Source organism: Rubripirellula lacrimiformis, from assembly GCF_007741535.1.
Taxonomy (GTDB): Bacteria; Planctomycetota; Planctomycetia; order Pirellulales; family Pirellulaceae; genus Rubripirellula; species Rubripirellula lacrimiformis.
On the sequence record NZ_CP036525.1, the window covers coordinates 7,439,603 to 7,670,288 of the forward strand.

A 230,686-nucleotide genomic window follows, 5' to 3' on the forward strand; every position below is an offset into this window, starting at 1 on the left:
ACTTTCAGACCCAATGACTTCGCTAACGCAATGATGCTAGTCGCGATCATTCCATCATCGGCGTCCGGAAAATCCCTGATAAATGCTCGGTCGATCTTCAGCCGGTCGATAGGAAACTGCCGCAGGTATGCCAACGAGGAATAGCCAGTTCCAAAATCATCGATGCTAATGCTTGCACCAAGTTCTTTGAGCTGGTTCAGTTCTTCGACCGCAACCTCGACTTCGTCGATCAGCAAGCCCTCTGTGATTTCAAAATCGAGTTGTTTCGGGTCCACTGCAAATTCTTCGATTGCGTTTCGCACCGTCGTGTAAAAACATGGGTCTGCGAATTGAAGGGCACTGACGTTCACTGACATGGTGATGGAGAATCCAACTGCATCCCACTGAGCCAATTGTCGGCAGGCTTGCCGAATGATCCAGTTGCTGACGGGCAAGATTTCACGGCTTCGTTCCAGTAAATGGATGAAACGATCGGGCGGCAAGGTACACGGAGCAAAACACAACCATCGTGCGCGGCAACACAGGTTGATTCGCTGGGCAAAATTGGGAGAGCCAAAACCCGCCGAATCTCTACAACCAAGACCACTTTTTCGAACGTTGTGACCGGAGTGTCCCACCAGCCCTCGCCCGACTTTCAACTTCACCCTCCCAGGGGACGTCGATTGGATTGCTGACGTAGTGGGATTCGCCAGAATTCCCTTCCAGCGGGGAATTCTGGCGAATCCCACTACAAAAACACTTTCGATGTCCCGAGGGAGGGTGAATTGTGGGGTTGTACGCGGCACTCCCGGAGGAAGGGGCAAGTCTTTGTGGGTACCTTTTCATCGCATGATGGAGAGGCATGCGATGAAGAGGATCGTTACGTTGGGCCTTGCGGGCGGAGGTAGGTTTCGTCGCCGGTTTGCTCGGCGTTCAACCCTGCCGTTTGGCCGTTGACGGAATTGACGGACCCGCGTGATACCAAGTCGGCGACGAACATCTTGAACTTCTCGAACCATCCACCGTTGGATTGCCCGCTATGTTCCCCAGACTGGGAATCGGTCTGGGATGCCGAGGCGGGACGGGTGAAGGTGTCGTTGGTGGTTTGGGATATCGATTCGCTCATCGTAGAATCGGCCAAGGCGGCTCCGGTGCGAACGATGTTCAGTGGATCGATCGAATGAAGCTTGTACAGCGGCGCGTCGACGGTGGTTTGTTCGCCGAGTCTGTTTCCAGAGTTCATTAGATCGATTTCGGTACGGGCGGTGAAGCTGCTGTTACCACCGACCTCGATGGTTGATGTGGGCGTTTGTCCGAGACTGCCGTTTTCAACCGTGACAGTCAGATCGCCGATCGTTTCGGCATGGCCCAACAACAGGTCTCCGGCAGATTGTCGGATGGTGCCATTGTCGGCGAGCATGTAGACGATTCCCGTGAACACATTGCCAGGGTTGTCCAAGATCACGTCGCCGATTGCCGCGACGATGGTGTCCCCGTCGACTTGGATCGTGGTTCCTTCGGATTGAGTAAGGTCACCGTCGGCTGACGCGGTGTTCAAGTTGCCGCTGGCATCGATATTGCCGAGCGTTAAACCATCATGGGCGTCAAAGAGACGGATATTGTGACCCGTCGCGTTGACGGGGCCGACGAAGTTGTTGTTGAATCCCCCCAATTCGATGTTGTCACCGGCGTTGATGGTGGTCGTTTCGCCAACGATGATGGTCCCGGTGGAAATCTGTGTGACGTCGCCTGCGGCATCGATGTCGAGGTTACCGTGGGTGGCAAGGTCTTCCAGATTGACATCGCCGGTTTTGCTGTCCAGTTTGACGTTGTCGCCGGACAGTTGGTTGACCGTCAAGTCGCCGGTGGTTTGGGTGATGTCGACGTCGCCGTTGACGTGGATCGTTCCAGTGGTGCTCTGTGTGAAGCGGTTGTTGACGGTGAACGTGTCATCCACTTCGAGCGTGCCGTCGTTCTGGGCAAAGTCGTCGGCGTTGAATGTGCCAGCGGTCACGGTGCCGCCGTCTTGCGTGAAGGTGTCCACATCCAAGCTGCCGTCGACGTTCAGCGTACCGCTGTCGACTTGCAGGCTACCGCCCAGCAGTGAGTCGATTTCCACGGGGCCGTTGACGGTGTTGTCGAACGTCGGTGTGACTCCTTGAGGGATGACGACGTTGGCCACGTTGGCAAGATCCGGAACCGCACCGCCGGCCCAGTTGGCGGGATCGTTCCAGTTGCCAGTCGTGCCACCGATCCAGGTGACGGTGCCCAGACGCGTGATACTGCTGCTAGTATCGTCCGCGAAGGTGATGTTGTAGTTGCCGCCGCCATTGCCATCGTTGATCGAAATGTTCGATGCCGTAAGCGTTTTGTCGCTGCCGACGTTCTTGTCGTCGTACGTCAGGGTGATCGAGGCCACGCTGTCACCTGCGATGCCGAGAGCGTCGGTGATCGCCTGCAATTGAGGCGCTGTGGCAACGTAATGGGTGTTGCCGTCGTAGACCTTGGTTGCCGTTGGCGCGGTGATCGTCACGTTTTTGGGCGTGATCGCGCCGTCGGCTGCACTGAATGTACTGCCGCCGGACAAGTAGTAATTGTTGGCGTCGGTGCCACTGAGTTCGAGGTTGCCGACCGTGTAATTCAGGCTCGTGCCGGCGTGACGATCGGCGTAGCTGCCTTGGCCGTTCAAGGTGAACGAGTCGCCCGTGATGTCACCGGTTTGATCCAGGGTGAGGTTGACCATCGACTTGTTGCCATCGTACGTTTTGCTAACGCCGGAGGCACCGACGTCGATCGCGGTTCGAGTAACGGCGTGGTTCCCGACGATCTCGACACTGTTTGAGAAATTGCCGCTGGTGATGTCGACGTTCTCCATACCGAGCGAGAACGCACCGACGTTCGTGTGGTTGGATGTGCTGAGTGAAGATCCATCCAGTACGACATCGAACGCTGCCGAACCACCGGAACCGTCATCAAAGACATAGCGGCCGTCGACGACAGACGGGGCGGCGAGTGTGTGAACGGTATTGCCTGAGTCCATGTATTTGGCTGACAGAAGTTGCAGCCCAAGCAGGTCGCCGTACGTGGAGGTGCTGTTGTCGAATCGCACCAGCAGTTGATCGGCGGGAACGATGGTGTAGTCGCCGGTGGCAAACGTGATGTCGTAATTATCCGAACTCCACCCACCGGCGGCCAACGCGTTGGCGTAGTTGTCGGCGGATTCGTCGGTGCCCATTCCGCTTCGCGTGATCGCCAGCGAACCGGTGAGGTCGGATGTACCTTCGCCCGCGACAAAGCCGCTATAGCTGGCTCCGGCGTACCCCACCGCGTCCGTCTTGGTGACGAACTTGGCATCATTGTTGGCCGTGACCGTCAGTGGTGCAGGGGTGATGTCGGCGGTCAGCCCAGCGGGTTGGTTGATGCTGTAGTTGTTCGCATCGTCACCCGAAAGCGTCAGCCCACTGACGACGATCGCCTTGGACGTGCCCACGTTTTTGTTGTCAAAGTTAGCGATCGCGGATCCGGTGACTTGCAAGTCGTCAGCAGCAATCGCAGTGACCGTTGCCGTTCCGCTGAGCGTCAATGCTGTCGTGGCGTCGTAGACCTTATTGTTAGCGGTCAGGCCGGAAACAGAGACAGACGACGGCGTAATCGCAGCAGTGCTGGTCGCTTGATTGGTGATGGCGTAGTTGCCGACGTCGGCGCCGGTGTAGGTCGTGGCCAAGTTGACTGTCTTGCCGGCCGCAGCGTTCTTGTCGGCGAAGGTGCCGGTCAGCGTGTCAATCGACAGCGTGTCGCCAAAAACGAGACCACCAAAGTTGACGGAACTGCCGTCGACGGTTGCGGTTGTGGTGGCGTCGTAGGTTTTGTCGGCGGCAATGATGCCGCTAACAATCAGCGATTTCTGGGCGATGGACGCTGTGGCGGTGGCTTGATCGGTGATGGCGTAGTTGCCCGCATCGCTGCCGCCGTAAGTGGTACCGGTCAGGTTGACGGTCTTGTTGCTGCCTGCGTTCTTGTCAGCGAACGCGCCGATGGTGCCCGCGGCGGTGAGGTCGTCGCCGGAGATCATGCCGTTGAAGGTCACGCCGCCTAAGCCAACGATGGCGTCTCGGTTGCCGTCGTAGGTCTTGTCGTTTGCCGCGATGCCGCTGACGGAGATCGACTTGGCAGTGACGTTGGCAGTCGTCGCGGTTTGGTCAGTGATCGCGTAGTTGCCGACGTCGGAACCGCCGTAGTTGGTCGTCGCGATGGTGACGGATTTGGCCGCACCAGCGTGCTTGTCATCGAGGGTGCCGGTGGCGGAGGTGACGTTCACGTTGTCGCCCTGGACCATGCCGGTGAAGACTGTGCCGCTGGCGTCGAGCGTGATTGCGGTGCTGCCGTCGTAAACCCTTTCGACGCCAGCGATGCCGCTGACGGTGATCGATTTCGCGGTGATATCGGCGGTCGAGGTGCCGCTGGTGCTGCCCAGCGAGTAGTTGGCTGCATCGGTGCCGGAAATACTCAGGCCAGAAACACTCACCGTTTTCCCAACGGCCACATTTTTGTCAGCGAAGGTTGCAGTTCCGCCGATGGAAACCAGGTCGCCCGTCTCCACGCCGTTCGCCGACGCGGTAAAGGAGGCGTCGGTGGTGCCGTCATAGGTTTTGTTATCAACCACCAACGGAGTCGTGATGGCTTTCGCAGTCACCGTCAGCGTGCCGCCCGTGATCGTGCCTGAAGAGTACCCCAGTTGCTCGGCGCCGACGTTGATCGAATGCGTCCCCACCACGTTGTGACCACTGGTCGATTCCGTGCCGGTGACAGTGACACCCCCATCGAATACCTGATCCAGCGTGTCGCCGTTGACAATGCCAGTCAGCGAACCCGTCAAGGTCGCCAGCGAGTCGCCGTAGGTCTGTGACTTGTCGCCAATCGAGCCACCGATGGTCGGTTGTTCGCGGTAGATCGCATTGACGCCCGCGACGAGTGCTTTCACGAAGTTTGTGGCAACTTCGTCGCTGCCGTAGCGGAAACGTTCCGAGCCCGAACCGATCAGGTCAGTCAAACCGGTACTGCCCGCGACGCTGCCCGTCATCAGCGTCGCCATTCCGCCGCTGCCAACCGTGATCGTCGGCGAACCGCTGACGATCAGATTGCCGCCGGTTGCCGTTTTCGCCGCCGCCGTCTGGCCCGCATTGATCACGATGGCGGTCGCCGTCGCATCGGTCGTGGCCACGTTTTGTAGAATCGTCAAATCACCAGCCAGCGTGGCGATGTTAATCGTCCCTGTGGCTGTCACGCCGTCGGTGCTTCCCACGCTGCCGATCGTGAACCCGTTACTCTCAACCAATTTCAACGAGGTGCCGTCAAAGGCAAATGTTCCGATCGCGTTGCTGGTGCTATCGAGCGTCGTGGCACCGCTTGCTTTGACAAGCAGTTTGTCAGTGCTGAGGTAGCCCGAAGCCCCGTCGACAACGGTGCCGGTGGCGTGGATGCTGACGGTGTTGGAGTTTTGAGACGTCAATGCGGAATTGATCGCAACGTTGCCACCATTGATGTTGATATCACCGTCGACGATTAACGCACTACCGATTGTGACGTCCGCCGTGTTGGTTGACTTGCCGATCGTTAGGCCACCCAGCGATGTGCCAGTCGAGGAAGCGAAGTCGGAGGTGTTGAATGCGGAACTAAACGAATCAGCGACCGATTGGATTGTCAGAGAACCCAGCCCCTGAAAGCCGCTCGACGTCGTCATCGGTGCGTCGTTCAGGAAGTTCAGTGTCCCAGCGTTGATCTTCGTCGCGCCCGTGTAAGTGTTCGTTCCCGGCAGTGTCAGCGTGCCTGATCCGGCTTTGGCCAACGTGACGTCGGAGCCTGCTATCGTGCCACCAATCGTACTATCTCCACTGACGTCAACCTCCAGTGCACCGTTGGCAGCCAAAGTCAAGTCGCCTGCTGCCAATTCATTCGTCGTGATGTCAATGTCAGACAGTGCATCCTTGCTACCAACGGCACCCTTGAGCGTGACGTTGCCCGCCGAGTCGGTTTCCACTGTCAAGTGATGATTTCCGTCGATCGTGCTGCCAGCTTGAATGCTACCGTTGTCGGTGATCGTCAAGGCGAGATCGCTACCAATCGTGATCGCACTGCCGAAACCCTGGTTTCCCGAGGTCGTGATGTCTCCGCCGAGATTTGCCAGGCCGGTCACGTTCAGCGAAGCCGCGTTGGCGATTGCGGCGGTCGTCTGCAAAGCACCGTTGACATTGATTGCCCCCAAACCTGTCGTAGCTCCAACTGCTCCATTGAATTGGACGCTACCGGCTGTGTTGCTCGTTCCACTAATACCGACGGTGAAGCCGTTCCAAGTTTCGTCACTCAGGCTGTTCCAGGTGAGCGTCGAAAAAGCATTGCCGAAGCGGACGGTTCCGTGCGGCTCGCTATATCCGCTTTGACTTGAACCATTGGCGCCACCATCATTCAATTGGAACGTGTTGCCGACGTTTGTTTTGACAAGGTCCCCCGAGCCGAAATAGCCCGGTCCTGCTCCATTGAAACCTGAGTAGGATTCAATCGTGAAATCCTGGTCAAAGCCGTAGCCGTTGCCATTCAGACTAACGACGTTAAAGGCAAGATTCTCGACGGATTGGCTGAACGAAAGCGTCTGCTGCCCGGCGTGCTCCAGTTGAATGATGTCTGAACCTGTCGGCCCATTGGCCACCTTGGAACTTACATACGGCGATGCTCCAGCGAATGCTGCGCCATTGTAACCTGTCCAGTAATTGGTTCCGCCGTTCGTTTGAGCACCGAATATTCCCTGGGGATTGTGGTAGGTCACCGTGATCACGTCCGAACCAACCGAGATCGTTCCGGTTACCGTTTTGTTAGTTGGATTCCAGTCGATCCAATCAACCCAGTAATAGGTGTTTCCAGGTGTGATCGTTGCTGTCAGATTCCAAGGTGTTGATGCACTATTTGAATCAACGGTGGAACCAAAGATGATGTTACTTTGGATGGTCGAAACATGGGTGTCCGCGCCCAGCAGAACCGGACTGTTGTAGAGTTGCGATCCCAGCGAGTTGACGACTCCACCGTTAAGTTGAATGCCGCCTCCAGCTGTGATGTTCAGCGAAGCCAGAGCGTTGCCACCACCAACACCGCCGTTGAAGGTCAACTCGCCCGTGGATCCTGCGTTGACTGATAGACTGCGGGCAGTGCTGTCACTGTCAACCGTGTTCGCGAATTCAATGATGCTATTGCTGCTGGTGAAGGAACTATCGCCTGACAGAGTCACCGGGCCATTGTAAGTTTGATCTCCCGCGGTGGTGATGTTTTTGGATAAAGTGAAGCCAGTCACGTTACCCGCTTTTCCGATTCGCAGGCTCGCCGGTGTACCGGAAATGTTCAGCCCGGCCAGACTGGGACTACCTGCGAAACTGTCCGCGGTCGATTCGATGACGAGATTGCCCGACGTGTTGATCGTGTTGCCAAAAGAACCGTTGATGTCGAAGAAAACTCGATCGGATTGGATCAAAATATCGGAGCTGCTGGTTGCCACGGTCGCACCATCAGCACCGATCGTGATGTCAGTGCTGGAGCTCGGCCTGAGGTACAAACCGTTGTAAGTTCCGGTCAGCCCCACAGGTGCTAGATCTCGAAGTGTGATGGCTCCCGATTCGGAGAGGATCTTGAACCCGGAATTTTCGATGGCCATCCCGCGTGAATTCGCCGACGCCTTGCCGCCGGTCATCGTGAGGTTGATCGCGCCTGATTCGGTTTGAATGATCGAATCACTTGCTTGGAATCCCCACACATTGACTTCGCTTGTGTTATTCGTGGCGTCGCCGACCATCGAAATGGTTCCGCTGCCCGACGTCTTGAGTTCTGCTTCTGATATTCGGATCGCACGGTCGCTACCGCCCGAGACACCGGTGGTGCCATAGCTGCCACTGATACTGATATCGCCACCGGCGGCGTCAACGGTTGCCTTTGAACCTGACGTTCCCACGAAGCTAACCGCGTAGTCATGGCCAGCGGTGACAGGGGCACCCGCTGCCACATATTCGATGTTCGCCCCATCGGTGCTGACGGCGACTCCCGCAGCTTGCACAATTTCTGAACCGTGTAGCAGCACGCCGGTGCCGGAAGTGGCGGCGCTGATCAAGTCGTCATTGATCGCGAGCGTTCCGCCGTAAACTTGGATTACTCCATCGACGTTTTGAGCACTGTTGATCGAAATATCCGCCGTATTGCCGGACTTGCCGAGCGTCAGTCCGCCCAGTTGGCTGGTGGTGCCAAGACCCGACATCGGCCAATTCAGTGTCGATGAAAAGCTCGTGCTGAAAGGCTGGACGGTCAGCACGCCGGAAGTATCGACCACGTTGGTGCCGCTTACAATCAGCCGATCACCAGTGAGGTTGATATCGCTGCTGCTGGTCGTGACGGGTGTTGCTGCTTTCTGCCCGATGGTCGTGTTGTCTAAGGTGATACCAGCAGTTTCGCCGCCAACGTTGATGCTGCCATTGGCGGACAGTAGGTTCGCTGTGTACAAGCCTACGCCGTAACCAGAACCGCTTGTACTTCCGGTGATGTCGATCCTGCCGCTACCGAGTGATTGCACCGTCAATTTCTGCAGCTGTACGCCCAGGTTACCGCCGGTGGTAGCAGTCGAGCCAGTGATCTTCACCGCCGCAACACTTTCGCTTCCGCCGGAAGCACGAATGATTGTCGATGACCCTTGGTTGTAGGCTCCAATCTCGACGCCGTGACCAGTACTTGTATTCACGCCTTCGATGTTGACCCGACCGGTGTTGCCAGCGTCCAATGTGCCGCCGTCGAGCCACATGACGCCCATCGTGTCACTGTCGGATTGCCCCTTCATCGACACGTCGCCGCCACCACTGTAGATGTTGGTGGTGTTCGCTGAATTGGCTGTGCTGCCCAAGTTGATTCCGGCACGAGTGGTGTCAGCACCGACGGCAATTGCATATCCCGACGGCGATCCGCTGCCGTCATCCGTACCGCCGCCGAGGGTGATTTTCCCGCCGCCGATCGTGTGTGTACCAGCAGTGCGATCGGCCGCCGTGCGACTATCCAACGTCGAGTCCTGGCCGACGAGGATGTAGCCTTGCCCACTGCTATCGCTGTCGCTCCACAGCGTGATGTCGCCGCCGTTGGTCTGCAACCTGCGGCTAGGGTCGGTGCTGATATTGCCGGTGCTTCGGAGCAGAACGCCGGCTCCCGCCAGCAAACTGGTCAGGTTGCCGTTGACGTTGATAAAACCACCGTACAGATTGATCGGCCCGTTCACATCGACCGCTTGATAGACCTGAATGCCAGTCGTGTTGCCGATTTTCCCCAGCGTCAGGCCACCGAGCGTGTTGTAGTCGTTGATTTTCAGCCAGTCAGCATCACCGGCACCCGTGAACGTATTGCCGCTGATCGTGCCGGTGTAGTCGAACTGTCCGCCATAGCTGCTCCACGCGTTCCCGTTGGGCTGGTAGGTGAAGTGGCCAGTTGAGTTGACGGTAATCGTCCCCGTATTGATGTCGTCGCCGATCAGTGTGATGGCTCCCGCACCACTGCTGATGATCCGATCCCCGATCACTCCAATTCCATCGATGCCGGAGCTGTAGCCATCGCCACCCCATAACAACACGTCACCGCCGCTGGTGGAAATGTCAGCATACAAATCCATCGCATTGTGGTTGTAATTTAACTGCCCGACCGAGGGGCCATTGCCGACGGTCAGCCCATTCCAGGTGTCACTTCCTGCAACGACATCACTTCCGCCAGCCCAGAAGTGGCCGCCACCCGTGTTGACGTTTCCACCGATCGAGACGCCGCCCTGATCGCCACCGTCATAGTCCGACCACAACACGACATTCATGCCGCCCGGGTTCGTGGCAGTAATGCCGCTGCTTAGCTGAATTCGCGAAGCTGACTTTGCGGTGAACGTCGATACGTCGCCTCCCGTCTTGCTGATATTCGCCGCAATGTTGATGGCAGGGTTCGTCGTCGCCAAAGCCTGCAAGAAAATGTCGCCCGTACCGGTGCTGGTTAAATCATTGGCCACCGTGATGATTCCACCGTAAGCCGTCACTCCGCCGCCCACCGTCAGCCCACTGGCCAACGAGCCGAGGTCACCGCTATTGAAAGTCACATTGCCAGTGTTCGTTGATTTACCAATCGTCAAGCCGCCGATCTTCTGGGCCGCGTCCGTGTTCCAGCTGAACCAGTCGGTGTCAACGTTTTGCCCGAACGCGGTGCCGAACGATTGCCAGGTCACGCTTCCGCTGGTGGCGATATCGGGGCGATTGTCGTTGAACCAGTATTGGTCAAACTGAATCGTGAGGTCCGCGGCGCTGGTCGGGACGGGGGTGCCAGATTTGGATCCCAGCGTGAGATCCGTATTGGCTTCCAGTTCCAAGTAACCTGTGGCCTTGTTGCCTTGCAGTGTGATGGGGCCGCTGCTGGCCAGAACGTCGTGTGTTCCAGTGCGGAACATCATGTCGGTCGCCTCGGCACCCGCATGGGCGTCAAGCAGAATGCCACCGCCATCACCGGTGGCATGAATCGACATGTTGGAAGCGAAGTCGATCCCGAAGCTTTTCGTCGAATCCGATGCACTCGCGTCGCCCACGATCACGATGGCATCCGAGGCCACCTTTGCGGAGGTGATCGTGGTATCGCCACCACCGTAGAAGTAGACGCCCTGGCCGTTGCTGTCGCTGGTCCCTGACTGCTGGCCAATGCCTTCGATATGAATTCCACCGGTGCCGCTGTCGATCGTTGTGCCACCACGGATGGCAATCCCTTCCGCACCATGGCCGTTGGCTGCGGTCGCCGTCGCCGATCGACCTCGGAGGCTGATGTCGCCGCCATTGGAATCGAGGGTTGTGCTAACGCCGGCATCCAATATCAACGCTTCGCTGGTGGACGCATTGTACCCTTGCGCGTAGCCGGTCCCCAGTTCATTGCCACCGCCCAGCGTGATGTCGCCACCGCCGGTCAGCAGGTCAATGGTTCCGCTTGTTCGGAGGTCGATCGTGCCGCCGCCCGAGCCATCGGTGTCGGAAGACAACAGCAGGTTGCCGGTTCCGGTTTCCAGATGAATGTTACCTGCGGCTGTTTCGTCGTGAACGTTCCGCTTCGCAAGCAGGCTCAGATTGGCACCATCGCCCGTCAGCCGAACCATGTGTTCGCCAACGAAGATGTCGCGATCTGCCTTCAACGTCAGCGAACCGGTTCCCGTAGAATCAATTTCATCCTGAACGAAAATGTCGCCTGCTTCGGCGCCGACCGTTTGCGTGCTGGTGTCCAGCGTGACGGACGTTCCAGCGTTCAGGGACGCTTCGATCGATGTTCCGGTGACGTCCCCACCCAACGCACTGATCACAATGTTGTAAGGATCCAGCAGCCAGTGTCCGCCGCGCCCCGCGTCCACCGTCACGGTGCTTTCAATATTCAGGTCATGCCCCGACGTTTCGATCTGTCCGCCGTTGCCCAGCAGATCGCCTGCTTGGGCCAGCAGCGTTCCGGCCACGCTGGTGATGGAATCGGAGTTAAAAATGTCCGACCACAGCACGATCGTTCCGCCGTCGCCGGTTTCGGTGGCTGATGCGTCAATCGTCGCGCCGGCATCCACCGTCACGGTGGTGGCGTGAGTGATGTCGCCGCTGCCCTGCCAGTCGCCGCCGACCAATACATCACCGCCGCCGTGCGTTCCAGTTGCATCGATCGACGAGTTTGTCGTTAGCTTGATGTGATCGGCTTCCATTTGCACGTGCCCGCCAACCGTGGTTCCGTAGCGGAAGTCGTCAAGACTTTCGTTTTCCGAGTCGTCCGCAGTTCGAAACTCTTGACGAGTCCCGCTACGATGCGCCGCGATCGTCCCATCGTGCAGGATCTTGCCATTCGGATTGACGAGGTAGACCTCGCCGCCGCTGGTGGCCGCACCGGTCGCTCGGATCGTGCCCGTGTTTTGAATCAATCCGGCCGTGGGACTGATCCCGCTTTCCAGCGTCGCCATCGATGGCTGCACATAGGTGACACCGTTATCGAGCGTCACGCTGCCGCCCGAGGCCAGCGTGATGTTGCCGCCATTGCTTTGGATGGTGCCGTGATTGGCGATGTCGCCAGCAATCAGGTGGGCACCGCCGGTGCCGGTGACGATCGATCCATTGTTGACGATACTGCCGGCGCCTTCGCCTCGCAAGAACGTCAAGGCCCCACCGTTCATGAAGTCTTGGTTGCCGATATCGAAGGTCGACGCGGTAAACCCGTTCGTGTTCACCATGCCCGAACTAGACACAACGATTCCCGACGGATTGACCAAGAAGACATTTCCATTGGAATTCAACGACCCGGCAATCGTCGACGGCATGTTGGGCGTCGTGACGCGGTTCAGAATCGCTGAACTGGCATCCGGCAGATTAAAATTAGCAGTGTTGCCCGCACCGATGTTGAAGGAATCCCAGTTCACGATGGCGCGGTTGGATGTCGCGTTCACATTCATCACGCCGCCGGATTGCGAGATGGCGGCTTGTCCCGCAACGACGTCGGCACCGGTTGGCATCTGTGCTGACGCGTTACTCGCGGTCAAACCAACCGAACAGATGACGGCCAGTAACGCCGCTCTTTTTCTTCTAGCGGTTCGACTGATGCAGAAACTTGTTGCTGTGAACCGTCTCGCAGATGGACTGGAAAGAGTCATCTAAGTGCCTAATTATTGGTGCCCCGAGATTCTCTGCCCGAGAATCCCTGTGCAACTCTTACCGATGTTTCGCATTTGTCAGTTAGGTTCTCCTGTCTTATTAGCGAAAGTGGGGCAACTGATAGCCTGTGCCGATATTAACGGTGGGGAAATATCGACGTGAATTCTGAACGTTTGATGAACGCAGAACATTCCCCCTGTTCAATACAGCCGGAATTTTGTGCACAGCAAAGGAAATCGTTTCAATGCATTCTGCCACCGGATGACAGTCCATCACCCCTGCAGGCCGATTGCGTTCAATGAATGCGAAAGGCAATGGCGCGAAGGATTGTGTCAACAAGAGTGCCTTCCGTGGGGCAATTCAAGGATGATGGGATGCTTCGGACGATTTTGCGGGTTGCAATTGCGACCGGTGTGGCAGGTCTCGTGTGCTTTTTCAGTGCGGGGGCCCTGCATGCGCAAAACTACGAGGCATACAAACCTCTGAAGCTGCCCGTCCGGCCCGGTCAGATTCCGGAAGTCGATGCCAAGTCAGACTTGCCCCCCCGCGTAGAAGATGATCGCGTGTTGGTGGAAACACTCGACGCGGTCGTGATCGTAGATCAGAGCGACAAGATCGATCAATCGGCGGCGGTCGATTCGCTGGTCGGCATCCACTATGACTTCGACGAACCAGATTCGTTGGTCTATAAGCACGCCGTGCAGGCGATTGTGCAGCAAGCGATCGGGCAACCGATCACGCTGCGGCGGATCAACTCGCTGTCACGCGAAATCATCCAGCATTACCAGCGGTGCAAGCAGCCGATCGTTGATGTCGTCATTCCCGAGCAACGCATCACGGGCGGGACGCTGTATCTTGTCGTGACCGAAACCCGCATTGGTCGCGTGATGGTTCGCAGCGGACAGCATTTCGACTGCAAGCCTACTGCAAAATGGATTCAGCAGTCGCGTCGTGGCAATCGACTGTACGAACCGCACATCGAAAACGACCTGTTCTGGATGAACCAGAACCCGTTCCGGCGAGTCAGTGTCGACTTTCAGAAAGGTGACGCTGCGGGGACGACGGACGTGATCTACGAGACCGAAGACATGTTTCCGTTACGCGGTTACATGGGCATCGATGATAGCGGCGTGTCCACGCTGAACTACGGTCGGTTTTTTGCTGGTTTCCAGTACGGGAATTTCCTCGGACGTGGCGGCATCTTGGGGTATCAGTTCACGACGGACGAAGAGTTCAAATTGCTGCATGCCCACTCCGTCAGTTTGGATCAACCGCTCAACCGAGACTACGCGCTGCAGGCGTACGGCAGTTGGGCCGGCGTCGTACCGATGCTGTCCAGCGGGTTCGCCCAGGACGGTGAAAGTTATCAATTCGGTGGTCAACTGATTCGGCATCTCTCGCGAGACCGGTTCCACAGCCGAAACCTCAGTGCGGGATTCGATTTCAAGTCAACGAACAACAACTTGGAATTCGACGGTACCCAGGTCAGTGGCTCCGTCGCCGATCTGTTCCAACTTCGCTTTGGATACGACAGTTTCCAACGCATCGACAGGGATCAATACCGGCTGTTCCGAGCCGACATGTTCATCGGACCGGGTGGTGGCATGTCGGGCAGCCACTCGGCAGCCGCCTTTCATACGATTCGCCCCGGCACTTCGCCCGACTACGTCTATGGGCGGATGCGATACGAACGCGCCGACGTCGTGCGAGACGCTTGGTCGCTGACGACGCGATTGACCGGGCAGGCATCATCGGAACGACTGCTGTTCAGCGAAACGCTTGGTCTAGGTGGCTACGACACCATTCGAGGCGCCGACAGTCGAGCGTACAACGCGGATCACGGTTGGATTGCGAATTTCGAACTTGGCCCCAAGACCTATCGGTACGGCACCGCACAAAACCAACGAACGCTGCGAACTTACGGGTTCGTCGATATGGGCAACGGTTACCTCGATCAGCCTCTTGCCGGCGAAGACGCTTACACGTTCGCTCTCAGCACTGGCGTTGGGATGCGATTCCAGGTCAGCGATCGTATCATCGCCCGGTTCGACTATGGATTCGGAATCGAGGAGATCGATGGAATTGGCCGAAGTGACCGTGGCCACTTTGGCGTCACATGGATCCCTGGCCGCCGACTCTAAGCCCATCACCCGAAGCGTTTTGGCGTTAGGATGGGGAACGTGCAATGCGGTCGGGATCGCATTTTCAACCTTTGAAACTCTGTAGAAAAAGAGCATTCAGCCAATGGCTTCGCCGCGAAAACACGCTTACACAACCGAACCACAGGATCCCAATCCAGCTGCCGAGACGACGTTTGCCGAGCGTGCTCGAACGATGCTGTCGCTGAATCAAGTCGGTGTCATCTCCACTCAATCGGAAAAGTGCAAAGGGTTTCCGTTCGGTTCGACGATGCCGTACGCGTTGGATGCAAGCGGGCGGCCGCTGTTCCTGATCAGCGCGATGGCGATGCACACCAAGAACCTCCGTGTGGATCCTCGTGCGTCGCTGTTTGTCACCGACCCAACAGCGCATCTTGACCCGCTGGGTGCCGGCCGGTTAACGCTGGTCGGCAGCGCCGAACCAGTGCCCGATGACGAACTGGACGATGCACGTGCGGCGTATTTAAGCCGCCATCCGAACGCCAGCTACTATGTCGACTTTGCCGATTTCTCGTTTTGGCGGCTCAATCCCTTGGACCTCTATTTTGTCGGAGGCTTTGGGGTGATGGGCTGGGTACAGGGCGAAGATTTCCAGAGCGCGGTTGCCGACCCATTGGCCGAAGCCGCCACGGGTATCTTGCAACACATGAATGACGACCATGCCGCTGCGATGCTGGATATCGCTCGCGCGGAGAAAGACATCGTCGCCTCGGAAGCAAAGATGACGGCGGTGGACCGGCTCGGTTTTCATTTGCGGCTTCAAACGCCAGAACGCATTCAATCGGTTCGTATCGGATTCCCCCACGAGGTCAAGAGTGCCGAAGAATGCCACCAAGTTCTTGTTGCGATGGTAAAGCAGGCTCGCGCCAATGAAACACCCGAACGCTAACGCTTGGATGCGAAAGCCCGACGTGCATCCCGCTAGCCCGTTAGCCGGCTAGAAACGATCCGGCCTCTGGCTACGTCGAGAGCTACTTGCTTGGCTGCTACTTGGCTGCTACTTGGCTGCTTCGACGGCTTGGTCCGCGTCGGCCTTGTCGCCTGCGTCCAATTCGGGTGCCTCTTGCGTCCGTCGGGCATCGGGTTCGTGACTCAATTCAATCATCAACGGAAAATGGTCCGAACCGATGGGTTCCAAGGTTTGCAATTGGACGACACGGAAATCGTCGGAGTGAAAAAGATAGTCCAGCGGATACCGCATGAACCAAGATGTCGCATCGAAGGTAGAGAAGAAGCCGCGTCCTTCCCGCGGATCCAACATGCCGCTGACCTCCTGAAACAAATCCGTTGTCCGCGACCAGCCGACATCGTTCATGTCGCCCAACACGATCGCGGACTGGTCGTCAGCCACCTCGCGGCCGACCAGCACCAATTCGGCGTCCCGTTTGGCGGTGCTTTCGCCGGGACGCGGAGGGTTGGGGTGGATCGCAAACACTCGCACGGGCTGGCCATTTCGCAGCCGGACGGATGCGTCGATCGACGGGATGTCGTCCTTCACCAACCCGCGAACGCGGCACGAGAGGACTTCCAGGTTGGTGTACAGTGCGATTCCGTATTTGTTTTCCAACGGGTGTTTCTTGACGAACGCAAATTGATCGTCCAACGATTCCAGATCATCCATCCAGCGATCATTCACCTCGCACAACACCAACAAATCCGGTTGCTGTCGCCGCACGATATCGATCACCGCCTGCGCGTTCTCGTTTTCCTGCAGCACGTTCATCGACACGATCCGCAGCCGTTTCGCTGGATCATCTGATCGCGCCGACTGCACGCTTTCGGGAGCGAAGGGCAGATAGGGAAAGATCCAGTAAACCTGAATCAGGCAACCAACCAACATCATCCCCATCAACCATTTAGTCAGCCACCGTCGACGGTAAAGCGCCAAGATCAACAGCGTGACGGTGTACACGAACAGCAATTGCAGACGCGGATAGTCGCCGATTCGAATCCACCACCAATTGACCGGCAGAAGCGGGCCTAGTGCGGTGGCGTACAACACCGCACACCAAACCAGCACGGCGTACCAAAGCCAATTGCGATGGTTGCCATCGTCATCATGGTTCATCATTTTCTCGCTTGGCCAATCAAGGGTCGGGGCAGCTCAGCAACGAGCGATCAATACGTGTCGTTTCTTTCTCCCCCCTCTGTTTAACTCTGTCCCCCCGCAAACCGCTGCGCGGCGGGGGCGAGATGACTTTCATCGCGACACTGATTGATCGCTCGTTGCTTAGCGCGGTGGGTTGCCCGTTCGCAGCACCGGATGGTGCCGAAGTGCATTGGACACTTGCATCGATGTGCAAGATTCATGTCACGCAGCGGCGGTACCACGAACAAAGACAATGCAGCGTAGCCCGGTTCGTCGGTTCCCCACAAGCACTGGTCGTGCGGGGGATCATTTCCGGCCGATGGGTCACGGACGTCGTGGGGATGTGTGCGGCGAGTGATTCTGAAGCGGCGGCAAACCGACGATCGCAATCAACCAAGCTCACCAGCGTTCAGTACGTAAAATCACTGAAGCGAAGCTGCGTCACGTCGATTTGTGGCCAAAACGCCAGCAGAGCAGCACCGCCCAATGCGGCGATGCCAAACGTGCAAGCGACGTACAGCAACAACGTTCGGCTTCCCAACATGGCCACCGCGGCGGCTTTGAAGAACAGATTCGACATCGTTGCGACCATGATCACACGCCATGCCGTTCCCGCATCGATATGGTCCTCGTTGAACATTTTTGCGGTCGACAACGTGATCGCATCCATGTCCGTCAATCCCGACACACCCGCGATCCAGTAGAGAGCTTGGTCGCCAAACATTTCTTTGGCGGCTGCCACCATGAACAGAACCAGGGCGTAGAGGATGCCAAAGATGATGGCCGGTTTCAACTGAGCCGGGTTGTCGTGATCAGCCGCCTGAGCCTCCATCTTGCGGAGAGGCCAGTACAGCAAAACGCATTCGACCGCCATCAACAACAGCAATGCCGAGATTGGTAGAGCTGCAAACTTCAACAGGCTCGGTGCGACCAAGCCGATTTCAACCAACACGCGGAAGTTGACGATCGTGGACGCAATCAAGATCACCAAGGCGGCCATCCCGCTGGTTTCGGGCGCCAGTTTGGTTTGCCGAGCGTAACTGACCGCTGTTGCGGTGCTGGAGATCAGCCCGCCCAAAACGCCACCTAGGATTGCCCCCACACGGGCGCCCAACAACTTGTAGGCGACATAGGCCACCATGCTGATACCGACGATCAGAACGACCATTCGCCAAATATCGTAGGGGTTCAAAACGCCATACGGTCCATAGGTCCGATCAGGAAGCACCGGCAGGATCACCAACCCGATCAGCGCTAGGTGCATGACCGAACGCAGGTCTTTGTCCGTCATTGCATCCACCCAACCATGCAGACGCCGTTTCCAGTGCAGCAAGACGGCGGCGATCCCCGTGGCAACAATCGCGGGGCCTGTCTGCCCGACTCCTACCGCGCACCCGATGCCAAACATCAACAGTGCGGCAACCTCCGTCGTCATGCCGGCGTCAAATTGCCCAGCGCGGATCTTGGCCACATTGGCGATCATCAACATGATGGCGATCGAGATCATCCCGGCGGCACAGACCACGGCCTGTTGATCGCCCCCCACCATCATGCAGAGCGTCCCAAAGATCGTGATCAGGGGGAATGTACGAATCCCTGCAATCTCCGACACCTTCCACTGACGCTGCAACCCGACCAGCAGGCCAAGCCCGAGCGAAATAGCGAGAGCGAGATAGGGTTCCATGGGAGCACAACCCGCGAAGGGGTCCAACCTAACGGTTTTCAATATCTGGACACTGGTCGAACGCGACTTTTCGAGTCGCATGATTGAATCTGCATTCTAATCGCCGGGCAATGGGATCCCCTGCAAACCTTCGTCGACAGAGATGCCGCCCCCAGAACGCTGCGTACGTTTTACCAAATCGCCCCTGGTCGAACGTCTGTCCAGATTAGCAACACGCGTTCAAGAAGTGTTCTCGACCCTGAATGGTTTGATCATCGAAAGGCCGTCCTGTTCCCCCGCCACGCACGGCCCACCGCCAAGCAGGAAACGCGGTAAAGAATTTCGTAGCGGAAGTCGCCAAGACTTTCGGTGATACCACACCCTAGCCCGAAACTATCGACGGCCTGTCGATTGAATCGAACCTTCAACGGCAATGGTGAGCCGCTGGCCGTGAGGCCACGGACATGAGCAGGGGGGCATTCCCGGCCGCTCACGCGATCACGGCTCACTAAATCGACAAACCGTCATGACTTTCGGTGATACCACACCCTAGCCCGAAACTCTCGACGGCATGTCGATTGAATCGAACCTTCAACGGCGATGGTGAGCCGCTGGCCGTGAGGCCACGGGCATGAGCAGGGGGCCATTCCCGGCCGCTCACGTGATCACGGCTCACTAAATCGACAAACCGTCATGACTTTCGGTGATACCGCATCCTAGCCCGAAACTCCTGACGGCATGTCGATTGAATCGAACCTTCAACGGCAATGGTGAGCCGCTGGCCGTGAGGCCACGGGCATAAGCAGGAGGCCATTCCCGGCCGCTCACGCGATCACGGCTCACTAAATCGACAAACCGTCATGACTTTCGGTGATACCACACCCTAGCCCGAAACTCTCGACGGCATGTCGATTGAATCGAACTTCTAACGGCAATGGTGAGCCGCTGGCCGTGAGGCCACGGGCATGAGCAGGGGGGCATTCCCGGCCGCTCACGCGATCACGGCTCACTAAATCGACAAACCGTCATGACTTTCGGTGATACCACACCCTAGCCCGAAACTATCGACGGCATGTCGATTGAATCGAACTTTCAACGGCAATGGTGAGCCGCTGGCGTGAGGCCACGGGCATGAGCAGGGGGCCATTCCCGGCCGCTCACGCGATCACGGCTCACTAAATCGACAAACCGTCATGACTTTCGGTGATACCACACCCTAGCCCGAAACTCTCGACGGCCTGTCGATTGAATCGAACTTCTAACGGCAATGGTGATCCGCTGGCCGTGAGGCCACGGGCATGAGCAGGGGGGCATTCCCGGCCGCTCACGCGATCACGGCTCACTAAATCGACAAACCGTCATGACTTTCGGTGATACCGCATCCTAGCCCGAAACTATCGACGACATGTCGATTGAATCGAACTTCTAACGGCAATGGTGAGCCGCTGGCCGTGAGGCCACGGGCATGAGCAGGGGGCCATTCCCGGCCGCTCACGCGATCACGGCTCACTAAATCGACAAACCGTCAAGACTTTCGGTGATGCCGCATCCTAGCCCGAAACTCTCGACGGCATGTCGATTGAATCGAACCTTCAACGGCAATGGTGAGCCGCTGGCCGTGAGGCCACGGGCATGAGCAGGGGGCCATTCCCGGCCGCTCACGCGATCGCGGCTCACTAAATCGACAAACCGTCATGACTTTCGGTGATGCCGCACCCTAGCCCGAAACTATCGACGGCCTGTCGATTGAATCGAACTTCTAACGGCAATGATGAGCCGCTGGCCGTGAGGCCACGGGCATGAGCAGGGGGCCATTCCCGGCCGCTCACGCGATCACGGCTCACTAAATCGACAAACCGTCATGACTTTCGGTGATACCGCATCCTAGCCCGAAACTCCTGACGGCATGTCGATTGAATCGAACCTTCAACGGCAATGATGAGCCGCTGGCCGTGAGGCCACGGGCATGAGCAGGGGGCCATTCCCGGCCGCTCACGTGATCACGGCTCACTAAATCGACAAACCGTCATGACTTTCGGTGATACCACACCCTAGCCCGAAACTATCGACGGCCTGTCGATTGAATCGAACTTCCAACGGCAATGGTGAGCCGCTGGCCGTGAGGCCATGGGCATGAGCATAGGGCCATTCCCGGCCGCTCACGCGATCACGGCTCAATCGATCTCCGCTACGAGGCACCGCCCGAAACGTGGGGACGGAATGCTTCACGGCGTCTGCTAAGCAGAGTTTGCCCGGCGCTAGTTCTTTGCATCCGCAGCCGGTGCCTTGCCTAGCGGCCATAGTTCGAACTTTCGCACGAACATCTCTGCTTGCTCGGTCTGCAAGATCAACTTGCCTGCCGATGGACTGGCCTTGATCGCTTGGTTGACGACCACTCCGTTGACCAAATACGTCAGCTTTTCGCCCTCTGCGATCACTTCAAGACGCGTCCACTCGTTCACCGGGCTTTCGACATCTTGTTTGCCTCGGAAACCGATCTTATCGGCCCAATCGACATCGCGTCCAAACCAGTTGATTCGTCCGCCATGGATGGTGATCGGTTCGCCACCTTTCTTCCAGACCTTTTCTCCGTCGCGATCCTTCGTGATCTCGGCGGTCAGCGAGGTCTTCAGAACCTGCCCCGTAACGGGATCAGTGCCCGACAGAACCAGGATGTCGCCGACCCCGCCTTCGATGATCTGAGCTTCGACCGAGGCCATCCAAGTATTGGCGTAGCCACCGTCCGGTCCCCAAGCGTGAACCAGCAATCCAGAATCACGAGCACGATCGATTCGATCGCCCCAAGTTTTCTCACCTAGCATGAACTCCAACACCAAGTGGTAATCCCGGTACGTTTGATTGGTGATCAATCCGCCGTAACCGTCACCGCTGATATGAATCTGACCGTCTTTGACCGTAAAGATCTTCTTGGGATCCGAGTATTTGGAATCGCGAATCCAGGTGTAGAACCCTTCGAAGTTTTTCCCATTGAACAATTCAATGCGTTGGTCGGTCGGCGACACGGCGGTTTCGCGATCCGGAATCGCTGCTGGTTCACCGGGCAGTTCGCGAATCGAGACGTTTCGGAAAGCGACGGGTTCTTGGTGTCCGGCGAATCCAAAGTGCCCGCTTGTACGTTTTGCTGCCGCCGGCACAGGCCCCGTCTTGGACTCGGTCACTTCCGACAAATCGGCTTCTAAAATGGTGAACCCGTTCAGTTCGACTTTGTACTTGGTTCCAGTAACAGTGACCTGTTGGAAATTCCACTCGCCAACCGGACGCAAGAAACCACGGTGAGCCGGTACCAGTCCGTAGATGGAACCGTGGTACTGACGATCATCCAGGTTTTTATAACTAGGGTCATCATCGTCCAAAATCTGCAGTTCAAGCCATTCCGGATTTTCTAGACTCTCCCCCGAATGCCGAACCAGAAGGCCATTGTTGCCTGCCGGTGGCAGCTTGAATTCGACGCGGGCGATGAAGTCGCCGTATTCCTTTTCGGTATACATGTTCCCGGATTTCCCGGCGACCGACACGATGTTGCCATCGACGACTTTGTAGTCCTCGACAGCCCCTCGCCAACCGGCAAGGTCGGTGCCGTCGAACAGACTGTCAAACAGCCCATCTTTGTCTTCTCGCAGAATCTCGTTGGCTTCTTCGGAATCAATTTCCCGAACGAACAAGTTCCGGAAGTACAGAGTGTTGCCGTGATTTTGCAATTCGAGTTGCCCATCGCGATAGATCGGCAAACCACGTTCCCACAGGTTTTCCATCACGGCGCGGTCGGTCACCAACTGGTCGTTCAGTTTGATCGTGACGCGTTCACCAACCATGCGGATGTAAAAGGTGTTCCACTGGCCAACCGGTCGATCCGCCTTCACCAACGGCATGCGAGGGTTGTCTTTGTTGTTCCACAAAGCACCGGATCCATTTTCAGCACCATGCCGAAAGTAGTCCTCGTGTTCGGTGTCCCAGATCTGCACTTGCGGACTTCCACGCAGATAGATCCCGCTGTCACCACCTTCTAAGATTTTCCAATCGACGAACATTTCAAAGTCGCCGTAATCCTTGGCGGTACACAGGCTTTCGCCCTGACCGTCAAAGACCAACATTCCGTCGACCACTTTCCAGTGATCCCGCATGCTCTGATCGGCCACTTTCTGGGCATCCGACAATTCGGACTCGGTCATGGCCGCCCGCGTCTTTGGATTCCCGACGAGCCCTTTCCAACCGCTAAGGTCTTTGCCGTTGAACAGCGGAGTGAAGCCTTCTGGAACCTCCGCCCGAAGCGTCGCGTGCGATGAACACATCGCGACAAAGCAAGAAAACAGAGCACCTACAATGACAGCTCGGCGAAACAAGGGTTTCATCGTTCGTTCTCGATTTGGATTTGGCTATTCCGACCGCTGGATCGACAGGGTGTCACAACGGCGCTCAGTGATGTGATCGCAATCGATCACATTCACAAGACGAATAGAATGGGCAGGCAACGTGAACACGGTGGGGCGTGCCTGCTGCGGTTTGCGGGCAGACAACAAGGGTTCAGACGCGTTGGCAGGCGGTGATCAAAATGTCTTCGTTCGACAAATTCATAGACCGGCGTCTTTTGTTCACGGATCATGCTAGCCACTGCAAACTGCGGTCGCAACTATAGCCTTGCTGGTCTGAGAAGAACCCGACAAATCAATCGAATCCCTTAGGCAGGGCGTCGAAACCGAGTCGCACAGCCCCCCCCAGCCAGGATGCCCGGGCGCCGCCGTGCTAGCCGGCGGCGATGACTTCGGTGGCTTGCCCCACGAAGTACTTGGCCGCGGCGGCGGAGGCCTTGTCAGTCGTCACACCACGCAACCGATCCAACTGATCATCCAAGCTTTGATACTTGCCCGTCGTCAACCAACGACTGCCTAGACCGAACAATCGATTCCCCGGTCGTTCGCTCTGCATGATCAGCCCAGCGACGGACTTGTTGATCGCCTGCGATAGTTCGTCTTGTTCGATTCCCTTTTCGGCAACCCGACCGATCACTCCGTCGAACAACCTGCGATTGGTTTCCAAGTCGTCCGGTGCGCACACCAGGTACGAGAACCAGGAACCGGTATCCAGAAACTCTTGCGGCCAAACGGTCGCCACTTCCGCGCGTCCTGTGTCGATCAATTCCCAGAACAACCGACTGCCCCCTTCATCGCCAACGACCGAGGCTAACAGGCGTGTCGCAAATCGATCCTCGTCCGTCATGCTGGGGCCGGGCGACATCCGAATCAGGTAAGCCTGGTTGGCATCCGGAGTTGCAATTCGATTGTCCAAGGCCACACCGGCCGGCAACGCATTGGGATCATCAGCCGATGGAGATTCCGGAATCGGCCGCGCCGCCCAGTGCTCGGTCGCCGTTTCGACCTGAGCGACCAAGGCGTCAAAATCGACGTTTCCGGTGGCCGCCAAGACGATGTTCTCGGGTCGATACCGGCGATAGAAATAGTCGCGCATGGCCGATGCGGTGACGGCGCGAATCGAATCCTGAGTCCCCAGGACTCGCCGCCCCAAACCGCGTGGCCCGAAATAGATTTCCATCGCGCGTTCGAACGCACCGAACGGTGGCTGGTCTTCGTACTTGGCAATTTCTTCCAAGATCACTTGCCGCTCGGTATCAAAATCATCCTCCGCCAGCGAAGGACTTAGCATGTCGGTCAACAGGTCGACCAACCGATCCTGGAACTTTGGCAACACGGTCGCGTAGTACACCGTTTGCTCTTCGCTGGTGTAGGCATTGCTGTTGCCACCCAATTCGTCCAGTTCCCGGTTGACGTCGGCCGCCGATCGCCGCGCGGTACCCTTGAACATCATGTGTTCTAGGAAGTGGCTTAGGCCCGATTCAAAATCGACCTCGTCACGCGCCCCGGCACGCACGAAATATCCCATCGCCGCGGAATAGCCGCGCGGGTCGGTCTCGGCAACGATCCGAAGCCCATTGGAAAGAGTCGCTTGCTTGAATTCTGGCATGGTCTTGGATCAATCGGGTGTGGCCGCGCGGGCAAGCCGGGCGGGGGAGTGAACCGTCAAGCGGTTTCAAAATGGAAGACGACTGACGATCGGCTCAAACGGCGATACGCCAACAACGAAACGCGCCGGGAAACAAACCCCACAAACGGGACTCCCTTCCACCGGACGCATCAAACCGATAGCGGATCAGGGCCCAACGTGACGATGCGGTAATCGCCGGGCGGATGATCGCACCAGTACCCTCGCACATCGTCCAGGGTCAACGATTCGATCACATCCTCGATCTCCTCGGTCGTCATCACCTTTTCGATTTGATACCAGTCCGACGCCAAGGACGCAGCACGCGAAGCACTCGATTCCTGTTCCATGATCAGCCCGCTTTGGATACGAACTTTCCAACGTTCCAATTCGCCCGATTCCAAATCGTCGACCAAGTGTTCGATTTCTCGCAATGTCACGTCCAGCGTTTCCTGAGCCCGTTCGGGCGTGGTGCCCGCGTAACCAAAGACGCCGCCGCAATGTTTCAGCGAATGGCAACTGCAGCTGACCGTGTAACACAGCCCGCGTTGTTCGCGAACGCGGTCAAACAACCGACTGCTCATCCCATCGCTGAGGATCCCGATGCCGGCTCGCATCTTGAAATAGTCAACATGCCCGTACGGGATGTTGTCAAAGGCAAACCCAATGTGGGTCTGGCTAGACGGCGATGTCATGTGTTCGTAGGTCGCCCGTCCGGTCGGTGACGGCAGCGGCTGGGTCGTCCCGGTTTTCCAGTCCGCAAACGCTTCCTTGGACCACTTCATCACTTCGTCGATGTTGACATTCCCGGCGACCGCCAAGATCGCGCCACCGGCATGGTAGTGATCCGTGTAATACTGCCGAACATCGTCTTGGGTGATGGCTTCCAAACCGGCCAAGGTGCCAAAGATCGATCGCCCCAGATGGTCGCCGTAGTGAAGTTCGCGCAGCCGCCGCATCACGCGGTGCGTCGGCTCGTCTTCCATCGCCCGCAATTCTTGGATCGACATCATCCGCGCGTCATCCAACTGGTCCGCCGGCAGGTGCGGACGACGAACGATGTCGGCGTAAAGTTCGATTGCCGGCTGCAGCGAAGCGGCGGGCATCGCAGAGGTGAACGAAACCATCGCCGTCGAAACGCCCGAGTTTCGGTCCATCCCCAGGTTGTCTTGGATCGCCACCAGATCGCGACTGCTTTGCGATCCAGCACCACGTTGGACGATCTCGCAAACCAGGCCGCTCAATCCACCCATCCGATCCGATTCGGCCTGCACTCCGCCGCGGATCGACAACGAGAATGCGGCGGTCCGCTGCCACGGCATGGACTGCACCAAGACCGTCATGCCGTTGGGAAGTGTCTCGTGATGAATCGGAGTCGTTTCGGGCATCGTGGTATTCAGAGCAATGTTCCTTTGCGTAACAAATCGGTGTGATCAGGATGCATGGCGACCGGCGGTGGCAGTGTCGCCATCGCTGCGCCCCCCCGGTGCGTGTTCGCTGCACCTTGCAATGCGAGGCTCGCCGTCGTGGATCGGACGACGGCTCACACAGCGATAGGATGTCGAATCATCCGAAAGTCTGGGCGACTTCCGCTACCCTGCGGCGGTTACACCAACGACCCTAGCGAGACGACTTCGACCGTCTTCACTCGGCCGATCAACGTATGGCTGCTGGCATCATCGATCTGGATCGACATGAATTGACCGGCTTGGCGACGATTGCCATCGAAGACAACGATCCGGTCACAGGAGGTTCGTCCGATCATTTGAATCAGTTGATCTCCTTCGTCATTCTTGATGCCCTTTTTGCTGGGGCCTTCGACCAGGATCTCGACTTCTTTGCCAACGAACTTCAGATTGTCTTCTTTGGCGACTTCGTCTTGCACGGCCAACAGTTCGTTGTTGCGGCGAGCCTTGATATCGCGTGGCACATCGTCTTCCAATCGCTCGGACGCTTTGGTCCCGGGGCGGACGCTGTACTGGAAGATGAAACTGTTCTTGAACCGACAACGCCGCACCAACGCGACCGATTTTTGAAAGTCTTCTTCCGTTTCGCCACAGAAGCCAACGATAAAATCGCTGCTGATCGCAGCATTGGGAAGAATCCGTTCGATGCGTTCCATCATCGCCATGTAATCGGCGACCGTGTAGCCACGCTTCATCCGTTTCAGCACATCGTCGGAACCGCTTTGCGCGGGCACGTGCAGGTAGGGCGAAACCTTGGGCAGGTCACGAATCGTTTCCAACAACCGCTCGGTCATGTCCTTGGGATAGTTGGTCACAAACTTGATTCGTTTGATCCGATCAATTTCATGCAACCGCTGCAGCAGCGACGCCATGTCGGTGACGGTTCCGTCTTCGTGCTTGAACTTGTAACTATTGACGGTTTGCCCCAGCAACGTGATCTCGAGGGCGCCCTGTTCGGCCAACACCTCGGCCTCGGCAAGGATCTGATCGGGCGACCGCCCTTGTTCAGGGCCGCGTGTATTGGGAACCACACAGTAGGTACAGAACTTGTCGCAACCGATTTGGATTCGCAGGTACGCCTGAAACGGCGTGGGACGCATCGTCGGGTCGCGCAGCGGGTCAAAGGTTTCGTGGCTGCGAGCGATCTCGAGCTGCGAGCCGGCTTTGCGCGACAGCGACACCGCCATCTGGCGACCTTCGCCGCCACGGACCTTGTCCAACAATGCCGGAATCGTGTGCAGTTGGCCGGGACCGACAACCAGGTCGACATAGGGAGCCCGTTTGAAGACCAGTTCCTGATCCTTCTGAGCCATGCAGCCCATCACACCGATGACCTTGTCTGGATCCTTTTCCTTGGCTTGCCGGATCGTGCCAAGCGCGCTGTAGGTCTTTTCCTCGGCCTGTTCGCGGATGCTGCATGTGTTGTACAGCACACAGTCAGCCTCTTCGGGCGAATCGACCACCGTGTAGCCATTGCGTTTCAAGTCAGCGATCACCATCTCGCTGTCCAAGACATTCATTTGGCAGCCGACGGTCTTGATGTAGACACGGTTGGACATCAGTCAATTCTATTTGCGAAGATTCAATTGGGATCAGAACGTTCCGGATCGCTAGTCGGCTTTTTAGCAGCGGGCTGATTCTCGTCGACGTATTCCCGCAGCGAATCGGTCAACCGATTCCGACGACGGTTCAGCGAACCGAACAAGATTGCCGCTGCCATAGCGGAACCGACCAACCACAAAATGGTGTTGGGCGCGAACAGCGATTCGACAAAATCCGCAGGCATCCGCCCAGGATACCCGCCCCAGGGCGGTTTCGGGTAGACACCGCTGCGAAGACGAGGGCGGACCGCCCCCGAACCAGCTCTGCAGCCGTTCCCCGCCACCCAGAACAGGCCACCCAAAACAGGCCGCCCAAACCCCGCCACCCAAGCAGCTCTCACGGGCTGCTTTCGGCCCCCGCGGTATTCCGCAACAGGGATATGGGCACGAACCGCAGCGTCAATGGCGAGCGATCATTCCTCGCTATCATCATCGTCATCATCGTCGATCAACTGTGGCATCGCGGGGTCTTCCGGAGCCCGTTTTCTTAGTTTTCGCTGCAAACTACGGCGATGGATGCCCAATCGGCGAGCGGCCTCGCTGATATTGCCGCCACAATCCGACAACACGCGGTGGATGTGTTCCCATTCGTTGCGAGCCAGCGACGGCGCCGGAAACGCCAGCGCCCCCTCGGGGACGGTCGGGTCATCGCCGCGAACGAAGGCCCCCAAAATATCGTCCGCATCAGCCGGCTTGCTCAAAAAATTGACCGCTCCGGCCCGAACGGCATCAATCGAGGCGGGGATGCTGCCAAAACCCGACAAAATGATGACTCGCGTGTCGGGTTTCATCTGCAACAGCTTTCGCAGCAGTTCCAGCCCGCTTTTGCCTGGCATCCGCAGATCCAAGACCGCTAGATCGGTCGGCCGCATCCGGAACACTTCGACGGCTTCGTCAAAGTTGCCAGCGGTCTCGACACGGAATCCACGCTGCTGCATCGCCATCGACAGACGTTCGCGAAGCACGTAGGTGTCGTCGACCAACAGGATGCTGTCCGCCCCCACCGTCGCCGTGTCGTAGACGGTGGCGTTGTCGGCTATCGGGTCCATCATTTCAACGGTCGGGTGGTTGGAAAGGTGCAAAGGATCTGACAGGCCATCTTAACCAACCAGCCTGGTTTTGGGTGATCAGGCACTCGCGAAAAGCGTCGATTTCCAAAGGTCGCCCATCGAAACAGGCTGATCTAAAATGTCGCGGCGGCATCGTCGACTGCGCCGTTTTTGAAATCGCGACGCGGATTGTCCAGCGGGATCGTGACGACGACCTTGGTCCCCACCCCAGGCTGCGATTGAAAATCCAGCTGCCCCCCCAACTGCGAAATCACGTTCCGGGTCAGAAACAACCCCAGCCCGATCCCGCGTCCAGGATCCTTGGTCGTGAAAAAGGGATCCGAGGCACGGCCCAAAACGTCGGCCGTCATCCCTTCGCCCGAATCGACCACGGATAACCGCAAACTCTGGCCCACCAAAATCGGCTCCAAACGCACTCGCCCGGCATCACCGCTGGCGTCCAACCCGTTGTGAATCAGATTGCGGACCGCTTGGGCGACCGCTTCCTGTGGCACCCACAACGGTGTCGCTTCGAGGGCATCGCTGCCGTCGGTCACGTCCACGCGGTGCGGGTCGCGGATACCTTCCAAGACCGTATCGATCAAATCGCCGACGGTCGTGCGGTCCCAATGCGGCGCGGTCGAATCGCCCGCCGCCGAACGCATCCGCTGCAGAATCTGTCGACACATTTCCAACTGGGCATCGATCAGCCGCAGGTCGGTATCGACCGACTCGGGTTTTTCACATGCATCCAAGTGCCGCGACAGTTCGCGGACGATCACATCGATCGTCGACAGCGGCGTCGCCAATTCGTGCGCTGCCCCGGCCGCCAACGTCGTCAAACCTTCCAACCGATGGCTGGCGGCCTGCGCGGCTTGCGCCCGAAGCAGTTGTTGTTCACGCTGCTTCAATTGCCCGGCTGTGCGAGTCACGAAATAGGTCACCACCGTGGCACAAGCTGAAAACGCCAACATCTGTCCGACCGCATGCAGGTTCAGCATCCCGGTCGACGTGCTGGCGAACCCAATGATGGGCTGCGATGCCAACAACAAAAACGTGTATCCCAAAACCGCGGTCGCGGTCAATCCCCACGCCGCTTTGGGACGGATCATCACGCCGCCAACGGCCAGATTGACGAAGTAGAAAAAGCTAAACGGGTTGCCCGCGCCGCCGCTGAAATGCAGCATCGCTGTCAACATCGCCAAGTCCAACAACATCAATCCGTATGCGACCGCGTGACGACGGCCCTGTTCGTCATCCAATTGGCCGATCGCAGGTGAATCGCCCGCAATCGAGCTGCCCGCGATCGCGCTGCCGGCAACCGAGTCGGCCGTAAAAGAATCGGCCGGTGGCGAATCGGGACGCGGTGAATCGATACGGACAAAAACGTCATCCGGACTCTGCCGACGCAGCCAAAGCTGATAGACCAGGTTCGTGACCGCGGTCAACGCAACCAATCCGATCAACCAACCGTAGGGCAACTGGATATCGGTCAGCAACCAAGTCGCCAAGATCGTGATCAGTTGTCCGGCGATCGCAAAGGACCGCAGGTGCAACAGCCACTTGGACGAACCCAGCGGTGCCGGTGCGATCAAGGGTATCGCGAGTGTGTCGCGTGAGGCCCGCATGGCAATGACTTAGTTGACGCTGTCGCGGCGGGTCAGTTCGTCGCGCAGCCGCGCCGCCAATTCGTACTGTTCATCGGCGACCGCATCGGCCAATTTTTCATCCAGCGTTTTGCCGACTTCGTATTCGCTGCGCAGAGATTCTCGCAGTTCGACCAATCGCACCACCAATTCATCGGTGTCGAAGTGTTCTTCGGCATCGTGTTGGATGAAGAAACCGCGCATCGTTTCCAAGCCACGATTGATCGCCTGGACCGCTTCTTCGGCCGTGTCTTCTTCCAGTTCGCCCAGCGCGTCGGCCTGGGTACGATGGAACAATACGAACGGACGGTACTGTTCGTGCGTTTGCGACCACTCTTCTTCGGGACTCATCTGAGACGACAAATCCATCAACCGCAGCGTGTGATCGGCGTCCATCACGGCACGGTGATAAAACTGCATCCGCAGCCAACAGATCCGGCGATGATAGAACTGCATGAATTCACGATCGACGTCGTTGCATTCATCATCGGTCAAAACGTAATCAGGATCGTCCAACTGTTTTTGCAACAGCCATTCCAGCACGGTTTCGTGCCCGCGGATCAATTCGCCATCGGGACGCCCGGTCGTTTCCAGCTGCAACACGCCCATGTCGACACGCATCTGCAGCACATCGCGACCGTCGTTCCCCTTGATCAGCCGTACATTCAGCGTCGCCGGGTCGAATTTCCATTTCGACAGCAAATCGTCGAGGTGTTTTGGTCGTTTCATCAATCCGTGCCACGGGAGAGAAGTTCTGGGCGGGAAAAGAGCCTTCGCAGTGCGAAGACATTTGCGACGTCATCGACGCCACTACCGAGTATACCAGCGGATCCAAAGCGGTGAAGGATTCCCACGATGGTGCGTCAACCGCAGCCAACCGATGCGACGGAATCGATCTGGAAACCATCTGGACCTCCTAGTTTTAACTGTCGGCGCCCCACGACCCACCACGGCCACGTTTTTTTTGCGATGTGCGAGTTTTCTGGTCCATTCGACGCCGTTGACTTGCTCTTGTGGGGCGAGTCGCCTTCCGCGGTGTCGGGGCGTCCTGGCAATCGAGCAACAGGTCGATCAATTTTTGTCGCACATCGGCCAGGTTTCGGCCCTGATCCCGATACTTTTCGCTGTGCAGAACCAACTGGCCTTCGCGATTGATTCGATTGGCTTGCCGTGCCACGAACCGCCGCCGCCATCCCGGATCAAAATTGGCACACTCCGATGGCGACCAGTGCAGGGTGACTTTCGAGTTGACTTTGTTCACATTTTGGCCGCCGGGACCACTGCTGCGAGCGGTCGAAATTGCGATCTCTTTTGCCGAGATCGACAATCGCTGGTTCACATACAAATCAGCCATGACTGTGGTCTACTTTCGTTCTCCGGCCGGTCAATGCCATTTGACCGGCGGCTAATGTTATTCAATTTCTGACGTGTTCGTTTGACGGATCGCCCGACGATGACCCTGCCCCCACCATACCGCATCCTTTCGTTCATCGGACTTTGGTTCGGTTTCGCCACCGTATCGATCGCCCAGCCCCATCAGCCTACACAGGATTGGCCGCGGTTCCTGGGACCGAACTTCGATGGCAATGCCGTCGCGACCCCCAAGGATATCGATTGGACTTCCCCCCCAACATTCCAATGGTCGATCGAAGTCGGCCCAGGATACGGACTGGGGTCAGTCGCGGGCGGTCGCTATTACCATTTCGACGGGGCCGAAACGCCACGCCGCCAAGACCAGTTGGAACGGTTGACCGCCTTCGATTTGGAAACCGGTGCGAAGATCTGGTCGGTCACCGATCCGCTGCAGTACAGAGACCTGTTGGGGTACGAGGAAGGTTCGCGCAGCACGCCCACCGTCGCGGGTGACCAGATCTTTACCTTCGGAGTCGCCGGGCGATTGAATTGCCGAAATCGCGAGGACGGGAAACGAATCTGGTCTGTCGACACCAACGAACGATATGGCGTGGTGCAAAACTTCTTTGGTGTCGGATCGTCGCCATTGATTTTGGACGATGTCGTGATCGTGATGGTTGGCGGCAGCCCCGCGGCCGACCAAGACGTTGCCCCCATGCGACTCAACCGAGTCTCCCCCAACGGGTCCGCCCTCGTCGCCTTGGATCGCCGCGACGGCACCGAGGTGTGGCGATGCGGTGACGACTTGGCCAGTTACAGCAGCCCCCGCACGATCTCGCTGGGCGGCAAAACCTTCGTCCTGGCACTGGCCCGCAATGGACTGCTGCTGATCGATCCGGTGGCGGGCAAGGTCCAGTGGCGAATGGATTACCGAGCGGAGATCGTGGAAAGCGTCAACGCGATGGTCCCGATCGTTCACGACGACCAGATCTTCATCAGCGAGTGTTATCAGGTCGGCAGCGTCCTGATCCAAGCCACCAGCGATTCCTACCAAACGATTTGGTCCGACCCGGTCCCCAACCGACGCCTGCAATCGATGCGCAGCCACTGGGCGACGCCGGTTCTTGTCGATGGTTTCTTGTACGGGTGCAGCGGCCGCAACGGTCCCGACAGCGACCTGCGCTGCATCGACTGGGCTACCGGCGAAGTGAAATGGAAGGACGCCCGTCGCATTCGATCATCGATCACGCGGTCCGGCGATCACCTGATCGTGCTGGAGGAACGCGGCGACGCCCAAGTCATCGGCGCCACCCCCACCGGTCTGGAAGTGATCGCAGACTGGCCTCTGTCACAGCCCGACGGCGACCGCCCGGCGCTACGGTACCCCTGCTGGGCCGCCCCGATCGCGGTCGGTGATCGCGTCATCTTGCGAGGCGACGACCAAGTGATCTGCCTGCGACTGGCCCGCACGGCGCAGCCCCGCTAGCAGGAACCGCGTGCCACCGCAGGGGTTGACCGACGCCCAAAATCCCCGGTCTTGGGATTCGCCAAAATCCCCCTGCCTAGATGACAAGGGACTGCTGGCGAAGCCCACGACGGAACGATCGCTCGCTTTTCCAGCCCCTTTTGCCCATCGGTGCGGAAAACCCAGACCGTGATAGAATGGTGAAGCGGGAAAGCAACATTCCAGCTTCGCCGCCCCACCCGTGGCCGGAGCACCTGCCGCGGCCTCTCGAAACTTATAACTTGGAAGTTGATGTGCACGACTCGTCCACCGAATGTTCAACCAACGGAAGCGCCAGCCCGGCACCCGCTGGATCCGAAAGTGACATGTCGGCCGAGCACGGCTTTTTCGTCGATCCAAACGAAGCGCACAACGAACGGGTTGACCTGAAGGCAATCGAATCGGCGGTGCGAGTGATCTTGAAGGCTGTCGGCGAAGACCCCAACCGCGAAGGCCTGCTGGAAACGCCGGCTCGAGTGGCACGCATGTACGCCGAAATGTTCGCAGGACTCAAAAGCGATCCCGGCCGACACCTGGCCAAGGTGTTCACCGAGGACTACGACGAGATCGTGCTGGTCCGCGACATCAGTTTCTGCAGCATGTGCGAACATCACCTGCTGCCGTTTACCGGCAAAGCCCACATCGCTTACCTGCCCAGCGGCAAAGTGGTCGGCCTTAGCAAACTGGCGCGAGTCGTCGAAGAGGTGGCTCGCCGCCCCCAAGTCCAAGAACGTCTGACACAAACGGTCGCCAACTTGGTCGAAGAAAAACTGTCGGCGCGTGGCGTCGCCGTCGTCGTTGAATCCACTCACTCGTGCATGACCATGCGAGGCGTTCGTAAACCAGGCAGCCTGTGCCTGACCAGTGCGATGCGTGGTGCGTTCCGCGATGACCCGAAAAGTCGCGCCGAAGTGCTTGGATTGATCAACCGCGAAAGCTGATCCGGATCACGGACGATTCGGATGAATCTCTCACCGACTCGCAAGTTTCTTTCTCCCGCCAGCTTGACGAAAGCCATTCGGGCCAGTCGAAATAGATCGCATGGACATCGAGCGGCAACGCGTACAAGACGATTTGCGAGGCATCGTTGGTGGCGATGTGTACTGTGACCGTTTGACGTCACAGCTTTACGCATCCGACGCCAGCATCTATCAAGTCGTGCCGTTGGGCGTGGTGCGTCCACGTTCGGCTGCCGACGTGGTCGCCACCGCCCAGTACGCGGCCGAACATGAAATTTCACTGCACCCGCGCGGCAGCGGCAGCGGTGTGGCCGGCGAATCGTTGGGGGCCGGATTGGTCCTGGACTTTTCTCGCTACATGCGGCGGATCACCGTGTCGCCCGATGCCACGCGAGTCACCGTGCAAAGCGGCGCGATCCTGGCCGACGTCAACGGCGCCCTCCGCCCGCACGGTCGCTGGTACGGCCCCGACCCCGTCACCCGCAGCGTCACCACCATGGGCAGTGTGTTGTCGACCAACGCGTCGGGCAGCCACTACCTGCGCAGCGGTTCGGCACGCGACACTGTCGAATCGATTCGATTGGTCACGGTGGAAGGCGAACTGCTAGACCTTTCCGTCCACGGCACCGACGAAGACGGAACCATCGGGCGACTGGCCCGCGGCATGGCGGAAATCCGAAACCAATTCCGACCGCTGTTGGGCGCCGCCGAATCGGCCCCCAAATCACGCGGCGGTTATCGACTGGATGATGTGGTCGATGCCAACGGGCGAGTCGACTTAGCCAAGTTCATGGTCGGTACCCAAGGCACGCTTGGGATCCTTGTCGACGCCACCGTTCGCACCGAATCGATCCCCACGCACCGCGGCGTCGTGCTTTGTTTTTATCACCGCATGGACATGGCGGCTCGCAGCGCCGTGGCCGCGATGCGACACGGGTTGGTCGCGTGCGATTTGATGGACCGCCGACTGCTGCAGATCGCGCGAGACACCGACCCGCGTTTTTCGGAACTGCTGCCGCGTGAAGCCGAAGCGATGGTGTTGGTCGAAATCCAAGGCGAAACCCTGGGCGACCTTTACGACCGCTTGGCGATCATCCAACACGACATGTGCAATGGACACGACGCCGCGTTCGCCAGCGTGGACACGGTCCGCCAATCCGAACGCGATCTGTACTGGGCTCTATCACGGCGCGTTATCCCACGACTGTATCGGGTCAAAGGCACCGATGCTCCCGTGCCGTTCATCGAAGATGTTTCGGTCCCCTGCCAACGCCTGCCAGAGTTTCTGACGGCTGTTCAAGACACGCTGAAACAAAACCAAACCACGGCAACCTTCTTTGCTCACGTCGGCCATGGGAATCTGCACCTGCGGCCATTTTTGGACCTGACCAAAGCCGACGATCGCGAACGCCTGCATTCGCTGTCCAAACAGATCGCCGAAGTCGTGTGGGAACACGATGGACAAGTCAGCGTCGAACACGCCGCCGGTCTCAGCCGGTCCTATCTCTTGCCGGCCCAGTTCGGCGATCTGTGGCAAGCGATGGGACAGATCAAACGTCTGTTCGATCCGCTGCACCGATTGAACCCGGGAAAATTGTTCGGGGCGATCCTGCAGAAGCCGAACGAAAACCTGCGGCCGTCCGACCAAACGATCGAAATCACGGCCGACACGCGAGTCATCCTGGAAGCCGATCCGCCGGTCACCGCAACGGCGCGTCAGCAAGGCGTTTCGGTGCCCCAGTTGCAAGTGCTGCAGCAGTGGCCCGCCGGCCGCATGATCACCGGCGTGACGCGCGGCTGCAACGGATGCGGACGATGTCGAACCACGTCGTCTAGCGAACGCCAGTGCCCCGTTTTTCGCGCCACCCATCGCGAAGAAGCGTCGCCTCGCGCGAAAGCCAACCTGTTGCGAGGCGTCCTCAGCGGCCAGCTAAGCGTTGACGATCTGACCACCGATCGCGCCAAGGAAATTGCAGACCTGTGTTTCAATTGTCACCAATGCCGATTGGAATGCCCTGCGTCGGTCGACATTCCGAAGATCGTCGGTGAACTGAAGGCGCAGTACGTGGCCACCAACGGGCTGTCCCTATCGGACCTGTTGATGGGACGCATCGATACCGTCGCAGCGATGGCGTCGCGGATCCCATGGATATCGAACCTGTTGATCCGTGGCCGATTCCCACGCTGGGTTGCCGAGCGATTGTTTGGGCTGGCGTCCGCGCGGCAACTGCCACCGGTGGTCCGCGAAACATTTCTGCGACACGCCCATCGCCGGCGTTGGACCAAACCGTTGCCCCACGGTGGGCTAAAGGTTCTGTATTTCGTCGACCAATACGCCAACTATCACGACCCGGACATCGGTCGGGCACTGGGCGAAATTTTGCAACAAAACGGCATCGGGTTGTACGTGCCGCTGGCACAAGCCAATTCGGGCATGTCGCGCATCACCTCGGGCGACTTGAAGGGTGCTCGCAAGATCGCACGCCGCAACGTCCGGCTGTTGGCCGATGCCGTCCGCCAAGGCTACACGGTGATCGCGACTGAACCGTCGGCCGTGCTGTGCCTGAAACACGAATACCCCAACCTGCTTGACGACGAAGACGCGTTGTTGGTGGCGGAACATTCGCACGAAGCCTGTGCGTACCTGTGGGACCTGCACCAAGGCGATCGACTGTCGCTGGACTTCCAACCGATCGATGCCCAAATCGCCTATCACCAACCCTGCCACCTGCGAGTGCTGGACCCCAACCAGGTCGGTCCCCAATTGCTGGAACTGATCCCCAATCTGGAAGTCCAGCGGATCGAAGCCGGATGCACGGGCATGGCGGGGACCTGGGGTCTGCAACGAAAGAACTACCGCAACAGCCTGCGGATCGGGTGGCCATTGATCTCGGCGATGCGATCGGCGCGCGTGTCGATGGCGACCACCGAATGCAGTGCCTGCAAAATGCAGATCGAACACGGCAGCGGACAAAACACGCTGCACCCGTTGAAACTTTTGGCCTATGCGTATGGCCGGATGCCGAAGATCGAAAAGGAACTGGTTTAAAGAAGCCGCGCTTGCGGTAAACTCTCACCATGATCAAAGTCCAAGTCCAGATGTTCGCCGGCGCCAAACAAATCGCTGGCTGTGACGTCGTCGAAATCGAAGTTCGCCAACCGATCCAGGCTCATGCCGTCTTTGACGCGCTGGGGCGGACCGTCCCGGCGCTGCATTCGCTGATACCGTCCTGCCGCCTGGCCGTCGACAACCGATACGTGGTCGACCAAGCGATCATCGACGATGACTCGGTGATCGCGTTGATCCCGCCCGTCAGCGGCGGTTGATCCGGCATGAACCGTGAACCCAACGATAGCCGCCAGGAAAGTTTCGACCGTCCCGGCCACTGGCGCCACATCGAATTGGTGGATGGCCCCATCGACATCGCCGCCCTGACCACTCGGCTTGGCGATCCAGACGTTGGCGCCCATGGTTGGTTCATCGGGGTGACCCGCCGCACGACGGACCAGCGAATCACCGAAACGCTGTGCTACGAAGCGCATCGCGAGATGGCGGTTTCCGAACTGCAGCGATTAGCCGAACAAGCGGCCGAAAAATTCTCGCTGCGGCAGGTCATCATCGTGCATCGACTGGGCCCCGTCCCGGTCGGCCAAGCCAGTATCGTCGTCGGTTGTTGCAGCCCGCACCGCGTCGAAACCTTTGCCGCCCTGCCTTGGATGATGGACGTTTTGAAACAGGACGTTCCGATCTGGAAACAGGAAACCTACGTCGACGGATCTCAACAGTGGGTGCACCCGACCGATGACTGATCGCAAACGCATCTACCTGGACCATGCCGCCACGTCTTGGCCCAAGGCTGATAGCGTGCTTGCCGCCGTCGACGATTTTGCACGGCACTGCGGGGCCGCCGCGGGGCGGGGCGGTTACGCATCGGCACAGACCGCCGGATCCGTCATCAGCCGGGCGCGCCACTTGATCGCGACTCAGATCGGCGCCCCGTCGGACGACTGTATCTCGCTGCACCACGGTGGCACCGACGCATTGAATGCCGCGATCCACGGGATCCTTCGGCCCGGCGACCACGTCGTCACCACAGCCGCCGAACACAACTCGGTCCTTCGCCCGCTGCACCACTGGAAACAACATCACGGCATCCGGCTGACCATCGTTCCGACGGACCGTGGCGGCCAAGTCGACGCCGACCAACTGCTGGACGCCGTCACCGATCAAACTCGGCTGGTCGCCGTGATGTCGGCCAGCAACGTGACCGGGGCCGTTCAACCGATCGACGAAATCGGCAAACGATTATCGGATCACCCGGCGGCGTTCCTTTGCGATGCCGCCCAAACCTTTGGCACACTGCCCATCGACGTTGGCCATTCGCACATCGATCTGCTTGCCGCGCCCGGACACAAATCCATCGGCGGCCCATCGGGCACCGGATTCCTGTTCACCGCCCCCCGACTGCACGACGCCCTGGTGCCATCGGTGCAGGGCGGCACGGGCAGCCACAGCGAATCGCTGGACATGCCCGCACAGATGCCGTCGAAACTAGAAGCCGGCAACCTGAACGTGCCAGCCATCGCCGGCCTGGTCGAAGCCTTGAAACAACACCGTGATCACGCCGACCCGATCGTCCAACGGTCCGCCGCGATGGCGATTCGATTGCATCAATCCTTGGCGGCGATCGATGGCGTCACACTGCACGCCGCCGGGGCGGCGCTGCCGATCGCCAGCATCACGGTCCGTGGCTGTGCCCCCAGCGACCTAGCCGCGATCCTAGACGCCCAATTCGGCATCGAAACGCGATCCGGGCTGCACTGCGCCGCAATGATCCATGGCTGCATCGCAACCGACCTGCACGGTACACTGCGAATCAGCGCCGGACACACCAGCAGCGATGCGGACATCGACGCGGCGATCGACGCCATCCGCACGATCGCGGCCGCCTTGATTTAGCCGTTTGGGCGTAGCCCCGGTTCTTGGGTGACGAAACCGAGGCTAGCGGCCTGCTGATCAAGTCGTTTTCCTGAACTTAACGTGCAAATCATAACCCGAAGCGTGAGCGAGGGATCCCACCTGAATCCCTCGCTCACGCAGCGGGTTACTAAACCAACAGCCCGCTGTCGCCTAAACGCTAGCGCTGTGAAGCATCTCGTAGCGGAAGTCGTCAAGACTTTCGGTGATCTCACATCCGAGGCCGAAACTCTTGGCGAGTTCCGCTACGAAAAAACGCCCCAAGCATGGGGAATAAATGCTTTACAGCGTTGGCCAAATCGGCTAACCCAATCACCCAGTCCTTCGCTTCGAAACGAAACGAATCAGAGCCCACGGATCCTCACGCAACGACCGATGACCAAAAACAAGAAATCCAAACGGCACGCCAAGTCCAAACAGAACCAACTGCCCTGGTACTCCGACGGTCTGCAGTTCGAATGCACCCAGTGCGGTGCCTGTTGCAGCGGTGAACCCGGCTATGTGTGGGTCAACGACGACGAAATTCAAGCGATGGCCGACGAGATGGAACTGGACATCGACACCTTTTCGCATCGGTTCGTGCGACAGGTCGGCAACCAACAAAGTTTGGTGGAATACCCCGACGGCGACTGCATCCTGCTGGATCCGGACACCCGCAAATGCTCGGTCTACGCGTCGCGGCCGATCCAATGCCGGACCTGGCCGTTCTGGGACTCGACGCTGGAAAAACCTCGCGACTGGGAAGAAACCTGCGCCGTCTGCCCGGGCGCCGGTACCGGCAAACTGTACAGTTTCGACCAGATTGAAATCCAACGGAAAAAGAAGTCCGTCTAGAGCGACCGCTGCCCAGCCTTGCGCCGCGACGCATCCCGCAGAATCGGACCAGGTCCCCCGATCGCCTTGCCACGGTTCCGGATCCCCCACTCCCGGACCAGAACGTGGCGGCCTAGCTGGCAAACATGACCCATCTTTCAGATGACCAACACCGCTCTTTCGCGAGTGACGGATCGAACGATCGACGGTGGTCGAAAGCATCTGGCTTTTGCCACCGCTTTCGTTCGCCATCTCGCTCGACAACTTCGTGTTTAGGTAACCAAGATGGCTTCCATCCTATTAGTCGATGACGACATGAACTTGCTGCGAGGCGTACGACGCGTCTTGCGGACTTGCCCCTACGACCTGTTCATCGCCAGCTCTGCCGAGATGGCGATCCGAATGCTCCGGCATGGCGGCTTCGACTTGGTCGTCGTCGATCAAGCGATCAGCGACAGCCACGGGCCACCGCTGGTCCAATGGCTGGCGATCCAGCATCCGCAGACGGCCTGCATCATGCTGTCCCATCCATCGGGGGAAGCATCGGTAGCCGACTCGCTGCCAAGCGGCGATCCGTATCGGACACTGACCAAACCCTGCGATGACGTTGCCCTGGCGACCGCCATCGGGCAGGCCCTCGAAATCCAGTCCGTTAGCTGAAGCCGCATCGGGTTTGTCGATTGAGTGAGCCGCGATCGCACGAGCGGCCGGGAATCCCCCCAACCGCCGTGGCCTCACGGCCAGCGGCTCACCAATGCCGCTGAGAGTTCGACTGAATCAACAAGCCGGATCGGCGGTCAGCTACAATGACCGAGCGCAGACCGCATGGCCCTGGGACGAACATGTCTTCGGGCGACCAGGTTTCGACGCCCACACGCCCCCCCTCACGCGCGAACACGCCCACCTATGAAACTTGCACAAACTCTCGCCTTGCTCGGGGCACTGACCAGCGGCTCGGCCAGCCTGGCTCAAACCGCCGCCGTGGCCCCCTCGGACGTGTCGAGCGCTGATGCCGGCCAGGTCGTCTTCCGCGAGGACTTCGAATCGGGGACCGACCGCTGGCAGATCCTGGACCCGGCGACCTGGCAATTGGTCGACCACGACGGCAACCACGCGCTGGAGATCACCGCCCGGGCTAGCGAGTACAAGCCGCCCGTCCGCAGCCCCGGACACGTCGCCTTGGTCAAAGACCTGGAAATTGGCACGGTGGACATCACGTTCCGGGTCCGCAGCACCAAAGACACCGGCAACCACCGCGACTGCTGCGTGTTCTTTGGCTACCAAGACGACCGACACTTCTATTACGTCCACGTCGGGGCCAAGCCGGACCCGCACAGCGGCCAGATCATGATCGTCAACGACGCCCCACGGCTGGCGCTGACCGAAAACGAGCGATTGACGCCCTGGGACGACGCCTGGCACACCGTGCGGCTCAGTCGCAATGTGGAGACCGGCACGATCCGGCTGTATTTCGACGACATGGAAAATCCACACATGGAAATCGTCGACAAGACATTCGGTGCCGGCCGGATCGGAATCGGCTCCTTCGACGACTTGAACGAGTTCGACGACATCGTCGTGACCCGTCCGGCGCCCTAGAAACCAATAAAACGGGGCGAGCCAGAAGCCGCGGCCGGGCCGAAGCGGACCGGCGGCGACCGGACCGAAATCCCCCGAAACGGGGCCATCGGCAGTGGTTCCCCAGGGTTGTCGGGCGAAGGATCGTGCCGGTTCGCGCCGTGAAACTAAGAAAAAGGGCCGGCGGATCAACAACCACCGGCAGTTCCCCTTGCGACGAACCGCCAGGTTCATTAAATTCCCACGCTTCCAGAGTGAAACGGCGACACCCATCACGCTGGATCCCATTCCCCTGTAGCTCAGTTGGTAGAGCAGGCGGCTGTTAACCGCCTTGTCGCAGGTTCGAGTCCTGCCGGGGGAGCTAGACTATGTGTCTGCAAGCATCCTGACCCCTCAAAACCCAGTGTTTTGAGGGGTTTTTTCATGTCGCCATGGTCCAGTGACTGGCCCTGACGAGCAGGGATGACACCGCGGGCGACACCGCCAGATGCGATGTTGTCGCCACTGGTCAAAATGGACGCCCCCATGGCCCAATGATCGGGCGTCACCTGCAAATAGCTCTTCTCTGCGACCTTGCTGGAATGCCCCATCCAAGTGTTGACCACGTGGTTCGGGAATTGTTCTTCTAGCTCCGTCCGCCTGGACGCCCGCAGATTCTGGGACGTCTTCGCCCAAGACTGGACCCCACTGCGTCTGACAATGCCTTTCATGGTCGTGCCTAGATTCGCCTTGCGAACGTAGCGAACAAGGCAGCGGGCGGTTCGATCGGGCGTGGTGATGCCGCTCGGGTAGAAGTGGATGTCGACGGTGCCGGCGACGCCGTCGTAGTCGATTCGGTCGATCAGGTTTTCGATCAATTCATTGCGGGCGGCGAGCGTCATCGTTGACCAGAGTTCGTCGAACTCGGCTAATGCCTTGGCGATGTCGACTCGCTTGGGCCTCTTCGATTCGAGAGCTTGGATTTGTTCTTCGAGTTGGTTGAGTCAACGCTCGGATGTGGTGAGGCATCGCGAGGGTTATCGCCTGTGCGGCGCAGCAGAACCGACGACACAAACTGTGAGGCCCCAAGAACGACTTCGCCCCGGCTTTGAACTACTTGAAGAAGTACCGCACTGACTTTGTGATTCGGTCAAAGTACGCTTGGCTAGGACTGATTAAAGAAGACTTGCTAGCCTTGTCAGGACTGGGCGATAATTTGGCGATCCTCGGCAGCCTATCTCGCCCATTGATCTTTCGGATACAATGGATTCAGTCTCTTTGAACACCAATCCAGCAAAACTAAATCGTTTCAGCTACGCCAGTAAAATGATTTCCCCACAACCATTTGATCCGATTCGCTCTCGGATTGCTCAGGCCGCAAGCACGTCGCCGGAGCAGCGATTGCTTGCCGGACTGGAGCATTCGGAGCTTGCCATTCGCGTGGTCGAGGATGGAATTCGCGATCAGAATCCGCTCGCTGATGATGTGACGATCATGCGTCTGTTGGCCGAACGGATTGAGCTGATGCGTCGCATCCAAGATCGGACGTTGGCGAAAAAGTGAAGCTCCAAGAAGCGGTATCGCGAATCATCGCCGCACTGAACGACGCGGGGCTTGAATTCATGCTCGTGGGCTCGTTCTCTAGCATGTACTATTCGTTTCCTCGTTCTACGACGGATGCCGACTTTGTCATCGGAACGTCCGATTGGGATGCACAAGCACTCGCGAAATCGCTCGGCAACGAATTTAGGTTTGATCCGCAGCTCTCGTTCGAGACCTTCGGCGGTTCGGTGAAGAACGAGATTCAGATCGAGGGCACTCCGTTTCGGATCGAGCTATTTCGGTTGACCGATCAGCCCTTCGATCGTGCACGTTTCGATCGTCGCCGAAAGGTGACACTAGGCGGTGACGAGGTTTGGATCCCAACACCCGAAGATGTGATCCTGCAAAAGCTGACTTGGTCCCGCCCCAAAGACCAAGAAGACATCGTGGGCGTGATCGCCGTGAACCACAAAACGCTCGATCGAGAGTACCTCGATCAGTGGGCAGAGCAACTTAGTCTCACCGAGAAGCTTGCAGCCGCCTGGAAATTGGCGACGGACCGCTCTTAGCGCAGAGCGCAACAAGCGTTGTCAACTCGTCCTGCTCTGCCGGACGATCGTAAGAATCGCGTGCTGAATCTCGGGTGAAACCTCATCCCAAATCGCGATCAATTCGCGAAGTAAATCGTCATTTGCGTTTGCTGCACCCAAGACTGCACCCACCAACTGCCCCGGTGCCGCCTTCGGTCACCATACCCCGTCGAAGCCGAGATCTATGAATCAGTAAAAGCGGAACTGAAAGAAGACTACGCCGAGGCTGTTCGGAAAGATGTTCAAAAGGCGGAGCAAGCTCGCATTCGCGAGCAAATCAGAGAAGTACAGAAAGCCGAACGAGAGCTCGAACGCGAAATGAAACGCATCGCCGCAGAGCAGAAGGCCATCGAGAAGGCCCTTGAAGAAGCGCTGGCAAGAACCAGCGACGAACATTCAGCTGAAGTACAGGAGTTGCGCCGGCGATTGGCCGAAGCGGAAGCTAGTGGTCAACGAGCCATGTCGCTCGCCCAGCAAACCAAATCAGGGCACGTGTATGTCATCAGCAATATCGGCAGCTTCGGCGAGCAAGTGTTTAAGATCGGGATGTCCCGTCGTCTCGAACCGTTGGACCGCGTCAAAGAACTGGGTGGCGCATCCGTGCCTTTCCCATTTGATGTCCACATGATGATGCAAAGCTCCAACGCCCCAGCTTTGGAAGCTGCTCTGCATCGTGTCCTTCATCATCGACGCGTCAACGGAGTTAACCTTCGCAGAGAATTCTTTCGTGTATCGATCGAAGAAATCGTCGACGTTGTCGATGGGTTGAAGGATGATGAAACTCACACGGTCCCATTCACTGTCGGCCCTTTCACGCTGGAGCCCGAAGCGGAACAGTATCGCGAATCGTTGGTGATGACCGACGAAGACCGCAAGATGATCGAGGATGCCTACGCGGCGGAAGCCTCAACCGCAATTTAGCCCCGTCTGTGCATTCTGCTGTCCGGCGACAATGAGTAATCCGCTTAAGCGACGACTAGCATTTTCTATTTCGAGTTCTTGGCAGGTGCCTCGTTAGTAGCAAATTTGCCAATCGCCTTGTCTGACGCTAACCAACCATTGTTTGAGCCGCCCCCTCTGCACTAGCAACCCCGTTCGCTGCACTTCTCGGAGGTTTGCGGATTGGCTAGCGTCGTCATCAGCAATTTCTTGTGCTGCGTCAATTCTTTACAGGTTCACGACTTGCAACGATGTTCGGTCGGCGATGTGCTGGGCGATTCGACTGCGGTGACAGCAGATTGCTTCGGCTTCCATGCAAACCAACACCGATGGCTTGGCACGCACCCGATCTGCGACCTGATCCAACGCGACATCGTTGTCCGCCAGCGTTGTGCGTTCGTAGTTGTCGAACAACGATTCACGATCCGCCATCGTGTCCAGGTTTTGACGCAGATTCGACGGGATCCCCAACTCCGGCATGTGGACATAGTCCATGCCCAAGTTCCCCGTCAGCCGAGTCAGCGTTGAACGGTGAAACCCGTAGCGGCGCGCGGTGGGATTCTTGCGAACGTCGATCAAGCAGCGAATGCCGGCCGTGACCAGCTTGTTCAAGAACGCGTCCACCGACTCGCCCTCGTAGCCAGCCGTGAAGACAGCCATGTCGGTCTTGGGTCGTTCGGCATTCCCCTCGCATCGGCTGCTGACCGCGTACGCAGGGAACTCTTTGCAGACGTAGTTCAGCAGACGATCGGCCGGCCAATCAACGAACCGGCTGACGATCCTTGTGATGTCTCGTTGCACTCCGGAATCGGGCGACTTGTATGTCATTCCATCACCGAGCGACCATGATTGGTCGCTGGCAGCATGGACGTAGCTTTGATCGACCAGCTTGCCGATCTCCTGGTCGAGCGTGAACGAGAAGGGGCCATGCGGGTACGGCACGAAGTCGTAGAACGCGCTGCCGCCGGCGGAGCTGTATTCGTTGCGAAGCAGGAACGACCAGCTCGTCAGCTCGGTTCGCAGCACTGGTCGACCAGCGGCTTGAAGAAAGTCCAGCAGGACGCGCTGTCGGTTGAGCATTCGTGTTTCCGTTGTTAGCCATCACGTCGCGACGTAAGAGCAGAGGGATTGTGTGATTGAAAATCTTGACCTTGTTGCCGCTGATCGCGATACACCTGCCGTCATCCCAACCCGAAGCGTGAGCGAGGGACGTAGCCGTAGTATCCCTCGCTCACGCTTCGGGTTGGGATTGGTCTTGGGCTTCGGTTGCGAGGCTAGCTTCATTCCAGAACCAGCGGATGCTGCCACGCTCGGCCCACCAGTTCTATCGCTCTGAATCGAAATCTTCTTTCAACCTTCGTGTACACCACGCTTTGATGTCGCGGCGAATCTTCCTTGGGGTAGCCTCGTTTGCACCAATCACAATATGCATGTGATTGAAAATCTTGACCTTGTTGCCGCTGATCGCTGTCCCCCTGTCGTCATCCCAACCCGAAGCGTGAGCGAGGGATACGACACCGAGACACCGCAGATCCCTCGCTCACGCTTCGGGTTGGGATTGGTCTTGGGCTTCGGTTGCGTACCCAACCACGGTTGCCAGGCTCTCTTCATTCCAGACCCAGCGGATGCTGCCACGCTCGGCCCACCAGTTCTCTCGTTTGGAATCGAAATCTTCTTTCAACCTGCGTGTACACCACGCTTTGATGTCGCGGCGAATCTTCTTTGGGGTAGCCTCGTTTGCGCCAATCACAATATGCATGTGATTGGAACGACAGTTCGCGGCATGAACCTGCCAGCCACGGAACTGACACGTCTCACGAACTTGCTTGTTGCACAGCAGCCTCATGGGCAAAGTCAACTTGCAAGCGTCTTCCGTCATCTGGCTGCGACACTCCAATTCCAGTGATGGCTGGGGAAGTTGCCAGCCGTGACGGTATTCCACCCAACCCCGCGTGTCGCCCGGTAACCAAGTTCCATAAGTTGGCCAAGTGATGAAGAAGGCTACCACATCACCCATCGGTGCATCGCCTACATCGGTCTTGATCTTGTAGTCGCTCATTTCAACATTCCTGTCACTATCCCAACGCGAAGCGTGAGCGAGGGACGTAGTCGTAGTATCCCTCGCTCACGCTTCGGGTTGGGATGGGATGGGATGACGATTGCGGGCATGCAAAAGCCTTCCATACGGACGTAAAAACGACTCACCTATTCGAATGAAGTCGGCCGGATCAAGGAGTTCAGCGACGCAGATCCGGAAACCTTAGGCACAGGGAAGCAATCCGGGACGTGCGATTCCGCCCTGGTCCTCTCGCTTTTTGTGCCATTGGAATGGTTCGAAAGTTGGCCTGGTGGGACAATCAAGTGACGGATGAACCACTCGTCGCAACCGAATAAATCGCGATTGATCCGCATCGGTGCTGGATCCGCGTTTATCCTGGGCGTATCAGTGTCTCCCCCACCTTCCCATTCAAGGCGACTCGTCGATGGCCATTCAGCTAGCACTGCCCCTGCTGCTCTTCCTTTCGCCGGCCATGGCGGTCGATTTCTCGCTTGACCAACGGACACATCCCGGCATCACGCAGAGCCAACCAAGCATCGATGACACCCCGTCGAAGATTCATCACGGCAAACAACCCCTGACGACGCAGTGGCCTGTGCTTGATGAATCACGCCACGCTTCCTTGGACCGCAAACTACTCAACACGCTGACGCTGTGCGCTCAAGCGACGGCCGCACCTGACACCTCGCGGGACAACGCGCCGGACGTCAGGCCAGTCGATGATGAACGAGATCCCCAAACGCGGTTTCCGGAGTTTTCCTGGGACCGCATTCCGCTGTACATGCATGTCCGGAAAGAGACGTCGTATACCGATGATGAAATCAAGTTCCTGGCCAAGTTCCCATTGATCACCTTTGAAAAAGCCAATGGCCACAAGGACCACGGCACCGTCGAAGCGGGCACACTCGCGGCGGCCCGAGCGGTGAAGGAGATCCATCCGAACACCACGATTCTGTATTACCGCAACGTGATCGTGCACTACGGTGGGTACGAAGCAGACGAACAGCTCGATCGAATTCCCGGTGCGCTGCTTCACGATCAAAGCGGATCCACCAAGCTGGTTCGCAACCGCGTCCAAGCGTACGATTTGTCCAATGCGAAAGTACGCCGTTGGTGGACACAGGCGTGCAGCCGAATGACCAGCGACCCGGCCATCGACGGCATCTTCCTGGACGGAAACATCAAAGCCCTGGAGCCACAGTATCTAAGAGGCCAGATCGGCGCGGCCAAGAAGAAGCAGACGATGGATGGCTATCACGAACTGATGAAGCAGACCAGGGAAGCCATCGGCCCCAGCAAACTGATGCTCGCCAACATCCTTCGTGCACGCTTCGAAAACGCGGGGCTGGAGTACCTGAATTACTTCGACGGATCGTACCTGGAGGGATTCTTTCATAACGTGGGCGGGGTCAGCTACGAGGACTATGTGGCTAAGGGGATCGACGCGATGCAGCAGGCGGCACGCCAGGGCAAGATCATCGCAATGACAACCGGATTCGCACCGCCCGGTGACACGGCACGGAACACAAGTCGCCTGGGGATCGACGAAGGTCACAGCAACGCTGGATCCGACGCACATGCCAGGGCTGGGCTGATCTATCCGCTAGCGATCTTTCTGGTCTGCGCCGAAAAGCATAGCTACTTCCGCATCCATGAAGGCTACTCGGCGAACGAGAGCGACCGGTGGATGCGTTGGTTTCCCGAGTACGATCGCCCCCTTGGACCGCCGCTGGGCCCGGCGACGAAGGACGGCTATCGCTATTCGCGAACGTTTGAACACGCTTCGGTGGAACTGGACATCCAAAACCGCACCGCCAACATTCAGTGGAAACAGCCGTGATCAGAGCAACGCCAGGGATGCCGATTACGATCACCTTTCTGCTGGGCAGCACGCGATGATACGTTAACGGGGAGGAGGTAGCCAAGAATTTGTCAGCTGATTCGTCAGTTTGGAGTTCGATCATCGAGCTACATGTGGGGTAGACTTCCGGCCTGTGGATTCGGCTTCAGGGTAGGCTGGAAGCAAACCCCACTCAGGTGCTTCACCGGAATCGAACGATTAGGTCGCTGAAAGCTGGACACGCCGAAGGCACTGCATTGGCGGCGTCGGACAACGCGGTTCGCTATGCCGGATCAGGCAGAACCTTTCCCGTTCGGTCGTCCACCCGGTGCAGGCGAGTGACGTTTCCCAGCGCACCATCGCCGGTTTTCAGAGAGACCAGCCAGTAGGGGTCGTCTGGCACGTTCGCCGCGACCATCGCTCGCAGAATTTCCCGATCATGCACGCCGTTCTCGCTGTAGAGCTTCGCGTAGAACTCCTTTTCGCGGCGAATTTTTTCGGTATCGAAGAACACGGCCGAACACTTCGTGCCGGGCGCGATGTCGCCAAAGTGTTCAGCGACAATCATGATTGCCGCCTTTTGATCAATCTCTCGTTTTGTCAATTTCCGCTCCTGACCTTTGACTCGGGCATCACGCGAAGACCGCAATACCGGATCCACAACCTGCGTGGATCGGTAGTCTACATCATTTTAAAAACCGGTCGATCGACGATTCAATGTTGTGAACATCCCCACTTTCACCAGCGAGCGACAATCAATTCGTCACGGATCCCGTTGATCAGTGGCCGTCCTTCTTCCGCTGGGCCGGCGACAGCACACTCGGTGGAACAGGCCCGAAACCCGGGCCTTGTTCACGCGATGCACTACGTACCAGGAATGACTGGCAACACGATCCGACTAGGCCGGGTCGAGTCATGACAAATCGTCTGGTCCGCCACTTTGGACATTCGTTGACGGTTCAAAGGTTCCCCCGTGTTTGGGTTGACATCAAACCGAGGAAAGTTGGAACTGGAAATATCGACTCGGATTCGGTGTCCCTTCTTGAACACGTTGGAAGTCGGATAAAGCTTGATCGTGAACTCATACGTTTCCCCTGGGGTCATCAAGACTTCTTCTTGAAGGGATTCGCGAAACCTGCCACGGACAATGCCATCTCCGATATTCAGATCGAACCCGCCCGGCCAATCAGCCGACGGTGGGTAAACGTCAACCAGCTTTGCGGTGAAGTCGGTATCCACTGCGGAACTTGATGCAAACAATTCCACCTCGATCTCACCGGTCACTTCAAGGTCGTGTTCCAGCGGGGCGGACTGGAACACCAGGACATCTTTGCGAGCAGAGATTGGAATCGGCTTCAAAAAGTTCCAAATATGGGGGCCACCTTTTTGGTTCCATCCACCTTGGACCAGGATGTCGTCACCCGATGAGATATTCCCGCCGATGGTTGGCACGGGATCAGCAGGGTCAAATTGAAACTGGGTAATCGATTCTTTGGCGGGTGGAGCTTCCTGCGCCAAAACACCGCCTGCTTGCAAGTAGAAATCGGTGTACTGCGTTCGAGCCAGCGGCCACTCGTTCTCGTTTCGCCAATAACCGCCATGCTGCAAGCGACCTTTTTCATCTTTGCTTCCGTCGCCGGTCCCCATCACAAAAATTCGCACTGGCGTCTGGAACGGGTCCGCTTTGCCGACGGAGTTGTCAGCCCCTTTGAGCCAATGGTCGTACCACTCTTTTCGCCATGCCCATTGGTTGGCAATCGCGGCTTCTTTGCCAAAGGAGACTTGGCCATGCGACGAAGCGGTTTGTTGGGCGTGAATCCAGGGCCCCATGATCATGTACACCGGTCCCTTGATCGCACGTTGCAGCGCCATAAAATTTGCGGTCGTGTTCCCACCCCAGGAATCGTACCAGCCGGAGACCAAGTAGACCGGAATGTCTTTGTATTCCTGGGGGGCATCGACAATATTGACGTCGGACCAAAACGAATCGTTCGCGCCGTGTTCCATCGCTGAAACGAGCCAATCTTCATACTCTGGCGACAACCTCAGCGGGGTCATCCCGCGTCGCGTCGGCAGCTGTTCCAAATACGCCAGTCGTTGATCGGCCATGACCTTAAGCGTTTCGGCGGTTCCCGCATCTTTCGCTGCGCGACTTCCTCGCCCAGCGTTCAAAAAGATCCAGTTCCAAAATCGCAGTTCAAAGGCACCTCCATTGCGGAGGCTCTGGCGTCCCATGTTCGCCATCGCATCGACGGGAATCACGGTCGCCAGTTCGGGAGCCCCTGCCAACGCCATCGCGTGCTGAGTCCCGCCATAATACGACGTGCCGATCATGCCGATCTTGCCATCGGACCAAGACTGTTTGCCAATCCAAGCAGCACAATCCACTCCGTCGGGTCCGTCATCGCTCAGCATGTGCCACGTCCCTTCGGACTTGTATCGCCCTCGAGTGTCTTGAGCGACAAAGACGTAACCATGTGTGGCGTAATATTTGGCCGCACTCGCTTGGCCGTCCTTGTTGTACGGCAATCGCGACAAGATGACCGGCAACGGCTGCTCCAACGCTTTGCCATCGGTAGCCGGACGATAGATGTCGGTCGCCAAACGCACGCCATCACGCATCGGCACCATCACATCTTTCTGAACCACAAATTCGTTGGCAAAGCCCCAACTGCCGCTAGCCACCATCAGCAGTAGGCCGATTGCGGGAACGAACCATCGCCTGGTTATGAACCGTTGTTTGCCGACAAGTTGCATGATCACTCGATGTTTTTCCTGGTCTTGACTTGGTTCAACTGAAAGCACGCCCCGATAGAGGACCGGGCACGAAGACATCGCCAATGGTGGCCATGATCGATCATTCAGCGAGTTCGCCCGGATCTCACGCTGCGGTTTGATCGGGCACAAGCGTCAAGTTTAACCTCTTGAATGTGCTGATTCAAAGCGTCGAAGCCGGTCGCTTGAATGCAATGCGAAAAGAGCGACCGAATCCAAAGACGCACAAGCCAGCGTAAAGCGACTTCATGGTTTGTGGGCTTTTGGACGTGTTGCGATTCAGGGGGACGCTGCAGAGCGATCCGAGAAACCGCGGTGCCCCTTCGGTTTCCGGTACAATTGCAATCATGAAGACAGACCCAAAGCTCGTTTCGACCAGCAAGTTCCTTAGCCTTGTCCTTAGGCATCAACCCGAAGTCGTCGGCATGAGCCTGGACGATGAAGGCTGGCTAGATATCGATGAACTGATTGCGAACTCCAACAAACATGGCAAGCCTCTGACAATCGAAGCCCTGCATGAAGTCGTCGCCACCAATGACAAGAAGCGGTTCGCCTTGAGTGAAGATGGTCTCCGCATCCGAGCCAGCCAGGGCCACTCGGTGTCCGGCGTGGATCTGAAGCTCGATGAAAAGACACCGCCCGACTCACTTTACCACGGCACCATCGCCCCGTTTATCCACAGCATCCAAGCGCACGGGCTTCAAAAACGCTCCCGAAACCACGTTCACCTGTCCGCCGACCAGACGACGGCAATCAAGGTGGGCGCCAGACGCGGCAAGCCTGTCATCCTCTGCGTTGCCGCTGGTGTGATGCATCAAGACGGTCACCTGTTTTATTTGTCAGCCAATGGTGTTTGGCTGGTCGATGCGGTGCCGACCGGCTACCTGAGTTTCCCGAAAGACCTTCCATGAACCGCGACGCCATCATCGGATGCATCTTGGGAACCGCGATTGGCGATGCGCTGGGGCTTCCTTACGAAGGCGTCTCGCCGCAACGGGCACCGCGACTGCTGGGGCCTCCCGATCGCTTCCGATTCTTCTTCGGACGCGATGCAATCGGCGCCGAAGGATGCGAACTGTCGGATCTGCTTCGTAAAGCCGTCGAGAGTGTCCGAGCAGTCGAAGGCACGGCAGCTTTCGCAGGGTCGATGGGGCTGGCCAAAGGCGTCACCGGATACACCTACCACACCATGCCCGTCGCGATCCACGCTTGGCTTTCGCACCCGAACGATTTTCGACAAGCTGTCACCACGATGATCGAGTGTGGTGGTGACGCTGACACTACCGCCGCGATCGCCGGGGGAATTGTCGGCGCTGGCGTCGGACGTGCGGGGATTCCCGCTGAATGGATGGATGGCATCTGGGAATGGCCACGCAGCGTGGCGTGGATGAGTGCGCTCGGTGAATCGTTGGCCGACTCGCTGAGTGGTCAACCGGCCACGATGATCAAGACTCCGTCCATCAATCCGGTTGGTGTTCTGCTGCGTAATCTGCTGTTCCTATTCGTCGTCCTCTTCCACGGATTCCGCCGTCTTGCCCCGCCATACTAAGACGCCATTTCAAATCCCTCGAAGTGGGATAGGCATCCAGTTGAGGTAGGCCGGATCAAGGAGCGCAGCGACGCCGATCCGGCAAATGGGTGTTGGGGATAATGTGCTGCGTATTGAGACGTCGGATCGCAGGTTGCGTCGAAACCCGAGTCCTAAACTCGTTTGAGACTTAGCGAAAGAACCATGAAGTACTTATCAATCGCATTCCTGTGGTGCCCGTTGTTGCTGCTGGGCCGGATCCCATCGGCAACGGCTTCGCAGCCGCCCAACGTGATCCTTTTTTACGTCGACGACCTTGGTTGGCAGGATGTTCCGATCCACGACTTGGACGATCCTTGCCCTTACGAGACGCCGAACTTGGTGAAGCTTGCGGAAGCGGGCATGACGTTCACTCAGGCGTATTCGCCGGCGCCGACTTGCTCTCCTTCGCGTGCGGGGATCATCACCGGACAGCATCCCGCCAAGATTAAACTGACGCATGTTGATCTGGGCATCGTTCCGGCTGGGCGTGCGACAGAACGCTTGGTGGCTCCTTACCTGCAATCGCATCTGGATTTGGACCTGATGACATTGGCGGATGCGATGAAGCAAAACGGTTATCGCACGGGTCATGTCGGCAAGTGGCACGTCGGCCTGACCGCAGCTAGCTTCGGATTCGATTTTGTGAACCAGAGTCGAGGGATGCATCGCGGGATGGATGACCGCACCAAAGGCTTCGCCACGGCGGACGACTCCACGTACCCGCTGAGCAAACAGAAGTATCCACCGCTTAGCCCGAAGAAGCCTGACGGCATTTCGTATCCCTTTGACGAGGTCACTCAGTCCGCCATCGACTTCATTGACGACAGCAAGCGGGAACCGTTTTTCTTGAACCTATGCCACTGGATGGTCCACTGGCCGGTGCTGACCCGAAACGGTGAACTGCTAGAGCACTACTGCGACAAGTTTGGATTTCCGTTTCCTCCCGAACCGGGAGACATGACGCGGAAGGGGCAGCAAAACCCATACTTTGCTGCGATGACCACCAGTGTCGATTGGAGTCTTGGCCGCTTGGTGGACCATCTCGCGCAGACCGATGACCCTCGCAGCCCTGGCAAGAAACTGATCGAGACCACGTACATCATTTTCACATCGGACAACGGCGGTGCGGAGGTGCATGCCAAAGAGATCATTTCGGACAACGCACCATTGAAGTATGGAAAGAAGCATGCCGAGGAAGGTGGCATTCGTGTGCCCATGGTCGTTACCGGTCCCGGCATCGCAAGGGGCAGCCGGTTCGACGGACTCGTCAATCAACTGGACTACTTTCCAACGATCCTGAAGCTGACTCGGTCGTCGATCGCATCAGCGAACTTGGATGTACTGAGCGGTTTGGACATTTCGCCAGTGCTGATGGGCAAGAGTCCAAAGATCACGGATCGATCGGGCGACGAGCGAACGCACCTATTCTGGCATTTCCCGCACAACGGCCCCCTGGCGATGAAGTCTGCGATTCGCGAGGGCGATTTCAAGATGTACAAGCGGTACGACACAAACGACTACGAACTTTACCGTCTGTACCAGGACGGCCAACGATTGGATTTGGAAGAGCAGAACGATCTTGCCGAAGATCCCGAGTTCGCATCGGTGGTCCAACGATTGGCAGCCAGCCTGGGCGCCGATTTAGCGGCCAATGATGCGGAACTCCCTTACCTGAACCCGGCTTATCGGGGCAAGGAACAGGCGTCGGCTCGGATCGCAAGCTCGTCGTTCAATGCATCCGACCGCCGGGCAACACTTGCGGTTGAAAACACTGGCCCAGCGATCAAGCAAGCGTACGTGATCTACGGCGGAGAGACGACGCATTCGAATCAGGCCCAGAAGCGGAAGAAGCAACTGGAGCGGAGAATGCAAAGACGGGGGGAGACAAGCCAAGCGACCGACGACGTTGCTGGTCCCGAACTGCTGGGCATGAAGTATCCGGCCACGATCGATCCGGACACTCACTCGGTCAGTGCCGTGATCCCCCAACGAGTCCAGGCCTACCGGTTCTTGTTCGTCGATTCCAATCGCTACTTGCACCATAGCGATGTGCAACTGGCAAAGTAGGTATCGACAGGGATCTCGCAGGGATGCGATTTCCCTGCCTGCCGAGCGACAAACCGGGACGGGGTTTCAATCCGGCCTAGTTGACCGACACCAGCTCGACGATGAAGTGAATGTTCGAGTGAGCAGGAATGGAGCCTGGGGAACCGCGTTCGCCGTAGCCGAGACGTGAAGGCACCCACAGTTCGATCATGCCGCCCTGACCGACAAGTTGCATGCCTTCGGTCCAACCGGCAACGACGTTTTGTAAGGGAAAGGTTGTCGGATCGCCTCGCTCGTAAGAGCTATCGAACACTTTCCCATTGCTGAGCCAACCGCGATATTTGACAGTCACCGTGCTGGCAGCCGTCGGCTTCTTGCCGTCGGATTTTCGCAAAACCCGATACTTCAGCCCCGAATCGGTCGTCGAGAAATCGGGAGAAAAATCCGCATCCATCGGCCCCGTCTCGGCTTGAAGTTCCGGCCTATCGACGAATGTGACCGGTTTCCAGTTCGCAGTTGCCGCCTCTGAAGTTGACAGCGCTGAAGAAACGCTCGGGCTGGATTTCCCAGTGGAGCGACACCCTCCAGCGACGAGTACGACGCTCAACAGACACCATGGCAACCAACTCTTCATCGCCGTCCCAGAGCTGTATTTTCGCATACCGCATCCATCCAATTGCGCCGATCGGAAGCGACCCTTGCCTCCATTTTCACTGGCGAGGTTAGCGAATCCGTCCATTTCTCGAAAGTCCAGCCTTCGCCATGAGAATCGTCGGACAAGAAAAGGTACGCGGACTCATTTCCAAGCCGCGTCGAAAATGAGTCCTGGAACCTTTTTCACCCCGTCGAAAATGAGTCCTGGAACCTTTTTCGTCCCCCACACGGGCCGCATCGATGTGCGATACGCGAACCTACTTCGATTCTTGCTCCTGCAGCCATTGAGCGACTTCCGATCGCGATTGCTTCAGCGAATCCAATGGACGGTTTTCGGAACCCCAGAGTCCGCCCCCAACGCGGTGATCGTTGTAAATGGCGAAACGATGTCTCGATGCTCGTGGTGTCGCCGTTGCGTACGCCAGTGCACTTTTTCCCTCCATCCCACCATAGAGATCCTGCAAGACATCCGCCACGAAAGCACCCGTGGTGGTTTCATAGACCGATCCCGATTTGTGGGAGTACCTGCCTTTCGTGACCAGGGTCGGAGCATCCCACCGAACTTCAAAGTTCGAATGGTTTCCGCCCTTGGCGACTTCATCTTCGTCGCAGCCAAGTGTGGAAACGGCCTCTAGATCGGCGCCTTGTGCCACCAGACTCTTCACCAGATCCAAGTCCCCTGCGGCGGCGGCAAAGTGGAGAAGCGTTTTCCCACCACAGCGACTGTCCACACGAAGCTTGCCACTTTTCAACGCCTCGGTGACTGCGGTCGAGTCGCCAAGAATCAACGACTCGATTTCCAAAGGGTACTGGATCGTCTGACTGAACTTTCGAAACGCATAGTGAGGTTGGATCAGTGCCAGTTCGTCCATGCTTAGCCCGGACGCCATTTGCCACTCCGACAGTCCATCCGTTTGGATGTCGTGTAGCACATCGAGACGATGCTGTTGGTTGATCAACTTTGCCAATTCGCGATGGCCGGAAGAAGCAATCAGGTGGCCGACGGCACAGTGAGTTCCCCAAGGATCGATGAACACAGGCCGGCGACCGGAAGTGAAGATGTTTTGGGGAAACACTCCGTCGGTCATGTAGTCCTGCAATCGCTGGATGTTCAGCGAACGCTGTTCGCGCTGGACGCTGCTTTGATCTCGGACATCAGCAACCTTTAGTCGCTGGATCACGTATGCAAAATGGGTCTGAATCAGAGAAACTTCATCGCCCCTGTCGCCGACGTTCCCGATGACCGTGGGGGAAAGATCTTTGCCGGACCAATTGGGATTCAACTGACACAGACGCTCGTGCAAATGCTGATTTTGGCCAGTCTTCACAATCATTGCCCCATCGACTGCTCCCTCGCGATTGGCAGCTCGGAGCGTTCCTGTCTGGGCCGCATCCACCGTCGCGACGGCCAGTAGGGCCGGAAGCACGAGCAGAACGACGCGGCGGATCCATAGTTTCGTTTGAATCATCGGATTGGTTTCCATCGAAGAAAAGGAAGCAGTCGGGCGAAGCCTTTGTCGCCTCGAAGGACACCTGTGTTTTTTTCGATTCCGGGCCTCAACAAAATCGCGACATTTTCCCGAAGTGATCCCGACCGGCACTGACCAATCGTCCGCGCGCCCCCATGATTCTCTGGGAAGCGACGATTCTGACAGGGTCGCTGGCCGATGTGGGGCACATCGTCATATTGAACGAAAGCGGCTTAGACGAGAGAAAGGGACGGGCAAGGAAAGGGGACGCGTCTTCGTTTCAAATCCGCGTCGAATATGAGTCTGGGATTTTAGGAGTTGGGAATTGGTTACCTGCAATTCAGGAAGTCCGATGAGGCTGTGAATTCGTTCACTCGGGCACTTTGTAGGCGAGGGGCAAAGGGGAGGGTGTATCGCTCAGGTGTATCGCTCACCGGAGCAAACGTCTTGTCGTCGACTTGTGAGTGTATGCCAGCCCGTCGCGTCATCTAGGACTATCTTGTCATCTATGCCACGTCGGCATCTATGCCACGTCGGCATCTACGCCACCGCAATTGCCACAACGACAGAGTTGGTCAGACGCCGAACTCGTTTCAAAGTGCTTTTGTAGGATCGTCCAACGGCACTCGCTCGATTCGGCATAGCTGACCATCTGGTCGATTGCGATTCGGCGGTCTTCGCAACGCATCCGAGCGTCCGCAGCGATTCCATCGGTGACGGCGTGATCGATGGTATCCAGGAGGCACGCCCAGCGTCCACGGCCTGCAGGAGCGGCATAGCCACGAGCGGCGAGTTGCTGGAGACACTGTTTAAGCGTTTGCCGACCGAGCGGACTAATCCTCTTCAGGTCGGTAAGTGACACGCCGTCGCCGTCATCGCCCCACCGCTCGATTCCCTTGACCAACGTATGGTGAGCGGTCATCAGTTGAGACGAATCGATCGCACCGCTGGCAAACATTTTCTGCAAACCGATGTCTTCTCGATCGAAGAACAGTGTACAAGCGGCCGCGCTTCCATCTCGGCCAGCACGCCCGGCTTCTTGGTAGTATGCCTCGAGCGACCCTGGCAGGTCGTAGTGAACCACCCGACGGATATCAGGTTTGTCAATTCCAAGACCAAACGCATTGGTGGCGAACATCACGGCAGGTGGCCCATCCATGAAAGCAGATTGCGATTCGCTGCGGAGCGACTGTTTCATTCGTCCGTGATAGCACAACGTTGGCATCGGCAAGTCGCTCAGTTCATCACGGAGACGTTCGCAGGTTTTGGTCGTCGCACAGTAAACAATTGCAGGCTCGTTCGCGTCCAGATCGCTTTCGGCTTGGAACAAATCGCGAAGCGCACTGGTTTTCTCCTTCTCGCCGACGCAAGCAACCACATCCAAACGCAGATTTGGACGAGTGATGCCGGTCGCAATCATTTCGGGGTCGGATAACTTTAGACATCGAATGATCTCAACGATCGTTTTTGGCGATGCCGTGGCCGTCATTGCAAGGATTGGGGGATTCCCTAATCGCTGGCGAGCATGATGAAGACAGAGGTAGTCGGGACGAAAATCATGTCCCCACTGGCTGGCACAATGCGCTTCGTCGATCACGAAAATGTCCACGCCGACCTCGGCGAGCAGGTCGCAAATATCGGACTGCTGCAAGCGTTCGGGAGTGGTGAACACAAACTCCGCTTTGCCGGATCGGATGTCTTCCCGATACTGACAGATCTGCTTCTTCGATTTGGAACTGTTCAGGACGGCAGCGTGCGTCCCTAATTCTCGGATGTGGGCGGCTTGATCTTCGGCCAAAGAGATCAGCGGGCTGACAACGACGGTGACGCCTTCGAGTTCTAAGCCGGGCAACTGGTAACACAGACTTTTGCCAGAACCAGTCGCCATCAGCACAAGTGTGTCTCGCCCTTGCATCGCGGCGCTGCACGCTTGATGTTGCCCCGGACGAAAAGTGTCGAAACCGAAGTTATCGGAAAGCCGCGAGCTTAGTTTTTGGGTGGCGTGCATGGTTCGAAAAACGGTGGGTGGTCGTTCGGGAACTCCCATTCTTGGCGAGCCCGGCGATTGTCGAGGAAACAAAAAGGAGCAACGATGCCTCAAGCAAATACCGGACCGCAACCTAGGGATCGTTCAGTCGACCAAACTCACTGGTTGGCAGTTGCCAATGCTGCGTATGGGTCCGCTCTTCCTTCCCCCTCTCTGTACTCTCTCTCCCCCGCAAACCGCTGCGCGGCGGGGGCGAGACGACTTTGATCGCGACACTGATTGATCGCTTGTCGACTTATCTCTCGTGGCGATCTGGTTGAAAAGTACGTGATGCGGTCTCGCGTTTCCTTAGCAATTCGCGAGTATATTTCTTCACTTGTGTGCTGAGCGACTCGTTGGTTGGTGGAAGGCAGCATCTGGCTTCTCCGATCGGTTTAAAATTGATTGTTGGCCGCAGCCGCCCGTTGCGTAAGCGTGGTGAGCACAGAGGGCGACCATGCTGATTCGCTTTGATGTCCCTTGGCGGCATCACGCCCGATGCCTCCCATGGTTGGCAAGACAGCAGCAGCGAGCGAAAGAATTTCTTGGGTGATCTCAGGAAACAACTGTTGCAACATGACCGAGATATTCAGCGGACTGTGGACGAACAGATCCCCGCGACCGTGCCGGCAGGCCTGTAAAATCTGCTTGGCCGCTTGTTCGGCGTTCATCGAAAAGACGGGCAATGAATCACCAATGCTGAACCAAGCGTACTCGTCTCGATGCTGTCCTTTGAAGATTGCGTTGCGAGGACTTCCCGTCCGCATCAAACCCGGACAGGCCGTGGTGACGAAAATGTTGTGTTGTTTCAATTCCGCTCGCATTCCGTTTGATAGACCGACCAACGCAAACTTGCTTGTCGCATAAGGCAGCATGTGGGGCACAGATCGTTTGCCGCCAATCGATGCGACATTGACGATGCGGCCCCAGCCTTGTTCCCTCATCCACGGCAGAACATTCATTGCAGTGTGCAATGCCCCGAAGCAATTGGTGTCCATCGAATCGCGAAAGTCGTCCACTGTCATGGACTCCAGTGGTCCGACGGTGATGATGCCAGCGACATTGATCAGAACGTCGACTCCGTCGAACTGACGGGTGACGCGATCGATGAACTCTGCAACCTGCTTGGGACTTCGAACATCACATGGTTGGCTGATGACCTCGGCTCCAAGATGCCGAAGCTCGGCCTCCGCCTTTCGCAGGCCACCCTCGTCGCGAGCACAGATCGCCAAGCGAGCACCCTGGTCGGCAAGCTGCCGGGCAATCACCAAACCCAAGCCGCGTGAACCGCCGGTGATCACGACGCGTTTGTATCGCCAGTCGAAGTTACGACCACGGCGTACCACAGTGCGAGCGAGTTGCAGAGCGGCATAACTGCCGCCGACGGTAAGCATGAGTTTCGACAGATTATTCATGCCCTTTGCGAAAGCAAATAGCGGGCCATAACGACAGGGTCAAGATCCTTGCTAGACGAAGAAAAGGAAGCAGTAGGGCGAAGCCTTTGTCGTCTCGAAGGACACCTGTGTTTTTTCGATTCCGGGCCTCAGCAAAATCGCGACATTTTCCCGAAGTGATCCCCGCTTCCGGATGCATTCCTAGCCATCTGCTGCAGCCAACGCCCGTCTATCAAGACTGCGCAAACTTGAAAACGGAATACGATCGGCCGATTGATTTGAACGTGACATCGGCACCGTCAGGTGAGACGTACCGCCAGAGGAAATCGCCGTCGGGGTCCTACAGTCCGAACTCGGTGCCGAGCGTCGAATTGACTTCCCCGAGGTCGGGCCATAGCATGAAGCCCCCGCGAGGGGGATTCCCTCGGCGTTGGTCGTCAGGTTGCGCGATCGACGTTTGATATGACGAGCGAAGTTGAAGGCCTGGAATCATGAACATCGTACGATCTGCCAATATCGCGTTGGTTGCCAGCATCATCGCGCTGTCGCTGCCCCATCGCAGCGAAGCCGCGCCGTCGGTTCGATTTAGCGTCGTAGCGACGGTCGAAAATATTTACGACCCGATTGGAATTTTGGGCGGAAGCATTCAATTGGGAGATCCCTTAAAAGGACTAATCCAATATGAAACCAATTTGCCGGATATGGATCCGGACCCTTCAAGAGGCCTCTATGATGGGGATCCGATCAGCCGGAACTTCATGATCGGGAGCGACTCGTCGAGCGGATTTTTCTCGACCGAGTTCTTCTTCGACGTCAGCATCGCTGATGAGAGTCCCGGCAACGGCGCCGATAGCATCGAATTCTTCGCATCCGGTGACACGACACCCTCGACTTTGATCCTGACCGGCGTTGACTATGTCGACCTGCAGGTAAACCTTACTGACTTGGACGGAACCGCATTCAATGCGGACGTGCTGCCGACACAGTTAGACCTAGCTGATTTCGAAGTGGCCACCGTCACCCTCTCGGCAGAGAATTTCTTACAAGAATTTCAATACTCCGTTGATGCCCGGATCACGAGCATCACAACGACGGCGATTCCCGAACCGCAGTCGGCTTCGGCACTCGTGATGGTGTTGGCAGGACTAGGTTGGCGTCGCTGGCGATCGCGCCGCTAGCGTGAGGGGTTGCCCTAACTTCTGCTTGACATCCGCGCACAGCGAAGACATCAAACCGGGGAAATTACCGGCGCATTCCAGCACGAAATCGCATCAACCCAACCGCTCCCCCAATCTCCTGTTACGAGTTCAATGATGTTGCGATGTGGATACGTTGGCTGTTTCGCGTGGCTGTTGGTGGTCGGCGGGGTCACTGGCGCCGCGGTCGCCGACGATGTGGTGGGTCCTATCGTTGGCACGGTCGAGTCCACGTCGGCGCATGTGCTGTATCGACCACGGGCGAGCCAAACCAAACTGCGACTGTCCGTTGTGCAAGATGGACAGACGGTGGCAACGGTGCCCGCATCGACCAAGCCGGACGACGACTTTGTGGCGAAGTTTGAAGTCACCGGACTGCAACCGGCCACGACCTATCACTACCAGATCGACGAACTCGGTCCGTCACCGACGATGTTAGTGCCGGCTGATTCAGCCCATCATTTCACGACGGCCAGTCCGGCACGCAAAGACAACCGGGTATCGATCAGCTTCGTTTCCTGTGTTGATATCGAACCCAACGGAATCTGGCCAGAAATGGACGCGTTGGACGTCGACACCGCCTTCCTGATGGGTGACACGCCGTACATCGACAAGTCGGATCTGAAAACGGTGCGTCAGAAGCATCGGCAATTTCTTCAGCAGCCGGATTTGGCGTCGTTGGCGGCGCACACGCCGATGGTGGGCACGTGGGATGACCACGATTTTGGTCGCAACAACGGCAATGGCCGCAACCTGCTAGAAGGCAAACCGAATACGCGAAAGGGCTTCGTGGACTACCGCGCCCACTCGCAATACGGCAACGGACGCGAAGGGGTCTACCACAAGGTGGATTTGGGAATGATCGAAGTCTTCCTGCTGGACCCACGCTACTTCTCGCAAACCGAGCCATCGCCAGTCGATCCTTCGAAACCCACCTGCTTCGGTGCCGATCAATGGGAGTGGCTGTTAACGGGTCTGCGCCAATCCAAAGCCCCCTTCAAAGTGCTGGCGATGGGAGCGATCTGGCAGGACAAGAAGAATACAGAAACCGACGACATGTTTACGTACTGGTACGAGCGCGACGCGCTGCTGGACATTGTGAAATCAGAAAACATTGACGGCGTGGTTCTGCTTGGCGGCGACATCCACGTCGCACGGCATCTGATGCACCCGCAGCGTGTCGGCTATGACCTTCACGATTTTGTGATTTCACCGGGACACACTCGAACGATCACCGAACTGGACGTCTACCATCCATCGCTGCAGTGGTCGCTGGTCGAAGGGTGGCAGTTTCTGACCATGACGGCCGAAGAAACGGACGAGTCCGCGAAACTGATTGTCCAGTTTCGTCAGCCCGGCGGCGTCATCAACCGCACGGTCACCATTGCGAAAAACCAAATGACGGCCGCGACGGACCGGGGCGCTGTCGACGGACCACGTGCCCATTGGCCGTTGGACGACGACTTCACCAATCAGTCGAAACTTGGGGATCGTATCGATGCGGCCCCCGTTCACGGCGCGACGTTGAAAAGAGACAGTGGCATCATTGGTGGGGCAGTCCGGCTGCATCGCGACCAACAACAATACCTGAACGTTCCGCGAAGTTTCTTAGACGATAACTCGGCTGCGTATTCGGTGTCGCTGTGGTTCAAACCGACAAGCCTGCCGGCGCACGATTCGTCGTCGCGGTCGTTCCTGCTGGAAAGCACAGCCGAGGGCCAACCAGAGAATCGCGGGGCATGGAGCCTATCGCTTGGCCTGCGATCCGCGGACACCGCCGACCAAGTGAATTTGCAGCTGTTCACATCAACCTTGCAACCGGGCTCGCTGCCCGAAGCGGCTCCCACGGCGATCTCGCAGGGGCCGTTTGACACGTTGGTCGATCGCGATCGATTGATGGACCAATGGAACCATGTCGCGTTCACGTTTGATTCACAATCTCTATCACTGTTTCTGAACGGTGAACGCGTGGCTCGGCATCCACTGCCGATCCCTGGTCCAACCAGCGAATTTGGCGGTCTGATCATTGGCGGTCACCGCAATGGCGTTGGCCGCAACTTTGATGGATGGATCGACGAGGTTTCCATTTGGCAGCGCTCGTTGACCCAATCCGAGCTTGCTAAGCTATCCGATGCGAAAGCTTCGTTGGCGGACTGAACGTCGGTGGGGCATCCGATCCATCGCTAGACACGCCCCCCATTCACCGACCAGAGAACACGCGTTGGAAAATCCAGAACTGCCATACTATGGCGTCTTTGATCTGTTCAAAATTGGGATCGGACCGTCCAGTTCGCATTCGGTGGGTCCGATGCGTGCCGCAGCGATGTTCTTGGACGAACTGGCCGATCGAAATCTGACCGAAACGGTTCAGCGAGTCCGTGTGGACCTGTACGGGTCGCTGGCGTTGACCGGCATTGGCCACGCGACCGACGTTGCCGTGTTGATGGGGCTTCGCGGCGAAGTCCCCGACCAAATCGATCCCGATTCGATTGCCGAAAAACTAAGTCGGATTCGTGATTCTGGAAAGATCGAATTGGCGGGCGATCGACAGATCCCATTCGCCGAAAAGTCTGACTTGATCTTCAATCGCAAGATTCGTCTGGATGCGCATCCCAACGGGATCCGTTTCCAAGCGTTTTGCGACCAGGATGCCGATGCCCCGGCGCACCAATCCATCTACTTTTCGATCGGCGGCGGCTTTGTCATCCCAGCTGTGGTCACCGACGAAGACGCATCCGACGACGGGGCAGCCGGGCTTCCCGGGGGTCAACACGCACACGCGGTTTCGATCGCGATGTCCGTTCCAGCCCAGGATACGGTTCGTGTTCCGTATCCATTTTCGTCAGCCCGCGAATTGCTGGAACTGACCGACCAACACCAAATTTCGATCAGCGATCTTTCGCGTGCCAATGAACAAGCGCTGCGACCGGCCGAAGAGACGAGTGATGGCCTGCGGCGAATCTGGCAAGCGATGCAAGAATGCGTCCAACGTGGTTGCCGAACCGAAGGAATTTTACCGGGCGGGTTGAACATCCAGCGGCGTGCACCGGCTCTGCACCAGTCGCTGACGCAGAACGCCGAATCGATCATTCGCGATCCGATGTCCATCTTGGACTGGGTGGACCTATTTGCATTGGCAGTGAACGAAGAGAACGCGGCGGGCGGCAGGGTGGTGACGGCGCCAACGAACGGTGCCGCCGGAATCATCCCCGCGGTCCTGCACTACTTAGAACGATTCTGTGATGGAGTGACACCGGACACGATCGAGCGATTCTTGCTAACCGCGTCGGTGATCGGGTCACTGTACAAACGCAACGCGTCGATCTCGGGTGCCGAAGTGGGATGCCAGGGCGAAGTCGGTGTGGCCTGTTCGATGGCGGCGGGGGCTCTAACGGAAGCCTTGGGTGGGACGCCACACCAAGTCGAAGAGGCAGCGGAAATCGGGATGGAACACAACCTTGGTCTGACCTGCGACCCGATCAAAGGACTCGTCCAAATTCCCTGCATCGAACGCAACGCGATGGGCGCGGTCAAGGCGATCAATGCAAGCCGATTAGCATTGCGTGGCGATGGCAAGCACTTTGTATCGCTGGACCGAGTAATCCGAGTGATGAAACGCACCGGCGCCGACATGTCGACGCGTTACAAAGAAACGTCACGCGGCGGACTGGCCGTCAACCTAAGCGAATGTTAACCCGTCATCGATCGCCATAGTTCGCTAGCGGCAGCAACATCGCGGTCAGTCGCTTTTCCGCGGCCGTACAGAATCCGGTTGTAGGCTTCGACCAACCTAACCGCGTGAGCCGATAGAAGTCCGGTCGAAGCGTCGCCCTGGCTCGCCGTTGCCCGTCGCAGAAATTCATTGGGGGTTTCTTCACGCGACCGCTGGATTCCCTGTTCACGACAATAGGCTTCCCAGGCTGCGAAGGTGATCACGATCACTCGGCGAGGATCTTGTTCGCGACCGATCGGGTTCGAAAAGGATGCGAACGAACGCAGCGGTACGCTGTTTTCCTGCGCCAAGAATTCATCGAACGACGGTTGCCCGTCATCGGCCTTGGGTTGGAACCAATTTGCCCACCACAGACCGATCGCATGGCGGTGCATCCAAACAAAGGCGACGACGATCGCCACCAACGCCAAAAAGATGATGAACTTCAACAGACTTGATATTCCGGGCATCGCGTTGGCGACCGACCGCAACGGGTTCGACTTGGCAGCCGACGAAGACCCCTGTTTGGTCGACCCAGCATCGTTGGCATCATTCTTGTCTGCTTGCGGGCTGCGATCCTGTTTGGCATCGCTTTCATTCGACGCCGCTTGGTCTTCATTGGCGGGTGATTCGCCGGATTCGGACTTCGCATCCTGGCTTGGTTGGGAATCGTTTTGCTGCGATTCGCTTGGCGACGACTTCGCATCACCGGAATCGCCTTTGCTTTCCTGCTTGCTGTCCGAGCTGTTTGATTCTTGTTTTCCAGACGGGGCGTCCTTTGATTCCGAAGACTTGGCATCCGAGGGTCCAGAGGCATCGGGGGACTTACCTTTCTGGTCGCCTGCTGGCCCGTCTTTTCGCTGGCCCGTGCCCACGTCGCCGGCCGGCGCGTCCTTGCCCGCGGCGATGTCCTGGACTTCCTTTTCGGCCGCGTCGGGATCACCGGATGTCGACGCAGCATTTTCGCTTGTCTTATCAGCCGCCTCGTCGCCCCAGCCACTTTTGCTGGCAACGGTGTCGTCTGGCGAATCGAGGAATTCAGGAAGTTCGATCGATGCGATCAATCGTCCCGGTACCGGTGCCATAAAAGCGATGAACAAGATCAACGCGATCATGGCGACACCGCCGGCCAACCATGCGACCGTCACATCGGCAGGCATTTCAACTTTTCGCTGTCGCAAATACCGCCGCAAACCTAGAAAACTAGTGGTGACCAATAACGAAAGGCTGGCGAACAAATAGAACGCCAACAATTTCTGTGCTCGCGCCCAGGTTTCGGGATCCGAGCGCAGAAAGAACTGCCCTAGACCGAACAGTGGCAGCGCCGCCAAAGCCAGGTACATCACCGTGCGTCCCGGCTGATGAGCATTTGTACGCCGCGATGCACCGGAGTTCTGTGGCGGCTGATCGGTGATCGAATCAGCGGATGATTCGTCCGGTGGTTCAGTCGGCTTGATCTGCTTGCGAACAAACAACCGTCCCGAGTCGATCAAACCTTGCCCGCTGGCATCCACGTCATCATCGATCAAAGTGCAGTCGCGGACGATCCGATCGGCCAGCACGGCAATCACCACCAGGATCACGGCCGAAAAGATCGGCGAATCGACGAACCGCAACATCGACACAAACGTGACTAGGCCGAGGACGCCCGCGTAGCCCATGGAATAGGCGCGATCTTTTTCGATCGCGACCCGGGCGATCGCAACGACGCCCATGGTGAACATCAATAGCGTCCAAGACACACGGGCAGGGTAGCTGCCGTGGTAGAGCACCAGCATGAAGAAATTGGCAAGGCTGCTGATCATCAAGAAGATCAACACGGGCGCCACCGCGATCGCGGCGTAGTCCGACGCCGTTTTGGTGCGAGGCGTATCGATGACCGGTTACTCTTGATTCTCGGGGTGAAGTGATCTCCACCGTTCCATGGCAGGACCGATCTTGTTCATCGGGATCCATTTCCCCTTCGTTTTGCTACTTTGCAGCAACGTTTCGGGACCGATTTGACCGCGATCAATCCGCAGCAGCAGGTCGCTTTCCGAGATCGGCCCCACACGACGACCTTTACGGATCCAGCCGCTGGCCATGTAGTACCATCCGGTTTTCATCACTCTTCTCCCAACGAACGAGGGGCGGCGATGGTTGGGATCGATCGTGAAATACAACCACCCACCAAGTGTTTGCCCACCCCACACCTTAGCGTGGCGATGCCAGCCCGTGCTAGGCTTCATCGACAAAATACCGCCGAACAGCGTATTTTGTCGGTTCACCAATGGGATTTGCCAAGATTCCTGATCACCGATGTCGATGGGGGATGTCGGTTGAATTCAACGACTTTCTCGTTTTCAGCGACCGCCCTGTGCGTGCACGCGCCCCTACCAACGACCGCTGTGCCGGTCGGCATCCACGATCCGCTTGGCCTCGGCGCTGATCCCATAGTGCAAACTGGGTTGGTTCAGTTCCATGAAGACCGTGTACTTTTGATGAACGGCATCCGAGTAAACGACAGGCGCGTGCGTCAGTCGCAAGAAGTGCACTGGCTTGCCGTTCCAACGTTTGGTGTAAACGCCGGCTTCCAAAGTCGGTTCAGCGGCCAGCCCATAATGCGATGTCGCGGCGTAAACCAGTTTGTTTGGATCGCCCGTGAAACCGTGAAAGGTGACCCGCTGCAACGTACTCTTCTGATCAAAATAGTAGGTCAACGTTCCTGCCAGATCATCGGCGCGAGTTCCGGTGACGACGGGAACTCGCAACCCTTCTAGATTCAGATCCGCCAACACCGTACTGACGCGAGCGAAGCGTCCGATCACCCACTGCGGTGTGATGTCGAACCGGATCACTTCGCGCAGATCGGTCACCCCTACCATCGCCAATTGGGGCACGGCGGCAGGGTCAGCGGGGATCGCGCCTAACTTGCGAGCCATGTCTTCGTCGAATCGATACCGCTGTGAGTTGACGTTGCGAAGTCCTTCGACTTCGTGGTGGGCATGCGCGGCACCGGTGACCGAAATCGCTCCCTCGCCCTGATAAGACACCGTCGATGCGCCACCGATCACGCCCATGGCATCCTGTCCCCACTGGGTTTCAGATGCCACGTACGGTCCTCCTGCGGCGGCGGCTAGTAGCGCCGCGGTTTGCAATCGTGAAATCATGGCGAACGTGACCGGAAGCGAAAATACGGAAGGGATCCAACAGGGACCAACCCGTTGTCAAATATCGGCGGGCGGTGGATGCGGGCGTTGACCGATCCGCTTGGCCCCCCCCTTGTCCCTATGATCGAGTCATCAATTACAATCCGGCCGGGTCGCAACACCGTTGCAAACCGACATCCGTCTTCCATCGCATCGCTTTCTAGAACATCCACTTGCTTGTCCCCTTTGATCACTACCGCGACGTCCTCGCCCAATGGTCGCAGTCCGTTGGCAACGGAGAAAACGCCAATGCATCGACGATCGCCCGAATGCGACAGCAACTCGGTGAAGATGTCGCGCATGCGGTGATCTCTTCTGCGCAGCTGCAGACGAAAGCCCGCGCCAAGTTTGGCGAAGGCCATTGGTGGGTATCCGAAAAATCGCTGCAACAAGCGACACCCTGGCAGGTGGCGCGGCTGAAAGCGGCCTGGTTGGGCAACCGAGACGTCGTCGATCTGTGTTGCGGCGTCGGCGGCGACACCATGGAATTGGCTAGGCGAGGCAGGGTGCTGGGTGTCGATCAAGATCGAATCACAGCATCGATGGCACACGCCAACCTGAAACAGATACAGGCCACCGCCGAGCCAAGCGAAGCTTCGACCGCATCGGATGTTTGCTGTGATGACGCATGCCGGATTCCGATCGATCCCAAATCAGCAGTGCACATCGATCCCGATCGACGTGGATCCGGCAAACGCACAACCGATCCGGACGAATACCAGCCAGCCTGGACCGACGTTCTGGGCATCGTCCAGCGGCAACCTGCGTCCATCATCAAACTGGCGCCGGTGGCCGCCGGTGGCCCGAATTCGTCGTTGACCGCAACCATGGCGTCATGGCATCGATCGTGGATTTCATTGTCCGGCAGCGTGCGAGAGCAGTCGCTGATCTGTGGCGACGCGATCGACCAGGCCGACCTACCTGACAACGGACGTTCGGCCTACCGAGTTCGCCACGACGGATCCTGGGTGCGTTTCGTCGCCCACGCGGACGAGGTCGTTGACCTGCCTGAACAAACCGCCCAGCTGTGGAAAACAGACACCAACCCAGGTGGTTACATGATCGATCCCGATGCGTCGATCCGCGCGGCGGGATTGACGATCGCGTACGCCAATCGACATGGGATCCGACTGCTTGGCAAACCGTCCGGGTTCCTGACCTGTGACGATCCACCCAAGGCGGACGAATCGGCAACCAGCACGTCGCCGCCACCGGATGATGCGAACCGAGATAGCGTGAACGGGGCCGGTGCCAACCTAGCGGTCCCCAACTTGGCGGTGGTGGGCCAAGTGGTGTGGTCCGGTTCCGCGGACGATCGCAAACTTCGCCGTGAACTTCGTAGCCGGAACATGTACCCCGAAACCATCAAGGTTCGCGGCACCGACCATGACCCCAACATGTTATCGCGGCGATATCGGTCGACGGGCGACACGCCGGTGACCCTGTGGATCGGGCGTTCGGGCGGGCGCGTCTATGCCGCGATCACTACTGCATGGCAGGCGGCAGAACCTCTACCGCGTGCGGCAAGTCTTTGACAACCTCGAAACTTGGATGCGCTGCAATCAACAGAGACATCATTGGCGGCATCGGATCGACCCAAGTAGCCACTTCCACATCATCGATTTTGGATTCCGCACGAACTTGCCAGATCGCAAGATTGGACTGTTCGCCGAACGGGCCATAGGGCAGTTCGGCCAGTCGTGTTTTTCGCTGGGGATAATAATCGGCGGCAGTGATGTCGTCGGCCACTTCAAACGAATCATGGAGCGCGGCCGCTTCGGCAAATCGCCCCTGCGATTCGTAGATGTCCACCAACAATCCGCGGGCCAGCGGGTGTGAATCAAATCGGCCCACCAAGTACTTGGCATCTCGGATCGCCCCATCCACATCGCCAGCGAACCAAATCGCTCGAGCCCGGTCGACTTTCACGATCATCGACATCGAATTCAGCAGGGACGCTTCCCGCAGCGTGCGGATTGCATCGTTTTGCTGGCCCAACGCCAATTGCAACAACCCGTACTGATGCTGGACCTGCCAACGGTAGGGCGCCACGGTGGCCAGTTCACGAAACGTTCGTTCGGCCCGTGCGTACCGCCCCAGGGTTTGCCAATCCAACATGGCCATCGCTAGCCGTGCATCGATCGATGTCGGGTCACGCTGAAGCGCCTCTTCGGCCTTCACTGTCGCCTGACGCACCAATTCGGGAGTGGCATCCATCGACGACTGGCCGGCCAAGGTAATGGAGGTCAGCGCAATCCCAGCAAGCGGATCGACAAACTGGGGATCCACTTCATGTGCCTTTTGGAAACACCGCAGCGCCATCGACAACCCACTAAGACTGTCGGGGTCCGACCGGGCCTCGCCATCGACCAAGCAGCGAAACGATTCGGTCGTTGGTGGCGCCGACTCGGCCGCCGTCGAAGTCAGACTTTGACCGATGACCGCCGCGACCTCGGTGGCCAATCGAGACTGTTCCAGAAAGTTCTCGCCGACTTGCCGGGTGATCTTTCGTCCCCAAATCTGATTGCCGGTTTTCGAAGATGTCAGCTGCAGATCCAATTCGATGATCGGTTGGTCGCCCTGGCGAACCGTTTGAATGGTCCCGCTTAACAACGCGTCGACTTCTAGCTGTTTCCCCAGACGCCGAAGTTCCTCGGGCGATTCGGCACGCAGTGGCCGAAACCGAGGCACACGAACGCTGGACATTCGCGATAGTTCGTGGACCAATAGCACTGAAAGTTCTTCGCCCCGGTGCAACGGCCTGTCACCGACCGGTGGGCCGACCATCGCCCCCGCTTGATTGGGATCATCGGCGGGATCGCGGTCGTCGGCGTCCGACAAATCCACGAACGACAACACAGCCAACGAATCGACATCGCTTAGCCCGGCGACTCCGGCGACGGACCGTTTCCAAAGGGCGAATGCCCCCACGACAGCCAGCAGGACTGCGGCAACCAATCCCCAACGCCGGACGACAGAGAGGGTCGATTTCGAATCGCGGCCCGAGGACTTCCCCATGATGCCGGAGTGGTACGAAATGTGGTCTTGCCGTAATTGTTGTGCGATGACCGCAGCCGATGCGGGCCGTTTCTGTGGATCCTTTTCGAGACACTGGTCGATCAGATCCGCAAGATCCGGTGCATCGCGTCGGCGGACCGCGTCGATCGGCGGCGTTTGGTTCACCGTCGATGTCAATCGAGCGGCCTTGGTCGTCCCTTGGAATGCGTGACGGCCATAGAAAGCTTCATAGAGGATGCACCCCAATGAAAAGATGTCGGCCGCCGGGGTGACGGGTTCCCCGCGTGCCTGTTCGGGCGCCATGTAGCCGGGTGTGCCCAGGATCATTCCCTCGCGAGTCTCTTCGGCGTCTGGTTCCAGCGCCGACGGCGGGACCCGCGACAGCCCAAAATCGAACAGTTTGACGATCGTGGATGGTTTTCCGTCATCGCCATCGTCGGAATCGGATGCAGCCTCGGATCGCGACGCCGAACCGCCAACCAACATGATGTTGTGTGGTTTCAGATCCCGGTGGACAACACCACCGCCATGTGCGGCGTCCAGTGCCGCGGCGATTTGTGCGCCGAATTGGTAAGTTTCGTCCAACGACAGCGGCTTTCGCGCCAGCCGTTGGTCCATCGATTCGCCGCTTAGATGTTCCATCACGGCATAGGGCATCCCCCCGTGCATACCGACGTCAAAGAGTTCCACGATGTTGGGGTGGCTGATGCCAGCAACCGCCCGTGCTTCGCGCTGAAACCGCTCATTCAAATCACGTCGGCTAGCGGCTTCGACGGCCAGCATTTTGATCGCGACAGTCCGTCCCAACCGTCCATCGGACGCCCGCAGGACGACGCCCATTCCGCCACGCCCTAATGTGCCTTCGATTCGGTAGGGGCCGACCAGCGATCCAACATCGGGAAGCGCCAGCCGCGGGGCAACGTTGGGCGATAGCGAACGAGAAGACGATCCCGAGCTTCCTGCGCCCGAGACAGCAGCATCGTCGATCCCGGCGGTTCCGCGTGTGACCGATGGGACGCCAGCCCCCGGCAATGGGCCGATGATGGTGGCAGCATCGTGACTTTCTTCGGCCAACCCTTGGCCAAAACTGTCTGCTTGACCTGAACCAAAAATCGGACTCGCTTCTTCGCGATAGCGTCGATCACGTTCCAGTTCGTCGTGGACCAGTTCCAGTTCGTGGCGCAGCAGATCCGAATTCAGACCACCGTGTCGCGAAACCAACGAATCGATCGATGGGCTGGACCCTCGTCGCAATTCCGATTCGTACTGTAAACAGACCGAATCGATCCTGGCCAATTCCGCTGCGGGTAATTTATCCAGGCTCACGCTTCGGCCTCGTTGTCCGATGTATCGACTTGTTCGGCCCAGATTTTACGAATCAGTTGCAGACGGCGTTCGACCGCTCGCTTGCTGACTTCCAAACGGGTTGCGATCTCGTCGACCAGGTACCCGTCCATCCGCATGATGGCAATCTGTTTCAATTGTTCGTCATCCAGTTGATCCAGCAGCACGTCACAGGCTTCGGCCAGTTCGGCGCGGATGTCTGCGGCGACTTCATCGCCGGTCACACCGCCGATCCCACCGGATCGCAGTTCGCCAGCATGGTTCAGGAACACCGATTCGCCGCGGACCGATCCACCACCGCGTTTTTGTCGGGTTTGGCGACGCAGGTGAGCCTGCGATTTTCGGCTGGTCAACGTGATCAGCAGCCCCCACAGATTCTCGGGGCCGCTAAGGTCCGGGAACTGATCACGGCGGATGCCTGCGATGAAGCTGTGAAACGCCGACAGGGCAATGTCTTCCTCGTCACCGCTGCGTCGCAGGTTGGCCGGCAACCGCTTGGCTGCGATGCGCACCAGCTGCTGAAAGTAGGACTCCCACATCTGCGCCGTGGCCTGCTCGTCCCCGTCGCGAACTTTGGCAAGCAGTTGTGCAAATGCTTGGGATGAATCGTCCATGTCCGCCGTCGGTTTAGAAGAAGAGATGAAGAGGACAAGAGCCGAAATTAGGCCTCGGCCGCGCCGATCACCGTCGCTTGAAATCCGTCGCCGTCCGCCACCGCGCCGGGTTCAAAGTGACTCCGCCGTGCGAACCCAATCGCAGCAGCCTGGTCACCCTGGGGCTCTATTCTAGCAATGCTGGTCAGACGCCCCACGGTTTTTCCCGCTGCATCGACGGTTGCCCCGGCCGTTGGGATGGTGCCCTGGATGGACCAACGTACCAGTTTTTTCTGGACTTGCCCCAGCGCGTCTAAGCGAGCGACGGTTTCTTGACCAAGGTAGCACCCTTTGGTGAAGGAAACGGCCAGATCATCCCGGTCGGCTTCTTGAGGCAAATTGGCGTCGGTAAGGTCCAAACCGTACCAGGGAAAACCAACCGCCACACGCTGCTGGTGAAAGTCGTCCATTCCGCCCACAGCAACATCGTTGGCTGCGATCCACTGCTCGATCGATGGCAAATCGTCGCTGGAAACCAGCACCGCCAGCGTTCCCTCGCCGAGCCAACGATTCTGATACACAACAACGTCGGTATCACCCCACTTGGCAGACCACGATTGGATCTTTCCCAGGGCATCATCGCCACCCGGTTGGATCCCAAGATCGACCGCCGAAGCGCTAGGCACGGCAAAAACCACGAATTGTTCGTCCCGAATCTGCGGCACGGCGTCTTCACGAATCGTGTAACGATCCAGGTGCGCGGCATAGACGGCCGAAACTCCTGACGAAGCGATCAAGCGAAACGCATCCTCGTGACGATACAAAAAGCCGTGCGCCAAAGTCTTGCCGCGAACATCCGTGATGAACGTCTCGCGACCCTCACCAACGGCCAATTTTTTGACCTCGTTCGTGGTGACGTTATGCACGATGGCAGCGGCGTCGGCACCGGTGACGTCGACGATGGACAGTTGTCCGAGGCGATAGATTGCGGTTGATTTCATTCCCGGAGGATACCAGCTTAGGCAAGCGACTTGCAGATGGCGGGATCAACGCCATTATGTGCCATAGAAGACACCGCCATGGATCCCCCACCGGGAACTGCCATGCGGGTATTTACCCGCGAGTCCGCGTTCTGATATAGCCAATCGACATTGTTCTTTCGAAACATCCCTTTCCTAACAGATCGCTCGTCATGGCCGAAACGACCCAAACTGTGCCCGCCGCGATCCATCCACCTACCGGCAGCGTGGCGGCTAGCACCAACGACAGCTCCGGATCCGCCCAATCAACGGTGAACGAATCCAAACCGGCTTCGAATCCGCTGCCCTGGCTGATCCGCAACCTATGCGACCAGCAACATCGGGTAGCACAGCAGAACGCCGCCACGGTGTCTGCCGAATCATCCGATTCCTGCCGATCGCGGAACCCCGAATCGATTGCCCAGCCCGAGTAGTTTTCCGGCACCGACGGCCGTAGTGTCCCGGTCGAAAGGTCGACGGCCACAGAAAACGGCAAACCGCAATTGAAAACGCTGGCCCGCGAAACGCTGTGGTCATCGATCCGCTGGATCCGTCCGGCGGTTAACTCCAACACTGCGAAGCGATACCCTGACGATCGGTCCTTTCCGATCTTGACTCTTGAAGCTGGCCATCGGCCGCACATCAGGGATACCAGCAGTGAATCAGCCACCTTCGTTGTTCGACGATGCCGAAGCCGACAACCTTGCCAGCGCCCAACCGCTGGCTGCACGCATGCGTCCCCAGCGGCTGACCGAATACGTCGGCCAACAACACATCCTGGGCGAAGGCAAACTGCTGCGGCGAATGATCGACGCCGGACGTTTGGGAAGTGTGATTTTTTCGGGACCACCCGGCACCGGTAAAACCACTCTGGCTCACCTGTTGGCCATCGAAACCGGCAGCCAACTGCGTACGTTGAGCGCCGTATCCAGCGGCGTGAAAGACGTTCGCGAGGTACTGGCCTGGGCCGGCGACCTGATCGCATCGGGGGGGCCAAGACCACTGCTGTTTATCGATGAAATCCATCGGTTCAGCAAAAGCCAACAGGACGCACTGCTGCCGGACGTGGAATCCGGTGTCGTATCGCTGATCGGCGCCACGACCAGCAATCCCTACTTTGCCGTCAACGGCGCGCTGCTGAGCCGCAGCCAGTTGTTCCAGTTGGAATCGCTATCGCCCGAAGACATCGAAGGCTTGATCCGCCGGGCTTTGGCCGATTCGAATCGCGGTTTGGGCGGCACGTCGGTGACGGTCGATGACGATGCCATCACCTATCTGTCGCAAGCCTGCGAAGGCGATGCCCGGCGGGCTCTTTCGGCGCTCGAGATCGCGGTCCGCAGTTCAGCAGACGGATCAGTCACGCGTGACGTGGTGAAGGAATCGCTGGGAAGTCGTTTGGGCGGATACGATGCCGGTGGCGACGACCATTACAACCTGACCAGCGCCATGATCAAAAGCATCCGAGGCAGCGATGCGGATGCCGGAGTCTATTGGTTGGCCCGCATGCTAGAAGGCGGCGAGGACATTCGATTCCTGTGTCGACGACTGGTCATCTTGGCCAGCGAAGATATCGGTAACGCGGATCCGCAAGCGTTGCCGATCGCGGTTGCCGCAATGCAGGCGTGCGAGTTCGTTGGATTGCCCGAGGCGCAACTAACCCTTAGCCAAACCGTCGCCTACTTGGCACTGGCTCCCAAAAGCAATGCCGCCACGGTCGCGATCACGTCGGCGCGGCGAGATGTCCGCGAAAACAAAATCATCCCGGTCCCCAAACATTTGCGAGACGCTCATTACGGCGGAGCGGAAAAGCTGGGACACGGCGAGGGTTACCAGTACTCTCACAATGCCGAAGACGGGATTGCGGCACAGGATTACTTGGGCGTGGACCGTTCGTATTATGTCCCGGTGGATCGCGGATTCGAAGCCGAACTGAAAACGCGGATGGACAAGATCAAACAAATATTGAAAAGAAGCGACGGTTCGGAAGATTAGGATTCGCGAAGGGGAGTCGAAGAAGAAGAAGTTCGAGTTCGAGTTTAAGTTCGAGTTTAAGTTGACGGTGGGGCCCTAGCGTTGCTGGCACGAAACTTGAACTTGAACTTGAACTTGAACTTGAACTTGAACTCGAACTCGAACTCGAACTCGAACTCGAACTCGAACTTGAACTTGAACTCGTACTCGTACTCTCTTCCTAACGCACCATCCCCCATCCCGACTGACGGATTCCCGGTCCCCGCGTTAGCTCCACTGACATCGTTCTATGGTTTGGGTACGTAACGGAACTGGCCATTGTGACGATTGGCGATTCGCCGCATCCCAGCCTCGCCGACTTTGCTGTGGTAGGCGATGGTGTGGATGATGCTGATCGGCTTGCGATCACCGAACAAATTGGTCACGACGTTTTCTTCGGCCAACATGTCTTCGAACTTCTGCGAGAACTCGCCGTCGGAGAGCAGGAAGATCACATCGGGTCGCAGCTTCAACGCAAACCGGGTTGGATCATACGGCGCCCATCCGGGTCCGCGACCAACTTGGCGAACCCACCGCTTCAACGCTCGCTTGTTCGCGTCGGTTGCAAAGACGCTTCGCGGTTCGTCAACACTCGGATCGCTAATCCGCATGTAATCCGGCTGGCGATCGAAAATGATGACATAGAACCGTTGATCGGGTGTCAGCAGATCGATGGACCCCAACAGTGCGGTGATCGCCGAATCAAAACCGCTTTTCATGCTTTCGGAACTATCGACCATGTACACAAAATGGTTCCCGCCACCTTCCACGCCACAAAACGTCATCTTCTTGGCACCGGCTGAATTCATCGACCGGCCCAAGGTGGAACCAGCCGCCGAACTGGAAAGCGTCGACACCATCGCAGTTGGTGGTGTGGGCAATGCATCCGGCGAAAATTCACTTGCGACCAATTCACCAACCGGACTCAGATCGTGCTGAGTCTCATTCGGCACCGGATCGGAAACCGTGGACGATGGCATCGCTTGGCTGGTTTCAATTTCGACCGTCTCAATCACCTCCTGATCCGCCGATGTGACCGAGGCCGATAGGGCGACCTGGTCTTTGGGGATGCGGGTCTGCAATCCGATCCCGGCCAACAAGATCAGAATGCCGACGTGTGCAATCGCACTGACGAACCACGCCGCCGGACGTCTGCGCCGATTCGCCTTGTCGTCATCGTCCTGTGTCACCAACGGTTCGATGCCCGGCAGACCGCCGACATCGTTTTTTTTGATCTTCGAATCGCCGGCCTGAACGTTTCGATTGCGTGCTTGGGATGCGGATCCCCCGTCGACGGGCGACTGAGGCAAAGGAGAGTGCCGACTTTGATCCATCATCCGCGGCCTACCAACGCGGCTGTGCTGGCCATCACGGCGTGTGATCGGTCGCGAAGGTTCGCGGCGTGTTCGGTTGGCAATGCTAGTCGGCGGAGAGTTCTCTACCGAACGGTCCGCTGCGGCAGGAGTGTTTCGTGGGCGATCGGTTTCCGCATCCGACTTCGCTCGCGCCCGGCTGTGACCGTTGGTCTGTGCGGACCGGACCGATCCCCAGTCCGCGAAAGTGGTCGGCGGATTGGCCGGCCCCTTCGGTCGCGGTTCGTGACACGGATCCCAACGCCGCATCGCAGGCGAACGCGAATCCGGGGCGAGTGAATCCGGGGCGAGTGAATCCGGGGCAGGGAAGTCCGGGATGGACGGCTCTGGCACGAACGAATCGGGGGATGGGGATCCGCCGACCGTATCTGCGGCGGGTCCGTGGCCGAGTCGCCGCAACATCATCTGGATCTCGGCAGCCCTGGCATTCAGCTTGGCGGCCGACGCCTCGCTGCGGACCTTGACCAGCTGCAGTTCCAATATCCGCCGCAATTCATTCGGATCGTCGTTCATCAGATTCGTCCAGCATCAGGCAGTCGTCATTGCCAACGAAGAACGCGTCGCCGAACCGGCCGGCCAAACGCCATCCGGAACGCAACGCCCCCCCATCATAGGGCAAGTGGTATTGCGTCCACTCGATGAAATCAGCCGGACTCGCGAAAAATTACTCCGCCGACAGCGACACCGCCGGGGCGGCCGTCCGATCCAGCGAAATTGCGGCCACGGGGTGTCGGCGAATCCAAACCCAACACACAAACGCCATCGCCGCTTCGACCAAGATGAACAGCACTCGCGCGGCGATCGCCGAAAGCAGACCGTGGGCGGGGCTGATCACAATGCCCAACACCGATGCCAAAACCAACTCGCGAACTCCCGCCCCACCAGGCAATAGCGAAGCGAACCCAACGACCATCGCCAAACTGATCGCAGCGGTCGCGATCGGAAACAACTGAATCAGCGAGGGCACCGGATCCGCCGTCGGGACCGCCATGATCAACGCCGTGAAAGATCCACCGATCAATAGCCACGACAACAACGACCAACCCCATCCGGCAAAGAACAGCGACCATCCGATCTGTTCATCCACTCGCTGTTTGTCGACGCCGCCGACGCGGGCTGCGATCCAGCGCAAAATCGGTGGCAGGGTAGGGATACCAGCAAGCAGCGCCGTGACGAGCGCCGTGATCGTGATCCACTTTGGCACCGGTGCCTCGGCCGTTGCGATCGCTGCCACCACCGCCCCCACCGCCATCATCAGGAACGTTTCCAGGAAGACGCTGATCGTTGATGTCAGCGGCCGAACACCATCGCGAGCCAGGACGCCGCCACGCAGCACCACCACCATCGCTTTGCCGGGAACGTACTTTCCAACATGCCCCAAAGATTGGGCGATGATCGCCGTTGACCGTTTCGGATGCCCACCCAAGGCATGCACGGCGCGGTGGAGCAACATCCCAGATGGCAGCAAGCCAAGGGCATACAACCAAGCAGCGACGGACAACCAAGCCAAATTCAGATTGGCCGGGTGAGGCCGGCTGGCATTCAGCGCGGCCTGCTGTTGCTGCAATTCCCGCTGGACCGCTGGATCGGTTTCGACGTCAGCTTGCGACTGCAGTTCATCGATCGCCAAATCGATCTTGGCCGTTTCCGCACTCCACTGCTGGGCAGCCGATCGAAATGCCAACGCCAGGCCAATCACGACCACGACCAGGATCACCAGCTTGGCCACCGCCATCCATCTCTTGCGTCCACCGACTCGGTTATCCTGAACACCGACTGGACCGCTGGCGTCGACTTCGTCTGCGTCCGCACCGGAATCATTTCGAATCGGCTTGTCGATCACGTTGGTTTTCTTTCGGTGCAAAGGAGCGGGGCGTCGACAAAGGGTAGGGTTGGCGGTGAAGGGCAGGGCGGCGGCAAGGGGAATGACTGGTCAATGCCGCGTGAATCGTCCACAATCCCCGACCAACCGTGTTCCACCTCCACATGATCACCGATTTCGATTGATCCAACACTGCATCTTGGATACTGCATGACCAACCGTCGACGCAAAAGCAAATCGGACCGCCAACCAAACTCATCGGGCCGTCAGCCAAACTCTGGGGGCGAAGCCAAAGGCAGCGATCCGGCCGCCCCGCAGTCGCCCGAAACTCAGCAAGCTGAAACTCAGCAAGCTGAAACTCAACCGCTGACGAAAGATCCGACCAGCCCGACCGACAGTGGTCAAGCCGCGGGCACCGCGTCGCGGGATCCCGGACTCCCGTCGCTGGCGCGTATCCTATCCGTCGTGATGCTGATTTTGGGGATCATAGCGGTCGGCGCCTTGTTCTACAAAGTGATGGCCGGTTTCTTTGTGCCGCTGTTTCTGGCCGCGTTGTTGGTGGTCATTTTCCGTCCCGTCCATCACTGGATCTTTCAACACACCGGCCGGAAACCTCGAACTGCCGCGCTGGCGACCACATCGCTGGTACTTGCCATCGTGCTGATGCCGTTGATCCTGATCGTTTCGGTCGCGACCAGCCAGTTCACCGCGATGGTCAGCCAGGTGAATTTCAAAGACTTGACCGAGGCACTGGATCGTGGCCGCGAACAACTGGGCATCTCGCTGCCACATGCCGAACAATTCCGCCGATTGGACGAACTAAGCGATTCGCTGGACCAAGGCGAAGATCCCAAGCAGGTGCTGTCAGACGTCAAAGAGGCGTACACGCTGGTTGAGTACTTGCAATCCGAAGTCGCCGGGCCAGTCACCGCCGAACCGTTCGCCGAGGTGGCCAAGGACCGCCTGGATGAATTCGCCGGTTCGGTCCAGACCAAACACGATGTCGAGTCGCCCGAAGGACTGGTCAGCCAACTGGATGCGGAAGAGGAATTCCATCAGGGAAGTTTGAAAGCGACGGCGGCCATTCGCACTTGGATGAAAGCCAAACTCGGTGGCACCTTCACCAGCCAGGTGCGTCTTCTTGCCAACCCCAGCGCCGAAGACCTGAAAAAGCTGCTGCAACGGGCCCGCGAAACCCTCCAGCCTCGTTTTGTCTCCATCACCAGCGCCACCGGCAGTTACCTGATTCAAGTGCTGGTCGGATTGGCCGTCCTGGTGATCGCGGTCTACTTCTTTCTGATCGACGGCGCGGCGATGATCCGCACCCTGATGCGACTGAGTCCGCTGGACGACAAATACGAAGCCCAACTGTTGCTGGAGTTCGATCGAACCAGCCGAGCGGTTGTGTTGGCCAGCGTCCTGAGCGCGTTGGTGCAAGGCGTGTTGGCCGCCATCGCATTTTGGTTCTTCGGATTCGAATCGATCATCCTGCTGTTTCTGATCACGTCGATGATGGCCTTGGTGCCTTTCCTCGGTGCCGCATCGGTGTGGGTGCCATGTGCGATCTACCTGGGCGCGGTCGAACAGCGATGGACCGCAGCAGCGATCTTGGCCATCTATGGCGCCACGGTCGTTTCATCGATCGACAACGTCATCAAGATGTACGTGCTGCACGGCCGATCGACGCTGCACCCATTATTCGCACTGCTTAGCGTGCTCGGTGGCGTCAAAGTGTTTGGTCCGATCGGAATTCTGGTCGGTCCAATGGTCGTCGTCTTTCTGCAGACGCTGCTAGAAATCTTGAACCATGAATTGGCCGGCCGCGACGCCCGAGCGGCGATCGAATCAGGATCGGGATTGGATCCCGAGGCGGATGTGTTCGAAGCCGCCGAGAATCAAACCCGCACGGATTAGACCCCCGCACCAAGCGAGAAGAACCAAGGTCCGCTTTGCTGCGGTCGCTTGCGAGTATTCCGCCGGAACTGAACGCTGAGGCAAAAGGCGTGGCGGAAGTCGTCAAGAATTTGCCGAGTTGATGAGCCGTTTAGGCGAATAGCCTCGGTTTCGTCACGCAACGACCGGGTTCCGGAACGCCGTAGCGGGGTCGGGGTCGGGAAAAGTTCGAGTTCAAGTTCGAGTTCGAGTTTAAGTTTCCAACTGTCATGCAGCACCCAACTTAAACTCGAACTTAAACTCGAACTCGAACTCTTTCTCCCCTCTATTCCTTCTCCCCCTCTATTCCTTCTCCCCCTCTATTCCTTCTCCCCCTCTATCCCTTCTCCTCGCTCTCCCCTTCGTCATCTCAACAAATCCAAACGCAGCCTTAGTTCACCGGGACCGCTTCGCCAGCGGGGGTTCGAGTGGCTCTGTACCGATCCACCAAAATCCCTCGTTCGGGACCGATCAGCATTGCGATCAGCAGTTGCGCAGCGGCGACCAACACGATCGCTCCCGATGTGGTCACGCTTTCGACGTACGGCAAACCTAGCGCAGACGTGATGGGGCCGGGCAGGGTGATCGCCGCTAGGTGTCCCAAGACAGACGCAGAAACGGCGACAGACATCGAAACAGCGATCATCGGGCGCAGGCGACGGCTGATGAAGAACGCCGTCGATGGCGGGATCACCAACATCCCGATCGCCAAAATGCTGCCGACGACCTCGAATGCGGTGACGATCGTGGCGGTGGTGATGGTCATCAATCCATAGTGCATCCACTCGGGCCGCAGCCCCAGGGTCCCGGCCAATTCAGGATCAAAGGTGGTCAACATCAGTTCTTTGAACAGCACCGTGACCAGCACCAAGTTGACCACCAACATCAACGCACAAGTGATCGCTTCGGCCGGAACACCATCGGACAGACCGATCGTGTCCAGTTGGCCGTACAGGACACATTCCAAGTCGATATCGCTTTGATCCGCAAACTGCCGCAACATGATCAGACCGATCGCGAACAGAGTGGTGAACACGACTCCCATCGCTGCGTCGCCGCGAATCCATCCCGACCGCGACACCCATTGGGTCAAGAACGCAGTCAACAAGCCCGCCGTCATCGCACCGCCAAACATCAAACTCTGGCGGAACGTCCAACTGCCGTCCTGGTCGATGATCCCGAACCCCTGTAACCAACCGGCGACAACGAATGCCGCCACGACACCAGGCAGGGCTGCGTGAGTCAACGCATCGGCGATCATGCTCTGTTTACGCAGAAACAGAAAACATCCGGGGATCGCGCTCGATGCAGCGACCAACGACGCGGTCAACAGAATCCAGGTATCGATAGTGGACCAAACCAAGGCCGCAGCGATCATTGCAAAACCTGCCCATAATTTGCGACGAACAAAAACAAATGAATCGCCAACAGCCCCATCGCTGCCAGTCGATAGCTGGAAAATATCCCAAAAATCGACAGCACGCACCCCAGTGCGGCGACCACGATTCCGCCCGCCGGGAACCACCAAAACGCGGCCGTTGCAAATCCGACCACCATCACTGACGCCGCCACGGCGCCCATCGCGGTGTACCGAATTGGACTGACGTCGACGACCGGCTGGACCACCGGATGCAGCGGCACCGGATCGCCGGCAAAGGGGGATCCGACGCGAATCGATTCATCCAGGTCACCGTCCAGTGTCCCGGAATCCGGGTCGGCGACGTCGCTCTGTGGCGGCATTTCCCCGGGCGACGACTGGGCTGGCGAATCCGAAAGCGACGCTCGGTCGGGCGGCGGTGGAGAGTCGGGGGGCAACATAGACTCGTTCGGGTCAGATGGATTCATGCAGATCAGTTTGTCCAGCCAGAAACAGACCACCGAGAAACAGACCACCGAGAAACTTCGTTGCCAATCAAACGGTCTGCCGACTATTCTAGGGTACAAGTCGGTGACAATCGTAGGTCAGCGAGCTTAGCTGATCCAACGAATCTGCGGGCGACGCGACCCATACGACATTCAACGATTTGCGATGCTTTGCCGCTTGGGGCTCCAAAACGGTCCCGACCGGTGATCCGGTTCCACTTATCACACGGTCGGCCAATGACCGGCCGGCCAATTGCGGTCGGCAAATCACGGTCGGCGGTGACCAGCGATCGGCCCCGTTGCCCATGGCGTTCTGTCTGGCCCCCGTGGGCGGGACACGGGGCGTCGCGGGTGATTCGCCCACGGTTCCCGACGGATGGGTTCCGAGCGGTGAGATCCCGACGGATGGGGTTACCGGACCGGTGAGATCCCGGCCGGCGGGTTGACCGACCGCCCATCGCCAATGTCATATTTTCCTGACCGCTACTACATCCGACACTGCCCCCCTCGAATCCGACTGGACTTTCTGAATGCCGTTGCCAACTCTCGGGCGTTCCCTATGCCGCTTTGCCGTGAACTTGCTGTGGGCGTCCCCCCGATCGTCATCCGCATTGGCAGCTTCCATTCTGCGACCAGGGCGATTGGGCAAACCGATTTGGACAGCAGGACTGGTCGGGCTGGGCCTGATTTCGGCACTGGCGGGAACCAGCCCAAACGGCGTCGCAGCGGACTTTAAACAGCCCGCACCGCTGGATCCGGTGATCGCCGAGGCTTCCGAGGAAGCGGCCGAATCGATGGCCGGAATCCGGATTCCCGAAGGCTGGAAGATCGAACTTTACGCGGCCGAACCAGAAGTCGCCAATGTGGTCGCCTTTGACATCGATCATCGCGGCCGTTTGTTTGTGTGCGAAACCTACCGCCAAAATCGCGGTGTGACGGACAACCGCGGGCATGACGAACAGTGGCTATTGGCGGATTTGGCAGCCGAAACGGTCCAAGACCGAATCGATTATCACAAACGTCTGCTCGGCGAAGCGGCCGTCACCTACGCCCAGCACGATGATCGCATCCGTCGCCTGGAAGACACCGACGGCGACGGCAAGGTGGACCGATCGACGATTCTGGCCAACGGGTTCAACCGCATCGAAGAGGGCACCGGAGCGGGCGTTTTGGCTCGAGGCGATTCGATCTACTACACCTGCATCCCCAAACTATGGAAACTGATCGACACCGACGACGACGGCAAAGCCGACGAACGCGTGGTGCTGTCCGACGGGTTCGGCGTCCGCGTCGCATTCCGCGGCCACGACATGCACGGGCTGGTGATCGGCCCGGACGGGCGACTTTATTTCAGCATCGGCGACCGGGGCTACAACGTCACGACCGCCGACGGACGGCTGTTGGCGGACCCACAATCGGGTGCCGTCTTCCGCTGCGAATTGGACGGAAGCGGCCTCGAAGTCTATGCCACCGGGCTGCGTAACCCACAGGAATTGGCGTTCAACGATGTCGGTGACCTGTTTTCGGTCGACAACAACAGCGACAGCGGCGACCAGGCTCGCATCGTCCATATCCTCGAAGGCGGCGACACCGGGTGGCGGATGCAGTACCAATACCTGCCCGATCGTGGCCCTTTCAACCGCGAGAAGATCTGGGAACCGTTCCACAACGAACAACCCGCCTACATCGTCCCACCGGTGCTGAACTTCACCGACGGCCCCAGCGGGCTGGCGTTCTATCCCGGAACTGGATTCGGCGACGCCTTGAAGGACAAGTTCCTGATCTGCGACTTCCGCGGCGGACCAGCCAATAGCGGCATTCGATCGTTCAACCTGGACGCCGACGGCGCGTTCTACCAAATGGGCGAAGATTCCGACCCGATCTGGACCGTGCTAGCAACCGACGTCGCGTTCGGCCCTGACGGGCATCTGTACGTCAGCGACTGGGTCGACGGATGGGACGGTCTGGGCAAAGGCCGGATCTATCGGCTCAGCGATCCAGCGGAACAAAAACAGCCGATCGTTGCCGAAGTCCAATCTCTGTTGGCCAGCCAATGGGCGGAACACCCAGCCGCCAAACTGTCCGAACTGCTGGGCCATGTCGATCGCCGCGTACGATTCGAAGCTCAATGGGAACTGGCAAGCCGCGGCGACATCGACACACTGATTGCCGTTGCCACATCGGCCGAATCGGATTCCATCAAGCGTCTGCACGCCACCTGGGGCGTCGACCAAATTGCACGCACCAAACCCGCCAAAGCGGACGCGGCCATTGCGGGCCTGGATGGGCTTGTCACCGACAAAGACGAAATCATCCGCACCGCAGCGATCCGAGCGTTGGGCGACCGAAGTGTCACCGCCGCCGCAGCGAAAATCCGCCAACAATTGACTGATCCTTCGGCACGCGTCCAATATGCTGCGATGATGGCGTTGGGAAAACTGAAAGACGCCGAAGCGATGGGGCATGTCGTCGGGATCCTAGCGACCAACGACAACGCCGACCCCGCTTTGCGACACGCCGGATTCAGCTATCTGGCGAAGGCCATTTCCGGCAAAGCGATCGGCCAACTGATTTCGCACCCTAGCGTCTCGGTCCGCCGTGCTGCGGTGGTGGCATTGCGACGTCAAAAGAGCGGCCTGTTGGCGGAATTCCTGAAAGACCAAGATCCATTGGTCGTCCTCGAAGCGGCTCGCGCGATCCACGATGAACCCGTCCCGGTGGCTGTCAATTCGCTGGCCGCACTGATCGATCAACCGCTGACCGACACCAATCTGATCCGCCGCGTCCTGAACGCCAACTTCCGACTAGGAACGGCCGATGCCGCCACACAGTTGGCACAGTATGCGGGCCGCGTATCGGCAGTGCCAGAAATGCGAATCGAAGCCTTGGACATGCTGGCCGACTGGACATCACCGGACCCACGTGACCGCGTCATCAATGTCTATCGCGACACCAAAGCCCGGCCTCGCAAAGAAGCCGCCGACGCGTTGTCGCCGCAGATCGATATCCTGATGACATCGCAAGAATCGGTGCGAGAAAAGGCCATCGAAGTGGCTGCGGGATTGGGGATCGAAAAGATCGCACCGCTGCTATCCCAGCGAGTTGCGAATTCCGATCAACGTTCATCCAACCGAGCTACCGCCTTGACCGCGTTGGCGAAACTGAACGCTCCCTTGGCCGTCAAATTGGCCAACGAAGTCAGCCTGACACCGCCAAACGAATTGGTCCGGGCGGCGCTGGATGTGCTGGCGGCGAATGACCTCGAAGGATCGCTCGGCAAATTCATCAAAGCGACCCAAAGCCGCAGCATGGATGTCCGCCAACTGGGATGGGACATCCTGGGGCGCAGCCAGTCCCCCGAAGCGCTCTCGGCGATCATCGGCGGCGTGGAAAGTTATCTCGATGACAAGCTTTCCTCGGACGTGCAACTCAACGTGCTGGAGGCCGCCAAAGGAAAACTGGACGACGCGCTCGGCAAACGATTGACCGAGTACCAACAGCAGTTGGCTCAGGACGATGCCTTGGCGAAGTGGCTGACCTCCCTGAACGGTGGCAATGTCCAACGTGGTTCGAAACTGTTCCTCGAAAAAACCGAACTGTCGTGCTTGCGATGCCACAAGATCGATCGGGCGGGCGGGGAAGTGGGCCCCAACTTGACGGTCATCGGCAAGACTCGCGATCGACGCTATCTGTTGGAATCGATCTGTTTGCCCAACGCAAAGATCGCCGAAGGATTTGAAACCGCCGTGATCGCAAATGATTCGGGGCAAGTCTTCTCTGGCATCGTCAAATCCGAGAATGACGATTACATCGAATTGATCCAGAATGACGGTTCGTTGGTTCAGATTTTCACGGACGAAATCGTCGCCCGTCGCAAGGGAAAAAGTTCGATGCCTGATGACCTGACAAAGTTCATGACGGCCCGTGATTTACGTGACTTGGTGGCCTACCTGGCCAGCCTGCAAGAAGACCGACGGTCGGCCGCCGACGTCGAGTAGTGCAGCAGGGATGCGGACATCGGGACAAAGTCAACATCTTTGTCCCGATGCTTTGCCGCAGTCGGTTTCGCAACCTAGGGTTCAGTACAAGCAGATTCCTTGTCCACCACCGATTCACGGGTGGCTAGCCTTATCTCGGGTCGCTCGCCCCGGCGACACGAGGCAAACCGAAGATAATGCACATGACTTGTCACGAACTGGCAAAACGCCTTCTGACCTTACAGCCCTCGTTGTTACCAACGGACGTGGCCAGGCTGTCGCTATTGATTCTGACGCAAGTCAGCGATGCAGACCAATTGACCGATCCGGCGCAACTGACAACAGCGTGGAAGAACGCCAGCTTTCGATTGGAGGCTGCATCGGATCAACACTCCGCCGTGGCTGACGAATTGGAATCGATCTGCAGCGACGGCCCCACCGAATTTTCACCCGACCAATTGTGGGTCCTGCTGCGGGCAGTGAAAGTCCAAAGCCAACTCTTAGAACTGTACACCGATCAACCCTCCCTAGCGTAACGAGAAGCGGGGAAGGAAAGCGCAAGCCGAAGTTCGAATTCGAGTTCAAGTTCAAGTTCAAGTTCAAGTTCAAGTTCGAGTTCAAGTTCAAGTTCAAGTTCAAGGCGGATACAGGAACCAGAAATCCAGTTCAAAAACTTAAACTCGAACTTGAACTCGAACTCGAACTTCCCCCCTCCTCCCGATCAACCGCGTCCCCTCCGCCCCGATCCGCCCCGATCCTCTCCGGCAGAACCCATCTCGGCTTTGCCCTTCATTTTCCTGTCGCGGATCGCCTCTCTGCATCCGCCGGTGGCAAAGCAGCGGCCGCCCCAGCCGACAATCCGAATGACAACTAAAACTTCCAGTTCAAAAACTTAAACTCGAACTTAAACTCGAACTTGAACTCGAACTCGAACTCGAACTTCCTCCCCTCCTCCCGATCAACCGCATCCCCTCCGCCCCGATCTTCTCCGATCCTATCCGGCAGCCCCCATCTCGACTCTGCCCTTCATTTTCCTGTCGCGGATCGCCTCTCCGCATCCGCCGGTGGCAAAGCAGCGGCGGCCCCTGCCGACAATCCGCATGACGACTTAAACTTGGCGTCATGTTTGAACTTCGTTGCACCGTCCGAAACTGCCTCCACCCGTTGCACCAACGCGACGGCGGACTGTTCTGTGATGCCGGCCACCATTTTGACCGTGCTAAAGAAGGGTACTGGAGTCTGCTGCAGCCACAGGATCGGAAGAGCAAGAATCCAGGCGATACTGACGCGGCCGTGCTGGCTCGCCACCGCTGGCTCGGGCGGGGGCATGCGGCCGGACTGATCGACGCGATTCGACCTTGGATCAATGAATCGCGAGGCTCCGCTGCGGACGCCCCACGCACGATCGATCTGGGGTGTGGCGAAGGATCGTTCGGCCCGGCGTTGTTTGCGGATGAAGCCGCTGGCTACTGCGGCATCGACCTGTCCAAACGAGCGATCAAGATGGCGGCCCGATCGTGGCGTCCGGGGACTTGGGTGCTGGCCAACGCGGATCGCGAATTGCCGGCCGCGGACGCCAGCGTCGACCGGGTCCTTTCGTTGTTCGGACGTCGTCCGGTCCAGGAGATCCATCGTGTGCTGAAACCCGGCGCCGTTTGCATCGTTGCCGTCCCGGGCGAAGCCGACCTGATCGAACTTCGCGAACAGGTTCAACAGGCCGGGCACCGACGCAGCCGCTGGGAAATGGTGGTCGACGAGATGAAGACCGTCGGCATGGAATTTTCGATACACCAGGCATGGCAACAGACCGTGCAACTGGACGCCGACGCGATCGCCGACGCATTGGCGATGACCTATCGCGGAGTGCGTCATTCCCAGGCCGGTCGATTGGAAGGGGTCACCGAGATGCAGGTCACATTGGCGGCTGACCTGATCCGCTTTCACCGGCCCGTTCGCACGCCTCCCCGACCGATACAGTATCGCTCTCGAAAGCTATGATGGTGGCCATCGATTGCGGCCCCCACCGACGTCCATGTCGCACTCGACAACCGACACACACACATCCCCCACGCTGGCTGCTGTTTTCCTATGGTGAAAAACGACATCGTTTGGCACGACCACACCGTCACACGATCCGATCGCGAACAGCGTCTTTCCCAGCGCGGCGTGGTGGTCTGGTTCACCGGGCTTAGCGGGTGCGGAAAGAGCACGATTGCCAACGAACTGGATCGTCAACTGAACCAATTGGGTCGTGCCACGATGCTGTTGGATGGCGACAACATCCGCCATGGCCTGTGCGCACCGCCAGAGCGACTCGCCGAGGAACATTCCCAAGAATTCGCCGCACGGTTCGGGCTGGGGTTCGGCGAGACCGACCGCGAAGAGAACATTCGTCGAATCGGATCGCTGGCGGGGCTGATGGCATCGGCTGGGCTGATCACGCTGACCGCCTTTGTCAGCCCCTACCGCCAGGATCGCGACCGAGTACGCAAGATGATCCAGGCCAACCGGGCAGGAGACTTCATCGAAGTGTTCGTCGACACACCGCTTGCGATTTGCGAATCACGCGACCCCAAGGGGCTGTACAAAAAGGCTCGCGCTGGCCTGATCAAGAACTTCACCGGCATCAGCGACCCATACGAAGCGCCGCTGGCCCCAGAAATCCATCTCGACGGCGGGGACGGCCGCAGTCCGGCCCAACAAGCCACCGAAGTGCTGGAAACGCTGCGAAAACAAGGCGTTTTCAAGTAGCCATCCTGCGGTGCCCCTTCCCCCCGGCAATGGAACTTCCAAAGATCTCTGGAAAAGCGTCTGCATTTGCCGTTGCCAAAAACGGCGGCGTCGGTAAACTACGCCAAATTCATGTGAGTGTAAGAACGACGTAACAGACAAAAAAACGAATGACGATCTCGAAAGAGCGAAAAACCGAGGCTATCAGCGAACACCGCAAATCGGATGCTGATACCGGCTCGCCTGAGGTGCAAATTGCCATCTTGACCGAGCGGATTAATGGGCTGACCGAACACATGCGGACACACCGCAAGGACTACGCCTCGCGGCGTGGTCTTTTGGGGCTGGTCAGCCGTCGTCGGCGTTTGCTCGACTACGTGCGTGGCGAGGATCCTCAGCGATACCTCGACATCATCGGAAAACTGGGCATCCGTAAGTAGCCCCTCCGAGCCGCGATTCAAGCGAAGATGGCATCAGCCAACTCGCCTGTAACGGGCGGCCGGCTCTTTTCCCTCTCGCTTCGCAGAAACGCGGCTTCGGTCCGGCGCGGTGTCGGCTATGCATGCCAGCACGCCTCATCCTCCGATCAAGTCGGTGCTGCGTTCCGCTAGTGCTCTGTGGTCAAAGCGAATTCACGCATCTTGTGAATTCGCGTCCATTTGCCGCGCGGACGTCTCTTTGCGCATGGCCATCACCCTGGGTGGCCATTCACATGCTAAACCCGTGCGCGGTCCCCCGCAAAGAAATGGGCGACCGGGCTGCCAATTGAATGTTGTATTTGTAGGTTGAAGGAAGAAATTAAAGTGACTGAAAAGAAGATCCGAGTTGAAAAACAAATCGGCCGACACACGTTGTCGTTCGAAACTGGCCAACTAGCCAAACAAGCCGCCGGGGCCGTTCTGGTCCAGTACGGCGAAACCGTCGTTCTGGTTGCCACCGCCAGCAGCGACCCACGTCCGGGACTAGATTTTTTCCCGTTGACCTGTGACTACCGCGAACGATTGGCTGCTGCCGGTAAGTTCCCCGGTGGTTTCCTGAAGCGAGAAGGCCGCCCCAGCACCAAAGAAATCCTCAGCTCGCGATTGATGGACCGCCCCATCCGCCCGCTGTGGCCCAATGGATTCAAGGACGAAGTCCAAGTCCAAGCTGCTGTGATCGCTAGCGATCAGCAAAACGATGGCGATGTCCTGGCCATGAACGGTGCCAGCGCCGCGTTGCACGTCAGCGAACTGCCATTCCAAGGCCCGATCGCCTCGGTCCGCGTCGGCAAGGTCGACGGCGAACTGGTCGCGTTCCCGTCGCATGACGACCTGGAACAAAGCGAACTGGACATGATCGTCAGCGGGTCGCGTGACCAAGTGGCCATGATCGAAGGCTTTGCCAACGAAATGCCCGAAGACGAAATGCTGGAAGCGATCCGATTCGCTCACGGCGCCATCCGCGACGTCATCGACCTGATGGAAGAACTGTACCAAAAGGTCAGCCCGACCAAGAAGGAATGGATCGCACCGGAAGACGACGGACTGTTCAAACGCCTGAACGATTCGTACTACGATCGTTTCCGCGACGCCCAACAAACCCAGGGCACCAAAGCCGATCGCGCCAACGCATGCAGCAACCTGCGTGACCAAGCGATCAGCGACGTGATTCCTGATCCAAAAGCCGACGGTGCCGTTTGCATCAAACGCTTCAAATCCGTTTGGCACGACCTCGAAGAAAAGGTCGTCCGCGACCTGATCGTCGCCGGCACTCGCCCAGACGGACGTGACAGCAAGTCGCTGCGTGCGATCTACTGCGAAACTGACCTGTTGCCCCGCGTGCACGGTTCGGCCCTGTTCCAACGTGGCGAAACCCAAGCCTTGGTCACCATCGCCCTGGGCACATCGCGTGACGAACAACGCGTCGACGGCCTGGCCGAAGAGTACAGCAAGAAGTTCATGCTGGACTACAACTTCCCATCCTTCTCGGTTGGCGAATGCCGCCCGATCCGTGGCCCTGGTCGCCGCGAAATCGGTCACGGTTGCCTAGCCGAACGAAGTGTCGCCCCGGTTCTGCCGGCCGCTGATGACTTCCCCTACACGATCCGTGTGATCAGCGACATTCTGGAATCCAACGGTTCCTCGTCGATGGCTTCGGTTTGCGGTGCAACCCTGGGCCTGATGGCATCGGGCGTTCCCATCAGCAACCCAGTGGCTGGTATCTCCATCGGTATGGTTCGCAACAGCGAAACCGATTGGGTCCTGCTGACCGACATCCTGGGCACCGAAGATCACTTCGGCGACATGGACTTCAAGATCGCCGGAACTCAAAACGGCATCACCGGCATCCAACTGGACCTGAAGGTCACCGGGATCAGCGAAGACATCATTCGTGCGACGCTGAAGCAATCACGCGAAGCCCGCATCGAAATCCTTCGCAAGATGCTGACCACGATCTCGCGTCCTCGTCGCGAAATCGCTGCAACGGCACCTCGCCTGCTGCGTACCAAGATCGCATCCGACAAGATCGGTGCTCTGATCGGTCCTGGCGGCAAGAACATCCGTGGCATTCAAGAACGAACCGGCGCAGTCATCGAAGTCGATGATGACGGTACTGTCTTGATCGCCAGTAGCAACAAGGACACGGCCGAAGAAGCTCTGCGAGCCGTCGAAGCCTGCACCGCGACTGTCCAGATCGGCAAGATCTATGACGGCATCGTCAGCAGCATCAAAGAATTCGGTGCCTTCGTCGAAATCATGCCTGGTCGTGACGGACTGTGTCACATCAGCGAAATCAGCAGCGGCTACATCAGCAGCATGGACAAGGTTGTCAACGTTGGCGACGCGATGAAGGTCCTCGTGATCGACGTCGACGAGCACGACCGAGTCAAGCTGAGCCGTCGTCGCGCCCTAGAAGAACTGGGCGTCGAAGACGAACTGGCTGCCCTGGTCGAAGCGAGTGCCGGCGAAGGTGGCGGTGAACGCAGCGAAGGCGGCAGCGACGAAGATCGCCCACGACGACGACGCGGCGGAAGCGGCGGCGGTGGCGGTGGTGGCGGCGGACGTGGTCGCAGCGGTGGCGGTGGCGGCGGTGGTCGCAGCCGTGACGGCAGTGGTGGCGGAAACAACGGTGGCGGTCGCTACCGCGACTAATCCCCTGCCACACCCAGCATGAATCACGAGGCCTGTCGAACCAAAGTTCGGCAGGCCTTTTTTGTGCCGCTCGCCAACCGTCCCAGCGACACCGAAGCTGCCGCCCACACGTTACGCTCCGTTCGTACTACCGGCGGTGTGGACAAGGCGGGCGGCACAAACCGGAACGCTCGCGATCACGGGTCGCTGAAGAGAAAACGGGACAGTGCGGCCTGCAGTCCTTCTGGATCATTCAGAACCTGCTGCTCGGACACCCTCAAACAACTCGGCTGACGAACGCGCAAGAACTGCTCGCGTTGTCCCAGCAGGCGGCGCGTGGCCGAATACGATTCCGTCGATTGCTGGGCGGCGCGATCACGCCTGCCATCCATCCCGCTTGAATCAAGCACGACGAAACGGGGCTGGTCCCAGGCTTCGACAAGCTCTGGCCCCAACAGACAGAAGGCGGGATCAAAACCGCCCACCATCCTCGCCGTGTTCCGCGCCGCGTACGAACGTTCGACGGCCCAAACCTTGAGCCGGCGGACACTGTCGCCGGAACTGAGCTTGCGAACCATCTCCGTACCCTCGAAAACTTCACGACAGATCCGGTGCAACTGTGGCGCGACCACTCGGCGTCCCGAATCATCGCTACCACCGATGGCTCCCATGTTCACGTCGAGCGACTGCAGCAAATCGACCAGCCGCTCCGAAGCCAGTGATGACGGCCCCAGGACAGCCACCGCGGGCAGGGAAAGCTGTTGCCGCACGAGAACCTCGGCACCTGGAAAATCCGTCCGATGATGTTGGCCGCCATTGATGTCACTGGCCCCTTCCTTCTGCATCACCAACCACTGGTGCGGCACGTACAAACCCGCAGGAAGGCTCATGTGCAGTTCGCCCATTCGATGATCCACATGATGCTTGGTATCCCACAGATGAAAATTCAGCAGATGGTGATACAGGCCACGAATCGCATTGATCCCGCGAAGCGCGTAGGCATGCGCACGATTCACATTGAACGGTCGATAGACAAATCGATTGACAGCCACGGGCAATGAACTTCCCGTTTCAATGTGTTGACCGCCCAGATAGATGTACGACCAATCATGTGGAAGATGCAGGAAGAACCGTTCCACTGCGGAGGCAAATCCCGAACAACACAATGCATCGTCTTCCATCACCAGCAACGATCGGACGCCATCGTTGATGGCTTTCTCTAGAACAGCCAGATGACTGCGATAACATCCCCAGGCACCATCGCCCCCATTCCAATCACTGGGACACTGAACCGATTGCCCATCAATCGCTTCGAACCGTTCTGGTTTCCGAAACGGCCAATCGACGGGAAGATCGTTTTGAAAACTACCCCAACGATCAGAACGCCGAGCCAAGTTGATGCATACCACGTGGTCGAAACAATCAAACAACTGCAAACCATTCATACTGGGTTTCAATATCAATTGGTGTGGAACGAAGTCGAAGCCGAACTAATTCTGAAATTGATTCTACAAATTTGTTGCATCGCGATGGGCATAGCGGTACGCTCAACTTGTCAACTCAGAAAATCAACTCTTCTGACAAGCGTGAGACTTCAAGTACTAGTAGCAAGACGCTGCTGATTCGCAGCGTCGAACTTACTGAGCACAACCAACAGTCAAGAGCTTGCCCCGGAAGACCAATTGGGTCGATCGACAGCACACAAGAGGGCACACTTGTCTGTTCCGAATCTCGTCACACCGTTGGATGCTCGCTCGATCGCCGAGGATGACTCGGATCTCGAGCGGACCAAACCGACCATCCAAGACATCTTGGATCCGGGCTACTGGCATCGCTGGGCGGTCGGTTCTTCCGACGATGGTCACTTCCTTCGCGCGGCTGAATTCTTTCGTTACGCCATCGTCCTGGCCCCCAGCGATGCGTTGTTGCGATTCGACCTGGGCATCGCGTTGATCAAGGCCAAACGCCTGGAAATCGCGAAGCGTGCATTCGTCGAAGTGTGCCGATTGCGGCCTTCCTGGGACGAACCTAGAACCATACTGCGTGAACTGCGTAATCAACCGGGTGATCAGCAACATGCCGCCATGGGCCGGCATTATCAGCCGGCGGGAACAACCGCGAAAACACTTGAACCGCATCGGGTGACAGCAGCCGAAGAACCCCAATGGGTCGCAAAAACGGGCTTTGCGTCCTTGTTTTCTCCTGATACCGACTTTCACGATGACATTCTCGCATGCCAGGATTTCGTTGCTGCGGCAGAACGTCTATGGCCGCAGCACCAGACCAACGCGATGCTGCTGCACGTCGCCTCGGCCCATCGGGAATCGCCAGCAATGCTGGTCGCAATTGCCCGGCGGATCGCGGGCGTGTCTTGCCAGAACGAAAAAATTGCCCGTGATTGGATGACCATTCGGGACGGGCGGGAAGCCAAGCGATTGGCGCTGTTTGCGATGCGTCTGCGGCCCGATTTCGAAACCTACTGCACGGCGGCCCAGGTTCTGCAGGCCCTCGGAGGTCACGAACACGCAGTGGTCGTTGCCGAACGCTGTTTGCATGCGCGGCCCAACGATCCCAAGGCGATGTTCATCCTGGGTGAACTGCAAATCGAATCGGGAAACATCGATCGCGGACAACAACAACTGCGAAGGTCCATCGAAGTTTCACCTGCCTGCGGCCGCGCACGCTTTGCCTTGGCAAGCATCACAGGATCCACGATTGCGGCCGACGAAATTTCGGAACTCCAAACGTTGGCCGATGACGCATCGATCCCACCGCCCGAACGAACACTGATGCTGTATACGATCGCACGTCGACAGGAGGAACTTGGTCACTTCGGCCAAGCATTCGCAACCTATCAACGTGCCTCGGACAGAAAGAAGCGTGGGTTGTTGGCGACCAACCCAAACCCGGAGAACTTTTTAGACCGCGTGTATGCGACCATGAGCCAGTACGGCCGAGATTTTTTTCAGTCGCGATGCAATTGCGGCCTGCCCACCGAGCGACCTGTTTTTATCGTTGGATTGCCTCGATCGGGAACAACGCTGACCGAACAAATTCTATCGAGTCATCCAGACGTGTTCGGCGCTGGGGAACTGCACGATCTATCGATCATCGGTCGAAACATCGCTGCAAGCTCTCCGGGATCGATTCGCCGATCGGGCAACAAACTCCCGTTCCCGCCCGGCCTAGAACGACTCTCACCGTCAGACATCCGAGGCATCGCGAAGCGGCATCTTTCGGCACTAAAAATGATGGATCGCAGCTCGCGATATGTCGTGGACAAGATGCCGACGAACTTTCAACTGCTTGGATTGATCTCGATCCTGTTCCCCCACGCCAAAATCATTCACTGCAAACGGAACTTGCTGGACACATGCGTTTCCTGCTTCCGAAACAACTTCTCTTGGCCGTTCTTTGAACTCGATGCGATGGCCGACTACATGGACGGCTATCGGATGTTGATGCGGCATTGGCAAAGCGTGTTGTCGCTAGACGTGTTCGAAATGCGTTACGAGGAAACGGTCGCCGATGCGAAAGGGCAAACCCGCAAACTGCTGCAGTTCCTAGACCTCGCCTGGTCCGACGACTGCCAATCGTATTACGACACGCCACGAAGTGTGCGTACGCCAAGCCGAGCGCAAGTCCGACAACCGATCTATGCCACATCGATCGGGTCGTGGCGAAGATTCCAACAGCATCTCGACGCCTTGGTCGAGCGGTTTCCTGATGAAGCAACCTATTGGCGCGACGACTAGAAAGCCGCCGCACGCACTGAGATTCCTTTGACTTGGATGAGGAGCCCACTCCGATGCGAACTGAATCGACTGCAAAGACCGACCGGTCACACGACACTCCCAAACGTCGTCTATTGGTCGAACAGCTTGAAGATCGCCGCCTGCTTGCCGGAGACATGGAACCACCGCCGGGCGAAGTCCACCAGCCAAACCAGTCGTCCGCTGCGGGATTTTCGTCCACGACGACATCCAATCATACGCCACCGGATGATGGCAACGATGCATCGATCACGGAGTCAGATGCCGCGTCCAACATCCACCTGGACTCTCTGGAATACCGCTTCGAAGGTGGCCGGTCGATCTCTTCCGCATCCGACCAATCGCCGCTGTTTTTGTTCGGACACGCCGAAGGCGAGATGAACGATGGCTTCGGTTATGACTCCTGCAGCTACGGCGGCAGCTTCTGTTCTCCTGTTCCGGACCCATCACCGGATCCTGCCCCCGACCCAACGCCGAACCCGGTTCCCAATCCGAATCCAGACCCAACACCGAATCCGAATCCAGACCCAACACCGAATCCGAATCCAGACCCACGACCGAATCCAACACCCACCCCGAACCCGGATCCAACTCCCAATCCGACACCGGCTCCCCATCCGAATCCGGGACCACCCAAGGGGCAAGTGCAAATCACGAATTCGTCATTCTATGAGGGTACTGAAACGACTTTTCGGGTCATTGGAACGGGTCTGACCGGTGCGGTGTTCGTCAACATCGAACTGGTGGACGGTAGCGCCAAAGAAGGCTTGGACTTTCGCGACAGTGGGCCATTGTTGGTGTCGCTGTATCCGGACGACATGGGCAATGCAGAGACGGTCATTTATGTCACCGCGATCGATGACAACCTGGCCGAACGCAGTGAAACCTTTACGGTGGATGGCAGCATTGCTTCGGGATTCGCCACCGTTATCGCCGATGGCACCGGCACCATCTTGGACGACTTCGACATCAATTACAAAGTCACGCTGACGCCCCACAGCAAGACCGAAGGAAACCAAGGCTACCCTGAAACAACTCACGATCCCGCGATGGTCACGTACACAGCCACGATCGATCCGGCACCCGTCCCCGACGATGTGATCACCGTCGATTACACGCTGTTCAACCCGACATGGTTCATGATCGAGCATCTGAATGAAGTCTTCCCGGCCAGCAGCAACGATTGGCGTCACGCGACGCTGAACCAAGATGGCACGACGCTGGACTACACCCCCATGAACGACCAGCATGTCTATTCGGGGACTTTAACCTTCACCGGCGACTCTCCCACCAGCCAATTGATCTACGCCCCGCTCAATGGTGAATGGCATGCCGAATATGACGAAGTGATCGCCGCAAAGCTGACCGGATCAAGTGCAACAAGACCTTACAACCACTTGATGGGCGAGATCACGGTATCGCATGAAACAGAGACCGAGTTTGCCTTGATCGAAAACGACGACGCGCACTACGAACTGAGCGTTTCGGACGCCAGCACCATCGAAGGCCAGGACGGCTGGAACGACCCGAACATCATGGAATTCGTCGTCTCCGTCGGGCCATCCATCCCATCGGGGCACAAACTGATCGTCGACTACGCGGTCAGCGATATCACCGCCACGCATGCAGTCGACTGGAAACTGGCCCAGCCCAACGGCGACGGTTACGAAATCATCGAAGGCGATACCGGAACAATCGAATTCCTGCCGGGGCAATCGACTCAAAAGGTCTATGTCGCGATCAATGGCGACTCGATGACCGAGGAAGAGGAAAGCATCCAACTGGAACTGGTGTGGACCGATTCAACCGGCATCAGCTCCACCTACATCGACCGCACCGCGATCGGCGTGATCCGTGACGATGATTCGCCGATCGACATCACGGTCGACGACACCTGGGTGATCGAAGGAAACCACTATTTCGACGATCCGAACATCCTGAAGTTCAAGATTGAACTATCGCGTCCGCCGTCTGCCGGACACGAGGTAAAGGTGAAATACGATGTCCGAACGATCACGGAAGCGGAACTAGCGAGCGAAAAACAGATCACCGAGAACCAAATCAAATACATGGCTGGGCCAATATTTGACTGGAAACTAGACGGCAAGCACCAGAACAACGTGTACACCGAGATCGCCACTTTTGCCGCCGGTGAAAGCGTTCAAGAGGTGGATGTCTTGGTCCGCGGCGACTGGTTGGAAGAGCAAAGCGAATACCTGACCCTCGAAATCACGATGGAAGGATCGACTGCACCAGACGGTACCGACGGTCCCCAATTGAACGTTCCCAATCGGATCGCCATCGGTGAAATACGCAACGACGACACACCCATCGAAATCGAAATCGGCGACCAAGAATCGGTCGAAGGGAATGACGGGTGGGACCCCAGCGAGGTCAAACTGTTGAAATTTCCTGTCACGCTCTCTCGCGCCCCCAATTCTGGCGAGGTCATCCATGTCCACTACGACGCCAGCGAACTGGACCAAGACGACATCACCGAAATCGTCGGCGAGACGGACGATTGGACCGAACATATCGCAGTGTCCCCAGCCGACTGGAAACTTGCCAAGTACGACGAAGAGGGTGACCTGCAAATCAGCGACAGCAACACGTCCGGCACGCTGAAGTTCGAAGAGGGGCAAACAACCCAAGACGTCATCGTGGCGATTCACGGAGACCGTGATGTCGAACTGACCGAGTTTATGAAAGTGGAAATATCCGAAGCCTATTCAGAGAAATCCAGCATCGGACAGGAGGTCACCGTCATCGTTACAGATGACCAGGCGATCGGCACGATCACCAACGACGATCTACCGGTGACCTTGGACGTCAGCGACGGGATCGACTTTGAATTCAGCCCCATCTTCTTCGCTCCCGGAAAGGTCTATTTCAAGATCTCGATCGATGGACCTGTCGGGCAACCTGTCACGGTCAACTACGCGACCGCCGACGGCAGCGCCATCAGCGGCGAGGACTACATCACGAAGAAAGGCTCCTACACGTTTGGGCTGGACCCAGACCCTGACCAGGATGGCAAGCCGCTGGAACACACCGTCATCGTCGACCTAGCGGACGACAACATCTATGAACAAACCGAATCCTTTTATCTGAAAGCCACCAGCGATAGCCCGTGGATCAAAAACCACGAAGCGGAGGGGACGGGCGACATCCTGGACGACGAAGAACGCCCGACCGTCAGCATCCACGACACGTACGGCGAAGAGGGCAATACGTTTTTCTTTAAGACCACACTCAGCCATCCGTCCAAGTTTGACACCGATCTGACGGCCTGGACTTCGGACGGCACCGCCAAACATCTGCTGGACTACACGGGGTTCCCCAGCGACGGCGACAACAGCAACGGCATCCTAAACCCGATCTCGATCACCATCCCGTCCTATAGCACGTACACGAACGTCGCCGTCCCCACCATCGACGACAACCGAATCGAAAGCCACGAACAGTTCAACGTCCACATCGCACTGCCCACCGACACGGGATCCGGTGGCGCCCCGCTGCCGGCGGAAAATGCCGTCCAACCCGGCGATATGAATGCGTTGGGGACCATCGTCGACAACGACTACCAACTGTCAATCGGCAACGGATCGGTCATCGAAGGCAATTCCTTTTACGAGGCGCCCAACACCATTTCGTTCCCCGTCACGGTTTCACCGAGTCCGCAAAAATGGAAAGTCATTTTCGTGGATTGGGAAATTCGCGAACTCGGATCGAACTCGGGATTCCCCGCCAACCTACATGCAGAAACCCCGGACGATTTCCGACCGCTTTCGTGTGGCAGCACCAGTGGCCCGATCGGCAGTGACGGGCCACAGCATGGAACGCTGATCATTGGCGGAAACTACGGGAGAGACCAGAGCATCTCGGTCGCGATCAATGGCGACTGGAATCCCGAGAGGAATGAAAAATTCGAAGTGGTGCTCAGCAACGCACGACTCAAAGAGGACCTCGGCTATCCCGTACCCTCCAGCCCCCAAACACCGACCTGCAACACCAATCTGCCGTCGTTCCCCGCTGCTGCCCTGGGGTCAGTGACCATCACCGACGCACAAGGAATCGGCACCATCGTTGACGACGATGCATTTGAATTTGACTTTGACCGACACTACGACTGGTTGGGACCAGACAACCCGAACGTGACCGTCGAATCGGGCGGCACGACCGCCAACTGGAATGATGCAGAGGGCACTGCGATCCTTGGCATTGGCGCCGACCCGTTCGGCAGCCTGCATATCGACGGCCCGTTCGCCCCACGCCAAATCAGCCACTGGGAAATCCAGGTCGACAAGGACTCCACATTTTTGCCCGACTCGTATTCCGTCAAAATCGAAGCGGGTGGCACCGAACTGGAAGAGTTCTATGTCACCGGCGATGATCACTTTGCGTTCGGCAAGGCTCTGAAGTTCAACGGCGACGAAGGCCTGTACAAGAGCGACGTGACCGTGACCGCTCTGGTTAACGCGGGTGTTAGTGAACCGATTGGTTTTGGCAAATCGAAAGAGTTCATCTTTCCGGTGGTGAACCTGGACGATAGTGCGGGCGGAAAAGGATGGCTGGCCAACGAGACCTATCGACTGTTGCCGGTCATCGAGGTTGATGGGACGCGGCCGTCCACGCTGCAGGAATCCGACGGGCTGGGACTGCTGAAACCCGATGGCTCGGTTTGGCACTACTCCAGCGCCGACGCCGGTACTTACACCGCCCCCGAAGGCACTTTCGAAAAACTAAAGTTCGAATACGACGAATTCGTCCTGCAAGGGACCAGCGGTGAAACACTCTATTTTGATGCGCTCGGGCGACTCGATCGCAGGGAAGATCGAAACCACAACACTCGCAGCTATTCCTATGTCGACGGGAACGGCGATGGGGAACCGATGGAAATCGGCACGATCACCAGTGCGACCGGTCTGGAAACGACCTTTGACTACGACGGCGGCACGCTGAACACCGTGACGGACTTTGCTGGCCGCGTGTGGACCTACGATGTCGTCGCCGACAAACTGGAACAAATCACGTGGCCCGACCCCGATGACCATGGCCCGTTGCCTGCTGCCGTCTGGCAGCTTCAATACGACGCAAGCTCGGATCTCCCTAGACTGCTGCGAGACCCAGCGGGCGGCGAATCCAGTTTCCAGTACGACACGATCACCGACTACAACGTGGACTCGGAAAGCGGTGCGATCAACTGGACCTTCGACATCCATCGAATCGCACAGTTCACGCGTGCGGACGATGCCGTTCGTCAAATGGACGCGTTAAAATGGAAAGGTGTGGTCGACATCCCCACGTCCAAGGATGCACCGTTCGAAGGGATCGATCCGGAGACGATCTTCGCATCCGTGGACTTCCTACAGGTGACAACCCAAACGTCGATGGACGATTTCCAGCAACCCACCGACATCACCACCAGCCACGAATTCACCGCCCAGATCACTCGCAACGAAGATGGTCTCCCTGAACAGATCCAGCAAACATCGGACGCCGACACAGACACCGAAACAACCTACACGTACGACGATTTTGGAAGACCGCTATCGATCACAACCTCACGCGGCGTGGAAGAGTACACCTACGATGAAACCACCGGCCAGATCACACAGCACACCGACCGTCTGGGTCGGGTGACGACATACGATCTGGACGAATACGGCAATGTGCTGCATGTTTACAAAGAGATTTCATCGATCGCCAACAATCCCGACAACAACCGATCGGGCTACATCGGATCATCGACGAACCCGGCCGATCGGTTCGACGCCAACGGCGATGGCATCGTCAATGCGAATGATGCGAGTGCCGTGCTGACAGGCATCCAGAGTTCCGCGACCGCCGCCGGATGGCTAGACGTTGACGGTGGCGGCTATGTGTCGGCCTCCGATTCGCTACGAATCATCAACTACCTTGGCCGGTTGAACCAACACGAACCCGAGCATGCGGTTGAAAGCTTCACGTACACGTCGGCAGGCTCGGCACTGGCGGGACAGATAGAAACCATCACCGACCGCGATGGATTGGTGACGCGATACGAATACTATCCGTCCGGCCATCGGGCGGGGCTGGTTTCCAGCCAAACGATCGGGGATGGCACGACGGCGCCTCGCACGACGACTTACGATTACGACAACCGACGCAACTCAACGCAAGTCGTCGATCCTCAATCGCGACGACGAGATACCGCGTATGACAATCTTGACCGCCCGTACGCAACCTCACGCGTGATGGCCGATTCAACTCCGTTGGAATATTCGCTGACGGGTTACGATGTCCTCGGCGCAGTGCTGTACCAACACGACATGTTGGCCAATCGGCGAGTGGACTATCCGCAGCGTGACGCCATGAGCCGTCCAAAGAAGGTCCTTCAACCGGAGATCTACGGCATTCGTCCGGAGCAGACCTATACGTACGATGAATTTGGGTTCTTGGCGAGCGCCACGGATGCCCAACTTCGGCGAACCGAATACGACTATCAAGACGGCCGGCTGACCCAGAGCCGGACGCCCGGTGCGCTTCCCCAGACGACCGTCACGACCCAGTACACGTACACAGCGTCTGGACGTTTGCTCAGCGAGGTTACGACCGGATCCAATGGCGAATTCTCTGAAACACAATACAGCTACTTTGACGACGGACTGCTGGAATCGAGCCGACAATCATCACATGCCAACCAGTCGATCTCGCAGCGGCATGACTACGATGCGATTGGACGAAAGATTTCGACGCAGACCGCCGCAGGCACGACTCGACTGGTCTACGACGACCTGAACCGTCACGTCCAAACAATCCTCCCGTCGCCAAGCATCACTTCGGGGGACGGCAAAACGCCGATCCTTTCCACCCTGTTCGATGCGTCCGGGGCTCCCTCGGGCAATCGAGATGCACGCGGCAACTTTACGGTTTCGGAGCTGAACCTGTTCAACGAAGTCGTCCAAACCAAATCGCCTGATCCCGATGGCAACGGGCCGCGACAGCCGATGGTGACGACCTACCAACGCGATGAATTTGGGCGAGTTCAAACCAAGACGAATCCGGCAATGAGCTTGGGGCAGGGCGTCATCACCACCTTCCAGTACGATGGCAATGACCGCGTCACCTCAGCCTCTCACTTTGACCCCGTCTTCGGCGATCAGGTCACGCAGACGCAGTACTACGATTCGCTGGGACGAGTCCTGTATTCCGCCTCGGGTGACGGAACCAGCCAACAATTCATCTATGCGGTCCCCGGGATCGATTCGCCAACCACGATCAAGCTGCTGGACAGGTCCAAAAGCGAATGGTTGACCACGAACATCCAGTACGACCAATACGGCCGCACCCAAAGCGTGACCGCCCCCGACGGCCAAGTCACTCAGTATCAGTATGACAGCGCCGGAAATCGAACGCTTGTCGACAATGGAGTTCGCCAGAGCTATCTCTACGATGACTTCGGCCGCATGATTCAGGAAACGGATTCCCTCGGCATCACCACAGAGTACAGCTACTACGACAACGGCCAACTGCGCCGTCAACGCAGCGGCGACAATGTGACAACCTACACCTACGATGCTGCCGGTCGCCGCCAGACGCTAGAGGACAGTGCTGGCAATATCACGTCGTGGACCTACGATCCCCTGGGGCGAGTGCAAGCAGACGCGAATCCAACCGGCGCCCTCCGAACCTTTCAGTATGACGCGGCCGGCAACGTCACGCAGGTCACCAACCGCGACGGTCTGGTGACGCAGTACGAATACGACAATCTGGGTCTATTGACCGGCGAATATTGGATGGACCCCGACGCCCCGAGCCAATACGTCAAAGAATTTGAGTTCCTCTACGATCCCGACGGAAGCCTACGATGGGTCAGCGACGCTGACACCGTCAATGCACTTTCGCATGATGGATTCGGACGTCTGCGGTCTGAATCATCCTTCGTGATGGCCTTCGACGATTGGGCAACCGTCCACTTTGATTACAACCCATTTGGCGACCGGACCGTCCGCGAACTGGACGTTCCCGCAACATCGGGAACGGAATTGTCGGACGTCTATGGATACGACAGTTTCGGCAGAACCAATTCGATCGATCGCGACAACGGTCCTGGACGTGGTGGCTTGCAGGCGAGTTTCGGATACGACCAAGCCAGCAGGTTGACGGCGGTCACCACGGGTACCACCACCGGCCCAGTGGTCGATACAGAATATCAATTCGATGCAGCTGGACGCCTGCATTCGATCCAGCATGACTTGTTGCAGAATGCTGGCGGCACGTCTCCCGCCGAACTAAACTATACACTGACCTACGGCGACAAAACGACGTTGCTAAGACAGATATACTCAAACCTCGATGGCGTGCAATCGTTCACCTACGATGCCGCCGGACAACTCGACCAGGTTCAGTCGACCCTCATTGACCAGCCGAACGATTACGACTTTGACGCCGCCGGGAATCGAATCCGAGTTGCCGATGGTAACTCGGTTCAAGACCTGGACGTCGCTGCCAACAACCAACTGGTCAGTGATGGCAAATATCAGTATCGGTACAACCAAGAAGGGGCAAGGATCCAACGCGGAACGGCGTCCGTTGGCGATGCAGGGTTTGATCGAGTCGTGATCACGGAACTGATGGCCAACCCGACCGACCCGGACGCGCAGTACATCGAACTTGCCAACGTGGGCAGTTCGCCAGTGAACTTGTCCGAGTGGACGATCCAAGACGGATTGGAATTACGGATCCCCGCCGGTGTCACACTCGATCCGGGAGCAATAGCGGTGTTCGCCAACAACCCAACGGCCTTCGAATCCGCCTATGGAACAGCCATCTCTCTCGCAGGAACCTTCAACGGTTCCCTGGATCCGAGCGGCGAAACCCTGACACTGCAGCGTGCCGATGGCTCAGTCGCAGATGTCGTGACCTATGGCGGCAACGGATGGCCGACCGCTGGAGTCGGCGAAGCGATCCAAGTGATCGAGCCAACATCGCCAAACAATGTCGGCGACAACTGGGAAACCGTCCCCCACGGAACTCCCGGCAGCCACAACAGCATTGCACCGTCCACGAGCCCCGGCGGCGAAACCGGAGGATACGGGGGTGGTGGATACGGAAGCGGTGGATATGGAAGTGGTGGGTACGACTACGGGAGCTACGGAAGCGGAGCAGACAGCTACGGCGGGTACGAAAGCAGCGGGTCCGGCTACGACGACAGCTATGAAACTTACCAGTGGGATCACCGCGGGCGACTGACCGACATCCGCGTCTTTGAAGACGGCAACCCATACCGTCACGTGCAATACACCTACGACGCCTTTGACCGACGCGTTGCCAAACAGATCGAGGAATACAGTTCTAGCTACGACTACAGCGGCTATGACGGCAGCAGCGACGGGAATCCCGACGATGGCGACCAGCGATATGTGCATGATGGCGATCACCTGATCGCGGTCATGGACCGCGATGGCAATGTGATCGAACAGATTCTGCACGGCCCCATGGTGGACCAAGTGCTAGCCGAAGAACACTTCGACGCTGTCACAGGCCAGCGACAGGACGTCAGTTTTGCGGCCACCGACCATCTCGGTTCCGTCCGCGACGTTCTCCGTTGGGATGAAGCGGCCGACACGGTCGTGGCTCAGACCCACATCTACTACGACGTCTTCGGCGTGGAGACCGAACAGACCAACTCCGAGGTCCAGACTCGATTCGGCTACACCGGGCGTCAACGCGACCTCGAAAGCGACCTCTACTACTACCGCGCCCGCTACTACGATCCCGCCAACGGCCAATTCATCAGCCAAGACCCCATCGGCTTCAACGCCGGCGACTCCAACCTCTACCGCTACGTAGGCAATAGCCCAACAAACGCCACGGATCCAACGGGACTCGTGCTCGTAGCATTTGAGGGGACCGGAAACAGTGACCTAAATACAGACTTTGATATTCCTGCACGAACTAACGTAAACATATTTAGACGCAACTACGATGGTCGAGTCCTATACTATGAGGGAGTTGGCGTACGAAGTACAGATCTTTTCGGCGCCGCGTTTGGGGAAGGCGCCAAGAAAATCATCTACTCTGCCGTGAACGATGTAAAACGTCATTTCGACAACAACCCGAATGCCGAGCGAGTAATTGACGTCATCGGTTTCTCTCGTGGCGCCGCTGAAGCTGTTGACTTCACGAACGAAATCATTGACTACGCAAACGCTAATGAAATCCTAATTCGCTTCGTCGGACTGTTCGACACGGTTTTTGCGATGGGATTGTCGAATGACATTGAGCCTGGATTCACGACCACGGTGCCTGCAGGAATCATGACATTCCACGCAATGGCACTCGACGAGCACCGAAAGACCTTTCGGGTTAAACGTCAAAGTACCGCAGCAAACCAAGAACTTGTAACTGAGGTTTGGTTCGCTGGCGCTCATTCGAATGTTGGGGGTGGATACCTTGATCGAGGACTCTCTGATATTGCTCTAGGATGGATGATTGATCGAGCGAGAGAGTCTGGCGTTCCCGTGGCACAAGTGCCGCTGTCACCCGACGCAACTAATGGTGTTTTACGAGATTCGTACGATGAATACGTTGCCAACCGTTTCTTGAAAGTGGTCGATTCTGGATTTGCTCATCGCACGGTACGATCGACCGATATGCTCCATAACAGCGTTTGGTCACGCGGATCATATGACATGCGTTATCGAGCTAGACTCGAAAACTACTATCGCTGGAGTACGCCTCAGTTCACGGACTCAGGGCGAGAATCAATTCCGAGACCAATTCCTCCAATGAAGTAGGCAATCCAAAGATTGCGACATCTCCGAATGAACACAAAATCCATCTGGACGCTAGCTGCAGGCATCTTTTTCCAAATCTCCTTCACTGGATGTTCTGGCAAGACGAGCCAATTCTCATTTATCAACAGTTCGGGACACAAAGTTTTCGTTGAAACTCTCGCGCCAATAAATCCAAAAATCGCTTGCGGGCTACTGGGAGAATATGAATCCTCCGCGACCGTGCCCCCAGAATACGTCCCTGAACAGCTCACCCTGACATGGTTCAAGGTAGATAGCGAAGGCATTGCTCGGGAAACTCCAATCATCGAACAGATCTCCATTGGAAATTTTGACTCTAGCACTGATCGAACTTGCTTGGAAATCGCATACAGAGGAGAAAACAAATGGGAAGCTCGTTTCAAGGGGCATCTTGCGTCAGCTGGATCAGAATAGTTCTCCGCGAATCAATTTAGACGACGCCTTCTAGACGCTATTTGCGAAAACGCAGTCAATGTGCCCATCCCAAATTCCGATTGGCAGATTAGGCACTTCACAACTACCGGACGCCATGTGAAGATTTACCGCATCACGGGAATTGACTCAGACAACTCCTGGGCAACTCGAAATCGTCTGTGGCTTGTTCTGCAAGCGATTGAGATTCATCTCGGCGAAACCGCATCTTTGCCAGCCCTGTGATATCACCCGCCCCGCCAGTACCGACAATTTTTCGTACAAGAGCATCGCCCTGAGATTGCGAGAGTGCAGAACGACTTGATTCATAGCGTTGCGAGCAGGACAAGAAATCGCCAAGCGTCCCAGCGCCAGTAGTTGATTGACGAAGCAACGGAGGAGCGTGTCCGCAGCCGTCATTGGCGCGGCCCTGGTCGCCCGCAAACGGAACTGCCGACAAGATGAGTCGCACCGTGTTGGAGACACTAATTTCGTCGGGAAATGGCTACTCAAGGACACGCCACATTGGCTCCGTTTGTAGTACCGGCTTCAGCCGGAATCGAGCCGGGGCATTGGACATGAACAGAGCCAGGAAAGGAGAGGAAAGGCCGGCTGAAGCCGGTACTACGAACGGAACGTATGAACGAACGAGAAGAGTCTCGACGCGCCGGTAAAATCGCCGGGGTTTGGTCAGTCAGGGCACGCCACATTGGCTCTGTTTGTAGTACCGGCTTCAGCCGGAATCGGACCGGGGCATTGGACATGAACAGAGCCAGGAAAGGAAAGAAAATCCGGCTGAAGCCGGTACTACGAACGGAACGTACGAACGAACGAGAAGAGTCTCGACGCGCCGGTGAAATCGCCGGGGTTTGGTTCGTCAGGACACGCTGCATTGGCTCCGTTTGTAGTACCGGCTTCAGCCGGAATCGGACCAGAGAATCGGAGATAAAAGTCAGCACGGCACACAGCTGTTTCCGACCCAAATTTGACGCAGTAGCCGTGTTCCTTTCCCCATCCACAGACATGACGGGATCACAATGAGATTGCTTGCCATTCCCCTGATACTTCTTGCGGCCTTCCTTGCTGAGACACTGCTTGCCGACGAACCTGATGGAGTCGTCTACAGTTTGATCGAGAGTGACTGGCCTACTGAACACGGAGTCGCATTCTACGCGCGTCAGTTCATAGAATTGGACGATGGCGATACGATTCCGTTGTGTCATGGCATCACGCATGTAGTAACGAATCCGCAGTCAACGCACTCCCCTAAGACGCTTCCCAGCGATGGCTCACAACAACCGAAAGCTCAATTTGACTATCTTGAACTGAAAAACGATTCCAACACACGAGTAATCCCAGCAAGCCTGACCCCCATGACATGGGACCTCGCCCCGCAACCGGGACAGCCAACCGCTTCGGCTATCGAGCTAGACCAATCACGAAAACTGACACTCCGCCCCCTCGCTTTCGTGCATTTACCGGAAAACGTGATCACCAAGAGCTCCGTCTATGTTGGCAACAGTCCAGTCATGATAGATCGCCAAGAAAATGTCTATCTCATGAAGGCTGCAGGGCTACTAAAATTGGAGAACCCAAGCATCCGAAAGGCTGTCGACTTTGCTCGCACGCGTGAAGAGAAACGATTTCAGGTGAGATCCAGCCCCGGTGTCGACTTTATCATATTGATGGTAGACAAAGCGGCTTGGGCAGTCTCGAACGACAGTGTCCTACCGCTCCCAAGCTCCACCGAATTCAACATCTTCTACCCCTTCGGAAGCAGTTCAGAATCATCGGTTTTGCTAACCGGTTCGGTAGATGAGATTTTCGAACTGCGAAAGACAAGCGACTTTTCTTTGTCGCGAAGTGGCTGGCAAAAAGATCCATTGATGATCACGACCGCCTACGCAAACGGACAACAAATATTTGTACGTGAACTGACTCTCGAGATTATAGAGTCGACCGATGAAAGCATTCAAAGCATCGCCAGCAGGGGCACTCTGACGGTACTCACTGGCGATCAGGTGCAACAGATCCCGATTGACGCATCCAAGTTCTTCCCGGACCGCAATCGCGACAACAAGAAATCGCCGGGTGCCCCAGCGACAGTAGCTGATTGACGCAGCAATGGAGGGGCGTGTCATTGGCGCTTACCCCTGTCAACTGCAAACGGAACTGCCGACAAGATGAGTTGCACCGTGTTGGAGACACTAATTCTGTCGGGGAATGGTTACTCAAGGGCACGCCACATTGGCTCTGTTTGTAGTACCGGCTTCAGCCGGAATCGGACCGGGGCATTGGACATGAACAGAGCCAGGAAAGGAAAGGAAAGGAAAAGAACGGAAAGGAAAAGAACGAAAAGCCGGCTGAAGCCGGTACTACGAACGGTACGTACGAACGAGTAGAGTCTCGACGCGACAGTAAAATCGCCGGGGTTTGGTTTGTCAGGACACGCCGCATTGGCTCCGTTTGTAGTACCGGCTTCAGCCGGAATCGGGCCGGGGTATCGGATAGGAACAGAGCAAGCAAAGAAGATCCTCCTGAATGAGTCGACGCCTGGGATCGCAATTGAGCGAATCCATCTCGTCTCTGAAGGCACCGTTACGTCATCAAGTGGGAAGCTTGATCCTGACGAAAACGGCATCATTCAAGTTGGATCACTGATACAAGGAGACATCCAGTGTCTGCTAGTGATCGACCTCTCCATGGACAATGAAGCGATCGGCTCGGAGATTTACCAGCTAAGCTGCGAACGATGGGCTCCGTTGGACGAGCAGGGCGAACGCATTTCGAAATGGCGGGGAATCGAGTTGCGGCTGGTGGCGTGGTGCAGCCAACGACGCGACGGATCAGCCCAGCTTCGGGACTTGTCAGCGTCCGCTGGGGCTCAGCTGTCTATTGGCGACGCGAAAAGACTGCTGGATGCCTTCCGGCAACGGAGCTTTCGATGGTGGGCAATACCTGGATTTCGATTCCCACCTTGGATTGGCTTGGGGCCATGCATTGCCGGTCGTCACAAGCTTGAGTGGAAACGGTGAATGTCAGCACGGCCGAGCCTACTTCGGCATCATCAGGCAGTTGCAAGTCCGCAAAGAATGTGACCTGCCCCTGATACGTTTGCAGTTCCTGACCGATCGCTTTGTCCATCTTCCCTTGGCCCGCCGGAGACACCACATCCTGAACAACCGGAACGTTGGCCGCTGCGAAGGCGATCGCCGTCGGCTTCACAAAATCGATGCCGTCACTGGGCCCATAAAGATGGAACCCTTCGTCGATGTTTAGTTCAACCGCCAGCTGAAACGAGTCGCCCGGTTTCAACTTGACCTGCGACAGATAGGCTTTGCCTGCGACCGCGGTTGCCTCGAATGCGGCGTCGGCATCGTTGATGGAAACCGCCGCATCGGACTGTTTTTTCTGCAGCGATGTTGCCGCCGCAATCAGCAAATGGTCCGCCTGACCGGCCGATTGCCACAGGAACCCGGATAGGCCGTCCAGAGTTCGGTTGGCCGCAGTCGTGTACCGCACGTCGTCCGTCAGATCCCCCAAGTCGAATAAGACTTGCGCCATCACACCGTTGCCCGTGGGCAGATTGCCGCCACCACCAAGATCTTTGGACCGGATCACAAACTCAGTTTGCTGGCCCGGCGACGGGGTGGCAGTGAAGAAAAATCCGCCGTTCTGCGGATCGGTGAAATCACGCATCACGGTATCGGCCATCGCCCGGGCAGCGGTCAGATACTTGACATCATCGGTGGCATGATACAGTTCCAACAAACCAGCGGCGACAAAGGCATAGTCATTCAAGTAGCCATCGATCTTTGCTGTCTCGCTTCGGTAAGTGCGTTGCAGCCGTCCATCTTTCACCATCTTGTCGAGGATAAAGTCGGCGGCACGCCCGGCTGCTTCGACATACTTCGGCTCGTCGAGCTGGCGACCGGCGTAGGCAAGCCCTTCGATCATCAGCCCATTCCAGGCTGCGATCACCTTGTCATCCAAGTGTGGATATTCACGCTTCTGACGCTCGCTTAACAGTTTCGCTCGCAGCGTCGACATCCGCTTGTCCAGGTCGCCGGAATCAAGCGAGTGCTGATCGGCAAAATCTTGGATCGTCGCCTGCAGATGCAGGACGTTGTTCTCGGACGCCTGCCCCGTCGCCTCCTCTTTGAAGTTGCCATCCGGATTCACTCCATAGACGTTTGCCAGCAGTTCGCCGTCAACTTTTCCGAGCACATCGATGACCTCGTTGTAGGTCCAAACGTAGAACTTCCCTTCCTCTGCGTCGCTTTCGGAATCGACAGCCGAGTAGAAACCGCCATCGGGCGATGTCATTTCGCGGACCAGCCAGTCGTAGATTCCAGCGACGGTTTCGCGGTGGCGTGGATTCTCAGTTAGCAGATAGCCGTCGGTGTAGGACCGCATCAATTGACCGTTGTCGTACAGCATCTTTTCAAAGTGCGGCAGCAGCCATCGATCGTCGGTGGAATACCGGTGGAAGCCACCACCCAGCTGGTCGCAGACACCGCCGCGCCCCATTTCGTCCAGCGTGGTTTCGATCACGTGAAGGATGTCGGGACTGGATTCGCGACGATATCGGTCGAACAACAACGCGAGGTTCGCATGGGGTGGAAACTTGGGCGCGCCGCCAAATCCGCCGTGAGCTGGATCGAATCGTTGCAGCGAGATGTCGATGGCCGCAGTGATCAATTCCATCGTGACCGGTTTGCTTTCCGCATTGCCCGAGCCGAGCTTTTCGATCGCGGACGTCAACTGTTCCGCTTGCTTGGCAACGTCACCGCGGCGATTCTTCCAGACATCGGAAAGCTGCAGCAAGACTTGTTTGAACTGCGGACGCGGAAAGTACGTCCCCGCCATCCATGGCTTCCCATCCGGCGTCAACCAAACCGAGTTCGGCCAGCCGCCGCTGCCGGTGACCAGTTGCGTCGCCATCATGTACTGCTGGTCCACTTCCGGCCGCTCTTCTCGATCAACTTTTATCGGCACAAAATGTTCGTTGATCATGTCGGCGACATCCTGATGCTCAAATGATTCGCGTTCCATCACGTGACACCAATAACACGTCGAATAGCCGACCGACAAAAAGATAGACTTATTTTCTGCCTTTGCCTTCGCGAACGCTTCCGGCCCCCACGGCATCCAGTTCACCGGGTTGTGAGCATGCTGGAGCAGATAGGGGCTGGTTTCCTTGATCAGTGCGTTGGTGTGCTTGTGCATCTGCTGACCTGATTCTTTCGTTTGGGTTTCCGTAGAAGGCTGTTGCGATGACCCGAACGTTGGACAGAGTGTCATGCTGAGACAAAGAAGGATCCGCGAGGCAAAGTTTCTCATTCTCGGAAGCTCGGTTGGTGGCATTGGGGTGGGGGTGGAAACTTCGCAGATCGACACGTTCGCCCGGCTATCTCGTTCAACGACAAGCCGATAGTGGATAGTTTAACGGCCAGCCTTCCCCTGCGCGGCCCAAGATTCGCCCAGCGATGTTTGCACACACCTTGTGTGGTGCCCGTCAATTCGGGCGGGCAATCGCGATCGTCAGCTCGGGACCCCTAGACGGATCCAGGCAGGTCGTTGATCCGGCGGGCCAGTTCAGCGACGGCGGGTTTCGATTGTCCGTAGGAAACGATACGGATGTCGAGCCCATGGTGGGCGTGTTTCCGGAATGCGAGATCGATCGCGCCGGCAATCCATTCGTCCGAGTTCCCAAACACGCCTCCGCCGATCATCGTTAAGTAAACAACGCGGTTGCCCGACGGATTGCCATCGATCACCGCGGCCGCCAGCGTTGCTTCGTAGGCCGCGCCAAGAATCAACTTGGCGAACGGAGCCCATTGCTGGGTGGGCTGGCTGCCGTATGCAACGGGCAACGCCGAACAATAAGCTTGGCTGACGCGATGCCCGACACCATTGACCTGGGCCTCGTCAAGCGTCACCTCGGCCCCCAATTGCAATCCGATACGAAGATGCCCCATCAATTCCTCTCGTTCGGTTTCGTCGGCGGATCGGATCGCCTTCGTGATCTCGGCAAGTCCGTCGTCGCTGGGAAAGAGGTATCCGTTCTGCACCGTCCAAAGACGCTGGTCGACGTTGCCCAGACGCCGCCCGAGGTCGGCCGAGCAATCGATTTGCTTGTCAGCCGTTTGACCAATCTGGCCATCGACGTCCGCGAAATAGTTGCGGTAGATTGTGCCCGCGCCGCAAGCGATCGCGCAGGCCGGTCCCTGCGTTGGATCGTGCTCGTAGATGCCGACGCCGCGCTCGGGTGTCACCGCAGGGCCGGTCATCTCCAAAAGGTTAAATTGCGACGCGACCTGGAAGAACGCACCTGCGTTTGCTGGGTCAGCATGGATCGCGCGGGCATCGCCAACGACTTCGCGGATGGTGCTGCGTTGCGGATCGACCTGCAATTTCGCAATGCTTTGGCGAAGATCCGCCAATGTCGGTGTTTCCAAACGGCCAAACGCCAACCGTTTACCGTCGGGGCAGACAATGCAATCAGCGGCCACCGATAACTGGTCACGAACCTGATTTGGCGATTGTTCGTCGATCCCGGTTAGTCGTTGAAACCATGTCATGTGTTGCCTCGGTTGGTGTTTGTGTAGCGAACCAGCTTAGCTGGCGAGCGATCAGTGTCGCGATGAAAGTCATCTAGCCCCCGCCGCGCAGCGGTTTGCGGGAAGAGAGAGTTAGAGAGAGGGGGAAGAAAGAAACGACATTGATTGATCGCTCGTTGCCCCCCCCTACGCCCTCAAGATCCTAACGTGGCGGGCGGCGAAGGTTGAATCACGATCGTCAGCAACCTATATTTAGCAACCCTTGAAAGATATTTGTCGTTGCGGACGAGGCTACCAGTTCGTCTGACACGGATGCAGAGGAATCACGGCTCCGTTCAGCACATCCGTTTCGACAATCATTCATCGCGAGTGTTTTCGCAATGATTCGATAAGCAGAAAACTTCCCTCCTTTGAAAACGGCGGGATTCTGGTCCGAATTGCGAAATTCAGTTGCCGGACCTCTTCGTTGGTTCGCCAAGCGGGACGGATCAAAGCAGACAACGGGCTTTGCGGATCGCATGCTGAGCACGTTAGAAGAACGATGATTGCCTGTACCGGCAGGACTAGAATTGGCAGGACTAGAACTGGCAGGACTAGAAGCCGGCGTGATGCGACACCTGCCCAATCCGATTGGCAGCGACCACTGTCACGTCGCCGACGATAAACTGCTACGAAAACCGTTTTCGGAGGTTGCCCAATGGTGTGTCGAAGCCCCGGCAAACGCTCGCAAGGATCTTTGTCATGACACAGCGACCAAGCAAACGCGTTCACCTGGGCGTCATTGGCATGGTTGTCATAATGGCCAGCTTCAGCCGCCTTTCGCCTGTGCAGGCCGATACGATCGACTTCGAAAAACAAGTCGCTCCCATTTTGGTGTCGCATTGTCTGGAATGCCATCGCTGGTCCGAACCGGCGGCGGGACTCAACCTGACCGGGCGTACGTTGACGTTGGAAGGCGGCGACAGCGGCGAAGCGATCGTGGTCGGTAGTGCTGCGGACAGCCTGTTTTGGATGCAAGTCAGCTCGGATGAAATGCCACCGAAACATCCACTGGACGAAACCCAAAAAGCGATACTGAAAACGTGGATTGACGAAGGAGCCAACTGGAATGGCGGTCCGCTAGACCTGTTCTCGATCACGACGGAAAGCCGAGGCGGTCGCGATTGGTGGTCGCTGCAACCTTTGGTGGATACATCGCCGCCGGTGACTGCATCCGACTGGGGGCGCAATCCGATCGACGCGTTCGTCCAGCAAAGACTGCAAGCCGATGGGCTGCGACCATCGCCTGACGCGTCCCCACGCAATCTCATCCGGCGTCTGTATTTCGATCTGATCGGAATGCCTCCCACGCCGGATCAAGTTGCCGCCTTTGTTGCTGATCCATCGGAAGCATCGTATCAGAGGATCGTTGACGACCTGCTGAAATCGCGTCACTACGGCAGGCGGTGGGGGCGGCATTGGTTGGATGTGGTTCGCTTTGGTGAAAGCGACGGATTTGAACGCAATTTCCAGCGAGAAAATGCGTGGCACTATCGCGATTGGGTAATCGACGCGATCAACGACGACATGCCCTACGACGAATTCGTCCGCATGCAGTTGATCGGTGACCAGCTAGTCGGCGGCCACGACGGCGCAGCCGCAACGGGTTTCTGGGTTGCCGGGGTGCATAACACAGTCGTCGGCGGCAGCGAGCGAATGAAGCAACTGGCGCGACAGGACCAGATCGAAGATGTGCTGGCGACAGTGGGGCAAACTTTTGTGGGACTGACATTCAACTGCGCCCGTTGCCACGATCACAAGTTTGATCCGATCACTCAGGCCGAATACTATCAACTCGCGTCCGCCATCTCGGGGCTCGGCTATGGCGAGCGCAGGATCCCCGTCCCCGGCGCCGACGCAGATCTGAAACATCTGGATCAACAGATTGCCGAACAAGTTGCAAAGCTGGCAGCGATCGACCAAGCGGGGCGACGAAAGGCATTGGATGCCAGAGGAAACGGCCAGACCGTCGCGCGCGAATCTCCGGCCGCCGTGGCGCGATGGGAATTCGATCACGACCTGAGCGATTCCCTGGGTGCAATGCACGGCAAGGCGATCGGACAAGCACGCATCCAGGGCGGCGCCTTGATTCTGGACGGCGAAAGCTATGTCGAAACGCCAGCCATCCCATTGGACATCGCCGAAAAGACACTGGAGGCTTGGATCCAGCTGGACAACCTCGATCAACGGGGCGGGGCGGCAATATCGATCGCCAGCGTGGAAGGCGGCCTGTTCGATGCAATCGTGTACGGCGAACGTGAACCCAAACGCTGGATGGCCGGAAGCAATAGTTTTGCTCGGTCCGACTCTTTCGGCGGAAGCGAGGATGGGGATGCCGTCGATCGACCGGTCCACATTGCGATGGTCTACCACAAAGACGGAACCATCCGCAGCTATCGTGACGGAGCAGCGTATGGTCATTCGATCCGCAAATCGGCGTTGCAACCGTTTGGATCCGACGCGACGCAGCTGTTGTTTGGTCTGCGGCACAAGCCTGCCGTTGGCAACCGTTTTTTGAAAGGCAAAATCTACCGGGCGGCTTTGTACGATCGAGCGCTGACGCCAGACGAAATCGCGATATCGTCCGGCAGCGCTGCGGATTACGTATCCGAAGACCAACTGATGGATTCGTTGGATGATGCAAGTCGCAGACAACGCAAAACACTGAAGATTCGCATCCACGAATTGGAAACCGATCGGGAGCAAAAGGCCGCCGACGCGAATTGGAACATGTACACGCTAACCGCTGGTGCAGGTGAAACCACACACGTGTTGCTGCGAGGCGATCCGGACCATGTCGGCGACATCGTTTCGCCCGCGGCAACCAGCGCGATTGTGGGGCTATCTGCGGACTTCGGACTGGCGGCAGACGCACCGGAAGCAGAACGTCGCCGACGATTGGCACAGTGGGTCACCAATGAAAACAATCCGTTGTTCGCTCGCGTCATGGTGAACCGCATTTGGCACTACCATTTGGGTGCCGGCATCGTCGACACGCCCAGCGATTTCGGATTCAACGGCGGGCGTCCCAGTCATCCACAGCTACTTGAATACCTGGCGTGGCAGTTTCGCAGGCACGGGTATCGTCAGAAGTGGCTGCACCGACTGATCGTCTCATCCAGCACGTACCGTCAGGCCACCGGCGGGCATTCAGCGGCCGATTTGCAGAATGCGTCCAACCAAGATGCTGACAACCGATTGCTGTGGCGTGGGAACATTCGCCGGCTAGAAGCTGAATCGTTACGCGATGCGATGCTAATCGTGGCTGGCAAACTGAACACGAAAGCGGGCGGCCCAAGTTTCAAGGACGTGTCGGTCACGCTGAATAACGGCACCACCTATTACGAACCGATCGACGTGGACGGTGCAGAGTTCTTTCGAAGAACCGTTTACCGTTTCAATCCACGCGGTGGTCGCAGCGCCCTACTGGATACATTCGACTGTCCCGATTCGGCGTCGACCGCGCCACGCCGTTCGGTCACCACAACGCCCCTACAGTCGCTAAGCCTGATGAACAATCGGTTGGTCCTGCGGATGTCGAACTACTTCGCCGATCGAGTGGTCGAAGACGTTGGCGATGATCGTTCCCATCAAGTCACCCGGGCGTGGCAATTGGCGATCGCGCGTGACCCGAACGAATCCGAACGCGCACTTTCCGAACGATTGGTGGCCGAGCACGGCTTGCCGGCTCTGTGCCGCGGGCTGTTCAACGTGAACGAGTTTGTTGTGATTCAATAGTGACCGAACCAAAGATCAGGAACAACTCATGAACCACTGTGAAACGCTCGGTCGTCGCGATCTTTTCCACTGGGGCATCAACGGGCTTGGCGCAACGGCGCTGGCATCGCTGTTGGCTGGCGACACGGCATCCGCATCGGATGCCATCGGGTCACCACCGGCAAAAGCGAAGCGGGCGATTCAAATTTGCTTGGTCGGTGGATTGAGCCATCTTGATTCGTTTGATTACAAACCGGAACTGACAAGGCTTCACGGCAAATCGCTTCAGACAGACGAGAAGCCGGACCTGTTCTTTGGAAAGATGGGACTGCTAAGAGGCCAGGATTGGAAGTTCAAAGCGCGCGGCGAGAGCGGCTTGATGATCTCGGACATGTTTCCTCGCATTGCGGAACTTGCCGACGATTTGACCATCCTGCGCAGCATGGAATCAAAATCCGCGAACCACACACCGGCGTTATTTCTTGGCAACAGCGGATTCGAGTTCAACGGTTTCCCATCGATGGGAAGCTGGATCTCGTACGGCATGGGTGTGGAGAACGAATCGCTGCCGGCCTACGTCGTGCTCAATGACGAGCGAGGAGCCCCGAACACCGGTGCGTCGACGTGGAGCAGTGCATTTCTGCCGTCGAATCACCAGGGAGTCGTGCTGCGTGGTGGCCAGCAACCGGTACGCGATCTGTTTCCGGGCAACGAGTTTGACCCCATCACGGACGCGGCCACCCGTCAATTTGTGCAGGCGGTGAACCAGCAGCATGTCGACCGAACCGGGGCGAACGCGATATTGCTGGCGAGGCTAAAGAGCTACGAGCTGGCGGCGAAGATGCAGACATCCATTCCCAAGGTCAGTAGTTTTGCCGAAGAATCCGCCGCGACGGAGCAGATGTATGGCATCCACGACGCCCAGACCGCCGACATGGGCCGCCGCTGTCTGCTAGGTCGACGACTGCTGGAACAGGGCGTCCGATTCGTGCAGTTGTTCTCGGGCGGTCCGATTGCCGGCAGCCCAAGGGCCAGCTGGGATGCCCACGAAAACGTCAAAGAGAACCACACCGCGGAAGCCGCTCGCATCGACCAACCGGTGGCCGCATTGCTGAAAGACCTGAAGCAACGTGGCATGCTGGAGGACACCTTGGTTCTTTTCACAACCGAGTTTGGTCGCACCCCGTTTGCTCAGTCAGCTGCCGACCAGGTCGGACCTGGACGCGACCACAATCGTTACGGGTTCAGTTGTTGGATGGCAGGAGCCGGACTGAAGCCCGGATTCGCGTTTGGCAATACCGACGACATCGGCTGGAAAGCTGTCGAGCGACCAGTCCCATGGCATGACTTTCATGCCACGGTCCTCCACCTGTTCGGCATCGATCACGAAAAACTGACCTTCTACCACAACGGCATCCAACGCCGTTTGACCAACGTCCACGGCGAAGTGGTGAAAGAAGTATTGGCGTAGATCATCCGTGAACGGGTTGCGAACGGTCACGGAACCTAATCCTGCCTAATTCCTGGACGGTGCATGTGATTCGCACCAGCGTGCCGTGACGCACATCAAAGCAGATTTCGCTGTGCGGATGGGCCCGGTGTGCCTAGCGAAACGTGCGTCGCACGTAGGGGTTATGAAAGACGCTTGTTTGGTCCGAAAGATGCCTTGATGTGGTCCGAGCACTTCCTACCGTCACTGAAAGAGCGAACCAAATGAGCCGGAAATCTTTGCAATCCCAATCTGTCAACGATGTCTATCTGCGGCCGGTGAAAGACATCATGAGCAGTGGCGTAGTAACTTTGCCAGCTGGCGCCACGGTTCACGAAGCCTTGACGTTGATGGGCGAAAATCGCGTGTCAGCGCTTCCGATTGTCAACCACCAAAATGAGTGCGTTGGCATTCTGTCAACCTCTGACTTGGTGGACATGACACGGGATGTCGACGACGACATCTATCATTTGGACATGGTTGACATGGGCGCAAAACGATTTTTGCTGGACAAACTGGCGCACAGCATGGGCAGCGAAACAGTGCAGTCGTTCATGAGCGAAGTGGTCACCAAAGTGCATTTGCATACAACGATCAGCGAAGCACTTCGCCAGATGCTTCGCAATCGAGTGCACCATCTACCGGTTGTCAACGAAGCCGATGCGGTGATGGGCATCGTATCCACCCTGGATATTCTGGGCGAATTTGCCGATGCGGCGCCCGACTCGATCGACGATTGATTCGAGACGTCTTCGGAATATCGTAGACTGGCGGATCGCACTTCGGTGCGACCCCTCACGTTTCCCAATTGCCATTCCAGCAAGTCCGCAAGACAACCGCCGATATGAAAACTCTATTTACGATGTCCCTGTCTGTTGCCCTCTTCGCGTGGAGCGGCTCGAAATGTGTGGCGGAGCAGTTCGTGCTTTTCGATACCACGTTTACGTTCACCAAAGCGGACGCCGACAATTCGAAACCAAGCCCGTCGCACTACTACGTCAAAGGGGACATGCTGAACGCTGAACGTCCGACAGACTGGACTTCGCCAGTCGACTATCGCAATGGAAGTGTGCATGTTCGTTTGGAAGTCATCGAGAAACCACCCGGCGACGAGCCAACGACTTGGAGTGTCTGCTACATCCCGAATAAGCGACAAAACGGAGGCTATGGTTGCATTGGCACCGACGTCTACCAGCAAGCGGGAATCTACGAAAAGGATGTCGACATGACAAAATTCTGGCAGAACGATGGCATTGTTTGGACAGAAGGCATCAAGGAAATGCATCTGGTGATCAAAGACAACACCGGCGGCAAGGGACATGCCCACAAACGTGAAGACCATGAGAAGTTCTTCCCCACCAAAGTCCGCATGACACTGGTCCAGGTCGCCAGGGGCTCGAAATACAATCCGAAACTCCTGCCGAGTCACCCCACGTCAGATACTGGCGACACACATTAGGAATCACTACGCGAAGTCGTCTACAAGTCCGCCAGCGGGATTGCCGATTGTCTTCACTGCGTTGATCTGCATTGCGGAAGCCCCCGACTGCGTAAACGATTGGTTTCACTGTCGTGACGTCAGTCGCAACGACAGTGATTGCGAACCATCCGGTTGCAAGGACGGGCAATCGCGGTTGCGAGAAAACCATCAAATTCAGGTTCCAGAGGGTGCCCCACCGCGGCTGGTGTTGGGCAGTCCACTCTTCCACATGGGCTGGCGAAAACACCAGGACCATGCGATTTGTCTGGATGCAGGGTCTAGCGAGCAGCGGTGGAGAATAAGCGATGCGTGCCTCAAACTTGGTCGACCTGCGACTGGCAATGAGAGATTGAATTCCGGTTCATCATCACCGCCGTCGTTGGACGACCGTCTTGAGTTGAACACAGCGGATTGACAGACGACGGCGACACGTCCTCGCCGCCAAGCGGGAATGGCTGGGGACAAACCGTTTGGGCGTTAGCCCCGGCTTGGTCACGCAAAAATCCTGCGGCTAACGGCCTGCTTGGATCGTTGCGATCATGAACCGCTGGCCCGCACGATGATGATGCGGATCGTCCTGGCCTTCATCATGCACCGCGGTCGGATGAACTGCAGCGCCGCCGGAGCGATCGTCTGCGAGCCGGTGACAATCATTTCAGCGGCAATCGGCAGCCGTCGGCTGGATCCAATCAGGCATTCCCAGTCCAGTCGGCGAGCCCACCGTTAGATTATCAAACACAGAAATGTTCAGTCGCTGCATCGAATTCGGAGTCGATCCTGCTCCCGAATCGAGCAAGAATGTCTATCATCATGACGATTGCGGTGGCCTCGGCGGCGACAAAACAGGACACACCGTCCGGCGGTGATACTTTGTCGCTAGGCAGCATTGCGTTGATGCAGGCAGAAAGCCGGACACCGGAATCTAGCAGACCGTCGCCAACGCAATGATCGTCGGCGGCAACTCAACCGCAACTTGCTTTTGCTTTTCCTATCTTCAAGGCATCCAGATTGAACCCGGAAACTGACCCAACGGTGCCGCCACGATCGCGTCGCAGGCCGTGGATTCGACCATTGATCATCCTGGGCTTGCTATGGATCGTGGTGGCATACGCACTGGCGCCGCTGATGTGGGACGGTTATGCACGGATCGATCCGGCTCTTGATGACACGCCACGCATCACCAATACGGGCGACCATCATCCGGGTGATCCGCTGAATGTCGAATTGATTGGATCCGAGCAAGAACTAGGCGACATCATGACGGCTGCTGGTTGGTATTTGGCGGCCGCCTTAGGCGTCGAAAGCGACTTCAAGATCGCTGCCGACACGGTGCTTTCACGGCCGGACGATGCTGCGCCGGTCAGCAGTCTATATTTATTCGGTCGCAAAGAAGACTTCGCCTTCGAACAGCCGGTGGGCGACAACCCACGCCATCGACATCACGTACGACTTTGGAAAACAGCCAGCCCCGACGTCGATGGTCGACCAAAATGGATCGGATCTGCGGTCTATGACCGACGAGTCGGAATCAGTCGGACCACCGGACAGATCACTCATGTCACCGCCCCGGATGTGGATACCGAACGGGACTACCTTTTTGAATGCCTAGAAAAGACGGGACAACTCGAATCGCAGTACATTGTGCAAGGGTTCCATCAACAGCTTTCCGGGCGGAACGGCGGCGGTGATCCCTGGCGAACGGACGGCGATCTGTATCGAGGCGTGATCCGATCAGCCGGCGCCGAATAGAGGCAGCAACCATGTTCCAACGATCAGCGTTGGACAACCTTGTCACGATCGCGAACGACGGATCGTGTGCCAGACGAACCAATTTTTCAACTTTTCACTCGGGAGACTGATCTCATGCAATTCAGAAATCTTGGATTTCTATCGCTCGTCTTATTCGCATTCGCAGGTACTGCGGATGCGCAAGTCGAAGTGACGGGCGAACTGGGATCCGCTGGCGCCACGACCTCAATCGATGGCAAACAACTTCCGGCACCCGATCCGAAATTTGGCGGTGTGATCAAGGATGATGCTTTGCAATCCAAAGCGTGGTGGGCGCCGCGCATCGTGCCTCCCAAGTCCGCTCCCAACGTGCTGTTGATCATCACGGACGACTCGGGATTTGGTGTCCCAAGCACCTTTGGTGGCGTCATCCCAACGCCCACGATGGACCGTGTCGCCAACAACGGCTTGCGATACAACAACATCCACTCCACCGCACTCTGTTCGCCCACCCGAGCCGCTTTGCTTACCGGTCGCAATCACCACTCGGTCGGCTTCGGCGTGATCTCGGAACAGTCCACCGGTTTCCCCGGTTACAACGCGGTCATTCCCGAAGAAAAAGCCACCATTGGCCGCATGCTTCTGGACAATGGCTATGCAACATCTTGGTTCGGCAAAGACCACAACACCCCCACCTACACAGCCAGCCAGATCGGTCCGTTTGATCGCTGGCCATCCGGCTTAGGATTCGAGTACTTCTATGGATTCGTTGGTGGCGACGCCAACCAGTGGCAACCTAATCTGTTCCGCAACACAACCCAGATCTATCCGTTCGAAGGCAAACCGGGCTGGAACCTGGTTACGGGCATGGCGGATGACGCGATCGATTACTTGAGCCGCATCGATCAGATTGATCCCAGCAAGCCGTTCCTTGTCAAATACGCACCTGGTGCAACCCACGCGCCGCACCACCCGACCAAGGAATGGGTCGAGAAGATCCACGACATGCACCTCTTTGATGATGGCTACGAAAAGCTGCGCGAGCGGATCTTCGAAAACCAAAAGAAGCTAGGCGTGATCCCGCAAGACACGCAACTGGAACCATGGCCAACCAAAGTGCTGAAGCCATGGGCCGAGTGCACCGCGAACGAGAAGAAGTTGTTCATCAAACAGGTAGAGATTTTCGCCGCCTACGCTGCTTACAACGACCACGAAATTGGCCGCGTCATCCAGTCGATCGAAGACATGGGCAAACTGGACAACACGCTGATCATCTACATCAACGGCGACAACGGCACCAGCGCCGAAGGTGGACCGCTTGGCACGCCGAACGAAGTCGCGTTTTTCAACGGCGTCAACATGATGCCCGCGGAAACGCAATTGAAGTGGTATGACGTCTGGGGCACCGAAGAGACCTACAACCACATGTCGGCCGGTTGGGCATGGGCATTTGACACCCCGTTCACCTGGTTCAAACAGAACGCATCCAAGCTTGGCGGGATCCGCCAAAACATGGCGATCTCGTGGCCAAATCGCATTCAAGATAAGGGCGGTTTGCGTGAACAATTCTGTCACGTGATCGACATTGCTCCCACCATCTTGGAGGCTGCCGGGATCCAGCAACCCGAAACCGTCGACGGCATCAAGCAAGCGCCGATCGAAGGCACCAGCCTGGTCTATACGTTCGACAAAGATGCCGCCAAAACACCTTCGCAGCACACCACGCAGTACTTCGAAATGATGGGCCAATGGTCGCTCTATCACGAAGGATGGTTGTTGAGCACGAAAGTGAACCGCGCCCCGTGGGAGGCCTTTGGCGTTGCCAATCCGGACCCATTGAACAACCAAGTGCTTGAACTGTACGACCTGAATACAGACTTTAGCCAATCCCAAAATGTCGCGGACCAGCATCCTGAAAAGCTGATTCAGATGAAGCAAATGTTCATCGACGAAGCGAAGAAGTATCAGGTGTTCCCCATGGACGCGTCGGTCGCAGGACGGATCGTGGCGGATCGTCCGAACATCACGTCCGGTCGTTCGCAGTTCGTCTACACGCGACCAATGGTCGGTCTGCCGCAAGGCGATTCGCCGGCGCTGTTGAACAGTTCCTACACGATCACAGCCGAAATCACGGTCCCCGAAGGCGGTGCCGAGGGGATGATGCTGACCTCGGGAGGCCGGTTCGCCGGTTACGGTTTCTATCTGCTGAAGGGCAAACCGGTGTTCCTTTGGAACCTTTTGGACCTGGATCGCATCAAGTGGGAAGGACCTGATGCGTTGGCTCCAGGCAAGCACAAAATCGAGTTCGACTTTCGGTATGACGGACTTGGTACCGGCACACTCGCCTACAACAACATGAGCGGCCTTGGTCGTCCCGGCACCGGTACATTGACCGTCGATGGCAAAGTGGTCGACACGAAGACGATGCCCAAGTCGTTGCCCATGATTTTACAATGGGACGAAAGCTTTGACATTGGCTCGGACACTCTGACCGGTGTCAACGATGCAGACTACCAGCCGCCGTTCACCTTCACCGGCAAACTGGACAAGCTAACGGTTGATATCGACCGGCCGAAATTGTCCGCCGAGGATATCAAGACCTTGGAAGAGGGAATGAAGAAGATCGAAGCGGGCAAGGAATAGGAACCGTTCGCTTTGCCAACACGCGGGTCACGCCTGAAAGAGCGTGACCCTGCGTGCCGGTCATCGGAAACCCGCTGCCTGGCAACCTGAACGGTGATTCATCGGTGGGGATCTGCACCGGCGCGTCCCCGTTTTGAATTGACGGCTCGCTTGCAGACGCGTCGGCCTAGTTGCCACTAGGCCGGGTTGCGTCTAAAAACCGGTGCATCGTTTTCCCAGCACTAACGCCTTCACCTCAGCGAATTGAATCCGGATGAAAAGCATGAAGTTCCGCGGTTTCAATTTGTTCCACAACAATCGCGAAGCCGCCGAATCGATGGTTCGTCAGATCGACGAATTCCCGTCTTTCTTCACTCCCCAAGGCGATCGGCCGCTAATCGTCGATTGCGGAGCCAACATTGGTGTGTCCGTGCTGGAGTGGAAAACGCGTTGGCCACAGGCGGAGATCATCTGCTTCGAACCTGACCCGTTCGCCAGCGAAATTCTACAGATGAACATCGACAAGAATCACACCGTAGGGATCCGGTGCGTTCATGCGGCAGTGTCTGATTTCGACGGCACGGTTGATTTCTATGGTGACCTTTCACCAACCGCAGACGCGCGAGGAAACTCGCTGGAAGCCACCTGGGCGGATCGGGAGGGCAGTTCACAAACACAGGTCCAGTGCACGCGGCTTTCGCCCTATATCGCCGGTCGAGATGTCAGCTTTTTGAAATTGGACATCGAAGGTGCCGAGCAACGCGTGCTGACCGAGATTGCCGACTGCCTGGGCCGCGTTGAAGCGATGTATGTGGAAGTGCATGAAACGGACGAAAGCCGCGACGTCAATTCGCTCGCAGCCATCGAAAAGATCCTAGCCGCTGCCGGATTCACGATCGAAATGGAACAGCGATACAGCGAACACGCGTTCCCCGAGTCCCTGGATCAATGGCAAGAAGAAACCAACGCTGCCCTGACACAGATACTCTGCTGGCGCTAGTCAGCTATTTGAATCGAATCACGTACTCGATCCCCAGCCCGAGACTGGATTCGTCGCCGACACGGAATCCGTTGTAACGTTGCTCGGCGACCAGATACCACTCGTCGACCACGCGCACGCCCAACTGCGTTTCTTCGACCCATGTGCTGCTGGTCGCGCCGTGATGGTTGATGTTGTGGTCGGCGAACCCGCTAATGTAGACGCGGTCATCTAGCAGTTCGGGAAAGACCTTCCAAAGGAACACGTGTTCGATCTGCCACTGTGCACCTTCGGCATGATCGAACTGTGCGGCATAAAATGCGACCCAATACTTGATGCCAAAATTCTGCAGCGGTGAATCAAGTAGCGGCGTTTGATGAGCCGCCCAGCGAGGTCCGAAACGCAGGACATCATTGTCATCAGAGGTGCGAAGCAACACCTGAGCGGCAGCCGCCAGCGGCAGATTCCAATCGGGTGTCCAACGTAGATTCTGTTCGGTCAGAAGGCTGACCGTCTCCTCCAGTTCGCCTCGGGTACGATCGCGACCAAAGTTCGAAAGGCTGAAGTATTGCAATCCATGCGGTAGATTGGCGAGCGCGTTGATCGTCAACGAATTGTCGGAATCAACCAACGTGTAGGGATACAGATTGAAATCGAGGAAGCCCGTATTCGACGCGGACTTCTTGCTTGCACTTGGCGGGGACTTCAGAGCATCTTTCAAAAGGGCTTCGCTGCTGACCTGTTGGACAGACGCATGCGGCGTGGCGTACTGCTGCAGGGCGTACCAGTCAATCTGCTGTTCGAAGGATCGTGACCGGGGTTGATCCAACGCCAAATCCACATGCGGCGAACCACCAGACTGATCCGGCGGGGCGGCGTCGCCGATTGGGGAGAAAGACACCACCATCCATAGCAGCAGGCATCGTATCACTGCGATTCGAAAGGTGCCTTCGTTCGGCTTGCAAGCATCGCCCATTGGTTCCCTCGTCGATAGACTCGCACGATCAGAGGCGACGAACCCAGACGTTTCACGCAGCCCCAGGCATCCAAGTGCAGGCAACAGCCATTTTGACCATGCACACACCACCTATTGCGGTCTCTGGTTTCCGAACCACCGGTTGCAACCTTCGCACAGGATTGCGTGCCACGCACAAAGCACTGGTCCATCCACTGATATCAGCTCTAGCACCCGACTGCGCCATCGATAGATTGCCAAACGCGGTAACCCGCACCGGCATCCTCCCCCCGATCGCTGCCATCGGCCTGTCTTTCGCGCCCGTGAAACGATCCGTCACGGGCGGTAACGCACCTACAGTTTCGAGATCTGTTGGTTGAAATCGAATTGCAGATCCGGATGAACTTTGTCGATTGCCTTATCGATCTTTTTCAGTTGGGTAGCGTACATATTGACGCTGACACGGCAGTTGCCGAAGCTGATCTTCTTGTCCTTGATCCGTCGACAAAAGTGAATCCGCACCTGCAACTCGGTTTCCTTGTCGCCAGAGAACCTCAGTGACTTGTCCATCCAGCGGACCACCTTGCGGAGCGTTTTTTTGTGGATCCGTCCGGGCGTGTCCAGTTGCTGGTCGATTTCGCTGCACAAGTCGTTGGCGTAGCCAATTTCGTCATCTGCCTTCATCAACAGATACGTCAGCAGTTCTTTGCTCTCGACTTTGAACTTGGCCATTCGAAGACAGACGTCCAACAAATCGTCTTGATCTAATTTGACAAGCTCCTTCTTCAACTGGCTGATCGTGGCGGCTTTCATGAACGTCTCGTGATCGGATGAATCGTCTGTATCGGTCCAGGCTGTTGACAGCCCGACGCCGAACTACCATCGCAGTCGTTCGGGAAAGAACTCGTTGATCAGGTCTTCGTAGTAAGGCCGAAGCGCCGCGACATCAGGCCGAGCTTTGTTCTTTGTGTACAAATCATACGGATTGAATTTCCGTACCCATTCCATCCGTTCGTGGTCATCCTTGTCCATCAAATGGTCATAGGCGTTCTCGCGATGGCCGGGATAGAAGGAGTGATATCGGACCATCGCCAAAGCAGGTTCTGGCAGATATTCCTTGACGACGTGATACAGGTATTCGTCGTGCCCCCAGGACAAAAACACGTTATCCAGCCCCACGTTCGGGGAATAGACCCCGTTCGGCGTGCTGTACAGCGGGTCCTGGCTGTCCGGATTTGCGTCAAAGAACTGACTGAACACGATTTTGTCCGAGAACGCACAACCGACCGGGAACGTGTCGCCGACCACGGCCCACTGCGGTTCGTCGAACAGGCAAAGGACCTTGCCCAAATCGTGAATCAGACCGGTCAAGATGAACCATCGGGGATGCCCGTCGGCCCGAATCGCTTCGGCGGTCTGCATCAGGTGTTCGATCTGATTCAGATCGGTGTCCGGATCGCTATCGTCGACCAGCGTGTTCAGAAACTCCATCGCTTCCCAGACACCCATCTGTTGGCGATCCAACCCCAAGTACTGTTTGCGTTTGTGTTGCACGAAGTCAAACGTTTGATGCTGATGATTCAATCGATAGAATTCACGCACACTTGGTCGCGAGTCGGACTCGTAATCGCGAAACTGCTCGGGCGTCTTTTCCGAATCCGATGCGATTGCATGCGGTTCGGGGTAACGCTGCAGCAGATCGTCTTCCCATTCATCCAGGCTGGCAAGCGGTTGGTCATCACCGGGCGGTTTCATCATGACGGTTCCAAGAGACGCGTGGGAGAGAAAGTTGACACCAGCCGGCGGCCATCGTGTCGGTGCCGGCAATGCTAAGTTGGCAGGCAAGTCGGGGAAGGTCCCATCGGCCGATTGTCATTGTTTCGTCTCTGGCGATCGGTGGGAACCGGCCCAAATTCGATAGCCCCCCATTCAAGACAGCAACCGAGCCAATCATCGACCAAGTTCATCGTCCGTCATTCAGGCCGGACCATTGACGATCATCCGATCGTGGGTTGCTAGCTGCATCTTTTGGACAACATTCCACTTTTTTCGCTTCACGGGCTGTCACCGGATGGCTGGTTTCGCGGTTATCAAAGAGATTCAATCCTCAACATCCCAACGCGGAAAATCCAGTGGACCAGAAACTGAGTGACAAACGGATCGTGATCGCGGGTGGGAGCGGATTTCTAGGGCTGTCGATGGCAAGTGCGTTGGCCCAGGATGGTGCCGATGTGACTCTATTGTCGCGGTCAGCACCGAAGGCAGCTGGGCGGTGGACGCATCTGGCTTGGGATGGCCGCACGTTGGGCAGTTGGGCGGACGCGATGGATGGGTGCGACGCGGTCATCAACCTGGCCGGGCGGTCGGTGAACTGCATCAAGACGCCAGATCATAAAGACGAAATTCTGCGGTCGCGGGTCGAGTCGACTCGGGCGCTGGGTCAGGCGATGCGGGCGGTTGGTTCGCCACCGCCGGTCTGGGTGCAAATGAGTACGGCTCATCTGTACGGCGACCCGCCATCGGCTGTATGCACCGAAGAATCGGCCGCAGGAATTGGATTTGCACCGACCGTTGCCAGGGCTTGGGAAACCGCGCTGGCGGAGAGCAAGTTGCCGGGGCAACGCGGCGTCGTGATGCGGACCAGCTTTGTCGTCGGCCACGATCGTGGGGCCGGCGGAGGAGCACTGGGCACGCTTCGACGGATTGCGAAGTGGGGCATCGGCGGCAGGGTGGCCAGCGGTACGCAGGGTATGTCGTGGATTCACGAAGACGACGTCAACGCCGTTTTCACCCGTGCAATCATCGACGAAACGATGTCCGGCGTTTACATCGTTTCAGCCCCCAATCCAGAGTCGCAAGCGAACTTCATGCGAACGCTTCGCCGGGTCACTGGGATGCCCATCGGTCTGCCCGCATTTGAATGGATGGTTCGCATAGGGGCGCCCCTCGTGATGCGGACCGATCCGGAATTGGTGCTGTACGGTCGCTACGTGATTCCCAAGCGTTTGATGGCCGAAGGTTTCAATTTCCGGTTTGCCGAGCTCGAACCAGCACTGCGGGATCTGCAAACCAGACAAATCGAATCGGTTGGCCACTAGACGATTCACACGGCCACCGAAAATCGTTTCGATGAAATGGAACTTCGATCAGTCGCTTTAGGTATCATGGGTCTGGCTTGTTTCCAGTCGCCACCACTGCGTTGATTGGGTGACGGTGGTCCCCCCAAGGACGACAGGCCCATCAACGCACAATCCTGCCAACCTCATTCACTCCCTCCGCCCTAGTAAGTCCATCGATGAACTCTTTGAATCGTCGCCGATTTTTGGCTACCACTTCCGCCACCATCGTCGCTAGCTCGATTGCACGAAGCGCCTTCGCTGCACCATCCGACAAGTTCCAACTGGGAATCCAGTTGTATTCGCTGCGTGGGTTCGATACCGACACGGCGCTCAAGCACGCAGCCGAGCTTGGTTTTTCGCAGGTGGAGTTTTACGGGGGCATGCTCGGCACGGACGCCAGCGACGAAGTCATTACGGCGACTCGCGAAAAGGTCGCGAACCTGGGCATGACCATTTCGGCTCACGGAGTGAACAAGTTCACGAAGAACGCAGAGGAGAACCGCAAAATCTTCGAGTTCGCAAAGAAGCTTGGCGTGAAGGCGCTGACGGCGGATCCAGACCCCGATTCGCTGGACAGCTTGGATGATCTGGTCAAAGAGTTCGACATTCGAATTGCGATCCACAATCACGGACCTCGCCATCGCTACAACAAGGCCATGGACGTCCTGCAAGTGATCGATGGGCGTGACGAACGAATCGGCGCATGTGCAGACCTGGGGCACTACATTCGTTCGGGCCAACAGGCGACCGAGGTCATTCGATTGTTCAAGGGACGCCTGTATGGGATCCACTTGAAAGACTTTGCGGAGATGAAGGACAAGACCGAAGGCGTGATCCTTGGAAAGGGACACCTGGATGTGAAGGGTGTTTTTGACGCATTGCGAATGGTCGACTTCCCATCCGACGGTGCGATCTCGCTGGAGTACGAAGAGAACCCGAAAGATCCGATCGAAGAAATTCGACAATGCGTCCGCGTGTCCAAGGCAGCGATGGGCTAGGGCAGCAGCGTCAATGTGATGCGCCGCACGTCCATGACGGAGTCCCCAGGAATATCGGTCGCTCGCAGCGTCAGTGGTCCCACGCCGGCGGGCAAGTCCATCTGACCGAGTGCCAGCGTGCGGAATTCCTTCATCTGACTTTCCGCAGGCGGACGCGGCAGCGTGTCTTGGTGGGTGTACAACGGCGGGTCCCAACCGGGTGTGACCTTGCCGGACAAACGAGCGTCTTGAAAACTCAATTCGATCGTGGCCCCGACATCGGCCAGTTTGCAGGTGTAGTCCATGGCGACTTCATAGCGCCCGGCGGTGTGGACATCTAGCAACCACACCATCGCATCCTGTTCGCTGGTCCAATCGACAAAGTACGAACAATTCGGTGCACGACTGCTGCGTTGCACTGATCCGCTGGGGTCACCGTCGCGGGCTGGCAACATCGTGATCGGAAACTCGCGATAGCCGACCGGTATTGGACGCTGGTCAACGGCATTCCTGTCATTCTTTGCACCTCGGACGACTGCCGGTTTGCCAAACATCTCGTGACGCCATGACTTCACCGATTCAGCCAGTTCCGTGGCCAGTGTCGGTCGTTGATCGTTGATGGGCTTGGTTTGCCCGGGGTCGGCGACCATGTCAAAAAGTTTGCCTTGGTGGTCTAGCCGATGGGTTTGCGTCCGCACGCTGACCTTGCCGCCCCAAGTCGAGAATTGCTGATGCGTCAAAAACGCCTCTCGCTGAGCCGAATCGAGGTTCCGCTGCATCAGCAACGATGTCAGGTCGCGTCCGTCCAGTGGCTTTTCACCGACGCGATCCACACCAGCCAGCGCGGTCAGTGTTGGCAGCAGATCGATCGCGCCGCTGATTTGCGTGACCGTGTGTTCGCGGGGCAGTTTCCCTGGCCAACGGATGTAGCAAACCGATCGCACGCCGCCTTCGTCGGTGCTGCCCTTGCGGCCCTTCATTCCGCCGGTCCAGCGATGGCTGTTGGGGCCATTGTCCGAAAAGTACACGACGATCGTATTGTCATCGATGCCATGGTCGCGGAGCTTTTCTAGCACGCGGCCAACATTCATGTCCTGATTTTCGACCATCGCAAGTGCACAGCGAGTGTGGTCATCGAGTTCGGCTTTTGCGTCCGTCGCGGTTTGCTGGATCGACAGGTCTTTGAATCGCTTCCAGTATTCTTCTGGTACCGTCCATGGCGAGTGCGGAGTGCTAAACGGTACGTAACAAAGAAACGGCTGGTCCTTGTTTCGATCGATGAAGTCGATGGCACGATCGGTGCAAACGTCCACGATGTACCCCTCTGTCCGAATCATGCGGCCGTTGTGCTCCAGTGGCGCATCGAAATACTCGCCCCAGTGTCCAGACGTGTGCCCAAAATATTCGTCGAAGCCACGTGCCATGGGATGGTACGGCCACTGGCTACCGTTGTGCCACTTTCCAAACGCACCGGTGGCGTAGCCGGCGGCCTGGAAGGCGTCCGAAATGGTGTTCTCATCGATGTCCAGCCGTTCCTGTCCCGTCGAAACGCCACGCACGCCGCCCCGCGGGTGATAGCGTCCGGTCAAGAATTCCGCGCGAGTGGGTGCACAGACCGGGCACACGTAAAAACGATCCATGGAAACACCCTGCTGGGCGATCGAATCAATGTTGGGCGTCGAAATTTGAAGGTTGCCCGACTGGCTGTAGTCTCCCCAACCAGCGTCATCGGCCAGGAAGATGACCAAGTTCGGCTGCTGAGAACATGCCGGACGGCACACCGCCAAGCAGAAGATGGACAACAACAAGCTGCATGCGTAACGTTTCATCGGAAGCATTCTTTTCAATCGATAGGTTTCACAGATCAGTCCGCAGAATCGCCAAGGACAGAGCGGCAAACGAGGTGTCCGATCCCGAGCAGGTCCTGCAGGTATCCCATTGGGGCCAAGTCCCAATGCGATCTGATCAGTCTACTATTTCGAATCGGATCCATTGAACATCAGCACCAATTCACCGCTGAATTCAGAGGCACGAAGGGCATCTACCATACCTGTTATCTCGCCGTTCGGTCGCCCTGGGCCGGTGTCCCCTCCGATCTGCAGTGCTGCCACGACGGACCTGAGCGGCCACAGCAACCGGAAACCACCTCAATGCATGGGAAAGAAAGCTACATCCGCCTGGGCTTCCCCATTGGTTGCACTCCGGCAAAATCGTGGACGATACCGATTCGACAACCGTGCTAAGCTGTGCCGCGACTGTCCGATGATGCACCGACGACGGCGCGATACCGTTGTCGACGAATCGATGCCGGCGCTGGTCCACCGCTCCTTTCAAACACCAGCCCCTTCAAGGAATATTCCAGCGTGACGATCGCCATCGCTTTTTCTTGGGCTGTCGTTTTGATCGTAGCGATCCAGACTGTCTTTTCGCTGTTCTTTGTGTGGATGATGTCGCGTCGATCGCGACGGACGAATTCGTCATTCACTCCGCACGCCGCGATCATCCTTTGTCTTCGCGGGGTTGATCCGTTTTTAGGGCAAACCGTCCGCTGCTTGCTGGACCAAGATTATCCGGACTACCAGTTGCAAGTTGTCGTTGACCATGCCGAGGACCCGTCTGCGGCGGTTCTGCGTGATTTTGAATCGGACGATCGAATGCGGGTCAGTGTTTTGAAGGATCCGCCCGATACCTGCAGCCTGAAATGCAGTGCCATCGTCCAGGCCATCGGAGACCTTGATTCGTCCATCGAGATCATCGCGTTGTGCGACGCCGACTCGGTTCCCGCGCCCACTTGGTTGGCCGATCTTGCGGCGCCACTTCAGAACCCGGACGTGGCCGTCACGACCGGCAATCGCTGGTACCACCCCCAGGATCCTACCGCCGCTTCGCTGGTCCGCTACCTATGGAATATCCCGGCCGCGATCAACATGATCGTGTTCCGGATCGCTTGGGGCGGAAGCCTAGCCATTCGTCGCTGCGTGATCGACGAGGCTGGTTTGTTGGACAAGTGGTCGCACGCATTTTGCGAAGACACGATGCTGGACCGAGTGGTCCGTCGACACGGGTACCGACAGGTCTTTGTCCCCAACGTCATGGTCGTCAATCGCGAAACATGCACCTTCGGTGACCTGATGAACTGGGTGCCGCGACAACTGTTGACGGCGAAGCTGTATCATCCCAGTTGGCCGGCAACCGTCGGCTACGGAATCCTATCGTCGGCCATTCCGTTCGTGGCGGCCGTCGTGGCCGTGGTGGGTTGGTTCCGATCGGACTTCGATTCGGTGGCCGCCGCCGGCATTGCATTGGTTGCGTTTGAAATTGCCAACACCGTTTTGGTGTTGATGTGCGAACGCAGCTTTCAAAGAAATGCATTGAACGACGATTGCGAATCGGATGGGCTATCGCTGGGGACGTGCGTGAAACTGCCGATCTGGATCGTGGTCAGCCAAATCATCTCGCCCATTTGGTTCTGCAAGTGCTTCTTCACGACGAAAGTGAAGTGGCGTGGCATCGCCTACCAAATTCGTGGCGGCAAGATCCAACGGGGGCCACATGCCCCCTACTGCGATCCGGGCACGCAATCTCGCTCTCTTTGATCGTCTGCGTCTCGTTATCGCCGAAGCCCATCCAACCGGCAACTTTGCCGATTAGGCAGTTGAATCGGCAGACAACGATGCTGCTGGCATATCCGAGGTGTAACTCCGATAAACGTTAAGGTCCGACATCCTTAGAGCATGCATCCAACGGCACCGCGAACCACGAATGCGTACTTTCAGATCCGGCAAATCGAATCACCTGGCGACCACGTTGACGTTGGTCGTGATGGCGATTGCCGGTACGCCAGGGTGCCAAATCCCCCGTCCAAGCCGACTGTGGCAACCGAAAAATCAGTCGTCGGATTGGGTGGACCATTCGCCCGCCGATGGTCGTGACGATCCCGCCCAGTTCGCGGCGGACCAGGCATCATCCATCGCCACGGTTTCGCATCAAGAAACGTCGGTTCAGCGATCGCCGCCCACGGCAGATGAATTCGACCAATTGGCGGCGTGGCATTTGTCGCTGGACGAAGCGATCCAATTGGCTCTTTCGGGCAGCTCGGTCATCCGCGACCATGGCGGTCGCGTGCTGGCGTATCCCGATATGGTGCGTACCACGCTGGACCCCGCCTTGCTGCGGAGCGATCCGAACCTTGGCATCGACGCGTCATTGTCGGCCTTCGATTCGCAGATCCAATCCGGGTTTGTATGGAACGGGGATGGCAACTCCGTCAATTCGGCGTTTTCGACAGGTCAATTCGGCGTCTTTTCACAGCCCGAGACGCTGGCGAATTTAGGGATTGGCCGCATCTTGCATTCCGGCACCGAAGTATCGGTCGGGGCCATCGGCGGATACGACCAAACGCTTGCCGGCGGACTCTACGCTGCCTACGGGGCAGAGGTGCGGCATCCGTTGATGCGAGGATCGGGCCGAGAGATCAATGACATCGCGGGCCCGATGGCGAAACCAGGTCTCTACCGAGGTGTCCGCATCGCCCAGATCGATCACCAGCAGGCCAGACTGGAAGTGGAACTGGCGGTATCCGAATTGGTCCGGGATGTATCGGTCGTCTACTGGGAACTGTTTTTCGCCTATCAGAATTTGGCTGCCAAGAAAGCGGCCTATGAAAACGCGCGTCAGGCTTGGCAACTGGAAAAGCAACGCGTCGATGAAATGGTCAGCCCTCCCGACGCAGAAGCTTTGGCGAGGCAACAGTTCTTTTCCGCCGAGGCCGCTGTCCGCAACGCGATCTGCGGTACCGCTGCGGGACAAACCGGCGTCTACAACGTCGAACTAAAACTGCGAACGTTGATGGCGCTGCCCGCTTGCGACGACCGGCTGATCCAACCCATCGGACCGCCGCTGCGAGCACCGCTGCGTTTCAATTGGCAGGAAAGCGACTCGCTAGCCCAAGGAAACCGCATCGAGGTTCGCAAACAACAGGCGGTCATCAACAAGCGAATCCTTGAAATCAAGGCGGCCAAAAACTTCCAACGCCCCCAGCTAGATTTCATTGGTCAATACCGACGATTGGCCGACGACCCGACCAACGACACCGAACTGTTCGGCAGTGCGTTGCAAGGTTGGCAGGTAGGGGTCGACTATAGCCGCCCCGTGATGAACCGACGCGAAAACGCAGCGGTCCGACATGCCCAACTGCAACTGCAGCGAGAGCGGGCGATCGCCGCAGAACAACGTCGACAGATTTCAGCCCAGCTTCGAACCACATTCATCGATCTGGATCGCGCCTACGGAACGATGCATTCGATGCAGCAGAGTCGTGATGCATCGCTGATTCGATTGACAGCCCAATCGCAACGCCATGCCGAGGGCGAAGTTCCAGTGGAAGATGTGCTGGAGGCTCAGATCCGAGCCACCAAAGCCGAAACGGAATCCCAACGCAGCTTGGTCGATTACAACTTGGCGTTCATCAAAGTGCATCACGCGCGAGGCACCTTGCTGCAAGCGATGGGCGTCGGTTTCAGCGAGCCAACGATCGACGAATGTCGTTTCTCGCTAAACTCCGCATCGGTGTTCTCCCAGCGGGAGAACCTGGACAACAACGTGACGGGGACTCGAATCGCCAGCCCGTCGGCGACTCAGAAATCGAGCACGCTGCGATAACGATGCGCCGATCCCCGGAGAAAGAGATCTATCCCGCTTTTTGCGTTTAGCGGAGCGTTTTGACGGTCGGGATGATCCGGGCCAACGTCGTGCGTTTGACTTCGCCGACGACCACTGGGGATTCGGATTCGAATTCGGCACCGATCACTTCGGTCTGCACCCCATCGTCGATGCCGACACGAACCGGGACAGCACGCACCTTGCCGTTTTCGGAGGGCACCCAAACGTAGGCATTGTCGCCTTGAGTTGGCGGGTTGGATTCGTCGCTCGATGAGGCCGCATCGCGGGCGACGGAATGTTCCATTTGCTCGGACCCGGGCCACCACTGCAATGCGCCGGTCGGCACCACCCACGCTTTTTCGTGCTTGATGATTTCGAACTCGACGTCCGTCGTCATGTGCGGCAACAGATTCAGCTGCGTTGGGTTGATCGCCACGATCACGTCGTAGGTCACGAAGTTGCCGTGCATTCGGGCGTTCAGCAGTATTTCTTTCACACGTCCTGTCATCACCTGGTCGCGATGGGCATCGACCGTAAACGTGACGCTTTGGCCTAGTTTGACTTTCCCGATGTCGCTCTCGCTGACCGACGCCCGGATTCGCATCTGGTCCAAGTCTTCGGCCAACAGGAACAGTCCGGGATGCCCGACGCTGACGTATTGCCCCAAGTTGGCTCGTCGATCGATGACGATGCCGTCGATTGGCGAGCGGATGTTTGTATTTTCCAGACTGACCTTGGCATGATGAACTTCCGCGTCGGCTTGATCCAGTTTGGCCTTTCCAACGGCCAGCAGTGCCGTCGCCATTTCGTTGGCGGTGACGATTTCGTCGTAGACGCTTTGCGAGTTCGTCGATCGCAGACGGTTTGCACGATCAAGATTTCGCTGGGCCTGCAAAGATTGAGCTTCCAGGCGAACCAAGTCGGCCGCGGCCAATCGGTGGGCGGCAACGGCCCGCTGTAGCCCGATCTCGTATTGCTGGGTATCCAGTTGGAATAGCACGGTGCCTTTGGCGACTCGTGAACCGACACCAATCGATTTGTCGGGATCGCGGGTATCGACGCCGAAGCTGACGATCTTTCCGGCGACATCGGGACCAACTTGAACGATCTCGTTGGGTTCGATGGTCCCGGTGGTGCCCACGGTGATGACCAGGTCACGACGCTCGACGTTGACCGTACGCAGTTCGGGCAATTCGTTGCGTTGACTGAACAACCGGACGGCAATCACCGCTGAGAGCAGGCAGCCGGCAGCGACCAGACCAATCATCAGCCGCGAAAATGTCGATCGTGTTTTGACGGGGCGACTCAAGCGGCCAATCCTTGCCTAGGTGCGGTAATCATTCGTCTATCAACGATTTTCACCACGCAATCGGCGGCAAAGAAGTATCGATCATCATGGGCAAAGGTTGCCACATGAAGACAGGAAGAGCCACTGAACCTTTGCCCGTCATTCGTATGCGTGACCGACGTGCAGTGCCTATTCCTGGTCGCATTCGACCGCAGGTACGGCGAAACACCAGCGTCCCACGGTTTAGCAAAGCACGCCTAACAGTCCAATAGCATTCCCGATTTTGGCGATTCTCGATTCTCGATTCTCGGTTCTCGGTTCTCGGGTTCTGGGTTCGGGGGGGGGGGGAGGCGAATCGAGTCAGTGGAGGCAACTGGCGCAGGGATGGGACGGCTGCGGGGAAGGGGGCAAAGTTGACCTTGGCCCGGTGTTCGCGTAGGTTGCTGCCGGTCTTCCCGAATCGAATCGCCACACTCGGCTTTGCTTCCCAATGCTTCTTCTAATGGCGACGATTGCTTTCTGGGCCCTGTTCGGATTCGCAGCGGTCAACGCACTGTCCACCGCGTTCACGCTGGCCGCCCTGATTTGGCATCGGTCCGAAGAATCGGACGACGGCATGCTGCCCAAGGTGGCCGTGCTGATGTGTCTGCGAGGAGCCGATCCCAACTTGGCCGGTGGATTGCGGAGGCTGATGCATCAGCGATATCCCAACTACGAAATATTCATCGCGGTCGATTCCGAAACCGATCCCGCCTGGGATATCGTCAAGCAAACCATCAGCCCCGAATCGGTTCTCGACGCCACGATTGACCAGCCCGCCGCATGCACAGTCCACGCTTCGACACTTCGCAACCGATTGACGACATGCAGTTTGAAGTGCAGTTCGCTGGTCCAATTGCTGGATGAAATCGACGATTCGTTCGAAGTGGTCGTGCTTGCCGATTCCGATCTGGAAAGCCACTCGTCCTGGCTTCGCGAACTGGTCGCACCGCTGGCCGATCCGACCGTTGGCGCCACCTTTGGGAACCGTTGGTTTCTGCCCACCATCGGATCGATGGGATCTCTGGTACGACAGGTTTGTAACGGGATTGGCGTCGTGACCATGCACTTGGGACAGATCCCGTGGGGCGGGTCCCTGGCCATTCGCGCGTCGGTGGTGAACCAGAGCGGACTTCGTCAAACGTTGGCACGATCGATTGTGGACGATGGCCCCGTCCGGGTCGCGATGAAAAAACAGGGACTGAAACTTCGATTTGTCCCGTCGCTGATGATGGCGAATCGCGAGGACTGTGATCTACGGTTTGCACACAGCTTTCTGACACGGCAGTTGAAGTGGACTAAAACCTACATGGCCGATTGGTGGCCAGCGATGCTGATGTACACGCTTGGGGTGCTAGGCACCTACATCGCGGCGATTGTGCTATCACTGGCGTGCCTCCAGCAGGGGCTGCGCAGCGAAGCCTTTTGGTTTGCGGCTGGGGCGGCGGTTTACAGCGTGACCGTGATGACGTTGTGGCTGCTACTGGACCTGGCCGCACGCAGAATCATTCGCGCCCAAGGCGAATCGACGCCCAACATGCTGGGCCCCCAGTTGTTGAAAGTCCCGGTCGCCATGCTGCTATCGGTCTTCGTCCATATCTCGGCGATGATTCGTGCCACCTTTCTAAGAAGCGTGGTCTGGCGTGGCGTGACCTACGAAGTGCATGGGCCCAGTGACGTCCAGTTGTTGGATGACCGGATGCCCGAGGTGTCATTGGAAACGCCCAATGTGTCTCTGTGAATTTGGGCACGCGGCAAATCGTTAGGCCGTTCGCAGCTCGGCGAGAAGCGACCGGACCGCGTGAATGGCCGGCCGCCATCCGCGAGGACGCCAACCAAATTGCACCGCTCGCAGTAACCCCTGACGGGCAATCCGCCAATCGCCGCCATACAGTGCGCGACCACACAGTGTCACGTACAGTTCCGTCACCAGGTGTTGATCGCAAGGCTGGACCAAGCCGGACGTCAAGGCATCCTGCCAGAACCGATCGACCGCTTCGACGTGTGCGGAATCCGATCCGGTTCTTAGATAGAAGCTGACCTGTTCCACCAACTGCTGCGACGTTCGCGGGGGAACGGTTTCTAGCTGCCGTGCCGCTTCCGCATCATGCTGTTCAATGTAGTGCCACCAAACGGCCAGCCACCAGTTCAGCGTGGCAGCCAGATCGTCGGATTCAGACGTTTCGACTTCGCCAAGGGAAACCCATTCCGGAATCATCGACTGCAAGTCTTCCACGACCAAACCCGCATCCGACGTCCAGTTCGCGAATTGATACAACCAATCATGAACGGTGTGGCGAAAATCCGATTTGGAATACCGAAGGGTTTGCTGTAGTTGGTTGGCGACGGCAGCCACGTTCCCGGTTTGGAACAGATGCCAGCCCAGCCAGATCCCCGAATAGTAACGAACCGACCGCTCGCGGCGTTTCATCGCCCTGGGGACCATTGGATTGGCATAGAACTTATCCAGCACCATCGTGGCATATTTCACCTGGCCCAGACTGTTGCTGCGAATCGTGCTGGCATCGTGGTGCCGATAGCAAAGCGTCGGTTCTCTCTGCCACCGGAACGGACATCCGGCCAGCGACAAACGCAGCATCAAGTCGACGTCTTGCGATTGCCGTAGTTCGGGATCGAACCCGCTGACTTGCTGCAGCCAATGGCGACGAAACAACATGGCCCCCAGCTTGACTGGCTTGAACACCAACCACGTGTTCAGATCCAGTTTGGGGGCGACCTTCCAGGGCTGCACGTCCTGGGCGATCGTGCCGGCCGCGTCGGCAATCTTCCACCCACTGTGGACGGCACCCAACCGTGGATCCGAGTTCAGGATCGCCGCCTGTTGGCAGAACTTACCAGGCAGAAACCAATCATCGGCATCGAGGAAAGCCACATAGTCGCCCGTCGCTTCACTCAACCCGACGTTCCGGGCAACGGCGGATCCAGCATTGGACTGTCGGATGACTTTGATCTGGTCCGAAAACTTCGCAAGCATCGAGGCCGTCCCGTCTGTCGACCCATCATCCACCACGATGATCTCTGTGTTCCGATAGCCCTGATCGAACACACTGGCCAGCGCTCGCTGAATGAATGCGGCATTGTTGAAGGCCGGGATGACGACACTGATCCTGGGCGGCGATGCGCCGGCTAATCTGGAATCGTCCTCGCCGTCGTTAGCCATACTGCAGGAAGTCGCAAAGGAGCGGTCGAAAGTTTTGGTTCAGCAGAAGACACCGAATCGGCGCCGTGGTTCGCCATGCGGTCCGCCAAAGATCACGAACCACTGCCGATGCAGCACCGACGACGATTCACGATACCAGCTGTGACGGGGAAGGCACAGCAGATGAAACAGAAAGCCGATCGGACGATCGCAGCCTGCCCCCATTTCGCAAACGCACCGGTCGGCATGTCAGGCAACTTGCTTGGACACCATCGAAACGCAGACTCCGCGCCACCACGACGCTGGCCGATGGATGGGTGGAAGCCTGCCAGACGGAGTGCTACAAAGACGCGCCCACGACGATCACTGCGGTTCTGGACACATGGGTCAGGGACGCGACAACCTGAGTCGATATTTTCGAAGGCATTGGAATGAACAGAGGTCGGCTGGCGGTGTATGAGTGGAACGCGTGGGAACTGTACGCCATTCGTGAGTGGCGTCCCAATGCGTACCGAATCGGTGCCCTGCCGCACGACGAAGTGGCGGACGTGCTGGATCGCGTCACTCCCGACACGACGGATTTCTTAGTACACCTGAACCTCAGCCGCCAAGCGATGTTCCCGAAACAACGCAGCGAACTATTCGCGGCACTTCGTGAACGAGGAATTCGCATCCTGAATGCCGATGTCTGTGACATCACCAAAAAGCACGTCCAGGCCGAGTGTCAGCGGCTGGGACTTCCATCGACTGCGGCCACCCGCGGCGGAGATCCCGACGAAAAGCTGATCCTGAAATCCGAATGCAACCACGGCGGACTGAAGGAACGGCTGCTGGATTCCGATACGCGTATCCGACTGGGACTGCCGCCCGAATCGGCCGTGCTAGACGGAAACCTGGACTATCCGGTCATGACGCGGTCGGAATTGACGGACCACTGGGACGATGACGGACTTGCCATCGAACGATTGATCGAAAACCGGAAAGGCTTGTACTACCGGGCGTATCTATTGCAGGACCGAATCGTCATCTCTCGATTCGTTCAATCGGACTCTGCCAATCCAGTCCAGCGAATCAAAGGGGCGCGGTCGCGAGACAATTTCCACTATCTCGAATGCTCGCGTCTGGTCCAATCGCCGGATACAGACGACGATCTTTCGCCTCGCCTGAAATCCATCGTTGCATCCTTCGTGGACGGGATTCAACTCGACTTTGGGGCCATGGATGTGGTCGAGGACGACGATGACAACTTTTATGTGATCGACCTCAACATCACGCCTTATTGGGGCAGCCCTGGGCAACCCGAGATGACAGCGTTTCTTCGCGGCGAGTGATATGGTGGAGCGGATCCTTTGCGTCGAAGACGGATCTTTCGATGGACGGTGGGGTGCTATTTCGCGGTCCGGCGAAACGCCCATTCATGTTGCTGATTCAGTTCATCCACTTGAAAATTGACAACTCGCTGATGCCGTCCACCTATCCGCTGACCCACTTCGAAGAGCTGATGCTGCATCAGGACAGCACTTCGCTGCCCACCACCTGCTTTGTCCGCATGCGGTTCCATGGGCGACTTGACGAAGCCGCATTCCGATCGGCAGCACGGGCAACGATCGCACGACACCCGCTGTTGCGTTCGACGGTCCAACAGCAGCGGGGAAGATACCGATGGCAGGTGGAACAACCGACACCTCAAATCACTTGGTGCGAGACGTCCGATTCGGAACGCCCCCAATTCGACCGCCTAGACCTGAAGGTCCAGCATGGACTGAAGTTTGCCGTTCGTTTGAACCAGAGTGATTCCGAATTGATGGTCCAGTTCCATCACGCTTGCTGCGACGGGCTGGCGATCTTTCAGGTCATTCACGAACTGCTGGTGGCCTACACGATGCAGATAGACCAAGACGCCGACTATTCGATTCCGGACGTCGACCAGAGCCTGATGGCAGATCGCGGATCGCTAGGACTGACGACAAGAAGCTTTCTGCGAATCGCATCTCGCCAAACAGTCGGACTGCGTGGGGTATGGCAATTCCTGACTCGAAAACCAGAACACTTGGTGTCCCATCGCGTAGCCGATCCAACGGATCCAACACCACCGACTTTCCCGGCCGTCGTCGCCCACCACTTTGACCAACAAGATTCCACGAAGCTGCGACACGCCGCCAAACGGCAACGGGTAACACAAAACGACCTGTTGATCAGCAACCTATTTCTTGCTCTTTCAGAGTTCCGGCGATCACAGAACGTCACCAACACCAACGGTTGGCTGCGATTGATGATCCCGGTCAGCATGCGGCGGAAACAGCAGTACCAGGCGCCGGCTGCCAACATCGTCAGTTCCGTGTTCCTGGATCGACGAAGCGGCGACATGGATGAACCTGATCAACTGCTGAAAGGCCTCAGCGAGGAAATGAGCCTGATCAAACGACGGCAGTTGAACTACCTGTTCATCTATTCGTTGTGGGCACAAAGATGGGTCCCACGTGGGCTAAAACGAACCGCCAGACCCAAGCGTTGCCAAACGACAGTGGTTTTCACGAACCTGAGTCGCCTGTTTGCACGCAGCCCGTTGCCACGCAGGGAAGGGCGGTTGCAGTGCGGGAACGTCGTGCTTGACGAAGTCGAAGCGATCCCGCCCATCGCCAGACATCTGAATGCGGCGTTCGGAGTCAGTTGGTATGCAAAACGAATGACGATCACCCTGCATCACGACCCCCGAGCGGTTTCGACGCAGGCGGCCGAGGATCTGCTAGACATGGTCGTTCGGCGGATTCGGGAATCGTCCGACCGCGAATCGATGGGCGAAGAAATCCCCGAACGTGGTTAAGAGCCACCTCGGGAAGCAGGCCGGAACCAATCGTTTAACCACGTGGGCAACGCCCCGTGCGTCCCCACAAAACGCGCGGCCCGATAGGCACGCGGTGAAACGACAGCGGCCCCCCCAAGCCCAGATCGTTTAACCACGTGGGCAACGCCCCGTGCGTCCCCACAACAAAACGCGCGGCCCGATGGGCACGCGGTGAAACGAAAAGCAGCCCCCCAAGCCCAATCGTTTAACCGCGTGGGCAACGCCCCGTGCGTCCCCGCAACAAAACGCGCGACCCGACGGGCACGCGGTGAAACGACAAGCAGCCCCCCAAGCCCAGATCGTTTAACCACGTGGGCAACGCCCCGTGCGTCCCCACAGCAAAACGCGCGGACCGATGGGCACACGGTGAACCGACAAGCAGCCCCCCCAAGACCAATCGTTTAACCGCGTGGGCAACGCCCCGTGCGTACCCACAAAACGCGCGGCCCGATGGGCACACGGTGAAACGAAAAGCAGCCCCCCAAGCCCAATCGTTTAACCGCGTGGGCAACGCCCCGTGCGTCCCCACAACAAAACGCGCGGCCCGACGGGCACGCGGCTAAACGACAGCAGCCCCCCCAAGACCAATCGTTTAACCGCGTGGGCAACGCCCCGTGCGTACACGCAACAAAAACGCGCGGCCCGATGGGCACGCGGTGAAACGACAAGCAGCCCCCAAGCCCAATCGTTTAACCGCGTGGGCAACGCCCCGTGCGTCCCCACAACAAAAACGCGCGGCCCGACGAGCACGCGGTGAAACGACAAGCAGACCCCCCAAGCCCAATCGTTTAACCACGTGGGCAACGCCCCGTGCGTACCCACAGCAAAACGCGCGGCCCGATGGGCACGCGGTTAAACGACAAGCAGACCGCGCACCCCAAGCCCAATCGTTTAACCGCGTGGGCAACGCCCCGTGCGTACACGCAACAAAACGCGCGGACCGATGGGCACGCGATGAAACGATAGTCGCCCTATCCCGGTCACTATCAAGCCCCTACAATCCAGCGCTCGCCGGTTCGCGGGCACGCTTGGTGATCCCAGCTGGTGTGTCGCGATGATATTGCTGCGATTGCTGGCATCTTGAAAGCACGGACCCGATGGGCTTGTCAGATGACCGCTACAGATCAGTCGCCACCGCAGGTTGCTGAACACCAATCGCCTGATCCGCCATGCGATCACGAATCGTATCAGCTGACCGAGATTGCGATTCCGATCATCGGGATGCACGTGCTGGCGCTGTTGGCGTTTATCCCTGATTTCATCACGTGGACCAACGTTTCGCTGTTGGCGATCACGTTGTTGATCTTCAGCAACGGAATCACTCTTGGGTACCATCGCCTGTTGACGCACAGAAGCCTTCGCGTTCCCAAATGGGTCGAGTACTTCTATGTCGGGCTAGCGCTATGCTGTCTGCAGGAATCACCCGCCAAGTGGGTTTCAACGCATCGCCGCCACCACAACCATTCGGACGAACCCGACGATCCGCATTCGCCCACCGCCAGCTTTCTGTGGTCGCATGTCGGTTGGTTGCTTTGGAAGCGAAAAGGGCAGCACGAATTTCGCACCGACAATCGCTACTGTGCGGATATCGTTTCGGATCCGTTTTATGCGTTGATGGAAAAGTATCCGGACCTGCCAGCAGGCATCTACTTGATTCACGCGTTTGCGTTTTGGTTGGCAGCGACCGCGATCTTTTGGATCGACATCAGTTTCGGTGCGGCCGCTTGGCAGGGTCTTGGCGTGATGCTTTGGTGCGTTGTGCTGCGAACGGTCATGGTCTGGCACTTTTCGTGGTCGGTAAACTCGCTGACCCATTGCTTCGGCTACCAGAACTATCAAACATCCGATCACAGCCGAAACAATTGGCTGGTAGCGCTGCTGTCCAATGGCGAAGGCTGGCACAACAACCACCACCATGACCCGGCCAGTGCGTCGGTGCAGCACAAGTGGTGGGAATTCGATCCCACGTATCTTCAAATCCGAATCCTGAAACGCCTCGGTTTGGCGACGCACGTCATCGCGCCTCGGCAGGTCCGACATCACGCCGGCGAACAACGCAAACCGGCCTGCCAAGACGGGGTGGTTCGCTAGACGATCCCTGCACGGGCCGTGCGGTTGCCGCTGTGGCCAGCTACGGTAGCCCTTCTCAGACAAACTTCGCTTCGTTAGAATTCCAGGGTCTGTCAGCGTGCGCCAAATCCCCTGAACCTTCTCGCCCGACAATGGATGGAGCCATGCTCTTTACGATCAATGCGTCACAGATTTCGCACAATGCATTTGATGATGAAACGATCGTCATTCACTTTGCATCGGGCAATTATTTCAGTCTTCGTGATGCCGCATCAGCGATCTGGAAGCGTCTAGAGAAGCAACCCCTGACCGCCTCTGCGATTGCGGCCGCGTTCGACGAAGCCCCTGCCGAAGCAGTCACGGAAGTTGACCATTTCTTGGGTCAGTTGTTGAAGAACCAGCTGATTTGCGAAACGCAGGATGGTGGCGAGCCTGAATCAGTGGATGGTCTCGGATGCTGGCGTGCACCGAAGATCGAGATCTACGACGACATGCGAAACACACTGCTGGGCGACGTGATTCACGACACGGACGAATCCGGCTGGCCTCAAATGGCCCCCGATGGGCTGCGGCAGTAATGGACTTCATCGGTTGTGGAGATCGGTAGTTTTGGAATCCAGCAATCGCGGCCTCACGAGCAACGCAAGCGTAAAATCAAGCTTCCAAGGCCACAACCGCGCCCAAGGTTTCGGGCCAGCATCGACCGCTGTGTCAGAGACCGCACGTTCAGCGTCATCCGCGATGACGCGACTTAATCATCACGGAAAACGGCATGTCGACAACCACAACGCCCCAGTCGTCGCAGGCCGCGCTGAAACCGCAGTTCGATCTTGCCGCCCAGCGCGACGGACTGACCGAGAAACGGTTGTCGATCGCTGGCCGCACGGTGTGTTTCAAATTTGCAGGTCAGCCGCTGCTGCGTCGATTCATGCCTGCCCTGGCACATCACCCCAACAGCGATGCGGCGGCTGAACTGACGATTCATTTGTGGGACAGCGTTACTCCCCCGGTCCAGCAATCGCTGCAGGAATGGATCGGGTTGCAGCCTGTCATCCTTGCCGATCAGCAGTCGGGCTGGAGTCTGGTCGAACCGGGCATTGGCCTGTTCAGCCAACTGACGACGGACGGCAACGCATTCGTCTGTTGCCGAGATGGAAACCAGTTGCCGGTCTGGGAATCTGCTGTTCCGCTGCGTTCATTGTTGAACGCATGGGCCGCACCGCAGGGAGGCGTCGTGCACGGCGCAGCAGTGGGCAATGATCGTGGCGCGGTCCTACTGGCCGGCGTGGGTGGATCCGGAAAGTCCAGCACCGCGTTGACGTGTCTTGCCGAACCTGATTTGCGCCACCTCGGTGACGACCTGGTGTTGATCACCAATGAAACGCAGCCGATGGTCAACAGCCTGTACAACTCTGCAAAGCTGCTGCCAGAGAACACGAACCGTTTCAGCGACCTGTCGCTTTCAGTCAATCCGGAACTGCCTCGTAATCCGGAAAAGGAAACCTACTTTTTGTTTCCACCGTACGCTGACAAGCTTGCAGCACAGCGTCCGCTAACGGCCATCTTACTGCCGCGCGTTGGAGGCGACACGCAGACCCGTCTGTCGCCGGCTTCCCAGGCGGAAGCGTGGCACGCGATCGTGCCTGTCACGTTGACCTTGCTAGGCGGCAGCCGCCCAGAGAACCTATCGGCGATCGTTGATATCATCCGACGTGTTCCCATCCATCACCTAATACTGGGCAGCGATCGTAAGGGAATTGCTCCTGTGATTCGCCGCGTGCTTGACGAAGGCTTGGACGCATGACCGGGACCGTCACTGTTTTGATCCCCGCCTACAACGCCGAATCGTTTTTGGCAGAGGCGATCCGCAGCTGCCTGGAACAGACGCGGCAACCGAATCAGATCATCGTCGTCGACGACGGATCCACGGACCGTACCGCCGAGGTCGCGGAATCGTTTGCGGACAGCGTCACGTTGATACGCCAGCCCAACAACGGTGCTGCGGCTGCTCGAAATGCCGGAATCGCCATTGCCACGGGAGATTACATCGCGTTACTGGACGCGGATGATCTGATGACACCGGATCGAATCGAGCTACAGATTCGCTTGATTGGGGCCCGCCCGGAACTTGACCTTGTGTTCGGCCAACAGCTGGTCTTTCAAGATGGCGAGAATCCGGTTCAGCTGCATCGCGACGGAACGGGTCAGGTAAAGCCCGACTGTGTGGCATCATCGGTGTTCTGTCGCCGGGACGTCTTCCGGAACGTCGGACTTTTCTGCACCGAACATTCGGTAGGCGAAATGATCGAATGGTTTGCCCGTGCGCAAGACCTCGGAATTCGCTCGGACAGCGTTGATCAGACGGTTCTGTATCGACGACAGCATGCCAACAATTCATCTACCCAGAATCGCAGCGATTACGTTCATGTCCTAAAATCCATCCTGGACCGAAGGCGTGCCAAGTGACGTTTCTGACCCGCTGGATTGACCGGGACCGGTCGTGGCCTCACGGTTGCTGGCCGAACGAGGCGCAGCAACTTCTGTTACAGGCTTGCCTGCTAGAAGACGACGCCGCTGCCACGGATGCTTGGCGACAATGGGAAGAACTTGTCCCCTGGGACTTCATCGACAGCGGATCCCATCGACTATTACTGCTTCTGAACGATCGTCTGCAGCGCATGGGGCAGACGTCCAAGAACCAAGGCCGACTGACCGGTGTGGCCCGGTACTACTGGGTGCAAACCGAAGTCAAGCAACGGCAAGCAGTCCCCATTTTGCAGCAATTTGAAGCCGCGCAGATTCCGACGCTACTGTTGAAGGGTGCATCGCTGAATGCGACGGTGTACCAAACCGGATTTCGGGCGATGAACGATTTGGATTTGGTGGTCCGCCGCGAAGACGCTCAGCAAGCGGTGCAGCTGCTGAACCAAGCCGGCGCCGATCCTCCGATGCAAGTGTCTGACGAAACGATTCACGTCGGTCATGGCACCAATTTCAGTTTCCCAAATGGCGCACAAGTTGATCTCCACTGGGACTTTTTCCATAGCCGTTCGCTGACGGCGGCACAGCAACAATCGCTATGGGATGCCAGTGTGCCGGTTCAAATCGGGCCCGCCAACAGTCGAGTGTTGTGCGCGGCCGATCAACTACTGCATACTTGCGAACATGGTGTTCGGTACAACGAAAGTCCGCCGTTCCGCTGGCTGGCCGACGCTCATCAGATCATCCGGGCCGCAGGTTCTAGCATGGACTGGCAGCGGCTGGCGGATCAGGCCCGGCAGATCGATGCCGTGCTGCCGGTGCAGAGGACTCTGCAGTGGCTGCGCAGCCATCTTGCGTTGCCGATTCCCGACGAAGCGATCGCGGCGCTAGAGTCCAGCGAAGTCTCGCTTTCCAGCCGCCTGGAATATCGCGTGACCGGACACCGAGGGGTTGCAGGGAAACACACGTTTTGGCAAACGTTCCCGGAACATGTCTTCGCTTGGCGTCGCCAGGGGCGTCAACCTTCCCTGATCCAGTATCACTGCTTGCAACATAACATCAGCCAGGATTTCGGGGCGACCTTCGCCGAACTCGCGAAGATCGGTCTGCTGCAAACGGCATCTCGCGTGCGATCGGCGGCACCCACGATTCGCAACGTGTACCGCTATGCGGTCGCCACGATGCCCGATGACCAGATCGCCGGGTTCTATGGCGTCGAAAGATACCGTCATCAAATCTTCCGCTGGACCGGTCGTGAATCCACACTGACCGTTTCACTTCCACGCGGCGATTACGACGTCCAGGTTCGGCTGCTGCCATGGCGCAAGTGGACAAACGATTTGGACGCCGACCTGCGTGTTGATTTCAGCCGCGCGGTTCGACCGGTAACATCCGATGGTCGCGACAATCGATTTTTGCGGTTTTCTATTCAGCGTGACATGTTTGGCCCCACGCTGCACCAGAGACTGACGTTTCGCTGCACACGTTTTCGTGACGTGCCAGAATCCGAACAGCGACATCTTGGGTTTCCGCTGCAGATGGTTCAGTTTCGACCGACCAAACCGATGACGCAGCGACACCGAGACGAGGCGGCTGGATCGCGACCAGCCTCGCAAAGCCAGCTCGCCGATGTAGCGACACGATCCGGCACTTCACACTGACCACCCGATCGGCTGACGATCGAACGATCCAGCCAGATGACCATAGAATCGAAAGAGAATGAATGTCCGACCAACGCGGCGTTGGGGTAGTCCCTGGGCCTGCTGCCCCAGCAGGATTCCAGACCGATTGCTACGAGATCCCCTCCAACCCTGATGGACGGATCTGCCTTGCTCCCCAAACGACGTTCGGCCTCCATCGCAGCGGATGGACCGGTGCGATGGACGCGTTGATCCCCGAGCACAGCGCAAAGGGAGTCATCTTCGAGGGATTCCTGGATCGCCTGTTCGACCCTCACTGGCCTCACCCCATGGGGCCAACGCTGCCGCTGACCAAGCCGTGGACAGGCGTTTTTCATAATCCGCCGGGAACCGATGGTTGGCACAGTTCATCTGGAAGCCCACAAACCCTGATCGCATCGGATCCGTTTCGTGCCAGCCTGCCTGCATGCCGTGGTCTGTTCACACTGTCGGATTACTTGTCCGAGTTTCTGCGAAAGGAAACCGGGCTCCCCACATCCACACTGCGGCTGCCGACCGAGATTCCTGAACGTCTTTTCAGCATGGATGACTTTGCAAACGCCACCGAGAAGAAGATTGTGATGGTGGGGTGGTGGTTGCGCAAACTTGCCTCGATCTATTTCCTGCCCCTTGATCGTGCAAGCGGCTTTCAAAAGTTTCGACTGATCAACAACCCATCTTTTGAAACGGAACAGGAGAGCTTGCTGAAACAGGAATTTGTGAAGCAATCGATGGCGCTGCGACAACCTTTGATGCCAGCGTATCGGGACAATACCCATTCGCTGCAGCGACAGAACGATGCGGATTACGACCAACTGCTGTCCACCAGCATTGTGTTTCTGGACCTGTACGATTCATCCGCCAACAACGCGGTGGTTGAATGCATCGCCCGCGGGACGCCGGTGTTGATCAACCGGATTCCGCCGGTCGAAGAATACCTTGGTGCAGACTATCCATTCTATTTCCAATCTCTCGATGAAGCCGCGGCGAAGACACAGGACCTGTCTCTTGTCGCCGCGACCCATGAATATTTGCTGCAATGCCCCATGCGGAAAAAGCTCGCGACGTCTGTGTTCTTGGACGACTTGCGAAACAGCGAAGTCTATCAACATCTGCTTGTTTCTAGCGACGAATTGCACCGTGGCTAAACCATCCACCCCTAGCGTCAATCGCCGTGTCCTGATCGACGGCACGAAGCTGGCCGATTCGCGGCCCGATGGCATTCGCCGGTATGTGTCCGGGTTGTTGGGCGCGATGGTTCCGGTCGCCGCCCAGCATGAAGACTGGGCGGTGGATGTCCACCTTGGTTCGCGGATCATTCCGATCTCTGAAATTGGCCCTTGGCTGGACGTTCGAAAAAAGGCTCCAGAAACCGTCTTGCAGTTCTTTCGGCAACGGGTCGACGGGCTTCGCGTGCAGGTGCAAAGGATGACGACTCATTACGACGTTGTGCATTTGACCATGCCCAATACGTTTTGCGCGTTCCGCGGATTCAAGGGACGGCGACTGGTGACGGTTCATGACCTTTCGCATTTGGCATGCCCCCAGTGGCAGACAACCACCAATAGCGAAAGCCTGGAACGGGGACTGCAAGACGCTGTCCAAAGAGACGCTCGCTTCACCACCGTTTCCGATTTTGTGCGAAAGGAACTGGCCACACGTTGTGGGATTTCCAGCGCCCACGAAACCGGCGCGGGTTGCGATCGTTCGCGGTTTCACTCGCGACATTCCGTGGATGCCAAACGCGCGGTCCGAACCAAGTATTCGTTGCCTGATGCTCCCTTCCTGCTTTCGGTCGGCACGCTGGAGCCCCGGAAAAACCTGCTGGGTACGGTGCGGGCCTATCGCCAACTGTTGGAATCCAACCCGCAAACGACTATCGATCTGGTCATTGTCGGGCATTACGGATGGGGCGACCTCAGCGACGTGCACGATGCCGCCAAAGGTTGCGATCGGATCCACTGGATCGGTGGTGTTCCCGACGATGACCTGCCGCTGATCTACGCACAGGCCGAAGCGCTTTCGTATGTATCGCACTACGAAGGATTCGGATTGCCAGCGCTCGAATCGATGAACTGTGGCGTGCCGGTGGTCTACGGTTCGGGCACAGCGGTTGCTGAGGTCGTCGCCGATGCGGGTTGGGCGGCAGACCCCAACAGCACCGAACAGATCTTCCATTGCTTTCGCGAAGTTGCAACGCGGCCGGACATTCGCCAAGAACGATCCGACAGGGCGATTCGGAGGTCCGAGCAGTTTGGATGGTCGCGCGTTGCCGAAGCAATGTGGGATCAGTACACTGCCGTCGCGGAGTGCCGAGTCGCTCGGCTAGCAGGTTAACGGCTTAGCGGCTTAACGGGGGGCTACGAATCAGACGCCATGAGCATCCCGAAAATCCTGCATCAAACGTGGAAAGACGACAACGTTCCCGAACACTTTGCCGAATGTGTCCAGTCGTGGAAGACCCACCATCCCGATTGGCAGTATCGACTGTGGACGGACCAAGACAATCGCCAGTTGATCGCTGACCGGTACCACTGGTTTTTGGAAACGTACGATCGCTATCCCAAGGCGATCCAGCGGGCGGACGCAATTCGCTATTTCATTCTTCACCGGTTCGGAGGAATGTACGTCGACCTGGATTTCATGTGCTGCAAACCACTGACCCCGCTGCTGGAAGGGCAAGCCTGCGTTGTCGGGCGGGAACCGGTCCAGCATTGTCGCCACCACCGGGTCACCAACTTGCTATGCAACGCGTTGATGTCCGCCGTGCCGGGCCATGCGTTTTTTGAAGATGTGATCCAGCGGTTGCCGGAGTTCATCGGTCACGTCGAAAACAAAGAACCGATCCTTAGCAGCACCGGCCCGATCATGATGTCGCGAGTCTTCGAGGACTTTGCTGCACCCGATTCGGTGACCGTGGTTCCCTCGCGATACCTGTATCCGCTGACCCTGCATCAGGCGGCCCAATATCGGTTGGCCGGATGCACCGGCGTTGACCTTTCCAGTGCGTTTGCGATCCACCTTTTCTATGGCACCTGGTGGAAGACCGATGCATGGGACCGCAAGTGGCGCGGCTACTACAAGGCGAAGTCTCTGCTGCAGCAGTGCGGGCGCAGCCTCTGGCGACGCAGCTCGGCTTAGCCGGAACAGCCCATGCCGCCGGCAATCCCACGCAGCACGCTATTCACCGTCACGCGATCGACGTGACCCGCCGACAAGCCCTGCGCCACGCCACCACCAACGCCCGATCACGCTGCGGCAGATTTCGACCGGATCGGCAGTGCTAGCAAATCAAAGAATGCTAGCTATCACTCCACACCTGGAATGGGCGATCAAATCGCCAGGAATCTGGCTCCGGCGCCGCAAATCCTGGAGCCTGGGCGGACTGCGAGTCGATTAGTTCTCAATTGCGACAGCAAAAACACCTCGCTATCTCGAGTGGCGGCGCTCACGCCCACTTAGCCGGCGATTTGCTCCTCGCGATTCGTGTTTCCCGCATCATGACTGAGCCACCCATCACGTCACATCGATGAAACTGTTCCTGATCCTGATTCGATCATCCTGGGTATCCGGCCTTGTGTCTGGATTACTGGGTGCGCTAAGCGGCATGGCGAATCTCGGATTGATCATGTTGATTCATCGTGCGTTGACGGACGATCCATCCGATTCGCAGTGGCTGCCCTATTTATTCGCGGGCGCCTGCGTGTTGGTGCTGATCACTCAAGTGACGGCCAAGCATCTGCTAGTTCAGCTGTCACAGGCCACGGCCGCTCGGCTGCGATATGAACTGTGCACCAAGATCATCGCCGCTCCGTTGCCAACATTGGAATCAGTGGGGTCGCACCGATTGTTGGCAGCTTTGATCGACGACGTGAACTCGATCACATCCGCCCTGTCTGCGTTCCCGGCCGCATGTGCCAATGCGATGGTGTTGGTTTGTGGACTGGTGTATTTGGCGACCCTGTCGGTTCCGCTTGCAGGCGGGACGATCTTGATGGCCAGCATCGGCGTGTTCAGTTTTATGACCGGGCTTCGGTTCGCCAATCGCCACTTGCGACAAGCTCGCGAAGACCAAGACGAAGTGGTCAAGCAGTTGCGAGCGATGATCGACGGCATCAAGGAACTGAAAGGCAACAACATGCGATGCCTAGACTTTGTCTATGACGTGTTGCTGCCGGCCGATACCAAAATGCGTCACAGCCTGATCATCGGATCGAATATTCAGGGCTTTGCCCACAGTTGGGGACGTCTGTTCCTGTTTATCGGCATCGGGTTGTTGCTGTTTGCCTGGCCACAGATCGCGACCGTTTCGACGGCCACGCTGACCGGATACGTCCTGACGATCCTGTACCTAACGTACCCATTGGACGGGATCCTGGGTTGGTTACCAGCGATGAATTCGGCGTCGATCGCCGTGGCCAAGATCGAGACCCTGGGCCTGATGATCGACCAGCCCGAACACCAGACATCGCTGTCGGCCCCCGCCCGATTCCGTTCGCTTGAAATGCACGGCGTCACCTACCAATACGATTCCAAGGATGACAATTGCTTCGCGCTGGGGCCAGTCGATTTGACGCTATCGCCAGGTGAGACCCTCTTCATCGCCGGCGGCAACGGCAGCGGAAAAACGACGCTCGCAAAACTATTGACCGGGCTGTACGTTCCCGATGCTGGCCGCGTTCAGTGGAACGGCAACGACGTGACCGACAAAGAACGTGCAGACTACCGCCAACTCTTTTCGACGGTTTTCGTGGAAGGGCATCTTTTTGACCGGTTGCTTGGGATCGACGCAACACCTGGCAAACTGCAACACTGGCTTTCCATCTTGGGCATGGAAGACAAGGTCAACGTTCAAACCGGCCGACTGTTGACCGGCGAGCTTTCACGGGGCCAGCACAAACGCTTGGCACTTCTGGTAGCGGCCCTGGACGACCGTCCCATCTTTGTGTTCGACGAATGGGCTGCCGAACAGGATCCGGGATTCAAAGACATTTTCTATCAGCAGATTCTTCCCGAGCTTCACCGCAGTGGCAAAACCGTTGTCGCGATCACGCACGACGATCGTTACTTTTCGGTGGCCAGCCGTGTGCTGAAGGTAGCCGATGGTCGACTGAACTTGGTCGCCGATCTGCAATCCACACCGCGGCGCGCAGCATGATCCGTCATGACGCAGCAATGCGGGCAATGGCAGGGCGTGGATCGCGCGATCCATCCCCAACGTCCATCCACTCCGCTAAACCAGGGCTGCAACATTGATCGAACTCAATGGGCTGCGCAAAAACTATCGAGTCGGCGACCACGACTTGGCGGTGCTGAAGGGCATCACGCTGAACATCGAATCGGGCGAATACGTGGCGTTGATGGGTTCGTCGGGCTCCGGCAAGACGACCTTGATGAACCTGTTGGGCAGCCTGGACCATCCGACGGACGGGGTCTATCGCTTGGCAGGGATCGATGTTTCGAGTCTGACGCCGATGGAACTTGCGGCGTTTCGGAGCCAGCATATCGGGTTCGTCTTTCAGAACTTCAACCTGCTGCCACGCGCGACCGCGCTCGACAACGTGCTGTTGCCGACCATTTATGCATCGGACGGTCGGTCCCGGCGTGAATGCGTCGAAGACGCGACGCGATTGCTAGAGTCCGTTGGTTTGGCCGGGCGACTGGACCATATGCCCAATCAATTGTCGGGCGGCGAACGACAGCGAATTGCGATCGCACGTGCGTTGATGAACCGCCCCAAACTATTGCTCGCTGACGAGCCGACGGGAAACCTGGACACTGTCACCGAGCAGGAAATCTTGGCGTTGTTTCGGCAGCTGAATCAAGAACACGGCATCACGCTGGTCGTGGTGACCCATGACGCGGAAGTCGCTCACGAAGCAGACCGTGTCGTGCGGATGAAGGATGGTTTGGTTTCCGAAGACGTGCGACAACGCGAATCGATCGTCGATCGACCTAGCCATGCAAACGCCCAAACAGCGACCTTTCGCGAACAGACTCCCGTATGGCCGCTGGCCGCCAGCTGGAACGCGGTGATGGTTGCCGTCATGGCACTGCGCCGCAACAAGCTGCGCACGTTCCTTACGATGCTGGGCGTCATTATCGGCGTCGCATCGGTGATCTCGACGATGGAACTGAGCGCGGGCGCGGCGACCGCAATCGAAGAAACAGTCGCCAGCATGGGCGCCAGCATGCTGACGATCAGCCCGGGCAAAGCATCTAGCACCAGCGGACGCCAACGTTCCATCGAAATCATCCCCGATGATGTGGTGGCGGTTTCCAGACAATGTTCGGCGGTCAAGGTCGCGGCTCCGCTGATCTATTCGCAGGTCCAACTGGTACGTCGAAATCGACGCTGGAGCCCCAACCTTGCCCTGGGCACAACCCCGCAATACTTAGAAGCCAGGAACTGGGACCAGCTGGAAATGGGGACACCGTTCACCGAGGCGCAGGTCCTGGATGCTTCCAAGGTCTGCATCCTGGGCAAGACCGTCGCTCGCGAATTGTTCGACAGCGAGTACCCGATTGGCGAGGAAGTTCGTGTCAACGGAGTTCCGCTGCGCGTCGTGGGGGTGCTGACTGAAAAGGGCGGTGACGTGATCGGAAACGACCAAGACGACATCATCATCGGGCCCTGGACGACGTTCAAACTTCGCGTCAACAGCAGCCCGGGCGGCGCGGCCAAGCTAAGCACCTTTGCAGACCTGATGCCGCCGATGCAACTCGCATCGATGAAGCGGTCAACGCAGCGCGAAGAGATCCATCAGATCTATGTCGAAGCGATATCCCCCGACCATGTCGAACTGGCACGCCAACAGATCACTCGGGTGCTCTCTCGCCGACACAATGTCGATCCCGCCGGTGCCTACCGCATCAATGACATCACCGAAGTGTCACGGGTGGTCGGGCAAGTCGTTGGTGGTGTGTCCGCCCTAGGGCTGGTGATCGCCGGTGTTTCGTTGATGGTCGGTGGCGTCGGGATCATGAACATCATGCTGGTCTCGGTCACCGAACGAACCCGAGAAATCGGTCTGCGGATGGCGGTCGGCGCCGATCGCAGCGCGATCCTCCGTCAATTTCTGATCGAGGCGACAGTGCTGTGCATGGTCGGCGGATTCGTGGGTATTTTCGCAGGCCACATGTGGTCGTCGCTGGTTGCCCAGGTGATTGGCTGGCCGACCACGATGTCGATCTGGGCACCGATCATTGCCGTTTCCGTTGCCGCGACCGTGGGGATCGTTTTCGGATACTACCCGGCCCGAACCGCATCGCGGTTGAACCCGATCGATGCCCTGCGTTACGAGTAACCACCGGCGGCGAACTGAAGAGCATAGCGACCCCAACACCCGCGAGTGGCCGCTCGCTGGTTGGCTGTTCGCTGGTAGGACGATTCGCTAGTAGGACGTTCGCTGGCTAGCCGCATCCGGGGCGATCCAGCTACGCGAACGCGACTTCCGAAAACAGCGTTCGGCACATGTCCACCGCGTCGCGAAACACTGTCGCAGTGCACGCGTTGCCGCTGAGATATCGGCGGATCTCGGTCGGGCAAAGGTCCTGCTCGGTCGTCAGCTTTGCAAGAACGTTGGCGTTGGCGCGAATCGTGGGCGTGTGAGGGCAGGGCAGTCCATGAGCAACTTCGAATCGAGCGGACCCATGTCGCCGGGCCACTCGCCACTGACCGCCACCCGGGCCAAGAATATCCAGGCCCAGATGAGCATGCGTCTGCACTTGGCAGGCCTCGTCGGGTTCCTGACGCATCGATGCAACGGTCGCATCTCGCAAGAAATCAACCAGTGGGCTAGGTGAATTGACACCTCGATCGCGTCGTTTGCCCCACCGGTCTGCCAAGCCAAATGCCATGTATCGGTGAATGACGGTTTCGTCAATTTCTGGACAAGGGAGATCCGAAGTGAACTTCAGCAGGTTCGAATTGTCGAACTTCGGGTCTGTCGAATTGTACGATTCGTAAAGCGAGACTCCCGAAAAATAGTTCCGTTCGAAACCATTCAGTTCGTCGCCCGGTACGTTGTCATCCCCGCGAAATTCGACCCCATCGGAGTTGAAATAAGAGCAGCAGCAATCAATGATCTTTCGCGGCGTCAGGTGGATTCGCGGCGTCAGATGGTAGGTCTGCCCGTGAGCCTCGGGCGTGTCCAGCAACCTGGAAACCACGTTGGCAACCCAATCGATGGGCACAACGTTGCGACGTTCCTGGCCCGTCATCGGAAGGCGAATGGGAGTGTGACGAACACCGTTTTCGTCAGGCTCGACCATCGGCACCAACAGCGACATCAATCGCAGATAAGTATGCAGCCCGTGGTAACTGGTGGTGTATCCGGTCTGGCAGTCGCCCGAAATGACCGCTGGCCGATAAACCGTCAGCTGATCCAAATGGGGTGCTGCCCGAACGGCATGCTCGGCTTCAAACTTGCTTCGCTCATAGTCATTGCGAAAGTCCTGCCCAACATCCAAATCCGATTCGCGGACCAAGTCGGTTCGGTTGCCGCAGACGTACGCGGTCGAGAAGTAATGGAAGTCGCGGATACCGGTCGTGCGACAGAACGCGAGAACGTTTTTCGTACCACCCAGGTTGGTTTTCCAAGGATCCTCGGCTCGATCGGCCCCCTGAAACTTCAGCACCGCCGCACCGTGAACCATTCGTGCGCAATTGTTGCGGACCCAATCGGTCGCACCAGCGCTAAGCCCAAGATTGGGCTGGACGATATCGCCTTCTAGACAGACAGGACGAGGCAGTTCGCGCCCAAGTTCCGCTTCGAATCGCTGCAGAATCGCTTCGACCCGCTCATACGCCGTCTGCTTTTTGCTGCGTCTGACAATCACTGCAATGCGTTTGCCAGCTGCCATCGCATTGCGAATCATGTACTGCCCGACAAGACCAGTCCCACTGGTCATCAGAGTGTATTGTTGGTTTCCATTCACCATGAAGAACAAACGAGTCGGGTAGCCACAAGGGCCGAAAAAGAACAGACAGACGGGGGGCAGCGGTCGCGGATCATTGTAATATTCGCGATGAACAAGGTGCAAGCCACGCTGTCCTAATTCACGGCGATCCGTCACCACATTCGTGCATGCCGAGTGAGCGATCACCGGTTTCGAACCGACAATCCTTGATTCGATCGGGGGTCAGTCGATCGTTGATGACGGCAAGCTGCTAGGCAGACGGTTGACTCTGGGCAAGATAGAAGCTCGTAGCGGCGACTTGCCACGCCGTAGGTCCAACGGGGGAACCGGCACTTCGGGCCGCATCTGACTTGATAAGATCAGAAAAACGAAAACTTCTTGGGGGAGTGTCTCGATGCGATCCAGTTTGGCCTTACTGATCCTCGGCTGCCTGTGCAGTTGGCTCGATTTCGCCGCCGCGGCCGATCCACCGCATGTCCTGTGCATCATGACGGATGACCTGGGGTGGCAAGACCTGCACTGCCAGGGAAACCCAGTGCTGCAAACGCCTCACATTGATGGCTTGGCCAAGGACGGAGTTCGGTTCACCAACGCCTATGCCGCATCGCCGGTCTGTTCCCCGACGCGGGCAGCGATGATGACGGGTCTTGCCCCCGCGCGGTTGCACATCACCCAGCACGGCCCCGACGGGCAGCAGTTCTGGCCCAAGGATCGACGGGTCCAACCTCCGCCAAGCAAACATGAACTTTGGCACGAAACCACCACGTTGGCAGAGCGTCTGAAGACGGCGGGATACGCCACCGGATTTTTCGGCAAGTGGCACTTGGGCGGAGACGAAAAGTACTGGCCGATGCAACACGGCTTTGACGTGAACGTGGGCGGTTGTGGATTCGGTGGGCCGCCAACCTATTTTGATCCCTATCGAATCCCCACACTGCCACCACGCGAAACAGGCGAGTACCTGACCGATCGCTTGGCGGATGAAACCATTGCGTTTTTGCACAGCGCCAAAGACCAACCGATGTTCATCTGCCTTTGGACTTACAACCCACACTATCCGTTCGAGGCACCGGACGAACTGACCGCTCACTACCAGGGCAAGCAAGGCCCGGGTTTGAAAAACCCGATCTACGGCGGCCAGATCGAAGCCACCGACCGCGCCATCGGACGCGTGCTGCAGGAACTGGAATCGCTGGGGATCGCCGAACAAACGCTGGTGATTTTCACCAGCGATAACGGTGGTTGGTCCGGCGCCACTGACAATCGGCCACTGCGTGAAGGAAAAGGCTATCTGTACGAAGGTGGCCTGCGTGTGCCATTGATCGTTCGCTGGCCCGGGGTGACCAAGGCGGGAACCGTGAACCCAACGCCTGTGGTCAGCATGGACCTGACCGCGACGATGCTGGACGCCGCCGCAGTGAGGCTCGCCGAGAACGAATCGCTGGATGGCGAATCATTGCGGCCTCTGTTCGCCGGCGGCAAGCTGAAGCGGGACGCGTTGTATTTTCACTATCCGCACTTCGCTTTCCACAAGGCGAATCGCCCCGGCTCTGCCATTCGCAGTGGCCAGCACAAACTGATCTATCGGTACGACGATGATTCGGTGCAACTGTTTGATCTGGACCACGATCTGGGCGAGACCACGGATCTCGCAGATATCCATCCAGACGTCGCCGGGAACTTGAAAGACCGCCTGACAGACTGGCTTCAAACTACCGATGCCGGATTGCCAGTCCAACGAAAATAACGCAGCGAGTTTCCGTCGCCGATGATAGCCACCGGGTGCATCGCATTTGCGGACTCCGGAGGCAACTTGGTCAGCTGCCCTGTTCGATGTCCGAAAGTTCGATTTTCTAGATGGGCTTCGAAAAGTCCAGCTATGGCGTCGAATCCGAAAGCGAGAGTCGCAATGGACAACGATGCACGAGGCGTACCGCTTTGCTACGCTTGTTCGACTCTTCCTTGCATCCGAATTGCCCCCATACTTTCACGAATAGCCAACAACATGCGACACATCGATGATCTGAAACGCTTCATCTTTCGGGCGATCGTTTCTGCGACTTCCGTCCTAGCGGCGTGCGTGATCACTCATGCACAATCGTCGTCTCAGCAGCCATCCGACGACTCCGATCCGCTAATGGCTTACGTCGGCACATTCAGTTCACCGCTGGGCGATGTGCTGCCCACGCAGGTCGATCTTCCACCTGGCAACGGGAAGGGGATTCATATTTTCCAGGTTGATCGCACCACCGGCGGCATGACCGCGACGGGCGTTTACCCCATGGGCACCAGCCCCAGCTGCGTCGTTCTCAATGCAGCCGGCACGCGATTGTATTCCAGCAACGAAACCGATCGTGTTGGCGGTCGCAAGGAAGGTTCCGTCAGCTCGTTTGCGATCGACCCCAACGATGGCCAACTGCGTTTGCTCAATACCGTTTCCTCCGGCGGCGACGGCCCGACTTATGTCAGCGTCCATCCCTCTGGCAAGTTCCTGTTGGTGGCAAACTACTTTGGTGGTTCGGTCGCTGTTCTTCCCATTGCGGCTGATGGCCGACTCGAAGATGCGTCGGATGTCAAAAACGATGCGGGCACGATCGGACCGACGACATCTGCCAACGCTCCCGAAGGCAGTTTCGCCTTCAGCGGTCATGACCGCACTCACGCCCATATGATCCAGTCCGATCCATCGGGGCGTCACGTTTTACACGTCGACTTGGGATTGGACAAAATTTACGTTTGGAAATTTGACGAAAGCAACGGAACGTTGACGGCGAATGACCCACCCAGCGTATCGTTGCCTCCCGGTGATGGACCGCGTCATTTTCACTTTCATCCCAACGGTCACTGGCTGTACAGCATCCAAGAAGAAGGATCTACGATCGCGCGGTTTCAGTACGATCCCGAGACTGGGCGTTTAACGCATCAAGAAACCGTTTCCTCACTGCCGCCCGGATTCGCAGGCAGTAATTTCTGTTCCGAGATATTGGTTTCCGATGACGGACGTTTTGTCTATGGCGGCAACCGCTTGCACGACAGCATTGGGATTTTCGCTGTCAGCGAATCTGGCAAACTGACGCAGGTCGGCAACCAGTGGACTCGCGGCAATTACCCGCGCAGTTTCAACTTCGACCCCAGCGGGCGGTTTCTATACAGCTGCAACCAGCGTGCTGATAACATCGCCGTATTCCAAGTCAACAAGGAAACCGGCGGGCTGACCTTCACGGGCCAATACACCCCGGTTGGAAATCCATCCAGCATCGTGTTCTTGGATCTGCAGAAGTAAGTAGGAATTCATTCCTTACATCGACTCTGTGATGACTCGCATCACGTTGCCACCGATGACTTTGCGAATCACTTCATCGCTATGCCCTCGCTGCACCAAACCAACCGTGTAGAGGGGCCAATTGGTCCAAGCGATGCTTTCGTTCATTTCACGAGTCGTCTTAAAGTTGTCCGATGGCCAAAGCATACGAAATTCTTCTCGTTGCTTTGGCTGTTTGGGAACCTTGGCGTTTTGAGTCCCCGACGACTGCGATTGATAGGAAACATCCGTGCCGATCGCGACCGCATCCGGCCCAAACTTTTCGATGGCATAGTCGACGTGATCAAGCAACGCCTGGATGTCCCCACTGCCGCCCAGGTATCTGGGGATACAGCACATCCCGACGTAGCCGCCCGAGTCGACGATGGCCTTGATCACGTTGTCGGGCTTGCTACGAAAATGACGATAAACGCCTGCGCAGGTCGAATGGCTGGCCACGACAGGCCGCGACGAAGCCTTGGCTGCTTCTAGACTTGTTTTCCAACCGCTGTGCGCACAATCCGGGATGACACCGACGCGGTTCATCTCTGCGATCGCCTTGTTACCAAAATCGCTTAACCCCGCATCGGTCTTCTCGCCACATCCGTCACCGATCATGTTGCGGCGCTGATACGTCAAATGCATCATCCGAATCCCCAACTGATAGAACACACGGACAAACTGCAGTTCGTCCGCAACGGACACCCACTGCTGCGTTAATGGGACCCCGTTGCCGGTCAAGTAATAGCAGTGACGGTTTTCGCGTTTCGCAGTCACGATGTCATTGGGCGCAGCGGCTTTGAACACAAACCCACGCATCAGGTCCGTCGTGTAGGTATGCCGCGCCAATCGTTTGATCAACCGCAGCGGGTCCTGGCCTTCTTCGCCTGCGTTATTGAAAACACACGTCACGCCGGAGGCACGCCATGCGTCGCGAAACTCCTGCTGTTCGACCTGATCGGTCACAAAACGCGTCATCGTCATTTCTTCTCGCAGATCTTTCAGTTCCGCGCCAGACGCGCCCGCTTGAACCGCAGCGGCCAGTGCGTCTCCGTCGACCGAAGCACGCGGACCAAACCCATAGGCGTCAAAGACAATCGATTCAGCATGCAACTTCAGCCCGCGATCCAGTTCGGCCTTCGAAGGTTTCAAAATACTGAGCGCCGTATCGCGTGACTTCTGGATCTTGGGATTCGAACGGGACGTCAACGCCTGTACCGGACCGTTGCTGTTGTCATCCTGTGCAAATGCACGACGCGCCCCCGGTGATACGGCAGACAGCGACAAGGCAGAGACAGCCCCCAACGAGTGAGCGAATTGGCGGCGACTAAGCATAGAAATGGATCCTGAATGGGCGCGTCGATTGATCGTGATTTCGATCCACGGTGATCGCGGTGTACGGTGGTCCACGGCAGACACCATGGTTCCGCGATGATTGCGAGCATACTCGCCCCCCAAGCCCAGGAAAACACATAGCGGGGTATTCACCCCCATCTCGGGCGTGCAGTTCGTGTAGAATATCGATCCCGCCTACGACTGCCTGCCCACCCTAAAACCTGCCGCACAGGGTCATCGCCCATGCTTAAGCCACTCTACGGATTGGATCGCCGAGGATTACTGCGTGCCGCTGCGGCGGGCGTCGTCGGAGCCTCACTGCCCAAAGCGGTCTCCTTGGGCGGTCAGCCGATGGGCGACAGACCGGTGGGATTCGGGAAAGCCAAGTCGGTGCTAATCGTGATGCTTAGCGGTGGCCCCAGCCAGTTGGACATGCTTGATCCCAAGCCAGACGCGCCGGCGGAAGTCCGCGGTGAGTTCACGCCGATCTCGACCACCATCCCGGGCGTAAAGGTTTGCGAGCACCTGCCGAAACTTGCCAAACAAACCGATCGTTGGGCCATCGTTCGGACACTGGCGCATCGCGAACACAACCATTTGCTGGCGACCCATGTGGCGTTGACCGGCCGCCCGACACCCTTGCCACGCGGTGGATCGGATTTAGATCGCGTCGAAACTCGCAACGATTTCCCCAACTATGCGTCCGCGCTCGACTTCGTCCGACCGCGCAACGACGGCATGCCGTCGGGCGTCTCGTTGCCGAATTATATGATCGAAGGCCCGCTCACTTGGCCCGGCCAGCATTCAGGTTTCTTGGGTGCGAAACACGATCCATGGCAAATCAACGGCGATCCGAACGATCCAAATTTTCGGATGCAAGCGCTCACGATGCGAGACGGCGTGTCGACCGGACGCCTGCAATCGCGCCGGCAACTGTTGGACCAAATGAATCATGGCCGCGGCAGCTTGACCGGTGACGAGACAGAATCGCTTCGCGATCAGCAAAAACTGGCTTTCGGGTTGCTTACATCCGGAAAACTGACGCAGGCATTCGAAATCAATCGCGAGTCGGACGAAACCCGAGATCGCTACGGTCGCAATAAGTTCGGTCAATCGTTGCTGCTGTCCAAACGCATGATCGAAGCTGGCGTGCCCGTCGTCCAAGCAACCATGGGGATCGTGCAAACCTGGGACACACACTTTGACAATTGGGGCAGGCTGAAGAACAAACTGCTTCCCCAGCTGGATCAAGGTCTCGAAGCGTTGACCGATGATCTTGCGGCCAGCGGTCTTTTGGATGACACATTGTTGATCGTCATGGGTGAATTCGGACGCACTCCGAAGGTGACCACACTGCCGGGACAAACCATTCCCGGCCGCGATCATTGGGCTCACGCGTATTCCGGTTTATTCGCTGGGGCGGGGATCCAGGGCGGCCAAGTGATCGGCCAAACCGATGCCCAAGCCGCCTATCCGGTGACAAATTCGTGGTCACCGGCGGACATCTGCAGCACGATCTTCAATGCCCTTGGCGTTGACGCCGGCGCCACCATCGATGATCCGCTGGATCGACCACACCATCTTCTGAACGGGAAGGTCATCTCGAATCTGTATACGGGAGCGACCGCATGATCCCCAAGTCGCGACTCCCCACGTCATGTGCACAGCAACACACAGGACATTCACGTCGCAGTGCATTGCAAGCCGGTGCGATTGGGATCCTTGGACTCGGCATGAACCATCTGGCTGGGCTGCGTCAGGCGACTGCATCGGAGGGCAGTCGGCCCAGTGGAAAAGCCAAATCGTGCATCTTCATATTTTTGTCGGGCGGACTGTCCCAGCACGATAGTTTTGACATGAAGCCCAACGCGCCGGACAACATTCGCGGTGAATTCAAGCCGATCGCAACCAAGACGCCAGGCCTGCAAATTTGCGAACACCTGCCCAAACTCGCTCAACGAAGCCACTTGTGGTCGCTATGCCGTTCGCTCACACACGGGTCCAACGAGCATTCTGCGGCCCATCACATCATGTTGACGGGACATTCCGATTTGCCCACGGGGTTCAGCCCGAACAACCCTAGCCGATCCGATCATGCGTCGATTGCAGCCATCGCTGGCTACGCGATGCGGTCGAAACAGCAAAACAATTTGCCTCCATCGGTCGTGTTGCCCGAACGACTGGTACACAGCAGCGGACGCGTGATCCCCGGTCAACACGCCGGTGCGATGGGTCCGCAACACGATCCATGGATGATCGAAGCGTCTCCGTTTCACAACACATCGTACGGCGCGTTCCCAGAATACGGATTCGACCACCAGGATCGTGGCAAGCCGGACAGTCGGCTGTTCCAAGCACCACAGCTTTCGCTGCCCGACGGACTCGGCATGCAAAGCGTTCACGGTCGATTGGCATTGCTTGATTCCCTGAACCGTCAACGAGAAAACCTGGCATCGTACGCCCAAGTAGAAAACTTCGACCGACTGCGGCAAGGCGCCGTTTCTCTGCTGACCGAATCCGCGGTCCACCAAGCGTTGGACGTTACTCATGCAGACGACAAACATCTTGATCGCTACGGGCGCAACTCCTTTGGCTGGTCGCTGCTGATGGCGCGGCGACTTGTCGGCGCTGGGGTCAGCCTGGTGCAAGTGAATCTTGGCAATGACGAAACATGGGATACGCACGGCAATGCGTTCCCGCATCTGAAGAACAATCTATTTCCGCCCACGGACCAAGCCCTATCGGCTTTGCTGGACGATTTGAATTCGACCGGCGAATTGGACGAGACGCTGGTCGTGGTAGCGGGCGAGTTTGGTCGCGCCCCCCAGATCACATGGTTGGAAAAACACTACAAGTTGCCAGGCCGTGACCACTGGGGCGCCGTGCAATCGGTGTTATTCGCCGGCGGAGGAATTCGCGGCGGCAACGTGATCGGCAAGTCCGACGCCCAAGGCGCGTATCCGGCCCAGCAACCGGTGAAGCCCGAAAACTTCGCAGCGACCCTCTACGACGCGATGGGAATCCCCGCCACCGCAGCATGGCATGACGCCGAAAATCGTCCTCACCACATTTACAGCGGCGAGCCCATCGCCGGTCTGTTCTAGCAACCGACCGTCGACGGTTTCACCGGTGCCCAATCCCGCCTCCCCGCCGATCTCTCCCGCCTCCCCGCCGATCTCTCCCGCCCCTCCCGCCAACCTCTCCCACCAAGCCAACCATGTCATTTCGTGCCCCCAGCAGACCATCGGGCTGCCGCGATTTCCGACGATCCAATCGCATCAGCCGCCGTCAGGTGCTGCAGGCGGGATCTCTGTCGGCGCTCGGTCTCGGTTTGGGGGACCTGGAATCGCGGCTAGCCCTTGCGCAACAAAGCGGTGACATCTTGCCGACTCGGCGTGCGAAGGCATGCATCTTTCTGTTCATGTGGGGCGGCCCATCTCAGCTGGATACGTTTGACCTGAAGCCCGATGCACCGTCGGAAGTTCGCGGCAGCTTTCGTCCCATATCGACCAAGGTGCCCGGAACTCAAATCTGCGAGCACTTTACCGGTTTGGCATCGATGACCGACAAGGTTGCGATCATTCGCTCGCTGACGCACGACGATCCTGCTCACCTATCCAGCGGTCATGCGACTTTGACGGGCCAACCGGCACCGGTGTTGAAGAGCGATGCGGATCCGCCGAGCGCCAAGGACTCGCCCCACTTGGGCGCGCTGGTATCGAAACTTCGGCCCACGACGAATGGTCTGCCGCCCTTCGTTGCCATGCCCTGGAAAGCCTATCATCCGGCCGCGCCCGGTGGCGAAGCCCCGGGGCAACACGGCGGTTGGCTGGGATCGGCGTACGACGGCATGCTGCTCCATGGCGATCTGAATGATCCGAATTGGCACCCGCAAGGCCTGTCCCTGCCGGCGGACATCGGCATCGGCCGCTTGGAATCACGACTGGAACTGCTGAAGACGATGGATGCCCAACGCGCGATGTTGCATCGTTCGTTAGGCGCATCATCCTACGGCAACCACCAATCTCGCGCGATGGAGATGATCGGGTCCAGCAGCGTGCGATCGGCGTTTGACTTGACTCGGGAAAGCGACGCGACTCGTAAACGCTATGGCCGAAACGTGCACGGCCAGTGCGTGTTGATGGCCCGACGACTGGTCGAACACGGTGTTCCGCTAGTGTCTGTGAATTGGCACAACGACGGAAAGAATTTCTGGGACACGCACGGCGACAATTTCAATCGCTTGAAGAACGACCTGATTCCGCCAGCCGACCAAGCGCTTTCGGCACTTTTGACGGACTTGGAAGATCGCGGATTGCTGGATGAAACCATCGTTGCCTGGGTAGGCGAATTTGGCCGCAAGCCGCAGATCACTGCTGCGAATGCCGGGCGTGAACACTGGCCATTCTGTTACAGCGGGCTCTTAGCGGGCGGCGGAATTCGCCCCGGGATGGTCTACGGATCCAGCGATCAACACGGTGCCTACCCTGCATCCGATCCTGTCACGCCACAGGATTTCGCTACCACCATCCTGCATGCGATGGGACTGCCCACACAAACCGCTTTGCTCGACCGACAACAGCGACCCCACCGAATCACTTCAGGGAGAGTTTTACATGATTTACTTGTATGACATTATCCGGAATGGCACCGGCACCCCTGAATCCAATCGAATGAATCTTATGCGAAATCGCACACTCACCATCTGCTTTGCCGGCCTCGGATGGCTGTGCTTGTCGCTTCCCGTCACCGCCCAGACGATCACTTCGGTGCAACCGCGAACCGCCGGGCCGGGACAGACGATCCCGCTGCGGATTCAAGGCACCGATCTGAATGAATCGCTGCGTTTGGTTTCCAGTGATCCATCGGTGGACTGGAAAATCGAGAAAGTTGAACCCACCGCAGCCACGGTTCAACTGACGCTTTCCGAAACGGTGCCGCTTGGTCCCACCCGTCTTTGGCTGACGACAGCAACAGGCAAGATTCATTCACACACATTGTTTGTCGATGATTTGGATGCGGTCACGGACAACGGCAACAATCATTCCAAGGAAACAGCACAGCCGATTGCCAATCGATCAACCATCGCCGGGGTTTGCGATGCATCGAAAAGCGATTTCTATCGCGTTCATGCCACCGCGGGGGAGCGGATTGCGATCGAAGTTCACACGCAAGCTCTGCGATCTACGATGGACCCGGTGCTGCGACTGTTCAATGCGGATGGCGAAACGCTGATCCAAGCGGACGATACTTCCGTCGGTCCAGATTGCCGGTTCAGCTACGAAGTGGCCGCCGAGGGTGACTACTGGATCGAAATTCACGACAGTCGCAACTCCGCCGGTGGCGCACCCTACCAATTACGGGTCGGCGACTTCCCGATCATTCATCAGTCTTTCCCACTGGTTGTACGCAGTGGCGAAAAATCCGAGGTCGGGTTCACGGGCCCCGATGGACAACGTTTGGGTTCGCGTCAAATCGAGTTCCCCGCCACAGATCGGGGGCCGATTCAGATGGGGGTCCAATTCGACGATGGGCAATCATCCAGCTGGGTACCAATCGATCGCAGTCCACACCCGCAATTCATGGAAGCCGAATCGACCGATGCCCTGACGCTACCGATCGGCATCAACGGTCGACTGGAACAACCCCGCGAAGTCGATCGCTATCTGGTACGCGGTACGAAAGGGCAAGTCGTCCGATTTGCGGCTAAAACGCGCAGTCTGGGCAGTCCCACGCTACTGCAGATGCAGCTATTCAGTGCCGCGGATTCGAAGATCGCTGAAACGAAAGTCACCGATGCGGATGAATGGAGCTTCGATGCGACTTTTCCCGAAGACGGCGACTATCGACTGGAAGTGACGGATCTGCTCAAACGCGGGGGAGAATCATTCGCGTACTTCGTTGATTGCACACCGGCCGGAACGTTTACCGTTGCGATGAAGCCCGATGCCAAGACGCGAGAGGAATTCATGCTGGAACCTGGGCACGGCGCGTGTGCACTGGACCTGCAGGTTTCGCGGTTTGGATTCGATGGCGAGATCGACCTGACGTTGACGAACCCCGAACTTGGGTTGCGAATTCTAAACCCTCGTATCCCCGCCAAAGCCACCACAGCAAAGATCTACATCACGGCAGATGACCACTGGAACGCCGCCAGCCTAGGTGTGCTGCGAATCATCGCGACCGCCGTCGGCAATCCCAACCAAAGCTGTCTGGTGAATAGCCACGCCCTACGACGCGTCAAAGAACCATTCGTGCTGGCACCCGCCACGCAGGCCGACGGCGCGATTGTTTTGGCCGCGACCGCGACAACGGATGCACCGTTCACGATGGAACCAACATCCCCCGTGCAGTTTGCCCGCCCCGTCCGTTCGCACTCCGCAGCGCTGAAGCCCAAGCGAATCAATGACAAGTTCAAATCAGCCGTCGACCTGCTGCCAAGTGCCTTGCCGTCTGGCTGGAACGCGACGACCAAGGTCGATAAAGAAGCGTACTCGGTCACCCTGACCCGAAACGACCAAGCCACCGACGAACCTGAACGGTTGCCGCTGCTGGTCTATGGTGAATTGGATGGACATGGCCGCGTCGAAACGTACAACCTGCCCATCCAGTGGATTGATCCGGTTCGCGTCACCGCCCAGTTCGCGGAACCTTTTGTCCGGGGTGGCCGCGTCCGTGCCGAAATCCGTCTGCGCCGTGAAGGTGGCGATCCGCAGCCCGTCACTCTCACGCTGACAAACTTGCCATGTGGCATCACCGGTCCCGAGTCGATCGCGATCGCGGCCGACCAGACGCAGGCGACATTCGAACTACAAATCGCCGGCGACGCGGACCTGGCTGCCGATCGTGAGCTAACGCTGAACGCAAACAGCAAATTCACAGGGCAGGACTTCACCGTCACATCGACGCATCCGCTGCCTGTGATCCTGGACAGTCCTGCAAACCTGACGGTCTACCCAAGTGAAATTGCGTTAGCGGATTCACGGGCCAGACAACAACTGGCGATCACCGGGACCAACCAGCAAGACATGCCACGGGATTGGTCTCGTCATGCACGCCTGACCTCGTCGGACCCCAAAATCGCGGAAGTAAGGGACGGAGTCGTGTATCCGATCGCCGATGGACAGACCGAGGTGATGGTCCAAGTCGGCAGCATTCAACAAGCGATCCCCGTGCGAGTTTCCAACATGGCGACGCCGCGTCAGATCGAATTCGAATCCGAGGTCTTGGTCGCGTTGTCCAAACAGGGCTGCAATTCGGGAGCATGCCATGGTTCGCCAAGCGGCAAGGGAGGCTTCCGGTTGTCGCTGCGAGCCTTCGATAAAAAGCTTGATCAATTGACTTTGATTCGCGAAGACTTCGGCCGCCGCACCAACGTCCTTGATCCCGATCAAAGCCTGCTGTTGCTGAAACCACTGATGAACCTCGCACATGGCGGCGGCAAACAGTTGCACCAAGACAACGCGGCCTATCCGATCTTGCGTGACTGGATTGCCGGTGGTGCCAAGGCCGATCCCGAAGGCATCGCACGCATCACCAAACTGGAAGTCTATCCCAGTCAGAAACAGATCTTGGCCATCAAAGATGGTGGCCAACAATTGGCCGTTACGGCGAAGTTTTCCGACGGACGCGAACGTGACGTGACTCATTTGGTCGCCTATGAAACATCCGACACATCGGTTGCGACCGTGGACGCCAACGGATTTGTGACGCCACATGATCGCGGTGAAGTTGCGATCTTGGTGCGGTTACTGGAATACATCGAATCCGTACCGCTGATGTTCGTCGACGACTTACCCAATTTCCAGTGGGAATCCCCCACGCCGAACAACTACGTTGACCAGTTGGTCAATGCGAAGCTGCAGCAACTGCAATACTTACCCGCAGACACATGCAGCGACGATGAATTCCTGCGTCGGGTCAGTTTGGACCTGATCGGAATCCTACCGACCATCGACGAAACGACCGCATTCCTAGCCGACACCGCCCCGAACAAACGCCAACGTCTCGTCGACACGCTGCTTCAGCGAGAAGAGTACGCCAAGTTTTGGGCGTTGAAGTGGGGCGACCTGCTGAAGATGACCAGCAAGTTGGTCGGCGACGAAGGGGTCTACAAATACCATCGATGGGTCGAACAGTCGCTGCACGAGAACATGCCGTATGACGAATTTGCACAGCAGTTGCTGACCGGAGCCGGCAGCACGTTGGCCAATCCGCCGGCGAACTTCTATCGCACATCGACCGACATGAACGAGTGCGTCGAAACGATCTCGCAAGTCTTCCTGGGTGCCCGACTGCAGTGTGCGAAGTGCCACAACCATCCGTTCGAACGTTGGACCCAGGACAACTACTACGGCCTTGGCGCCTTTTTCAATCGTGTCCAACGACGGAAGACCGATCGTCCAGGTGAGATGTTCGTCTATACCAGCTTTGCCGGCGACGTGACCCAACCGCGAACCGGTCAAGTGATGGATCCTTGGTTGCCGCAGGTGGGCAGCATCCAATCGCCGAACGACACCGACCGACGCACCGCGTTCGCGGAATGGTTGGTGAATCCCGACAACCCGTATTTTGCCAGGATCGAAGCCAATCGCATCTGGAGCCAACTATTTGCGCGAGGCATCGTCGACCCGATCGATGATTTCCGAGACTCGAACCCTCCATCCAACGCAACGCTGCTGGACGCGTTGGCGAAAGATTTTGTGGGAAGCGGTTATGACCGGAAACACCTGTTGCGAGTCATCCTGAACAGCCGCACCTACCAGGCAAGCTACCGAACGACGGAGTTCAATCAAGAAGATTCGAAGTACTTCTCGCATCAAGAACCGCGCTTATTGGGTGCCGAACAATTGCTGGATGCGATCAACCGCACCTTAGCAATCGACCAGACCTTCGGCAGCTTGCCTGCGGGAACGCTGGCTACGCACCTGCCGGCCCCGGACGTCGTGAAAGTCGACTTTTTGAAAGTGTTTGGGCAACCCGAGCGAAGTACCGTCTGTGCATGCGAACGAGCCGATGATTCCACACTGGGGATGGCCATCGAACTGTTCAACGGTCCCATGATTCATAAAAAGTTGCAACTCGCCAACAATCGATTCCGCAAATCATTAGCGGCAGGGAAGTCGGTCGAAGAAGTTGTGAAGGAAGTCTACTTGGCCGCCGTTTGTCGCCCACCATCCGAAATCGAATTGAAGTCTGCATTGGATCATTGCAAAAAGAATTCAGATCCAGTCGTCGGAGTCGAAGACGTGTGCTGGGCACTGTTCAACACCGACGAATTCCTATTCCAACACTAGCTTCAACCGTCGCGAAGCGACGACAAGAGCGCTACCAATGTCGAGCCACTACGGAATCCTGCTGCATGTCATTTTCCCGCCCAAATTTGAAAGCCTTAGCAACGAGCAGCGAAAATTACAGGGGAAGTTTCAATGGCAACGTGGGCACGGCGCATTTTCAGCAATTTTCCAAAAAGGAGATCGTTCATTGAAAGATTTATCATTCCTGGGACTTGCGTCCCGAGCTATCGGATGTCGTCGCTTCGCGACTGGTTCGCTGCTTGGGTTGGCGGTACTTTGCGCACCCGCATCAGGGGACGATGCAGCGACGGTCAGCTTTCGCAGCGACATCGCTCCGATCCTACTAGAGAGTTGCCTTGCTTGTCACGGACCGAAGAAGGCCGAGGGAGGCTATCGCGTCGATACTTACGACGAGTTGCTGAAAGCGGGCGATTCGGGTGAACTGCCGATTGCTGCTTCGCTCGATCATGTCAGCGAGTTGGTTCGCCGCATCATCAGCGATGACGAATCGGAACGAATGCCAGCTGAAAACGATGCTCTGCCCCCGGCGCAGGTTCAGTTGATCAAAACGTGGGTTGCCGCGGGCGGCAAGTTCGATGGCAAGGACTCTGGTCTGTCGCTGTCACTTGTCATGCCACCGGTTCGATACGCTGACCCACCAGAAGTCTACAGCCAAGCGGTTCCGATCACAGCAACAACGTTCTCGCCCGACGGCAAGCAGATCGTCACCAGCGGCTATCACGAGCTTGCGATCTGGAATACCGAGGACGCGACGCTGGTTCGACGGATCCAGAACATCGGTCAACGGGTGTTCGCCTTGGCGTTTTCATCGGACGGGCAAACACTGGCCGTCGGTTGCGGCCAACCCGGGCGAAGCGGCGAGGTGCGATTGGTGGATTTCAACTCGGGTGACGTCAAAGAAGTCATCGCACGAACAAACGATGTCGTCCTGGATCTGGCTTATCGGCCCGGAACGAATGATTTAGCCATCGCGTCGGCCGATAGTACGATCCGCATCATCAATACCGAAACGCTGAAAGAGATCCGTGCCTTTGCCAGTCATGCGGATTGGGTGACGGCCGTTGCCTGGAGCGATGACGGCACGCGTCTGGCTTCTGCCAGCCGGGACAAATCCGTCAAGGTGTACGACGGAACAACAGGCGACCTACTGTCAAGCTACTTGGGGCACGGAGCGGCTGTGCGAGGCGTTTCGATCCTCGCGGACAGCAAGCAGGTCGTTTCAGTCGGCGCGGACAACAAACTGCATCGCTGGAACATCGAAGGCGCCAAGAAGGTGGCAGAGGTCGGCACCGGTGGCGAAGGTTCCAAAATCGTCCGCAGCGGAACCAATCTTTGGGTACCCTGTTCCGACAAACGTCTGCTGCAAATTGACTTGACCAGCAACAAGATCTCGCAACAGTACAGCGGTCACAGCGATTGGGTGCTAACCGCATGCTTCCAGCCATCAACGACGACGGACGGCGAAGAAAGTCATTCGATCGCCAGCGGTTCCTTCGATGGGGAAGTCCGACTGTGGAACATTGCCGACGCCGCGGTCATTCGCCAGTGGGTCGCCAAACCCTAGCGGACTGCGGATGCCGATTTAGCTGAACAGCTCGCGGATTGGCCGGCCCTCATCCAGCAGATTGTAAGGACGCCCTTGATCGTCCTCGGCCCGCAGATCGTCAATGCCAGCGGCGTGGTAAACCGTCTTGGCAATGTCGGCGGGGGTCAGCGGATGATCCGACGGAAACTCCCCCAATCGATCGCTCTTTCCGTAGGTCTGGCCGCCTTGGATGCCACCGCCAGCCATCAGCACGCTTTGGCAATGTGTCCAGTGATCTCGACCAGCACCCGCGACCCCGCCAGATCGCGGATCGCCAATCTTGGGAGTCCGCCCCATTTCACTGTTCACGACCAACAAGGTTTGGTCCAACAGACCACGTTGGTCCAGGTCTTCGATCAGCGCAGAGAACGCTCGATCGAATTCCGGCAACAGATGATTCTTCAAACAATCAAAGTTGTTGCCGTGCGTGTCCCAGCCTCCCGCACTTTTGCACTGGCCCTTGATCGCTTCATTCTCTTTCCAAAACACGGTCACAAACGGCGTTTCAGCCTCGACAAGCCGGCGGGCCAGCAACAAGCTCATCGCATTGACGCCCGTCCCGTATCGCGTGCGAGTGGCTTCACTTTCGCTCTCGAGATCAAACACCTTGGTGGCGTTGGACGACAGCAATAGATCCAGCGTTCGCTGCTGGTGTTTCTTCCAAGTTTGCTCGACCGCCGAGTTTTCGAAATGACTACGAGCAACATCCAATTGTTTCAGCAATTGCTGTCGGGATCGCAAATGATCAGCCGTCACGTCCCCTGAAAGCACCAGCGACGGCACTTGAAATTTCAGTGGTTCGTCGACCGTGCCTTGGACGTACAGCGGATCAAACTCGACACCTAACCGAGCGGCAAATTGCCCAGGGCGCGTATACGGCAATTTGCTTGGCTTGTGGGGCAGTGTGATCGCACTGGGCAACCCCTGCTGGCTCGGTCGTCGGGCTCCAACAACCGATCCCATGAACGGCCAATCGTCGGCATAGGGACGCCGATCGTTGCCTTGCGTTTTGAAGGTGGTGTCCGGGACATGACCGGTCAAATTGTAGTAGTACCCGGCGTGATGATCATTCGTATTGACCGTTCCACAAACCGACCGAATCACCGCCAAATGATGCGTTTGCTTTGCAAGTAGCGGCATATGCTCGCAGCAATGAATCCCGGGTGCTGAAGTCGAGATCGGCTGAAAGGGTCCGCGATACTCCGCCGGTGCGTCGGGTTTCATGTCCCAGGTGTCGACGTGCGAAGCACCACCACACAGGAAGAACAGAATCACCGACTTGGCCCGTCCGCCACTGCCCGCCTTGGCCGCGTCTGGCGCCGCTGCGAACCCATTCGACAGGACCTTCGATGGCGTGCCAAAATGAAGCCCAGCGAACCCGCTTGCCGACGCAACCATGAACGCGCGACGATTTTTAGCATTGGTCATAGAGCGACTACCTACAAAAGCGAAACTCTTTTCATCTCATTCAACAGCAATTGCCGCACGCCCAACGGGACATACGACATCGCGACTACTCGTTGCTGGGCGAGTACTGCACCTGCTGTTTCCCCGACTTGTCGATCAGGGATGCGACACCGCCAGCGCCGCCGACGACAAACCGGCTGCCGTCCCGGTTGGAATCGATTGCGTACAGGTATCCGCCAACGACCTGGGCGTTGGTTTCTCTGGATCCGTTGTCCGTTCGATAGATCCGGAAGTGGCTATCACCACAGGCCACACCGATGCGATCATCACGCCCGACAAAAACCAGTCCAGTGACGTCCGTTTTGAATCCACTGATTGTTCGCGTGGCCTGCCCTGAATCGACACTCCAAATCTTGACCGACGCATCGGCTGATCCTGTTGCCAATTGTCGGCGATTGATATTCCAGGCGATGGAAGTGACGTGATGGGTGTGCCCTTCCAAGGTCTTGATCAGCTTTCCGGATTCAACATCCCACAGCTTGACCATCTGGTCGGCGGCTCCGGTAGCCAGCGTCTTTCCATCAGGTGAAAAGCGAACACATAGAACCGTGTCGGCATGCGGTTTCGAAATCTTTCGCACCAATGATCCATCGTTTGCGTTCCAGATCATCAATTCACCGCTTCGCGATGGCTCGCCGCCGCCGCTGGCCAGCAAGTTGCCCGATGGATCAACGTCAACACAAAGCACACGATCAGCAAACGGACTGGGGCCATTCGACGAACCAATCGTCTTGCGAAGTTGCATCAAGCGGGGCGAACTTGCCAACGCGTGTGTCTTTCCGCTGGCATCACGAACCAGGACACAACGATCGCCGCTGGCGACCAACTGCCCACCGGAGGGCATGTCCGGCAACTCTGCCAACCAGTCTCCGGCGCCCGACCAAAGACTCCATGGACCGTGCGTCTGGCCATCCGAGCTGGCCGCTTGTGTCAAAATCCGAGTTCCCGCTGCCATCACGGCGAACGTTTGGCCGGTGGCTCGCGATTGATCCAGCAAAGTTTTCGAAGCAGCCTCATCCGAATTTCGTTTTTCTTGTTCCGCTTTGGCTCCAGCCAGGGCTTCCTGCTGCCGCTGTCGCAGGGCGGTCAAATCTTTCAAACGCTTTTCGCCACGGCTCTTGATTCCTTCGGCCGACTGCAGCGCCGCGGCGGCATTGGAAAGTTCGCTGTCCTTGGTCGTCTTGGCTTGATCGGCTTTGGTAACCGCATCTGCTGCGGCTTTGACCGCAGCTTCCAACGTTTTTGCATCAGCAATGCCAGCCAATTGCTTCACGGCATCCGCGTGCTCTTGTTTCGCTTTCGCTAGCTGAGTTTCCAGATCCGAGACTTTCGCGGCCAGTTGTTTGACCGACTCGGCGATTTCGTCTCGTTTCTGATTTCCGGTTTGCTGTGCAGATTTCGCTTCGGCAAGTTTGGCAGCCGCCGCCTGGGCCGCCTTTTGGGCTTCGACAGCACCAGCCGTTTTCTCGTCTCGCAGTTTTGTTTTGGTTTCGATTTCTTTGGCCGACGTTTCTAAATTCTTCTCTTCCGCCGCCACGTCTTTCTCGACCTGTTTGACCTCTTTGTCGTGGGTGGCGACCAAAGTTTCCGATACCAGCGTCTGCCAGTTGTCGCTTGCCCATCGGGCTTCTGCGACCGGATCCAATTCGGCCACTTCAACCATGCTTTTATCAGCGATGCTGTATTGCCCCAAAGATCCCGAGGCAGTTGTGATCCACAATTTATCGCCGGTCGGTGTGAGCGAAGCGGACAGGGCGGGTGCGGGCAATTTCCCGGCATCGTCAAAGACGCTGCTGGTTTCATTCCAAATGGCAACCTTGCCTGAGACATCGATCGCGACCACAGGACCGGTCTGTGGCGTGGCGGCATAGATCCCCAGCACCGATTGATCAGAAACCTTGTGCGCCGTTTTCGTCCAAGCGGATCCATCACGTTTCCAGAAATCGACATTCCCAACGGCGTCCGCAGTCATCAACTGATCCGGGCCACGCCAGAGCATGGACGTGATCCGATCGGTCGCATCGGCGACTGCGGAATTCTCGCTATCGATGCGAACGATACGGATCGTGTTGCCCCACCCGATCGCGGCCTGATGACCATCCGCCCCCACAGCAACGTGAACCTGGGGTGGATCGTCGCTACCAAATTCGTCGGGAACGCCGAAGCTTTTCATCCATAGCCATCGATCCTTGCCGACTTCCGCCACACTCAATTTGCCTCGCCGCGACAGCACCGCAAGATGACTGCCGCTGGTATTCATCGCTGTCGCCAGAACATCGTCCGCATCGATCGCGGGAATCGAGGTAGATTCGAACGGCGACATTTCCCAAAACTTGACGTTTCGATATCCGGCCGAAACAAGATGGCGACCCGAGGGGTCCAGAAACAGATCCTGGACAAAATCGTCGTGAGCAGGTTTCCGTTGATCGTCGGCGCCCGTTCCCAACGTCTCGATGGACTGGCCAGACTTCGCACCGAACAACCGAATCTGGTTTCCGAAACCAACCGCCGACAACCTTCCGTCCGCTGTCATTGCCGAACCGTAGACGGTCTGCAGCATCGATGGCAGCGGTTGCCACGATCGCTTGATCGGATCACTGGCCCCCTGATCGACGACGGCACCGGATTGGATCCAACGGCGCAGCAGCGCCAGTTCGACCGGGTTCATTGCGGAAGCAGAAACATCGTTGTCCTGCGGCGGCATCACCGGATCGTCGGTGTGAGACGCCAGCAAGAACAGCAGACTGGCCTCTGGTTTCCCCGGGACCAAAACATCATCAACGTCCGATGACTTCATCTTGGCCACCGATTCAAGATTCACGCCGCCTTCTTCGTTGCTGGCGTTATGACAGGCCACACAATTCTTTTTCAGGACCGGCGCAACGTCCCGGCTGAAAATCACCTCGTGATCTTGCGGCAGTTCATCGATCGGCAGACCGTCTGCTTTCGCCAACGATTGAAAGCCGAAGGCCAGCATGACAACCAACGTCTTTGTTGTCGGACGGATCATGATTTTGCTTTTTCAGTCGGAACGGGCGGGACAGTGATCCAGAACTCGGTGACGGGAATGGATGGTCGCAATGGGAAGGTTGCGTCCACGGTACGTTTGGACGGTTTGTCTTCGGCATCCAAGACGGTTCCGACGATCCGAAACCTGCTGTGACCGATCGCGTTGTCGGTTCCCCCGTCCGCATCAGCTTCCGCGGCGACCAATTTCAATGTCACCGACTTGGACGTGCCACCCTTGGGTTCCGAAATCACCGCTTCGGATTCGATTCCCGCGGGAAGGTCCAACGCGATGACCTGTACTTTTTCATTGAAACCGGCGATGCGATTCACCGAGACCGCGATTTCGAGCGGCTTGTCTCGCGTCACCGCAAAATGGTCATCCGCGATTGAAAGGTGACATTGCGGATCCGCCGGATGAATGGACAGCTGATAAAAGTGCCGTGGACCAAAGCCGCTTAACATTTCCGAGATAGCAACATCGACCATCCCATCTTCAGCGACGGTAAAGTCGACTCCCGCGTCATAGCGGCCGGAGGAAACGTCATCGTTGCTGGCCAGAAGTTTCCCCGACTTTTGGTCGCTGATCGTCAGCTTTGAATCGAGTAGGAACCCGTCGGTCTTTGACCGCACTTCCGCACGGTACTTGGTGCCTTTGTTGGCGGCAAAGGCGTAGTGGTGCGTTTCGTCGGGTTCGCGAAGGTGCCCGAACAGCAGTGCCGGCAGCGTTCCATCAAAATCGCCACCGGGCAAAACACGATGGACACCATCGTCGGCCGGCGAAAGCCACGACCATCCCAGCGCCCCTGGAACGATCGCGATCGGCGGTCCGACCGCTTTCGTTTCGGTTGACTCCGACTGGACCAATGTGGCAGTGGCAGGATCGTCCAGGTTGTATCCAAACGCGACGATCTTTTCACCGTCGCTGGCCACATGATCCACAAACGGGCCAGTGGTCACGTCTAGCGAGTAAACGAAGGCAGCCGAACCTCCGTACCCAATCGTGCTGTTGGGTGTCTCGGGAAACGCAAAGATGCGAATCAAGCAGTCTTGATCGGCGTCCGCGGCGAAGACGATTTGCGGATCCAATCCTCGAACGTCATCGGACTGGGCCAGCACGTTTCCGCGAAGATCGGTCAATTGCAGAACCGAATCCATGGGAGACTTCAGCACCTGATTGGCCGTTGCCGAAACCACCAACGTTTGGCCGGACTTGATCGACACACGATAGGCATCGCTATCACCTCCCTTGGCCAGCCGCCCTGCGACGATGGTCGGAACCGCGATTACGTTCGCTTGCGATCGCTGATCGTTGGGTTCGGCCTCTATAAAAACCGTGTCTGCCGAAACGACAAGAGGGACCAATGCTGTTGCCGACTGATCATCGAAGAACCGAATCCAAGCAACGCTAGGCGTCGCGTCGCCGGCGACCTTGACCGTCATCTTCCCAGACTCTTTTTCCGTCGTGACGGAAACGTGCGGGGAGTCGCAATCAATGCGGGGTGGCCATTTCGGAAAGGTCCCCTCGGCGGTGACAGGCGTCTGTGCGCCCGCCGCAACCACCGGCGGAAACAGACGATCTAGCTTGATCTGCGAATGAGCCAGATGTGGTAAGCCACACCACAGAACCAGTCCCCAGGACAGACGATGGCCCAGGATTCGGAACACCGCACAGCGACACGTATCGATAGAACGATCCGCTGTATCGCGGTAGATGGCTTTCGATACGATGGTCACTAGTATTCCGTCGCTGCTTGGTTCAGAAGTGGGGGGGGATTAGACAAGTCCACGCGTCCCTGGGGGTGGGCGAATCGAGACGACTCGTTGCTTTATCCACGCCAGGCGATATGAAAGTTCAGTCGACGCGCAGGACTAGCTCATCAGCTCGTCAATCGGGGTCGCGTCACTGACCAAGTGAGTCGGGCGTCCCTGTCCGGTGTACATCATCTGGTCAGGATCGATCCCTAGTTTCCGGTAGATCGTCGACACGAAGTTCTCTGGTGATAGAACTCGTTCGACCGCTGCATACCCTTGGCGGTCAGTAGCCCCGATGACTTGCCCACCACGCGTTTGCCCACCGGCAAACACGACGCTCATTGCGTTGGACCAATGGTCACGTCCACCGCGTTCGTTGATCTTTGGCGTCCGGCCGAATTCCCCCAGAACAACGACCAAGGTGCGTTCCAACATTCCCTGCTGTTTCAAGTCAGCGATCAGTGCAGCGACGGTCGCTTCGAACGGCGGCAACTTCGTATCCAGCGACTTAAAAATATCGACGTGATGGTCCCAACCACCGCTGTAAAGCGTGACGAAGGGGACTCCGGCGCCGACCAATCGCCTTGCCAATAGAGCCTGCTGGCCAAACGAATTCCGCCCATAGGCATCGCGAACAGCATCGGATTCTTTGTGGATATCGAACGCAGCCTGTGCTTCTTTGCTGCTGATGATCTGCAGACTTTGCTGATAAAATTCGTCGACCGCCAACGTGGGGTCAGCGACTGCCGCGTTGTTGAACCGCAGCATCGTATCGATGCGACTGCGGATCTCTTGCCGCGAACTGAACCGCCCATCGGTCAGGCCGCTGGGAATCGTGACATCACGGACGCGAAATCCAGAGTTGTTCGGATTGTCGGGAACCACAAAGGGTGCATACTTGCTGCCCAAGAAATTGGGCCCGCCGGAACGCGACATGCGAGGCAACGAGAAGTAGGCAGGGATCCCGTGTGGAGCACCGATTTCTTTCGAAACAACGCTTCCCAGGCTGGGGTGGAAACTGACGAACGCACCACAGCCAACCGGAATCCGCGGCGGGGCACCGGTCATCATGTAGTGATTTCCAGCGCCATGGTTTCCCTGGTCATGTCGAATCGACCGGACGACTGCCAAGTCATCGCTGATCGCCGCCATCTTTTCCATTGGCTGGGCGAATTGGATTCCCGGCGTCTGGGTCGCGATCGGTTGATAGATGCCACGAATTTCCACGGGAGCGTCGGGTTTCGGATCAAACGTTTCGTAGTGACTCGGCCCCCCATCCATCCAGACCAAGATACAAGCATCGGCCTGAGCATGACGCTTGGGGGAAGCCGAGCTTTCCGATGCTCTTGCCTTCGCCCCCAATGCGCCAGAGAGCCCTCCGGCGACCAGTCCACCAAGGCCCAATTTCAGACCGTCGCGGCGCGTCAGTCCTTCGCAGTTTGTCCAGTGTTTAGCCATGGCTCATCAGTTTTGAATAATAAACTCAGGCGAATTCATCATCGCCCACATCAAGTCTTCAACAGCAGTTCGCCGATTCTCACCAGCATCCGTAATCAGAGATTCGCAGTAACGTTGCTCGTCGGCATTTGGCGTTCTGGAAAAGATCGCCAAGTACAACTCGGATACGAGATCCGCCGCAGACTGGTCGCTTTTCGCCAACCGTGCCGCACGGCTTGAATCGCTGCGAATGCGTCCATCGATCTGGGTCGAGTTCATCAGGTGCAACGTTTGCGTGACCGACGAATCCGGAATCCGCTCGCATGGCGGATCCTGGTTTTCGTCCGGTCTGCCAAACGTATCCAGGAACACCGATTCGATCCGGTGGGTCCATACCTGGTTGGATCGCGACTGCGGTGCCAGCGCCGAAAACGATTCAGACGTTTCCGTAACGTCCGCCACAGCATCGGCGAGCACTTCGGCACGCAACCGATGCCGGTAGTGACGCGAATAGTTCAGCCGATCACTCGCATTGGTTTCGTTGGGCACCGAACTGAGCGAGTAGACGTTGGATAGGACGATCGACTTGATCAGATCTTTCTGGTTGTAGCCGGATTCTTGGAAGTGCACTGCCAACGCATCCAGCAATGCCGGATTGCTGGGCGGATTCGTGCTGCGCAGATCGTCTACCGGGTCGACGATGCCCCGGCCCATCAGGTGCGCCCACAAACGGTTGACGTGGACTTTGGCGAAATAGTCGTTCTGGGGGGACGTCATCCAGGTGGCTAGCGCGTCACGCGGATCTGTCCCCTCGGGCACGTCAGCCTTTCCAAACAGAGGCGACGGGGCCAGCACTTCGTCGGTCACCGGATGTTTGACGTCGCCCTTGGTCGAAACGAAAACGATTTCCTCGCCACCGGAGATTGGCGGTGACAATCCTGTTCCTTTGCGGCCAACTTTTCCGAAGTAGGCGGCGAAGGAGTAAAAGTCGTGCTGACTCCACTTTTCAAAAGGATGGTGGTGGCACTTGGCACATTCCAATCGGACGCCCAGAAACAGTTGGCTGACCAACGTGGCGACTTCGTCCGGACTGCGTCGATCGCGAAACAACGTCGACGCACCGTTTTGCCATGTACTGCCCTTCGCCGTGATCAGCCGACGTGCAAATTCGTCATAGGAAACGTCTTCACGAAACTGTTGGCGAATCCAATTGTCATAGTTCAAAACCGCCTTGATTCCGACCCGATATGGATTGGGACGCAACAGGTCGGCCCATTGATTGGCCCAGTGATCGATGTACTCGGGTTGATTCAGCAGGTGATCGACCAACTGTTCACGCTTCGCTGGATCCGAGGACCGCAGAAACTGGTCGGCCTCTTCGACGGTCGGGACCCGCCCGATGACGTCGGTGTAAACACGGCGCAGAAATATCGACTCGCTGGCCGGATCCGATAATTGGATTTGAAGCTGGTTCAGTTTGTCGTAGACCAAGTCATCGATGAAGTTCGCACGTGGCTGTTGGTCGTAATATCCGTCGGGCAGCGACGCCGTGCGTGGGATACTGACGTTTGCCACACGAATGTGATTCATGTAGCGAGCCATCACCGCCGTTTCGCCTGGAATCGGACCAGCCACAAGTTTCCCCGAATCGTCGACCGATACGACCGCCGAATCGTTGGCCAGGTAACCCGTTAACGAAGTGACGTCACGGGTGCTGCCGTCGCTGTAGTGGGCGACGACTGAAAGTTGATCGACTTCTGCGGGCTTCAACAGGAACTCTGTCTTGGCGATTTCAACGGAAGTCACCGACGGCTCGTCATCCACACGTCGCGGTGCCCCTTGGCGGATCCAGGCCACCAAGGTCGCATAGGAATCCGAGCCGACCTCGATCTTCCGGCCGCCACCATGCGGTAGTTGGGCGGTTGCCTTTTGGATCAAAAGACTGGATTCGGGCGACCGGATCGTCAGCCGACGGCCGCGAGCCTGTCGAACAATCGACGCGTAATCAAAGTCCGAATCAAAACCTAGTAGCGACAGCTGGAACCCGTTCTGACCACGTTGTTTGCCGTGGCAGGCACCGGCGTTGCACCCTTGGGCAGCCAGGATCGGCTGGACGTCCAATTCAAAACTGACAGGCAGTTCGGAATCGGTTGGCCGATCCACTGCTGTCTGATCGGCCAGAACACTGCCTGGCAAGACAGCGGTTTGACAAACGATCCCTAGCAACACCAACGCGACAGCGATGGGAACGGACGACAACCTAGCAAACAGGCGATCAGACATGGCGGGCAGGGAGGTGGGGTGGGATCTGGGGAGGGACCCTCAGTATAAACCATCGCAGTACCCCGTTGGCCAACAACTTTGACCGGTTTTCAGACCCCCCACTCTCACCATACCCGCTGCGGAAACGATCACTTTGCCCGCGAATTGGCGGCATTCGGTGCCCCGCTGATCGACTACTTCTGGTCGGCAGCCTGATCGGCGGTCTGAGCAGGTTGGAAGTCACGAACCCAGATATTGCGAAACCGAACCGGCGATCCATGGTCCTGAATCGTGATCGGTCCTCGGGCCGGATGCGCGTTATATTCCGGTGGACGGGTGAAGGGAGTATCGCCCTGGACTTCGAAGTGGTTCAGGATCAACACCCCGTTGTGCATCGCTGTGATGTACGCCGGCGACAGCAACTTTCCGTCATCATCGAATCGCGGTGCAGTCCAGAAGATGTCATAAGTGTTCCATTGTCCCGGTGGACGCATCGCGTTGACCGCGGGCGGAGTTTGCTTGTAGATCGCACCGGCCTGACCGTCAAAATAGGTTTCGCTTTGATAGGAATCGAGCACTTGAATCTCGTAGATCCCCATCAGGAAGATGCCGCTATTGCCGCGTGATTGACCCTTTCGGTCACCAGGCTCCGGCGCTGACCATTCGATATGAACTTGGCAATCACCGAACGTTTCTTTGCTGATGACAAAGCCTTTCCCGACAACCAACGCGCCGTCTTCGACTTTCCAATTCTCGCCGTTCTTCCAGTTTTGGATATCTTCGGGTTCGCGAAACAGAACGACCGCGTCGGATGGCGGATCACTCGCTGTGTCGCCAGGGGTGACCACCTTGGGCTCTTGCCAATCAATGCCCGACAGGTATTCATCGGCGACTGCGAATGAAAGTGGTGTCATCGCTACGGTGGCGAGCAAGACCGATTGAAGAAGATGTTTCATAGCTTTCCTTTTCGTGATGGATAAATTGGGAACGGCTGCCCGCCTGTCAAATTCGTCAAGACAAGCTGGAAGCCCACCGATTGCGGCGTCACTACTGTATCAAAGTGCCCCAGCCAAATTCGAATCCGCAAAACACGAACCGCAGGCCGGAGGCGCGTCGCTGGTGTGATTCGTCTTGGAACGCTGTCTTGGACGCTTCGTGGGGGAACCCTCTATCGAGTGTCCGCGTCCACCAATCCTAGATCACCCGAATGCTTGTTCAAGGCGCGTTCCTGACCTCGGTTTCATCGAGCGACGGATGGGAAATATATGCCGTGGAGGACGAGGCCACGAGTCCGTCCAGACAACGATCGAACCTGCGTCGCAGTGGGATTCGCCAGAATTCCCGACCGTCGGGTTGGCGGGGGAGGGGAATTTTGGCGATTCCCACTACTGGATTCCCAACACATATCGATCATGCGTTGCATACCGGGCATGGAAGGGAGGCGTACCGGCCACAGCTAGGTCGGATCGTCTTCGGTGACCATGACCTTTTCCAAAATGATTCGTGACGGCTTCAGCATCGCGAATTTCGATCCGGGGATCGGCTGGATGCCGGATTTCGTCGCTCCCTGCTGCATGTCTCTGTCCCAGAACAGATGCGTGTACCCAAGTTCTTGACCGGCTTCGTCATAGAACGTCACAATCACTTTGCCTGAGATTGGACCGTAACCGGTCCCCTGGCACAGGAACGAATATCGAGATTCATCATCAACGGGAAAGAATGAACTTCGAGAATCGCTGCCACACTTCATGACCGTGCGATTGTCCGGACGCTTGAACAGACGTCCCTCCGAATTCGGACGCCAACCACCGGCATTGAATTGGCCATACCGAAAGTCCGGGTTGCAGTTGACGGTGCCTTCGGTGGTTTCCGGTTCCAGTTTCAGACTCTGGACATACAGCGTTCGCTTTCGCGGCGTCAGACTCAGTCGCAGCGTGTCTGCGTTCGGCGGTGCGTAGAACACGAAAACGCAATCGCGAAATTCGCCAGACACGATCGCGATCCCCGACGTATCGACCGCAGTGGACCCGTACAACAGGAAGGTGGTTTTGTTTCCCGAACTGTCGAAGAAATCCAACTCGCATTCGGCAAAGCTGCGGCCTCCGTTCTTCGACATAATCTCTGCGATGCGATCGTTGGTTTCGATCGTATCGCTGTCATCTACCGCCGCACGGAGGGTCAGCTTGTATTTCGTTGGCGATTCCACCGCGATCGGCTTCAGGGCCTGGGTTGCCACACCGGCATCGACGATCAGGCAGCTTTGATCTCGCGCCGTCCCCCACGTGACCCCATCGGTCAGCGGTTCAAACTGCGTGACATCGCGACTCTGGTTGAACGTGATGTCCAGCAGACTTTGGGCGTTGGCCGATGTCACCGCCAACAGCAACCACAATCCGGCGAGAACGTTGACAGGGGTCATCTAATAATGGTCTCGAGTGGTTCAGTGGATTGGGACTGACGCTGTCGATCCGAGCGACTCCGAAGGGCGCTCACTGATCTAGGTTCATTGGGCTGCGCAGCAGAGTGTGATCATGGAAGATGCTTCGCCCATTCAAGGTGCTCTCTTCGCGCTGCGGAGTATGCGGGCTGAACACACGGCAAAACTTGCCGTCCAAATCGACGGATTCCGAATCCACACCAATGTCAGCAAGCGGCACGGCAAGCAGAGCGGACCATCGGCCATTGCCGGCAACGTAGCGAACCCGAGTCTTGTTGGACCAGTCACGATTCGTGTCCCAGTTCTTCAGCGAATAGGTGCCACCGTCTGCTCCCAACGCAAAGTAATAAGTGTCGGAACCAGAACGCAAAACGATCTCCACCCGGTCGTCGGCGGGGAAGACATCGGTTTGCGATGGTGGTGCGGTCGCCTTCGCAGCGTCGTCGAAAGCATCCATTTTGAAGTACAGGCTATCCTGGTCTCGCATCATCGCAACGGTTGTTTTGTGAAGGGGAGAATGATCCTGCGGAACTGGCCGCCAGTTCGCGACAGGCTTGAAGTCGCTGACTTGGTGAGCCTTGTACCAATGCGGCGATTCGTACTGATTCCATTGCTGAGTCGATTCTGCAACCAACGGAACAGGCAATCGGTTCAGTTCAGCCGCCAACATGTCGAACTTGGCGAGCGTCCGTTCGATCAGCTTGATCGATCGCCGATCCGTGGCGACATTCTTTGCGTCCAACAGCAAACGTCGTGCGTCTTTTTCGATGCCCGGATCGACGATGAACTTCTGAAACAGTTCCGTCGATGCGGTGTGGCAGTTCACGGGCGTTGGATTCGATGCATCATGCCAGGAATCGCTGATCAACTGATAGAACTGGATCATCTGGGGCGCCGCATCGCGGTAAGTCCGCGTGATGTACTGTTCACGCAGATCCGCCGGATCCAGAGTGGGGTCCCACTGCAGTTTCGCGATGATCCATTTTTCGACGCCGTCCACATCCCAGCTGTTCAGATCGCCGCTACCATCGGCCGGGAACCCTTCGTTGTGTGCGTGGATCCCGCCCATTTCGGCAAGCGCCCGGTAGTCGGGGCCTGCGGTATCGGCCAACGCATTGAATCCGCTGGCATAGTAGTATCCAAAGTAGCCAAACCGCACTTCCTGCTGTTCCCCCCATTGCTGCATGCGTCGCTTCCAAACGCTGCCGCGTTCACTCTTCTGTTCCATGATCGGATAGCGTTCGTCCTTGGTCGGATACGCTGCAAAGTGGGGCACGATCGCGGGGTGCAGCTGAACCTTGGGTGGCTCGGACGCAAAAATGTAGGCGTGCGTGTGCAGTTTCAGCGTCGGATTGTCTTCGACCAGGTTCGCCGCCATCTTGTTCAACATCATGTAGTTGCGAGTCGAAAAGAACAGTTGGTCCTTCACACTGTTGGTCGACGTGGCGGCCAGTTCCGTACCGTCGGCCAGTTCAATCGGCTTCATGCATTCGTCACAGTTGCAGACTTCCCAGTTATCACCAATGCGCGAGATCAGGAATTCGAGCGGCATGCCAGGCACACTGTCGATCATTTCTCGGGCGGCGTCGGCCATGATGCGAGGGACGCTCGGATGGGTGTAGCACGGTTGCCGCCACTTGTTTCGTAGTCGATTGCCGTTGACCAGCGGATACAACGTCTCGTCTTCTTGCTCCAACCCCATGAACGACCAGATGTACCCGCCACCGGCGCCAATGGTGGCTCCCGATCGCCACTGCAACCAGGGAAAACCTTTGCCCAGTTTGATCGGCGAATTGCCACCGTTACGGCCAATCCATTGATGACTGAGCACCGGATTCGGATCGCCACCGGCGAAGTTCATTTCGCGTATTTCGAAGGCGGGACGAGACCGAAAGTCAGTGTCCCTGAAATCGATGTTGGCCTGTTTCGAAAAGATCGCAACGAAGTCCGGATGCGGACGCGGCCAGATGATGTCCGTGTTCTTTTCAAGCAGCGCGTAGACCCCAAATAACGTGCCGCGTGGATGGCTGCCAAAGACATGAATATTGTCGCCGTCACGACGCACCGCGTAACCGTCGGAATCGGCCAAGAACTTCAAATCATCGGCGTACGGCGTTGCCCATTCGGCGCCCAACAGGATCTTGGTGTTCGCACGGTCAGATGGTTTCGCCAGCAGAGGAATCCGCTTGCCGGTGATCTGTCGAATCCAGTGCTGCAGTTCTTGCGCGGCGTACCGCTGCCTGGCATCACACCCGCCGCTAAGAATGATCTCGCCCGGAAACACCGGACTGTCGGTCGGCGCAGCGACTGATGCGGACGCACCCTCATCGACCCCATCTTCATCGACCCCATCTTCATCAACACGACGCAGCGCCACCGAAGTGATCGTTTTGGTGCGGTAGGCCGGAATATGGTCAAAACTGGTTTGATAAAGCAGCCGTAGGTAGCGTGCCGTTTCCGGCGTCCTGAATTCGGCATGCCTGTTGTACCGGTTGGGCGGCAACAGGTGCATGTCATCGTCGTATGCCAGCACATAGGACGGCATCGTCGAACCGCGTTCAAATCGGTACAGCGATCCGCCGTCGACAGGCAACCGGTCGGTGATTGCGAAACCGTTGTGTTGGACGATCATCGCGGTCTTGCCGTCCACCTGTTCAATGACGGTGTTGTTGTGTTCGGACCATCCCGAATAGTTGCCCTGGCCCTCGCCGAAGTCGCCGTTGACCAACAACCCATCAGGAACGATCGGATCCAGCCTCACATCGCTAACCTGCGGTAGCTCGCCGCTGTAGCGGATCGAAAACTCCACGGCCTGGGCATCGGGCGGCGTTCGAAAGGCGCGCGTGTATGTCGACTGTCCCGAAACAAGGTTCTGCCACTCAGCCTCGTAGCATCCCGCGTGGGGAACGTCGCCACGTTGGTCGAACGAACGGATCACCCATCTCGCCTGCTGGTCACCGGCGTCGGCTTGGAAAACCAGTCGATAACAAGTGGCGGGATCGACCGGCAAACGAGCGATAACGACCTCGCCTGCGTCCGCCGCGGCGCCGGCGAGAAGGAACAGCAACAAGACAGCCCCCAGCGATTGACCCACACTCGGTTCCAGCCTCACCGATCGGACCAGGGCTTGGCCCCGACCGGCGCTTCGTGTCCAAAGTCTGGCGACTTTGGCGACGGGTGACCCCGTGGCAAAGTGTCGGGGCGCGGAAGCGGTTGTCATGTGGGCAGGCGAGCGGTAGGAGGCGGGAGGTAAGAATCCGGAGAGCGAATCGGTCATTCGGTGGATTGCTGCGTTGGATCTTCTGTTTGCAGAAACTTCGCGATGCCTTTCATTAGACCGGCACCGACGGATTCGTAACCGGCGATCGTACTGTTGGGGGTATCCCATGGCGTTTCGAGACAGACCGACACCGCTTGGTCATCGCTGTGCTGCGACACCCAAGTCCCCGAGATTTTTTGCCAGTTCGGATCGTAGCGAGGGCCGGTCGAACGGGTCTTGCGAGTCATCGGAATTTGTCCGTCATAGACGTCGCAAATCAGATCAAGAAATTCACTGCGCCGGGCGAGTTCAGCCGGGCCGACCACCTCGGGGGGAGGCACAAAGAAAAACGCTTCCTTGTCGTTCGGCCCAGGATTGTGAAGATCGACAAAGACGGCCAGCCGAGCGTCGGTTCCCCACGCACCGATTCGCTGCTGCGCCGCTGCCACCTCGGGATAGTGAGGCTGATCGGACCAGTCGCGATTGTGATCGTTCGGCAGAGCCCCTTTGCCGCCGTCGCCTGTCGAAACGCGATCCACATCCATGATGGGAACCACATAAACGACCGCGTTGTCGCGAATCCATTGGGCGTCTTCCGAGTCGCCCACAAGCCACTGGCCGATCCCACGCGCGACCCAACTTGAACCGCTTTCCCAAGCATGTTGGCGTGCCTGCAACCAGACGACCGGTCGCAACTGGCGATCGGGATCACCGTCACCGCCAATGCGGATTCCATGGACCACACGCCCCTCGCGTGTTTTGGAAAGCCGGAACGAGTGGACGAAATCGTATTGGTTGGCAATGCCTTGGATCCATTGGTTGATCATGCCGGTTGTCGCCGGCGGCCCCCAGGCAACCCACAGTTCGTTGCCGGGTGAGGTCAATTCGTAGGTCATGGCCGAATCGCTGAGGTTCCCGGGACGCGACTGCCGCCACTTCTTTCCATCAACCGACCATGCCGCTTGCGAAGGCTGCGACCAGTACGCGGGTATCGGCTTTCCTCCGGCACGCCGCCGTTCGGCCGCAACACGATCGGAGGCCTGCAACGTCAACGTCAGCGTCTGACCGGGGGACAATCCTGTGACGCGAAAGTACCACCACGCAGGCCAGCCGCGCGCGGGATCACCGCCCGGCATGAAGGTGATGGTCGATCGTTCTTGATCGATTGCAACAACCGTTGCGGAACCGCCTTCGAAGTCCGTGTCCACGACCAGCGGGGCGGCGCCGGCTGCCTGGCACGGACTCGGCAACGACGCACCGGCGAACAGCAAAGCGATGATCAGTCGGTATTTCATAAGTACTTATCCTGTTTGCAGCATGGCTATTGGATCTGAACATCTGCCAAATAGATGGCAGTGATCACCTTCCCACCTGCGTCCGTTTCGTGGCTGGAATACCACGATACCAAACCGTGCCGGTCGTCAATCGCGATGAATCCCGGATACGAATTGTCACCACCGCTAGGCAGTTCCGCGATGGGTTCCAGTTCGTCATCGATTAGCCAGTAGAGTGCGGTCTTCGGTCCGGCGCCGGTATTCCTTCGCCCGCCGACCAACAACCGATCGCCCCACGATTCCAGCATCGGTCCGCCAACAAAAAGAGGCAACGGCTTGCGATCCCACGTCAGGTACGGTGGTCGCGAACGGGCTAGTTGTGAAGCCGGTCCGTTCTGGCGACTGAGTGCCAAAATGGTTTTGTCAGGCAGTATCTGAAATGCGGTTTCGTTTCCTGATTCGGGTTGAAATAGCGATCGAAATTTCCAGTTCAAACCATCCGTGCTTTCCAACAGCGTCCCTTCCAAAATCGAAGCGCCACCCGCACCGGATTCGGCTTCGCTGTAGCCCCGTTTGCGACGACCACAAAGGTACGCGGTTTCACCATCCGTCACCGCTCGCCAAATGTAGTGCCCGTACGTCCCTTCCATTTGCTGCGGTTCGCTCCACGATTTGCCATCGTCCGTCGAAACGGCAAAACCAAGCTGCTTGTTGATGTCGTAGTCCTCGCGATCCAGCTTGCCCTCTCCACTGAACCAGGTACCGGTGAAGATGAACAGCTTTCCCTTGAAGGCCAAGAAGTGTGGATCGCGGGTGTCACGCAGCGGGACGGAAAACTGATGAACGGTGTCCCACGTTTTCGCATCATCGCTACGAAGAACGATGATCGATGACGAGGAATGCACCATATGGCCGTCAGGGCAACTTCGAAACGCAAGCCAATACTGGCCCTGCCAACGAATCATATCGGTAAATGCATTGTGCTGACCGTTGTCAAACACACGGCGAACATTGGTCACATCGATCGCAGGAACAGAGTCCTCGGCACGAACATTCGCCGACAAGAAAGCAAGGCTCCCAACCGTCAGCAAAGCGATCAAGCGGAAAACACGGCAAGCAAAGAAATGAAACATAGGGCGATGGATCTCGCAGGTAAAAGGCAGAACTTTAGACACACGCACCGGAGCCGCACAACACAACACGCTTTGCGATTCAGAATTCCCATCGATACACGTCGTTTCCATCGGCGGTGGTGATTCGAAGATTCGACAAGACGATCTGGCCTTCGCCTTTGGCAGGATCGATGCGTACACCGACGACGGGGCTCTGGGCTGACCACTGAACGCGATATTGATGATCGTTGCCGTCGTGCTGCACCGAAAACGGCTTGCTGCGGACAGCGGCAAACGGTGGAGTGACGCCTGCTTCAGCCCAGAAGACCTGACCATCGCCCGAGGCTGTCGACTTCATCGTGAACTGCAGGACCAGATCTTTGTCGGCGACCGAATCGGGCAGGGTAAAACTGAGGTAGGGATCGCGTCCGTCGCTGGAAACGACCAACGCATGGGCTTTCAGCGAAAGCTGGCAGGTGCCCCCCGGCAACCAGCCCGCGACCGGTTTTGCATTCCTTGGTCGCTGCTTTTTGTTCCCCCCGCTTCCCTTCAAAGCTGCCTTGCCGATCAAATCGCGTTGGTACTTTGCGGGATTGAATTTCGGATTGACAGCGGGAAGGACCGCCCCGGTGTCTGAAAGAAAGGCATCGATCAACTGGTCTAGTTGCGCCACTCGGTCCGGGAATTCCGACGCCAGGTTCTGCTGTTCACCGATATCGTCTTTCAGATGGAACAACTTGAAATCGTGCGTACCGTCATCCCCACCGTGGAAGACACGAATCAACTTCCAATCGCCGGCATGGACACTGACCGCCGGCGGCAACCATTCCGGGATATGGGGCGAGTGCGGGAAGTACGTGAAGATCGCGTCACGCTCAAGCGCCCCCCCCTCCAACGCGGGCACGATGCTGATGCCGTCGAACGCTTGGTTCGGCTGGGCTTCGATGTCCAATAGTTCCAACAAAGTCGGATAGAAGTCGCTGGACTGGATCACTTCGTCGCTGCGAGATCCGGGTTGGACGCGTCCTGGATCAACAACGATCGCAGGACCGCGAACGCCGCCTTCGTACATCGTTGCTTTGCCGCCGCGAAGCGGTGCGTTGCTGGTCGCCGAGGTTCCATCGACCTCGTTGTACATGTTGCCACCGTTGTCCGAGGCGAACACGATGATCGTGTTGTCGGCAATCCCCAAACGATCCAGGGTATCCAGCAAAACTCCGACCGCATCATCCATGCTTTCGATCATCGCCGCATACGTTGGACTGCGTTGGGAATCATTGGCATCGACCAGTGGACGATACTTGTCGATCAGTGACTTCTTGGCGTCGAAGGGAGCATGCACGCTGAACATCCAGTAGTTCAGAAAGAAGGGCTCGTCACGATGCTGGTCCAAAAACGCAACCGCTTCCTTCGCCATCCGGTCTTCGAGGTGTTGATCGGGAATGTCGGGATCGTGATCAAAATCTTTGAACGCCCAGGGCGCCACGTAGCTACCCGCAGGACCAGGACCGGGGTGATGGGGAACGTCGACGTCGAAGCCATGTTCCAGCGGCGAGTAGGGTTCAGCCCCCAGGTGCCATTTCCCAAAGTGGCCGGTCGCGTAACCGTGGTCGCGGAACATTTCGGCGAGCGTGTAGTAATCCGTTTTCAGTCGCGTCACCGGGTTGGGAATGGTTGCCTTTTGATTTGCAGGTCCGGATTCGGTTGCGGCCGCAGACAACCGAACCAATGGCAAATGGCAATTCGGCGTCGTGATCCCGTGCCTAGCTGGACTGAGTCCGGTAAGAATGCTGGCCCTCGTCGGCGAGCATAACGGACTGTCCGAATACGCTCGCGTGAACGTCATTCCGCGTGCCGCCAATCGTTCGATGTTCGGCGTCTTGTAGAACGATGTCGTGCCGAACAGGGTCGTGTCGCTCCAGCCAAGGTCATCGGCCAGAATGAACACCACATTGGGCTTGGTTTCTGCACGCGCCGGTGCTGTCAGTGCCCCCGGCGTTAGGATGCAAACAAAAATCGCCAGCCGCTGGCACACCGCAAGTCCAGCGTGGCAGGTGGAATCAGTCAGGATGTTCACGAACAATCGGGTCCTTCGAAGAAGCGGAAAGTACCGGCTTTCTGCCGACCAATCTGCGTTCCTCTCTGGAACATCACAAAACGGCATCCGGTGACACCAGGATAAACGGTGGAATCACCGCGTGAGTCCATTGGGCCGTGGCATTTGCAAAATTCGCTGACAGCAACAACGACCGCCCCGCAGCCGGGGTGGGTCAAAATTCGAATAGAAGGGATCGCGATGGGCGTCCGCAGAGACAACTTTACCTGGCAAAGATCGCCTGCAGAAACTCCTCGCCCGTTTGCGTGTCGTACTCATCGATGATCCGGACGATCCGACGGCACGCTAGATCTTTTAGGGGACCATTCGGCCCAAGGCGGGAAGCAGGTCCTGGTACAAATCGTCACCGGGATGATGCCCACTGGAATCGTATCGCAGCACGAACTGTTCATCGATCAAGTGGAAGCCTGGGATCTTTTCGTAGGTTTCGATCCCCAACATCGACGCGTCGCCTCGCAACACGATCGTTTTTTCCGTTCGTTTCATCTGGAAGTGCTTTGCCCATCCGGCGACCTCGGCTTGGCTAGGGCTAGACATCGACTTGCCGTACAGCAGCAGCTGCACAAACACGACGTCGTCTTTGCCCAAATCGACGCCCGCAAATCGATCGGCGTAATGGTGGATCGATTCCAAGTTTGGTTGCACAGCCACACCAGCGAAGCCGCCGAATTCTTGACCACCGGCAAACGCTTGGCAACCTTTGCATGGCACGGCGGCAAGTTCCAACAGGATCACTTTGCCGGCAAAATCACTGAGCCGAACCGTTTGCCCGTCTTGGTCCGCGAGGATCAGATCGGGATATCGTTGGCCCTTCTGTGGCGGCCAATCTCCAATCACCACCGGTTCAGCGTTCCGGATGCCTGTCCACGCGACGCTGTGGACGGGCAGTTGATTGATCACATCATCAAGGATCGGCATCGGTGAATTGCTGGTCATCAAAAACGCTGCGATCGCGACGGGCGTCGCCAACAAAAGGGCGACCATCAGACGGACGATCAAGTGGTAGGGGCGGGCCATGGGGAACCTTACGGGTCGGCGGGAGGATGCGATGAACTCTACGCCCACCCCGCCCGTGGTCGGGTTCGCACGAATGGCAGATCCCAATTGCGGCGAACCAGCGCTACGATATTCCTAATTACGCGGGTTTTGATATCAGCCGGATTGGACCGATTGAGATGGAACCCGCCATTTCGAAGAATGCTTCGCCGGAATCGCGATGCTAGACTTGGGTTCCTGCGAATTGCCCCTGCACCACCTGATTCGACATCGTCATGCCAAAGCCACCTATCTGCTCTGCGATCGCTGCCACCATCTTTGTTTTTGTTAGCACCGTCTTCCTAGCGAGCGTGGGGGGCGCGAAGGAACCGCTGACCGATGGCGAGCAGTCGGTCGTGATGAAAGATCTGGACCCGTACCTGATCGAAGCGTTCTATGGTGCCGACGCAAACGGGCGAACAGGCCGATTGGGTGCCGAGGGATCGATCGCAGACCTGCTTGCCGAACCCAAATTCATCGACTTGATACAGAAGCACGACTTGAAGCTCTTCAGCGGTCCGATGCTGGGTGACATCAAACCGACATCTGCCAAGTTCTGGGTTCGCACGGCAGGCAGCGCCACGGTCCAAATCCTAGTGGGCGAACTGGCATCGGAAACGATCCGCACGACCGCCGACGACGACTTCACAGCCGTCATGATCGTCGACGGTTTGAAACCGTTCAGCGACTATTCCTATGCGGTCAAGATCGATGACCAAACGATCCAACGCGACACGTTTCAATTGCGCACCGCCCCGCAACCGGGCCAGAAAGTCAACTTCCATGTGACCTTTGGATCGGGATCCCGCTACGTCCCGACGAACGAATACGCCTGGGACAACATGGCTAGCAGTCGGCCGTTGGCGTACTTGGGTCTGGGTGACAATGTCTACATCGACGTGGTCGATCGTCGTGGTGCCCAGCGAATGTTTTACTATCGCCGGTGCCTTAGCCCGGCTTATCGCGACCTGATCAGTCGTGTCGGCATGTACGCGGTCTGGGACGACCATGACATGGCGATGAACGATTCCTCCGGCGGCGCGGGCTTGAACAAGCCTTGGAAAGTTCCCAACTGGAACGTCTTCAAACAGAACTGGAACAACCCCGGCTACGGTGGCGGCAAAGCGGTCCCCGGCACCTGGCATTCGTTCTCCCTTGGCGACGTCGACTTTTTCATGACCGACGGGCGTTTCTACCGCGACAAAAAAGATAAGACCATGCTGGGGCCAGAGCAGAAGGAATGGTTGCTAAAAAGTCTGGCGGCGTCCAAAGGAAAATTCAAAGTCATTGCATCGGGAACCATGTGGTCGGACGGTGCCGACAAGGGCGGCAAAGACTCTTGGGCCGGCCCATGGGCGAAAGCTGAACGCGATGAAATCTTTGACCTGATCAACGACCAGAAGATCGACGGAGTGATCTTGATCTCGGGCGACCGGCATCGATCCGACATTTGGAAAATCGAGCGGCCCAATGGATACCCGTTGTACGAGTTCGTTTCGGCAAAGGTCACCAATCAACACACACACGAAACGATGCCCGCCGCGGAGTGGTCCTACAACGAAGGCAATTTCTGGGGCCAACTCAGCTTTGACCTGCGGAAGTCCGACCCCACGATGACATTCAAGTGCGTCGACATCAGCGGCAAGGTGGTGAAAGAATTCCCGCTGAAGTTGAGCGAACTGAGCCACGATTGAACGATTGGCGAACGGTGCCCCTGATCACCGGCACCCTGAACGCTGGCACCCTGATCACGGGTATCTAGATCACGGGCATTTCCATCGAGTCGATGGCGTCTCGGATGATGTTTGCGCTGGCGTTCAGCAATTGATGTTCGCTGTCGTTCAGCATCAAAGGAATCGACGCTAGCACTCCCTTGCCACCTAGCAGATGTGGCATCGAGATCGTGACATCGGAAACTCCGGCAACGTCTTCGATTCGCGAGCAAACTGTCAAAATCGAGCGTTGGTCGTGCAACAGGACGTCAACGATCCGGGCCAGAGCACTGCCGATTCCATAGTAGGTCGCTCCTTTGCCTTCGATGATTTGATAGGCGGCGCGGCGCACCTGTTCATCAATGCTGGCTCGCTGACCGGCGTCCAATCCAATCCCGCGGACTTCACTGAACTCCGTCAGCGACAATCCTGCGATCGTGGCCAGGGACCATGTCAGGACTTCCGAATCGCCATGTTCGCCAATGACATGAGCATGCACATGGCGTGAATCGACGCCGAACTGCTTTCCAACCAAACTGCGAAACCTTGCCGTATCAAGCGTGGTTCCAGAGCCAATCACGCGACTGATCGGTACTCCCATCTGCATTGCGATTTCACCAGCAACATGCGTCATGATGTCGACCGGGTTGGTCGCAACCAACAGAATCGCATCGGGGGCATTCTGGATAATCTGAGGGATGCAGTCTCGGAACACGTCGGCGTTTCGTTGCAGCAAATGCAATCGATTTTCGCCTGGTTTTTGGCCGACCCCGGCGGCAATGATCACCACGCGGCTATCGGCCAGGTCCGCGTAGTCACCGGCGCGGACGGTCAATGGGTGCGAGAACGGAACCGCATGCGTGATGTCGTTCGCCTCGGCGATCGCACGTTCCTTTTGTTGATCCACCAACACGATCTCGCGACCGATCCCCTGCATCACAAGCGCGTAGGCTGCGGTCGATCCGACAAATCCACATCCGACAATGCTAACTTTCATGTTCGATCTTTCTTGGGTCTGAAAAGGATGAACGCTCCGTGACGCCGCTGGCCGGTATTCGCCGAATGCCGTCTCTGTCTTGGCATATCCAATGGCCATGCGGAATCCCCCCGCACGACGCATTCATCCAGCTTTCGATCGATCACGAATCCCGATCGGCCGCACAACTGTTTCAGGCCTACCATTCTGAAACCGCCTAGCGGTCCTCGCGGCAACGTCCCGATGGTATTGAGGAATGATAACGATGTCGGAATCTAGCAGGTTGGTGCCTGCTACCGGAATAATCGGTAATTGATAAAGCGGACTGGCAAGGAGGCCAAGGTGACGCCATCGTTAAGAATGTGGGCTTTGACGGTGTTCGCAGCCGCGGGCAACCTGGCAATGGCTCAGGAACTGGTTCCAGTCGACGTGGTCAGTCCGCCGGGTATCCAGAAAGAAACTGGGCAAGCCGGTAGCGATTTGGATGCTGATGCGGACTTGGACATTCCCGATGGGGATGAAGACGAACTGGATTCGTTGCTGGATCTGGTGGATGACGACGTCAGCAAACTATCCAGCGTCAACGTCAGTCGCCAGGCGACCATGGCGCCGGCTTTGAACACAGAAGTCACGACGGTCAGCCGGCAAAAGAGCACGATTGGTCGATCGCCGGCGGCTGTCTTTGTCATTTCCAACGAAATGATCCGCCACTCGGGTGCTCGCACGATTCCCGACGTGCTGCGAATGGCTCCCGGAGTGCAGGTTTCTCAGATTGACGCCAGCGAATGGGCAGTCAGCATTCGAGGATCGAACGGTCGATTCGCAAACAAGCTGCTCGTTCAGATCGACGGCCGAACGGTCTACACCCCGTTGTTCGGAGGCACCTTCTGGGACGTCCAGGACTTACTTTTCGAAGACATCGAACGAATCGAAGTGGTTCGCGGCCCCGGTGCAGCAGTCTGGGGTGCGAACGCGGTCAACGGGGTGATCAACATCATCACCAAGAACGCAAAAGATACTCACGGGACCTTCGTCGAAGCGGGTGCCGGGACCGAGCAAAACGGTTTTACGAGCGCCCGGCATGGATGGCGAACAGCAAACGGCGTCGACATGCGTGTCTATGGCAAGTGGTTTGACCGCGACGAAGCCACGCTGCCGGATAGCGATGCCCACGATGATTGGAGGATGGCACGCGGTGGCTTCCGCGCCGACTGGAAACCTGATCACACTTCGCACCTGACGTTCCAGGGTGACGCCTATGGAGGTGAATCCGGAAGAGAAAGCCTCGTACCTACGCCGGCCCCCGTCTATACGCGAACCGTAATCGAAGACACGGATCTTTCGGGGTTCAATGGATTGCTCCGATACTCGCAAACTTTAAATGATGACAACGAATGGTCGATCCAAGCCTATTTCGACCATACGTACCGCCAGTTTCAGCAATTGAAATTCGGGGAAAAACGAGACAGCGTGGACATCGACTTTCAGCACCAGTTCAAGGCGTTTGACGATCACTCGTTCGTCTGGGGTGCGAGCTACCGCAATTCACGTGACCACATCTACGACTCGCCATTCTTCCTGACGTTTGACCCGGATGACCGCACCGTCGACCAGCTCAACTATTTCGTACAGGATGAAATCACGCTAATCGACGACGCATTGTACTTCACCACCGGTGCGAAGTTCACACACAGCGACTACACACCGTTCGAGTTTCAGCCAACCGCCCGGATCCTGTGGACCCCCAACGAACGGCAATCCATATGGGCGTCGTATTCTCGTGCCGTTCGATCTCCCACACGTGTTGGGATCGACGTCAGTTTGACGATGCTGCCCGGACCATCGGCGCCAACCGCGTTCCCTCTATTCTTGGGAAACCGCAAATTTGCTTCCGAAAACATGGACGCTTGGGAAATTGGAATGCGAGCTCAGCCCACCCAGGCATTTTCGTGGGACGCGGCCGCGTTCTACTTTGATTACGACGATTTGCAGGCCGTATCGGTCGGGGCACCCTACTTTAGTTTGGGCCCTCCGGCAGCAGTCTACGTTCCGCTGACCATCACGAACTCTGGCCAAGGACGCAGCTACGGATTCGAATTGGGTGCGAATTACGCACTCAGCGAAGACTGGCGATTGTACGGTGCTTACACGTTCCTACGTGAGCAACTGACGACGGCAAGCACTAACGTCGGCGGCAGCCCGGACAATCAGATTTACCTGCAATCATCGTTCAATCTGACCAGACATACCGATTTGGACGTCATGTGGCGGTACTCCGATAGTCTGCCCCTGCAATCGACGCCTAGCTACAACACCATGGACGTGCGATACGCATGGCGGCCCAGCCGTGATTGGGAAGTGGCATTGGTTGGACGCAACTTACTGCAACCTGACCATAAAGAGGTCGGGAATGACGGTTTTACCGGTAATGTGTCCACCAACATCCAGCGTGAATTCTACGCTGCGATCAGTCTTTGGTATTAAACCGCTAAATACCTGCTAGTCAAGCGTTTTGGAACACTCGCTCGAATCGTGTCCTACCATTCAAGCATGGCATATTGCCTTCTCGAAACACCCTATTAACCTCCACCGGACCTCCCCAATGCAAAGGGACCAAGACGAATGCCATTCGTTTGTCCCTGCGCCCGGTGCAGTGTTTGTGATGATTGCATTGATTGTCGGGCCCATCCCTTGCTTTGGCCAAACGATCACTCCGGCTCACACACCGACTAGCAACTCGCTAACCACGTCGACCGTGCAAACGGCAAAAGAAAGCAACATCAAAGCGGTGTACCTGTACAGCTTTGGTCGATTCACGACCTGGCCGACTAGCGATTCGAATGCCGTCGACCAATTCACCATCGGCGTGGTCGGCCCCACCGGCGTTCACAGCAGCCTGGAAAAGATCGCGGCCAAACGCACGATTCAAGAGATGCCGATTCAGATTCGGCACTATGTCTCGGCCAGCGAGGTGACCGCCGGCGATTGCCAACTGCTGTTCGTCACCCAATCCATTCCAGCGGCCGATGCAGCCACGCTAGCCGCAAGGCTTCGTGAGACCCCCGTGCTGATCGCTACCGAAACGGGCGATTGCCCCGTTGGGACCGTGGTCAATTTCGTTCCCGAAGGCAGTTCAATCCACTTCGAGATTGATATCGAAGAGGCCAAGCGTAAACGACTGGCCATGGACGCCCGGTTGCTTCGCCAAGGCAAACCGATGCCGAGCAGCACCCCCAATCAAGGTCCTTAGACGTCCGTGATGACTCCACACAACGGTTCCAGCATGCCAACTTGCACGCATCCACTGCAAACGCTGCGCAATGCGTCGATCAAAACCAAGCTGCTGCTATTGGCGACGACATCCGTCGCGATGGCGCTGTTGATGGCGTTCGCGGGAATGGCGGTGAACGACATCCGGTTCATTCGCAGTTCGAAAGTCGATCAGCTTGAATCCCAAGCAAAGATGTTGGCGTTCAACTCCGTTGGCGTGTTGACGTTTCAAGACGAATCGGCAACACGAGAGCTGCTGCGTTCGATGGAGATGTATCCCACGGTCGAATACGCTTGCATCTACGACGAAACGGGACGGGTCTTTGCCGAGTATCGTGCTAACGAACTATCCGATGCACGGGCACGAGAGATCCAAACTTCGGGAAACCAAATCACCGACGCCGGCGTCGAAGTTCTGCACACCATATCCGATGCCGGCGAAGACATCGGTTCGGTCTATCTGTTTGCAAACATGTCGGATCTGCAGGCACACGTGCAAAGCTATCTGATGCTGTGCGGCGGATTGCTGGTTGGATCGTTGGTGGTCGCAGGGCTGTTTGCATCCCAGATGCAACGCCTGATATCCAGCCCGATCCGAGAATTGGCCCTGGCAGCGAATCGTGTCAAACGGGAACGCGACTTTACGATTCGTGTCCAACCGGCAGCAAGCGATGAACTGGGCCAACTCGGGGGCGCGTTCAACGCCATGCTGGACGAAATCCAACATTCCAAGGCCGCCTTGCAAGCCGCCAATGACGAACTGGAAGACCGCGTTGAACAGCGTACTGCCGAACTGACCGAAGAGATTACACAACGCCAATCCGCCCAAGAAGCACTGCAAGTTGCCTGCACTGCGGCCGAAGCGGCAAGCCGTGCCAAGAGTGAATTCCTGGCGAACATGAGCCACGAGATTCGCACTCCGCTGAACGGCATCCTCGGCTTCACCGAACTGCTGACCAACAAATCGGACGGTAACGATCCTCGCAAACGCAAAGAGTATCTTGAAACCATCTCTGCCAGCGGCACCCACCTACTGGGGCTAATCAATGACATCTTGGACCTATCGAAAATCGAAGCTGGCCAGCTAGAAGTCGAACTGTCGCCGTGTTCGCCCCATGACGTCATCAACCAAGTGGTCAGCGTTCTGCGCGCTAGAGCGCAACAGAAAGGGCTGAAGCTAAACTGCGCCTGGTCTAGCCGTGTGCCTGAATCGATCGTGACCGATGGCGGCCGACTGCGGCAATTGCTGATGAACTTGGTTGGCAACGCCATCAAATTCACCAAACAGGGCAACGTCACCATCGACGCCGAACTGGACCACTTTTGCGAGATGCTAACGATCCGCGTGACGGATACCGGAATCGGGATCCCCGAAGACAAGCAGGCCGATATTTTCAGTCCGTTCGTGCAGGCCGACAACTCGGTAACCCGCCGCTACGGTGGCACAGGACTGGGACTGGCGATTTCAAAGCGTCTTTCGGCGGCTCTGGGCGGTGACCTAAGAGTCGAAAGCAGCGAGGGCAACGGCAGCGTTTTCATTCTGAATGTGAAAACCGGGCCGCTGAACTCTGTCGCACTGCTGGACGCTCCCCCCGCCGACGCGCTGATGGGAACAACCACCCACCATTTCGATCAAGAAATTGACCTGCCCAAATCAAACATCCTGTTGGTAGAAGACGGCGAAATCAATCGCAAACTTGTTCGCATCATGCTAGAGGAAGCAGGTGCAACCGTGACCACCGCCGAAAATGGCTGGGTCGCGGTCAATGCAACATCGAAGGCAACATTCGACCTGATCCTAATGGACATGCAAATGCCGGTGATGGACGGCTACACCGCAGCGACCCGCATGCGAAGCGATGGCCTGAGCACCCCGATCATCGCCCTAACGGCTCACGCCATGAAGGGTGATGAAGAGAAATGCCTGAACGCTGGATGCACAGCCTATTTGACCAAGCCCATTCAGAAGGCCGTGTTGCTAGGCGAGGTTTTGGATCACTTGACGCGCGCCGGTATCGCGAAGGTTGCCCCTACCGAAACCCTGGGTGGTCTCACCGAAGCATCCCCCGAACCACCATCCGGATTGAAATCGACATTGCCACTGGACAACGTCGTCTATCGCGAGATCGTCGAAGAGTTTGTTGAGTTTTTGCAACATCACGTGGCCGAGATGCAGTCGGCGTATGCGAGCGAAAACTTTGAATCCTTGGCCAAACTTGCCCACGCTCTGAAAGGTGCCGGGGGCACAGCCGGGTTCGATGTACTCACTGCCCCCTCGGCCAAGCTACAGAAATCAACCAACGACATCGATCCAAGTGAAATCGAAGCAACGCTCGCAGAACTAGCAGATCTGTCTCGCCGCATTCACGAAACGCCTCAGCGTGCATAAGCAGATTAGCAACGAGCGATCCATAAGTGTCGCGATGAAAGTCATCTCGCCCCCGCCGCGCAGCGGTTTGCAGGGGAGAGAGTTAGAGAGGGGGGGAGGAGAAAGAAACGACACTTATGGATCGCTCGTTGTTTAGTCCGGATCAATTCTGGGAAATGTGCCGCTGCCTACAGCACGGCGACCTATGTTCCAGATACACAGCCTGTCATCACCGCCTCCGATAGAACCTTTCGGCCATGCCTCTTGCGATAGCCAGTTCAGATCTCACGACCGAAGGCAATTCCACTACGGGTCGAAATCATTCAAACAACCTGGCAAGTTCAATTCATTCGGCGAAGATCATGATCGTCGATGATATCGCGGTCAATGTGCGCGTTGCTCAAGCTCATTTGGAATCTGCCGGTTATACCAATTTTGTCACCCTTAGCGATTCCACCGAAGCCATGGAACGCATCCAAGACGATGCACCGGATGTGATCCTGTTGGACATCATGATGCCGGACATCAGCGGCTTGGAAATTCTGCAGCAACTTCGCAGCCAAGAATCCACCGCTCGATTGCCAGTTTTGATTCTGACCGGTGCTGAAAGTCGTGAACTGAAGCACGAAGCGTTGCAGCTTGGAGCGACCGACTTTCTTAGCAAGCCAATCGACATCGAAGAACTTTTGCCACGCGTGCGAAATAGCTTGGTCATCAAGGGCTACGAAGATGACTTAAAAACACAAGTCATGCAGCGAACAGCGGAACTGGAACAGGCCCAGACTGAATTGATTCATTGCTTGGCCCGCGCCGCCGAATCGCGAGACAACGATACCGGCGCCCATGTGATTCGAGTCGGAAAATACGCCGGCCTGATCGGCGACGAACTGGGCATGGACCAATCCGAAGTATCACGTTTGATGCAGGCAGCCACGCTTCACGACGTGGGCAAGATTGGAATCCGCGACGAGATTCTGCAGAAACCCGGGAAACTGACCCCCGAGGAAATGATCGAAATGCAGCGACACTGCGGTCTCGGACGACGCGTCCTGGAACGAGTCCCTGGATTCGACGACTTCTTCGTACAAGACCACACGTCGATCGGCGATCAGATCATGCGGGCCTGCAGTTCACCGACGATCCAGATGGCACGGACGATCGCCCTGACTCATCACGAACGATGGGATGGCAGCGGGTACCCGCTTGGCCTGTCCGGTGAATCGATTCCCTTGGAAGGTCGGATCACCGCGGTCGCCGATGTCTTCGACGCCGTCAGCAGTCGCCGCAGCTACAAGGATCCGTTCTCGCTGGACGAATCGCTAGCGATCATTGACGAAGGAAGTGGATCTCACTTCGACCCAGCCGTCACAGCGGCCTTTCTGAGACGAGTCCAAGATATTGTCAAAATTCAAATCCAGCACGCCGACGTTGCCTAGTTCGCCACACAAACTCACCGCAGTTTGAGCCGTACCATGACCATTTCCATCGATCCAGTCGAGCGACCTCGCGTCCTTGTCGTTGACGATCACTTCACGACCAGAAAACTGATGACGGCCTGGCTAGAAATGTCAGGCTACACGGTGGTCCAGGCGGAAGATGGCGGCTGCGCCTGGGATAGCGCAAAGACCAATTGCCCGCCCATCGTGGTCACCGACTGGAACATGCCCAACATGTCGGGCCTAGAACTTTGCCGTTCCATTCGCCAACAACATGGCAACGACGACATCTACGTCCTGATCGCGACGGCTCGCGACACCGGCGATGATTTGTCGGCTGCGATGGAAGCCGGCGCCAACGACTTCCTATCCAAACCAATCCGCGAAGAAGAGTTTCTGGCCCGCATCCGCAGCGCCGAAATCGCGTTGAATCGGTTGCAAGAGAAAACGGCGCTGGCCGAATTGGATTCGTTGACCGGACTGTTGAACCAACGTTCGTTTAAACAGCGAGCGCAGCGGTCCTGCGAAATATCGATCGCCGCCGGCAATCCGGTGTCATGCATTTTGTTGGACATCGATCACTTCAAGCAGTTCAACGACCAGTATGGGCATGCCACCGGCGACGAGGTGCTAAGAATTGTCTCCGATGTGATCTCGGAACATGTCCGCCAAACCGACCACGCCTGTCGCTTAGGTGGCGACGAATTTGCGGTCTTGCTTCACAATGTATCCGAACAAGATGCCATGAAGTTTGCGAATCGCATTCGCAAACAGATTGCACTGCAGTCATGCAATGGTGGGAACCAGTCGTTGCGTGTGCGAACCACACTGGGTGTCGCGACGACAAATAGTGGCGACTTGGCCATCAGCAGCCTGATTGAACAGGCCGATTCTGCGTTGCTTGCCGCAAAGGTTGCCGGACGGGACCGTGCTTTAAGTACCAGCGACCTGCAACGCAATGAACAGGGAAAGCTGGGCCAGCAAAGCACATTGGTCGACCGACTGCGCGAAATTCATGCCGACGAGGTCATGACAAAGACCATCGGAGTGTTCCGTGACTCGGAATCACTGGACGATGCGAGGGAACTGTTCTTAAAGTCAGGAATCGACTGCGCGTGTGTGGTCAATGTGCAATCCGAACTGGTTGGCATGGTCAGCGAACGCGACTTCATGAACACGCTGACAACGCAGAACACCAGCAAAAATCCGTTGTCCAGTGTGATGAATAACAACATCACGCGATTCCCGCCTAGGACATCCCTTGCCGTCGTGTGGGACTCACTTCAACGCAATCCCATGCTTCGCGCCGTGATTGTCGACAACAATGGGTTCCCGCTTGGCTTGGTGACCCGCCGGGCGGTGTTGGAAGCGGTGCATCGTCTGGTTCAAACGATCGACAGCGACAAGTAGCGGGCGCACCGGATCCAGGGACAGGGCAAGCGGTAGATCGATCGCCTACTGAACTTGTTTTCGATACTCGCGTGGCGAGATCCCAAGCGTGTTTCGGAATTGACGACTGAAATAGTTGCTATCGGCAAAACCGACTTCGAAAGCGATCTCGGTAATGGTTTGATCGGTGCTGCGCAACAGCCGACTTGCTTCTCGGATACGCAGATCAATCAAGTACTTGATGGGCGGGGTGCCCATGGTTTCTTCGAACGTGCGGATGAAGTTGCGTCGCGACATCCCAGAGATGTCAACCAATTCGTCCAGCGTGATCGGATGCGAAAATTTGCGTCGGATATGCGAGATCGACTCAGCGATACGAAGCAGTTTCTTGCTCTCGGGGTTTCGCGTTCGGCTGTAACAGCGAGACAAGAAAGTTACCAACTGCAGCATCGATGCCGTTGCCATCACGCCGAAACCTGGGCCGCGATCGGCAAGCTCTGCTTCCAACCCGTCGATCAACCGCAGCGTTTCGACCATCTGAACAGGGCTCAGTTGAAGCCGGCTGGTAAATTGATGTCGCTTACGCCAAGCCGGTTCCAGAGTGAATAGAGCGTGATAGCCGGTCAACGACTGCAGATCCGCAATCGACATGGGCAGCTCGGTCGGATCAAACAGGATGTTGATCAGACTTAGCTGGTCCATATTCAAATAGTCATGCGGACGGTCGCCACCGATCACAAAGGTATCGCCCACCGAAAGTTCGTAGCTGTCTTCGCCCGTGATGTGCATTCCTTTGCCGCCGGTGATGATGACGATCTCTGCAAACTCGTGGCAATGCAAACCGAACGGTTGCTGGGGATCCCGGCGTTCCACGACGATCGGAAATCCGTCTTGGTGGAACCAGTCCTGCTTCTTCAGTTTTCGCATCATTTCGCGGGCAAGACTCGGGTGCTTTGACCACGATAGCGGGGTCGGATAGGCGACGACGACAGCATCCATGCTCTGGCGTTATTGTGCTAATCCCGGGCACGATCGTCAAGGTTTAGCCCCCCGTGACCCATTACATTGGGGACACCAAAGCGACATCAGGCCGCTCGACCACCCCCCTGGCCCCCCTTAACCCAGACCTGCGACCATGAACAACCCGGGCAATATCGAGGCTAGTTTCCAGCTTGCTGTGCAGCAGTACGAAGCCATGGGTGTCGATGTCGATGCGGCACTCGACCGGATGCGCAGCGTTGAAATATCGGTCCATTGCTGGCAGGGGGATGATGTTTCGGGGTTTGAAGGCGATGGGGGATCGCTCGGAAACGGACTTGCCGTCACGGGCAATTATCCCGGCCGCGCCCGAAACCCCGACGAACTACGCAGCGATCTGGAAATGGCCTATTCGCTGATTCCCGGTAAACATCGGCTGAACCTGCATGCGATGTACGGCGAGTTCAATGGCCCAGTTGACCGAGATGCCATCGGCGTTGAACACTTCCAGGGTTGGATGGATTGGTCACGCGACCAGAAGATCAGCCTGGATTTCAACCCGAGCTATTTCTCGCATCCCAAAGCGTCCGATGGATTCACGCTTGCGTCAGCCGATTCGGGGATTCGTCAGTTCTGGATCGATCATGGGATTGCCTGCCGCAACATTGCTGCAGCGATGGGTGCAGCCCAGGGCAACCCGTGCATCAATAATTTTTGGGTGCCGGACGGTTACAAAGATACCCCGGCAAGTCGCCAAGCGCCGCGCCAGCGCCTAGCCGATTCGCTGGACAAGATTTTCGCGGAACCATTGCCACGTGACCAAACACTCGATGCGGTCGAATGCAAACTGTTTGGCATCGGCAGCGAAAGCTACGTGGTGGGATCGCACGAGTTCTACATGGGCTACGCAATCTCGCGTAATAAAGTCCTGTGCTTGGATGCCGGACACTTCCATCCGACCGAAGTGATCTCGGACAAGATTTCGTCCGCACTGATGTACGTCCCCGAATTGCTGCTTCACGTTAGCCGAGGCGTCCGCTGGGACAGTGACCATGTCGTCACCTACAGCGACGAACTGCAATCGATCATGCAAGAGATTGTCCGCGGCGACTATCTTGATCGAGTGCACATTGGATTGGACTTTTTCGATGCCAGCATCCACCGGGTTGCCGCATGGGCTATCGGAACTCGCAATGCACTGAAGGCGATGATGGCGGCACTGCTTGAACCCGTCGACAAGATCCAGCAACTTGAACGCGACGGTGACCTGACCGCTCGGTTGGCCTTGATGGAAGAACAAAAAACGATGCCGCTGGGTGCCGTCTGGAACCACTATTGCCAAACCGCGGGCGTTCCGGTCGGTGCCGACTGGTTGCAGAACGTCCGTGACTACGAAAACAACGTCACGTCGCGGCGAAGCGATCACCCTGTGGCACTGTAAGAACGAACGTTTGGTTCGACCGCATCCGCCGTCGGCCTGCGAAAGCGGGTTCCGATCGTGCGAGAAACAACCTTTCCATTTCGAGTACGTTGATGAGCGAAGAAGCTTCGAGTTCAGGCGGAGAATTTGAACGCGATCCGGTGCCGGATTCGGCGCTGCTGGGCAGCGGCAAGTTCTGGGGCATGTATGCTGGCGAGCATGCGGCGGGCACGGAATTCATGATCGGCCCCCTATTCTTGGCGGCCGGGGCCAGCTTGTCCGACCTGCTGCTTGGATTGCTGCTTGGCAATCTCCTTGCAGTGTTGACCTGGCGATTCCTGGTCGTCCCCATCGCGATGGCGAAACGGTTCACGCTGTACTATCAACTCGAACGCATCGCGGGCGGATCATTGGTCAAGTTCTACAACTTGGTCAATGGACTGCTTTTCTGTTTTCTGGCTGGGGCAATGATCACCGTTTCGGCCTCTGCCGTCGGCGTGCCCTTTGACATCACGTTTGATGTCCCCAGCAACATGCTTGGGCTCAGCAACTTGTCCTTTACCGGCTTGGTCGCGATCGTTGGCGTTGTCATCGCGGTTGTTGCGGCGGGCGGCTATGGACGCGTCGCTCGGTTTGCCAACATCGCAGCACCCTGGATGATCGGCGTCTTTGCTGCGTGCGGAATCGTTTCGCTGGCACAGATGAACGCAACCAGCTTTGCAGCGATATCCGAAGGCGTATTTTGGAGCGACGCGATCGCGTTTGTGCAGGAAAAGAACGGACCGCAGACGTTCAGTTTCTGGCAGATCGTTGTATTTGCCTGGCTGTGCAACGGGGCAATGCACTTTGGCATGGCCGACTTGACGATTTTCCGATTCGCGCGAAGCAAATCCTCGGGATGGGCGCCTGCGATCGGCATGTTCCTGGGGCACTACATGGCCTGGATCGCCGCCGCATTGCTACTGGCTGCCCTGATCAAACTGCAACCGGCAATGGCACTGGGCAGCGACGGCAAGGTGACGGCCAACCCAGGGATGTTGGCGTTCGAATCGCTTGGATGGGCTGGCATCATCTGTGTGGTGATCGCGGGCTGGACGACGGCGAACCCGACCATCTATCGCGCGGGATTAGCTTTCCAGGGCGTGATCCCCAGCAGTTCGCGGACAGCGATGACCTTGGTCGCCGGCGGCGTGGCAACGATTGCCGGTGCGTTCCCGAACCTATCTGCCCAACTGCTCGGCTTCGTCGGAACTTACGGAACCGTGCTGGGCCCGATGGGGGCGGTCATCTTTGTGGACTTTTACCTGATGAAGAAGTACGGCCTGCAAGACGAGTACGCGCAGCGAAGTGGATCGAAGATCAACCCAGCCGTGATGATCGCGTGGTTGCTGCCGGTCGCGGTAGGACTGTACCTGATCATCGTCGAAGGACTGTTTGCTGCCTACGCCGTGATCCCATGCTGGATCGCCTGCGGCGTCCTCTATCTGGTGCTTAGCAAGTGGATGCAAAAGCCCAGCGATCAACCAGCAACCGCCTAACCCAACCAACGAACGAAATCCCCATGAACATCATCGCCAAAATCGTATCCCTGATCGCGTTGGGCTGTGTCATCGTCCCCTGCCTGCTGTATTTCGCCGGATCCATCGGACTCGACACGGTGAAGTGGACCGCGCTCTTGGGCACCATCGGGTGGTTCATCGCCACGCCAATATGGATGAGCCGAGAAACACGCGTCGATGCCGATCAAGTCGAAATTTAGAACAGCATCGGTTTCGAACGGGCGCTTACGCAAAACGCCGATCCTCCCCCCCCCCACCAATTCACACCCAGGTTTTTCGCATGAGATTCCTTTTGTGCCTGCCGCTGATTGCAACGTTTCTGATTCTAGATGTCAGCGATGCGCAACAGCCATCCGTTGCCTCGGAACCAAGCCAAGCGAGCGACGCAGGCGGCGAGGCGGGTTTCCAAGCCATGATCAGCCGTGGCTATCAACCGCTGTTCAACGGCAAGGACCTAGCCGGGTGGCGGAATCCCTATCCGCACGGCGAAGCACGGGTTGTCGACGGCGAGATTCATCTGCTGGCAGACGACAAGTTTTTCTTGGTCACCGAGAAAAAGTACGATGACTTTCGCTTGTGCGTCGACATCCACCTGCCCGATGGCCCTGCCAACTCGGGTGTGATGTTCCGCTGTCGCGTCGATGATGAAGCTGCCAAAAAGAAGGTCTACGGGTACCAAGCCGAATGCGACGGATCGGATCGACGCTGGTCCGGTGGCCTGTTCGACGAGGCACGGCGAGGATGGATCTGGCCTAGCACCAAAGGACGTTCACGCGACCAGTTCCTAGTACACGAAGAAGAATCCAAAGCAGCGTTTGCCGATCCCAAGATCGCCAATGCACTCAATCGCAATGGTTGGAATCGATTCGAAGTCACTTGCATCGGTGACCGGATCCGTATCGAAGTCAATGGAATCACCACGGTCACTTTCCATGACACCACGGATGCATCGGGATACATCGGGATCCAGCATCATGGCGAAGACGGACAAACCTATCGTTTCCGAAACCTGTTCATCAAAGAACTTCCGAACGTGCCGGCCCAGGAGACCGTTTCGATCGTCGAACAAGAACCCATCTCGGTCCAAAAAATCGACGACAAAACCATGCTTGTCGATTTTGGCAAAGTCGCGTTTGGGAATATCGCATTGCGAGTGCCCCCATTGGGATCAGGGTCAGGCAAGATTCACTTCGGCGAGAAGCTCCAAGATGGTCGAATCGACCGGCATCCGCCCGGCACCGTTCGTTATGGCGTCAGCGGATTTCGCAAAGGCACTGGCGAAATGGGGACCTGGATCATCGCCGCTGCCGCGGACGCTCGGAACACCGAACAAACCAATCCGATGGGGGTTCACCCGCCCGCCGTGCTGACGCCCAAAACCTGGTTGCCGGTGATGCCGTTTCGATGGGTCGAAATGGAAGGCTGGGAAGGCGAATTCAAACCCGAATACATCCATCGGCGAGCTGCCTTTGCATCCGACTGGAACGACGATGCGAGTTCGTTCCAATGTTCGGACCCACTGTTGAACCAAATTTGGGACCTCTGCAAGTACAGCATCAAAGCGACAACCTTCGCCGGTGTGTACGTCGACGGTGATCGCGAACGCATTCCCTACGAAGCCGATGCGTACCTGAATCAACTAAGCCACTACGCCACCGACGACAACGTCACGATGGCTGCAAATTCGTTCGACTGGCTGATCGAAAATGGAACCTGGCCCAGCGAATGGGCGCCCCACATGGTGTTCATGGCGCATGCCCAGTGGATGTATTCGGGCGACAACGACTGGATCGCACAACGTTACGAATTGCTAAAATCGAAAACGCTGATGCATCGCTGTGGCAAAGATGGATTGGTCCGCAGCGACCAGATGGATCGCCGGAAGCATGACATTGTGGATTGGCCACCGGTCGAACGTGACGCGTTCGTGTTCACCGAGATCAACACCGTGGTCAACGCGTTCCACATCAAGGCGATCGAGCGGATGGCCCAACTGGCGCGTGCGATCGGAAAAGGCGATGACGCAGACGCGTTTGAAGCTCACGCAAAGCTGGCAACCGCTTCCTTCCAAGAGGCCCTTTTCGACGACACCCAAGGCGTTTATCGCGATGGGGTTGGCACCAATCACAGCAGCATCCACGCCAACTTCCTTCCGCTGGCGTTTGGGATCGTTCCCGCCAACAAGATCGCCGGTGTGACCGAATGGCTCGAACAACAAGACATGCGGTGCAGCCCTTATGCGGCCCAATATTTCATGGATGGACTGTTCCGTAGCGGCAGCGGCAGCGGCAAAAAGGCGATCGCATTGATGATCGCCGATGGTGATCGCAGCTGGAAACATATGGTGAACAGTGGGACCACGATCACCTGGGAAGCATGGGACATGAAATACAAGCCGAACCAAGACTGGAACCACGCCTGGGGCGCCGCACCGGCGAACCTATTCCCTCGTTACATCTTGGGTGCCCAACCGACATCCCCGGGCTGGACCACCGTCACCATCCGCCCCTGTCCCAGTGGCCTGAAACAAGCCGAAGGCAAAATCCCAACACCGCGTGGACCGATCCTAATCGATTGGACAAACGATTCGAACTTTGCGATGTCGCTTGCCCTGCCCGATGGCATGTCGGCGTCTGTTGAATTGCCAGCGACGGACCAAAGCAATGGCGTATGGGTCAATGGTAAATCCATCGACGCCACCCAATCCGGCAACCGCTGGGTCCTGAAAGACATGGTCCGTGGCACCGTTACTGTCGAAGTCCGGTAACGCGCTGCGTTTGCAAAAAAACGCAGACGAGATCTGCTACACACGACCGATTCCCGACCGAACATCCACCCTGCAATCCCACCCACATGACGACGTCCCCCATGACAACCAATCCTGCGATTCATCGCCTGCTGTACTGTCTGTTTCTTTTGATTCCGGCGGTTGCTTCGGCAGAAGCCCCCTACGAATCGATGTTCAACGGAGACAACCTATCCGGATGGGCCGGCAATGACGGGTTCTGGTCGGTGAAGGACGGCGTGATTGTTGGCCAAACCACGAAAGAGAATCCTACCGAAGGCAACACATTCTTGGTGTGGCAAGGCGGCCAAGTCGGCGACTTTGTGTTCAAGACCCAGGTCCGATTCGAAGGGAACAACACCGGTGTCCAATACCGCAGCGAGTTGATTGATCCCGAAAAGTTCGTTGTGAAAGGGTACCAAGCCGACCTGCACGAATCGCCCGAATTCTTCGGGATGCTGTATGCCGAAAAATGGCGAGGGATCGTTGCCAAACGATTCCAACGAGTTGTCGTGGGCGCCGACGGCAAGCCAAACGTTGTCGGGCAGGTGGGCGATCGAGACCAACCATTGGTGGACTCGCAGTGGAACGAGTTGACAATCGTCGCGGTCGGCAACCGCCAAATCCATCAGGTCAACGGGATCACGACGATGGATTTGACGGACGACCATCCCGAAGCGCGTCGCGAGGGGATCTTGGCATTGCAACTGCATGCCGGTGCCCCCATGAAAGTCGAATTCAAAGATATCCGGATTCGTCACTTAGCGAACGAAGACGCTAGGACAACCATCAACGCGGCGATCCAGAATCAAAAGAAAGCGCCTGCCAAAGCCACCCGCCCCAAAGTTGGCAAGACCAAAGCCAAAGCGGAATCGGCACTGGATTGGGTGTCGGAGGCTCCATCTGCCCATTGGATTTGGCGTCAAGACCAACCCACGGCGAACGACCCCATCTACCTTCGTCACCAATTCAAGATCGGTGATTCCAATGAATCCCCATCCGTGAAATCGGCTCGGCTGTATTTCACATGCGATAACGGAGCCTCGGTTTGGATCAACGGAAAATCAGCGGGGCGGTGCAGCGACTGGATGTATCCGGTGACCATGCTGGACGCCGAAAAACTGCTTCAGGAAGGTGAGAACCAAATTGCGGTCAAAGCAGCCAACCGTGGCGGCACCGCTGCATTCGTGCTGAAGCTTGAAATCGAGACCACCGATGGCAAGAAACACCAGATCGTCAGCACGCCGAACTGGAAACTATCAGACCGTGAAACCGACGGTTGGCAACAATCCAGTTTCAACGATTCCGACTGGAATCTGGCGGTCATTGACAAGGGTAAGTTTGACGTTGGCCCTTGGAACAAACCCGGCATCACGTCGCCGGATGCTGGACGCGGCAAAGGCAAGGTCGATTCGCTGAGCGTGGACACGATCAAAGTCGCTGATGGGTTCAAAGTGGAACTGGTCTACCGGGTGCCCAAGTCGGAACAAGGAAGTTGGGTGTCGCTGACCACCGATGACCAAGGCCGATTTTATGCCAGCGATCAAGGCGACGCGGGTCTGTATCGATTGACCGTGACCGACGCAAAGCAGACCGCCGCGGACGCCAAACCAAACGTCAAAGTAGAAAAGATGCCAGTCAACGTTTCCGGTGCCCAGGGAATGGTGTGGCACGATGGTGCGTTGTACTTCAATCGCGCCAGCACGCCGCTGTACCGATTGACCGATTCCACGGGTGATGGATTGTTGGACCATGCCGACGAACTAACGGGATCCCAAGGCGGTGGCGAACACGGTAACCATGCGGTGATCGCGTACGGTGACGGAAAGCACCTGTACGTCGATGCCGGCAACCACACGAACCTTCCGGATGCATCCCAAATCTCCGGATCGCGGGTACCGACTTGGGACGAAGACCTGTTGCTGCCACGCGAATGGGACGCCAACGGACACGCCCGCGGCCGGCTGGCCCCGGGTGGGTGGATCACGAAGTTCGATCCCGAAACCAAAACACACGAAGTCGTTTCCATCGGCTATCGCAACCAATACGACATCACGCTGAACCGTGCGGGCGATCTGTTCACCTACGACGCGGACATGGAATGGGACCTGGGATCACCTTGGTATCGTCCCACGCGAATCAATCATGCCGTCAGCGGTTCGGATTACGGTTGGCGCAGCGGTTCGGGCAAATGGCCAGAGTACTACGAGGACAGTCTTCCCGCGGTACTGAACATCGGTCCGGGCAGCCCGACGGGCGTGGTCAGTGGCCAGGGGACAAAGTTCCCGGCAAAGTACCAAGACGCGATCTTCGCACTCGATTGGACCTTTGGCACCATCTACACAATCCACCTGACGCCGGACGGTGCAGGTTGGCGTGGACAGCAAGAAACGATTTGTCACGGATCGCCGCTGCCAGTCACCGACGCGATTGTCGGGCACGACGGAAATCTGTATTTCACGACCGGCGGTCGTGGCACGGATTCGGCTCTGTTTCGCATCATCTACGTTGGCGATGAATCAACCCAGCCCGTTGCTGGCGAACTGGCTGGCGAAGACGCTAGACAGCTTCGTCGTCGACTGGAAAAGTTCCATGGCCACGAAGATGCCAGTGCGGTCGCTGCCGCATGGCCGCACCTGTCCAGCAGTGATCGTTGGCTGCGACACGCAGCACGCATCGCGATTGAATCTCAACCGGTTGAACAATGGGCCGAACGAGTCAGCACGGAACCGAACCGCCAGGCTCGCATCACCGCCACCGTGGCATTGGCTCGCAGCGGGAACCCATCGCATCAGGCAGCTCTGTTGGCGGCACTTCTAGACTTGGACCTAGCCGAACTGGACGACGCTCAGCTACTCGGTTTGCTTCGCGCTTATGCACTCACCTTCATTCGCTTGGGCGAACCCAACGCGGGCCAACGCGAACAGGTGATCGCAGCGCTCGATGCCCATTTCCCGCACGCCAACAAAGACGTGAACACGGAACTGATCCGAGTGCTGGTGTACCTGAACGCCCCGGGCGTGATCGAAAAGACCATCCAATTGATGGCTGACGCCGATTCGGCACCGCCTGCATGGGCCGCAAACATTGATTTCACGAGCAACCCACGGTATGGATCAGGCATCCAAAAGATGTTGGCCAACCAACCGCCGTCGCACGAGATCAACTACGCGTTCATGCTTCGCAATCTGCGTGATGGCTGGACCATGGATCAGCTTCGCAGCTACATCCAGTTCATCAACAAGGCCGCCGAATTCAGTGGCGGCAATAGCTACGGGAAATTCCTGGCGAACCTGCGAGACGAAGTGCTGGGGATTCTGAACAACGACCAACGGGCTCAACTGGCAGACATCAGCGGCGAAGACTTCAACCCCGTTCCCGATTTCAAGATCACCGCGCCCCAGGGACCGGGAAAGAAATGGACTCAGGCCGACGCCAGTCAACACATCGGATCCAAGCAACTGCGGGCAGCCGATTTCCAGAGCGGACGAAATCTGTTCCACGCCGCCCAGTGTGCCAGCTGTCACCGATTCGATGGTTTGGGCGGCGACGTCGGCCCCGACCTGACGACGGTGAAGAACAAGTTCGACGCCAACTACCTGTTGGAATCGATCATCCAGCCCAGCAAGGTGATCAGCGATCAATACAGTTCCAAAGCGGTGCTGCTGGCCGACGGCCGGCTGCTAACCGGATTGGTCATCGACAACGGCGACACGCTGGATATCTATCCACCGGCCAAGACCAGCGAAGAACTGAAACCGATCACCGTTGATGCCGACGACATCGAACTGATCCGCGAGTCGCCGATTTCGCAGATGCCACAGGAAATGCTGGATACGCTTAGCGGAAACGAAGTACGCGACTTGATCGCCTATCTGCTATCCGGCGGAGATCCCGCCGCCAAGGTTTATGGCAAATGAGCCTCGCGGTGATCAGCCAGTCCGTCCGTCAAGCGATGATTTCCTTGACAACACGACTGGGTTCGACCCCGGTTAGTTTTTGATCAAGGCCTTGGAACGGAAAGGTCAGCTGCCGGTGGTCCACACCCAATTGGTGCAACATCGTTGCATGCAGATCGCGTACATGGACCGGATCGGAAACCACGTTGTAGCTGAATTCATCGGTCGTGCCGTAACGCATGCCGCCTTTGATTCCGCCACCGGCAAGCAACGCCGTAAAACAGCGTGGGTGATGGTCGCGTCCATAGGTTTCGGCGTCCAGTTTGCCCTGGCAGTAGACCGTCCGCCCGAACTCACCGGCAAACACCACCAACGTGTCCTCCAGCAGGCCACGCTGTTCTAGATCGCGAAGCAAACCCGCCGTCGGCTGGTCCACATCCTGGCACTGGCCTCGCAAGTTTTCGGGCAACCGCGAGTGGTGATCCCAGCCGCGGTGGAACAACTGGATGAAGCGAACATCGCGTTCGGCCATCCGCCGCGCCAGCAGACAATTCCGAGCGTAGGATCCTGGCTGGGTGACCTCTGGACCGTACAGGTCCAACGTTTCCTGGGACTCGTCCGCGATGTCCGTCAATTCGGGCACCGACGTTTGCATGCGAAAAGCCATCTCTTGCTGGGCGATCGTGGTTTCGATCTCCGGATCACCAATTTCGGCAAAGTGTTTCTGATTGAACTGGTCCAACGAATCCAGCATTCGCCGACGAACCCCCGCATCCACTCCGGTTGGATTGGACAGGAACAAGACCGGATCGCCCGAGGTCTGAAAACTAGTCCCTTGATGTTTCGATGGCAGGAACCCGCTTCCCCAAAGACGCGAATACAGTGCTTGCACATTGACTTTTCCGCTCCAATGAGCCGATGGCATGACCACATAGTCCGGCAGGTCTTTGTTCAACGTGCCCAGTCCATAGCTGAGCCATGCGCCCATGCTGGGTTTGCCCGGGATCTCCGACCCGGTACAGAACGAAGTCTTTCCCGGATCGTGGTTGATCGCGTCGGTGTTCATCGAATCAATGAAGCACAGCTTGTCGACCTGAGTGGACATTTGGGGCAACAACTCGCTCATCCATAGCCCACTCTGTCCCTTCTGTTCAAACTTGAACGGGCTCGGCATCACCAATTGTTCTTTGCCACGAGTCATCGCGGTGACGCGTTGCCCCATGCTGACCGACGGTGGCAGCGCTTGGTTAAAATGCTTTTGAAGATCGGGTTTGTAATCAAACAGGTCAAGCTGGCTGGGTGCACCGGCCATGAACAGAAAAATGACACGTTTCGCTTTCGGTGGAACGTGGCATCCAGGCGGCAGATCATCCGTGGTGCCGTGGGCCGATCCCGCTGGGGACGCAGATGCGATCCGCGGTCCGGTCACCAACGATGCCATCGCGGCCGTCCCCAACCCCATTCCACTATTGGCTAGGAACCGACGACGATTCACCAGCGTTTCGTACGCATTCAAAGGATGGACCATTCTAGTTTTTCGTCTTCGTGATATCGAGGTTGTAGAGCGTACTGCACAGAACCGTCCAAGCGGCAAGTTCCGTCTTTTCCTGCTGGGAATCCAACGTCAAATCGCGACACAGATCGTTGGCCATGCCGGGATCCTGCTGATAGCGGATCACGAGATCATCCAATAGCGAATTTGCGATTTTCTGTTCGTCCGCATCAGGCAATTTTCCGGTCACCGTTTCCCATGCGAACCGCAACCGCTGATCGACGGGCTGTGCCAGAACCGATTGCGCCAAGCGACGTGACGCCATCAAGTATTCGCTTTCATTCAGCAACAACAGTGCCTGCGATGGAGTGTTGGTCCGTTCGCGTCGTGCGATACAAGCGTCGCGAATGGGCGCGTTCAGGATCGTCATCTGGGGCGGCGGCATCGCACGTTTCCAGAACGTATAGACACTGCGTCGGTAGATGGCGTCACCCGAATCCGGCTTGAACGTTTCCCCGATCATGGAAACCGCTTTCCACAAACCATCGGGCTGGGGTGGCTTCACACTGGGGCCGTGCATTTCGGTCGACAGCGATCCGCTGGTTGCCAATATCTGGTCGCGGATCATTTCAGCATCCAATCGATAGCGTGACCCGCGTGCAAGCATCCGGTTCTCGGGGTCGGCCTTAAAGACGTCCGGCGTTGCAGTGGAGGACTGTCGATAGGTTTTCGACATCGCAATCTGTTGAACCAGCGACTTGACGTCCCAGCCCGATTCGACGAACGATACCGCCAATTCGTCCAGCAAGTCCGGGTGTCTGGGCACATCGCCTTGGTTGCCAAAATCTTCGGCCGTCTTGATCAGGCCGACACCAAAGAACGACTGCCAAAAACGATTGACGGCGACGCGAGCGGTCAACGGGTTGTCGGCCGCCACGAACCACTCGGCCAGGTCCATCCGCGATGCGACTTCGGACGACTTCACCAGCGGTGGCAGGAATCCGGGAGTGCCCCGCTGGACCACTTCGCCGGGTGCATCGTACTGGCCGCGAACCAACACAAACGTTTCACGCACATCCGGACGTTCCCTCATCACCATCGCTTTTGGAACGGTCGTTTCGATCGATTTGCGTCGCTTATCCAGATTACGAATCTGTTTCTCGATCTCTGCCGGGCTCTGCGTTTGCTGGTCCGATTGATCCGGTGTGGACGATTCCGCCGCGGCTGCCTTTGCGATCCGAAGTTGATCATTCAGTTTGGCGATCTGGTCATCCAATTGCTGCAGGTCAGCATCTTGCTGGGGCGTCGGGAATCGAGCGTAGGGTTCCTGCAAACCGTCGACGGTCTGACGCGGATTGGTCTCTGGCGCCGAGTCGATATTGTTAAAGAAGGCATACAGAGAAAAGAAGTCTTTCTGGGTGATGGGATCAAACTTGTGGTCGTGGCACTGGGCACATTGCACCGTCAGTCCCATGAACGCGGTCCCCACAGCGGTCACACGGTCCAACACGTTCTTCACGTGGCTTTCTTCGGGAAGCGCGGTCCCCTTGTCGATGATCAGGTGCAATCGATTGAACCCGGACGCGATCAACTGATCCTTGGTCGGTTCGGGGTACAGGTCGCCAGCGATTTGATAACGCACAAAGTCGTCATAGCTTAGATTCTGGTTGAACGCTGCAATCACCCAGTCACGATACGCCACGTGATTGCGATAGAAATCTTTGTGCATCCCGTTGGTGTCCGCGAACCGAACCAAGTCCAACCAATAGCGAGCCATGTGTTCGCCGTACTGAGGCCGGTCGATCAATTCGGTGACCAGATGTTCCCAGGCGGCTTCGGCGTCTTTCGAATACGCATCAACGAAGCGATGCACCTCATCGCGGGTGGGGGGAAGCCCAGTCAGGTCGAACGTCACTCGTCGAATCAATGTCCTCGGATCCGCTTCGGGGGCAGGCGAGCGGCCTTCGGATTCAAGTTTGCGGATGACAAATCGATCGATCGCCTGGTCGCTCCATTGTTCGTCTGCGACCTCCGGCGTCGCTGGTCGGGTTGGCGGCACGAACGCCCAGTAGTCCTCGTAGTCGGATCCCGATTCGATCCAACGTTGGATCAACTGCTGTTCCTGCTTGGACAACGGTTTCAAATGCGAATCCACGGGCGGCATCCGCAGGGACTCGTCATCGGTGGTGATCCGATTCCACAGTTCGCTATCGTCGATCGAACCAGGCTGAATCACGAAACCGATCGCCCCTTCGTCACCGTGTGCTTGGTCCAACCGCAGGCCTGCTTCGCGCGATTCGGCATCGGGGCCGTGGCAAGCGAAACAGCGTGACGACAGCAACGGACGAATGTCTTGATTGAACGATACATCGACCGTTGCCGATGGCGTTGTTGGATCCTCGGCCGGCATCGCCACGGCGACTCCCGAACCAATCGTCGCATAAGCGGCCATCCGAAGAACGGGCCAGAGGAAAGTCCGCATCAGGTCCTGTGGGGGTAACATTCGCGGCATCTAACATCCTGACCAAAAATCATGTTCAAAAACAGGGTCGCTCGCCCCCGACACAGGGCAAAGCGATGTGGTCGGCGACAGTAAATACTTTACATTGAACCGTTGCCAGTGACCAACCATTGCGATTGGGGCAGGACGCTTTAGTGCCGGATTGCCGGATCCATCTGCGGGGATGGGTTGGCGTTTGCGCGAATCCCATTGGATCGTCAGTTTCCCCCACGATTCCTGCAATGAAATGACGCAGTCGTGGGATTCGGATGCAGGCTGTGCGCCGCTGTGGAATACCAACCTAGGAATAACCGAACAATGATCCGTTTGAAACTTTGCAGCAATCTTGGACTGATCGCATGTTGGATCGGCCTCGCCGTGCACGTGAAAGCCGAGCAAACGCAGCGTCCACCGGACATCGTCGTCTATTTGGCCGACGACCTTTCTGCCGCCGATCTATCCATCCACGGCGGGACTAACATCCAGACCCCAGCGATCGATCGGCTGGCTGCCGATGGGATGATCTTCAACCGGGCGTTTGTCGCCAGCCCCTCTTGTGCCCCCAGTCGCGCGGCGTTGCTGACCGGATTGATGCCCGCTCGCAATGGAGCCGAAGAAAACCATAGCTACCCCGATGATTCGATCTTTCGCCTGCCAACCATCCTGAATCAGATCGGGTACCAGACCGCGGCGTTCGGCAAAGTGGCTCACCAGCGAAGCGCCCCGGACTATCACTTCGAAACTCATGACTCGAAAAAGGAGATTCCCGAACTCCGAAAGAGCGTCAAGAAGTTCTTGGAAAACCGCACCGACCAGCGACCATTGGCCCTGTTTGTCGGCGTCTCTGATCCACACGTGCCGTGGCCCATCCAGACCACGGTCGATGCAAATGCGATGACGGTTCCGCCGCGTCTATTGGATACTCCGCGTACGCGATTCCAACGGGCGCGGTACCTGCAGGAAGTCAAAGACCTGGACGCCTACCTGGGCGACCTTCGTCAGTTGACGGACAAACACATGTCCAAAGACAAACTGTTCGTGTTCAGCAGCGACCACGGTGCCCAGTTTCCCTTTGGCAAGTGGACGCTCTATGACGAAGGAATCCATGTTCCGTTGATCGTCGCGTGGGAAGGAAAGATCCAAGCCGGCACCCGAACCAACGCGATGGTCAGCTGGGTCGATATTTTGCCGACGTTGATCGAGATAGGCGGCGGGCGTGTCCCTGAAAACCTGGACGGACGGTCCTTTGCCGCGGTGCTTCGAGGCGAAACCGATTCGCATCGCGAACGCATCTTCACCACTCACAGCGGCGACCGAATGATGAACGTCTTTCTAAGCCGTTCGATCCGCACCGATCGCTATAAGTTAATCTACAACCCGCACCTCGAATTCGCATTCACGACCCACATTGATTTGTTGCTGCGAGAAACATCGGGGGACTATTTCAAGCAATGGACCGAACTGGCCAAATCGGACAAGCACGCCGCAGAAGTCGTCGCCAGCTACTATGGCCGGCCAAAGTACGAACTATTCGATTTGCAATCGGATCCGAACGAGCAAACGAATCTGGCCGGACAACCCAACCTAGGCTCAACCGAATCGGAACTGCAGTCGCAGCTGAATGATTGGATGCAGCAGCAAGGCGATCAATTTACCGTTTTTCACGATCCGTTGATGCTGGATGCACCGGAAACCTGGGTCCCGCGAAAACCGTAGCGGAAGTCGTCAACGGCTTGTCGATCCCGTTAGCCGTCTAGGCGCTAGCCTCGGTTCCGTCGCCAAGGAACCGGGGCTAGCGGGCTGTTGATTTAGTAACCCGCTGCGCGAGCGAGGGATTCGACGTGATCCCTCGCTCACGCAGCGGGTTATGATTTGCACGTTCAGTTCAGGAAAACGACTTAATCAGCAGGCCGCTAGCGCCCAAACGGCTAACATTCAAAGTGGAAACTGGATTCATTCAGCAGGCCGCGAATCAACATCACGAATCAGAGAGAACGTTTAGATGATACAGCTTTGTTCGATTGGCCGATGGGCCACACTGGTCTTGATCGCTTTGACTTGCCAGGTCACCACCGCCACGCAACCGAATGTCGTGTTCCTATTAAGCGACGACCAAGCCTGGAACGACTACGGGTTCATGGGACACCCGCACATCCAGACGCCGAACCTGGACGAACTGGCCAAGGCGGGATTGGTGTACGAACGCGGCTATGTGACCGCTCCGCTGTGCCGCCCGTCTCTGGCTAGTCTGGCGACCGGACTGTACCCGCACCAAACACGCATCCGCGGAAACGACCCGGTCATGCCAGCGGGAACCAACCGAAACAACAACAAACAGCGATGGGCTCAAATGCGGGCCCGCATGACGGCTCCCATGGCGCACCATCCATCGTTCATCAAAACATTGAAAGCGAATGGATACGCCACTTTGCAGACCGGAAAATGGTGGGAAGGCAATCCGCTGGACCATGGCTTCTCGGATGCAATGACCCATGGCGATGTTGCCCGCGGCGGACGGCACGGCGACGTAGGTCTCAAGATCGGCCGCGAAACCATGCAGCCCATCTACGATTTCGTCGACAAGGCAACCGCCAGTCAACAACCGTTCTTTCTTTGGTACGGAGTCTTCCTGCCGCACTCGCCTCACAACGCCCCACAACATCTGTTCGAAAAGTACCGGGATCTGGCGCCCAATGATTCGACCGCATGGTACTGGGCCAATGTCGAATGGCTGGACCAAACATGTGGACAGATCGTCGACCATTTGAAACAGCAGGGGATCTACGAAAACACGATCTTTGTCTACACCTGCGACAACGGGTGGGTGCCCGATCCCGACAAACGCAACCGCTACGTTCGATCGAAACGCGATCCTGTCGAAGCGGGCATTCGCACGCCGATCTTCATCACTCACCCCAAGACCATCGCGGCCAAGCGTGACACGGACGCGTTGGCCAGCAATATCGATATCGCGCCGACCATTCTGCGGGCTTGCGGGATCGATCCGCCGGCCGAGATGACCGGGCTGGATCTACGCGACCAAAACCAGTTGAAAGCTCGCAACCGCGTGTTTGTCGATGCCTATGACCATGACAGCGATTTGGATCAGCTGGATGATCTGGATAGCGGACTACGCGCTCGGGTAGTGATCGACGGATGGGACAAACTGATTGCATCGCCCAACGGAAACGAGCTCTATGATCTGAAGCGGGACCCCGATGACCGCAACGATTTGTCATCGACAAACTCGCAGACCGTCGACAAGCTGATGGGCTTGATCGATCAATGGCTAATACGGACGGAACCTGCGGTCCCCATTCGCTAACGATCGCTGCGTGGGAATCGCAGGGCACTCAGAAACCCACAGGAAATATCTGTCGCGGTGCACGGGGCCACCGACACGTCCGGACAACGATCGGATCGGCGTCGTTGTGGGATTCGCAGCATCCCACGACCTTCTGGTTGGCCAGAAGGTGGGAAGTTTTGGAGAATCCCACGGCTGCCGTCCGTCAGCGTCCGATCCCATGCTGGCCAGACCCGTCATTCCGCAGGTCAGATGCCAACCATGCAATGGATGCGGATGGCACCTGCGACCACATCAAACTGAACGGGTTGGTCGTCAAAGACCTCGCCGTCCAACGTGAACCTCATGGTCGGTGATGACTGCAGCTGCAATGAACGCACTTGGCGAAAGATGATCTGTTCGCTATCCAGAAAGTCACCCATTAAGTTCTTGGTCACGATTTCGACCATATCACCGACCGTGCCATCACGGATGATGATCACATCGAACAAACCGTCGGTCGGTGACGCGAGCGGTGCAACCTCGATTCGCCCTGCGTTGGTCTTGCCGTTGGCAACCAAGACAGCCCAGCAATCCAGCGAAGTGAACTTTTCATCGTCACAGGTCGCGTCGATTCGAAAGGTGTGCATGTCGGGCAGCACGTCCACCGCACCGCGGATATAGCTGAGCGAACCCCATCGCGCCTTCACTTCGTCCGTCATCGCTTCGCTAACGCGGACACAGTTGCCCCCGGCAGCCATGTTTGCGTAATAGCGTGGGGCCCCGGTTCCGCTGATACGCACGATATCCACAGGACATGCCGGATGATCAACCAGACTGGCAGCCTCGGCGATATCGTCGGGAATGTTCAACGTGCCGGCGAAATCGTTTGCCGTCCCCAACGGGATGATGGCCAAGGTGGGCCTTGCATGGGCGTCCACTGCCATCAACGCATTGACGATCGCGTTGACCGTCCCATCACCGCCCACGGCAACGACCGACTCACACCCGTTGGCCACGGCCTCTTTGACAGCGGCGGACAGGTCGGATGTTTCTGCCAGATCGATCCAATGGTTCGATTGGCTCCCCATCGCTTGTCGCACTTGACCGACTTCTGCGGAACGACCGGAACCAGAATTCCAAAATACAGTTTTGCAGTTCACTTCATTTAACCTTGAAAGACCAACGGGCCGATTCGGCATCCACGAAGACTCCAATGCGCATCAATCATCTGCCCCCATCACAATCACGACGCAGAACTGACTCCTGTCTGGACGTTATCAGGGTCTAGCATGTGATCGCCGCCCTGTTGTTCGTCGGACCAAACCGTCACTTCCGTGCTTTGCGCATCACCGCGTATCGTTGCAAAGGCAACGTCTGCGGCGTCGCGTCCGGTTCCGATGCGAACAAATCCGCCAACGGGTGCCAACCGAGTGGCATCAAACAGGAACCAACGCCCATCCAAATAGGCTTCGAAAAATCCGTGAAAATCCGGTGGCTGAAGTCTGACGGCGTATCCGGAAACGTAGCGAGCGGGGATACCGCAAGCACGACACATGCTGATCGCTAGATGCGCGTAATCGCGGCAGACACCGGTCCGCTGAATCAAAACGTCACAGGCAGTCGTCAACGGGCCCGTGCTGCCCGGCGTGTAGGTCAGATGGTCGAAAGTCCAGTTGCAAATCGCCGTCACTCGCGAATAACCGGGGACCAACTGCCCAAATTCTTCACCGGCGAATCGAAGCAGCTTGTCCGATTCGCAGTAGCGACTGGGATTCAAATACGTCAGCACGTCGGCGGGAAGATTCTCGTAGTTGACCTCGCATACATCGGTCGAGTCGACTTCGTTGGCATGCAGTTCCACCGTCGCACGGTAATCGATCGTCAGGTCACCCGGGTTCGCCGTCATCCGCAAATAGCGATTGCCAAGCGGTCCTACCGCACACTCTTCGATCTTGTGAAATGGACTGACTTCAATCGATTCATTTGTTGTCGACTGGAACGTATTCTGAGTTACCGAAATGTTGAACAGGAAAGTGGTTTCGGATTGAACGGTGTAGCGAAGGCGGCACCCAACGTGGATCTGGTTCATGGATTCGCTTGTGGGGATGGTGCAGAGACCGTTTCGGCGAGCAGTTCGCTGATCTGGTCCGATAGTTTTTTGAAATTGACCGGTTTGGAATGAAACGCATCACAACCGGCGGCAAGAGATCGAGCTTCGTCCCCCGGTAATGCATGCGCGGTCAACGCAATCACCGGGATACGTTTGTCCGGATCAGCGGCGCGAATCTGGCGTGTTGCCTCGTGCCCGTCAAGCTCCGGCATATTCACATCCATCAAGATCAGTGACGGTGCAGCCTGGGCGGTCGCCAACACGGCTTCCAAACCATTGTTGGCCGTCACCACGGCATAGCCATGGTCCTGCAAAAACCGAGTCATCATGTCTCGGATGTCTTCGTTATCGTCGACCAAAAGTATCGTGGGCATCCTGTTCCTTTTCAAACAGATTGTTGTTCGTTGGTTGATCCAGGCACCGGCGCTGAATCAGAATTTGCCAGACTGGATGAATCGATACTGGGCGAATGGTGAAGCCGCAGAATGGATTGAATTTTTGACTGAGTTTGCGAATACGTCGTCGTCATGCTGCTGGCGCCGGCCTTGCGAAACCGCACGAACAGCTTGTTGTAGTTCTTAAATTTGCCCAGGCACGCAACCACCACAGGCCCAGTGTACCCTTCGCTGCGGATCGCCTTGCACATATAGCGTGCCTGTGCAAACCCGCCCTTGGGCAACACGACAATGACCACAACCACAGGCGCCATCGCGATGATTTGCCGACCGATATCGGGCGGCAAGACCTCATCACCAATGCTACGCAGGTCATGCTCGGTCCGGCCACCGGTACGAATCAGATTCAATACCAACGCCTCGCTGAAGTGATGCGACATGCACCCGGCAACCACTGGCAATCCATCAACTTCGTTCAGATCGCCATCATCCGCGTCGTCGAAACGGTCGTTCAATTCAGCGATCAACCCACCGATCATGGCGAACAAGCGGCTGGCGTCCGCATCCGTCAAATGATCCGCATCATGATCCGACCGAATGCGTTTCAGCACTGGGACCAGAACTCGATCGCAGGTCGAATCCAAATCTTTCTGATCCAGATGATGAAACAGAATCTCCCTGGCATGGTGTTCATCGCTGGCCAGCAAACGTTGATACAGACGCATCGAAGTCGGAATTTCGACCTCTTCGCCTAACAACGTCGCCAGAATTTTGAACCGCGGCACATAACGCCCCAAGACGACCAAGCAAACCGTCAACGGCGTCGAGAGCAACAAACCGACGGGCCCCCACAGCCATCCCCAAAAGACCGCCGCGACGATCACCGCGACCGCAGAAATCCCTGTGCTAGCACCGTACAGCCAGGGCTCCAGAATATTGTTGCTAAGCAGTTCCATGGTGATGATCAACACCAAAACGGCAACGAACACACTGTATCCAGGAAACACGGACAACGCGATCGCCAAGGGGAACACGGCGGACACCGTCGGGCCGATGTAGGGAACGAATCGCAGACACGTCGCCAACACTCCCCATAGCACCGCGTTGGGGAATTCACCGTCCGCAGTCAAACTGTTGCCGATGATCACCAATCCGATCGTCAGAACAAACCCGTACGAAGTGTTGACGATTGTTTGCGCGATCAGATAGCGACTGATCCGGCCGGCCGCTTCGTCCAAGGCCTCTGTCGTGGTGACGTAGTTGCCATGGCTAACGACCGCGATGATGCGATCGCGTAGATCCTCTCGATGAATCAGCATAAAAATTGCGAAGACACTGACCAAACCGGCGGTGGCCAACGGTCCCAATACGGTCCCGGCTGACGATGCCCAGGATGCGAGGGGCAGGGCATCGGGCACCTGACGAACGAACAACGGCCGCCGAGTTGATGTCCCGTCGTTGGGCAATTTTTCCGGACTGGCCTTCATCGCTGGAAAGACCTTGTCGGTCAACTGCTGCATCAAGGTCAGTTCGACGTCGCCTTCGCCCTGGTCATCGGCCTGCAATTCCGGTGCTGCTTCTTGTTCGATCGCCTTGGTGACTTCGTCCGCCAAGTCATCCAGCGACCCGCCGACGCCGGTCGTCATCCCGGCAACACTGCGAGCCTTCGAAACCAATTCGTCTTTGTGCTTCGGCAGGTCACCGACCAGCGTGGTCAGTTCGCGACCAAGCAGCGTAAAGCCGGCGGCAAGCAACAAAAACGCGAGCGCCGCGGTCGTCACCACCGCCATGACGTTGGGGACTCCCATTCGCCGCAACCGGCTGACGATCGGGCTTAGCAAGAACGACAACAGCAGGCCCAGCGCCAATGGAATGAACACGTCACGGGCAAAGAACAACGCCGCAACCGTCAGCACAACCGCCAATTGTTGGGCGACTGCCGAGATAGTCGCAAGGTCGGACTTCGTTGTGGTCATTCAGGGCGTCGCCATTGGATTTAGAGAAAAGACGGTGCGGTTCGCCGCCTTCGGACACCCCCTGGGTTGTGGGCGCGTCTGGTATCGATTGACTGAACGCAAACCCCGTGCCGCGGTGCATGGATCCGTGATGGATCACGGGTCCTCGTCACGGGTCCATCGCCACAGTGACGTCGATTTCGAAGTCATCCTTGATCGGGGACGACCTTGCCGCAGCAACTTGCTTTCTCTACTGATCCAATGAATGCACTTGCAGATCATCGAAATCAGGCGAAGTCGTTTTTGCGCCAATATTCAGCTTTCGCTTGGTAGGGTGCGAGA

At 57.5% G+C, this 230,686-nt stretch carries 141 protein-coding genes, 1 tRNA gene and 3 pseudogenes (2 of these 145 cut by a window edge); 81 read left to right on the forward strand and 64 right to left on the reverse strand.

The genetic code is table 11. The annotated features are described in order from the left end of the window. Both K227x_RS25920 and K227x_RS25925 read right to left on the reverse strand, forming a co-directional pair. On the reverse strand, positions 1–785 hold the 5' portion of the coding sequence (locus tag K227x_RS25920; RefSeq protein ID WP_315854327.1) for an EAL domain-containing protein. It extends 175 nt beyond the left edge of the window; only the first 785 of its 960 coding nucleotides appear in the window; its start codon is at positions 783–785; its stop codon lies off the left edge, out of view. Between the two features lie 74 nt (positions 786–859). Continuing rightward, a pseudogene (locus K227x_RS25925) lies at positions 860–12,619 on the reverse strand (YDG domain-containing protein); the annotation flags it as partial. A gap of 432 nt (positions 12,620–13,051) precedes the next feature. On the opposite strand from K227x_RS25925, the gene K227x_RS25935 reads away from it, so the two are divergent. Beyond that, positions 13,052–14,818 carry a ShlB/FhaC/HecB family hemolysin secretion/activation protein gene (locus tag K227x_RS25935; RefSeq protein ID WP_246146279.1) on the forward strand — a complete coding sequence of 589 codons (1,767 nt, stop codon included), beginning with the start codon at positions 13,052–13,054 and terminating at the stop codon, positions 14,816–14,818. Positions 14,819–14,921: 103 nt separating this feature from the next. Beyond that, entirely contained in the window at positions 14,922–15,725 is an 804-nt protein-coding gene (locus K227x_RS25940; protein WP_145174846.1) for a HugZ family pyridoxamine 5'-phosphate oxidase, read from the forward strand. A gap of 108 nt (positions 15,726–15,833) precedes the next feature. On the opposite strand, the gene K227x_RS25945 is transcribed toward K227x_RS25940, so the two are convergent. The 11 genes from K227x_RS25945 to arfB all read right to left on the reverse strand — a co-directional run bounded on the left by K227x_RS25945 (position 15,834) and on the right by arfB (position 31,704). Further along, positions 15,834–16,907 (reverse strand): endonuclease/exonuclease/phosphatase family protein, encoded by a 1,074-nt coding sequence (locus K227x_RS25945; protein ID WP_246146289.1) that lies wholly within the window; start codon positions 16,905–16,907, stop codon positions 15,834–15,836. Positions 16,908–17,334: 427 nt separating this feature from the next. Continuing rightward, entirely contained in the window at positions 17,335–18,609 is a 1,275-nt protein-coding gene (locus K227x_RS25950; RefSeq protein WP_145174849.1) for an MgtC/SapB family protein, read from the reverse strand. Positions 18,610–20,846: 2,237 nt separating this feature from the next. After that, complete coding sequence (locus tag K227x_RS30900) at positions 20,847–22,958, reverse strand: 3-keto-disaccharide hydrolase (protein ID WP_218933545.1); 2,112 nt, start codon at positions 22,956–22,958, stop codon at positions 20,847–20,849. 391 nt (positions 22,959–23,349) lie between these two features. Further along, the gene (locus K227x_RS25960; protein WP_145174851.1) at positions 23,350–24,585 is read right to left on the reverse strand and encodes a M16 family metallopeptidase; all 1,236 of its coding nucleotides are present in this window, start codon (positions 24,583–24,585) and stop codon (positions 23,350–23,352) included. A gap of 170 nt (positions 24,586–24,755) precedes the next feature. Then, positions 24,756–25,991 carry a M16 family metallopeptidase gene (locus K227x_RS25965; protein ID WP_145174854.1) on the reverse strand — a complete coding sequence of 412 codons (1,236 nt, stop codon included), beginning with the start codon at positions 25,989–25,991 and terminating at the stop codon, positions 24,756–24,758. A 218-nt stretch (positions 25,992–26,209) separates the two neighbouring features. Beyond that, positions 26,210–27,628, reverse strand: a complete 1,419-nt coding sequence (gene miaB / locus K227x_RS25970) for a tRNA (N6-isopentenyl adenosine(37)-C2)-methylthiotransferase MiaB (RefSeq protein ID WP_145174857.1) — start codon at positions 27,626–27,628, stop codon at positions 26,210–26,212. Between the two features lie 23 nt (positions 27,629–27,651). Further along, positions 27,652–27,855 carry a hypothetical protein gene (locus K227x_RS25975; protein ID WP_145174859.1) on the reverse strand — a complete coding sequence of 68 codons (204 nt, stop codon included), beginning with the start codon at positions 27,853–27,855 and terminating at the stop codon, positions 27,652–27,654. 228 nt (positions 27,856–28,083) lie between these two features. Beyond that, positions 28,084–28,722 (reverse strand): response regulator transcription factor, encoded by a 639-nt coding sequence (locus K227x_RS25980; RefSeq protein ID WP_145174862.1) that lies wholly within the window; start codon positions 28,720–28,722, stop codon positions 28,084–28,086. A 131-nt stretch (positions 28,723–28,853) separates the two neighbouring features. After that, positions 28,854–30,347, reverse strand: coding sequence for an ATP-binding protein (locus tag K227x_RS25985; protein ID WP_246146290.1), 1,494 nt, complete (start codon positions 30,345–30,347; stop codon positions 28,854–28,856). Positions 30,348–30,356: 9 nt separating this feature from the next. Continuing rightward, positions 30,357–31,094, reverse strand: a complete 738-nt coding sequence (locus K227x_RS25990; protein ID WP_145174865.1) for a UvrB/UvrC motif-containing protein — start codon at positions 31,092–31,094, stop codon at positions 30,357–30,359. Positions 31,095–31,287: 193 nt separating this feature from the next. Further along, positions 31,288–31,704, reverse strand: coding sequence for an alternative ribosome rescue aminoacyl-tRNA hydrolase ArfB (arfB, locus tag K227x_RS25995; protein WP_449314271.1), 417 nt, complete (start codon positions 31,702–31,704; stop codon positions 31,288–31,290). Positions 31,705–31,818: 114 nt separating this feature from the next. Between arfB and K227x_RS26000 the strand changes: the two genes are divergently transcribed. From K227x_RS26000 to K227x_RS26060, 13 genes are all read left to right on the forward strand, one after another. After that, the gene (locus tag K227x_RS26000) at positions 31,819–33,204 is read left to right on the forward strand and encodes a PQQ-binding-like beta-propeller repeat protein (protein WP_145174871.1); all 1,386 of its coding nucleotides are present in this window, start codon (positions 31,819–31,821) and stop codon (positions 33,202–33,204) included. A gap of 344 nt (positions 33,205–33,548) precedes the next feature. Then, a complete protein-coding gene (gene folE, locus K227x_RS26005; protein WP_145174873.1) occupies positions 33,549–34,163 on the forward strand; it encodes a GTP cyclohydrolase I FolE in 615 nt (204 codons plus the stop codon). A gap of 100 nt (positions 34,164–34,263) precedes the next feature. Further along, positions 34,264–37,230 carry an FAD-binding oxidoreductase gene (locus K227x_RS26010; RefSeq protein WP_145174876.1) on the forward strand — a complete coding sequence of 989 codons (2,967 nt, stop codon included), beginning with the start codon at positions 34,264–34,266 and terminating at the stop codon, positions 37,228–37,230. 29 nt (positions 37,231–37,259) lie between these two features. Next, entirely contained in the window at positions 37,260–37,508 is a 249-nt protein-coding gene (locus K227x_RS26015) for a MoaD/ThiS family protein (RefSeq protein ID WP_145174879.1), read from the forward strand. A 6-nt stretch (positions 37,509–37,514) separates the two neighbouring features. Then, positions 37,515–37,991, forward strand: a complete 477-nt coding sequence (locus K227x_RS26020) for a molybdenum cofactor biosynthesis protein MoaE (protein ID WP_145174882.1) — start codon at positions 37,515–37,517, stop codon at positions 37,989–37,991. Continuing rightward, positions 37,984–39,141 (forward strand): aminotransferase class V-fold PLP-dependent enzyme, encoded by a 1,158-nt coding sequence (locus K227x_RS26025; RefSeq protein WP_145174885.1) that lies wholly within the window; start codon positions 37,984–37,986, stop codon positions 39,139–39,141. Before K227x_RS26020 ends, K227x_RS26025 begins: the two co-directional genes overlap by 8 nt. Before the next feature lie 393 nt (positions 39,142–39,534). Beyond that, on the forward strand, positions 39,535–39,993 hold the full coding sequence (locus K227x_RS26030; protein WP_145174888.1) for a YkgJ family cysteine cluster protein: 459 nt from the start codon (positions 39,535–39,537) through the stop codon (positions 39,991–39,993). Between the two features lie 264 nt (positions 39,994–40,257). Further along, a complete protein-coding gene (locus tag K227x_RS26035) occupies positions 40,258–40,632 on the forward strand; it encodes a response regulator (RefSeq protein ID WP_145174892.1) in 375 nt (124 codons plus the stop codon). Positions 40,633–40,878: 246 nt separating this feature from the next. Beyond that, positions 40,879–41,571 carry a hypothetical protein gene (locus K227x_RS26040; protein WP_246146292.1) on the forward strand — a complete coding sequence of 231 codons (693 nt, stop codon included), beginning with the start codon at positions 40,879–40,881 and terminating at the stop codon, positions 41,569–41,571. A 267-nt stretch (positions 41,572–41,838) separates the two neighbouring features. Further along, positions 41,839–41,911 (forward strand) — tRNA-Asn (locus K227x_RS26045). 944 nt (positions 41,912–42,855) lie between these two features. Continuing rightward, positions 42,856–43,092, forward strand: a complete 237-nt coding sequence (locus K227x_RS26050) for a hypothetical protein (protein ID WP_145178480.1) — start codon at positions 42,856–42,858, stop codon at positions 43,090–43,092. Next, positions 43,089–43,640, forward strand: coding sequence for a nucleotidyltransferase (locus tag K227x_RS26055; RefSeq protein ID WP_145174895.1), 552 nt, complete (start codon positions 43,089–43,091; stop codon positions 43,638–43,640). The genes K227x_RS26050 and K227x_RS26055 overlap by 4 nt, the downstream gene beginning before the upstream one ends. A gap of 339 nt (positions 43,641–43,979) precedes the next feature. Further along, positions 43,980–44,582, forward strand: coding sequence for a GIY-YIG nuclease family protein (locus K227x_RS26060; protein WP_246146294.1), 603 nt, complete (start codon positions 43,980–43,982; stop codon positions 44,580–44,582). A 246-nt stretch (positions 44,583–44,828) separates the two neighbouring features. Here K227x_RS26060 and K227x_RS26065 read toward each other — a convergent pair whose 3' ends face one another. After that, positions 44,829–45,680 (reverse strand): DUF488 domain-containing protein, encoded by an 852-nt coding sequence (locus K227x_RS26065; RefSeq protein ID WP_145174901.1) that lies wholly within the window; start codon positions 45,678–45,680, stop codon positions 44,829–44,831. A 460-nt stretch (positions 45,681–46,140) separates the two neighbouring features. After that, the gene (locus K227x_RS26070; RefSeq protein ID WP_246146295.1) at positions 46,141–46,659 is read right to left on the reverse strand and encodes a transposase; all 519 of its coding nucleotides are present in this window, start codon (positions 46,657–46,659) and stop codon (positions 46,141–46,143) included. Positions 46,660–47,083: 424 nt separating this feature from the next. Between K227x_RS26070 and K227x_RS26075 the strand changes: the two genes are divergently transcribed. Then, complete coding sequence (locus K227x_RS26075) at positions 47,084–48,499, forward strand: putative glycoside hydrolase (RefSeq protein ID WP_145174904.1); 1,416 nt, start codon at positions 47,084–47,086, stop codon at positions 48,497–48,499. Positions 48,500–48,782: 283 nt separating this feature from the next. Here K227x_RS26075 and K227x_RS26080 read toward each other — a convergent pair whose 3' ends face one another. Together K227x_RS26080 and K227x_RS26085 are read right to left on the reverse strand one after the other, a co-directional pair. Then, positions 48,783–49,067, reverse strand: a complete 285-nt coding sequence (locus tag K227x_RS26080; protein WP_246146296.1) for a hypothetical protein — start codon at positions 49,065–49,067, stop codon at positions 48,783–48,785. Between the two features lie 296 nt (positions 49,068–49,363). Next, on the reverse strand, positions 49,364–51,256 hold the full coding sequence (locus K227x_RS26085) for a CocE/NonD family hydrolase (RefSeq protein ID WP_145178484.1): 1,893 nt from the start codon (positions 51,254–51,256) through the stop codon (positions 49,364–49,366). A gap of 365 nt (positions 51,257–51,621) precedes the next feature. Here K227x_RS26085 and K227x_RS26090 point away from each other — a divergent pair, with 365 nt between their 5' ends. From K227x_RS26090 to K227x_RS26100, 4 genes and pseudogenes are all read left to right on the forward strand, one after another. Further along, complete coding sequence (locus K227x_RS26090) at positions 51,622–52,185, forward strand: RNA 2'-phosphotransferase (protein ID WP_145178486.1); 564 nt, start codon at positions 51,622–51,624, stop codon at positions 52,183–52,185. Next, positions 52,182–52,286, forward strand: a pseudogene (locus tag K227x_RS31705) (ADP-ribosylglycohydrolase family protein); the annotation flags it as partial. The gene K227x_RS26090 and the pseudogene K227x_RS31705, both read left to right, overlap by 4 nt. A gap of 51 nt (positions 52,287–52,337) precedes the next feature. After that, positions 52,338–52,823 (forward strand): annotated as a pseudogene (locus K227x_RS26095) (ADP-ribosylglycohydrolase family protein); the annotation flags it as partial. A 183-nt stretch (positions 52,824–53,006) separates the two neighbouring features. Next, positions 53,007–54,911 carry a sulfatase gene (locus tag K227x_RS26100; protein WP_145174913.1) on the forward strand — a complete coding sequence of 635 codons (1,905 nt, stop codon included), beginning with the start codon at positions 53,007–53,009 and terminating at the stop codon, positions 54,909–54,911. Positions 54,912–54,987: 76 nt separating this feature from the next. Here K227x_RS26100 and K227x_RS26105 read toward each other — a convergent pair whose 3' ends face one another. The 4 genes from K227x_RS26105 to K227x_RS26120 form a co-directional block, all read right to left on the reverse strand. After that, positions 54,988–55,344, reverse strand: a complete 357-nt coding sequence (locus K227x_RS26105) for an FKBP-type peptidyl-prolyl cis-trans isomerase (protein WP_246146298.1) — start codon at positions 55,342–55,344, stop codon at positions 54,988–54,990. A 457-nt stretch (positions 55,345–55,801) separates the two neighbouring features. Further along, complete coding sequence (locus K227x_RS26110) at positions 55,802–57,013, reverse strand: ankyrin repeat domain-containing protein (RefSeq protein WP_145174919.1); 1,212 nt, start codon at positions 57,011–57,013, stop codon at positions 55,802–55,804. A gap of 523 nt (positions 57,014–57,536) precedes the next feature. Continuing rightward, the gene (locus tag K227x_RS26115; protein WP_145174922.1) at positions 57,537–59,021 is read right to left on the reverse strand and encodes a RecQ family ATP-dependent DNA helicase; all 1,485 of its coding nucleotides are present in this window, start codon (positions 59,019–59,021) and stop codon (positions 57,537–57,539) included. Positions 59,022–59,434: 413 nt separating this feature from the next. Beyond that, positions 59,435–60,454: an SDR family NAD(P)-dependent oxidoreductase gene (locus K227x_RS26120; RefSeq protein WP_145174925.1), complete on the reverse strand. Its 1,020-nt coding sequence runs from the start codon at positions 60,452–60,454 to the stop codon at positions 59,435–59,437. Positions 60,455–60,924: 470 nt separating this feature from the next. Between K227x_RS26120 and K227x_RS26125 the strand changes: the two genes are divergently transcribed. The 3 genes from K227x_RS26125 (at position 60,925) to K227x_RS26135 (ending at position 65,323) form a co-directional block, all read left to right on the forward strand. Continuing rightward, entirely contained in the window at positions 60,925–61,611 is a 687-nt protein-coding gene (locus tag K227x_RS26125) for a hypothetical protein (RefSeq protein ID WP_145174928.1), read from the forward strand. A 132-nt stretch (positions 61,612–61,743) separates the two neighbouring features. After that, the gene (locus tag K227x_RS26130; RefSeq protein WP_145174931.1) at positions 61,744–63,786 is read left to right on the forward strand and encodes a LamG-like jellyroll fold domain-containing protein; all 2,043 of its coding nucleotides are present in this window, start codon (positions 61,744–61,746) and stop codon (positions 63,784–63,786) included. Positions 63,787–63,850: 64 nt separating this feature from the next. Then, a complete protein-coding gene (locus tag K227x_RS26135) occupies positions 63,851–65,323 on the forward strand; it encodes an L-serine ammonia-lyase (protein ID WP_261343417.1) in 1,473 nt (490 codons plus the stop codon). Here the strand turns inward: K227x_RS26135 and K227x_RS26140 are convergent. From K227x_RS26140 to K227x_RS26150, 3 genes are all read right to left on the reverse strand, one after another. After that, the gene (locus tag K227x_RS26140; protein ID WP_145174937.1) at positions 65,320–67,146 is read right to left on the reverse strand and encodes a DUF4129 domain-containing protein; all 1,827 of its coding nucleotides are present in this window, start codon (positions 67,144–67,146) and stop codon (positions 65,320–65,322) included. The genes K227x_RS26135 and K227x_RS26140 overlap by 4 nt on opposite strands. A 78-nt stretch (positions 67,147–67,224) precedes the next feature. Then, positions 67,225–67,446, reverse strand: coding sequence for a DUF4339 domain-containing protein (locus K227x_RS26145; RefSeq protein ID WP_218933547.1), 222 nt, complete (start codon positions 67,444–67,446; stop codon positions 67,225–67,227). A gap of 267 nt (positions 67,447–67,713) precedes the next feature. Further along, positions 67,714–68,490, reverse strand: coding sequence for a DUF6690 family protein (locus K227x_RS26150; RefSeq protein ID WP_145174940.1), 777 nt, complete (start codon positions 68,488–68,490; stop codon positions 67,714–67,716). 212 nt (positions 68,491–68,702) lie between these two features. Between K227x_RS26150 and K227x_RS26155 the strand changes: the two genes are divergently transcribed. Then, on the forward strand, positions 68,703–70,064 hold the full coding sequence (locus K227x_RS26155; RefSeq protein WP_145174943.1) for a class I SAM-dependent methyltransferase: 1,362 nt from the start codon (positions 68,703–68,705) through the stop codon (positions 70,062–70,064). Here K227x_RS26155 and K227x_RS26160 read toward each other — a convergent pair. The 4 genes from K227x_RS26160 to K227x_RS26175 all read right to left on the reverse strand — a co-directional run bounded on the left by K227x_RS26160 (position 70,015) and on the right by K227x_RS26175 (position 75,173). Further along, the gene (locus K227x_RS26160; RefSeq protein WP_145174946.1) at positions 70,015–72,873 is read right to left on the reverse strand and encodes a serine/threonine-protein kinase; all 2,859 of its coding nucleotides are present in this window, start codon (positions 72,871–72,873) and stop codon (positions 70,015–70,017) included. The two genes, K227x_RS26155 and K227x_RS26160, sit on opposite strands and share 50 nt — an antisense overlap. Then, positions 72,870–73,505 carry an ECF-type sigma factor gene (locus tag K227x_RS26165; RefSeq protein WP_145174949.1) on the reverse strand — a complete coding sequence of 212 codons (636 nt, stop codon included), beginning with the start codon at positions 73,503–73,505 and terminating at the stop codon, positions 72,870–72,872. Before K227x_RS26165 ends, K227x_RS26160 begins: the two co-directional genes overlap by 4 nt. Positions 73,506–73,552: 47 nt before the next feature. Then, positions 73,553–74,485 (reverse strand): CAF17-like 4Fe-4S cluster assembly/insertion protein YgfZ, encoded by a 933-nt coding sequence (gene ygfZ / locus K227x_RS26170; RefSeq protein ID WP_145174952.1) that lies wholly within the window; start codon positions 74,483–74,485, stop codon positions 73,553–73,555. Positions 74,486–74,597: 112 nt separating this feature from the next. Beyond that, on the reverse strand, positions 74,598–75,173 hold the full coding sequence (locus K227x_RS26175; RefSeq protein WP_145174955.1) for a hypothetical protein: 576 nt from the start codon (positions 75,171–75,173) through the stop codon (positions 74,598–74,600). On the opposite strand from K227x_RS26175, the gene K227x_RS26180 reads away from it, so the two are divergent. Further along, positions 75,161–76,495 carry a replication-associated recombination protein A gene (locus tag K227x_RS26180; RefSeq protein WP_246146299.1) on the forward strand — a complete coding sequence of 445 codons (1,335 nt, stop codon included), beginning with the start codon at positions 75,161–75,163 and terminating at the stop codon, positions 76,493–76,495. The genes K227x_RS26175 and K227x_RS26180 overlap by 13 nt on opposite strands. 266 nt (positions 76,496–76,761) lie before the next feature. Here K227x_RS26180 and K227x_RS26190 read toward each other — a convergent pair whose 3' ends face one another. Both K227x_RS26190 and K227x_RS26195 read right to left on the reverse strand, forming a co-directional pair. After that, positions 76,762–78,399, reverse strand: coding sequence for a vWA domain-containing protein (locus K227x_RS26190; protein WP_145174958.1), 1,638 nt, complete (start codon positions 78,397–78,399; stop codon positions 76,762–76,764). A gap of 151 nt (positions 78,400–78,550) precedes the next feature. Then, the gene (locus K227x_RS26195; RefSeq protein WP_145174961.1) at positions 78,551–79,729 is read right to left on the reverse strand and encodes a lysylphosphatidylglycerol synthase transmembrane domain-containing protein; all 1,179 of its coding nucleotides are present in this window, start codon (positions 79,727–79,729) and stop codon (positions 78,551–78,553) included. A gap of 189 nt (positions 79,730–79,918) precedes the next feature. Here K227x_RS26195 and K227x_RS26200 point away from each other — a divergent pair, with 189 nt between their 5' ends. Continuing rightward, positions 79,919–81,622, forward strand: a complete 1,704-nt coding sequence (locus tag K227x_RS26200) for an AI-2E family transporter (RefSeq protein ID WP_145174964.1) — start codon at positions 79,919–79,921, stop codon at positions 81,620–81,622. A gap of 409 nt (positions 81,623–82,031) precedes the next feature. Here K227x_RS26200 and K227x_RS26205 read toward each other — a convergent pair whose 3' ends face one another. Both K227x_RS26205 and K227x_RS26210 read right to left on the reverse strand, forming a co-directional pair. After that, complete coding sequence (locus K227x_RS26205; RefSeq protein ID WP_145174967.1) at positions 82,032–83,018, reverse strand: metal ABC transporter permease; 987 nt, start codon at positions 83,016–83,018, stop codon at positions 82,032–82,034. Further along, positions 83,015–83,485: a hypothetical protein gene (locus tag K227x_RS26210; RefSeq protein WP_145174970.1), complete on the reverse strand. Its 471-nt coding sequence runs from the start codon at positions 83,483–83,485 to the stop codon at positions 83,015–83,017. Before K227x_RS26210 ends, K227x_RS26205 begins: the two co-directional genes overlap by 4 nt. A gap of 629 nt (positions 83,486–84,114) precedes the next feature. On the opposite strand from K227x_RS26210, the gene K227x_RS26215 reads away from it, so the two are divergent. From K227x_RS26215 to pnp, 6 genes are all read left to right on the forward strand, one after another. Next, positions 84,115–87,501 carry a PVC-type heme-binding CxxCH protein gene (locus K227x_RS26215; RefSeq protein WP_246146300.1) on the forward strand — a complete coding sequence of 1,129 codons (3,387 nt, stop codon included), beginning with the start codon at positions 84,115–84,117 and terminating at the stop codon, positions 87,499–87,501. A 182-nt stretch (positions 87,502–87,683) separates the two neighbouring features. Further along, positions 87,684–88,016, forward strand: a complete 333-nt coding sequence (locus tag K227x_RS26220; protein WP_145174976.1) for a hypothetical protein — start codon at positions 87,684–87,686, stop codon at positions 88,014–88,016. Between the two features lie 586 nt (positions 88,017–88,602). Further along, positions 88,603–89,478 (forward strand): methyltransferase domain-containing protein, encoded by an 876-nt coding sequence (locus K227x_RS26225; RefSeq protein ID WP_145174979.1) that lies wholly within the window; start codon positions 88,603–88,605, stop codon positions 89,476–89,478. 90 nt (positions 89,479–89,568) lie between these two features. Next, on the forward strand, positions 89,569–90,231 hold the full coding sequence (gene cysC / locus K227x_RS26230; RefSeq protein ID WP_145174982.1) for an adenylyl-sulfate kinase: 663 nt from the start codon (positions 89,569–89,571) through the stop codon (positions 90,229–90,231). 149 nt (positions 90,232–90,380) lie between these two features. Continuing rightward, complete coding sequence (gene rpsO, locus K227x_RS26235) at positions 90,381–90,650, forward strand: 30S ribosomal protein S15 (protein ID WP_145174985.1); 270 nt, start codon at positions 90,381–90,383, stop codon at positions 90,648–90,650. 363 nt (positions 90,651–91,013) lie between these two features. After that, positions 91,014–93,341 (forward strand): polyribonucleotide nucleotidyltransferase, encoded by a 2,328-nt coding sequence (pnp, locus tag K227x_RS26240; RefSeq protein ID WP_145174987.1) that lies wholly within the window; start codon positions 91,014–91,016, stop codon positions 93,339–93,341. Between the two features lie 176 nt (positions 93,342–93,517). Here the strand turns inward: pnp and K227x_RS26245 are convergent, their stop codons facing one another. Next, positions 93,518–94,765, reverse strand: coding sequence for a glycosyltransferase family 25 protein (locus K227x_RS26245; RefSeq protein WP_145174990.1), 1,248 nt, complete (start codon positions 94,763–94,765; stop codon positions 93,518–93,520). A 270-nt stretch (positions 94,766–95,035) separates the two neighbouring features. Here K227x_RS26245 and K227x_RS26250 point away from each other — a divergent pair, with 270 nt between their 5' ends. The 4 genes from K227x_RS26250 (at position 95,036) to K227x_RS26270 (ending at position 110,420) form a co-directional block, all read left to right on the forward strand. Continuing rightward, entirely contained in the window at positions 95,036–97,075 is a 2,040-nt protein-coding gene (locus K227x_RS26250; protein WP_145174992.1) for a sulfotransferase family protein, read from the forward strand. 53 nt (positions 97,076–97,128) lie between these two features. Next, positions 97,129–107,874, forward strand: coding sequence for a Calx-beta domain-containing protein (locus K227x_RS26260; RefSeq protein WP_218933548.1), 10,746 nt, complete (start codon positions 97,129–97,131; stop codon positions 107,872–107,874). Positions 107,875–107,901: 27 nt separating this feature from the next. Beyond that, on the forward strand, positions 107,902–108,306 hold the full coding sequence (locus K227x_RS26265; RefSeq protein ID WP_145175001.1) for a hypothetical protein: 405 nt from the start codon (positions 107,902–107,904) through the stop codon (positions 108,304–108,306). Between the two features lie 1,034 nt (positions 108,307–109,340). Beyond that, positions 109,341–110,420, forward strand: coding sequence for a hypothetical protein (locus tag K227x_RS26270; RefSeq protein WP_145175004.1), 1,080 nt, complete (start codon positions 109,341–109,343; stop codon positions 110,418–110,420). Between the two features lie 775 nt (positions 110,421–111,195). Here K227x_RS26270 and K227x_RS26275 read toward each other — a convergent pair. After that, positions 111,196–113,532: a DUF255 domain-containing protein gene (locus K227x_RS26275; protein WP_218933549.1), complete on the reverse strand. Its 2,337-nt coding sequence runs from the start codon at positions 113,530–113,532 to the stop codon at positions 111,196–111,198. Between the two features lie 329 nt (positions 113,533–113,861). Further along, positions 113,862–114,887 carry a hypothetical protein gene (locus K227x_RS26280; protein ID WP_145175010.1) on the reverse strand — a complete coding sequence of 342 codons (1,026 nt, stop codon included), beginning with the start codon at positions 114,885–114,887 and terminating at the stop codon, positions 113,862–113,864. A gap of 720 nt (positions 114,888–115,607) precedes the next feature. Between K227x_RS26280 and K227x_RS26285 the strand changes: the two genes are divergently transcribed. From K227x_RS26285 to K227x_RS26315, 8 genes are all read left to right on the forward strand, one after another. Beyond that, the gene (locus K227x_RS26285; protein ID WP_145175013.1) at positions 115,608–118,643 is read left to right on the forward strand and encodes a DUF1553 domain-containing protein; all 3,036 of its coding nucleotides are present in this window, start codon (positions 115,608–115,610) and stop codon (positions 118,641–118,643) included. A gap of 28 nt (positions 118,644–118,671) precedes the next feature. Continuing rightward, the gene (locus K227x_RS26290) at positions 118,672–120,093 is read left to right on the forward strand and encodes a DUF1501 domain-containing protein (RefSeq protein ID WP_145175015.1); all 1,422 of its coding nucleotides are present in this window, start codon (positions 118,672–118,674) and stop codon (positions 120,091–120,093) included. A 242-nt stretch (positions 120,094–120,335) separates the two neighbouring features. Further along, on the forward strand, positions 120,336–120,851 hold the full coding sequence (locus K227x_RS26295) for a CBS domain-containing protein (RefSeq protein WP_145175018.1): 516 nt from the start codon (positions 120,336–120,338) through the stop codon (positions 120,849–120,851). A 182-nt stretch (positions 120,852–121,033) separates the two neighbouring features. Beyond that, positions 121,034–121,570, forward strand: coding sequence for a hypothetical protein (locus tag K227x_RS26300; RefSeq protein WP_218933550.1), 537 nt, complete (start codon positions 121,034–121,036; stop codon positions 121,568–121,570). Positions 121,571–122,389: 819 nt separating this feature from the next. Beyond that, on the forward strand, positions 122,390–122,539 hold the full coding sequence (locus K227x_RS30905) for a hypothetical protein (protein ID WP_218933551.1): 150 nt from the start codon (positions 122,390–122,392) through the stop codon (positions 122,537–122,539). Between the two features lie 123 nt (positions 122,540–122,662). Next, positions 122,663–123,340, forward strand: coding sequence for an LssY C-terminal domain-containing protein (locus tag K227x_RS26305; protein WP_246146301.1), 678 nt, complete (start codon positions 122,663–122,665; stop codon positions 123,338–123,340). Between the two features lie 114 nt (positions 123,341–123,454). After that, entirely contained in the window at positions 123,455–125,962 is a 2,508-nt protein-coding gene (locus tag K227x_RS26310; RefSeq protein WP_145175024.1) for an arylsulfatase, read from the forward strand. A 253-nt stretch (positions 125,963–126,215) separates the two neighbouring features. Continuing rightward, entirely contained in the window at positions 126,216–126,941 is a 726-nt protein-coding gene (locus K227x_RS26315; protein ID WP_145175027.1) for an FkbM family methyltransferase, read from the forward strand. A gap of 4 nt (positions 126,942–126,945) precedes the next feature. On the opposite strand, the gene K227x_RS26320 is transcribed toward K227x_RS26315, so the two are convergent. The 3 genes from K227x_RS26320 to K227x_RS26330 form a co-directional block, all read right to left on the reverse strand. Then, positions 126,946–127,896 (reverse strand): hypothetical protein, encoded by a 951-nt coding sequence (locus K227x_RS26320; protein WP_218933552.1) that lies wholly within the window; start codon positions 127,894–127,896, stop codon positions 126,946–126,948. 333 nt (positions 127,897–128,229) lie between these two features. Next, entirely contained in the window at positions 128,230–128,688 is a 459-nt protein-coding gene (locus tag K227x_RS26325) for a hypothetical protein (RefSeq protein WP_145175033.1), read from the reverse strand. Positions 128,689–128,751: 63 nt separating this feature from the next. Beyond that, entirely contained in the window at positions 128,752–129,633 is an 882-nt protein-coding gene (locus K227x_RS26330; protein WP_218933553.1) for an inositol oxygenase, read from the reverse strand. Positions 129,634–130,007: 374 nt separating this feature from the next. On the opposite strand from K227x_RS26330, the gene K227x_RS26335 reads away from it, so the two are divergent. Beyond that, a complete protein-coding gene (locus tag K227x_RS26335) occupies positions 130,008–130,973 on the forward strand; it encodes a TIGR01777 family oxidoreductase (RefSeq protein WP_246146302.1) in 966 nt (321 codons plus the stop codon). A 197-nt stretch (positions 130,974–131,170) separates the two neighbouring features. Next, a complete protein-coding gene (locus tag K227x_RS26340; RefSeq protein WP_145175036.1) occupies positions 131,171–131,992 on the forward strand; it encodes a sugar phosphate isomerase/epimerase family protein in 822 nt (273 codons plus the stop codon). Here the strand turns inward: K227x_RS26340 and K227x_RS26345 are convergent. Next, positions 131,989–133,800: an arylsulfatase gene (locus K227x_RS26345; RefSeq protein WP_145175039.1), complete on the reverse strand. Its 1,812-nt coding sequence runs from the start codon at positions 133,798–133,800 to the stop codon at positions 131,989–131,991. The two genes, K227x_RS26340 and K227x_RS26345, sit on opposite strands and share 4 nt — an antisense overlap. Positions 133,801–134,217: 417 nt before the next feature. Between K227x_RS26345 and K227x_RS26350 the strand changes: the two genes are divergently transcribed. Continuing rightward, positions 134,218–135,567 (forward strand): glycosyltransferase, encoded by a 1,350-nt coding sequence (locus tag K227x_RS26350; RefSeq protein ID WP_246146303.1) that lies wholly within the window; start codon positions 134,218–134,220, stop codon positions 135,565–135,567. Positions 135,568–135,733: 166 nt separating this feature from the next. After that, complete coding sequence (locus K227x_RS26355; RefSeq protein WP_246146304.1) at positions 135,734–137,632, forward strand: TolC family protein; 1,899 nt, start codon at positions 135,734–135,736, stop codon at positions 137,630–137,632. 46 nt (positions 137,633–137,678) lie between these two features. Here K227x_RS26355 and K227x_RS26360 read toward each other — a convergent pair whose 3' ends face one another. After that, entirely contained in the window at positions 137,679–138,941 is a 1,263-nt protein-coding gene (locus K227x_RS26360; protein ID WP_246146305.1) for an efflux RND transporter periplasmic adaptor subunit, read from the reverse strand. A gap of 481 nt (positions 138,942–139,422) precedes the next feature. Here K227x_RS26360 and K227x_RS26365 point away from each other — a divergent pair, with 481 nt between their 5' ends. Continuing rightward, positions 139,423–140,700, forward strand: a complete 1,278-nt coding sequence (locus K227x_RS26365; protein WP_246146306.1) for a glycosyltransferase — start codon at positions 139,423–139,425, stop codon at positions 140,698–140,700. A gap of 21 nt (positions 140,701–140,721) precedes the next feature. Here K227x_RS26365 and K227x_RS26370 read toward each other — a convergent pair whose 3' ends face one another. Then, a complete protein-coding gene (locus K227x_RS26370; protein ID WP_145175045.1) occupies positions 140,722–142,140 on the reverse strand; it encodes a glycosyltransferase family 2 protein in 1,419 nt (472 codons plus the stop codon). 431 nt (positions 142,141–142,571) lie between these two features. Between K227x_RS26370 and K227x_RS26375 the strand changes: the two genes are divergently transcribed. The 12 genes from K227x_RS26375 (at position 142,572) to K227x_RS26430 (ending at position 158,501) form a co-directional block, all read left to right on the forward strand. Beyond that, complete coding sequence (locus tag K227x_RS26375; protein WP_218933555.1) at positions 142,572–143,450, forward strand: hypothetical protein; 879 nt, start codon at positions 142,572–142,574, stop codon at positions 143,448–143,450. A gap of 86 nt (positions 143,451–143,536) precedes the next feature. Further along, complete coding sequence (locus tag K227x_RS26380) at positions 143,537–144,943, forward strand: chromosome condensation protein (RefSeq protein ID WP_246146307.1); 1,407 nt, start codon at positions 143,537–143,539, stop codon at positions 144,941–144,943. Between the two features lie 1,131 nt (positions 144,944–146,074). Further along, a complete protein-coding gene (locus K227x_RS26385; RefSeq protein ID WP_145175051.1) occupies positions 146,075–147,055 on the forward strand; it encodes an acyl-CoA desaturase in 981 nt (326 codons plus the stop codon). A 143-nt stretch (positions 147,056–147,198) separates the two neighbouring features. Continuing rightward, the gene (locus K227x_RS26390) at positions 147,199–147,612 is read left to right on the forward strand and encodes a PqqD family protein (RefSeq protein ID WP_246146308.1); all 414 of its coding nucleotides are present in this window, start codon (positions 147,199–147,201) and stop codon (positions 147,610–147,612) included. 194 nt (positions 147,613–147,806) lie between these two features. Continuing rightward, positions 147,807–148,838 carry a phosphoenolpyruvate carboxykinase (ATP) gene (locus K227x_RS26395; protein WP_145175057.1) on the forward strand — a complete coding sequence of 344 codons (1,032 nt, stop codon included), beginning with the start codon at positions 147,807–147,809 and terminating at the stop codon, positions 148,836–148,838. Continuing rightward, complete coding sequence (locus K227x_RS26400) at positions 148,835–149,500, forward strand: glycosyltransferase family 2 protein (protein WP_145175059.1); 666 nt, start codon at positions 148,835–148,837, stop codon at positions 149,498–149,500. Before K227x_RS26395 ends, K227x_RS26400 begins: the two co-directional genes overlap by 4 nt. Next, a complete protein-coding gene (locus K227x_RS26405) occupies positions 149,497–151,176 on the forward strand; it encodes a nucleotidyltransferase family protein (protein ID WP_145175062.1) in 1,680 nt (559 codons plus the stop codon). Before K227x_RS26400 ends, K227x_RS26405 begins: the two co-directional genes overlap by 4 nt. Before the next feature lie 62 nt (positions 151,177–151,238). Beyond that, positions 151,239–152,342, forward strand: a complete 1,104-nt coding sequence (locus K227x_RS26410; protein WP_246146309.1) for a hypothetical protein — start codon at positions 151,239–151,241, stop codon at positions 152,340–152,342. Further along, a complete protein-coding gene (locus K227x_RS26415; RefSeq protein WP_218934102.1) occupies positions 152,335–153,531 on the forward strand; it encodes a glycosyltransferase family 4 protein in 1,197 nt (398 codons plus the stop codon). The genes K227x_RS26410 and K227x_RS26415 overlap by 8 nt, the downstream gene beginning before the upstream one ends. Before the next feature lie 39 nt (positions 153,532–153,570). Continuing rightward, positions 153,571–154,335: a glycosyltransferase family 32 protein gene (locus tag K227x_RS26420; protein WP_145175068.1), complete on the forward strand. Its 765-nt coding sequence runs from the start codon at positions 153,571–153,573 to the stop codon at positions 154,333–154,335. Positions 154,336–154,723: 388 nt separating this feature from the next. Beyond that, positions 154,724–156,352: a cyclic peptide export ABC transporter gene (locus K227x_RS26425; RefSeq protein ID WP_145175071.1), complete on the forward strand. Its 1,629-nt coding sequence runs from the start codon at positions 154,724–154,726 to the stop codon at positions 156,350–156,352. Positions 156,353–156,446: 94 nt separating this feature from the next. Beyond that, positions 156,447–158,501, forward strand: coding sequence for an ABC transporter permease (locus K227x_RS26430; RefSeq protein WP_145175074.1), 2,055 nt, complete (start codon positions 156,447–156,449; stop codon positions 158,499–158,501). A 130-nt stretch (positions 158,502–158,631) separates the two neighbouring features. On the opposite strand, the gene K227x_RS26435 is transcribed toward K227x_RS26430, so the two are convergent. Beyond that, positions 158,632–160,239 carry an SDR family oxidoreductase gene (locus K227x_RS26435; protein WP_246146310.1) on the reverse strand — a complete coding sequence of 536 codons (1,608 nt, stop codon included), beginning with the start codon at positions 160,237–160,239 and terminating at the stop codon, positions 158,632–158,634. Between the two features lie 271 nt (positions 160,240–160,510). Here K227x_RS26435 and K227x_RS26440 point away from each other — a divergent pair, with 271 nt between their 5' ends. Together K227x_RS26440 and K227x_RS26445 are read left to right on the forward strand one after the other, a co-directional pair. After that, positions 160,511–161,863: a sulfatase gene (locus K227x_RS26440; protein ID WP_145175077.1), complete on the forward strand. Its 1,353-nt coding sequence runs from the start codon at positions 160,511–160,513 to the stop codon at positions 161,861–161,863. A gap of 258 nt (positions 161,864–162,121) precedes the next feature. Then, complete coding sequence (locus K227x_RS26445) at positions 162,122–163,399, forward strand: lactonase family protein (RefSeq protein ID WP_145175080.1); 1,278 nt, start codon at positions 162,122–162,124, stop codon at positions 163,397–163,399. Between the two features lie 15 nt (positions 163,400–163,414). Here the strand turns inward: K227x_RS26445 and K227x_RS26450 are convergent, their stop codons facing one another. Continuing rightward, positions 163,415–164,752, reverse strand: coding sequence for a dipeptidase (locus K227x_RS26450; protein ID WP_145175083.1), 1,338 nt, complete (start codon positions 164,750–164,752; stop codon positions 163,415–163,417). A 243-nt stretch (positions 164,753–164,995) separates the two neighbouring features. Between K227x_RS26450 and K227x_RS26455 the strand changes: the two genes are divergently transcribed. From K227x_RS26455 to K227x_RS26475, 5 genes are all read left to right on the forward strand, one after another. Next, complete coding sequence (locus tag K227x_RS26455) at positions 164,996–166,384, forward strand: DUF1501 domain-containing protein (protein WP_145175086.1); 1,389 nt, start codon at positions 164,996–164,998, stop codon at positions 166,382–166,384. Then, positions 166,381–167,856, forward strand: a complete 1,476-nt coding sequence (locus K227x_RS26460) for a DUF1501 domain-containing protein (protein WP_145175089.1) — start codon at positions 166,381–166,383, stop codon at positions 167,854–167,856. Before K227x_RS26455 ends, K227x_RS26460 begins: the two co-directional genes overlap by 4 nt. Positions 167,857–167,969: 113 nt before the next feature. Then, positions 167,970–169,385 carry a DUF1501 domain-containing protein gene (locus K227x_RS26465; RefSeq protein WP_145175092.1) on the forward strand — a complete coding sequence of 472 codons (1,416 nt, stop codon included), beginning with the start codon at positions 167,970–167,972 and terminating at the stop codon, positions 169,383–169,385. A 40-nt stretch (positions 169,386–169,425) separates the two neighbouring features. After that, a complete protein-coding gene (locus K227x_RS26470; RefSeq protein WP_218933556.1) occupies positions 169,426–174,048 on the forward strand; it encodes a DUF1549 domain-containing protein in 4,623 nt (1,540 codons plus the stop codon). 187 nt (positions 174,049–174,235) lie between these two features. Further along, a complete protein-coding gene (locus tag K227x_RS26475; protein WP_218933557.1) occupies positions 174,236–175,633 on the forward strand; it encodes a WD40 domain-containing protein in 1,398 nt (465 codons plus the stop codon). 18 nt (positions 175,634–175,651) lie between these two features. Here K227x_RS26475 and K227x_RS26480 read toward each other — a convergent pair whose 3' ends face one another. The 12 genes from K227x_RS26480 to K227x_RS26535 form a co-directional block, all read right to left on the reverse strand. After that, positions 175,652–177,082, reverse strand: coding sequence for a DUF1501 domain-containing protein (locus K227x_RS26480; RefSeq protein WP_145175100.1), 1,431 nt, complete (start codon positions 177,080–177,082; stop codon positions 175,652–175,654). An 85-nt stretch (positions 177,083–177,167) separates the two neighbouring features. Then, positions 177,168–180,131 (reverse strand): WD40 domain-containing protein, encoded by a 2,964-nt coding sequence (locus tag K227x_RS26485; RefSeq protein WP_145175103.1) that lies wholly within the window; start codon positions 180,129–180,131, stop codon positions 177,168–177,170. Further along, positions 180,128–181,864, reverse strand: a complete 1,737-nt coding sequence (locus K227x_RS26490; RefSeq protein WP_246146311.1) for a serine protease — start codon at positions 181,862–181,864, stop codon at positions 180,128–180,130. The genes K227x_RS26485 and K227x_RS26490 overlap by 4 nt, the downstream gene beginning before the upstream one ends. Positions 181,865–181,999: 135 nt before the next feature. Then, a complete protein-coding gene (locus K227x_RS26495; RefSeq protein WP_145175106.1) occupies positions 182,000–183,340 on the reverse strand; it encodes a DUF1501 domain-containing protein in 1,341 nt (446 codons plus the stop codon). Between the two features lie 6 nt (positions 183,341–183,346). Next, positions 183,347–185,602 carry a DUF1549 and DUF1553 domain-containing protein gene (locus K227x_RS26500; RefSeq protein WP_145175109.1) on the reverse strand — a complete coding sequence of 752 codons (2,256 nt, stop codon included), beginning with the start codon at positions 185,600–185,602 and terminating at the stop codon, positions 183,347–183,349. A gap of 173 nt (positions 185,603–185,775) precedes the next feature. Then, entirely contained in the window at positions 185,776–186,537 is a 762-nt protein-coding gene (locus K227x_RS26505) for a 3-keto-disaccharide hydrolase (protein WP_145175112.1), read from the reverse strand. 500 nt (positions 186,538–187,037) lie between these two features. Then, the gene (locus tag K227x_RS26510) at positions 187,038–188,000 is read right to left on the reverse strand and encodes a hypothetical protein (RefSeq protein WP_145175115.1); all 963 of its coding nucleotides are present in this window, start codon (positions 187,998–188,000) and stop codon (positions 187,038–187,040) included. 70 nt (positions 188,001–188,070) lie between these two features. Continuing rightward, complete coding sequence (locus K227x_RS26515; protein ID WP_218933558.1) at positions 188,071–191,085, reverse strand: DUF4838 domain-containing protein; 3,015 nt, start codon at positions 191,083–191,085, stop codon at positions 188,071–188,073. A gap of 206 nt (positions 191,086–191,291) precedes the next feature. After that, entirely contained in the window at positions 191,292–192,572 is a 1,281-nt protein-coding gene (locus K227x_RS26520; protein WP_145175121.1) for a M14-type cytosolic carboxypeptidase, read from the reverse strand. Between the two features lie 26 nt (positions 192,573–192,598). Further along, positions 192,599–193,684: a sialidase family protein gene (locus tag K227x_RS26525; RefSeq protein WP_145175124.1), complete on the reverse strand. Its 1,086-nt coding sequence runs from the start codon at positions 193,682–193,684 to the stop codon at positions 192,599–192,601. 79 nt (positions 193,685–193,763) lie between these two features. Next, entirely contained in the window at positions 193,764–195,731 is a 1,968-nt protein-coding gene (locus tag K227x_RS26530; RefSeq protein ID WP_391540466.1) for a sulfatase, read from the reverse strand. A gap of 342 nt (positions 195,732–196,073) precedes the next feature. Beyond that, entirely contained in the window at positions 196,074–196,796 is a 723-nt protein-coding gene (locus K227x_RS26535) for a hypothetical protein (protein ID WP_145175130.1), read from the reverse strand. Between the two features lie 254 nt (positions 196,797–197,050). Here K227x_RS26535 and K227x_RS26540 point away from each other — a divergent pair, with 254 nt between their 5' ends. Beyond that, positions 197,051–198,508, forward strand: coding sequence for an alkaline phosphatase D family protein (locus tag K227x_RS26540; RefSeq protein WP_145175133.1), 1,458 nt, complete (start codon positions 197,051–197,053; stop codon positions 198,506–198,508). A gap of 64 nt (positions 198,509–198,572) precedes the next feature. Here K227x_RS26540 and K227x_RS26545 read toward each other — a convergent pair whose 3' ends face one another. Further along, a complete protein-coding gene (locus K227x_RS26545; RefSeq protein ID WP_145175136.1) occupies positions 198,573–199,523 on the reverse strand; it encodes an L-lactate dehydrogenase in 951 nt (316 codons plus the stop codon). 321 nt (positions 199,524–199,844) lie between these two features. Between K227x_RS26545 and K227x_RS26550 the strand changes: the two genes are divergently transcribed. The 5 genes from K227x_RS26550 to K227x_RS26570 all read left to right on the forward strand — a co-directional run bounded on the left by K227x_RS26550 (position 199,845) and on the right by K227x_RS26570 (position 207,986). After that, positions 199,845–201,986 carry a TonB-dependent receptor plug domain-containing protein gene (locus K227x_RS26550; protein ID WP_145175139.1) on the forward strand — a complete coding sequence of 714 codons (2,142 nt, stop codon included), beginning with the start codon at positions 199,845–199,847 and terminating at the stop codon, positions 201,984–201,986. A 118-nt stretch (positions 201,987–202,104) separates the two neighbouring features. Then, positions 202,105–202,752 (forward strand): YfiR family protein, encoded by a 648-nt coding sequence (locus K227x_RS26555; RefSeq protein WP_145175142.1) that lies wholly within the window; start codon positions 202,105–202,107, stop codon positions 202,750–202,752. 33 nt (positions 202,753–202,785) lie between these two features. Then, positions 202,786–205,161 carry an ATP-binding protein gene (locus tag K227x_RS26560; RefSeq protein WP_218933559.1) on the forward strand — a complete coding sequence of 792 codons (2,376 nt, stop codon included), beginning with the start codon at positions 202,786–202,788 and terminating at the stop codon, positions 205,159–205,161. 341 nt (positions 205,162–205,502) lie between these two features. Beyond that, positions 205,503–206,576: an HD domain-containing phosphohydrolase gene (locus K227x_RS26565; protein ID WP_218933560.1), complete on the forward strand. Its 1,074-nt coding sequence runs from the start codon at positions 205,503–205,505 to the stop codon at positions 206,574–206,576. 36 nt (positions 206,577–206,612) lie between these two features. Next, the gene (locus K227x_RS26570; protein ID WP_145175150.1) at positions 206,613–207,986 is read left to right on the forward strand and encodes a diguanylate cyclase; all 1,374 of its coding nucleotides are present in this window, start codon (positions 206,613–206,615) and stop codon (positions 207,984–207,986) included. A 45-nt stretch (positions 207,987–208,031) separates the two neighbouring features. On the opposite strand, the gene K227x_RS26575 is transcribed toward K227x_RS26570, so the two are convergent. Continuing rightward, positions 208,032–208,964, reverse strand: a complete 933-nt coding sequence (locus K227x_RS26575) for a helix-turn-helix domain-containing protein (protein WP_246146313.1) — start codon at positions 208,962–208,964, stop codon at positions 208,032–208,034. 136 nt (positions 208,965–209,100) lie between these two features. Here K227x_RS26575 and K227x_RS26580 point away from each other — a divergent pair, with 136 nt between their 5' ends. From K227x_RS26580 to K227x_RS26600, 5 genes are all read left to right on the forward strand, one after another. Then, positions 209,101–210,384, forward strand: coding sequence for an L-rhamnose isomerase (locus K227x_RS26580; protein ID WP_145175153.1), 1,284 nt, complete (start codon positions 209,101–209,103; stop codon positions 210,382–210,384). Positions 210,385–210,476: 92 nt separating this feature from the next. Beyond that, the gene (locus K227x_RS26585; RefSeq protein WP_145175156.1) at positions 210,477–211,901 is read left to right on the forward strand and encodes a hypothetical protein; all 1,425 of its coding nucleotides are present in this window, start codon (positions 210,477–210,479) and stop codon (positions 211,899–211,901) included. 23 nt (positions 211,902–211,924) lie between these two features. Continuing rightward, a complete protein-coding gene (locus K227x_RS26590; RefSeq protein WP_145175159.1) occupies positions 211,925–212,122 on the forward strand; it encodes a hypothetical protein in 198 nt (65 codons plus the stop codon). Positions 212,123–212,202: 80 nt separating this feature from the next. Further along, a complete protein-coding gene (locus K227x_RS26595; RefSeq protein ID WP_246146314.1) occupies positions 212,203–214,689 on the forward strand; it encodes a family 78 glycoside hydrolase catalytic domain in 2,487 nt (828 codons plus the stop codon). A gap of 101 nt (positions 214,690–214,790) precedes the next feature. Further along, positions 214,791–218,627 (forward strand): family 16 glycoside hydrolase, encoded by a 3,837-nt coding sequence (locus K227x_RS26600; RefSeq protein WP_145175162.1) that lies wholly within the window; start codon positions 214,791–214,793, stop codon positions 218,625–218,627. 28 nt (positions 218,628–218,655) lie between these two features. On the opposite strand, the gene K227x_RS26605 is transcribed toward K227x_RS26600, so the two are convergent. Both K227x_RS26605 and K227x_RS26610 read right to left on the reverse strand, forming a co-directional pair. Continuing rightward, on the reverse strand, positions 218,656–220,134 hold the full coding sequence (locus K227x_RS26605; RefSeq protein ID WP_145175165.1) for a DUF1501 domain-containing protein: 1,479 nt from the start codon (positions 220,132–220,134) through the stop codon (positions 218,656–218,658). Position 220,135: 1 nt separating this feature from the next. Beyond that, positions 220,136–222,508, reverse strand: coding sequence for a PSD1 and planctomycete cytochrome C domain-containing protein (locus K227x_RS26610; RefSeq protein ID WP_246146891.1), 2,373 nt, complete (start codon positions 222,506–222,508; stop codon positions 220,136–220,138). A 408-nt stretch (positions 222,509–222,916) separates the two neighbouring features. On the opposite strand from K227x_RS26610, the gene K227x_RS26615 reads away from it, so the two are divergent. Further along, positions 222,917–224,314, forward strand: coding sequence for a sulfatase family protein (locus K227x_RS26615; RefSeq protein ID WP_218933561.1), 1,398 nt, complete (start codon positions 222,917–222,919; stop codon positions 224,312–224,314). Positions 224,315–224,600: 286 nt separating this feature from the next. Further along, complete coding sequence (locus tag K227x_RS26620) at positions 224,601–225,923, forward strand: sulfatase-like hydrolase/transferase (protein WP_145175171.1); 1,323 nt, start codon at positions 224,601–224,603, stop codon at positions 225,921–225,923. 227 nt (positions 225,924–226,150) lie between these two features. Here K227x_RS26620 and K227x_RS26625 read toward each other — a convergent pair whose 3' ends face one another. The 5 genes from K227x_RS26625 to K227x_RS26645 all read right to left on the reverse strand — a co-directional run. After that, positions 226,151–227,044: a diacylglycerol/lipid kinase family protein gene (locus K227x_RS26625; RefSeq protein WP_246146315.1), complete on the reverse strand. Its 894-nt coding sequence runs from the start codon at positions 227,042–227,044 to the stop codon at positions 226,151–226,153. Positions 227,045–227,127: 83 nt separating this feature from the next. Next, positions 227,128–227,973: a transglutaminase-like domain-containing protein gene (locus tag K227x_RS26630; RefSeq protein WP_145175177.1), complete on the reverse strand. Its 846-nt coding sequence runs from the start codon at positions 227,971–227,973 to the stop codon at positions 227,128–227,130. Then, positions 227,970–228,368 (reverse strand): response regulator, encoded by a 399-nt coding sequence (locus tag K227x_RS26635; RefSeq protein WP_145175181.1) that lies wholly within the window; start codon positions 228,366–228,368, stop codon positions 227,970–227,972. Before K227x_RS26635 ends, K227x_RS26630 begins: the two co-directional genes overlap by 4 nt. Positions 228,369–228,379: 11 nt before the next feature. Next, entirely contained in the window at positions 228,380–230,365 is a 1,986-nt protein-coding gene (locus tag K227x_RS26640) for an AI-2E family transporter (RefSeq protein ID WP_145175184.1), read from the reverse strand. Between the two features lie 229 nt (positions 230,366–230,594). Continuing rightward, positions 230,595–230,686, reverse strand: the 3' end of a protein-coding gene (locus K227x_RS26645; protein ID WP_145175187.1) for a LamG domain-containing protein. The gene runs 670 nt beyond the window's last position; the window shows 92 of its 762 coding nt (coding positions 671–762); its start codon lies off the right edge, out of view; its stop codon occupies positions 230,595–230,597.

Excerpts from the sequence above, each read along its gene's own strand:
- K227x_RS25935 (WP_246146279.1), top strand. The coding sequence starts at position 13,052 with ATGCTTCGGACGATTTTGCGGGTTGCAATTGCGACCGGTGTGGCAGGT.
- K227x_RS25940 (WP_145174846.1), top strand. The coding sequence starts at position 14,922 with ATGGCTTCGCCGCGAAAACACGCTTACACAACCGAACCACAGGATCCC.
- K227x_RS25945 (WP_246146289.1), bottom strand. The coding sequence starts at position 16,907 with ATGATGAACCATGATGACGATGGCAACCATCGCAATTGGCTTTGGTAC.
- K227x_RS25950 (WP_145174849.1), bottom strand. The coding sequence starts at position 18,609 with ATGGAACCCTATCTCGCTCTCGCTATTTCGCTCGGGCTTGGCCTGCTG.
- K227x_RS30900 (WP_218933545.1), bottom strand. The coding sequence starts at position 22,958 with ATGAAACCCTTGTTTCGCCGAGCTGTCATTGTAGGTGCTCTGTTTTCT.
- K227x_RS25960 (WP_145174851.1), bottom strand. The coding sequence starts at position 24,585 with ATGCCAGAATTCAAGCAAGCGACTCTTTCCAATGGGCTTCGGATCGTT.
- K227x_RS25965 (WP_145174854.1), bottom strand. The coding sequence starts at position 25,991 with ATGCCCGAAACGACTCCGATTCATCACGAGACACTTCCCAACGGCATG.
- miaB (WP_145174857.1), bottom strand. The coding sequence starts at position 27,628 with ATGTCCAACCGTGTCTACATCAAGACCGTCGGCTGCCAAATGAATGTC.
- K227x_RS25975 (WP_145174859.1), bottom strand. The coding sequence starts at position 27,855 with ATGCCTGCGGATTTTGTCGAATCGCTGTTCGCGCCCAACACCATTTTG.
- K227x_RS25980 (WP_145174862.1), bottom strand. The coding sequence starts at position 28,722 with ATGATGGACCCGATAGCCGACAACGCCACCGTCTACGACACGGCGACG.
- K227x_RS25985 (WP_246146290.1), bottom strand. The coding sequence starts at position 30,347 with ATGCGGGCCTCACGCGACACACTCGCGATACCCTTGATCGCACCGGCA.
- K227x_RS25990 (WP_145174865.1), bottom strand. The coding sequence starts at position 31,094 with ATGAAACGACCAAAACACCTCGACGATTTGCTGTCGAAATGGAAATTC.
- K227x_RS26000 (WP_145174871.1), top strand. The coding sequence starts at position 31,819 with ATGACCCTGCCCCCACCATACCGCATCCTTTCGTTCATCGGACTTTGG.
- folE (WP_145174873.1), top strand. The coding sequence starts at position 33,549 with ATGTCGGCCGAGCACGGCTTTTTCGTCGATCCAAACGAAGCGCACAAC.
- K227x_RS26010 (WP_145174876.1), top strand. The coding sequence starts at position 34,264 with ATGGACATCGAGCGGCAACGCGTACAAGACGATTTGCGAGGCATCGTT.
- K227x_RS26015 (WP_145174879.1), top strand. The coding sequence starts at position 37,260 with ATGATCAAAGTCCAAGTCCAGATGTTCGCCGGCGCCAAACAAATCGCT.
- K227x_RS26020 (WP_145174882.1), top strand. The coding sequence starts at position 37,515 with ATGAACCGTGAACCCAACGATAGCCGCCAGGAAAGTTTCGACCGTCCC.
- K227x_RS26025 (WP_145174885.1), top strand. The coding sequence starts at position 37,984 with ATGACTGATCGCAAACGCATCTACCTGGACCATGCCGCCACGTCTTGG.
- K227x_RS26030 (WP_145174888.1), top strand. The coding sequence starts at position 39,535 with ATGACCAAAAACAAGAAATCCAAACGGCACGCCAAGTCCAAACAGAAC.
- K227x_RS26035 (WP_145174892.1), top strand. The coding sequence starts at position 40,258 with ATGGCTTCCATCCTATTAGTCGATGACGACATGAACTTGCTGCGAGGC.
- K227x_RS26040 (WP_246146292.1), top strand. The coding sequence starts at position 40,879 with ATGAAACTTGCACAAACTCTCGCCTTGCTCGGGGCACTGACCAGCGGC.
- K227x_RS26050 (WP_145178480.1), top strand. The coding sequence starts at position 42,856 with ATGATTTCCCCACAACCATTTGATCCGATTCGCTCTCGGATTGCTCAG.
- K227x_RS26060 (WP_246146294.1), top strand. The coding sequence starts at position 43,980 with ATGAAACGCATCGCCGCAGAGCAGAAGGCCATCGAGAAGGCCCTTGAA.
- K227x_RS26065 (WP_145174901.1), bottom strand. The coding sequence starts at position 45,680 with ATGCTCAACCGACAGCGCGTCCTGCTGGACTTTCTTCAAGCCGCTGGT.
- K227x_RS26070 (WP_246146295.1), bottom strand. The coding sequence starts at position 46,659 with ATGAGCGACTACAAGATCAAGACCGATGTAGGCGATGCACCGATGGGT.
- K227x_RS26075 (WP_145174904.1), top strand. The coding sequence starts at position 47,084 with ATGGCCATTCAGCTAGCACTGCCCCTGCTGCTCTTCCTTTCGCCGGCC.
- K227x_RS26080 (WP_246146296.1), bottom strand. The coding sequence starts at position 49,067 with ATGATTGTCGCTGAACACTTTGGCGACATCGCGCCCGGCACGAAGTGT.
- K227x_RS26085 (WP_145178484.1), bottom strand. The coding sequence starts at position 51,256 with ATGCAACTTGTCGGCAAACAACGGTTCATAACCAGGCGATGGTTCGTT.
- K227x_RS26090 (WP_145178486.1), top strand. The coding sequence starts at position 51,622 with ATGAAGACAGACCCAAAGCTCGTTTCGACCAGCAAGTTCCTTAGCCTT.
- K227x_RS26100 (WP_145174913.1), top strand. The coding sequence starts at position 53,007 with ATGAAGTACTTATCAATCGCATTCCTGTGGTGCCCGTTGTTGCTGCTG.
- K227x_RS26105 (WP_246146298.1), bottom strand. The coding sequence starts at position 55,344 with ATGGATGCGGATTTTTCTCCCGATTTCTCGACGACCGATTCGGGGCTG.
- K227x_RS26110 (WP_145174919.1), bottom strand. The coding sequence starts at position 57,013 with ATGATTCAAACGAAACTATGGATCCGCCGCGTCGTTCTGCTCGTGCTT.
- K227x_RS26115 (WP_145174922.1), bottom strand. The coding sequence starts at position 59,021 with ATGCACGCCACCCAAAAACTAAGCTCGCGGCTTTCCGATAACTTCGGT.
- K227x_RS26120 (WP_145174925.1), bottom strand. The coding sequence starts at position 60,454 with ATGAATAATCTGTCGAAACTCATGCTTACCGTCGGCGGCAGTTATGCC.
- K227x_RS26125 (WP_145174928.1), top strand. The coding sequence starts at position 60,925 with ATGAACATCGTACGATCTGCCAATATCGCGTTGGTTGCCAGCATCATC.
- K227x_RS26130 (WP_145174931.1), top strand. The coding sequence starts at position 61,744 with ATGATGTTGCGATGTGGATACGTTGGCTGTTTCGCGTGGCTGTTGGTG.
- K227x_RS26140 (WP_145174937.1), bottom strand. The coding sequence starts at position 67,146 with ATGATCAGCAGCCTTGCCAATTTCTTCATGCTGGTGCTCTACCACGGC.
- K227x_RS26145 (WP_218933547.1), bottom strand. The coding sequence starts at position 67,446 with ATGAAAACCGGATGGTACTACATGGCCAGCGGCTGGATCCGTAAAGGT.
- K227x_RS26150 (WP_145174940.1), bottom strand. The coding sequence starts at position 68,490 with ATGATTTCACGATTGCAAACCGCGGCGCTACTAGCCGCCGCCGCAGGA.
- K227x_RS26165 (WP_145174949.1), bottom strand. The coding sequence starts at position 73,505 with ATGGACGATTCATCCCAAGCATTTGCACAACTGCTTGCCAAAGTTCGC.
- ygfZ (WP_145174952.1), bottom strand. The coding sequence starts at position 74,485 with ATGAAATCAACCGCAATCTATCGCCTCGGACAACTGTCCATCGTCGAC.
- K227x_RS26190 (WP_145174958.1), bottom strand. The coding sequence starts at position 78,399 with ATGAACGACGATCCGAATGAATTGCGGCGGATATTGGAACTGCAGCTG.
- K227x_RS26200 (WP_145174964.1), top strand. The coding sequence starts at position 79,919 with ATGACCAACCGTCGACGCAAAAGCAAATCGGACCGCCAACCAAACTCA.
- K227x_RS26205 (WP_145174967.1), bottom strand. The coding sequence starts at position 83,018 with ATGATCGCTGCGGCCTTGGTTTGGTCCACTATCGATACCTGGATTCTG.
- K227x_RS26210 (WP_145174970.1), bottom strand. The coding sequence starts at position 83,485 with ATGAATCCATCTGACCCGAACGAGTCTATGTTGCCCCCCGACTCTCCA.
- K227x_RS26220 (WP_145174976.1), top strand. The coding sequence starts at position 87,684 with ATGACTTGTCACGAACTGGCAAAACGCCTTCTGACCTTACAGCCCTCG.
- K227x_RS26225 (WP_145174979.1), top strand. The coding sequence starts at position 88,603 with ATGTTTGAACTTCGTTGCACCGTCCGAAACTGCCTCCACCCGTTGCAC.
- cysC (WP_145174982.1), top strand. The coding sequence starts at position 89,569 with ATGGTGAAAAACGACATCGTTTGGCACGACCACACCGTCACACGATCC.
- rpsO (WP_145174985.1), top strand. The coding sequence starts at position 90,381 with ATGACGATCTCGAAAGAGCGAAAAACCGAGGCTATCAGCGAACACCGC.
- K227x_RS26245 (WP_145174990.1), bottom strand. The coding sequence starts at position 94,765 with ATGAATGGTTTGCAGTTGTTTGATTGTTTCGACCACGTGGTATGCATC.
- K227x_RS26260 (WP_218933548.1), top strand. The coding sequence starts at position 97,129 with ATGCGAACTGAATCGACTGCAAAGACCGACCGGTCACACGACACTCCC.
- K227x_RS26265 (WP_145175001.1), top strand. The coding sequence starts at position 107,902 with ATGAACACAAAATCCATCTGGACGCTAGCTGCAGGCATCTTTTTCCAA.
- K227x_RS26270 (WP_145175004.1), top strand. The coding sequence starts at position 109,341 with ATGAGATTGCTTGCCATTCCCCTGATACTTCTTGCGGCCTTCCTTGCT.
- K227x_RS26275 (WP_218933549.1), bottom strand. The coding sequence starts at position 113,532 with ATGCACAAGCACACCAACGCACTGATCAAGGAAACCAGCCCCTATCTG.
- K227x_RS26280 (WP_145175010.1), bottom strand. The coding sequence starts at position 114,887 with ATGACATGGTTTCAACGACTAACCGGGATCGACGAACAATCGCCAAAT.
- K227x_RS26285 (WP_145175013.1), top strand. The coding sequence starts at position 115,608 with ATGACACAGCGACCAAGCAAACGCGTTCACCTGGGCGTCATTGGCATG.
- K227x_RS26290 (WP_145175015.1), top strand. The coding sequence starts at position 118,672 with ATGAACCACTGTGAAACGCTCGGTCGTCGCGATCTTTTCCACTGGGGC.
- K227x_RS26295 (WP_145175018.1), top strand. The coding sequence starts at position 120,336 with ATGAGCCGGAAATCTTTGCAATCCCAATCTGTCAACGATGTCTATCTG.
- K227x_RS30905 (WP_218933551.1), top strand. The coding sequence starts at position 122,390 with ATGTCTATCATCATGACGATTGCGGTGGCCTCGGCGGCGACAAAACAG.
- K227x_RS26310 (WP_145175024.1), top strand. The coding sequence starts at position 123,455 with ATGCAATTCAGAAATCTTGGATTTCTATCGCTCGTCTTATTCGCATTC.
- K227x_RS26315 (WP_145175027.1), top strand. The coding sequence starts at position 126,216 with ATGAAAAGCATGAAGTTCCGCGGTTTCAATTTGTTCCACAACAATCGC.
- K227x_RS26320 (WP_218933552.1), bottom strand. The coding sequence starts at position 127,896 with ATGGGCGATGCTTGCAAGCCGAACGAAGGCACCTTTCGAATCGCAGTG.
- K227x_RS26325 (WP_145175033.1), bottom strand. The coding sequence starts at position 128,688 with ATGAAAGCCGCCACGATCAGCCAGTTGAAGAAGGAGCTTGTCAAATTA.
- K227x_RS26330 (WP_218933553.1), bottom strand. The coding sequence starts at position 129,633 with ATGATGAAACCGCCCGGTGATGACCAACCGCTTGCCAGCCTGGATGAA.
- K227x_RS26340 (WP_145175036.1), top strand. The coding sequence starts at position 131,171 with ATGAACTCTTTGAATCGTCGCCGATTTTTGGCTACCACTTCCGCCACC.
- K227x_RS26345 (WP_145175039.1), bottom strand. The coding sequence starts at position 133,800 with ATGAAACGTTACGCATGCAGCTTGTTGTTGTCCATCTTCTGCTTGGCG.
- K227x_RS26355 (WP_246146304.1), top strand. The coding sequence starts at position 135,734 with ATGCGTACTTTCAGATCCGGCAAATCGAATCACCTGGCGACCACGTTG.
- K227x_RS26365 (WP_246146306.1), top strand. The coding sequence starts at position 139,423 with ATGGCGACGATTGCTTTCTGGGCCCTGTTCGGATTCGCAGCGGTCAAC.
- K227x_RS26370 (WP_145175045.1), bottom strand. The coding sequence starts at position 142,140 with ATGGCTAACGACGGCGAGGACGATTCCAGATTAGCCGGCGCATCGCCG.
- K227x_RS26380 (WP_246146307.1), top strand. The coding sequence starts at position 143,537 with ATGTTGCTGATTCAGTTCATCCACTTGAAAATTGACAACTCGCTGATG.
- K227x_RS26385 (WP_145175051.1), top strand. The coding sequence starts at position 146,075 with ATGACCGCTACAGATCAGTCGCCACCGCAGGTTGCTGAACACCAATCG.
- K227x_RS26390 (WP_246146308.1), top strand. The coding sequence starts at position 147,199 with ATGCTCTTTACGATCAATGCGTCACAGATTTCGCACAATGCATTTGAT.
- K227x_RS26395 (WP_145175057.1), top strand. The coding sequence starts at position 147,807 with ATGTCGACAACCACAACGCCCCAGTCGTCGCAGGCCGCGCTGAAACCG.
- K227x_RS26400 (WP_145175059.1), top strand. The coding sequence starts at position 148,835 with ATGACCGGGACCGTCACTGTTTTGATCCCCGCCTACAACGCCGAATCG.
- K227x_RS26410 (WP_246146309.1), top strand. The coding sequence starts at position 151,239 with ATGTCCGACCAACGCGGCGTTGGGGTAGTCCCTGGGCCTGCTGCCCCA.
- K227x_RS26420 (WP_145175068.1), top strand. The coding sequence starts at position 153,571 with ATGAGCATCCCGAAAATCCTGCATCAAACGTGGAAAGACGACAACGTT.
- K227x_RS26425 (WP_145175071.1), top strand. The coding sequence starts at position 154,724 with ATGAAACTGTTCCTGATCCTGATTCGATCATCCTGGGTATCCGGCCTT.
- K227x_RS26440 (WP_145175077.1), top strand. The coding sequence starts at position 160,511 with ATGCGATCCAGTTTGGCCTTACTGATCCTCGGCTGCCTGTGCAGTTGG.
- K227x_RS26445 (WP_145175080.1), top strand. The coding sequence starts at position 162,122 with ATGCGACACATCGATGATCTGAAACGCTTCATCTTTCGGGCGATCGTT.
- K227x_RS26450 (WP_145175083.1), bottom strand. The coding sequence starts at position 164,752 with ATGCTTAGTCGCCGCCAATTCGCTCACTCGTTGGGGGCTGTCTCTGCC.
- K227x_RS26455 (WP_145175086.1), top strand. The coding sequence starts at position 164,996 with ATGCTTAAGCCACTCTACGGATTGGATCGCCGAGGATTACTGCGTGCC.
- K227x_RS26460 (WP_145175089.1), top strand. The coding sequence starts at position 166,381 with ATGATCCCCAAGTCGCGACTCCCCACGTCATGTGCACAGCAACACACA.
- K227x_RS26465 (WP_145175092.1), top strand. The coding sequence starts at position 167,970 with ATGTCATTTCGTGCCCCCAGCAGACCATCGGGCTGCCGCGATTTCCGA.
- K227x_RS26470 (WP_218933556.1), top strand. The coding sequence starts at position 169,426 with ATGAATCTTATGCGAAATCGCACACTCACCATCTGCTTTGCCGGCCTC.
- K227x_RS26480 (WP_145175100.1), bottom strand. The coding sequence starts at position 177,082 with ATGACCAATGCTAAAAATCGTCGCGCGTTCATGGTTGCGTCGGCAAGC.
- K227x_RS26485 (WP_145175103.1), bottom strand. The coding sequence starts at position 180,131 with ATGATCCGTCCGACAACAAAGACGTTGGTTGTCATGCTGGCCTTCGGC.
- K227x_RS26495 (WP_145175106.1), bottom strand. The coding sequence starts at position 183,340 with ATGGCTAAACACTGGACAAACTGCGAAGGACTGACGCGCCGCGACGGT.
- K227x_RS26500 (WP_145175109.1), bottom strand. The coding sequence starts at position 185,602 with ATGTCTGATCGCCTGTTTGCTAGGTTGTCGTCCGTTCCCATCGCTGTC.
- K227x_RS26505 (WP_145175112.1), bottom strand. The coding sequence starts at position 186,537 with ATGAAACATCTTCTTCAATCGGTCTTGCTCGCCACCGTAGCGATGACA.
- K227x_RS26510 (WP_145175115.1), bottom strand. The coding sequence starts at position 188,000 with ATGACCCCTGTCAACGTTCTCGCCGGATTGTGGTTGCTGTTGGCGGTG.
- K227x_RS26520 (WP_145175121.1), bottom strand. The coding sequence starts at position 192,572 with ATGAAATACCGACTGATCATCGCTTTGCTGTTCGCCGGTGCGTCGTTG.
- K227x_RS26525 (WP_145175124.1), bottom strand. The coding sequence starts at position 193,684 with ATGTTTCATTTCTTTGCTTGCCGTGTTTTCCGCTTGATCGCTTTGCTG.
- K227x_RS26535 (WP_145175130.1), bottom strand. The coding sequence starts at position 196,796 with ATGGCCCGCCCCTACCACTTGATCGTCCGTCTGATGGTCGCCCTTTTG.
- K227x_RS26540 (WP_145175133.1), top strand. The coding sequence starts at position 197,051 with ATGCCAAAGCCACCTATCTGCTCTGCGATCGCTGCCACCATCTTTGTT.
- K227x_RS26545 (WP_145175136.1), bottom strand. The coding sequence starts at position 199,523 with ATGAAAGTTAGCATTGTCGGATGTGGATTTGTCGGATCGACCGCAGCC.
- K227x_RS26555 (WP_145175142.1), top strand. The coding sequence starts at position 202,105 with ATGCAAAGGGACCAAGACGAATGCCATTCGTTTGTCCCTGCGCCCGGT.
- K227x_RS26560 (WP_218933559.1), top strand. The coding sequence starts at position 202,786 with ATGCCAACTTGCACGCATCCACTGCAAACGCTGCGCAATGCGTCGATC.
- K227x_RS26565 (WP_218933560.1), top strand. The coding sequence starts at position 205,503 with ATGATCGTCGATGATATCGCGGTCAATGTGCGCGTTGCTCAAGCTCAT.
- K227x_RS26570 (WP_145175150.1), top strand. The coding sequence starts at position 206,613 with ATGACCATTTCCATCGATCCAGTCGAGCGACCTCGCGTCCTTGTCGTT.
- K227x_RS26575 (WP_246146313.1), bottom strand. The coding sequence starts at position 208,964 with ATGGATGCTGTCGTCGTCGCCTATCCGACCCCGCTATCGTGGTCAAAG.
- K227x_RS26580 (WP_145175153.1), top strand. The coding sequence starts at position 209,101 with ATGAACAACCCGGGCAATATCGAGGCTAGTTTCCAGCTTGCTGTGCAG.
- K227x_RS26585 (WP_145175156.1), top strand. The coding sequence starts at position 210,477 with ATGAGCGAAGAAGCTTCGAGTTCAGGCGGAGAATTTGAACGCGATCCG.
- K227x_RS26590 (WP_145175159.1), top strand. The coding sequence starts at position 211,925 with ATGAACATCATCGCCAAAATCGTATCCCTGATCGCGTTGGGCTGTGTC.
- K227x_RS26595 (WP_246146314.1), top strand. The coding sequence starts at position 212,203 with ATGAGATTCCTTTTGTGCCTGCCGCTGATTGCAACGTTTCTGATTCTA.
- K227x_RS26600 (WP_145175162.1), top strand. The coding sequence starts at position 214,791 with ATGACAACCAATCCTGCGATTCATCGCCTGCTGTACTGTCTGTTTCTT.
- K227x_RS26605 (WP_145175165.1), bottom strand. The coding sequence starts at position 220,134 with ATGGTCCATCCTTTGAATGCGTACGAAACGCTGGTGAATCGTCGTCGG.
- K227x_RS26610 (WP_246146891.1), bottom strand. The coding sequence starts at position 222,508 with ATGCCGGCCGAGGATCCAACAACGCCATCGGCAACGGTCGATGTATCG.
- K227x_RS26615 (WP_218933561.1), top strand. The coding sequence starts at position 222,917 with ATGATCCGTTTGAAACTTTGCAGCAATCTTGGACTGATCGCATGTTGG.
- K227x_RS26620 (WP_145175171.1), top strand. The coding sequence starts at position 224,601 with ATGATACAGCTTTGTTCGATTGGCCGATGGGCCACACTGGTCTTGATC.
- K227x_RS26630 (WP_145175177.1), bottom strand. The coding sequence starts at position 227,973 with ATGAACCAGATCCACGTTGGGTGCCGCCTTCGCTACACCGTTCAATCC.
- K227x_RS26635 (WP_145175181.1), bottom strand. The coding sequence starts at position 228,368 with ATGCCCACGATACTTTTGGTCGACGATAACGAAGACATCCGAGACATG.
- K227x_RS26640 (WP_145175184.1), bottom strand. The coding sequence starts at position 230,365 with ATGACCACAACGAAGTCCGACCTTGCGACTATCTCGGCAGTCGCCCAA.